The organism is Brevundimonas sp. KH_060, from assembly GCF_057838275.1.
This window is the reverse complement of record NZ_CM174463.1, coordinates 443,592-669,524: the sequence shown is the minus strand read 5'-3', so window position 1 is coordinate 669,524 and position 225,933 is coordinate 443,592. Positions and strand designations below refer to the sequence as shown.

General features: G+C 67.5%; 204 protein-coding genes, 2 tRNA genes, 2 pseudogenes and 2 other annotated features (1 of these 210 cut by a window edge). Of the genes and pseudogenes, 104 read left to right on the top strand and 104 right to left on the bottom strand.

Features of this window, described 5'->3' with window-relative positions:
* The first annotated feature begins 159 nt into the window (after positions 1 to 159).
* On the top strand, positions 160 to 951 hold the full coding sequence (gene fliP, locus AC3IPP_RS03320; RefSeq protein WP_087141549.1) for a flagellar type III secretion system pore protein FliP: 792 nt from the start codon (positions 160 to 162) through the stop codon (positions 949 to 951).
* Between the two features lie 122 nt (positions 952 to 1,073).
* Positions 1,074 to 1,352: an HU family DNA-binding protein gene (locus AC3IPP_RS03315; RefSeq protein ID WP_003170475.1), complete on the top strand. Its 279-nt coding sequence runs from the start codon at positions 1,074 to 1,076 to the stop codon at positions 1,350 to 1,352.
* A gap of 75 nt (positions 1,353 to 1,427) precedes the next feature.
* Here AC3IPP_RS03315 and AC3IPP_RS03310 read toward each other — a convergent pair whose 3' ends face one another.
* On the bottom strand, positions 1,428 to 4,259 hold the full coding sequence (locus AC3IPP_RS03310) for a tetratricopeptide repeat protein (protein WP_489150351.1): 2,832 nt from the start codon (positions 4,257 to 4,259) through the stop codon (positions 1,428 to 1,430).
* 252 nt (positions 4,260 to 4,511) lie between these two features.
* On the opposite strand from AC3IPP_RS03310, the gene AC3IPP_RS03305 reads away from it, so the two are divergent.
* Complete coding sequence (locus tag AC3IPP_RS03305; protein WP_087141533.1) at positions 4,512 to 4,883, top strand: DUF983 domain-containing protein; 372 nt, start codon at positions 4,512 to 4,514, stop codon at positions 4,881 to 4,883.
* A gap of 27 nt (positions 4,884 to 4,910) precedes the next feature.
* On the opposite strand, the gene AC3IPP_RS03300 is transcribed toward AC3IPP_RS03305, so the two are convergent.
* Positions 4,911 to 6,227 carry a metal-dependent hydrolase family protein gene (locus tag AC3IPP_RS03300; RefSeq protein ID WP_489150350.1) on the bottom strand — a complete coding sequence of 439 codons (1,317 nt, stop codon included), beginning with the start codon at positions 6,225 to 6,227 and terminating at the stop codon, positions 4,911 to 4,913.
* A gap of 126 nt (positions 6,228 to 6,353) precedes the next feature.
* Between AC3IPP_RS03300 and AC3IPP_RS03295 the strand changes: the two genes are divergently transcribed.
* A complete protein-coding gene (locus tag AC3IPP_RS03295; RefSeq protein ID WP_087141535.1) occupies positions 6,354 to 7,052 on the top strand; it encodes a murein L,D-transpeptidase catalytic domain-containing protein in 699 nt (232 codons plus the stop codon).
* Between the two features lie 17 nt (positions 7,053 to 7,069).
* Here the strand turns inward: AC3IPP_RS03295 and purD are convergent, their stop codons facing one another.
* From purD to AC3IPP_RS03280, 3 genes are all read right to left on the bottom strand, one after another.
* Positions 7,070 to 8,347, bottom strand: a complete 1,278-nt coding sequence (gene purD / locus AC3IPP_RS03290; protein WP_489150349.1) for a phosphoribosylamine--glycine ligase — start codon at positions 8,345 to 8,347, stop codon at positions 7,070 to 7,072.
* A gap of 72 nt (positions 8,348 to 8,419) precedes the next feature.
* The gene (locus AC3IPP_RS03285) at positions 8,420 to 8,836 is read right to left on the bottom strand and encodes a PRC-barrel domain-containing protein (protein ID WP_489150348.1); all 417 of its coding nucleotides are present in this window, start codon (positions 8,834 to 8,836) and stop codon (positions 8,420 to 8,422) included.
* An 18-nt stretch (positions 8,837 to 8,854) separates the two neighbouring features.
* Entirely contained in the window at positions 8,855 to 9,073 is a 219-nt protein-coding gene (locus AC3IPP_RS03280; RefSeq protein ID WP_412876046.1) for a hypothetical protein, read from the bottom strand.
* Between the two features lie 51 nt (positions 9,074 to 9,124).
* Between AC3IPP_RS03280 and xseA the strand changes: the two genes are divergently transcribed.
* Positions 9,125 to 10,729, top strand: a complete 1,605-nt coding sequence (xseA, locus tag AC3IPP_RS03275) for an exodeoxyribonuclease VII large subunit (RefSeq protein ID WP_489150347.1) — start codon at positions 9,125 to 9,127, stop codon at positions 10,727 to 10,729.
* Positions 10,730 to 10,889: 160 nt separating this feature from the next.
* On the opposite strand, the gene AC3IPP_RS03270 is transcribed toward xseA, so the two are convergent.
* Positions 10,890 to 12,065, bottom strand: a complete 1,176-nt coding sequence (locus tag AC3IPP_RS03270; protein ID WP_489150346.1) for a DmpA family aminopeptidase — start codon at positions 12,063 to 12,065, stop codon at positions 10,890 to 10,892.
* An 86-nt stretch (positions 12,066 to 12,151) separates the two neighbouring features.
* On the opposite strand from AC3IPP_RS03270, the gene AC3IPP_RS03265 reads away from it, so the two are divergent.
* Both AC3IPP_RS03265 and AC3IPP_RS03260 read left to right on the top strand, forming a co-directional pair.
* On the top strand, positions 12,152 to 12,358 hold the full coding sequence (locus AC3IPP_RS03265) for a DUF2093 domain-containing protein (RefSeq protein ID WP_087141764.1): 207 nt from the start codon (positions 12,152 to 12,154) through the stop codon (positions 12,356 to 12,358).
* 60 nt (positions 12,359 to 12,418) lie between these two features.
* Positions 12,419 to 12,916: a response regulator gene (locus AC3IPP_RS03260; RefSeq protein ID WP_489150345.1), complete on the top strand. Its 498-nt coding sequence runs from the start codon at positions 12,419 to 12,421 to the stop codon at positions 12,914 to 12,916.
* Here AC3IPP_RS03260 and AC3IPP_RS03255 read toward each other — a convergent pair.
* Both AC3IPP_RS03255 and AC3IPP_RS03250 read right to left on the bottom strand, forming a co-directional pair.
* Positions 12,913 to 13,815, bottom strand: a complete 903-nt coding sequence (locus AC3IPP_RS03255) for a lysophospholipid acyltransferase family protein (protein ID WP_489151033.1) — start codon at positions 13,813 to 13,815, stop codon at positions 12,913 to 12,915. The genes AC3IPP_RS03260 and AC3IPP_RS03255 overlap by 4 nt on opposite strands.
* A 49-nt stretch (positions 13,816 to 13,864) precedes the next feature.
* Positions 13,865 to 14,635 carry an SDR family NAD(P)-dependent oxidoreductase gene (locus tag AC3IPP_RS03250; protein WP_087141762.1) on the bottom strand — a complete coding sequence of 257 codons (771 nt, stop codon included), beginning with the start codon at positions 14,633 to 14,635 and terminating at the stop codon, positions 13,865 to 13,867.
* A 109-nt stretch (positions 14,636 to 14,744) separates the two neighbouring features.
* Here AC3IPP_RS03250 and tipF point away from each other — a divergent pair, with 109 nt between their 5' ends.
* Both tipF and AC3IPP_RS03240 read left to right on the top strand, forming a co-directional pair.
* Complete coding sequence (gene tipF / locus AC3IPP_RS03245; protein WP_489150344.1) at positions 14,745 to 16,013, top strand: flagella assembly cyclic-di-GMP phosphodiesterase TipF; 1,269 nt, start codon at positions 14,745 to 14,747, stop codon at positions 16,011 to 16,013.
* A gap of 54 nt (positions 16,014 to 16,067) precedes the next feature.
* On the top strand, positions 16,068 to 16,757 hold the full coding sequence (locus tag AC3IPP_RS03240) for a 2OG-Fe(II) oxygenase (protein ID WP_489150343.1): 690 nt from the start codon (positions 16,068 to 16,070) through the stop codon (positions 16,755 to 16,757).
* 189 nt (positions 16,758 to 16,946) lie between these two features.
* Here AC3IPP_RS03240 and ileS read toward each other — a convergent pair whose 3' ends face one another.
* Positions 16,947 to 19,868: an isoleucine--tRNA ligase gene (gene ileS / locus AC3IPP_RS03235; RefSeq protein ID WP_489150342.1), complete on the bottom strand. Its 2,922-nt coding sequence runs from the start codon at positions 19,866 to 19,868 to the stop codon at positions 16,947 to 16,949.
* Between the two features lie 284 nt (positions 19,869 to 20,152).
* Between ileS and AC3IPP_RS03230 the strand changes: the two genes are divergently transcribed.
* Entirely contained in the window at positions 20,153 to 20,719 is a 567-nt protein-coding gene (locus AC3IPP_RS03230; RefSeq protein WP_489150341.1) for a DUF3828 domain-containing protein, read from the top strand.
* A gap of 6 nt (positions 20,720 to 20,725) precedes the next feature.
* Here AC3IPP_RS03230 and AC3IPP_RS03225 read toward each other — a convergent pair whose 3' ends face one another.
* The 5 genes from AC3IPP_RS03225 to AC3IPP_RS03205 form a co-directional block, all read right to left on the bottom strand.
* Complete coding sequence (locus AC3IPP_RS03225; RefSeq protein WP_489150340.1) at positions 20,726 to 21,220, bottom strand: hypothetical protein; 495 nt, start codon at positions 21,218 to 21,220, stop codon at positions 20,726 to 20,728.
* 70 nt (positions 21,221 to 21,290) lie between these two features.
* Entirely contained in the window at positions 21,291 to 22,130 is an 840-nt protein-coding gene (locus AC3IPP_RS03220; protein WP_489150339.1) for an alpha/beta hydrolase, read from the bottom strand.
* 93 nt (positions 22,131 to 22,223) lie between these two features.
* Entirely contained in the window at positions 22,224 to 23,153 is a 930-nt protein-coding gene (locus tag AC3IPP_RS03215; protein ID WP_489150338.1) for a bifunctional riboflavin kinase/FAD synthetase, read from the bottom strand.
* 12 nt (positions 23,154 to 23,165) lie between these two features.
* Positions 23,166 to 23,627, bottom strand: coding sequence for a MaoC family dehydratase (locus tag AC3IPP_RS03210; protein WP_489150337.1), 462 nt, complete (start codon positions 23,625 to 23,627; stop codon positions 23,166 to 23,168).
* Between the two features lie 39 nt (positions 23,628 to 23,666).
* Entirely contained in the window at positions 23,667 to 24,536 is an 870-nt protein-coding gene (locus AC3IPP_RS03205) for a TIGR01459 family HAD-type hydrolase (RefSeq protein ID WP_489150336.1), read from the bottom strand.
* Positions 24,537 to 24,643: 107 nt separating this feature from the next.
* On the opposite strand from AC3IPP_RS03205, the gene lspA reads away from it, so the two are divergent.
* The 5 genes from lspA to AC3IPP_RS03180 all read left to right on the top strand — a co-directional run bounded on the left by lspA (position 24,644) and on the right by AC3IPP_RS03180 (position 30,777).
* Entirely contained in the window at positions 24,644 to 25,171 is a 528-nt protein-coding gene (lspA, locus tag AC3IPP_RS03200; protein ID WP_087141753.1) for a signal peptidase II, read from the top strand.
* Positions 25,172 to 25,239: 68 nt separating this feature from the next.
* Complete coding sequence (locus AC3IPP_RS03195; protein WP_087141752.1) at positions 25,240 to 25,806, top strand: DUF3035 domain-containing protein; 567 nt, start codon at positions 25,240 to 25,242, stop codon at positions 25,804 to 25,806.
* A 134-nt stretch (positions 25,807 to 25,940) separates the two neighbouring features.
* Positions 25,941 to 27,449 carry a TolC family protein gene (locus AC3IPP_RS03190; protein WP_489150335.1) on the top strand — a complete coding sequence of 503 codons (1,509 nt, stop codon included), beginning with the start codon at positions 25,941 to 25,943 and terminating at the stop codon, positions 27,447 to 27,449.
* Positions 27,446 to 28,498 carry an HlyD family secretion protein gene (locus AC3IPP_RS03185; RefSeq protein ID WP_489150334.1) on the top strand — a complete coding sequence of 351 codons (1,053 nt, stop codon included), beginning with the start codon at positions 27,446 to 27,448 and terminating at the stop codon, positions 28,496 to 28,498. The genes AC3IPP_RS03190 and AC3IPP_RS03185 overlap by 4 nt, the downstream gene beginning before the upstream one ends.
* On the top strand, positions 28,495 to 30,777 hold the full coding sequence (locus AC3IPP_RS03180; protein WP_489150333.1) for an ABC transporter permease: 2,283 nt from the start codon (positions 28,495 to 28,497) through the stop codon (positions 30,775 to 30,777). Before AC3IPP_RS03185 ends, AC3IPP_RS03180 begins: the two co-directional genes overlap by 4 nt.
* A gap of 4 nt (positions 30,778 to 30,781) precedes the next feature.
* Here the strand turns inward: AC3IPP_RS03180 and AC3IPP_RS03175 are convergent, their stop codons facing one another.
* Together AC3IPP_RS03175 and gloB are read right to left on the bottom strand one after the other, a co-directional pair.
* Positions 30,782 to 31,669, bottom strand: a complete 888-nt coding sequence (locus tag AC3IPP_RS03175; RefSeq protein WP_489150332.1) for an SDR family NAD(P)-dependent oxidoreductase — start codon at positions 31,667 to 31,669, stop codon at positions 30,782 to 30,784.
* Between the two features lie 42 nt (positions 31,670 to 31,711).
* Positions 31,712 to 32,443, bottom strand: a complete 732-nt coding sequence (gene gloB / locus AC3IPP_RS03170; protein ID WP_489150331.1) for a hydroxyacylglutathione hydrolase — start codon at positions 32,441 to 32,443, stop codon at positions 31,712 to 31,714.
* A gap of 102 nt (positions 32,444 to 32,545) precedes the next feature.
* On the opposite strand from gloB, the gene AC3IPP_RS03165 reads away from it, so the two are divergent.
* From AC3IPP_RS03165 to AC3IPP_RS03145, 5 genes are all read left to right on the top strand, one after another.
* A complete protein-coding gene (locus AC3IPP_RS03165) occupies positions 32,546 to 33,316 on the top strand; it encodes a class I SAM-dependent methyltransferase (RefSeq protein WP_087141749.1) in 771 nt (256 codons plus the stop codon).
* A 10-nt stretch (positions 33,317 to 33,326) separates the two neighbouring features.
* Entirely contained in the window at positions 33,327 to 33,821 is a 495-nt protein-coding gene (locus tag AC3IPP_RS03160; protein WP_087141748.1) for a SixA phosphatase family protein, read from the top strand.
* Positions 33,818 to 34,171 carry a DUF952 domain-containing protein gene (locus AC3IPP_RS03155; RefSeq protein ID WP_087141747.1) on the top strand — a complete coding sequence of 118 codons (354 nt, stop codon included), beginning with the start codon at positions 33,818 to 33,820 and terminating at the stop codon, positions 34,169 to 34,171. The genes AC3IPP_RS03160 and AC3IPP_RS03155 overlap by 4 nt, the downstream gene beginning before the upstream one ends.
* A gap of 2 nt (positions 34,172 to 34,173) precedes the next feature.
* Positions 34,174 to 35,211 carry a quinone-dependent dihydroorotate dehydrogenase gene (locus AC3IPP_RS03150; protein ID WP_489150330.1) on the top strand — a complete coding sequence of 346 codons (1,038 nt, stop codon included), beginning with the start codon at positions 34,174 to 34,176 and terminating at the stop codon, positions 35,209 to 35,211.
* A 65-nt stretch (positions 35,212 to 35,276) separates the two neighbouring features.
* On the top strand, positions 35,277 to 37,181 hold the full coding sequence (locus tag AC3IPP_RS03145) for an ATP-binding protein (protein WP_489150329.1): 1,905 nt from the start codon (positions 35,277 to 35,279) through the stop codon (positions 37,179 to 37,181).
* A 6-nt stretch (positions 37,182 to 37,187) separates the two neighbouring features.
* Here the strand turns inward: AC3IPP_RS03145 and AC3IPP_RS03140 are convergent, their stop codons facing one another.
* A complete protein-coding gene (locus tag AC3IPP_RS03140) occupies positions 37,188 to 37,601 on the bottom strand; it encodes a very short patch repair endonuclease (protein ID WP_489177439.1) in 414 nt (137 codons plus the stop codon).
* Between the two features lie 32 nt (positions 37,602 to 37,633).
* Positions 37,634 to 38,122, bottom strand: coding sequence for a peroxiredoxin (locus tag AC3IPP_RS03135; RefSeq protein WP_087141743.1), 489 nt, complete (start codon positions 38,120 to 38,122; stop codon positions 37,634 to 37,636).
* A gap of 135 nt (positions 38,123 to 38,257) precedes the next feature.
* Here AC3IPP_RS03135 and AC3IPP_RS03130 point away from each other — a divergent pair, with 135 nt between their 5' ends.
* Complete coding sequence (locus AC3IPP_RS03130; RefSeq protein ID WP_489150327.1) at positions 38,258 to 38,827, top strand: YqgE/AlgH family protein; 570 nt, start codon at positions 38,258 to 38,260, stop codon at positions 38,825 to 38,827.
* Between the two features lie 17 nt (positions 38,828 to 38,844).
* Here AC3IPP_RS03130 and AC3IPP_RS03125 read toward each other — a convergent pair whose 3' ends face one another.
* From AC3IPP_RS03125 to coxB, 12 genes are all read right to left on the bottom strand, one after another.
* Positions 38,845 to 39,840 (bottom strand): serine hydrolase domain-containing protein, encoded by a 996-nt coding sequence (locus AC3IPP_RS03125; RefSeq protein WP_489150326.1) that lies wholly within the window; start codon positions 39,838 to 39,840, stop codon positions 38,845 to 38,847.
* 181 nt (positions 39,841 to 40,021) lie between these two features.
* On the bottom strand, positions 40,022 to 41,695 hold the full coding sequence (locus AC3IPP_RS03120; RefSeq protein WP_489150325.1) for a putative bifunctional diguanylate cyclase/phosphodiesterase: 1,674 nt from the start codon (positions 41,693 to 41,695) through the stop codon (positions 40,022 to 40,024).
* Positions 41,692 to 42,312, bottom strand: a complete 621-nt coding sequence (locus AC3IPP_RS03115; RefSeq protein WP_489150324.1) for a GNAT family N-acetyltransferase — start codon at positions 42,310 to 42,312, stop codon at positions 41,692 to 41,694. The genes AC3IPP_RS03120 and AC3IPP_RS03115 overlap by 4 nt, the downstream gene beginning before the upstream one ends.
* Before the next feature lie 46 nt (positions 42,313 to 42,358).
* Positions 42,359 to 43,573, bottom strand: coding sequence for a M16 family metallopeptidase (locus AC3IPP_RS03110; RefSeq protein WP_489177438.1), 1,215 nt, complete (start codon positions 43,571 to 43,573; stop codon positions 42,359 to 42,361).
* 55 nt (positions 43,574 to 43,628) lie between these two features.
* Positions 43,629 to 44,354 carry an SURF1 family protein gene (locus AC3IPP_RS03105; protein ID WP_489150323.1) on the bottom strand — a complete coding sequence of 242 codons (726 nt, stop codon included), beginning with the start codon at positions 44,352 to 44,354 and terminating at the stop codon, positions 43,629 to 43,631.
* Positions 44,351 to 44,683: a DUF983 domain-containing protein gene (locus tag AC3IPP_RS03100; RefSeq protein WP_489150322.1), complete on the bottom strand. Its 333-nt coding sequence runs from the start codon at positions 44,681 to 44,683 to the stop codon at positions 44,351 to 44,353. Before AC3IPP_RS03100 ends, AC3IPP_RS03105 begins: the two co-directional genes overlap by 4 nt.
* 92 nt (positions 44,684 to 44,775) lie before the next feature.
* Positions 44,776 to 45,654 carry a cytochrome c oxidase subunit 3 gene (locus AC3IPP_RS03095; protein ID WP_087141735.1) on the bottom strand — a complete coding sequence of 293 codons (879 nt, stop codon included), beginning with the start codon at positions 45,652 to 45,654 and terminating at the stop codon, positions 44,776 to 44,778.
* 42 nt (positions 45,655 to 45,696) lie between these two features.
* Positions 45,697 to 46,272, bottom strand: coding sequence for a cytochrome c oxidase assembly protein (locus AC3IPP_RS03090; RefSeq protein ID WP_087141734.1), 576 nt, complete (start codon positions 46,270 to 46,272; stop codon positions 45,697 to 45,699).
* Between the two features lie 5 nt (positions 46,273 to 46,277).
* On the bottom strand, positions 46,278 to 46,538 hold the full coding sequence (locus AC3IPP_RS03085) for a hypothetical protein (protein ID WP_087141733.1): 261 nt from the start codon (positions 46,536 to 46,538) through the stop codon (positions 46,278 to 46,280).
* A 5-nt stretch (positions 46,539 to 46,543) separates the two neighbouring features.
* Positions 46,544 to 47,521 carry a heme o synthase gene (gene cyoE / locus AC3IPP_RS03080; RefSeq protein ID WP_489177437.1) on the bottom strand — a complete coding sequence of 326 codons (978 nt, stop codon included), beginning with the start codon at positions 47,519 to 47,521 and terminating at the stop codon, positions 46,544 to 46,546.
* 65 nt (positions 47,522 to 47,586) lie between these two features.
* Entirely contained in the window at positions 47,587 to 49,233 is a 1,647-nt protein-coding gene (gene ctaD, locus AC3IPP_RS03075) for a cytochrome c oxidase subunit I (protein WP_087141731.1), read from the bottom strand.
* 23 nt (positions 49,234 to 49,256) lie between these two features.
* On the bottom strand, positions 49,257 to 50,228 hold the full coding sequence (gene coxB, locus AC3IPP_RS03070) for a cytochrome c oxidase subunit II (protein WP_489150321.1): 972 nt from the start codon (positions 50,226 to 50,228) through the stop codon (positions 49,257 to 49,259).
* 264 nt (positions 50,229 to 50,492) lie between these two features.
* Between coxB and AC3IPP_RS03065 the strand changes: the two are divergent.
* The 4 genes and pseudogenes from AC3IPP_RS03065 to tldD form a co-directional block, all read left to right on the top strand.
* Positions 50,493 to 50,804, top strand: a pseudogene (locus AC3IPP_RS03065) (PadR family transcriptional regulator); the annotation flags it as partial.
* Between the two features lie 119 nt (positions 50,805 to 50,923).
* Positions 50,924 to 51,490: a DUF1700 domain-containing protein gene (locus tag AC3IPP_RS03060; protein ID WP_087141728.1), complete on the top strand. Its 567-nt coding sequence runs from the start codon at positions 50,924 to 50,926 to the stop codon at positions 51,488 to 51,490.
* Between the two features lie 24 nt (positions 51,491 to 51,514).
* On the top strand, positions 51,515 to 52,294 hold the full coding sequence (locus AC3IPP_RS03055) for a GIN domain-containing protein (protein ID WP_489150320.1): 780 nt from the start codon (positions 51,515 to 51,517) through the stop codon (positions 52,292 to 52,294).
* A 107-nt stretch (positions 52,295 to 52,401) separates the two neighbouring features.
* Positions 52,402 to 53,832 (top strand): metalloprotease TldD, encoded by a 1,431-nt coding sequence (gene tldD, locus AC3IPP_RS03050; protein ID WP_489150319.1) that lies wholly within the window; start codon positions 52,402 to 52,404, stop codon positions 53,830 to 53,832.
* On the opposite strand, the gene mnmH is transcribed toward tldD, so the two are convergent.
* The 3 genes from mnmH to AC3IPP_RS03035 are packed head-to-tail and all read right to left on the bottom strand — an operon-like array spanning position 53,829 to position 56,957.
* Positions 53,829 to 54,881, bottom strand: a complete 1,053-nt coding sequence (mnmH, locus tag AC3IPP_RS03045; protein WP_489150318.1) for a tRNA 2-selenouridine(34) synthase MnmH — start codon at positions 54,879 to 54,881, stop codon at positions 53,829 to 53,831. The two genes, tldD and mnmH, sit on opposite strands and share 4 nt — an antisense overlap.
* The gene (gene selD / locus AC3IPP_RS03040; RefSeq protein ID WP_489150317.1) at positions 54,881 to 55,936 is read right to left on the bottom strand and encodes a selenide, water dikinase SelD; all 1,056 of its coding nucleotides are present in this window, start codon (positions 55,934 to 55,936) and stop codon (positions 54,881 to 54,883) included. Before selD ends, mnmH begins: the two co-directional genes overlap by 1 nt.
* A gap of 31 nt (positions 55,937 to 55,967) precedes the next feature.
* Entirely contained in the window at positions 55,968 to 56,957 is a 990-nt protein-coding gene (locus tag AC3IPP_RS03035; RefSeq protein WP_489150316.1) for a TraB/GumN family protein, read from the bottom strand.
* 143 nt (positions 56,958 to 57,100) lie between these two features.
* Here AC3IPP_RS03035 and AC3IPP_RS03030 point away from each other — a divergent pair, with 143 nt between their 5' ends.
* Complete coding sequence (locus AC3IPP_RS03030; protein ID WP_489150315.1) at positions 57,101 to 59,152, top strand: TonB-dependent receptor plug domain-containing protein; 2,052 nt, start codon at positions 57,101 to 57,103, stop codon at positions 59,150 to 59,152.
* Positions 59,153 to 59,294: 142 nt separating this feature from the next.
* Here the strand turns inward: AC3IPP_RS03030 and AC3IPP_RS03025 are convergent, their stop codons facing one another.
* Positions 59,295 to 61,061 carry a peptide MFS transporter gene (locus AC3IPP_RS03025; RefSeq protein ID WP_143276141.1) on the bottom strand — a complete coding sequence of 589 codons (1,767 nt, stop codon included), beginning with the start codon at positions 61,059 to 61,061 and terminating at the stop codon, positions 59,295 to 59,297.
* A gap of 202 nt (positions 61,062 to 61,263) precedes the next feature.
* Here AC3IPP_RS03025 and AC3IPP_RS03020 point away from each other — a divergent pair, with 202 nt between their 5' ends.
* On the top strand, positions 61,264 to 62,430 hold the full coding sequence (locus AC3IPP_RS03020) for an N-acetyltransferase (RefSeq protein ID WP_489150314.1): 1,167 nt from the start codon (positions 61,264 to 61,266) through the stop codon (positions 62,428 to 62,430).
* A 24-nt stretch (positions 62,431 to 62,454) separates the two neighbouring features.
* On the opposite strand, the gene mscL is transcribed toward AC3IPP_RS03020, so the two are convergent.
* From mscL to aroA, 7 genes are all read right to left on the bottom strand, one after another.
* A complete protein-coding gene (mscL, locus tag AC3IPP_RS03015; protein ID WP_087141720.1) occupies positions 62,455 to 62,865 on the bottom strand; it encodes a large-conductance mechanosensitive channel protein MscL in 411 nt (136 codons plus the stop codon).
* 26 nt (positions 62,866 to 62,891) lie between these two features.
* Positions 62,892 to 63,182 carry an integration host factor subunit beta gene (locus tag AC3IPP_RS03010; protein ID WP_087141719.1) on the bottom strand — a complete coding sequence of 97 codons (291 nt, stop codon included), beginning with the start codon at positions 63,180 to 63,182 and terminating at the stop codon, positions 62,892 to 62,894.
* Positions 63,183 to 63,459: 277 nt separating this feature from the next.
* Positions 63,460 to 65,157, bottom strand: coding sequence for a 30S ribosomal protein S1 (gene rpsA, locus AC3IPP_RS03005; RefSeq protein WP_087141718.1), 1,698 nt, complete (start codon positions 65,155 to 65,157; stop codon positions 63,460 to 63,462).
* A gap of 184 nt (positions 65,158 to 65,341) precedes the next feature.
* A complete protein-coding gene (cmk, locus tag AC3IPP_RS03000) occupies positions 65,342 to 65,992 on the bottom strand; it encodes a (d)CMP kinase (protein WP_087141717.1) in 651 nt (216 codons plus the stop codon).
* A gap of 39 nt (positions 65,993 to 66,031) precedes the next feature.
* On the bottom strand, positions 66,032 to 66,316 hold the full coding sequence (locus AC3IPP_RS02995; RefSeq protein WP_489150313.1) for a hypothetical protein: 285 nt from the start codon (positions 66,314 to 66,316) through the stop codon (positions 66,032 to 66,034).
* Positions 66,317 to 66,318: 2 nt separating this feature from the next.
* The gene (locus tag AC3IPP_RS02990) at positions 66,319 to 66,609 is read right to left on the bottom strand and encodes a hypothetical protein (protein ID WP_489150312.1); all 291 of its coding nucleotides are present in this window, start codon (positions 66,607 to 66,609) and stop codon (positions 66,319 to 66,321) included.
* The gene (gene aroA, locus AC3IPP_RS02985; protein ID WP_489177460.1) at positions 66,602 to 67,849 is read right to left on the bottom strand and encodes a 3-phosphoshikimate 1-carboxyvinyltransferase; all 1,248 of its coding nucleotides are present in this window, start codon (positions 67,847 to 67,849) and stop codon (positions 66,602 to 66,604) included. Before aroA ends, AC3IPP_RS02990 begins: the two co-directional genes overlap by 8 nt.
* Before the next feature lie 223 nt (positions 67,850 to 68,072).
* On the opposite strand from aroA, the gene AC3IPP_RS02980 reads away from it, so the two are divergent.
* The 8 genes from AC3IPP_RS02980 to AC3IPP_RS02945 all read left to right on the top strand — a co-directional run bounded on the left by AC3IPP_RS02980 (position 68,073) and on the right by AC3IPP_RS02945 (position 76,486).
* On the top strand, positions 68,073 to 68,534 hold the full coding sequence (locus tag AC3IPP_RS02980; RefSeq protein ID WP_087141714.1) for a TIGR02300 family protein: 462 nt from the start codon (positions 68,073 to 68,075) through the stop codon (positions 68,532 to 68,534).
* A 131-nt stretch (positions 68,535 to 68,665) separates the two neighbouring features.
* Positions 68,666 to 68,741, top strand: a tRNA-Ala gene (locus AC3IPP_RS02975).
* Positions 68,742 to 68,833: 92 nt separating this feature from the next.
* A tRNA-Ala gene (locus AC3IPP_RS02970) sits at positions 68,834 to 68,909 on the top strand.
* Between the two features lie 407 nt (positions 68,910 to 69,316).
* Positions 69,317 to 71,236 carry a hypothetical protein gene (locus tag AC3IPP_RS02965; RefSeq protein WP_489150310.1) on the top strand — a complete coding sequence of 640 codons (1,920 nt, stop codon included), beginning with the start codon at positions 69,317 to 69,319 and terminating at the stop codon, positions 71,234 to 71,236.
* Positions 71,233 to 72,375 (top strand): phosphoribosyltransferase-like protein, encoded by a 1,143-nt coding sequence (locus AC3IPP_RS02960; RefSeq protein ID WP_489150309.1) that lies wholly within the window; start codon positions 71,233 to 71,235, stop codon positions 72,373 to 72,375. Before AC3IPP_RS02965 ends, AC3IPP_RS02960 begins: the two co-directional genes overlap by 4 nt.
* Positions 72,376 to 72,384: 9 nt before the next feature.
* Positions 72,385 to 74,295 (top strand): hypothetical protein, encoded by a 1,911-nt coding sequence (locus AC3IPP_RS02955; protein WP_489150308.1) that lies wholly within the window; start codon positions 72,385 to 72,387, stop codon positions 74,293 to 74,295.
* 2 nt (positions 74,296 to 74,297) lie between these two features.
* Positions 74,298 to 75,413, top strand: a complete 1,116-nt coding sequence (locus tag AC3IPP_RS02950; RefSeq protein WP_489150307.1) for a hypothetical protein — start codon at positions 74,298 to 74,300, stop codon at positions 75,411 to 75,413.
* Positions 75,410 to 76,486: a PfkB family carbohydrate kinase gene (locus tag AC3IPP_RS02945; RefSeq protein WP_489150306.1), complete on the top strand. Its 1,077-nt coding sequence runs from the start codon at positions 75,410 to 75,412 to the stop codon at positions 76,484 to 76,486. Before AC3IPP_RS02950 ends, AC3IPP_RS02945 begins: the two co-directional genes overlap by 4 nt.
* Before the next feature lie 210 nt (positions 76,487 to 76,696).
* Here AC3IPP_RS02945 and AC3IPP_RS02940 read toward each other — a convergent pair.
* The 3 genes from AC3IPP_RS02940 to AC3IPP_RS02930 form a co-directional block, all read right to left on the bottom strand.
* Positions 76,697 to 77,454 (bottom strand): IS5 family transposase gene (locus AC3IPP_RS02940; RefSeq protein ID WP_315050520.1). Its coding sequence is split into 2 segments (ribosomal slippage): positions 76,697 to 77,136 and positions 77,136 to 77,454, totalling 759 coding nucleotides; the frame shifts between segments, so codons are not numbered across the junction.
* Between the two features lie 202 nt (positions 77,455 to 77,656).
* Positions 77,657 to 78,424 carry a hypothetical protein gene (locus tag AC3IPP_RS02935; RefSeq protein WP_489150305.1) on the bottom strand — a complete coding sequence of 256 codons (768 nt, stop codon included), beginning with the start codon at positions 78,422 to 78,424 and terminating at the stop codon, positions 77,657 to 77,659.
* A 134-nt stretch (positions 78,425 to 78,558) separates the two neighbouring features.
* A complete protein-coding gene (locus AC3IPP_RS02930; RefSeq protein ID WP_066629742.1) occupies positions 78,559 to 79,368 on the bottom strand; it encodes a hypothetical protein in 810 nt (269 codons plus the stop codon).
* A 901-nt stretch (positions 79,369 to 80,269) separates the two neighbouring features.
* Here AC3IPP_RS02930 and AC3IPP_RS02925 point away from each other — a divergent pair.
* The gene (locus AC3IPP_RS02925; protein ID WP_489177436.1) at positions 80,270 to 80,503 is read left to right on the top strand and encodes a hypothetical protein; all 234 of its coding nucleotides are present in this window, start codon (positions 80,270 to 80,272) and stop codon (positions 80,501 to 80,503) included.
* A gap of 26 nt (positions 80,504 to 80,529) precedes the next feature.
* Here AC3IPP_RS02925 and AC3IPP_RS02920 read toward each other — a convergent pair whose 3' ends face one another.
* On the bottom strand, positions 80,530 to 81,279 hold the full coding sequence (locus AC3IPP_RS02920; protein ID WP_066629746.1) for a hypothetical protein: 750 nt from the start codon (positions 81,277 to 81,279) through the stop codon (positions 80,530 to 80,532).
* Positions 81,280 to 81,444: 165 nt separating this feature from the next.
* Positions 81,445 to 82,202, bottom strand: a protein-coding gene (locus AC3IPP_RS02915) for an IS5 family transposase (RefSeq protein ID WP_315050520.1) whose coding sequence is annotated in 2 segments (ribosomal slippage) — positions 81,445 to 81,884 and positions 81,884 to 82,202 — 759 coding nt in all. Because the reading frame shifts where the segments join, the coding sequence is not laid out codon by codon here.
* A 400-nt stretch (positions 82,203 to 82,602) separates the two neighbouring features.
* Between AC3IPP_RS02915 and AC3IPP_RS02910 the strand changes: the two genes are divergently transcribed.
* Together AC3IPP_RS02910 and AC3IPP_RS02905 are read left to right on the top strand one after the other, a co-directional pair.
* A complete protein-coding gene (locus tag AC3IPP_RS02910; RefSeq protein WP_066628889.1) occupies positions 82,603 to 84,249 on the top strand; it encodes an acetolactate synthase large subunit in 1,647 nt (548 codons plus the stop codon).
* A gap of 32 nt (positions 84,250 to 84,281) precedes the next feature.
* Positions 84,282 to 85,718, top strand: a complete 1,437-nt coding sequence (locus tag AC3IPP_RS02905; protein WP_066628886.1) for an aldehyde dehydrogenase family protein — start codon at positions 84,282 to 84,284, stop codon at positions 85,716 to 85,718.
* 431 nt (positions 85,719 to 86,149) lie between these two features.
* Here the strand turns inward: AC3IPP_RS02905 and AC3IPP_RS02900 are convergent, their stop codons facing one another.
* Positions 86,150 to 90,160 (bottom strand): hypothetical protein, encoded by a 4,011-nt coding sequence (locus AC3IPP_RS02900; RefSeq protein ID WP_157076469.1) that lies wholly within the window; start codon positions 90,158 to 90,160, stop codon positions 86,150 to 86,152.
* Positions 90,161 to 90,416: 256 nt separating this feature from the next.
* The gene (locus AC3IPP_RS02895) at positions 90,417 to 91,778 is read right to left on the bottom strand and encodes a tyrosine-type recombinase/integrase (protein ID WP_169802127.1); all 1,362 of its coding nucleotides are present in this window, start codon (positions 91,776 to 91,778) and stop codon (positions 90,417 to 90,419) included.
* A gap of 158 nt (positions 91,779 to 91,936) precedes the next feature.
* On the opposite strand from AC3IPP_RS02895, the gene AC3IPP_RS02890 reads away from it, so the two are divergent.
* Entirely contained in the window at positions 91,937 to 92,683 is a 747-nt protein-coding gene (locus tag AC3IPP_RS02890) for a hypothetical protein (RefSeq protein WP_489150304.1), read from the top strand.
* An 80-nt stretch (positions 92,684 to 92,763) separates the two neighbouring features.
* Here the strand turns inward: AC3IPP_RS02890 and AC3IPP_RS02885 are convergent, their stop codons facing one another.
* The 7 genes from AC3IPP_RS02885 to AC3IPP_RS02855 all read right to left on the bottom strand — a co-directional run bounded on the left by AC3IPP_RS02885 (position 92,764) and on the right by AC3IPP_RS02855 (position 98,229).
* Positions 92,764 to 92,919 (bottom strand): hypothetical protein, encoded by a 156-nt coding sequence (locus AC3IPP_RS02885; protein ID WP_489150303.1) that lies wholly within the window; start codon positions 92,917 to 92,919, stop codon positions 92,764 to 92,766.
* A gap of 8 nt (positions 92,920 to 92,927) precedes the next feature.
* Positions 92,928 to 94,175 carry a DUF3363 domain-containing protein gene (locus AC3IPP_RS02880; protein ID WP_489150302.1) on the bottom strand — a complete coding sequence of 416 codons (1,248 nt, stop codon included), beginning with the start codon at positions 94,173 to 94,175 and terminating at the stop codon, positions 92,928 to 92,930.
* 304 nt (positions 94,176 to 94,479) lie between these two features.
* Entirely contained in the window at positions 94,480 to 95,418 is a 939-nt protein-coding gene (locus AC3IPP_RS02875; protein ID WP_489150301.1) for a DUF2493 domain-containing protein, read from the bottom strand.
* 352 nt (positions 95,419 to 95,770) lie between these two features.
* The gene (locus tag AC3IPP_RS02870; protein ID WP_489150300.1) at positions 95,771 to 96,679 is read right to left on the bottom strand and encodes a hypothetical protein; all 909 of its coding nucleotides are present in this window, start codon (positions 96,677 to 96,679) and stop codon (positions 95,771 to 95,773) included.
* 210 nt (positions 96,680 to 96,889) lie between these two features.
* Positions 96,890 to 97,294, bottom strand: a complete 405-nt coding sequence (locus tag AC3IPP_RS02865; RefSeq protein ID WP_489150299.1) for a GcrA family cell cycle regulator — start codon at positions 97,292 to 97,294, stop codon at positions 96,890 to 96,892.
* 121 nt (positions 97,295 to 97,415) lie between these two features.
* Positions 97,416 to 97,841 (bottom strand): single-stranded DNA-binding protein, encoded by a 426-nt coding sequence (locus AC3IPP_RS02860; protein WP_433949943.1) that lies wholly within the window; start codon positions 97,839 to 97,841, stop codon positions 97,416 to 97,418.
* Positions 97,842 to 97,875: 34 nt separating this feature from the next.
* Positions 97,876 to 98,229: a single-stranded DNA-binding protein gene (locus AC3IPP_RS02855; RefSeq protein ID WP_489150298.1), complete on the bottom strand. Its 354-nt coding sequence runs from the start codon at positions 98,227 to 98,229 to the stop codon at positions 97,876 to 97,878.
* A gap of 160 nt (positions 98,230 to 98,389) precedes the next feature.
* Between AC3IPP_RS02855 and AC3IPP_RS02850 the strand changes: the two genes are divergently transcribed.
* Together AC3IPP_RS02850 and AC3IPP_RS02845 are read left to right on the top strand one after the other, a co-directional pair.
* Positions 98,390 to 98,626 (top strand): NRDE family protein, encoded by a 237-nt coding sequence (locus AC3IPP_RS02850; RefSeq protein WP_489150297.1) that lies wholly within the window; start codon positions 98,390 to 98,392, stop codon positions 98,624 to 98,626.
* 22 nt (positions 98,627 to 98,648) lie between these two features.
* Positions 98,649 to 99,110: an NRDE family protein gene (locus AC3IPP_RS02845; protein ID WP_489177435.1), complete on the top strand. Its 462-nt coding sequence runs from the start codon at positions 98,649 to 98,651 to the stop codon at positions 99,108 to 99,110.
* Positions 99,111 to 99,127: 17 nt separating this feature from the next.
* Here the strand turns inward: AC3IPP_RS02845 and AC3IPP_RS02840 are convergent.
* The 4 genes and pseudogenes from AC3IPP_RS02840 to radC form a co-directional block, all read right to left on the bottom strand.
* Positions 99,128 to 103,408 (bottom strand): annotated as a pseudogene (locus AC3IPP_RS02840) (strawberry notch-like NTP hydrolase domain-containing protein).
* Positions 103,409 to 103,547: 139 nt separating this feature from the next.
* A complete protein-coding gene (locus AC3IPP_RS02835) occupies positions 103,548 to 105,614 on the bottom strand; it encodes a ParB/RepB/Spo0J family partition protein (RefSeq protein ID WP_489150295.1) in 2,067 nt (688 codons plus the stop codon).
* Positions 105,611 to 106,564: a toprim domain-containing protein gene (locus AC3IPP_RS02830; protein ID WP_489150294.1), complete on the bottom strand. Its 954-nt coding sequence runs from the start codon at positions 106,562 to 106,564 to the stop codon at positions 105,611 to 105,613. Before AC3IPP_RS02830 ends, AC3IPP_RS02835 begins: the two co-directional genes overlap by 4 nt.
* A complete protein-coding gene (gene radC / locus AC3IPP_RS02825) occupies positions 106,561 to 107,241 on the bottom strand; it encodes a RadC family protein (RefSeq protein ID WP_489150293.1) in 681 nt (226 codons plus the stop codon). The genes AC3IPP_RS02830 and radC overlap by 4 nt, the downstream gene beginning before the upstream one ends.
* A 101-nt stretch (positions 107,242 to 107,342) precedes the next feature.
* Here radC and AC3IPP_RS02820 point away from each other — a divergent pair, with 101 nt between their 5' ends.
* Positions 107,343 to 107,747: a thermonuclease family protein gene (locus tag AC3IPP_RS02820; protein ID WP_489150292.1), complete on the top strand. Its 405-nt coding sequence runs from the start codon at positions 107,343 to 107,345 to the stop codon at positions 107,745 to 107,747.
* A gap of 11 nt (positions 107,748 to 107,758) precedes the next feature.
* Here the strand turns inward: AC3IPP_RS02820 and AC3IPP_RS02815 are convergent, their stop codons facing one another.
* Positions 107,759 to 109,321, bottom strand: a complete 1,563-nt coding sequence (locus AC3IPP_RS02815; RefSeq protein ID WP_489150291.1) for a DUF6883 domain-containing protein — start codon at positions 109,319 to 109,321, stop codon at positions 107,759 to 107,761.
* A gap of 163 nt (positions 109,322 to 109,484) precedes the next feature.
* On the opposite strand from AC3IPP_RS02815, the gene AC3IPP_RS02810 reads away from it, so the two are divergent.
* The 3 genes from AC3IPP_RS02810 to trbB are packed head-to-tail and all read left to right on the top strand — an operon-like array spanning position 109,485 to position 112,886.
* Positions 109,485 to 111,500, top strand: a complete 2,016-nt coding sequence (locus tag AC3IPP_RS02810; RefSeq protein WP_489177434.1) for a type IV secretory system conjugative DNA transfer family protein — start codon at positions 109,485 to 109,487, stop codon at positions 111,498 to 111,500.
* Positions 111,466 to 111,924: a hypothetical protein gene (locus tag AC3IPP_RS02805; protein ID WP_489150290.1), complete on the top strand. Its 459-nt coding sequence runs from the start codon at positions 111,466 to 111,468 to the stop codon at positions 111,922 to 111,924. The genes AC3IPP_RS02810 and AC3IPP_RS02805 overlap by 35 nt, the downstream gene beginning before the upstream one ends.
* Complete coding sequence (gene trbB, locus AC3IPP_RS02800) at positions 111,921 to 112,886, top strand: P-type conjugative transfer ATPase TrbB (protein WP_489150289.1); 966 nt, start codon at positions 111,921 to 111,923, stop codon at positions 112,884 to 112,886. Before AC3IPP_RS02805 ends, trbB begins: the two co-directional genes overlap by 4 nt.
* A gap of 68 nt (positions 112,887 to 112,954) precedes the next feature.
* On the opposite strand, the gene AC3IPP_RS02795 is transcribed toward trbB, so the two are convergent.
* Positions 112,955 to 116,908, bottom strand: coding sequence for a hypothetical protein (locus tag AC3IPP_RS02795; RefSeq protein ID WP_489150288.1), 3,954 nt, complete (start codon positions 116,906 to 116,908; stop codon positions 112,955 to 112,957).
* Positions 116,909 to 117,183: 275 nt separating this feature from the next.
* On the opposite strand from AC3IPP_RS02795, the gene AC3IPP_RS02790 reads away from it, so the two are divergent.
* Positions 117,184 to 117,777 (top strand): sce7726 family protein, encoded by a 594-nt coding sequence (locus tag AC3IPP_RS02790; protein ID WP_489150287.1) that lies wholly within the window; start codon positions 117,184 to 117,186, stop codon positions 117,775 to 117,777.
* Here AC3IPP_RS02790 and AC3IPP_RS02785 read toward each other — a convergent pair.
* The 3 genes from AC3IPP_RS02785 to AC3IPP_RS02775 are packed head-to-tail and all read right to left on the bottom strand — an operon-like array spanning position 117,734 to position 120,548.
* On the bottom strand, positions 117,734 to 118,819 hold the full coding sequence (locus tag AC3IPP_RS02785; RefSeq protein WP_489150286.1) for a beta family protein: 1,086 nt from the start codon (positions 118,817 to 118,819) through the stop codon (positions 117,734 to 117,736). The genes AC3IPP_RS02790 and AC3IPP_RS02785 overlap by 44 nt on opposite strands.
* On the bottom strand, positions 118,810 to 120,090 hold the full coding sequence (locus AC3IPP_RS02780; RefSeq protein ID WP_489150285.1) for an XRE family transcriptional regulator: 1,281 nt from the start codon (positions 120,088 to 120,090) through the stop codon (positions 118,810 to 118,812). The genes AC3IPP_RS02785 and AC3IPP_RS02780 overlap by 10 nt, the downstream gene beginning before the upstream one ends.
* Positions 120,087 to 120,548 carry a DUF6932 family protein gene (locus tag AC3IPP_RS02775; protein ID WP_489150284.1) on the bottom strand — a complete coding sequence of 154 codons (462 nt, stop codon included), beginning with the start codon at positions 120,546 to 120,548 and terminating at the stop codon, positions 120,087 to 120,089. The genes AC3IPP_RS02780 and AC3IPP_RS02775 overlap by 4 nt, the downstream gene beginning before the upstream one ends.
* 528 nt (positions 120,549 to 121,076) lie before the next feature.
* On the opposite strand from AC3IPP_RS02775, the gene AC3IPP_RS02770 reads away from it, so the two are divergent.
* The 24 genes from AC3IPP_RS02770 (at position 121,077) to AC3IPP_RS02655 (ending at position 145,668) form a co-directional block, all read left to right on the top strand.
* Positions 121,077 to 121,397, top strand: coding sequence for a TrbC/VirB2 family type IV secretion system protein (locus AC3IPP_RS02770; protein WP_489150283.1), 321 nt, complete (start codon positions 121,077 to 121,079; stop codon positions 121,395 to 121,397).
* The gene (locus AC3IPP_RS02765) at positions 121,397 to 121,675 is read left to right on the top strand and encodes a VirB3 family type IV secretion system protein (protein ID WP_489150282.1); all 279 of its coding nucleotides are present in this window, start codon (positions 121,397 to 121,399) and stop codon (positions 121,673 to 121,675) included. Before AC3IPP_RS02770 ends, AC3IPP_RS02765 begins: the two co-directional genes overlap by 1 nt.
* A gap of 8 nt (positions 121,676 to 121,683) precedes the next feature.
* On the top strand, positions 121,684 to 124,143 hold the full coding sequence (trbE, locus tag AC3IPP_RS02760) for a conjugal transfer protein TrbE (protein ID WP_489150281.1): 2,460 nt from the start codon (positions 121,684 to 121,686) through the stop codon (positions 124,141 to 124,143).
* 28 nt (positions 124,144 to 124,171) lie between these two features.
* On the top strand, positions 124,172 to 124,855 hold the full coding sequence (locus AC3IPP_RS02755; protein ID WP_489150280.1) for a conjugal transfer protein TrbJ: 684 nt from the start codon (positions 124,172 to 124,174) through the stop codon (positions 124,853 to 124,855).
* Positions 124,856 to 124,866: 11 nt separating this feature from the next.
* Positions 124,867 to 126,234, top strand: coding sequence for a P-type conjugative transfer protein TrbL (gene trbL, locus AC3IPP_RS02750; protein WP_489150279.1), 1,368 nt, complete (start codon positions 124,867 to 124,869; stop codon positions 126,232 to 126,234).
* Positions 126,235 to 126,236: 2 nt separating this feature from the next.
* The gene (trbF, locus tag AC3IPP_RS02745) at positions 126,237 to 126,920 is read left to right on the top strand and encodes a conjugal transfer protein TrbF (protein WP_489150278.1); all 684 of its coding nucleotides are present in this window, start codon (positions 126,237 to 126,239) and stop codon (positions 126,918 to 126,920) included.
* Positions 126,899 to 127,957, top strand: a complete 1,059-nt coding sequence (locus AC3IPP_RS02740) for a TrbG/VirB9 family P-type conjugative transfer protein (RefSeq protein ID WP_489150277.1) — start codon at positions 126,899 to 126,901, stop codon at positions 127,955 to 127,957. The genes trbF and AC3IPP_RS02740 overlap by 22 nt, the downstream gene beginning before the upstream one ends.
* A complete protein-coding gene (locus AC3IPP_RS02735; protein ID WP_489150276.1) occupies positions 127,954 to 129,135 on the top strand; it encodes a TraB/TrbI/VirB10 family type IV secretion system protein in 1,182 nt (393 codons plus the stop codon). The genes AC3IPP_RS02740 and AC3IPP_RS02735 overlap by 4 nt, the downstream gene beginning before the upstream one ends.
* Positions 129,132 to 129,635, top strand: coding sequence for a S26 family signal peptidase (locus tag AC3IPP_RS02730; protein WP_489150275.1), 504 nt, complete (start codon positions 129,132 to 129,134; stop codon positions 129,633 to 129,635). Before AC3IPP_RS02735 ends, AC3IPP_RS02730 begins: the two co-directional genes overlap by 4 nt.
* Positions 129,629 to 130,240, top strand: coding sequence for a lytic transglycosylase domain-containing protein (locus tag AC3IPP_RS02725; RefSeq protein ID WP_489150274.1), 612 nt, complete (start codon positions 129,629 to 129,631; stop codon positions 130,238 to 130,240). The genes AC3IPP_RS02730 and AC3IPP_RS02725 overlap by 7 nt, the downstream gene beginning before the upstream one ends.
* Positions 130,237 to 130,545: a hypothetical protein gene (locus AC3IPP_RS02720; RefSeq protein WP_489150273.1), complete on the top strand. Its 309-nt coding sequence runs from the start codon at positions 130,237 to 130,239 to the stop codon at positions 130,543 to 130,545. Before AC3IPP_RS02725 ends, AC3IPP_RS02720 begins: the two co-directional genes overlap by 4 nt.
* Entirely contained in the window at positions 130,542 to 130,727 is a 186-nt protein-coding gene (locus tag AC3IPP_RS02715; RefSeq protein WP_489150272.1) for a hypothetical protein, read from the top strand. Before AC3IPP_RS02720 ends, AC3IPP_RS02715 begins: the two co-directional genes overlap by 4 nt.
* Positions 130,717 to 131,085 (top strand): helix-turn-helix transcriptional regulator, encoded by a 369-nt coding sequence (locus tag AC3IPP_RS02710; protein WP_489150271.1) that lies wholly within the window; start codon positions 130,717 to 130,719, stop codon positions 131,083 to 131,085. The genes AC3IPP_RS02715 and AC3IPP_RS02710 overlap by 11 nt, the downstream gene beginning before the upstream one ends.
* Before the next feature lie 390 nt (positions 131,086 to 131,475).
* On the top strand, positions 131,476 to 133,029 hold the full coding sequence (locus tag AC3IPP_RS02705) for an AAA family ATPase (RefSeq protein WP_489150270.1): 1,554 nt from the start codon (positions 131,476 to 131,478) through the stop codon (positions 133,027 to 133,029).
* A gap of 35 nt (positions 133,030 to 133,064) precedes the next feature.
* Positions 133,065 to 133,868, top strand: coding sequence for a hypothetical protein (locus AC3IPP_RS02700; protein WP_489150269.1), 804 nt, complete (start codon positions 133,065 to 133,067; stop codon positions 133,866 to 133,868).
* A gap of 52 nt (positions 133,869 to 133,920) precedes the next feature.
* Positions 133,921 to 134,850: a HEPN domain-containing protein gene (locus AC3IPP_RS02695; protein WP_489150268.1), complete on the top strand. Its 930-nt coding sequence runs from the start codon at positions 133,921 to 133,923 to the stop codon at positions 134,848 to 134,850.
* Positions 134,851 to 134,875: 25 nt separating this feature from the next.
* A complete protein-coding gene (locus AC3IPP_RS02690; protein WP_489150267.1) occupies positions 134,876 to 135,472 on the top strand; it encodes a hypothetical protein in 597 nt (198 codons plus the stop codon).
* Between the two features lie 65 nt (positions 135,473 to 135,537).
* The gene (locus tag AC3IPP_RS02685) at positions 135,538 to 136,263 is read left to right on the top strand and encodes a hypothetical protein (protein WP_489150266.1); all 726 of its coding nucleotides are present in this window, start codon (positions 135,538 to 135,540) and stop codon (positions 136,261 to 136,263) included.
* A 285-nt stretch (positions 136,264 to 136,548) separates the two neighbouring features.
* Complete coding sequence (locus tag AC3IPP_RS02680; protein WP_489150265.1) at positions 136,549 to 137,694, top strand: Fic family protein; 1,146 nt, start codon at positions 136,549 to 136,551, stop codon at positions 137,692 to 137,694.
* Between the two features lie 129 nt (positions 137,695 to 137,823).
* Positions 137,824 to 138,210, top strand: a complete 387-nt coding sequence (locus tag AC3IPP_RS02675; RefSeq protein ID WP_489150264.1) for an MAPEG family protein — start codon at positions 137,824 to 137,826, stop codon at positions 138,208 to 138,210.
* Between the two features lie 263 nt (positions 138,211 to 138,473).
* Entirely contained in the window at positions 138,474 to 138,974 is a 501-nt protein-coding gene (locus AC3IPP_RS02670) for an RNA polymerase sigma factor (protein ID WP_489150263.1), read from the top strand.
* Positions 138,975 to 138,989: 15 nt separating this feature from the next.
* Positions 138,990 to 139,973, top strand: a complete 984-nt coding sequence (locus AC3IPP_RS02665; protein ID WP_489150262.1) for a FecR family protein — start codon at positions 138,990 to 138,992, stop codon at positions 139,971 to 139,973.
* An 82-nt stretch (positions 139,974 to 140,055) separates the two neighbouring features.
* Entirely contained in the window at positions 140,056 to 143,052 is a 2,997-nt protein-coding gene (locus tag AC3IPP_RS02660; RefSeq protein ID WP_489150261.1) for a TonB-dependent receptor, read from the top strand.
* A gap of 138 nt (positions 143,053 to 143,190) precedes the next feature.
* The gene (locus AC3IPP_RS02655; RefSeq protein WP_489150260.1) at positions 143,191 to 145,668 is read left to right on the top strand and encodes a S9 family peptidase; all 2,478 of its coding nucleotides are present in this window, start codon (positions 143,191 to 143,193) and stop codon (positions 145,666 to 145,668) included.
* Here AC3IPP_RS02655 and AC3IPP_RS02650 read toward each other — a convergent pair.
* From AC3IPP_RS02650 to AC3IPP_RS02640, 3 genes are all read right to left on the bottom strand, one after another.
* The gene (locus AC3IPP_RS02650) at positions 145,604 to 147,364 is read right to left on the bottom strand and encodes an asparagine synthase-related protein (RefSeq protein ID WP_489150259.1); all 1,761 of its coding nucleotides are present in this window, start codon (positions 147,362 to 147,364) and stop codon (positions 145,604 to 145,606) included. The genes AC3IPP_RS02655 and AC3IPP_RS02650 overlap by 65 nt on opposite strands.
* A 1-nt stretch (position 147,365) precedes the next feature.
* Positions 147,366 to 148,046, bottom strand: a complete 681-nt coding sequence (locus AC3IPP_RS02645; protein WP_489150258.1) for a lasso peptide biosynthesis B2 protein — start codon at positions 148,044 to 148,046, stop codon at positions 147,366 to 147,368.
* 627 nt (positions 148,047 to 148,673) lie between these two features.
* Positions 148,674 to 149,162 (bottom strand): helix-turn-helix domain-containing protein, encoded by a 489-nt coding sequence (locus AC3IPP_RS02640; RefSeq protein WP_489150257.1) that lies wholly within the window; start codon positions 149,160 to 149,162, stop codon positions 148,674 to 148,676.
* A 245-nt stretch (positions 149,163 to 149,407) separates the two neighbouring features.
* On the opposite strand from AC3IPP_RS02640, the gene AC3IPP_RS02635 reads away from it, so the two are divergent.
* Positions 149,408 to 150,115: a GntR family transcriptional regulator gene (locus AC3IPP_RS02635; protein WP_489150256.1), complete on the top strand. Its 708-nt coding sequence runs from the start codon at positions 149,408 to 149,410 to the stop codon at positions 150,113 to 150,115.
* Here AC3IPP_RS02635 and AC3IPP_RS02630 read toward each other — a convergent pair.
* A complete protein-coding gene (locus AC3IPP_RS02630) occupies positions 150,064 to 150,570 on the bottom strand; it encodes a GntR family transcriptional regulator (RefSeq protein ID WP_489177433.1) in 507 nt (168 codons plus the stop codon). The genes AC3IPP_RS02635 and AC3IPP_RS02630 overlap by 52 nt on opposite strands.
* A gap of 460 nt (positions 150,571 to 151,030) precedes the next feature.
* Here AC3IPP_RS02630 and AC3IPP_RS02625 point away from each other — a divergent pair, with 460 nt between their 5' ends.
* The 5 genes from AC3IPP_RS02625 to AC3IPP_RS02605 all read left to right on the top strand — a co-directional run bounded on the left by AC3IPP_RS02625 (position 151,031) and on the right by AC3IPP_RS02605 (position 153,946).
* The gene (locus AC3IPP_RS02625) at positions 151,031 to 151,696 is read left to right on the top strand and encodes a hypothetical protein (RefSeq protein WP_489150254.1); all 666 of its coding nucleotides are present in this window, start codon (positions 151,031 to 151,033) and stop codon (positions 151,694 to 151,696) included.
* On the top strand, positions 151,674 to 151,907 hold the full coding sequence (locus tag AC3IPP_RS02620) for a hypothetical protein (protein WP_489150253.1): 234 nt from the start codon (positions 151,674 to 151,676) through the stop codon (positions 151,905 to 151,907). The genes AC3IPP_RS02625 and AC3IPP_RS02620 overlap by 23 nt, the downstream gene beginning before the upstream one ends.
* A 131-nt stretch (positions 151,908 to 152,038) precedes the next feature.
* Entirely contained in the window at positions 152,039 to 152,575 is a 537-nt protein-coding gene (locus tag AC3IPP_RS02615; RefSeq protein ID WP_489150252.1) for an RNA polymerase sigma factor, read from the top strand.
* Positions 152,568 to 152,936: a DUF6768 family protein gene (locus AC3IPP_RS02610; protein ID WP_489150251.1), complete on the top strand. Its 369-nt coding sequence runs from the start codon at positions 152,568 to 152,570 to the stop codon at positions 152,934 to 152,936. The genes AC3IPP_RS02615 and AC3IPP_RS02610 overlap by 8 nt, the downstream gene beginning before the upstream one ends.
* A 200-nt stretch (positions 152,937 to 153,136) precedes the next feature.
* Positions 153,137 to 153,189 (top strand) — a sequence feature (sul1 is cis-regulatory element that is thought to sense ions involved in sulfur or methionine metabolism; They are found in Alphaproteobacteria).
* A 172-nt stretch (positions 153,190 to 153,361) separates the two neighbouring features.
* On the top strand, positions 153,362 to 153,946 hold the full coding sequence (locus AC3IPP_RS02605; protein ID WP_489150250.1) for a hypothetical protein: 585 nt from the start codon (positions 153,362 to 153,364) through the stop codon (positions 153,944 to 153,946).
* A 50-nt stretch (positions 153,947 to 153,996) separates the two neighbouring features.
* Positions 153,997 to 154,049: a sequence feature (sul1 is cis-regulatory element that is thought to sense ions involved in sulfur or methionine metabolism; They are found in Alphaproteobacteria), on the top strand.
* A 175-nt stretch (positions 154,050 to 154,224) separates the two neighbouring features.
* Here AC3IPP_RS02605 and AC3IPP_RS02600 read toward each other — a convergent pair.
* The gene (locus AC3IPP_RS02600; RefSeq protein ID WP_489177459.1) at positions 154,225 to 154,383 is read right to left on the bottom strand and encodes a cold-shock protein; all 159 of its coding nucleotides are present in this window, start codon (positions 154,381 to 154,383) and stop codon (positions 154,225 to 154,227) included.
* A 302-nt stretch (positions 154,384 to 154,685) separates the two neighbouring features.
* Between AC3IPP_RS02600 and AC3IPP_RS02595 the strand changes: the two genes are divergently transcribed.
* From AC3IPP_RS02595 to AC3IPP_RS02540, 12 genes are all read left to right on the top strand, one after another.
* Positions 154,686 to 156,155, top strand: a complete 1,470-nt coding sequence (locus AC3IPP_RS02595; protein ID WP_489150248.1) for a SulP family inorganic anion transporter — start codon at positions 154,686 to 154,688, stop codon at positions 156,153 to 156,155.
* A gap of 60 nt (positions 156,156 to 156,215) precedes the next feature.
* Positions 156,216 to 157,067 carry a universal stress protein gene (locus AC3IPP_RS02590; protein WP_489150247.1) on the top strand — a complete coding sequence of 284 codons (852 nt, stop codon included), beginning with the start codon at positions 156,216 to 156,218 and terminating at the stop codon, positions 157,065 to 157,067.
* An 11-nt stretch (positions 157,068 to 157,078) separates the two neighbouring features.
* Positions 157,079 to 158,017 carry an SRPBCC family protein gene (locus AC3IPP_RS02585; protein ID WP_489150246.1) on the top strand — a complete coding sequence of 313 codons (939 nt, stop codon included), beginning with the start codon at positions 157,079 to 157,081 and terminating at the stop codon, positions 158,015 to 158,017.
* A gap of 307 nt (positions 158,018 to 158,324) precedes the next feature.
* A complete protein-coding gene (locus AC3IPP_RS02580; protein ID WP_489150245.1) occupies positions 158,325 to 158,552 on the top strand; it encodes a hypothetical protein in 228 nt (75 codons plus the stop codon).
* On the top strand, positions 158,539 to 158,760 hold the full coding sequence (locus AC3IPP_RS02575; protein ID WP_489150244.1) for a hypothetical protein: 222 nt from the start codon (positions 158,539 to 158,541) through the stop codon (positions 158,758 to 158,760). Before AC3IPP_RS02580 ends, AC3IPP_RS02575 begins: the two co-directional genes overlap by 14 nt.
* Positions 158,757 to 159,329: a hypothetical protein gene (locus tag AC3IPP_RS02570; RefSeq protein WP_489150243.1), complete on the top strand. Its 573-nt coding sequence runs from the start codon at positions 158,757 to 158,759 to the stop codon at positions 159,327 to 159,329. Before AC3IPP_RS02575 ends, AC3IPP_RS02570 begins: the two co-directional genes overlap by 4 nt.
* A 23-nt stretch (positions 159,330 to 159,352) precedes the next feature.
* On the top strand, positions 159,353 to 159,703 hold the full coding sequence (locus tag AC3IPP_RS02565; protein WP_489150242.1) for a TraR/DksA family transcriptional regulator: 351 nt from the start codon (positions 159,353 to 159,355) through the stop codon (positions 159,701 to 159,703).
* Positions 159,704 to 159,708: 5 nt separating this feature from the next.
* Positions 159,709 to 160,626 (top strand): polyamine aminopropyltransferase, encoded by a 918-nt coding sequence (locus AC3IPP_RS02560; protein WP_489150241.1) that lies wholly within the window; start codon positions 159,709 to 159,711, stop codon positions 160,624 to 160,626.
* Between the two features lie 32 nt (positions 160,627 to 160,658).
* Entirely contained in the window at positions 160,659 to 161,816 is a 1,158-nt protein-coding gene (locus AC3IPP_RS02555) for a glycosyltransferase family 4 protein (RefSeq protein ID WP_489150240.1), read from the top strand.
* Positions 161,817 to 162,643: 827 nt separating this feature from the next.
* On the top strand, positions 162,644 to 163,144 hold the full coding sequence (locus AC3IPP_RS02550; protein ID WP_489177432.1) for a hypothetical protein: 501 nt from the start codon (positions 162,644 to 162,646) through the stop codon (positions 163,142 to 163,144).
* Positions 163,145 to 163,370: 226 nt separating this feature from the next.
* Positions 163,371 to 164,999: an alpha-D-glucose phosphate-specific phosphoglucomutase gene (locus tag AC3IPP_RS02545; RefSeq protein WP_489150238.1), complete on the top strand. Its 1,629-nt coding sequence runs from the start codon at positions 163,371 to 163,373 to the stop codon at positions 164,997 to 164,999.
* Between the two features lie 120 nt (positions 165,000 to 165,119).
* A complete protein-coding gene (locus AC3IPP_RS02540; protein ID WP_489150237.1) occupies positions 165,120 to 165,839 on the top strand; it encodes a methyltransferase domain-containing protein in 720 nt (239 codons plus the stop codon).
* Positions 165,840 to 166,267: 428 nt separating this feature from the next.
* Here the strand turns inward: AC3IPP_RS02540 and AC3IPP_RS02535 are convergent, their stop codons facing one another.
* The 5 genes from AC3IPP_RS02535 to trhO form a co-directional block, all read right to left on the bottom strand.
* Positions 166,268 to 167,500 (bottom strand): MFS transporter, encoded by a 1,233-nt coding sequence (locus AC3IPP_RS02535; protein WP_489150236.1) that lies wholly within the window; start codon positions 167,498 to 167,500, stop codon positions 166,268 to 166,270.
* A 170-nt stretch (positions 167,501 to 167,670) separates the two neighbouring features.
* On the bottom strand, positions 167,671 to 168,618 hold the full coding sequence (locus tag AC3IPP_RS02530) for a D-alanyl-D-alanine carboxypeptidase family protein (RefSeq protein WP_489150235.1): 948 nt from the start codon (positions 168,616 to 168,618) through the stop codon (positions 167,671 to 167,673).
* Positions 168,619 to 169,317: 699 nt separating this feature from the next.
* Positions 169,318 to 170,649 (bottom strand): site-specific integrase, encoded by a 1,332-nt coding sequence (locus AC3IPP_RS02525; RefSeq protein WP_489150234.1) that lies wholly within the window; start codon positions 170,647 to 170,649, stop codon positions 169,318 to 169,320.
* A gap of 260 nt (positions 170,650 to 170,909) precedes the next feature.
* Positions 170,910 to 172,526, bottom strand: coding sequence for an acyl-CoA dehydrogenase family protein (locus AC3IPP_RS02520; protein WP_489150233.1), 1,617 nt, complete (start codon positions 172,524 to 172,526; stop codon positions 170,910 to 170,912).
* Between the two features lie 159 nt (positions 172,527 to 172,685).
* The gene (trhO, locus tag AC3IPP_RS02515) at positions 172,686 to 173,615 is read right to left on the bottom strand and encodes an oxygen-dependent tRNA uridine(34) hydroxylase TrhO (protein ID WP_489151028.1); all 930 of its coding nucleotides are present in this window, start codon (positions 173,613 to 173,615) and stop codon (positions 172,686 to 172,688) included.
* Between the two features lie 197 nt (positions 173,616 to 173,812).
* Between trhO and AC3IPP_RS02510 the strand changes: the two genes are divergently transcribed.
* Positions 173,813 to 175,504, top strand: a complete 1,692-nt coding sequence (locus AC3IPP_RS02510; RefSeq protein WP_489150232.1) for an MFS transporter — start codon at positions 173,813 to 173,815, stop codon at positions 175,502 to 175,504.
* 177 nt (positions 175,505 to 175,681) lie between these two features.
* The gene (locus AC3IPP_RS02505; RefSeq protein ID WP_489177431.1) at positions 175,682 to 176,935 is read left to right on the top strand and encodes a D-amino acid dehydrogenase; all 1,254 of its coding nucleotides are present in this window, start codon (positions 175,682 to 175,684) and stop codon (positions 176,933 to 176,935) included.
* A 30-nt stretch (positions 176,936 to 176,965) separates the two neighbouring features.
* Here AC3IPP_RS02505 and AC3IPP_RS02500 read toward each other — a convergent pair whose 3' ends face one another.
* Genes AC3IPP_RS02500 through AC3IPP_RS02440 form a run of 13 tightly spaced genes read right to left on the bottom strand, consistent with a single transcriptional unit; the run spans position 176,966 to position 187,485 of the window.
* A complete protein-coding gene (locus AC3IPP_RS02500) occupies positions 176,966 to 177,418 on the bottom strand; it encodes a chemotaxis protein CheE (RefSeq protein WP_489150231.1) in 453 nt (150 codons plus the stop codon).
* Positions 177,415 to 178,002: a response regulator gene (locus tag AC3IPP_RS02495; protein WP_489150230.1), complete on the bottom strand. Its 588-nt coding sequence runs from the start codon at positions 178,000 to 178,002 to the stop codon at positions 177,415 to 177,417. Before AC3IPP_RS02495 ends, AC3IPP_RS02500 begins: the two co-directional genes overlap by 4 nt.
* A gap of 3 nt (positions 178,003 to 178,005) precedes the next feature.
* Positions 178,006 to 178,380, bottom strand: coding sequence for a DUF8776 family protein (locus tag AC3IPP_RS02490; protein WP_489150229.1), 375 nt, complete (start codon positions 178,378 to 178,380; stop codon positions 178,006 to 178,008).
* Position 178,381: 1 nt separating this feature from the next.
* Positions 178,382 to 178,927, bottom strand: a complete 546-nt coding sequence (locus AC3IPP_RS02485; protein WP_087141707.1) for a chemotaxis protein CheD — start codon at positions 178,925 to 178,927, stop codon at positions 178,382 to 178,384.
* Positions 178,924 to 179,313 (bottom strand): response regulator, encoded by a 390-nt coding sequence (locus AC3IPP_RS02480; protein ID WP_003166009.1) that lies wholly within the window; start codon positions 179,311 to 179,313, stop codon positions 178,924 to 178,926. Before AC3IPP_RS02480 ends, AC3IPP_RS02485 begins: the two co-directional genes overlap by 4 nt.
* Before the next feature lie 8 nt (positions 179,314 to 179,321).
* Complete coding sequence (locus AC3IPP_RS02475; RefSeq protein WP_489150228.1) at positions 179,322 to 180,359, bottom strand: protein-glutamate methylesterase/protein-glutamine glutaminase; 1,038 nt, start codon at positions 180,357 to 180,359, stop codon at positions 179,322 to 179,324.
* The gene (locus tag AC3IPP_RS02470; RefSeq protein WP_489150227.1) at positions 180,356 to 181,222 is read right to left on the bottom strand and encodes a CheR family methyltransferase; all 867 of its coding nucleotides are present in this window, start codon (positions 181,220 to 181,222) and stop codon (positions 180,356 to 180,358) included. Before AC3IPP_RS02470 ends, AC3IPP_RS02475 begins: the two co-directional genes overlap by 4 nt.
* On the bottom strand, positions 181,219 to 181,701 hold the full coding sequence (locus AC3IPP_RS02465; protein WP_087141704.1) for a chemotaxis protein CheW: 483 nt from the start codon (positions 181,699 to 181,701) through the stop codon (positions 181,219 to 181,221). The genes AC3IPP_RS02470 and AC3IPP_RS02465 overlap by 4 nt, the downstream gene beginning before the upstream one ends.
* 4 nt (positions 181,702 to 181,705) lie before the next feature.
* Positions 181,706 to 184,069, bottom strand: coding sequence for a chemotaxis protein CheA (locus tag AC3IPP_RS02460; protein ID WP_489150226.1), 2,364 nt, complete (start codon positions 184,067 to 184,069; stop codon positions 181,706 to 181,708).
* A gap of 12 nt (positions 184,070 to 184,081) precedes the next feature.
* Positions 184,082 to 184,447 (bottom strand): response regulator, encoded by a 366-nt coding sequence (locus tag AC3IPP_RS02455; RefSeq protein ID WP_040346123.1) that lies wholly within the window; start codon positions 184,445 to 184,447, stop codon positions 184,082 to 184,084.
* The gene (locus tag AC3IPP_RS02450) at positions 184,444 to 184,725 is read right to left on the bottom strand and encodes an STAS domain-containing protein (RefSeq protein WP_087141702.1); all 282 of its coding nucleotides are present in this window, start codon (positions 184,723 to 184,725) and stop codon (positions 184,444 to 184,446) included. Before AC3IPP_RS02450 ends, AC3IPP_RS02455 begins: the two co-directional genes overlap by 4 nt.
* Complete coding sequence (locus AC3IPP_RS02445) at positions 184,725 to 186,713, bottom strand: methyl-accepting chemotaxis protein (RefSeq protein WP_489150225.1); 1,989 nt, start codon at positions 186,711 to 186,713, stop codon at positions 184,725 to 184,727. The genes AC3IPP_RS02450 and AC3IPP_RS02445 overlap by 1 nt, the downstream gene beginning before the upstream one ends.
* Before the next feature lie 49 nt (positions 186,714 to 186,762).
* Positions 186,763 to 187,485 (bottom strand): TorF family putative porin, encoded by a 723-nt coding sequence (locus tag AC3IPP_RS02440; protein ID WP_489150224.1) that lies wholly within the window; start codon positions 187,483 to 187,485, stop codon positions 186,763 to 186,765.
* A gap of 416 nt (positions 187,486 to 187,901) precedes the next feature.
* Here AC3IPP_RS02440 and AC3IPP_RS02435 point away from each other — a divergent pair, with 416 nt between their 5' ends.
* The 3 genes from AC3IPP_RS02435 to AC3IPP_RS02425 all read left to right on the top strand — a co-directional run bounded on the left by AC3IPP_RS02435 (position 187,902) and on the right by AC3IPP_RS02425 (position 191,274).
* Entirely contained in the window at positions 187,902 to 189,152 is a 1,251-nt protein-coding gene (locus AC3IPP_RS02435; protein ID WP_489150223.1) for a two-component system sensor histidine kinase NtrB, read from the top strand.
* A complete protein-coding gene (locus tag AC3IPP_RS02430; protein ID WP_489150222.1) occupies positions 189,149 to 189,754 on the top strand; it encodes a response regulator transcription factor in 606 nt (201 codons plus the stop codon). Before AC3IPP_RS02435 ends, AC3IPP_RS02430 begins: the two co-directional genes overlap by 4 nt.
* A gap of 74 nt (positions 189,755 to 189,828) precedes the next feature.
* Positions 189,829 to 191,274, top strand: coding sequence for an NAD-dependent succinate-semialdehyde dehydrogenase (locus AC3IPP_RS02425; protein WP_489150221.1), 1,446 nt, complete (start codon positions 189,829 to 189,831; stop codon positions 191,272 to 191,274).
* Between the two features lie 3 nt (positions 191,275 to 191,277).
* On the opposite strand, the gene AC3IPP_RS02420 is transcribed toward AC3IPP_RS02425, so the two are convergent.
* The 3 genes from AC3IPP_RS02420 to AC3IPP_RS02410 all read right to left on the bottom strand — a co-directional run bounded on the left by AC3IPP_RS02420 (position 191,278) and on the right by AC3IPP_RS02410 (position 197,212).
* The gene (locus AC3IPP_RS02420; protein ID WP_489150220.1) at positions 191,278 to 194,652 is read right to left on the bottom strand and encodes a hybrid sensor histidine kinase/response regulator; all 3,375 of its coding nucleotides are present in this window, start codon (positions 194,650 to 194,652) and stop codon (positions 191,278 to 191,280) included.
* Positions 194,653 to 194,764: 112 nt separating this feature from the next.
* On the bottom strand, positions 194,765 to 196,435 hold the full coding sequence (locus AC3IPP_RS02415) for an MFS transporter (protein ID WP_489150219.1): 1,671 nt from the start codon (positions 196,433 to 196,435) through the stop codon (positions 194,765 to 194,767).
* A gap of 162 nt (positions 196,436 to 196,597) precedes the next feature.
* A complete protein-coding gene (locus AC3IPP_RS02410) occupies positions 196,598 to 197,212 on the bottom strand; it encodes a response regulator transcription factor (protein ID WP_087141695.1) in 615 nt (204 codons plus the stop codon).
* Between the two features lie 182 nt (positions 197,213 to 197,394).
* Between AC3IPP_RS02410 and AC3IPP_RS02405 the strand changes: the two genes are divergently transcribed.
* The 3 genes from AC3IPP_RS02405 (at position 197,395) to AC3IPP_RS02395 (ending at position 201,904) form a co-directional block, all read left to right on the top strand.
* Positions 197,395 to 198,747 carry a DcaP family trimeric outer membrane transporter gene (locus tag AC3IPP_RS02405; protein WP_489150218.1) on the top strand — a complete coding sequence of 451 codons (1,353 nt, stop codon included), beginning with the start codon at positions 197,395 to 197,397 and terminating at the stop codon, positions 198,745 to 198,747.
* A gap of 89 nt (positions 198,748 to 198,836) precedes the next feature.
* The gene (gene acs, locus AC3IPP_RS02400; RefSeq protein ID WP_489177458.1) at positions 198,837 to 200,720 is read left to right on the top strand and encodes an acetate--CoA ligase; all 1,884 of its coding nucleotides are present in this window, start codon (positions 198,837 to 198,839) and stop codon (positions 200,718 to 200,720) included.
* A gap of 125 nt (positions 200,721 to 200,845) precedes the next feature.
* Entirely contained in the window at positions 200,846 to 201,904 is a 1,059-nt protein-coding gene (locus tag AC3IPP_RS02395) for a CaiB/BaiF CoA transferase family protein (protein ID WP_489150216.1), read from the top strand.
* Between the two features lie 264 nt (positions 201,905 to 202,168).
* Here the strand turns inward: AC3IPP_RS02395 and AC3IPP_RS02390 are convergent, their stop codons facing one another.
* On the bottom strand, positions 202,169 to 203,749 hold the full coding sequence (locus tag AC3IPP_RS02390; protein ID WP_489150215.1) for a GNAT family N-acetyltransferase: 1,581 nt from the start codon (positions 203,747 to 203,749) through the stop codon (positions 202,169 to 202,171).
* Between the two features lie 80 nt (positions 203,750 to 203,829).
* On the opposite strand from AC3IPP_RS02390, the gene AC3IPP_RS02385 reads away from it, so the two are divergent.
* From AC3IPP_RS02385 to alaS, 4 genes are all read left to right on the top strand, one after another.
* Positions 203,830 to 205,359 carry a CYTH and CHAD domain-containing protein gene (locus AC3IPP_RS02385; protein WP_489150214.1) on the top strand — a complete coding sequence of 510 codons (1,530 nt, stop codon included), beginning with the start codon at positions 203,830 to 203,832 and terminating at the stop codon, positions 205,357 to 205,359.
* Between the two features lie 169 nt (positions 205,360 to 205,528).
* Complete coding sequence (gene recA, locus AC3IPP_RS02380) at positions 205,529 to 206,608, top strand: recombinase RecA (RefSeq protein WP_489150213.1); 1,080 nt, start codon at positions 205,529 to 205,531, stop codon at positions 206,606 to 206,608.
* A 355-nt stretch (positions 206,609 to 206,963) separates the two neighbouring features.
* Positions 206,964 to 207,449 (top strand): ribonuclease E activity regulator RraA, encoded by a 486-nt coding sequence (rraA, locus tag AC3IPP_RS02375; RefSeq protein WP_489150212.1) that lies wholly within the window; start codon positions 206,964 to 206,966, stop codon positions 207,447 to 207,449.
* Positions 207,450 to 207,581: 132 nt separating this feature from the next.
* Positions 207,582 to 210,227: an alanine--tRNA ligase gene (gene alaS, locus AC3IPP_RS02370; RefSeq protein WP_489150211.1), complete on the top strand. Its 2,646-nt coding sequence runs from the start codon at positions 207,582 to 207,584 to the stop codon at positions 210,225 to 210,227.
* 219 nt (positions 210,228 to 210,446) lie between these two features.
* On the opposite strand, the gene AC3IPP_RS02365 is transcribed toward alaS, so the two are convergent.
* Positions 210,447 to 210,998, bottom strand: a complete 552-nt coding sequence (locus tag AC3IPP_RS02365; protein ID WP_489150210.1) for a DUF2939 domain-containing protein — start codon at positions 210,996 to 210,998, stop codon at positions 210,447 to 210,449.
* Between the two features lie 207 nt (positions 210,999 to 211,205).
* Positions 211,206 to 212,426: an NADP-dependent isocitrate dehydrogenase gene (locus AC3IPP_RS02360; protein WP_489150209.1), complete on the bottom strand. Its 1,221-nt coding sequence runs from the start codon at positions 212,424 to 212,426 to the stop codon at positions 211,206 to 211,208.
* 193 nt (positions 212,427 to 212,619) lie between these two features.
* Here AC3IPP_RS02360 and AC3IPP_RS02355 point away from each other — a divergent pair, with 193 nt between their 5' ends.
* A complete protein-coding gene (locus AC3IPP_RS02355) occupies positions 212,620 to 213,744 on the top strand; it encodes a DUF1176 domain-containing protein (RefSeq protein WP_489150208.1) in 1,125 nt (374 codons plus the stop codon).
* Positions 213,745 to 213,824: 80 nt separating this feature from the next.
* On the opposite strand, the gene AC3IPP_RS02350 is transcribed toward AC3IPP_RS02355, so the two are convergent.
* The 8 genes from AC3IPP_RS02350 to AC3IPP_RS02315 form a co-directional block, all read right to left on the bottom strand.
* The gene (locus AC3IPP_RS02350) at positions 213,825 to 215,621 is read right to left on the bottom strand and encodes a DUF885 domain-containing protein (RefSeq protein WP_489150207.1); all 1,797 of its coding nucleotides are present in this window, start codon (positions 215,619 to 215,621) and stop codon (positions 213,825 to 213,827) included.
* Between the two features lie 95 nt (positions 215,622 to 215,716).
* Entirely contained in the window at positions 215,717 to 217,552 is a 1,836-nt protein-coding gene (locus AC3IPP_RS02345) for a DUF885 domain-containing protein (protein ID WP_489150206.1), read from the bottom strand.
* A 113-nt stretch (positions 217,553 to 217,665) separates the two neighbouring features.
* On the bottom strand, positions 217,666 to 217,893 hold the full coding sequence (locus AC3IPP_RS02340; protein WP_024354558.1) for a hypothetical protein: 228 nt from the start codon (positions 217,891 to 217,893) through the stop codon (positions 217,666 to 217,668).
* A 5-nt stretch (positions 217,894 to 217,898) separates the two neighbouring features.
* A complete protein-coding gene (fghA, locus tag AC3IPP_RS02335) occupies positions 217,899 to 218,732 on the bottom strand; it encodes an S-formylglutathione hydrolase (RefSeq protein WP_489150205.1) in 834 nt (277 codons plus the stop codon).
* A gap of 17 nt (positions 218,733 to 218,749) precedes the next feature.
* Positions 218,750 to 219,304: a hypothetical protein gene (locus tag AC3IPP_RS02330; RefSeq protein ID WP_489150204.1), complete on the bottom strand. Its 555-nt coding sequence runs from the start codon at positions 219,302 to 219,304 to the stop codon at positions 218,750 to 218,752.
* A gap of 8 nt (positions 219,305 to 219,312) precedes the next feature.
* Positions 219,313 to 219,699 (bottom strand): VOC family protein, encoded by a 387-nt coding sequence (locus tag AC3IPP_RS02325; RefSeq protein ID WP_087138776.1) that lies wholly within the window; start codon positions 219,697 to 219,699, stop codon positions 219,313 to 219,315.
* Positions 219,700 to 219,802: 103 nt separating this feature from the next.
* Positions 219,803 to 220,267, bottom strand: coding sequence for a GFA family protein (locus AC3IPP_RS02320; RefSeq protein ID WP_489150203.1), 465 nt, complete (start codon positions 220,265 to 220,267; stop codon positions 219,803 to 219,805).
* A gap of 15 nt (positions 220,268 to 220,282) precedes the next feature.
* Positions 220,283 to 221,389 (bottom strand): S-(hydroxymethyl)glutathione dehydrogenase/class III alcohol dehydrogenase, encoded by a 1,107-nt coding sequence (locus tag AC3IPP_RS02315; RefSeq protein ID WP_489150202.1) that lies wholly within the window; start codon positions 221,387 to 221,389, stop codon positions 220,283 to 220,285.
* Between the two features lie 173 nt (positions 221,390 to 221,562).
* On the opposite strand from AC3IPP_RS02315, the gene AC3IPP_RS02310 reads away from it, so the two are divergent.
* Both AC3IPP_RS02310 and AC3IPP_RS02305 read left to right on the top strand, forming a co-directional pair.
* The gene (locus tag AC3IPP_RS02310; protein ID WP_489150201.1) at positions 221,563 to 222,450 is read left to right on the top strand and encodes a LysR family transcriptional regulator; all 888 of its coding nucleotides are present in this window, start codon (positions 221,563 to 221,565) and stop codon (positions 222,448 to 222,450) included.
* Positions 222,447 to 223,148, top strand: coding sequence for an NAD-dependent deacylase (locus tag AC3IPP_RS02305; RefSeq protein WP_489150200.1), 702 nt, complete (start codon positions 222,447 to 222,449; stop codon positions 223,146 to 223,148). The genes AC3IPP_RS02310 and AC3IPP_RS02305 overlap by 4 nt, the downstream gene beginning before the upstream one ends.
* On the opposite strand, the gene AC3IPP_RS02300 is transcribed toward AC3IPP_RS02305, so the two are convergent.
* The 3 genes from AC3IPP_RS02300 to AC3IPP_RS02290 are packed head-to-tail and all read right to left on the bottom strand — an operon-like array spanning position 223,145 to position 225,321.
* Entirely contained in the window at positions 223,145 to 223,468 is a 324-nt protein-coding gene (locus AC3IPP_RS02300) for a YnfA family protein (protein ID WP_087138781.1), read from the bottom strand. The two genes, AC3IPP_RS02305 and AC3IPP_RS02300, sit on opposite strands and share 4 nt — an antisense overlap.
* Complete coding sequence (locus tag AC3IPP_RS02295) at positions 223,465 to 224,250, bottom strand: RNA methyltransferase (protein WP_489150199.1); 786 nt, start codon at positions 224,248 to 224,250, stop codon at positions 223,465 to 223,467. Before AC3IPP_RS02295 ends, AC3IPP_RS02300 begins: the two co-directional genes overlap by 4 nt.
* A gap of 39 nt (positions 224,251 to 224,289) precedes the next feature.
* Entirely contained in the window at positions 224,290 to 225,321 is a 1,032-nt protein-coding gene (locus AC3IPP_RS02290; protein WP_489150198.1) for a phospholipase C/P1 nuclease family protein, read from the bottom strand.
* A 394-nt stretch (positions 225,322 to 225,715) separates the two neighbouring features.
* Between AC3IPP_RS02290 and AC3IPP_RS02285 the strand changes: the two genes are divergently transcribed.
* A protein-coding gene (locus AC3IPP_RS02285; RefSeq protein ID WP_489150197.1) for a 3D domain-containing protein crosses the window boundary here: on the top strand, positions 225,716 to 225,933 show its 5' portion. Its footprint extends 346 nt past the window's final position; the window shows 218 of its 564 coding nt (coding positions 1-218); the start codon lies at positions 225,716 to 225,718; its stop codon lies beyond the right edge, outside the window.

Genomic DNA, 225,933 nt, shown 5'->3' with positions numbered 1-225,933 from the left:
CGCAGCGACCGGGTGGGGGCGGCAGGGCTATTCAGACGCGCCCTATCGAAATTCACCCAAGCCCGCGCTCAGGATCGCCCGGCCGCCCCCACCCGGCCTCGCCCTGCGGGCTCAGCCACCCTCCCCGGGACGGGGAGGGAGAGGCAGAGCGTGTTCGGCATGCCCACGCGCGCGGAGTTGAAGCGCGCGGCCCTGCTGTCGCTGATCACCACCGCCCTGTGTCTGGTCTGGCCGCTGGGCGCCCTGGCGCAGGAGGCGGCGCAGAGCGGATCGGCCATCAACATCGACCTGGGCAGCGGCGCGGGCCTGACGCAGCGCGTCGTGCAGCTGGTCGGGCTGATGACCGTGCTGTCGCTGGCGCCGTCCATCGTCATCATGACCACCAGCTTCGTGCGAATCGTCGTGGTGCTGTCCCTGCTGCGGACGGCGCTGGGGATGCAGCAGTCCCCGCCGAACGCCGTCCTGGTGTCCCTGGCCCTGTTCCTGAGCGCCATCGTCATGGGTCCGACGTGGCAGGACGCCTATGATTCGGGTGTCCGCCCTCTGATGGATCAGCAGATGGAGCTGCCTCAGGCGTTCGATGCGGCGTCCGAACCGGTGAAAACCTTCATGCTGGCCCAGGTGAAGCCGGACGACCTGGCGTTGTTCACTCGCCTGTCGCGTGTGGAGGCCCCGGCGGACATGCAGGACCTGCCCCTGCGCGTGGTCACGCCGGCCTTCATGATCAGTGAGTTGAAGACCGCCTTCACCATCGGATTTCTTCTTTTTGTTCCGTTCCTTGTGATCGATCTGGTGGTCGCCAGCGTGCTCATGTCCATGGGTATGATGATGCTGCCGCCGGTGGTGGTCAGCCTGCCGTTCAAGCTGATCTTCTTCGTCCTGGTGGACGGGTGGAGACTGGTCGCCGGCAGCCTGGTCGAGAGCTTCCAGAGAGCCTCCGGAACCGGATAAATCCCCAGCCTGCAAGGCCTGCGCGCTGATGCGGGCTTGCCAAGCTCCCCAAAACCGTCGTTGATCCCCCGGTCCTCGCCCGGCGCTTCTTTCCGGGCGACCACCATCGGGAAAATACCCTCATGACCACTCAAGCTGAACTGATCGCCGCCGTCGCCAAAGACGCGGGCGTGTCGCAAGCTGACGCCGGCAAGGTGCTGACCGCCATTGTCGAGAACATCCACAAGGCCCTGAAGAGCGGCGACGACGTTCGCATCTCGAACCTGGGCGTGTTCGACACGGCTGAGCGCGCCGAGCGCGAAGGCCGCAACCCGGCCACGGGCGCGACGATCAAGATCCCGGCCTCGAAGGCCGTGCGCTTCCGCGTGTCGAAGCCTCTGAAGGACGCCGTCAACGGCTAAGCCTTACAGGCGCGTTCGATCCTCCTTGCGGGGATAGACGCAAAAAACCCCTCTCCCGCCGGGAGGGGGGTTTTTTTATTGGCCCGCGCCGCTCTTCGCGCGGAACTCGGCCTTGGTCTGGGTGATCCAGCCGGCATAGGCGTCTGCCCCGGCGCTGAGGGCGGCGAAGTCCTGCGGGCGGCCGGAGCCGTCGGCCCCGTCCAGTCCCGCCAGCGCCACCCGGATGGCGCCGGGCGAACGCGCCCCTTCGGCGAAGCGGGCGTAGTTCTTAGACAGGCGGTTCAGCGCCCCTGCGTCCCGCGCCAGGGAGTAGCCGGCGCCCGCACGAATCAGGCGCGTTTCCTCGACCTCGCTGAGCGGGACGGCCGTCTCCTTCCAGCGATCGCCCAGACGCTGTTCATAGAGGGCGGCGGCCGCCCCCCATTGCTGCTGCTTCCACAGGATATCGGCGCGCACGTCGCGCGCGGCGGGCGAAGCGTCCTTGCCCAGCACCTCCAGCGCATGGTCATAGCGGCCCAGCTCCATCAGGGCGCGAGCCTCCAGCGCGCGGCGCTCCTGATTCATGGCCGTGGGCAGCAGGGTCGTGCGCGATGACCACAGGGCCTTCAGCGCCTCTTCCGGCTGGCGGTTCATCAGATAGACGGCGGCCAGATTGGTCGACACCTGGGCCTTGGCCACCCCGTCCAGCCGGTTCTCGGCCTGATATTTCAGCAGCTCCGCCGCCTGATCCAGCAGGTCCACATCGATCAGGCGCCGGGCCAGGCGCCGCACCATCTCGTCTCCGTCGGCGCCGACGGGCGTCAACTCGCGGAAGTCGAAGAACAGGGCCAGCGCCTGCACCGGCTGCAGGCCGTCGGCCGCGCCTTCCAGGAACAGGGCGCGGAAGGCGTTGTCGAGATCAGCCTGAAGCCGGTCGCCGCCCGGCAGGGTGACGATCTTCGACCCGGCCGTCTTCAGCGTGGTCAGGGCCTCGCGATAGCGGCCCTGCGACAGATAAAGCTCGCCCAGAGTGCGGATCACCGCCAGCTCGGTCGCATCCCCGCGCCAGCGCCATTTCAGCGCCTCCAGCTGGGCGGCGGCCGCGTCGGCTTTCAGCGTCCCCTTGGCCATCTCCAGCTTGATGACGCCCAGGCGCGCAGGCGTGGCGATGCCGTCCAGCGGGGCGCGCGCCACGGCCTTGTAGATCGCCAGGGCGCGGTCGGGGTTCTGATCCAGTTCGAACAGCCGCGCCTGCACCAGGCGGGCCGTCAGTTGATCGGGAGCCGAAACGTTCGGCTGGCTGAAGACATAGGCCAGCAGTTCGCGCGCGGCGTCGGCGTCGCCGGTCTCGACCGCCGCCATGGCGTGGGCGGCGCCGAAGCGGGCGCGCCATTCGGGAGCGAAGCCGTCGACCACGCCTGCGCCTGCTGCAAACAACCGCCGCGCGTTGGCCCAGTCGCCTTGCTGAGCCGCGATATATCCCTGCCACACCTTGGTCGAGGGATCGCCCGCCAGGGCGCCGGACGAGAAGTCAGCCTCGGCCTCGGCGAAGCGGCCGATGGAGGCGCGGGCAGCGCCCCGCAGGCCACGCACCTCGGCCACGCCCTGCATGGCGGGCGTCTGCTTGATCAGGGCATTCAGCACCCCGACCGCCTCGAACCCCAGACCATGACCGATCAGGAAGCGGGCGTAGGCCAGCCGCGCCTCGATCGGGGCGCGCGGGTCTTCAGTCGCGCGGCCGCTCTCGCGTTCGGCGGCGTCCTGAAGGGCGCGGTGGCGGGCGGTGAAGCCGCCCTCGTCCGCATCGGCGGACCAGTCGGCCAGGATCAGGGCCGGGCGCGACGCGGCGCGCGGCGCGTCCCCACCCTCGACCGCCGTCTCCAATCCGGCTGTAGGTGAAGACAGGGTCAGACCGCGCGGGCGCGTCACCGTCACCAGGTCGCCGTCGGCGGTGACGCTCAGGTCATCGGTCGGCGTCTCGATCGCCAGGCCATGGGCGGTGGGCAGGAAGCCCGCGTCCACCGTGCGCCGACCGGTCTTCAGCCCCTTGCCGGGAGCCAGGGCGGTGACGGCGGCGAAGCGGTCGCCGATCATCGGGTCGGTCAGCCAGACGGTGCGGGTCGCCCCAGCCATGCGCGCGGTCAGCGACGCCTTGACCGCATCGTCGCGCTCGATGTCCACGCCGCTGGGCGAGGGCGCGGTTCCGCCGATGGTCACGACCCAGGTCGATCCCTCGGCGCGGGCGGCCACAGCCTGGCCCGGCTCGACCGGAATGCGCACGGCGGTGAAATCGGGACCGGCGGCCCAGCGGGCGCCGCTCAACGCCTCGCCCTTCATCTCCATGCGGGCGGCGTGGTCGAAGACGGCCCAGACCGCCTCGCCGCGCCGGAAGACGGCGGCGCCGACCGGCCCGTTCCAGGCGAAACGCATCACCGTCTGCTGGCCCTTGACCTCAGCCGCCACCGGCACCGCCCCGCCGATCGGCACCGGCGAGGGGCGCGAACCGTCGGCGCGCGCGCCCGGCGCATACAGGTTCAGCCAGACGGCGCCGTCGGCGATCCCGCTGGTCGCGCCCGCCCCCTCGGCCAGGGTCAGGACCAGTTCGGTCGCCCCCTGGGCGGCGCGGGTCTCGATCTTCTCCAGCCCCTTGGGCGGATCGACGCGCAGGCGGCTGACGTCCGGAGCGGCGGTCGTGCCGATGCGGACCACGACGGTGCGGCCGTCCTGGCGCACCCGCGCACGCGATCCCACGATCCCGGCGAACTCGATCTTGGTGAAACCGGCGTTGGCGCCGATGCGGATTTCGACCGGCGCGCCCGCCTGGGCAAGCGACGGCGCCGGAGCCAGGGGCGCGAAGACGGCGACGCCCGCCGCGGCGGCCGCCACGGTCGTCTTCAGAACGCGCTTCTTGGCGGTGGCCCCGGACATATTGCGCGCATGCTCGCGCGAAGGGCTTTAATCGCGGTTAACAGGGCTTAAATCGCGGAAAACAAAGCCCTGCCCATCAACCTTCCCACATGGATAGGACAAAACACCCGCTTGCGTCCGGGCGCCCGAAGGCCGAAACCATCAGCCATCGTTCTTTTCAGGAACAGTCCCGTGTCCGACCCTGCCTATCCCCCGTTGAGCCCGCTCAAAACCGGCCTACGCGCCCGCTGCCCCCGCTGCGGCGAAGGCCCGGTGTTCAAGGGCTATCTCGCCCTGCGCGAGTCCTGCCCGGAGTGCGGTCTGGACTACAGCTTCGCCGATCCGGCGGACGGCCCGGCCTTCTTCGTCATGTGCGCAGTCGGCGTCGTCGGCATGGTCGCCTTCATGATCTTCGAGTTCACCGTGCACCCGCCGATCTGGGTCCATTTCGTCGTGACCTTCCCGATCCTGGCGGCCATGTGCCTGTGGGTGCTGCGGCCTTTCAAGGGATGGATGGTGGCCGAGCAGTATTTCCACAAGGCGGAAGAAGCCACCTTCGTCAGCGTCGGCAAGCATGGCGAAGGCTACGGCTGGCGCGGCCAGGCCGAGCGCGCCGCCAAGGCCGCCGCCCGCGATAAGGACTGAGCGGCGGCCTCTTCTTAGGCGGTTGGATCAGTCGGCCCGGAAGACCTGGCCGCCCTTCATCACGAAGCGCACGCGCTCCAGTTCGGTGACGTCCGTCAGCGGATCGCCGCCGACCGCGATCAGGTCGGCGGGCATGCCCGGCGCCAGACGACCGGCTTCGTTCTGGATGCGCAGGTGCTCGGCGGCGCCGACGGTCGCCGACTGGATCGCCTCAAGCGGCGTCAGACCGGCGCGGACCAGCAGGGCGAACTCCCGCGCGTTGTCGCCGTGGGCCGAGACGCCCGAGTCGGTGCCGAAGGCGATCTTGACCCCGCCGCGATGGGCGCGCGCGGCCATGTCCAGCATCTTTGGACCGGCTTCCAGCGCCTTGGCCGTCTGGGCCGGGGTGAAGAAGTTGTCCGGGCTGGAGGCGACGCGGGCCACGAAGTCGCCCGCCATCAGGGTCGGCACCAGCCAGGCGCCGTTCGCCTTGAACTGACGCATGGATTCATCGTCCAGATAGGTGCCGTGCTCGATGGAGTCGCCGCCCGCCTTCAGGAAGGCGTTGATGCCGTCGCCGCCGTGGGCGTGGGCGGTGACCTGGCGGCCCATGCGATGGGCGACCTCGACGATGGAAGCCAGTTCGTCCTCGGTGAACTGTTGCGCCAGGCCTGCGGCCGTATTGGACAGGACGCCGCCCGTGGCCGTGATCTTGATGATGTCGGCGCCCGCGCGCACCTGCATCCGCACCGCGCGACGGCAGTCTTCCGGACCCGAGCAGATGCTCTCGGGCGACATCAGATGCAGGATGTCGTCGCGATAGCCGTTGACGTCGCCGTGGCCCCCGTGAACCGAAACGGCCGAACCGGCGGCGATGATGCGCGGTCCGGGCACGTCGCCCGTGCGGATGGCGTCGCGCAGGGCGAAGATGGATTCGTTCGTCGCCCCCAGGTCGGCCACCGTAGTGAAGCCCGCATTGAGCGTGCGCCGCGCATACCGCGCGCCGACCATGGCCTGGGCCGCGTTGGACTGCGTCAGTCCGTCGAGGCGCGAATTCGGGTTCGATTCGAAGGTCAGGTGGACGTGGCTGTCGATCAGCCCCGGCAGGACGAAGGCCGAGCGCAGATCGACGACGTTCCCCTCGCCGACGAAGCCGTCGCGGATCTCGACGATCTGGTTCCCTCTGATCACGAGAGTTTTATCACGCAGCACCCGGCCGCTGGCCGGATCGGCCAAAAGCCGCCCCACTTGAACGAACTTCGTCGGCTGTTCAGCGGAAACCGACGCCGGCGCCGGGGTTTGACGCGCTTCGGCGCCGGTCGCGGCCAGAACGGCCGCGGTCACAATCAGGGCAAGCTTTTTCATTTATCCCTCCCGTTACTGAGGCGGGCAACATAACCGTTCCAATCTTTGCGCCAAGGCCAAGGTTGCCTTGCACGGACGGTTCATGAAACAAGCCGATACAGTTGTTTAACGTGCGAGGGGCGTCGCATGCGGCTTTCCAGACGTGGCTTGATCCTGGGCGGTTCGGCCCTGTTGGCGGGGTGTTCCTCCGCCGCTTCCACCACCAGCCTTCAGCTCGCCGGAGCCGTCGCTCCAAACCTTCCGACCCTGCCTGAGCGGGCGGCGGCGGCTCACGTCCAGGTCGCACAGGCCGGGACGGCGATCGATCCCCACGGCGTCGTCCGCAAGGATCTGCTCGAACGCGCCCGCGCCGCCCTGGACGTGCACGGCCACAAGATCAGCCGACGCGACCGCATGTATCTGGTCGATTTCCAGAAATTCTCGGGCGAGGACCGCTTCTACGAGGTCGATCTGGAAGGCGGCTGGGTCACGGCCTACCGCACCAGCCACGGACGCGGCTCGGACCCGGCGCACTCAGGCTACGCCCAGCAGTTCTCGAACCGCCCGGACAGCCATATGTCGTCCATCGGCGCCTACGCCACGGCGGGCGCCAGCTGGGGCAGCCAGCAGGGGCCGAACGTCCTGCTGGACGGGTTGGAGTATTCCAACAACCTGGCGCGCGAACGGGCCATCATCATCCACGGCGCCGACTACGCCGACCCGGCCTTCCTGGCGCGCCAGGGCAAGCTGGGCCGGTCCTACGGCTGCTTCTCGGTGTCTCACGCCGACCTCGTCCCCCTGCGCGAGCGCATGGGCGAAGGCCGGCTGCTGTTCGCCATGACCTAAAGCACGGCGGAGCCGCCTCAGCGCGGCTCCAGCGCCCGCCAGCCGATGTCGGTGCGGTGGAAACCGCCCGGCCAGTCGATCCTGGCGATGGCCTCATAGGCGCGCTCGCGCGCCTGGGCCACGTCGTCGCCATAGGCGCAGACGTTCAGCACACGACCGCCCGCCGCCGCCAGGACGCCGTCATCGCGCAGCTTGGTCCCGGCATGGAAAACTTGGACGTGCGGGCCGAAGTCCTGATCTGCGCCGCGGATGACCGAGCCTTCCAGCGGGCTGTCGGGATAGCCCTTGGCCGCCAGCACCACGCAGATCACCACCCCCGGCTTGAACGCCGGCGCCGGCGCCTGGGTCAGGTCGCCGCGCGCGCAGGCCAGCAGCAGCGGCACGACGTCGCCGTCCAGCCGCATCATCAGCACCTGACACTCCGGATCGCCGAAGCGGGCGTTGAACTCGACCACCTTGGGGCCTTCGGCCGTCGCCATCAGTCCGACGTAGAGGACGCCGCGATAGGGGGCGCCTTCCTCGGCCATCTTCTGAATGGTCGGAACGACCACGCGGTCGTTGGCCGCCTGGGTGAAGGCCGCCGTGAAGACGGGCGCGGGCGAATAGGCGCCCATGCCGCCGGTGTTCGGCCCCAGATCGCCGTCGAAGGCGCGCTTGTGGTCCTGGGCGCCGCCGAACAGCACGGCCCGCGTTCCGTCCGACAGGGCGAAGAGTGAGCCCTCCTCCCCGTCCATGAATTCCTCGATCACCACGCGCGATCCGGCCGATCCGAACCGCCCGCCCAGCATTCGCTCGATCTCGGCCTCCGCGTCGGCGCGATCGGGACTGATGGCCACGCCCTTGCCCGCCGCCAGACCGTCGGCCTTGATGACATAGGGGGTCGAATACCGATCCAGCGCCGCCTTGGCCGAGGCGACGTCCTCATAGACGCCATAGCCCGCCGTCGGGATGCCGTGACGCTGCAGGAAGGCCTTGGAGAAGGCCTTAGAGGTCTCCAGTTGCGCCGCCGCCTGCGTCGGGCCGAAGCAGGGGACGCCCGCCGCGTTCAGCCGGTCGGCCAGACCCTCGGCCAGCGCTGATTCCGGGCCGACCACGACCAGATCCGCCTTCATCTCGCGCGCCAGGGCCGCCAGGCCTTCGGCGTCAGTCGCCTTGAGGTCGGGGCGCATCTCGCCCAGCTTGGCCATGCCCGGATTGCCGGGCGCGACGACGAGCCGCGTCACCAGCGGCGACTGGGCGATCTTCCAGGCCAGGGCGTGTTCGCGCCCTCCCGATCCGACGAGCAGAATGTTCATGGGGGCGGAATGGCCGCACGCGCCGTCCCGGTCAAGCGCCGGAAAGGGTTAGCGGCCCCTCGACGGCGGAAATCAGGGAACCCAGGCGGGCAAGGCTTTCAACTGCGCCAGCGTCATGTTCGACACCAGGTCGTAGTCATCGCCCTCCTTCCGCGTTGTCAGGCCATCCAGCGAAATACGGACCCAGCGCGGGCCGCGCTCGCCTGCCGGCTCGATGATCAGGCCGGTGATGGCGCCCGAGGCGTCCATATCGACCCGCTGAACGTCGCCCAGATCGACGCCCGCAGGCGTGATGAGGTCGGCGTCCTCCAGTTGCGTCACGGTCAAGCCCAGGGCCATGGCCCCCGCCGGGGCGGCGGGCTCGCCATGAACGGTCGGCGCCGAGGCGGCGTCGGGCGAGGCCTCGGGCGTTCTGTCCGGCTTGGCCGGCGGCTGCGAACAGGCCGCCAGCAGGGCCGCAGCCGAGGCGGCCGCGAACAAGGTCCTCATCATCAAACCCTCCTGTCTCTAGATCAGGGCCGAGACCACATAGACGCCGGCGCCGGCCAGAAGAATCAGCCCCAGAACCAGCCACGGGCTGAGCGTCGGATTGTTGCTGCGGCGCGCCAGTTCGCGCTCGCGCGCCTGGTCAGGCGGCAGGTCGTCGGCCGTCGGCTCTTCCGGAAACGGGTCTGGAGACTGCACCATGATCGGCGAACGCGCGCGGGGACGCGGCCGTTCCGCCACGCTTGCCGCCCATGTCTTTGCGCGCGCGGCGGCGACGGCTAGGGTGCCGTCATGACCTCCGACGACGACTACGCCTTCGAGGGCGCGGCTCCGCTGCCCGCCCGCGACAACAACCCGCCGCTGTCGATCTCGGAGCTGAGCTTCGCGCTCAAACGCACCCTGGAGGAACGCTTCGGCCATGTGCGGCTGCGCGGCGAGATCTCCAAGGTGAACCGCCACGCCTCGGGCCACGTCTATCTGACGCTGAAGGACGACAAGTCGGCCATCGACGGCGTGATCTGGAAGGGCGTGGTGCGCGGCCTGGGCGTCCAGCCGGAGACGGGACTGGAGGTCATCGTCACCGGCAAGATCACCTCTTACCCCGCGCGCTCCTCCTATCAGATCGTGATCGAGAGCATGGAGGCGGCGGGCGCGGGCGCCCTGCTGGCCCAGTTGGAGCGGCTGAAGGTCAAACTGCGCGACGAGGGCCTGTTCGACCCGGCGAAAAAGAAGGCCCTGCCGACCTTCCCCGCGACCATCGGCGTCATCACCAGTCCGACCGGCGCGGTGATCCGCGACATCCTGCACCGCATCGCCGAGCGCTGGCCCAGCCGCGTCATCGTCTGGCCGGTGGTGGTTCAGGGCGACGCCGCCAGCGGTCAGGTCGCCAACGCCATCCGCGGCTTCGACCAGATGACGCCGGACGGCCCGATCCCCCGCCCCGACCTGCTGATCGTCGCGCGCGGCGGCGGCTCGGTCGAGGATCTGTGGTGCTTCAACGACGAAGCCCTGGCGCGCACGGTCGCGGCCGCCCGCATCCCCATCATCTCGGCCGTGGGGCACGAGACGGACACCACCCTGATCGACTTCGTGTCCGACCGCCGGGCGCCGACGCCCACTGGCGCGGCCGAGATCGCCACGCCGGTGCTGGCCGATCTGCGCTGGGCGCTCAGCGATCTGGAGGGCCGCCTGTCGCGCGCCGGGTCACGGATGCTGGAGGACCGCCGCACCCGTCTGCGCGCCGCCGCGCGCGGCCTGCCCGCCCGCCCCGAAGACCTGCTGGCCCTGCCGCAGCAACGGCTGGATCACGCCGCCAGCCGCCTCGGCTCGGGCCTTCATCGCAATGTCGCCGTGCATGAGCGCCAGCTGGCGGTCGCCGCCGGTCGCCTGACGCCCGGCCTGCTGCGCGCCCGCGTCGAGCGCGGTCAGGACCGCCTGCGCGGCGCCGCCGACCGTCTGACTTCCGCCCTTCAGGCCGGCGTCGCCCGCAACGAGCGCCGACTGTTGCAGACGGCGGGTCGCCTCAGCCCCGCGCCCTTGCATCGCCGCCTCGACCAGCGGCAGGCGCGGCTGGAGGCGCTGAGCGTGCGTCTGGACGGCGTCATGCCGCGTCGGCTGGAGCGCGCCGAGGACCGCCTCGCCGCCCTGTCCCGCGCCCTGACGACGCTGAACCCCAAGACGCCCAAGCCCGGCTTCGCCCGCATCGAGGACGCCGACGGCGCCATGATCGCCTCCGCCGCCGCCCTGTCGCCGGGGCAGGCCGTGCAGATCGTCTTTGGCGACGGCGCCAAGGGCGCGACCATCGACGGCGAAGGTTCAACGCCGCGTGCTGCCCCGGCGCCCAAGCCCGCGCCGCGCCCGAAGGCGCCGCCCGCAAGCCAGGGCGACCTGTTCTGATCCCTGAAAATTCCGCTCATCCCGGCGGAGGCCGGGACCCAGTGCTTTGGCTTCAACCTCAGCGCCTGAACACTTGGCGGCAAATTTCAGAGAACCGAGCGCGTCGCTCTTACTGGGTCCCGGCCTCCGCCGGGATGAGCGGGTTTAGAGGGGCGGCGCTTTAACGGCTGGCCATCTCGCCCAGCACCGCCTTCACCGCCTCGATGTCCAGCGCTTCGATCGTGACCGACTTGCCGTCGATCACCGACGTCGTCGTCTGCGCCTTCAGCAGGGAGTTGAGGATGGCCTCCTCCGTCGCCTCGGCGACCGCGACGAACAGGGGCGACATCCGGTCGTTCGGCCAGTCCGCCACGCTCGCCTGCCCCGCCCGGCGCTCAGGCGTCCGCCGCACGCCTTCCGCCGTTGAAAAGGCGATCGCATAGTCCCCCGACCCGTTCGAGAACGCCGCCCCGGTCCGCGCCAGACCGGCGAAGGCGCGGTTCGCCAGCCGCTCCAGATTTCGGTCCGACAGGGGCGCATCGGTCGCCACCACGATCATGATGGAGCCGTCGGCGCGCTCATTCTCCACCTCTTCGCGCAGGTAGTAGCGGCCTAGCCGGACCCCGACCGGCGCCCCGTCGATGCTCAACACGCCGCCATAGTTCGACTGCACCAGCACCCCCACGGTGAAGCCGCCCAGACTGTCGGGCAGCTTGCGCGAACTGCTGCCGATCCCGCCCTTGAACCCGAAAGCAATGGTGCCCGTCCCGGCGCCGACCGCGCCTTGCTCGACCGGCCCCGGCGTCGCCGTCTCGATGGCTTGCACCACGTCGGCGGCGGTGACGACGCGCGCGCGGATGTCGTTCAGCCCGCCGTCGTTCGTCTCGCCCACCACGGCGTTGACCGAGCGGACGTCCTCATGCCCCGGCTGTTTCAGCGTCCAGTCCAGAACGCCGTCGATCCCCCGCGCCACAGACAGGGTGTTGGTCAGGACGATGGGCGTCTCGATCTCGCCCAGCTCCATGATCTGGGTCGCGCCCGCCAGCTTGCCGAAACCGTTGGCGACCGACAGGCCGGCTGGAACCTTGTCGCGGAACAGCGAGCCCCCGTGCGGCACGACGGCGGTGACGCCGGTGCGGACGCTGACGCCCGAGCGCAGCGTCACCTGCCCCACCTTCACCCCAGCCACGTCGGTGATGGCGTTCAGCGGTCCCGGAGACAGGATGCCCGGCGCTCGCCCCAACTCGCGAATGGTCGGGCGCGCTGCCGCACCATCCTGCGCCAGCGCGCCCGGCGCGGCGACCAGGACAGCGGCGGAAACGGCGGCAGCCAGGATGTCAGCGGGCGATCGAGACATGGAACATCCGAGATTGTGAACGACAAGCGGTCAGATGACGGCGATTCGCCTCTCGTCCCGCACAAGCTTCGCGTTATGATGGCGGCATGAGCACCCAGCCCCCCTCTTCCGCCTCCAGCGAGGCCTGCCTTCACTACGGCGACGGCGAGTTCGCCGTCCTGTCCGCCGGGGCCTATGTGCGGTGCGCCGTCAGCGGCGCGACCATTCCCCTGACCGCCCTGCGCTATTGGTCGGTCGAGAAGCAGGAAGCCTACGCCGGACCGCACGAGTATCTGGCCGCCGCCGGGCGCTGAGCCCTTTTCTGATGTTGTCGCCGGATCGCATCCGGCTTCCCTGTTCGTCGGTGCCCTGAGATGTCAGCCCTGAGTTCGATCCACGTCCTGCTGGTCGACGACAACCCCAACATGCGCGCCATCGTCGCCGCCATGCTGAAGTCCGTCGGCGTCGGCCGTCTGAGTGAAGCCGAGGACGGCGTCGTCGCGCTGGAGCTGTTGCGCCGCGAGGCGATCGACATCGCCATCGTCGACTTCCGCATGAAGCCGATGGACGGCGCCGCCTTCACCCGCGCGGTCCGCAACGAGAGCGGCAGCGCCAACCCCTATCTGCCCGTCATCATGATGACGGGCCATTCCGAGAAGAGCCGCGTGACCGAGGCCCGCGACGCCGGCGTCACCGAATTCGTCGCCAAGCCGGTGAAGGCCCAGACCCTGCTGACGCGGATCGAGGCGGTGATCCTGCGCCCACGCCCCTTCGTGCGCTCGCCCGGCTATTTCGGGCCGGATCGCCGCCGTACAGGAACAAAGGACTACGCCGGTCCCTTCCGCCGCTCCGACGACGGCGTGCTGGATTAGGCGTCCGACGCCCGCAGCGCCTCATAGACCTGAGGCGGCCAACGCTTGTGGACCCAGAACCAGTCGACCGGATGCTCGCGCACACGGTCCTCAACGAAACGGTTGGCCGCTTGCACGCCCGTCAGCACATCGGCGGCCTTGTCGCCCGTGTCAGGCACGGCGATCGGCTCGTGCGCGGTGACGCGGAAGCGCACGCCGGGCAGGCGCACCACCGACAGGGGCTGCATCACCGTGCCGAACTTCAACGCCATGCGCGCCGCGCCGGGCGAAGCGTTGACCGGCTGGCCGAAGAACTCAACCTCCGGCCCCTGGCTGTATTTCTGATCCACCAACAGGGCGATGGACTCGCCGCGCTTCATCCCCGCCATCAGCTCGCGCGTGCCGTCGCCCTTGGGCGCGAACAGCTTGATGCCGTAACGCTCGCGGCTCTGGCGGATCAGGGCGTCGACGTAAGGGTTGTTGGCCGCGCGATAGGTCACCTGACACGGCACGCCCGCCGCCATGATGACCGCCGCCATGACCTCGAAATTGGCCAGATGGCCCGAGATCAGCACCACCGGCTTTCCGCTGTCACGCACGGCGTGCAGCCGTTCCAGTCCGACGATGTCAATCCGCCCGCTTTCCGGCGTCAGCCGGTCCATGACGGCCAGTTCGGCGAAGGTGCGGCCGGTCTGCTCCCACTGCTCCACCGCCAGACGGTCGCGTTCGGCGGCGTCCATGTCAGGGAAGGCGATGCGCAGATTGCGCCTTACCGTCCTATGCGTGCCGGTCAGCGGCCCCAGCGTCCGCAGCAGCTTGCCGCCGAAGCCCGAGGCCCGCTCGACGCCCAGCAGGCGCAGGAAGCCGAACAGCCCCTGGAACGCCGCCGCCTCCAGCCGCCAGACGATATCCTGGCCTATTTTGGCGGCGCTATCGCCCTTCGGGCTGCTTGAGCGCGTCTTGTTGTTCTCACCAGGCAATCGTCAGTCCACCGTCCACCACGAGGGTCTGGCCGGTCACATAGGCCGACGCAGGGCTGCACAGATAAACCGCCGTGCCCGCAATTTCATCCGGTTGGCCGATCCTTTTCAGCGGCGCCGGTTCGGTGACGGTCTTCAGCAGCTCCGGGTTCTCCCACAGGTATTTGGCGAAATCGGTCTGGACCAGGCCCGGCGCGATGCAGTTCACGCGCACGTTCGACGGCCCGAATTCGACCGCCAGATTGCGCGCCAGCTGCATGTCCGCCGCCTTGGAGATGTTGTAGGCGCCGATCAGGGCGTTCCCGCGAAGCCCGCCGATGGAGGAGATCAACAGGATCGCCCCGTCCTTCCGCTCCAGCATCTCCGGCGCGACCATGCCGATCAACCAGTGGTTGGAGATGACGTTGTTCTGAAGGATCTTTTCGAACTGCTCGTCTGCGATGCCCGCCATCGGCCCGGCGTAGGGGTTGCTCGCAGCGTTGCACACCAGGATGTCGATCTGGCCGAAGGCCGTGCGCGTATCATCCACCAGCCGCTGCAGGTCTTCCTTGGAGGCGATGTTGGCGGGAATGGCGATGGCGCGGCCCTCGCCGTGCTTCTCATTGATAGCCACGGCGACCTCTTCGCACGGCCCGGCCTTGCGCGAAGAAATGACGACGCGGGCGCCATGTTCGGCCAGACGCTCGGCGATAGCCTTGCCGATTCCCTTGGAAGAGCCGGTGATGATGGCGACCTTGCCGCTCAGATCGAACAATTCCATGCGTTAACCTCCTTTTACCGCCCGTTTATCCGTGCGGACCCTAGCCGTTAGCCTTCGTTAACGTGATACTTGATCGATTCTATAGGGAAAGGCGGTTCTGACCGGCCCCATGCGAAAGATCACCGGCGGCTTCCTGTTCTTCGGCTACCTGTTCCTCGCCCTGACCATCGGGGCGACGATCTGGCGCGCCGGTCTGGGCGGCGGCGCAGGCGCAGCCGGCGTGCTGGGCGCGCTGGGGATCATGGCCGGCGCCCACGCCATCGTTACCGGCATGGCCGACCGCCGCGCCCTTCGTCTGGAAATCGCCAAGGTGCGCGAGGCTCACCGCCTGCTGGCCGACGCGATGGAGTCGACGCAAGGCGCCCTGACCGAACTGGCCCAGGCCATCGAGACCGGCGCCCTGTCGCGCACCGACGCCCTGACCGGCGAGGTGCGGATGCTGGAAGGTCTGGTCCAGCAGATGAGCGAATCCATCGAGGAGCGACTCGCCGCCTCCACCTTGACCGCCGACACCTTCGAGGGCCGTCGTCAGGTCCAGTCGAACACCCTGCTGAAGACCGTCCATGACGCCCTCAGCGAGAACCGCGTCGACCTGTATCTGCAGCCGGTCGTGACCCTGCCCCAGCGGCGGACGGTCTTCTACGAGAGCTTCACCCGCCTGCGCGACCCGTCGAACCGGGTGATGATGCCGGCCGAATACCTGTCGGTGGCCGAGGGCGAGGGCCTGCTGCCCGCCATCGACAATCTGCTGCTGTTCCGCTGCGCCCAGATCGTGCGCCGTCTGGCCGGACAGGACCGCAAGGTCGGGGTCTTCTGCAACATCTCCCTGGCGTCGCTGGGCGACGAGACCTTCTTCCCCCAGTTCCTCGATTTCCTCAGCCAGAACCGCGACCTGAAGGACGCTCTGATCTTCGAACTGGGTCAGGCGACGTTCGACGCGCGCGGCGCCATCGAGGCGCGCAACATGGCCAAGCTGGCCGACCTGGGCTTCCGCTTCTCCATCGACAAGGTGCAGACGCTGGACCTGGACTTCGCCGACCTGCAACGCTCGGACGTGCGCTTCATCAAGGTGGCGGCCGACCTGCTGATCGAACAGCTTCTGGATCTCGACGGGGGCGCGCCCCTGCCGAGCCAGCCGGACATCCGCGCCGGGGACTTCGCCCCCCTGATCCGCCGCCACGGCCTCGAACTGATCGCCGAAAAGGTCGAGAGCGAGAAACAGGTCGTCGACATCCTCGAACTGGATATCGCCATGGGCCAGGGCCATCTGTTCGGCGAGCCGCGCGCCATCAAGGAAGCTGTCCTGGCCGAAACCGACCCGCCCGCCGACTTCGTCCGCTCGACGCTGAAATCGGCCGAGCAGAGGGTGCGCTTCTAAACCCACGGCCGAAAGCCGCCAGACAGCCGGGCCGCCGCGCGCTCTGATGGCGGCATGACCGACGCCTCCCTCGACTGGCCCCGCATCACCGCCGACCTGAACGCCCAGGGCTGGGCCATGACCGGCCCCCTGCTGACGCCCGCGACCTGCGGGGCCCTGCAGACCCTCTATGACCAGCCCGAGCGGTTCCGCAGCCGCATCGTCATGCAGCGCCACGGCTTCGGTCAGGGCGAGTATCAGTATTTCGCCGATCCCCTGCCCGATCCCCTGCCTCGTCTGCGGGCGCATCTCTACGAAGGCCTAGCGCCAATCGCGGATGACTGGGCTAGACGGATGGGACGACCCGGCTTTCCCGCGCGATTGGAAGACCTAACCGCCCGCTGCCGCGCGGCGGGTCAGACGCGGCCGACCTCGCTGATGCTGCGCTACGGCCCCGGCGACTACAACCGGCTGCATCAGGATCTGTACGGCGATCAGGTCTTCCCGCTGCAGGCGGCCATCCTGCTGAGCGACCCAGCTGAGTTCGAAGGCGGCGAGTTCGTTCTGGTCGAGCAGAAGCCTCGCTCGCAGTCACAGGCCCATGTCGCGCCGCTGAAACAGGGACAGGCGGTCATCTTCGCCGTGCGCGAACGCCCCGTCGCCGGAACGCGCGGCGACTACCGCGTCCAGATGCGCCACGGCGTCAGCGCGGTGCACGCAGGCAAGCGGATGACGTTGGGCCTGATCTTTCATGATGCGTCATAGGATTCCGCTCATCCCCGCGGAGGCGGGGACCCAGTGAGAACCGCACGCGAATCCGATTGAAATCCCGCCCAATCCCACCGCAGCGTCTGCAGCCAAAGCACTGGGTCCCCGCCTCCGCGGGGATGAGCGGGTGTTGGAAGTTGCGCTCTAAAAAAGGCCCCTCCGGCGAACGGAGGGGCCTGATCTCTTTTACGCCTTGCGCGCGTCCAGCCAGCGCACCGCGTCAGCGTCGCGGGCCGACAGGTCGGGATAGTCGGTGTCGGAGCCGACGTCCGGCACCCGGCGCCAGGAGCGAGCGCACTTGGGATAGTCCGCCGTCTTCACCTCGACCGTCACGGCATCGCCGCCGGCGACCAGTTCGGCGCCCGAGGTGCGGAACACCTCGGCGGCGTCCAGCCCCTCGAACGGCGCCAGCAGTTCGGCCGGGGCCGTCACCACCGGCCAGGCGTCCAGAGCGCCGCCGATGACCTTGTCCCGGCGAGCAGCCTCCAGGGCCTCGTTGACGACTTCCAGCACCGTCTCGACCTTGGCCCAGCGCGCCGCCTCGGGCGCGTTTTCCCACTCGGCGGGGGTGTCGGGGATCACCCGCGCGCAGTTAGTGCCAGCTTCAGGGAAGCGCGTGGTCCAGGCCTCGTCCATGGTGAAGGGCGTCAGCGGGGCCAGCCAGGCGGTCAGGCGGCTGAAGACCTCGTCCATCACCGTACGGACGGCGCGGCGCTTGGTGCTGTCGGGACGGTCGCAATAGAGGCTGTCCTTGCGCACGTCGAAATACAGCGCCGACAGATCGCCCGAGCAGAACTCCAGCACCGGCCGCACCACGTCCTGGAAGCGGTATTCGGCATAGGCCTGACGCACCTGGCCATCCAGCTCCCATAGGCGGTGCAGGATGAACTTCTCCAGCGGCGGGAACTGGTCATAGTCGGTCAGGCGCTCGGCCTCGTCGAAGCCGTTCAGCGCGCCCAGCAGATAGCGGACGGTGTTCCTCAGCTTGCGATAGGCGTCGACCGTGGTCTGCAGGATCTGCTTGCCGATGCGCTGGTCGTCCGAATAGTCGACCAGGGCCACCCACAGGCGCAGGATGTCGGCGCCCGACTCCTTGATGATGGTCAGGGGATCGGTGGTGTTGCCCCGCGACTTCGACATCTTCTCCCCGTTCTCGTCCAGGGTGAAGCCGTGGGTCAGGACGGCGTTGAACGGCGCCCGGCCGCGCGTGCCGCAGCCTTCCAGCAGCGACGACTGGAACCAGCCGCGATGCTGGTCCGAGCCTTCCAGATAGAGGTCGGCGGGCCAGTGCGACGGGCGGTCGCCAGCATAGCCGCTCTCGGCCGTGCGCGGGTCCAGGGTGAAGGCGTGGGTCGAGCCGCTGTCGAACCAGACGTCGAGGATGTCGGTGACCTTCTCGAACCGCTCCGGGTCGTGGGCGCCCAGGAAGTCGGCGTCGGGCGCCGAGAACCAGACGTCGGCGCCGCCCTCGGCCACGGCCTTGACGATGCGGGCGTCGACCTCGGGGTCGTGCAGGGGCTGGCCGGTCTGCTTGTCCACGAACATGGCCAGCGGCGTGCCCCAGGCGCGCTGACGGCTGATCAGCCAGTCGGGGCGGCCCTCGACCATCGAACGGATGCGGTTCTTGCCCGCCGCCGGATGGAAGGCGGTGGCGTCGATGGCGTTCAGGGCGCGGTCGCGCAGGGTCGCGCCGTCTTCCAGCTCCTCATCCATGCGGATGAACCACTGCGGGGTGTTGCGGAAGATGATCGGGGCTTTCGAGCGCCAGCTGTGCGGATAGGAGTGCTCCATCCGGCCGCGCGCCAGCAGATTGCCCGCCTCGATCAGCTTCTCCATCACCGCGCCGTTGGCGGGGCCGAACTTGCCGGTCTTCTTGCCCTCGGTCTCCAGCACCTTGAGGCCCGCGAAAAGGGGGACGTGGTCGTAGTAGGCGCCGTCGGGATCGACCGTGTCCGGCACTTCGCGATGGCCATGGGCCAGCCAGACGGCGAAGTCGTCCGCGCCGTGGCCCGGCGCCGTGTGGACGAAGCCGGTCCCTGCGTCGTCGGTGACGTGGTCGCCCGCCAGCAGCGGCACCGAGAAGCCATAGCCGCTGTCCAGCGCGGCCAGCGGGTGGGCGCATTCCAGACCCGACGGGTCGATGTCGTAGACGCGCGTCCAGGCGGCGATCTTCGCGGCCTTGAACACATCCTCGGCCAGCTTGTCGGCGAGAATGAAGCGGTCGCCCGGCTTGGCCCACGGCTCATAGTCCAGCCCTTCCTCAAGGGCCGTGACCTCATAAAGGCCGTAGTTGATGTCGGGGCCGTAGCTGATCGCCCGGTTGGCAGGGATGGTCCACGGCGTGGTCGTCCAGATCACGATCGAGGGCGTCGCCGCGCGGAAGGTCAACAGGTCGTCCGGGTGGCTGTCGGTCGCGCCGACCACCGGGAACTTGACCCAGACCGTAGGCGAAACGTGGTCGTGATACTCGACCTCGGCGTCGGCTAGGGCCGTGCGCTCGACCGGCGACCACATGACCGGCTTGGAGCCGCGATACAGTTGGCCCGAGTTCTTGAACTTGTGGAACTCGGCGACGATGGCCGCCTCGGACGTGAAGTCCATGGTGGCGTAGCGGTTGGCGAAGTCGCCGGTGATGCCCAGGCGCAGGAACTGGTCGCGCTGCAGGTCGATGTATTTGCCGGCGTACTCGCGGCAGGCTGTGCGGAACTCTTCCTTCGACACCTCGTCCTTGCGGCGGCCCTTGGCGCGGAACTGCTCCTCGATCTTCCACTCGATCGGCAGGCCGTGACAGTCCCAGCCCGGCACGTAGTCGACGTCATAGCCCAGCAGGAAGCGCGAGCGGACCACGAAGTCCTTCAGCGTCTTGTTCAGGGCGTGGCCGATATGGATGTCGCCGTTGGCGTAGGGCGGGCCGTCGTGCAGCACATAGAGCGGCGCCTTCTGCTCCTGACGGATGGCGCGCAGGCGGCCATACAGGTCGCCCCACTGCGCCAGGATTTCCGGCTCCTTCTTGGGCAGGCCGCCACGCATCGGGAACGGCGTCTCGGGCAGGAAGACGGTGTCGCGATAGTCGCGGCCGGAAGGGGTCTGGGTGTCGGCGTCGGCCATGGAATGTCTTTTCGTCTTTGCGCGCGCGGCCGCTGTGAAAGCGGCGTCAGGCGTCATTCTAGCGTGAAGGCGCCGGACGGCCCATGCCCCGATGTCTCAAGGCGGCGTCGTCTCGGCGGAATGTTTCGAGAAATCCCGACGTGCGCGGGGCCAAGCCCTGCAGCGCTACGCCGGGCGGCTAATCGAAATCGGGCGGATCACGCAAACGGTCATGATGGGAAAGCTCTAGCAGACCGCACGCCCCCTGCGCCATAGTCCAGGCGAACAGACAGGAGACGGAGCGGATGCGACTTCAGGCCTTGGCGACGGCGGCGATGCTGGCCCTGACGGCGGCCGCCTGCTCGGCGGAAAAGGAAGCCTCAGCCCCGGCCGAGGCCGCCGCGTCGGCCCTGACCGGCCGCGCCGCCGTCTATGCGGCGGGCGAAAAAGACGCCGAGGCCTTCGTGCGCGCCCTCTACGCCCGCGCCACGGAAGCCCGTGATGCGCCCAACCCAGCCGAGGCGAGCATCACCCCCGGCCGCGACCCGCTCTATTCGCGCACCATGAACGCCCTGATCGGCGTCGACGCGCGCGAGGCCGCCGCCAAGAACGAAGTCCCCTATCTGAACTATGATCCCATCTGCGCCTGCCAGGACGCCGACGCCTTCGCCCTGAAGACGGTGACGATGACGCCCGACGGCCCCCAGGCCGCCGCCGCCGAAGTCGTCTTCACCAACCACGGCCGCGAGCGCCGCCAGACGCTGAAGCTGATGAAGGAAGGCCCGATGTGGCGCATCGCCGACATCGTCGACGACAAGGGCAGGTCTCTGCATGACGACCTGATGGCCATCGCCGAGAAGGCGGAGAGCTAAAACCTCTCAGGCGAAGGCCCAGACGCCCGCCGGTCCGTCGGCGTCGCTGGAAGGCGGCGGCGTCTTCGGCCGGATACGGCGCGCCCGACTTCTGAGTTTCAACCGTCGCAAGGGCTGAAGGAGCGCCGTCGTGCGTCGCGCCATCGCCGCCTTGACCGGCGCCAGCCGCGCCTGGGCGGTCATCAGGCTGACCGCTGTCAGGACTTCGAGGTAAGCCAACACGTCCCCGGCCGCGAACAGAGCCAGTTCCAGGCCGACGGTCTGCCACAGCATCATCACGCCGATCATCACCAGCACGAGCCGTAGAGACGAGCCGGAAAAAGCCCACGACAGCTTGCCCTCCACCCAGCGCCGGGCCTCGCCGTTGACGCCGAACATCAGGGCCAGGGCGCCGATCAGCAGCGGCGCCGATACGCCTGTCCCGCTGAACGCCGCCGCCACGGCCCACAGGGCGCAAACGCCCGCAATCGCCCGCCAGGCCGTCGGATTACCGTTCTGCACTCGCCCCTCCCATGAACGTCGTTCTTCATCTGGGCGCGCGGGGCGCGGGGCGCGGGGCGCAAGCCGCCCGCTAAGGCCGAGGCCCATACCCGTGCGCAGCCAGGAAGGCGTCCAGCCGGGCTTCGCCGTCGGCGCGGGCGGCGGGGTCAGGGTCGAAGTCGCTTTCCTGATTGTCGAGATTGCGCGTCAGCAGATGCCCCAGGCCAGGGTAGAGGTGCAACGCGCAGGCGCCGCCCGCCTGAATCAGGACGTCGCAGAAGGCTTGTGCGCCGCGCGCGGGGGTCAGGGTGTCGGCCGCGCCCTGGACGATGATGGCGGGCGGGCCGCCTCGCGCCGCCAGGGTCAGCGGCGAGATCGTCGCTAGGTCGACCCAGTCCAGCAGCCGCCGCACCCAGCCGTCCCGCGCCAGATCCAGCGCCGGCGACCACAGCAGCAGCAGATCCGGCCCCTTGATCCCTTCAGCACAGCCGCCCAGCCCAGCGGCCGCGACCAGGTGCCCGCCCGCGCTGACGCCGTAGCCGGCCACCCGCTGAGGATCGACGCCCAGATCCGCCGCCTGGGCGCGCACCCAGGCGAAGGCGTCGCAGGCGTCCGACAGGGCGTCGGCCGGCGTCGCCGCCTCGCCGGACAGACGATACTGGATGGGGATGGCGACCAGCCCCTGCGCCTGCATCCGCCGCGCGGCCGGATAGGTCCAGGCCGGTTCGCCCGCCACCCAGCCGCCGCCGTGGAACATCAGGATCGCCGGGAGCGGTCCCGCAGGCGCATCGCTCGGCGCGAACACATGGGCGGTCAGGGCCTGATCGCCCGCCGTCTTATAGGCGACGACCTTCGGCTCCTGGGCCGCAACCGATCCGGCCGCGACGGCCAGAACGGCCGCCAGAACCACACGCGAAAACCCCTGCCCCATGGCGAGCCCCTTCCGCTTTTGAACGCAGAGGGTAACTCAGATCGAACGCCGTTCCGACTTACAAATGCGTCACGCCGCAGGGGCGCACAGGCCTCAGTCCAGAAGCGCGCGGGCGGCGGCGGCGTCGGCGTCGATCTGGACCTTGAGGGCGTCCAGGCCGTCGAACTTCAGCTCGCCGCGCAGGAAGGCGACCAGTTCGGTTTCCAGCACCTGGCCGTAGAGACTTTCGTCGAAGTCCAGCAGCCAGACTTCCAGCAGCGGCTCTTCGACCTCGAACATCGGGCGGACGCCCAGGTTGGCGACGCCCTTGATCACCCGCCCGTCCGGAAGGCGGGTGCGGGTCGCATAGACCCCATAGGCCGGGCGCATATAGTCGCCCATGGCGATGTTGGCGGTGGGCACGCCGATGGTGCGGCCGCGCTTGTCGCCGTGGATCACCTCGCCCTGAATGGCGAAGGGGCGGCCCAGGATGGCGGCGGCGCGGTCCATGTCGCCCGCCTTCAACGCCTCGCGCACGGCGCTGGACGACAGCTTCAGCCCCGAGGCGTCGTCGATGCGGTCGGTGACAGAGACGCTGAAGCCCAGCGTCTCGCCATAGGCTTGCAGCAGGGCGGGCGAGCCGGAACGGCCCTTACCGAAGGTGAAGTCGAAGCCGACGGCGGCATGCTTGATCCCCAGACCTTCGGACAGGACACGGCGGGCGAATTCCTCGTCCGTCATGCCGGCCATCTCGCGGTCGAACGGCAGCAGATACAGGCGGTCGACGCCCAGCGGCGCCAGGGCGCGGGCCATCTGGTCCGGCGTCATCAGGCGGAAGGGCCCGGCCTCGGGCTGGAACAGGCGGCGCGGATGGGGGTCGAAGCTGACCACGGCCAGGGGCGCGCCCAGACGATCCGCCGTCTCGCGCGCCGAGGCGATGACCGCCTGGTGGCCGCGATGCACGCCGTCGAAGGCGCCGACGGCGACGGCCGCCCCCTTCTGCGCGTCCGTCAGGCCGCGCCAGTCGCGAATGACCTCGACCACTTCAGGCGGCCTTCAGCGGGCCGAAGGCTTGCGGCGGCGCGGCACGCGCACGACGGCCACGCCGTCCATGATCAGCTTGTCCTCGACGAAGCCTTCGCAGCGCAGTTCGCCCCGCGCGCTGTCATGATCCAGGGCGATGACGGTGATGACGATCCGCACCATGTCGCCGATCCGCACCGGGAAGTGGAAGGCCAGCGTCTGGGAAATGTAGATCGAGCCCGCGCCCGGCAGGATGGTCCCGACCACCGCCGAGCCGAAAGCCGCCGACAGCAGGCCGTGAGCGATACGTCCGCGATAGGCCGTCTTGGCCGCGAAGGCTTCATCCAGGTGCACCGGATTGAAGTCGTCGGACGCCTCGGCGAACAGACGAATCCGCTCTTCGGTGACGTGAACCGTCTTTTCGGCGGCCATGCCGACGTGGAGTTCGTCGAGGATGTAACCGCCCGACGGGTGCGCTTGGACCAGATCAACCATGAGCGGCCCTTTAAGGCAGGTGCGACGAAATGGCGAGACTCACCACGCCAGTTCCAGCGCGGCGTAGCGGGCGAAGGTCGTCTCGGCACGGAGCAGTTCGGCTGCACGGGCGGGATCGAGCGTCCCGTCCGCCCCCTTGGCGGCGTCGCCGTGAATGCCCTGGGCGATGAACAGGCAGTCCAGCGCCTGCTCGGCGGCGCCCAGAACATCCGTGACCACGCCGTCGCCGATGCACAGGACGCGCGAACGGTTCACGGGGCGCCCCATCAAGCCCTCCGCTTCCCGCAGCGCCAGGGCGTAGATCGGACCGAACGGCTTGCCCGCCATGACCACGCGCCCGCCCATGGACTCATAAAGGTCGGCGATGGCGCCGCCGCAGTAGATGATGGAATCGCCGCGCTGCACCACGCGGTCGGGGTTGGCGCAGATCAGCTCCAGCTCGCGCGCGACGGCGGGCGTCAGGCGTTCGCGATAATCCTCAGGCGTCTCGATCGTGTCGTCATAGGGGCCGGTGACGGAAATGAAGGCGGCGTCGTTCGCGTCATGGGCGCTGGTCAGCTCCAGCCCTTCATAGAGAACGAAGTCCCGATCCGGCCCGATGATCCAGGCCGGGCCGGGCGCGCGGCGCGCCAGTTCGGCGCGGGTGGCGTCGCCCGAGGTGACGAAGGCCTTCCAGGCGCTGCGGGGCACGCCCAGGGCGTCCAGCTGGGCCACCACGTCCGGCGAAGGGCGCGGCGAGTTGGAGATCAGGACGACATGGCCGCCCTTCTCATTGAACTTCGTCAGAGCCTCGCAGGCCGCAGGCCAGCTTTCGCGGCCGTTGTGGATCACGCCCCAGACGTCGCAGAGCAGGATGTCGTAGTCGTCGGCGACGGCGGACAGGCGGGGCAGCGGATGAGGCAGGGTCATGCCCCGCTTATAGCGGGGGAAAACCGGGGGGAAAGGCCGTAGGGACGATCGGCGCCCCTTCGCTTTCCCTCTTCGCCGCCGAACGTCTTCCTGCTAACCCGCAGGACATGAAGATTTCTCGTCTCGCCCTGGGGGCCTATCTGATCGCCCTCGCAGTCATCGTGCTGGATCAGCTGACCAAGGCCTGGGTGTTGAGCGCCATCGGCGCAGAACACATCACCCACATTCCCGACGGCCTGCGGATCGCCGAGGTGGCGCCGCCGGTGTTTAATCTGACCTATGTGCTGAACACCGGGGTCAGCTTCGGCCTGTTCGGCGGCGGCGCCGGGCGCTGGATCCTGAGCGTCTTCTCCGTCGTCGTGGCGGGCCTGCTGGCCTGGTGGGCGACGCGGGCGGACCGCCGCCTGCTGGTCGCGGCCATCGGCCTGGTCATGGGCGGCGCGATCGGCAACGTCATCGACCGCATCCGTTTCGGCGGCGTGGTCGACTTCCTCGACTTTTCCGGCACGGGCCTGTTCCCCTGGATCTTCAACATCGCCGACAGCGGCATCACCGTCGGCGTCGTCCTGCTGATCCTGGACAGCTTCCTGTCCGAGCGCCGTTCGACAGTTGGCGCGGCCCACGAAAAGTCGTAATCACACCCCCTTAACTTATCGACCCGAGCCAGCGCCCGTGCGGCGCGCCTCCCGGAGCCGAACGACCCATGCGTAACCGTCCCGTCCTGATCGTGACCCTGGCCGCCGGCGCGGCCCTCAGCCTGAGCGCCTGCGGATCGATGAAGCAGAGCATCGGCCTGTCCAAGGTCGTGCCGGACGAATTCGTCACAGTGGCCAGCGCCCCGCTGGTCGTGCCGCCGGAATACGGCCTGACCCCGCCTTCGCCCGGCGCCCCGCGCCCGCAAGAGCTGGCCCCCGAAAGCGCCGCCCGCCAGATTCTGCTGGGCCAGCGCCAGGCCGTGACCCGCACCCCTGGCGAGCAGGTTCTGGCCGCCGAAGCCGGCGCCGATCGCGCCGATCCGCTGGCCCGCTATGTGGTTGACGACGAATTCGGCAGCCTGGCGCACAAGGAAGAAAGCTGGGCCAACCGCATCATGTTCTGGCGCAAGGACGATCCGGCCAGCCAGGCCGCGACCGTCAGCCAGTCGTCGGAAGGCGGCAAGACCATCGACGCCGCCAGCGAGCGCGCGCGTCTGGACGCCCTGACCGGCGGCCGCGAGGGCATCACCATCGCCGCCCGCCGCGACGGCCGCTTCAAGCTTCCGGGCCTGTAAGACCGGACAGGCTTCATCTTCAGCCAAGGGGCGCGTTCGTCACGGCGAGCGCGCCCTTTGCAATTGGCGCGCTTGCTTGACGCAACGGCCGCGCTTCAGGATCGTTGTTCACAGCTGGTTGCGGGGTTGATGCGATGGCGAGGGCTTGGAACGGATGGCGTATCGTCCTGGCTGCGGGCGCCCTGACGGCCTGCGCGACGCCCGCCCTAGCTCAGACTCAAGCCGCCGCCGAGACGCCGCGCACGCCCCTGACCTACGCTGAGGCGGAGACGCGGCTGCGCACCACCTCCAGCCTGGGGCGCGCCGCCGGTTACGGGGTCGAAGCCGCCGAGGCCCAGGCCCAGGTCGCCGCTGGACTGAACCGACCCACGGTGTCGCTGGACGCCCAACTGATCCGCTATCGCAAGACCTTCGACCTGTCGCTGTCGGACACGCTGGACCGCGCCCAGTCCGACCTGGGCGCCGCCCTTCCCGGCCTGATCTCCGACCTGCCGGGCGTGCCGGGCGATGTGCTGAACGCGGTGGGGCAGCGGTTGCAGGCCGCCCTGCCGGAGATCTTCGCCGCCCTGCCCCACGACATCCGGCTGCAGGTGGACGACACGACCTTCCGCCCGACGGTGACGGCGCTGCAACCGATCTACACCGGCGGGGCCATCCCCGCCCTGCGACGGGCGGCGGCGGCCAATGTCGACCTGGCCGAGGCCCGGCGGCAGGAGGCCCTGAACCTGGAGAGCGTCAACCTGGCCCGCGCCTATTTCGGCCAGGTGCTGGCGGCCGAGGCGCTGAAGATCGCGCTGGAGACCCGCGACGGCTTCGATCTGCACCTGAAGAACGCCCGCCGCATGGAAGAAGAAGGGATGCTCAGCCGCGCCCAGACGCTTCAGGTCGAGGTCGCCCGCGACGCCGCCCAGCGCCAGCTCAACCGCGCCGAACTGGAGCATGAGAACGCCGTCGCCTCCCTGGCCCGCGTCGCCGATGTCGAGGCGGGCGTGACCCCGACCACGCCCCTGTTCGTCAATCGCGATCAGGTCGGCCCCGCATCCGTCTTTCTGGACAGCGCGGGCCAGTCGAATTCGCGCCTCATCCAGGCCCAGGCGGGACGCGATCTGGCCGAGGCCGGGGCGGACCTGGCGGCGTCGCGGATGAAGCCGTCGGTCTACGCCTTCGGCACCTACAATATGAACCCGGACGATTCCCTGCCGACCGAGCCGGACTGGGCCTTTGGGCTGGGCGCCCGCTACACTCTGATGTCGTCGCTGGACCGGCGTCGGATGCTCGGCGCCGCCCGCGCCCAGGCCTCGGCCGCCGGAGAGGTCGAGCGCCAGGCCCGCGACGACGCCCGCCTGCTGGTCACGCGCGCCTATAATCAGGTCGAGCTGGCGCGGCGGCAGTTCCTGACCATGGACAGCAGCCTGGAGGCCGCGCGCGAGAACCTGCGCGTTCAGGAGGTCGGCTTCCGCGAGGGCGAGGCGACGGCCGCCTCGGTCATCGACGCCCGCAACCTGCTGGGAACGGCGCGGCTGCAACGGGCGGCGGCGGCCTATGAGTACGACCTCAGCCTGGCGGCCCTGCTGGCGGCGGCGGGAAGCGACCAGACCCTGAACGACTATCTGCAACGCGACGACCGGATCAGCGCCCCATGAGCGAGACGCCTTCCTCAGCCTATACGCCGCCCCAGCCGGCCGAAGCGCCCCCGCCGAAACCGCGCCGGTCGCCGCTGCCCCTGATCGTCGCGGCGGGCGTGATCTTGCTGATCGCCTTCATCGTCGTGGGCCTGTTCCTGGCCGCCCGCCCGGCGCAGGATCAGGTGCAGGGCATGGTCGAGGCCGAGACCTTCACCGTCGCCACCAAGGTGCCCAGCCGCGTCGCACGCTTCCTGGCCGCAGAGGGCGATCAGGTGAAGGCCGGGCAGGAACTGGCCCTGATGAGCAGCCCCGAGGTCGAGGCCAAGGACGCCCAGGCCCGCGCCCTGCTGCAGTCGACCGAGGCCATCCAGTCCCTGAGCCGCGAGGGCGCCCGCACGGAGGACGTGCAGTCGGTCGAATCGATCTGGCGCGCGTCCCAGGCCACCGCCCGCCTGGCCGACCAGACCGCGCGCCGGGCGGAGAACCTGTTCGCCGAGGGCGTCATCTCGGCCCAGCGCCGCGACGAGGCCGTCGCCGCCCGCGCCGCCACCGCCTCCCAGACCGAGGCCGCCCGCCAGCAGTATGTGAAGGCCCTGGCCGGAACCCGACCGCAGGAGAAGGCCGTCGCCGACGCCAACGTCAGCGGCGCCCGCGCCGCCGTCGCCGAGGTCGAAAGCCTGCAGGGCGAGACCCGCCTGACCGCCCCCCACGGCGGCGAGGTGTCCGAACGCTTCGCCAATGTCGGCGAACTGGTGCTGACGGGGGTGCCGGTCTTCACAATCGTCGACACGGCCGATCCCTGGGTCGCCTTCAGCGTGCGCGAGGACCAGTTCCGCGACCTGAAGATCGGCGCGACCGTGCGCGGCGACGTGCCCGCGCTGGGCGTGAAGAACGCCGCCTTCCGCGTCACCGCCATCAGCCCCCAGGGCGAGTTCGCCACCTGGCGCTCGACCCGCCAGTCCAGCGGCTATGACGTCCGCAGCTTCCAGGTGAAGGCCAAGCCCGCCCGACCGATCGAAGGGCTGCGACCGGGCATGAGCGTCCTGTTCGACTGGTCGTCGCGATGACGCGCGGCGCGGCCGTCTTTCTCGCGGCCGTTCAGGACGAGACGCGGCGGCTGGCGACCCGCCCGTGGGACGCCTTCGTCGCCTTCGGCCTGCCGCTGATCCTGCTGGCGGTGATCGCGGCCATGCTGGCGCCCGGCGTGATCCGCCAGGCGCCTGTCGCCGTGGTGGATCAAGACAACTCAGCCTTCAGCCGGGCGGCGATCCGCAACATGGAGGCCAGCCCCGGCATACGCGTAGCCCACGCCCCGGCGACGGTGGACGAGGCCGTGGCCCTGATGCGACGCGGCGAGATCTACAGCATCGCCCACTTCCCCTCGGGCTTCACCGAGGGCGCCTTCCGTCGCCCGGAACAGGCGACCGTCTCCTTCAACGGCGCCTTCCAGACCGTCGGCGCCCTGTCGGCCCTGAGCCAGTCCTCGGCCATCGCTTCGGCCGCCGCGCCAAGGCTGGAAGAGCGGGCCCGCCAGATGGGCCTGCCCGCCACGGCGCTGGAGCCGCCCGCCGTCCAGGTGTCGATCATCGGCAATCCGCAGCTGAGCTTCGAGCTGTTCCTCGGCGGCCTGCTGGCGCCCGGCGTGCTGCACCTGCTGGCCGCCTGTTCAGCGGTGCTGGCGGTCGGGCGGCTGATGCAGGGCGGCTCGTTCCAGGCGTTCAGGGCGCAGACCGGCGGGCGGACCACGGCGGCCCTGATCGGACGGCTGACGCCGCACTTCGTCATCTTCACCCTGTGGGGGCTGGCGTGGATCGGCTGGCTGTGCGGGATCAGGGGCTGGGGCGTGGCGGGGTCGCTGCCCCTGCTGATGCTGGGCGTGGTCGCCCTGATGGCGGTCAGCGTCGCCCTGTCGGCCCTGCTGGTCGCCCTGCTGGGGGATGTCGACATGGCCTTCTCGGCCACCGCCATCTATTCGGGCGCGGCCATCGCCTTCTCGAACGGCACCCTGCCGCTGGATCACGGGCCGCGCTTCGCCCGGATCTGGAGCGACATCCTGCCCTATACCCACTATCTGCGCCTTCAGACCGGCCAGATGGTGACCGGCGCGGCGTCCGGCGGGGCCTGGCGCGACCTGATGATCCTGAGCGTCGTCACCTTGATCGCCCTGATCCTGGCCGCCGTGCTGATCCGCCTGCGCGCCCGCCGCGCGCCCAAGGCCGAGGCGCTGGCCTTTCCCCTGCCGGAACAAGGCGTGGGCGCCGCCTTCATCGCTGCCTTCCGCAACCTGCCGCGCGCCCGGCCGGTCAGCAGCCTGCTGATCCTGGCCGTTGTCCTCTACGCCTTCTACTATCCGGCCGCCTACGCCGGGCAGGCGGCGACGGGCCTGCCGGTCGCCGTGGTGACGCCGACGCAGAGCGCCCTGACCCGCGCCCTGGTCGAAGACCTGAACGCCTCCCACGCGGTCGAGGTCGCCGCCGTCATCCCCTCGACCGCCGAAGCGTCCGACCTGATGCGGCGCGGCATGGTCGACGGCGTCGTCATCCTGCCCGAACGGTTCGAGGCCGATCTGGCGCGCGGCGCGCCCGACGGCGTGGCCGTCTGGCTGAACGGCGGCTATCTGGTCCGCGTCACCTCGGTCGGCAAGGCGGTCGCGGCGGCCGCCGCCCATGTCGCCGAGACGCGGCTGGAGGGCCTGCCCGAGGCCGCCCGCGCGGCCAGACTGGCGCCCACGCTGAAGCAGGAGTCGCTGTTCAACCCGACCGAGGGCTATGGCGACTACGCCGTGCCCGCCGTCAGCCTGATCATCCTGCAACAGACCCTGCTGCTGGGGGCCGGCGTCATCGCTGCCCTGCGTCGCGAGACCGGCGCGTCCCCCATGCGGCGCAGCGCCCGGCTGGGCCTGTGGCTGGCGCTGACGGCGATCGGCACGGCGTCCTGCCTGTTCTATTTCGGCTTCGTCTTCTGGTTTCAGGACTATCCGCGCGCGGGCGACATGGCCGGCGTGATCCTGCTGGCGCCCGTCTTCGCCGCAGGGGTATCGGCGCTGGGCCTGCTGCTGGGCGGGCTGTTCGACCGGCACGAGCGCGTGTTGCAGGTGCTGGTCGGCACGTCAGCGCCGCTGTTCTTCCTGGCGGGCGCGGCCTGGCCGCACTTCATGATGCCCAAACTTCTGGTCTGGCTGGCGCACCTGTCGCCCTCGACCGCAGCGGTTCAGGCCTTCGTGCGGATGAACGCCATGGGGGCCAGCCTGGCCGAGGTCGCGCCCCAGGCGCTGACCTTGGCGGCCCTGGCCGCGGTCTTCGGCGGCCTGTGGCTGTGGCGCGGCGACGAAGGCCGCCGCGCCTGAAGGCTCAGCCCGCCCCCATCGGCGCCGACACCCCCGCCGAGATCATCTCCTGCGCACCCTGCTGGAAACCATAGTCGGGCACGATCTCGCCCTCGCGGTTCGCGGCCTCGCCCCAGCGCGCGATCAGTTGTTCGCCCGCATCTGCGCCGCCGCCGATGCGAACGCCCGGCGTCAGGGTGATGTTGGCCGTGGCGAAATGCCCGCCGCCCGCGCACAGAATGGCCCGCGTCGGCGCCTCCTCCCCCACCAGCGCCAGCAGGCCGGGGCTGACCAGGGCCGGGTCCAGCGCCTTCAGCACCTCCTCGGACAGGATGCCCGCCGTCATCTGGGTGGCGGCGGTCGGCGCCAGGGCGTTGACCTTGATGTTATGCTTGGCGCCCTCGATGGCCAGGGTCTGCATCAGCCCCACCTGGGCCAGCTTGGCCGCGCCATAGTTGGCCTGGCCGAAATTGCCGTAGAGGCCCGAGGACGAGGTCGTCATGACGATGCGGCCGTAGTTCTGCGTCCGCATGATCTCCCACACGGCCTTGGAGCAGATGGCCGCCCCCATCAGGTGCACGTCCACCACCAGGCGGAAGTCGTCCAGCGTCATCTTCGAGAAGCTCTTGTCGCGCAGGATGCCGGCGTTGTTGATCAGGATGTCGATGCGGCCCCAGGCCTTTATCGCCGCCTCGACCATGGCCTGAACCGCGTCGACGTCGGTGACGGAGCCGGCCGCCGCCATCGCCTGGCCGCCCGCCGCGACGATCTCGTCCACCACGCCTTTCGCCGCCGCCTCGGTCAGATCGTTGACCACGACCTTGGCGCCCTGGCCGGCCAGATAGAGGGCGTGACAGCGGCCCAGGCCCCCGCCCGCGCCGGTCACGATCGCGACCCGATCCTTCAACTGCATGAACATCTCCGATGATGGGTGACTGGAAATCCGGCGGGCGTCCTAGCCCTTGAAGCCGTCCTTGAGGGCGCGGCGCGCGGCGAAGTCGGCGGCGTCGCGGGCGCGCAGGAAGGGGTTGAAGCGGCGCTCGATCCCTACCGTGGTCGGCACGGTCGCCTCCCCACGCTCACGAGCGGCGAAGATGGCCTCGGCGTGCGCCTTCAACGCCTCATCGGCGTCCGGCAACGACAGGGCGAAGCGGGCGTTCGAGGCCGTGTATTCATGGGCGCAATAGAGGGTGGTCGCCTCGGGCCAGGCGGCGATGCGGTTCAGGCTGTCCCACATCTGCTGCGGCGTCCCCTCGAACAGCCGCCCGCAGCCCAGGGCGAAGATGACGTCGCCGACGAAGGCCAGGCCGTCGTCCGCCGCATGATAGACCACATGGCCCAGGGTATGGCCGGGCGACAGCACCACATCGAAGGCCGTCTCGCCCAGACGCACCGCCTCGCCGTCCACCAGGACGTGATCCAGCGGCGCCGCGCGGCGCACCTCTTCCGGCCCGGCGATCTCGCAACCCGTCTCGGCCTGCAACCGCTCATTGCCGCCGGTGTGATCCGGGTGCCAGTGGGTGTTCAGGATCAGGTCCAGCCGCCCCCAGCTCGACGCCTCTAGATCGGCCAGGATCGCCTCGGCGTCCGGCGTGTCGACAGCGGCGACCAGCCCCGTCGCCTCGTCGCGGATCAGGAAGCCGTAGTTGTCGGACAGACAGGGAAACTGGCGAACGGTCAGGGTCATGAGGAGGTCTCCTATCGAAACCCTATCCTATGCCGCGCGAAGAGGAAGCCTCCACCGGCCAGAACGGGTGAAGTCGCGCGGACTTTCCGTCATACTGCCCCCATGCGCCGCAGCATCGACGATCTCCGCACCTTCTACGGCGAGCCGACCGGCGCGCTGGCGCGGCGCATGCTGGCCCGGCGGCTGGAAGACGCCTGGGGCGCGGCCAACGGCAACGACGTGCTGGGTCTGGGCTATGCGACGCCCTGGCTGGACGGCTTCATCGGCGCGCGCCGGACGATCGCCGCCATGCCGGGCGGACAGGGCGCCGAACAGTGGGCGGCGGCGGGACGCAACCGCACCGTCCTGGTCGACGACCGGCGCCTGCCCTTCGCAGCCGGGACGTTCGACCGCATCCTGCTGGTCCATGCCCTGGAAGAGGCCGACGACCCGCAGGCCCTGCTGGCCGAGGCGGTGCGCGTCCTGTCTCCGGCCGGGCGGATCATCCTGGCGGCGGCGGCGCGCGGCGGAATGTGGGCGCGGGCCGAGACCACGCCTTTCGGGCACGGCCGCCCCTTCACGCGCGGCCAGCTGGAGCGGCTGGTGCGCGAAGTGGGGCTGGAGCCCGCCGCCTGGTCCCAGGCTCTCTACGTCCCGCCGTGGCGGCCGATGCTGCCGCTGGCCGACGGTCTGGAGCAGATCGGGCCGAAGCTGTTTCCCGGCGCGGCAGGCCTGATCATGCTGGAGGCCTCGCGCCGCGCCTATGCCCGCGTGCGGCCCGGCGGCGCGGCCCAGGCCGTGCTGGCCGGGCGTCCGGCCCTGACCCCTTCGCCCGCCGCACGCGACCGCCTTTCCGACCGGCCGCCTATGGGCGCCGCGCGCAAACAGCCGTAAAGCCCTCGCCATGCAGAGACTGATCCTGATGCGTCACGCCAAGGCCGAAGCCTCGGCGCCGGGCGGCGACGTGGCCCGCGCCCTGAGCGAGCGCGGCCGCCGCGACGCCGCCGCCATGGGCCGCGCCCTGGCGGCGCGGGGCCTGAAGCCGGACATGGCGCTGGTGTCCGGCGCCCAGCGCACGCGCGACACCTGGGATGGCGTCAGCGAACATTTCGGCGACGTCGAGCTGCACATCTCCGACGCCCTCTACAACGCCCCCGCCGACGTGCTGCGCCGCGCGGTCGAGGCGGCCGAGGATCAGGCGGGCTGCCTGCTGCTGATCGCCCATAACCCCGGCGTGCATCAACTGGCGGTCGAGTATCTGATCGAAAGCGCCGCCTCTCCCTCGGTGCTGGACAAGATGAGCGGCGGTTTTCCCACCGGGGCGGCGGCGATCTTCACCGTCGATGTCGCCGGTCGCCCGTCCTATGAAGGCTGGCTGACGCCGGAGACCGTGGCGTGACCGACCTGCCCGACGTCGCCTTCAAGATCCTGAGCCGCGCCGACTGGCGCGCCGCCGTGGCCGAGGGCCGCTATGACGGCTCGCCTGCGGACCTGGCCGACGGCTACATCCACCTGTCCGCCGCCGAACAGTTGGAGGCGACCGCCGCCAAGCATTACGCGGGCCAGAACGACCTGATGCTGGTCGAGGTCGACCTGGCGGCCTTGGGCGACGCCCTGATCTGGGAGCCGTCGCGCGGCGGCGCCCTGTTCCCCCACATCTACGGCCCCCTGCCCGTCGCGGCGACGCAGGGAGCGCGCAGCCTGTCGGTGACGGCCGACGGCCGCATGATCCTCGAAGAGACCGCCTGAGCATGAGCCTGACCGACCTCGGCGCCGTCCTGCTGCGCCAACTCGACCCGGAAGCCGCGCACCGTCTGGCCATCCGCGCCCTGCAGATGGCGCCCCTGCCTGCCCCCGGCGCAGACGACCCGATCCTGAAGACCACGATCGCCGGGCTGGAGATGTCCAACCCCGTCGGCCTGGCCGCCGGCCTCGACAAGAACGGCGAGGCGCTGGAGGGCCTGTCGCGCCTGGGCTTCGGTGCGGTGGAGTGCGGCTCGGTCACGCCGCGCGCTCAACCCGGCAATCCCAAGCCGCGCCTGTTCCGTCTGTCGGGAGACCGGGCCGTCATCAACCGCATGGGCTTCAACAATGAGGGGCTGGAGCCCTTCGCCGCCCGTCTGGCCCGGCGTCCGACCCGCACCGCCATCGGCGCCAACCTGGGCGCCAACAAGGACACCGAGGACAAGGCCGCCGATTATGTCGCGGGGCTGAAGCGGCTGGCGGGGCTGGCCGACTATTTCACCGTCAACATCTCCTCGCCCAACACGCCGGGCCTGCGCGCGCTGCAGGGACGCGAGGCGCTGGACGATCTGCTGGGCCGCATCCATGAGGCCCGCCCCGCCGACGGCGCGCCGGTCTTCCTGAAGATCGCGCCCGACCTGATCGGCGAAGAGATCGGCATGATCGTCGAGGCCTCCATCGCCCACGGCATCGACGCCCTGATCGTGTCCAACACCACGTTGGAGCGGCCCGCCTCGCTGCGCTCCGCCTGGAAGAGCGAGGCCGGGGGCCTGTCGGGCGCTCCGCTGAAACCCTTCGCCCAGAAGGCGCTGGAGGCGGCGGCCGAGGCGGCGGGCGGGCGCCTACCGCTGATCGCGGTCGGAGGAATCGCCGACGGCGCGGACGCCTATGCCCGCATTCGCGCGGGCGCCTCGGCGGTCCAGATCTATTCGGCCCTGATCTATGAGGGCCCCGGCATGATCGGCCGGATCAAGCGCGATCTGGCGGCGCGTCTGCGCGCCGACGGCTTCGCCAGCGTGGCCGAGGCCGCCGTCTCCGGCCGTTGACGGAGCATTAGGTCTCCGCAGCCATGATGCAACCGAGGGGCGCCATCGCCCGTTCGGAACGCCGCATGACGCAGACCGACGCATCCCAGAACGGGTGGGCTTACGCCATCCGACAGCGGCACAAGATGCTGCCCCAACGACTTGTCGTAGGCTTGGCCTGCGCCCTGTTGTTCAGCCCTATCGTGGGCCTGCCCATCTGCCTGGGCTGGCTGGCGGTCTATCTGCTGCTGCAGGCGGCCGAGGCCGCCGCCTTCGCCCCCGTGACGCGCGGTCAGGTTTTCGCGCCCAAGGGCTGGCGCGGCGCCTTGGGCGATCTGGCGCTCATGGCCAACGCCGGCGTCTACGCCAGCATCGCCGTACCGCTGTGGATCATGGGCGGCCTGCCCGGCGGCGTGGTCGCCACAACCCTGCTGGCGGCGGGCGCGATCAATTCGGTCATCGCTTCGGCCGGCAATATGCGAGTCTTCCTCTGGACGGTCACGCCTCAGTTGGCGGTGCTGGCGTTGACGCCGCTTTTCATGGCCCGCTGGGCGGTCGAGGGCCGCTTCATCCTGCCGGTCGCCATCGGCGTCCTGGCCTTCATCTTCTTCTGCCTGACCACCCGCAGCCGCCTTCACGCCTCCAGCGTGGCTGAGGCTCGCGCCTTGAAGGAAGCCGATGGCAAGCGCCGTCAGGCCGAGAGCGTCATGGCGGGCCGCAGCGCCCTTCTGGCCGCCGTCGCCCACGATCTGCGCACGCCGATCGGCGCCATACTGACCGGCGCCCATGAACTGACGCGCGTCGCCGCCCCCTCGTCCGCGGCCCGTCAACAGACGGCCATGATCGAGGACGCCGGGCTGATGATGAAGGAGTTGCTGGACGACCTGCTGGACCATGCCCGCCTCGACGCCGGCCGTCTCAAGGTCGAGGCGCGCGATTTCGATCTGCGCGACCTGCTCAACCACACCTTCCGGCTATGGCAAGGGCCGGTCCGGGCCAAGGGACTGCGCCTGCGTCTGGACGGCTCGCGCTATATGCCGGGCACGGTTCAGGGCGACGCCATGCGCCTGCGCCAGGTGTTGAACAATCTGATCTCCAACGCCGTTAAATTCACCGACACGGGCGTCATCACCATCCGACTGTGCTCCTGGCGCGACGAGGCCGGGCTGCACGTCCTGTTGATCGACGTCGCGGACACCGGGCCGGGCATGACAGCGGGCCAGATGGACCGCCTCTTCACTCCGTTCGATCAGACCGCCGACGGCGTCGCCGCCCGCTACGGCGGCTCGGGTCTGGGCCTGGCGATCAGCCGCGATCTGGTCGAACTGATGGGCGGCCGCCTGACGGTCCGCAGCGAAGCAGGGCAAGGCTCGACCTTCACCGTCGCCCTGACCCTGCCCGAAGGCGTGAAAGAGGCTGCGGCGCCGGCCTCCGCCCTGGTCCCCGCCTCCCTTGTCCGCAGCCTGTCCGAACGGGCGCCCCTGCCGACGCCGGTCAAGGCTGAAACCGCACTGCCCCCCGAAGTCGACGCGGCGCCGGCCCCGACGCCGCCTTCCCCCGCCGCCGAAGAGGATGAAGCGGAACGCCCCCTGCGGGTGCTGGTGGTCGACGATCACGCCATCAACCGCCGGGCGATCCAGGTGATCCTGCAAGCTCTCGATTGCGAACTGACCATGGCTGAAGACGGCCTGGCCGCGCTGAAAGCCTGCGAGGGCGGCGTCTTCGACGTCATCTTCATGGATGTGCGGATGCCCGAATTGGATGGCCGCGAAACCACCCGCCGCCTGCGCGCGGGCCACGGACCCAACGTCGCGGCGCCGGTCATCGCCGTAACCGCCGATACGGCGCCCGAGGATATCGCCGCCTGCCTGGACGCAGGCATGAACCACTTCGTCGCCAAGCCGCTGACGCCGGCGGTGCTGTTGGCCGCCCTGAGCGAGGTCCTGGACGCAGCCGACGAGGTTGAAATCGACGCCCAGGCCGTCGCCTGACCCGGTTCAGCGCCCGTCTTTAACCAGGGTCAGCAGACGATCGCCCCAGTCGGGCGCCTTCTGTTCACACTCCCACAGGGTCAGCACACGCCAGCCCTCCGCCTCCAGCTCGGCGACGACGCGACCGTCGCGCGCCCGGTTTCGGTCGATCTTGGCGATCCAGTAGTCGGCGTTGGAGCGGGGCTGGCGCGCCCCGCGCGGGCAGTCATGGCCGTGCCAGAAACAGCCGTGGACGAACAGGACGGTGCGCCGCCCCTTCATCACCACATCGGGTCGACCGGGCAGGCCGCAGCCGCCCAGCCGATAACCGATCCCAGCGCCCCGCAGCAGACGCCGGACCTTCATCTCAGGCGCGGTGTCGCGCCCCTTCACCCGCCGCATGACGGCGCTGCGCTGCTGCGGGGTGAAGACGTCGCCCATGGCTCAACTCGCCGTCTGGGCGACGCCGGTCGTCACAGCTGGGCCAGCAGGTGCTCGGCCGAGGAGACCTTGAACTCGCCGCCCTGCTCGATGTTGAGCTGGTCGATCACGCCGTCTTTGACCAGCATGGAATAGCGCTGCGAGCGCTCGCCCATGCCGAAGCCCTTGGCGTCCAGCGCCAGGCCCACCGCGCGGGTGAAGTCGCCGTTGCCGTCGGCCAGCATGACCACGTCATCGGCGCCGTTCAGATCATTGGCCTTGGCCCAGGCGCCCATGACGAAGGCGTCGTTGACCGAGACGCAGGCGACCGTGTCCACGCCCTTGCCCGCCAGATCGGCGCGGTGATCGACATAGCCCGGCAGGTGGCGCGCCGAGCAGGTCGGGGTGAAGGCGCCCGGCACGGCGAACAGGGCGACCGTCTTACCGCCGAACAGCTCGGCCGTCGTGACCGGCTTGGGGCCGTCGGGCGTCATGGTCGTCAGGGTGGCGTCGGGAATGCGGTCGCCGATCTGGATGGTCATGTCGGGGTCTCCGGGAGTTCGGCCCGGACGATCCAGGACGATGGGAGTCAGATAGAGACCCGCAAGGAGATCGCCAAGCGCGCCCGGACCTGAGAATGGCTTGCGCCCGCCATCGTCCGCCCCGATGATAGAGGCATGACCGCCTTCTCCTCCCTGACCGGGCGTCTTCTGGTGGCGATGCCGGGTATCGACGACGATCGCTTCCGCCACGCCGTCATCCTGATCTGCGCCCACGACGACGAACACGCTCTGGGCCTGCGCCTGGACCAGCCCGCGCCGGGCGTCTCCCTGGCCGAAGTCCTCGAAAAGCTGGACACTCCCACCGATGACGCTGCGCGCGACCGTTCGGTGCTGATCGGCGGCCCGGTCGAGCGTGAGCGCGGCTTCGTCCTGCACACGGCCGACTGGACCAGCGAGGACGCCAGCCTGACCTTCGGCGACGGACTGGCCCTGACCGGCACCCGCGACGCCCTGGCCGCCATGGCCGACGCCGAGGACGGCCCCAGCCGCGCCATCCTGCTGCTGGGCTACGCCGGGTGGGGCGAAGGGCAGTTGGAGGAAGAGCTGAACGAAAACGTCTGGCTGACGACGGACGCCGATCCGGCCCTGATCTTCGACAACGACTACGACACCAAATGGAGCCGCGCCCTGGCCGCGCTCGGCGTCGACGCCGCCCGCCTGTCCAGCCAGAGCGGCCGGGCCTGAAGGCGGCCGAAACGTCTTCAGGTTCCGAGCATCTCGCTGACGAACTCATCGGTATGGCGGCGTTTGGCGGACAGGGCGGCGACGGCGATCCGTCGGTCCTTCACCACGGCGACCTCAGCCTGTGATCCCCATGTCCCGCCGTTGTGGAAGGCGATCTCTCCGTCCTTGTGCGGGGCCAGGAGCCAGCAATAGCCGATGGCGACGCCGCCCATCTGGGCCACAGGCGTCTGAGCCCGGAGGACGCCCTTCACGATCTCGTCCGGCCCCTCGCCCCACGCCGTGCGCAGAAGGCGCAGTTGATCCTCAACCGTCGAGGCCAGCATCCCCGCGGCCGCCATCTGATCGCGCAGATAGGGCACAGGTCGGTCCCAGTCATTGACGCTGACCGCCACCAGATCAGGCTCCTCCTCCGACCGCAGGAAATCCGTGCGCCGGATCCCCAGCGGCCTGAGCAGGCGTTGATCCAGCAGATCAGCGAAGTCCATCCCGGCGGCTTGCGCCAGGGCGTCGCCCAGCAGGCTGACGCCCATGCTCGAATATCGGGGCGCTTCGCCGACCCGAGCCTGTTTCACCGCCGCCATGAGCATGGCGCGATACTTCACCGCATCCACGCCGCGCCACGGATCCTTCACCGACAGGGACAGGGCGGCCAGGCTTTCGCGCCAGAACAGGGGCTTGGGCGTGTTCGGCAGTCCGCTGCGATGGCTGGCCAGTTCCACCAGGGTCGGCGGCCTGACCGGCCAGGGCAGAGCCTTGCCGAACAGATGATCCACCGGCGCTTCGGGATCGACGTCGCCCGCTTCGACCATGACGCCCAGCAAGGAGCCGGTGAAGACCTTGGTGACGGAGCCGATCTCGAAACGTCGGTCGATCTCATGGTCAGGAAAAGCGGAGAAACAGATCCTGGCCCCATCCTGCACGCCGACGGCGAGCGGCGCCTGCGAGGCGCCCTTCAGCTTTGCAAAGCTGGCATCGAGGCGCTCGTTCGTTTGAGCCTCACCGTGTAAACGCATCGACCGTGCGCCTCTGAATGTAAAAACAAGAGGCGATCAATCAATTCGACAGCAACGGGTTCAAGTTACAAATAACTTAGATAAAGACTATCCAGCCGTCGTCTTTACACCCGAAAACAAATCTATCTTATACGAAGAGACATGCCGCGCCCGCATCTTGTCGTCCGCGCGTTGTTGGGCGTCAGACTGAGCGCGCCTTGATCGGCGCCGCGCCGTCGGCGAGGGATTCGTTCAGATAGACCTCGGCCTCCTGGGCCGGCAGGGCGGGCGCGTAGCCGAAGCCCTGGCCATAGTGGCAGCCGTCGTCCAGCAGCAGTTGGGCCAGTGAGGCGTTCTCCACCCCTTCTGCCACCACCTCCAGCGCCAGGTCGCGGCCCAGGTTGACGACGGATTTGACGATCTTGGCCGAGCCTTCGTCCTTGTCCATCGTCAGCACGAAGTAGCGGTCGATCTTCAGCGTATCGAACGGCAGCTTGGCCAGATAGGACAGGGACGAGAAACCCGTGCCGAAGTCGTCCAGCGCCAGGCTGGCCCCCGCCTCGCGCAGGGCCTTCAGCACCTCGGCCGCGCGCGTAGTGTCGCGCATGATGTCGCCCTCGGTGACTTCCAGCTTCAGAGCGCCGCGCGGCAGGCCCGCCTCCTTGATGATGCGGGCCACGTCCTCGACCAGATGGGCGCGCTCGATCTCGCCCACCGACAGGTTGACGCTGCAGAACAGCCGACCGGCGCTGGGGTGACGATGCAGCCACTCGGCCAGCTGACGCGAGGCCTCGGTCATCATCAGCAGGCCCAGTTCGTTCATCAAGCCCATTTCGTCGGCCAGCGTCAGGAACTCGTCCGGCGGCACCAGGCCGCGCCGGGGGTGGCGCCAACGCGCCAGAGCCTCGAAGCCGGCCACGGCGCCGCTGTTCAGATTGACGATCGGCTGGAAGAAGGGCTCGATCTCGCCGCGCACGAAGGCGTTGCGAAGGTCCGCCTCCAGCGCCAGCCGCGACAGGCTGTCGGTCTCCAGCGCCCGGCCATAGGCCGCCGCCCCGCCGCGCCCGGCCTGCTTGGCCTGTTCCACCGCCAGCTCGACCCGCCGCAGCAGCTCGGCGGCGTCCGGCGCGTCCGGCCCGCCCTCGGCCGTCACGGCGCCGATGGACAGGGTCGGATAGATATCGAAGCCCGCCAGCCGCAGAGGCTGCTCCAGCGCCTCGCGCAGGCGTTCGCTGCCGCTGGCGCCGCTGCCGCCGCGCCGCACCAGGATGGCGAACTCGTCCTCGCCGATGCGGGCCGGAATGCAATCCTCGGAAAAAGCCGCCGAAAGGCGCGAGCCCAGGGCCGACAACACCAGATCGGCGCGCTCGTGGCCCAGGGCCTCGTTCAGGCGGCGCAGACGGTCCAGATCGGCCACCACCATCTCGTAATCGCCCGCCGTCCCCAGCGTCTCGGCCACGCGGACCAGGAAGGTGCGTCGGTCCAGCAGGCCCGTCAGCGTATCGCGATCCGCGCCCGCGAACTTGGTTTCAAGCGCGACGATGCCCGCCGCGCGCAGGCCGTCCTCCAGCCAGACGCCGCGCCACAGGCAGGTCTCGCAGCCGCGCATCCGCAGGCGCACGGCGATCTCCGTCCCTTCAGCCTGGGGTTTCAACAGGCGGTCGGCCAGGGCGCGATCCTGCGGCATGGCCAGGGCGGTGAAGGCGGCGCCCGAGCACTGCGGTGCCAACGGCCCCAGGCCCAATGGCCGAGTGGCGCCGGTGAAGCGGATCTGATCTTCGGCGGGCGTCCAGATCCATAGGGCGGCGTCGGCCGCGGCGAGGGCTTCGATCGCCGTGGTCGGATCCCACGTCAAGGCTCTAGATCGTGTGCTCAAGACGGGTCCGATACTCTGACTGAATGGCCGACGCTGGCGGCGAACTCCTGATCGAGGACGCCGAACAACAGATGGTCTGCCCACCGGCCGTTAATTTTCAAATAAGCACGGGCGACGCCTTCCTGGCGAAAACCAGCCTTTTCCAACACGCGCCGCGAGGCGTGGTTGGTCGGCACGCAGGCGGCCTCGACCCGATGCAGCCCCAAGGCGCTGAAGGCATGGCCCAGCATGGCCCGCGCCGCCGCTGTGCCGACGCCCTGCCCCGCATAAGGACGGCCGATCCAGTAACCCAGGGTGCCGGTCTCGGCCACGCCGCGCCGGATGTTGGACAGGGTGATGGCGCCCAGCAACGCCTCATCGATCGGATCGAACACGAACAGGGGCCAGGCCGTGCCCTGCTCCATTTCCCGCGCATAGACGCCCAGGCGGCGGCGGTAGGCGGCGCGGGTCAGGTCGTCCTCGGCCCAAGCCGGTTCCCACGGTTGCAGATAGTCGCGCGATTCCTCACGCAGGGAGGCCCACGCCACATAGTCGGCGGGGCGCGGCGGGCGCAGCAAGACCCCCTGCCCGTTCAGGACCGGTCCGGTCGCCTCGGCCATCCAATCGAACAGGGCCATGGATCAAACGATAGCGCGAAGCGATCTCGGCGTCAGCAGGCCGCGATCAGCCCGCCGTCATCCGCTGACGGAAGGCGCGCCCCGCCCCGCCCGCCGCCTTGGGCCCCAGCACCGCCGTCGCCGACAGCCCCTGCGCCGTCATGGCCTGGCCCACCGCGCGCAGATCCTGCGCTGCCTGGGCCTCGATGCGGGCGGCGCTGTCCTCGGACGAAATGGGGGCCCCGAACACCAGGGTCTGGCCCGCCAGGCGACCCGAGCGGCTGGCCGGGCTTTCGTCGGCCATCCACAGGCTGGCGTTCAGCACGGCCTTGGCCCGCGCCAGCTCCGCTTCCGTCGGCCCCTTGTCGGCCAGGTCGAGAATTTCGGCGGCGCACAGTTCGGCCAGCTCCAGCGACCGCTCAGCCGCCGCTCCGGCGTAGACGCCCAGCACGCCCAGATCGTCATAGGTCTCGTGATAGGCGTCGATGGCGTAGGCCAGGCCGCGATCCTCACGCGCGCTCTGGAACAGGCGCGAGGCCATGCCTCCGCCCAGGATTTCGGTGAACAGGCGCAGGGCAGGCTGGCGCGGATCGCACACGCCCAGGCTGGGCAGTTGGAAAACCAGATTGGCCTGTTCAATCTTGCGCGCCAGCCGCGCTTCGCCGCCCGTGAAGACGGCCGGCGCCGTCGGTTCATGGGGCGCGGCGACCGCTTGGCCGAACCAGGCCTCTGCCAAGGTCAGCAGTTCGGCCTCATCGACCGCGCCAGACACCGAAACCACCATGTGGTCGGGCGAATAGAGGCGCGCGCGCCAGTCGGCCACGGCCCCCCGATCAGCAGGCGCCAGGCTGGCGATCGAACCCAGGATCGGCCGCCCCAGGGCCTGGCCGGAGAAAGCCTGGGTCTGGGCCATCTCGAACACATGGTCGTCGGGAGTGTCGAAGGCCTCGGCGATCTCCTGAGCCACGACGTCCTTCTCGCGCTCGATCTCCTCGGGCGACAGGGTCGGGCGGAACACCAGGTCGGACAGCACCTGCATGGCCAGCGGCAGGCTGCCCTTCAGCGCGCGCACGTCAAAGCTGGTGCGCTCATAGCCGGTGGCGGCGTTGATCGAGCCGCCCTCGGCCTCGATACGCTCGACGATCTCGCGCGCGCCCATATCGCCCGCGCCCTTGAAGACCAGATGCTCCAGCAGGTGCGACCAGCCGGAACGCGCTTCGTCCTCCATGCGGGCGCCGCCGTTAACGGCCACGGTCACGGCGATGGTGCGTAGGCCGGGCATGGTGTCGCACACGACGCGCACGCCGTTGGACAGGGTGTGAAGACGAGCAGTCAGGTCAGCGATCCTTGGCAGGCGTGGAGCGATAGCGGCGCAGCAGCAGGGCCGCGTAGAAGACGACCAGGGCGATCGCCAGGCCGAACCAGGTCAGGGCGTAGCCCAGATGGTTGTTGCTGAAGGCGGCGGGCGGCGACACCGGCCGCAAAGCCGTCAGTTCGGGATTGGCCGAGGTGGTCGCATAGACGGTGTAGGGCGACACCGCCCCCGTCACGCCCAGAGCCTGAGCCATCGCCGCCCGGTCGCGGCCGTAGAAGAGCTTGCCCGAGGGCGGCGGGGTCATGGCGTTGGGGCCGGGCGCCTGGCGCACCACGCCCGCGACGACGACCGGCATGGCGGCCTCGGCCTGCACGGCAGGGCGCTCAACGGTCTCGGCGGGCAGGAAGCCGCGATCGACCAGCACCGTCCCCTGCCCCTCGACCGGGCAGGCCGAGATCAGGCGCACTCCGGCGTCGCCGTCCTCGATGGTCTGAAGCTCGACGAAGGGGGCCGCGTTCAGGCCGCGGCAGGTCACGACCACCTGACGGAACTCGGGATCATCCAGCGCCAGAGCCTCGGCCAGGGGAACCGGCGCCTGGGCCGCGGCGGCCTCGGACCTGTCGATCAGGTCCAGCTTCCATTGCAGCCGCTGCACCTGCCACACGCCCAGCGTCAGCAGGGCGCCGAGCAGCAGGGCGGCGACAGCCGTCAGGATGATGGGAAAACGAGGCCGGGCGGCGACGGTCATCGGGTCTCTCGGTGTGAATCGGCGCTGTTCTGGCGCAGCATCTGCAGGGCTGTCATCAGCCCCTTTCCCGGCCGCATCAAGGCCACGGCCAGAACCGCGACCAGCGGTAGCCAGATGATCAGGTGCAGCCAGATGGGCGGGCTCCAGGCGATCTCGACGGCCAGGGCCGAGAAGCCGACCAGGAAGCCTGCGATCTGCATGATGAAGGTGGCCGCGCCGTCGCCCGTCTCGACCGCGCCCAGGTCGAAGCCGCAGGCTTCGCAAGCGGTGCGACGCTTCAGAAAGCCCTCGAACAGCGCCCCGCGCCCGCAGGCCGGACAGCGCCCCATGAGCCCCGCGCGTACGGCAGGCCAGACAAGCAAATCGGCGCGGGGCTTGGGGCCCCGCGCCGACGAAAGCTCAACTTGTCCGTCGCGTTCGATCAACCGAAGACGACGTACATGAAGACGAAGAGGAACAGCCACACCACGTCGACGAAGTGCCAGTACCAGGCGGCGGCTTCGAGGCCGAAGTGCTTCTGCGGGGTCATCTGACCGGCGTAGAGGCGCAGCAGGCAGACAGCCAGGAAGATGGTGCCGACCAGGACGTGGAAACCGTGGAAGCCCGTCGTCATGAAGAAGATGGAGCCGTACAGCTTCGACTGGGCCGCTTCTTCGCTGAAGAACAGGTGGCCGTGCAGGATGTGGTAATATTCATAGGCCTGAACGCCGGTGAACAGCACGCCCAGCAGGACGGTGATCAGCAGACCCAGCTTGGCGCCCTTGCGGTCGCCGCCGATCAGGGCGTGGTGCGCCCAGGTCAGGGTCGTGCCCGACAGCAGCAGGATGACCGTGTTCATGAGCGGCAGGCTCCACGGGTCCAGCAGCTCGACGCCCTTGGGCGGCCAGGTCTGCCAGGCGGCGGCGGTGTCGGCCCAGTTGCCGACTTCCGGAATGATCGCGCGCGCCTCGTTGAAGATCGCCATGTCGAAGAACATCCAGAAGAAGGAGACGAAGAACATCACCTCCGACGCGATGAACAGCACCATGCCGTAGCGCAGGCCGATGCCGACGACCGGGGTGTGGTCGCCCTTCTTGGATTCCTTGATGACGTCAGCCCACCAGCCGTACATGGTGAACAGCACGCCCGCGAGGCCGGCGAAGAACAGCCACTTGGTGCCTTCGGGCATGCCGAACAGGCCCTTCATCCACATCACCGCGCCGACGAACATGATGCACGCGGAGAAGGAGGCGATCAGCGGCCAGGGGCTCGGATCGACCAGATGGTAGTCGTGTTGCGGTTTCGCGTGAGCGTCAGCCATTCCCAAGGTCTCTGAATTAAGGCGAGAGTCGTTTGAAGAGGGCTATAGCCCCCGCTCTCCGGCTTTGCCAACAGCAGAGTCGTTCGCAACGGCCTGCTGAAAGCCTTTGGTTGGAAAGAAGGTGTAGCTGAGGGTGATTTCGCGCACCCCCTTCACCTCGGCGTCGGTCGCCATCTCGGGCGCGACGAAATACTGCATCGGGAAGGACACGGTCGCGCCCGGCGCGATCTCCTGCCCCTCGAAGCAGAAGCACTGCAGCTTCTGGAAGTACGGTCCGGCCCGTTCGGGCACGACGTTGTAGGCCGCCGTCGCGTGGATCGTCTGGTTCGAGGTGTTGGTCACCTCGAAATAGGCCATGCCCGTCTCGCCGATGCGGACCTTCTGGCTGAACTGCTCGGCCTTGAAGGTCATGGGCAGGTCGCGGACGTTGGTGTCGAAGCGGATCAGGACTTCCTGGTCCAGGATCGTGGTCGGCGCCGCCTCGGCCTTCATGGTCGTGCCGTCAAAGCCCGTGACCTGGCAGAACAGCCGATACAGCGGCACGGCGGCGAAGGCCGCGCCCGTCATCAGGATGACCAGGGCCGCGCACAGCAGCGCGACCGAATTCTTGTTCTTCACAGCCCTCAAGGCTCCTGGGTTGCGGGCGCGGGAACGGGCGCGTCCGGCTGGACCGGCGCCGGCAGGGCCGGATCGGCCCTCTCCAGCGTGGCCAGGGCCGCCGCCTCGGCTTCATGTCGCGCCTTGTTGTTGGCGTGCATGCGCGACACCGTCACGGTGTAGACCAGGGCGATGAAGGCCAGCAGTCCCAGGGCGATGGCCACGTTGCGACGCTTGCGCGCACGAACCTGTTCATCGTTCAGCTTCAGGAACTCGGGATTGGACATGGGATTCAGACTCCGACGCCCGACAGATGCTCGACCAGCAGGGCCGAGAACAACGCCATCAGGTACAAGATCGAAAAGGCGAACAGGTTGCGGGCTGGTTTGGCCTCAGCCCGGACGTCATACAATGCGGCCTCTCGCCCCACGGCCTCGGCCTTGTCGGGCTGATCGCCCGCGCGCGAGCGCCACAGGCGGAAGGCCAGGGCCAGGAAGCCCAGCCCGCCCGCGACCGACACCACCAGATAGATGGGGCCGCCCAGGCCGGTGAAGGCCGGCGCGATCGCCACCGGCACGAAGGCCAGGCTGTAGAGCAGGATCTGCAGGCGGGTCGACTTGGCCCCGCGCGCCACCGGCATCATCGGAATGCCGGCCTTGGCGTAGTCGCCGGCCGAATAGAGGGTCAGGGCCCAGGTGTGCGGCGGCGTCCACATGAAGATGATCAGGAACAGCAGCCAGGCCTGCCACGGCGCATCGCCCGTGACCGCCGCCCAGCCGATCACGGGCGGCAGCGCGCCGGCGGCGCCGCCGATGACGATGTTCTGAGGCGTCCGGCGCTTCAGCACCAGGGTGTAGAGCCAGGCGTAATAAACGATGGTCAGGGCCAGCAGGCCGCCCGCCAGCCAGTTGGTCGTCATGCCCAGCAGCATGACCGAGAAGACCGACAACACCATACCGAAGGCGATGGCGTCGTTCTTTCGCACGCGTCCGGCCGCGACAGGGCGGCCGCGCGTGCGGCGCATCAAGGCGTCGGTCTCGCCCTCGACCGCCATGTTCAGCGCGCCCGCCGCCCCTGCGCCGACGGCGATGCACAGAATGGCGATGATCGCGTTGACCCAGCTCAGCTGGCCCGGCGCCACGACCAGTCCCGTCACCGCCGTGAACACCACAAGCGACATGACGCGCGGCTTCAGCAGCTGGAAGAAGTCTTCCGGCTGGGCCGTGGTGACGAGGGGCGTTTCTTGGGCTGGGCGTTCGGTCATGGTCATAAAAAGCGTTAAGGCCGCCCTTCCGGTTACGGAAGGGCGGCCTCTCCGGGTCTATCCGATACGGATCAGTGGTTGTCCGCCTTGACCACCGGCAGTTCGTTGAACTGGTGGTGGGGAGGCGGCGAGGACAGGGTCCACTCCAGCGTGGTGGCGCCTTCGCCCCACGGGTTGGCCTCGGCCTTGCGGCGACGGATGGCGGATTCCAGCAGCAGCACTAGGAACACGCCCACGCCGATGATGGTGATCAGATAGCCCACCGACGAGACGTGGTTCCAGTAGGTGAAGGCTTCCGGATAGTCGACGTAGCGACGCGGCATGCCCTGCAGGCCCAGGAAGTGCTGCGGGAAGAACACCAGGTTCACGCCCACGAACATGATCCAGAAGTGAGCCTGAGCCAGGAACTCGTTGTACTTCACCCCGAACATCTTCTCGTACCAGTAGTAGAAGGCCGCGAAGATCGAGAAGATGGCGCCCAGCGACAGCACGTAGTGGAAGTGCGCCACGACGTAGTAGGTGTCGTGCAGGCTGTAGTCGATGCCGGCGTTCGACAGGACCACGCCGGTCACGCCGCCGACGGTGAACAGGAAGATGAAGCCCATCGCCCACAGCATGGGCGCCTTGAAGGTGATGGAGCCGCCCCACATGGTGGCGATCCAGCTGAAGATCTTCACGCCCGTGGGCACGGCGATGATCATGGTCGCGGCCACGAAGTAGGCGCGCAGGTTCACGCTCATACCGACCGTGTACATGTGGTGCGCCCACACGATGAAGCCGATGAAGCCGATGGCGACCATGGCGTAGGCCATCGCGAGGTAGCCGAAGATCGGCTTCTTCGAGAAGGTCGAGACGATGTGCGAGATCATGCCGAAGCCCGGCAGGATCATGATGTACACTTCGGGGTGGCCGAAGAACCAGAACAGGTGCTGGTACATCACCGGGTCGCCGCCGCCGGCCGGATCGAAGAACGACGTGCCGAAGTTACGGTCGGTCAGCAGCATGGTGATGGCGCCCGCCAGAACCGGCAGCGACAGCAGCAGCAGGAAGGCCGTGATCAGAACGCCCCAGGCGAACAGCGGCATGCGGTGCAGGGTCATGCCCGGCGCGCGCATGTTGAAGATGGTGGTGATGAAGTTGATCGCGCCCAGGATCGACGAAGCGCCCGCGACGTGCAGCGAGAAGATCGCCAGGTCGAACGACGGCCCCGTGTGCCCCATGGTCGACAGCGGCGGATAGGACGTCCACCCCCCGCCGAAGCCGCGGCCAGGCCCGCCGTCGACGAACATCGACAGCACCAGCAGCACGAAGGCGAAGAAGATCAGCCAGAACGAGATGTTGTTCAGGCGCGGGAAGGCCATGTCCGGCGCCCCGATCATGATCGGGATGAAGTAGTTGCCGAAACCGCCCATCGTCGCCGGCATGACGACGAAGAACACCATGATCAGGGCGTGGGCCGTGACCGTGACGTTGTAGCCGTGCTTGGAAGCCTCGACGATCCCCAGTTGTTGGATGATCGTGCCTTCCTTGAACAGCTGGATGCCCGGCTCGGCCAGTTCCCAGCGGATCAGGCCCGACAGGGCGCCGCCGACAAGGCCGGTGAAGATGGCGAACACCAGGTACAGAATCCCGATGTCCTTGTGGTTGGTCGACAGGAACCAGCGGGTGAAGAAGCCCGGCTTATGGTCGTGTGAATCGTGAACAGCAGCGGTGGCCATGGGTCTGGGCTCTCGCGTCTCTCTTACTGAGCGGCCGGCGCGGCGGGCGCGGCGGCGGTTGCGGGGGCCGCAGGCGCGGCGTCGGTCGGGGCGGCGGCGGCGTCAGCAGCCGGAGCGACAGGCGCTTCGGCGGCGGCGGGCGCAGCCGCGGCAGCGGCGGCCGCTGCGTCATCGGCGGCCTTGGTCATGGAGCCGCCCTTGGAGGCGACCCAGGCGGCGAAGGCTTCCTGGCTCACCACCTTGACGTGGATCGGCATGAAGGCGTGGTCGACGCCGCACAGCTCGGAGCACTGGCCGTAGTAGTCGCCTTCCTTTTCGGCGCGGAACCAGGTCTCGTTCATACGGCCCGGAACAGCGTCCACCTTGATGGCGAAGGCCGGCACGGCGACGGCGTGGATCACGTCCGAGGCGGTGATCAGCAGGCGGACGTTCTGACCGACCGGAACCACCATCGGCTCATCGGCGGCCAGGCGGTACAGATGCTTGGGCGCCTTGTCTTCCGGCAGCATGTTCGAGATGTACTCGGCCACGCCCTGGTCCGGATATTCATAGCCCCAGTTCCACTGGTTGCCGGTGATCTTCACCGTCACGTCCGAGTCCGGATAGTCGTGATAGGCGAACAGCAGGCGGAACGAAAACAGCGAGATGCCGACCAGGATCAGCACCGGCACCACGGTCCAGATGACCTCGATGACCGTGTTGTGGCTCCATTTGGCCGGGGTCGGGTTGGCGCGCTTGTTGTAGCGGATCGCGATCCACACCAGCAGCGCCAGCACCAGCACGCAGATCACGGTGATGACCGGCATCAGCACGACGTTGTGGAAGAAGTGAGCCTCGTGCGCCAGCGGCGCGGCCGCCGTCTGGAAACCGATGCCCGCCGGCTTCGGCTGGCCCAAAACATCCTGCGCCATAGCCGGCGCGGCGAAAATGGCGGCAAGGGCGGTCGCGGCGATACCGCCCCCCAACCGCGCCATGGCTCGCATGCCCATCCCCATTCGAGAAGTCCTCATAAACCGTTCTGCAGCAGACGTTTGCGAGCAATTCGCAAGCGTCGCCGGGCCCAGACGGACCTCGGCGTGTCATGGCCGGTCCTTATCGGCTCGAACCGCCCTTGCCAAGCGATCAAGCGCACCTATGGCGCCCTCTCGACAAAATGCGGTCGATTAAATCGCTGTCATGTTTGGACAGCTACCTTGCACAGCAAGATACCTTGCGATACCCCTTAAGCACCCTAGAGAGGGACGCCCAAGAGGGACGCAATGCCCGACACCATCGACATCCAACTGAAGAAAGGCGTGCTGGGGCTCTGCGTCCTGGCGCTGCTCGCCCGACGCGACAGCTACGCCTATGAGATCGCCAGCCGCCTGTCCGACGCCATCGGCATGGGGGAAGGCACCATCTATCCGCTGATGCGGCGGATGCAGACCGACGGCCTGGTCGAGACCTATCTGGTCGAATCATCCAGCGGCCCGTCGCGCAAATACTATCGCCTGACCGCCGCGGGCCGCCGCGCCCTGGACGGCCAGACCGGCGAGTGGCGGGCCTTCGCCCGCGCCGTCGAGGCCCTGATCGCGGGCGATGACGACGACAGCGTCATTGTCGCCGAGGCCCCGGCCGAAACGCCCGCCCTGCTCGATCAGAGCGCCCAAACCGAATCGACTGCCCAAGCTGAGGACAGGGGAGAGAAGCAATGAACCGCGCGGAATTCCTGGCGCGACTGCGACGCGGCCTGGTGGGCCTGCCCGCCGCCACCGCCAATGAGATCGTGGCCGACTATGAAGCCCACTTCGCCGACGGCGCCGCCGCCGGCCGCAGCGAGGCCGAGGTGGCCGAGGCCCTGGGCGACCCCGATCGCCTGTCCCGCGAACTGAAGGCCGAGGCCGGCGCCCAGCGCTGGCGTCAGGAGCCGTCGGCGTCGTCCGCCGCCGGGGCCGTATTCGGCATCCTGGGCCTGGGCGCGATCGACATCCTGATCCTGCTGCCCATCGCCCTGCCCGTCTTCGGCACGGTGCTGTCCCTGCTGCTGGGTGGCGTCGGCGTCTTCATCGCCGGCGGCTTCGTCATGGTGGCGGGCGCCTTCATGGGCCTGCCGGGCGGGGCGCTGGCCGCCGCGCTGTTGGGCGTTGGCCTGATGGGTCTGGGCATCTTCATGGTCGGAACCATGGCCCTGCTGACCAAGTGGTTGATCGACGCCACCGTCTGGTACGCCCGCCTGCACTACCGCGTCGTCAAACCCGCCCTGGAACCCCAGGCCTAAAGCCAGAGAGAGGAGAACACAGTCATGATCCGCAATCTACTCATCATCTCCGGCGCGGGCCTGGTCCTGGCCATCGTCGGCATCGGCGGCGCCTTCGCCGTCGGGGGCCGCGACCTGGCTCGCCACGACTGGACCTGGGTCATCACCGACGACGAGGCTGGCGACAGCGGCTTCACCGTCGAGCGCGGCCAGGTCTCGCCCGACACGACCCGCACGATCGAATGGACGGGCGCCGACCGCCTGGCCATCAACATCCCCGCTGACGTCGTTTACGACCAGCAGGCCGATACGCCGGGCATCACCGTCTCGGGCGCCCAGAGCGTGGTCGAGCGCGTCCGCTTCTCCAACGGCCGCCTGACGCTAGACGAGGCCCCGCGCGGCGACCGCAGCTATGTCCGCTGGACCCGCACCGGCATCCGCGGCTGGAGCGAGACCGACGCCCTGAAGATCATCATCAAGGCGCCCTCGGTGAAGGCTTTCGACCTGTCGGGCCCGACCGAGCTGAAGATCCGCGGCTATGACCAGCCGTCGCTAGACCTGACGCTGACCGGCTCGTCCGACGTGCGGGTCCAGGGTCGCGCCGAAACCGTGACGGTCGACGTCTCCGGCGCCGGCGACGCCCGCATGGACGAACTGATCGTCGACGACGCCAAGGTCCGAGTCAGCGGCTCGGGCGAGGTCCGCGTCGGCCCCAGCGGCAAGGCCGAGGTCGACGTCTCGGGCAGCGGCGACGTCCGCCTGACCCGCCGCCCCGCCGAACTGCGCCAGTCGGTCAGCGGCTCCGGCGAGGTATCGCAGGACTGAGCCGCGTCTGAACGCGCCAAACAACATCGGCCCCTTTCGCACCGCGGGAGGGGCCGATTGCTTTTGCAGACCGTGACGCCGGGCCGCGCAGCCCCTATCTAGCGTCCATGAGCACTGTCGCCTCCCCCTCCCCCATCCTCGACGCCGCGGGCGTAGCCCCCGACGAGGCCCTGTCGATCCTGCAGACCGCCCTGGCGGGCGCCGACGACGGGGAGCTGTTCCTCGAAAAGACCGAGAGCGAATCCCTGGTCTTCGACGACGGGCGGCTGAAGGGCGCCTCCTATGATGCGGTGGAGGGCTTCGGCCTGCGCGTGGTGGCGGGCGAGACCGCGGGCTACGCCCACGCCAATGAGATCTCCGCCGCCGCCATTCGCCGCGCCGCCGACAGCGCTGCGCTCGCCAAGCGCGGCTATGACGGAACGGCCGCCGAGGCGCCGCGCGCCACCAACCAGCGCCTCTATGATCCGGTCGATCCGCTGCTGGCCCCGGCCTTCTCGGACAAGATCGCCCTGCTGGCCGAGATCGACGCCTGGGCCCGCGCCCGCGATCCGCGCGTGGTGCAGGTCTCGGCCTCTCTGGTCGGCGAACGGCGCGCCATCGACATCCTGCGCGGCGACGGGCGGCTGCTGAGCGACCTGCGCCCCCTGGTCCGGCTGAACGTCTCCGTCACCGTCGAGAAGGACGGCAAGCGCGAGAGCGCCTCGTCCGGCGCGGGCGGCCGCGCGGGCTTTGAAGAATGGGTCGCGCCCGAACGCTGGCAGGCCCAGGTGGACGAGGCCCTGCGTCAGGCCCTGGTCAATCTGGAGGCCGTCGACTGCCCGGCGGGCGAGATGGATGTGGTGCTCGGCGCGGGCTGGCCTGGCGTCCTGCTGCACGAAGCCGTCGGCCACGGCTTCGAGGGCGACTTTCACCGCAAGGGCTCGTCGGTCTTCACCGGCATGATGGGCATGCGGGTGGCCGCGCCGGGCGTGACGGTCGTGGACGACGGCTCCATCGCCGGGCGTCGCGGCTCCCTGTCGTTCGACGACGAGGGCACTCCGACCTCGCGCACCGTGCTGATCGAAGACGGCATCATGGTCGGCCTGATGCACGACCGGCTGTCGGCGCGCCAACTGGGCGCGAAGGCCACCGGCAACGGCCGCCGCCAGTCCTTCGCCCACACGCCCATGCCGCGCATGACCAACACCTTCATGGAAGGCGGCAAGGACAGCCAAGCCGACATGATCGCCTCGACCAAGCGCGGCCTCTACGCCGCCAATTTCGGCGGCGGTCAGGTGGACATCACCAACGGCAAGTTCGTCTTCCAGTGCACCGAGGCCTATCTGATTGAGGACGGCAAGATCACCGCCCCCGTGCGCGGCGCCACCCTGATCGGCGACGGGGCCACGGCCCTGACCCAGATCCAGATGATCGGCGACGACTTCGCCTTCGATCCCGGCGTCGGCACCTGCGGCAAGGCGGGGCAAGGCGTCCCCGTCGGCATCGGCCAGCCCAGCCTCAAGATCGGCGGCCTGACGGTGGGCGGCACGGCGGTTTAAAGCGCGGCCGCCCGCGTCGCCACAGCCTCAGCGGCGCGATCCAGATCGGCGTCGGCCCCGACATCCATCGTGATTTCGCCCAGGTCGCGCGATCCGGCCGAGGCCCGGCGATAGGCCGGATCGTAGTGGTCGCGCATCAGGGTCGTCGCCAGAGCGCGCAGGTCGCCCGCCTGCGACAGCGCACGCCATTGCGCAACCTGCTCGCGGCTGTGGTGGCTGGGCATCCGCGCCAGAAGCGCATCGCGCACGGCCGCGTCATCAGTCGCCGCTTGATAATCACGCAGCACCCGCTCGACCCGCGCCTCGAACGGGGCCGACAGGCGCAAAGCGGGCGCCGCCTTCATCGCCGCCCACAGCACCGGCGGCACGGTCAGGCGGCCGATGCGGCTGGCCTCGGCCTCGACCACCACGGGGCGGGTCAGGTCGAGGGTGGACAGGGCGGCGTAGAGACGGCTTTCGAACAGCTTCTGCGACGGCTGCTCCGCCTCGGTGCGCCCGAACAGGGAGCCGCGATGCGCCGCCAGCCCCTCCAGATTCAGGCTCTGGGCGCCGTGATCAGCCAGGCGGGCCAGCACCTCGGTCTTGCCGCTGCCGGTCAGGCCGTCCAGCAGGATCAGTTTCAGCGCCGGCGCCGTCTCCAGATCATGCAGGGCGGCGGCCACCGTCCGGCGCCAGGTCTGATAACCGCCCTCCAGCCGTGTGACGGGCCAGCCGACCTGCTCCATCACCGTGGTCATGGCCGTCGACCGCTGCCCGCCGCGCCAGCAATAGACCAGCGGCTGGAAGCTTCCGTCGCGGTCGCCCAGCGCCCCTTCCAGATGCGCGGCGATGTTGCGCGCCACCAGCGCCGCGCCGAGGCGGCGGGCCAGGAATTTCGAAGTCTGGACGTAGAGGGTTCCCACCTCCACCCGCTGGGCGTCGTCCAGCACCGGCAGGTTGATCGCGCCGGGCAAATGATCCTCGGCGAACTCGCCCGGACTGCGCACGTCGATGACGGCGTCGTAGCGCGCCAGCGCCGCCAGCGAGACGTCCGCCGTCAGCCGCGCCATCAGCCAGCCGCCGTCACGATCACCGACGGTTCGCCCTCGCGCACCCGGCCGACGCGGCGGGCCGAGGCGAAACCCATGTCCTGAACCAGCGCCATCACGCCATCCGCCGCCTCGGGCGCGACAGCGATCAGCAGGCCGCCCGAGGTCTGGGGATCGGTCAGCAGGTCGCGCCGCCACTCCGGCAGTTCGGCGTCCAGCGTCACCGCCCCGCCATAGGCCGCCCAGTTGCGCACCGAGGCGCCGGTCCGCACCCCGGCCTGGGCCAGGGCGGGCGATCCGTCCAGGAACACCGGCGCGTCAGCGTCGATCTCGACCGCCAGACCCGCGCCGCGCGCCATCTCCAGCGCGTGGCCCAGCAAGCCGAAGCCGGTCACGTCCGTCACGGCGTGGACGCCCTCCATAGCCGCCAGCTTCGGCCCCGGCGTATTCAACTTGGTGGTCGAGCCGATCAGCGCCTCATAGCCGCCCGCCTCCAACCGCCCCTGCTTATAGGCCGCGCTCAGCACGCCGACGCCCAGCGCCTTGGTCAGGATCAACACGTCGCCCGCGCGCGCGCCGCGATTGGTCAGCACCCGGTCCGGGTGCGTCAGACCCAGGGCGACCAGGCCGTAGATCGGCTCCAGGCTGTCGATCGAATGGCCGCCCGCCACGGGCACGCCCGCCTCGGCGCAGACGGACACGCCGCCTTCCAGCACCCGACCGATGGTCTGCGGCGACAGCTTGCCGACCGGCATGCCGACGATGGCCAGGGCGAAGATCGGCGTCGCCCCCATGGCGTAGACATCCGACAGGGCGTTGGCCGCCGCGATCCGGCCGAAGTCGAACGGATCGTCCACCATCGGCATGAAGAAGTCGGTCGTCGCCACCAGGGCCTGCTGGTCATTCAGCCGCCAGACCGCCGCGTCGTCCGAGGTCTCGGTCCCCACCATCAGATCGGCGAAGGCCGCCGTGCGCGGCGTCGAGGCCAGGATGGACTGCAGCACGTCAGGCGCGATCTTGCAGCCGCAGCCGCCGCCATGGGCCAAGGAAGTGAGTCTGGGTTCGATGTCGCTCATGACCCCGGCGTCGGCCTTCGCAGGCCAGGCGTCAACCGGCTTCGTGCGTGACGGGGGATGCGGCGCGCCATTCCGGACCGTCCACCTCGAAGCCCTGGGCCTCCAGCGTATCGAGCACGCCGCCCGGCTCGGCCAGACGACGCAAGGGCGCGACGGCCATGGTCAGGCCCGGCTGGGTCAGGGCTTCGGCGATGGCGTCGGTCCATTCCGTGCGCAGTTGCGGCCCGATCTGCGGATCGCCCCACGGCCAGCAGCGGTCCGCCGCCTGATCGACGGGCGAGGCCAGCACCTCGGCCACCCGCAGCCCGCGCCAGGCCTCGGCCCGCAGACGCACGGCCTCCGGTCCCAGTTCGGCCGCCGACAGAGCCGCGCGCAGGCATTCCCGGTGCGTCTCGGGCGGAGCGGAGATCAGGCTCTCGACCAGATCGGCGCCACGCACTACGCCGATCGAGCGAATCGGCACGCGCGCCTTGCGGGCGGCGCGGCGCACGGCCTCGTCGGCGCCGACCGGCCGGGCGTCCTTCTCGCCCGCCTTGTCCTTGAACAGGTCGATGGCCAGCATCAACAGACTGTACCGCCGCCACTGATCGGTCTTTTCGTCCGCCATCACGGCCTCCAGCCGCGCCTGATCCTCGGGAGCGAGATAGTCGGCGGTCGTCGTGCCCTCGGGCAGCCAGCCGATGGTGCGGATGCGCCACATCAGGCGCAGGACGTCGGCGGGCGAGGCGCGGCCGCGCTGCGGAAACAGGATGCGATCGGCGCGGGCGGCGGCGTCTTCCAGCGCCTGGGCGCGCCATTCGAAATCGCGCGGCGCCTCCTCGATAGCGCCGACCAGGATCATCACCCCTTCGCCGTCACGCCGCACCGTCCACATGGGCGCGCCCGCCCGCCGCGCCGTGACGACCACCTCGTCCACGCGGGTCGCCGCCTCGCTCTGCCCCCGAGCGGCGAAGGTCGAGGAGGGAACCGCCGAAGCAAGCAGGAGAGCGGCCAGAGCCACGGACAGAAGAGGAGCTTTCATGTCCTCACCCTAAAGCCTGAGAAATCCGCCGCACGTGACTATTCCGTAATGCTGTCAGCGATTTAATCCACCTGTCGGGCTTGTAACTGGAGATCAAGCCTCTACGCCGCCAAACCTCTGCCGACACCGAGGGAGAGGACGAGATGAACACCAAGAGCGCCCTGCTGGCGACCACCGCCCTGCTGCTGACCGCGGCCGCTCCGGCTGCGGCGCTCGCCGCCGATGCGTCCGCCGCGCCCGCCCGTCAGGCGGCTGTTCCTGGCGATCAGGCCGTGCTGGTCTTCACCCCCGACTTCTTCGCCGACGCCCGTCCGAACACGGCGCTGGACATGGTCAACCGGGTGCCGGGCTTCTCGGTCAACGACGGCGACGGGGCGCGCGGCTTCGAAGGCGCGGTCGGCAACGTCCTGATCAACGGCTCGCGCCCGGCGTCGAAGAACGACACCGGCTCCAACGTCCTGGGCCGCACCATCGCCAGCCAGGTCGAGCGTATCGAGCTGATCCGCGGCGGCGCGCCGGGCATCGAGATGCAGGGCTATTCGGTCGTCGCCAACGTCATCCTGAAGAACACCGTCAGCCGCGAGCACATCCTGACCGGCAACGCCTTCCTGTTCGAAGGCGGCCAGGACCTTTTCGGCGGCACCTATCAGTTCACCGAGCGCAAGGGCGACCGCACCTGGGGCGTGACGCTGAGCGACGGCATCTCCAACAGCGACTCCAACGGCGCGGGTCCCCTGCGTCGCGTCGGGCCGAATGGGGAGCTGTTGCGCGCCGAGGATTACTACAACGACGGCTACGGCGGCGGGAACTCGATCCGGGGCACCTACGCCGGCCCGCTGATGGGCGGCAAGATCGACCTGACGGCGCGCTATGGCATCAACGACTGGCACAACATCAACCGCCAGACGGCGCCGGACGTGCTGCGCGAAAGCCTGTCCGATGAGGACACCACGAGCGGCGAAGTCGGCGTCGTCTACACCCGCCCCTTGTCCAAGCGGCTGAAGCTGGAGGCGCGCTTCATCCATGAGTTCGAAGAGTTCGACAATGTCGCCACCTCCCTGACGCGCGAACGTGGAACCGAGGAGCCGATCCAGCGCTTCGCCGCGACCGGCGATTCGTCCGAGACCATCCTGCGCGGCCTGCTGCGCTTCGAGCGGTCCGCCGCCCTGGAGTTCGAAGGCGGGGGCGAGATCGCCTACAACATGCTGGAGGTCGAGCAGGCCTACTCCATCGGCGGGGTGAACAAACCCCTGCCCTCAGCCTCGGTCAAGGTCGAGGAAACGCGCGGCGAGCTGTTCGGCAAGGCCACCTGGCGCATCAACCCCAAGTGGACGCTCGAGGGGGGGCTGCGGCTGGAATCCTCGACCATCAGCCAGTCGGGCGACGCCGAACAGGAGAAGAGCTTCTTCTACGCCAAGCCGCGCCTGCTGACGACGTGGACGCCGACGGCCGACACCCAGGTCCGCCTGCGCATCGAACGGACGGTCGGCCAGCTGGACTTCGGCGACTTCGCCGCCTCGGCCGAGCTGGAGGATGAGAACGTCTTCGGCGGCAACGTCAATCTGCAGCCCGAGCAACGCTGGGTCGGCGAACTGACCTTCGAGAAACGCTTCTGGGGCGAAGGCATCGTCAGCGTCGGCCTGCGTCACGACGAGATCACCGACGCCATCGACCTGATCCCGCTGGACGGCGGTCTGGCCGCCGTGGGCAATATCGGCGACGGCACGCTGGACCAGCTGGTGCTGAACGTCACCGTCCCGACCGACAAGCTGGGTCTCTCGGGCGGCAAGTTCGGCTTCAAGAACACCTGGAACCACACCGAGGTCACGGATCCCACGACCGGCGAGATCCGCCCCATCTCGGGCATCCGCGCCAGCCAGGCGACCATCACCTTCCAACAGGACATCACCAGCTGGAAGTTGCAGTGGGGCGGCGCCTGGATCCCCCTTCTGGGTCAGAAGGACTATCAACCGGACCAGATCTCGGGCTGGCGCGGCCACGACTATTACGAGCTGTGGGCCGAATATAAGCCGACGCCGACCCTGGCGATCCGGGGGCAGGTGAACCTCTGGGACGACTTCAACGTCGAGCGCACCATCTTCGGCGACCGTGAGAGCCGGCCGATCGCCTTCGTCGAGAACCGCTTCATCGACCCGCGCACCTTCTATCAGATCCGCCTGCGCAAGACCTTCTGAGCCACAAGAAGAGAACCCTCCGGTCGGCGTCTCGTCCCCCCAACGCGAGGCGGCGCCAGGCGGGCGATCCCGGACCAACTGAAAAGGGCGGCGCCTCCTGCGAGACGCCGCCCTTTCCTTGTGTCAGCAACCGATCAGGCGATCAGTGGATGCCCGCCATGCCCTTCTTGAGGATGGGCGACAGGGCCAGCAGCACCACGCCGACGCCGACGCCGGTCCAGCCGATGGTCCCGAAGATCGAGCCATAGGTCTGCAGCGCCAGTTCCGGGTTGGTGACGACGCCGGCCACGGTGTCCGTGGCGGTGGCGGCGGCGATCCAGCCGGCGACGATGTGGGCCACCGACGACGACAGGAACCACACGCCCATCATCAGGCCGACCACGCGCGCCACCGACAGCTTGGTGATCATCGACAGGCCGACCGGCGACAGACACAGCTCGCCGACGGTGTGGAAGGCGTAGGTCAGGAACAGGATCATCAACGGGACGCGGAACGACTCGTTGAAGTTGTTCGCCGCCGCCCACGACAGCAGCAGGAAGCCCGCGCCGACCAGGACCAGGGCGACCGAGAACTTGACCGGGGTCGAGGGCTCGCGGTTGCGCTTGCCCAGCCAGACCCACAGGGCCGCCATGATCGGGCCGCCGATGACGATGATGCCGGGGTTGAACATCTGGGTGTAGCCGGCGTTGAACCAGCTCGGCATCTGGGTCGACTGGTCCGCGAACAGGGTCAGGGACGAACCCGCCTGCTCGAACAGGGCCCAGAACAGCACCGAGAAGAAGATCAGCACCTGGGCGACCAGCATCCGCGAACGCTCAGCGCCGTTCAGACGGAAGACGGTGTAGCCGACGACCGAAACGAAGGTGACCAGGGCGATCGGAATCAGGATGGTCTGAACGATCTCGTGACGCTGCATCAGCATCCAGATCGGGAAGACGGCGACGATGCCCGCTGTCCAGAAGAAGGCCTCGACCGGCACGCCGAAGATGGCGCGGCCCTTGAGCGGAACCGGCGGTCCGCCGCGGCCTTCCAGCCAGGGCGCGCCGATCAGGAAGGTCAGCAGCCCCAACAGCATGCCGAAGCCCGCCAGACCGAAGCCATAGGCCCAGCCGTAGGTGAAGCCCAGGTAGGAACAGGCGGCCGTGGCCAGCAGCGAACCCAGGTTGATGCCGACGTAGAAGATGGTGAAGCCGCCGTCGCGACGCGGGTCGTTCTGCTCATACAGAGCCCCCACCACGGTCGAGATGTTGGCCTTCAGGAAGCCCACGCCCATGATGATCAGCGACAGGGCCAGGAACAGGACCGGCTCGCCGAAGGCGGTGTCGCGCTTGGTCTCGACCTTGTAGCCGCTGGTCGGGGTGAAGGCGGGGAAGCCTTCGCCGGCCGCGGCGACCGCCGCAGCGTCGGCGGCCAGCGCCGCCGCCGGCTCGGCGCCGACCTTGGACACGCCTTCCGGGGTGATGGAGATCTGGACCCGCTCGTCGCCGTTGACGGCGAACATGGTGCGGTTCTGATCGCGGCCGACGACCTCGATCTGATAGGTGCGCTCGCCGATGGTCAGGCTTTCCTTACCGCCCGAGCCCTCGAAGGCCATGGTGAAGTGACCGGCCACCAGCAGTACGGCGCCGATGACCACGGCCTTGCGCGCGCCCAGGTATTTGTCGGCGATCATGCCGCCCAGCACCGGCATCAGATAAACCAGGGCGGCGTAGGCGGCGTAGATGCCCTGCGCCTCGGCCGGTCCGAACAGGAAGTGCTGGGTCAGGTACATGACCAGCAGCGCCCGCATTCCATAATAGGAGAAGCGTTCCCACATCTCCGTGAAGAACAGGATCACCAGCCCCCGCGGGTGACCCAAAAAGGTCTTGCGTGGCGCTTCGAGCGCGCCCCCTGCGTCCGTCGTGCTCAACGGCAAGCTCCATCTCTTGCGCCCCCGACGGGCGCGGAAGCGTGCAGAAACAGCACGGTCACGGATTGCAAACAAGCGTTAACGGCGAAATCCGGCCGTCAGGTCGTCGCATAAAGGCCAAACACTTCTCGCACAGAGAGCAATTATATCATTATACACTTTTTGCGAGAATACTCCTTGAGCCTGCACAAGGAGCCGCTCCATGCCGCTGCGACCGCTGAATGCGTCCGATCTGGAAGCCGTCAATCGGCTGCACCGCAGCGTCTGGTGGCCGGAACGCTCGATAGCGGGTTGGCGCTGGCTGATGGCCAATCCGGCGGCGCCCGAGATCGACGCCCCGCATGGCTGGGTGATCGACCACGGCGCGGGCGCTGAAGCCGTCATCGGCAACTTTATCCAGCGATTCTGGCGGAACGGCCGCGCCCTGCACGGCGCCACCGGCTATTCCATCGTCGTGCCTCCTGCGCAGCGGGGCCGCAGTCGCGCCCTGATCGACGCCTTCCTCGACCAGCCCGCCTGCTTCGCCCGGTACACGCTGAACGCCAACGCCCGCTCCAGCCCCCTCTACAGGCGGCACGGCATGATCCCCTGGCCTCCCGACGCCCATGCGGTGAAGCTGTCCTGGATGATCGATCCGGCCGCCTGCCTCAGCGGGCGCGCCTTGCGCAGCGTGGTCGAGCACGCCCCGGCGATGGCGCAGCTGCTGGGCGAGCAGCTGTCGCCCCTGCCCCGCCTGCTCAGCGGGCGCGGTCTGCGCCAGGCCGAACGCCGCCTGCCTTCCACGGTGAGCCTGAACCCCGACCTGTCCGAGCGATCAGACTATGCGCGCTTCTGGCAGGCCCTGCTGGCCGAAGGACGCCTGACCGCCGACCGCAGCCCCTCGGTCATGCGATGGCGGCTGTCGGATCCGGATCTGACCGTGCCGCCGCTGACGCTGGCGTACAGGGAAGGCGGGCGCATCACGGGCTTCGCCGTCGCCATGCTGAACAAACAGACTCCGCTGGAGCCGCCCATCCTCGAAATCATCGATCTGATTGCGCTGGAGAATGACGGAACGGCCATTCAGACCCTGTGCGAGAGCCTGCGTCGCCTGGCGCCGGCCCTGGGCGCCGCCAAGATGCGATTGCAGGTCGCCTCATCCGAGCTTCAGCGCGCCTTGGGCCGGTTAGGAGAACGCGCGCGGCGCGAAGGCGGCTGGGGCCACTGCCATGTCGCTTTCGACGCAGGAATGCAGGACGCGGGCTGGCGGCCCACCCCCTATGACGGCGACTATTCGTTCTGTTTGCGGCCGCTGCCTGCGCGAGCCAGCGCCGCCCTGCGGCTGGCGCCGGCGCCCGCACACCGTCAGGCGATGGAAGCGAGGGCCTGACACGGCCCTCGCAACGAAGTCCCCTTAGGGACGCGCCTTCAGTTCATCGCGGATTTCAGCCAGCAGGGCTTCGGTCGGCGTCGGGCCGGCGGCTTCCGGCTCGGCCGGTTGCTCGCGGCGCATCTTGTTGATCGCCTTGACCGCCAGGAAGACCACGAAGGCCACGATCAGGAACTGGATCAGGGTGTTGATGAAGGCGCCGTACTGGATGGCCACCTTCTCGACCGCCTCGGTCGCCGGATTTTCGGGCACCAGGACCCATTCCAGCTTGGAGAAATCGACCTTGCCCAGCAGCAGGCCGATCGGCGGCATCACTACCTGATCCACCAGGCTGGTGACGATCTTGCCGAACGAAGCGCCGATGATGACGCCGACCGCCAGGTCGACGACGTTGCCGCGCGCGGCGAATTCCCGAAACTCGGTCAGCAGGCTCATGGGATCTTCAGTCTTTCGATTAGAGGTCAGGCGTCGCCGGAAGCGTTCAAACGCTCGCGCAGTTCCTTGCCGCTCTTGAAAAAGGGCACGGCCTTGGCCGGGACTTCAACCGTCTCGCCGGTGCGGGGATTGCGCCCCGTCCGCGCCGGGCGGCTACGTACAGAGAAGGCGCCGAAACCGCGAAGCTCGACCCGTCCGCCGTCCGACAGGGTCTCTGTCATACAGCCCAGGATCACGTTCACGACCCGCTCCACCTCAGCATGGGTGAGATGCAGGTTCTCAGCCGCCAGTTTCTCGATCAGTTCAGACTTGATCATTCAGGCCCCCGCCTTGGCTTCACCGTCCGGGACGACACCCTAACCGTCTGTCGCCACAGGAAGAAAGAGACAAAACGTATCGTCGTGAAGGTTTCTTGCTTTCGACGCGGACAGGTTTCGCCGCGCAAGGGGCTCGCGGTGAGAGAAAAAGCCGACCTGCGCTGCGATCGATTCCCAGAACGGCTCGGGCCGAGCGCCGCCCACGGATGCGCCGCACAAAGAAAAAGGGCGGCCGGATCGCTCCGGCCGCCCCTGGTTTCCCGTTAGACGGAGAAACCTATTCCTTCGACGCGTTCTTCAGCGCGGCGCCCAGGATGTCGCCCAGCGAGGCGCCCGAGTCAGACGACCCGAACTGTTCGATGGCTTCCTGTTCGTCCTTCATCTCGAGAGCCTTGATCGAGATCGAGACGCGGCGCGTGGCCTTGTCGACGGCCGTGATCATGGCGTCGACGCGGTCGCCCACGGCGAAGCGCTCGGTGCGCTGCTCGTTGCGGTCGCGCGACAGGTCCGACTTGCGGACGAAGGCCGTGACCGGCGCGTCGTCTTCACCGAACTTCACCTCGATGCCGCCGGTTTCGATCGACGAAACGGTGACGGTGATCTGTTGACCACGCTTGTAGGTGTCGCCTTCCATCGGGTCGCCGCCGAGCTGCTTGACGCCCAGGGAGACGCGTTCCTTCTCGATGTCGACGTCCAGGACCTTGGCCTTGATCGTCTCACCCTTGCGGTAACGCTGGATGGCTTCTTCGCCCGACACGTTCCAGTCCAGGTCCGACAGGTGGACCATGCCGTCGATGTCGTTGTCCAGGCCGACGAACAGGCCGAACTCGGTGGCGTTCTTGACTTCGCCTTCGACGGTCGAACCGACCGGGTGAGCCTCCAGGAAGGCCTCCCACGGGTTGTTCTGAGCCTGCTTCAGGCCCAGCGAGATACGACGCTTGGCGCTGTCGACGTCCAGGACGATGACGTCCACTTCCTGCGAGGTGGAGACGATCTTGCCCGGGTGGACGTTCTTCTTGGTCCAGGACATTTCCGACACGTGGACCAGGCCTTCAACGCCGGCTTCCAGCTCAACAAACGCACCGTAGTCGGTGATGTTGGTGACGCGGCCGGTGTACTTGGCGTTGACCGGGTACTTGGCTTCGACGCCGTCCCACGGATCCGACTGCAGCTGCTTCATGCCGAGGCTGATGCGCTGGGTGTCCGGGTTGATCTTGACGATCTGGACCTTGACGGTGTCGCCGACGGCCAGGACTTGCGACGGATGCGACACGCGCTTCCACGACATGTCCGTGACGTGCAGCAGGCCATCGATGCCGCCCAGGTCGACGAACGCGCCGTAGTCGGTGATGTTCTTAACGACGCCTTCGCGGACTTCACCCTCTTGCAGCTGGCCGACCAGCTCCGTGCGCTGTTCGGCGCGGGCTTCTTCCAGGATGGCGCGACGCGAGACGACGATGTTGCCGCGCGGACGGTCCATCTTCAGGATGGCGAAGGGTTGTTCCTTGCCCATCAGCGGGCCGACGTCGCGCACCGGGCGGATGTCGACTTGCGAGCCGGGCAGGAAGGCCGAGGCGCCGCCCAGGTCGACGGTGAAGCCGCCCTTGACGCGACCGACGATGGCGCCGTTGACCGGGTGGCCTTCGGCGAACACGGCTTCCAGACGGGTCCAGGCTTCTTCGCGGCGAGCCTTGTCGCGGCTGATGACGGCTTCGCCCAGGGCGTTCTCGACGCGCTCCAGGTAGACTTCGACGTTGTCGCCGACCTTGGGCAGGACAGCGCCTTCGCCCTGGCCGAACTCGCGCATGGCGATGCGGCCTTCGGTCTTCAGACCGACGTCGATGATGACGATGTCTTTTTCAATGCCGACGACGCGGCCGTGAACGACCTGGCCTTCGCCGAGGTCGCGGCCTTGCAGCTGTTCGTCGAGCAGGGCGGCGAAATCGTCGCGGGTGGGGTTGAGGGTTTCAGTCATGGAAACTCTTGGGGTTGATGAAAAGGGAACGCGCACGGCCGAGCGGACGCGCGCGAAAGGGGTGAAGAAGAGGAAGTCAGGTCGTCACGAGACGAGGCCAGGCGCGCGGGAAAGCGCACATACGAAAAAGCCAGAACGCCCGCGGCCGTCGAGAAGATCGGAGCGTTGGATTCGCCCGGCGGGATCAGATCCCGGCCCTGGCTCGCGCCGCCTCGACGATACGGCGGGCCGCATCGAAGGCGGCCTCTATACCCAGATCAGTCGTATCCAGCAAGACGGCGTCGTCCGCCTGCACCATCGGGGCGTCGTCGCGGCCGGCGTCGCGGGCGTCGCGGCGACGGATATCCTCCAGCATGTCCTCGAAGGCGATGACCTCGCCGCGCGCGGTCAGCTGCTTCCAGCGGCGCTCGGCGCGCACTTCGGGGCTGGCGGCGATATAGAGCTTGGCCGGGGCGTCCGGTGCGATCACCGTGCCGATGTCGCGTCCGTCCAGCACCGCCCCGCCCGCCTGGGCGGCGAAGTCCTGCTGCAGCTTCAACAGCGCCGCGCGCACGCCCGGATGGCTGGCGACGCGACTGGCCGCCTCGCCCGCGCCGCGATCGGTCAGGCGCGGGTCATCGCTCAGAGCAGCCAGATCCAGCGCCCGCGCCGCCTCGGCCGCTGCTTCCGCGTCGCCCAGGTCGCCGCCCGCATCCAGCACCGCCAGCCCCACAGCGCGATACAGCAGGCCGGTGTCCAGGTACGGCAGGCCGTAGTGAGCGGCCAGGCGCGCGGCGATGGTGCCCTTGCCGGACGCGGCGGGGCCGTCGACGGCGATGACCAGGTTCTTGTTCAAATCAGGATTCCTTCACAGCGCTGCCGCGCCCCGTGCTTCTCACGGCTTCGGCTTCAGGACGCAAGCGACCCAGAAGCATCCGAGCCCGAAAACCAGCAGAACCGCGCTCGACGCCAGCATGATTCCTATACGGCGCCAGAACAGATGGGTCGCAACCGCCTCCGACAGGTTCAGGGCGGCGTGACCGTCCATGCGGCCGTCGGCGAGATCCAGCATGCCTTCGGCGAAAAAGCCGAGCGCGAACAACAGGAAGCTCGCGGCCAGAACCAGCAGACCGGCGCCGAACGCCTTGAACACGACATGCCGCGGGAGAGAAGGCCGCACTGTCATCGCCTCGCGCCCCGCTTCCGCATTTCCTGAAAGGCCAACGCCAGGCAGAAGACAGCGAAACCGCCGCCCGCCAGAACCGAGAGCCCGTAGAAGCCGTTCAACGCCCAGAAGACAAGCGGCCTGTCGCTGAGCGCCACGTCCGGCCCCTTGCCGTGGCGCAGCAGCCCCGTCTCAAGCGCACGCCAAATCTCCGACCCGCCCTTATAGCTGCACCAGCCGACGAAGACGGCGATGAGCGTCAACTGGACGCCGGACCAGAAGCCTGACTTCCGGGCGATTTCAGTCACGGTTCGTCTGAATGTCCGCCCCCAGTCCGTTCATCAGTTCGACGAAGCCGGGGAAGCTGGTGGCGATCATCTCGGGGTCGCGGACCGAGACAGGCTGTTCGGCGGCCAGACCCAGCACCAGATGGCTCATGGCGATGCGGTGATCGTGGGCGGTGTCGACGGTCGCGCCGCCCTTCACGCGCCCTCCAGTGACGATGAAGCCCTCCGGCTCCTCCTCGACCTGGACGCCGCAGGCCGTCAGGCCCGCCGCCATCAGGGCGATGCGGTCGCTTTCCTTGACGCGCATCTCACCGATGCCGCGCATGACGGTCTCGCCCTCAGCAAAGGCGGCGGTCACAGCCAGGATCGGGTATTCGTCGATCATGGAGGCGGCGCGATCTTCCGGGACCACGATGCCCTTCAGCGCCGAATGACGGGCGGTGATGTCGCCGACTTCCTCGCCGCCGGCCATGCGGCGGTTGGCGATGGTCAGGTCCGCACCCATGTCGATCCAGGTCTGGAACAGGCCGGTACGCAGGGGATTGAGCATCACCCCTTCGACCGTCACCTCGGAGCCCGGAACCACCAGGGCCGCCGCCAGGGGGAAGGCCGCCGAGGACGGATCACCCGGCACAGCGACGTGCGTTCCCTTCAGCGTCTGATCGCCCGGCAGACGGATGCGCCATCCGGCGCCCTCCTCGCTCACCTCAATCTCAATGCCGAAGGCGCGCAGCATCCGTTCGGTGTGGTCGCGGCTCTTTTCCGGCTCGACCACGACGGTCTCGCCCGCCGCGTTCAGCCCGGCCAGCAGGATCGCCGACTTGATCTGGGCCGAGGCCACGTTCTGGACGAAGGTCACGCCCTTCAGCCCGCCGCCGTGCAGGGTCAGAGGCACCCGGTCCTCGGCCGCGTTCCAGTCAAAGCGCGCGCCCATGTCGGCCAGCGGCCCGGTGACGCGCTTCATCGGCCGTTTGCGCAGGGAGGCGTCGCCGTCGAACGTCGCCGTCAGATCATAGCCGGCGACCGCGCCCATCAGCAGGCGCACGCCGGTCCCGGCGTTGCCGCAGTCGATGACGGTCGCGGGCGAGCGCAACGGCCCGCGCCCCTCGACCCGCCAGCGCCCCTCGCCGATCCTCTCGACCGAGGCGCCCAGCGCCTGCATGGCGCGGCCGGTGGCCAGGATGTCGTCGCCTTCCAGAAGGCCTTCGATTTCCGTGACGCCCTCGGCCATGCCGCCGAAGATCAGAGCCCGGTGCGACATCGACTTGTCGCCGGGCGCGCGAACCACGCCCCGAAGGCCAGAGTCGAGGTCGAAAACGCCGGACGCGGTGAAGGTCTGGGGAGTGCTCACCCTGATGCAGGCTCCGAATGTCAGGAAAGCCGCGCAGGCGCGGAAAAGAAGGCTTTTGACAGCGGCCCCCGCCGGTGGCAAGGGAGCCGCCCGATTTCCAATTTTCCCTTAAACCCGCCGAAGGTCTAATCACGTGGCCAATCCCGAACTGGGCCAAAAGCAGGTCTGCCCGAACTGCCAGGCCAAATTCTACGATCTGAACCGTCGCCCGGCTCATTGCCCCAAGTGCGACACCGAGTTCGATCCGATGGAAGAAGCCGTCCGCAGCCGCCGCGTGCGTCGCGGCGCCGGCTACGCCGCTGACGAGGAGGCCGAAGATCAGGTCGCCGACAAGTCCGCCGACGCCGACGAGGACGAAGAGGACGCCGAAGGCTCCACCCCCGAAATCGATCAGGAAGGCCACGAGCCGATCCTGACGCCGGACGACGACGACGGCGAACCGGGTGCGGACGACGCCGGCATGGGTTCGTCGGACGGCGACGACGATGACGACGTCCTGGACGACGACGACGATGATTCCGTGCCCTTCATCGAAGACGAAGACGACGATGACCTCGACGAAGAGCTGGCCAAGCCGTCGCGTGACGACGACTAAGGGTCAAGGCTCGGAAAAATAAGCGGAAAAAAATGTGTCAGACCCGCTTGATCTTCAAAACGGCCTGACCTAGTTTCCGCGCCTCGCCGGGGGGCGACATTCTCTCCCCGGCGGGACCGACCGAAAGGTTCGGGGCTTTAGCTCAGTTGGTAGAGCGCTTGCATGGCATGCAAGAGGTCAGCGGTTCGACTCCGCTAAGCTCCACCATCGAAGGCCTCGCGGAACGCCCGCGGGGCCTTCGTCCTTTCCAGACGCCTCAGTCTGATCCGGTCGACGACATGACCAAGCCGATACGGCCTGGGGCTTTAGCTCAGTTGGTAGAGCGCTTGCATGGCATGCAAGAGGTCAGCGGTTCGAATCCGCTAAGCTCCACCAATTTTTCAAGGGGTTAGCAGGAAACTGCTAACCCCTTTTGCTTTTCGGGTAGCACATGGGTAGCAAACCGCGTTACGCGAGAAACTTCATCGCCTAGTCGTTTTCAGTGGGCTGCGGTGGGTTTCAAGCGTGTTCGAGGGCTCGCTCCAGGCGGTGCCATCTCCGCCTGCGGAGGCGACCAGCTCATTACCATCGCGGAGATCGAAACTGCGAAAACGGGGTTGGCGTGGCCCGACAGTCTCCGCCCTCCAAGGAGCCGCCAAGCCAACGCTTCTCCACAAGGTTGCGCGACTCGCGCGCGCAGTTGAAAGTCTGCAGAGACTCTGCGGCTACGTTCGGACATCGCGCCGACACTCGCATCATCGGATAGAAACGGGTTCGCGATGGCACGGCCTTACGCTTCGGAAATGGCGAAGCTCGGAGAAACCTTCGCCTGGGCCGAGGGCGTGGACATCGCGCCGCTGCGTGCGGCCATTCGCACCGCAGCCTATTCTTCCCTTCGCGCGATTGGATCGGGGGGCTCTTTGACCGCGGCTCACGCCTTGGCGAGCCTTCACCAGCGGTGGACAGGGAGGATCGCCTCAGTAGCGACGCCGCTTGATGCCCTGTCCGAACCGCTGGAAGCCGGCGTGGCGACCTGGCTGCTCAGCGCCGGAGGTGGAAACGTCGACATCCTCAAGGCTTTCCGGGGTCTGGTGACGCAGGAGCCGCGCCAGCTCGGCGTCATGTGCGCCCGCCCCGGGAGCCCGCTCGCCGAGCTCGCCTCGTCCCACGACTATGTCGACCTGCTGCTTTTCGACCCGCCTGCCGGTAAAGACGGCTTTCTCGCCACCAATTCCCTCGTGGCGTTCAACACCCTGCTGACGCGTGCATATCTCGCCGAGTTCAGTCAGGATGAGCGATCGTGGCCGCTCACGATCGATGGCGTGCGCCCCTATCTCGCCGAGGAGTCTTCGGCCGTTGCGCTATGGCGGGACGCCACCGATCCATTGTGGGCCCGTCCGACCACCTTGGTCCTGCACGACGCCAGCAGTCGGGCTGGCGCGGTGGACCTGGAGTCGAAGTTCACCGAAGCGGCGGTAGGCAATCTTCAGATCGCCGACTACCGCAACTTCGCTCATGGCAGGCACCATTGGCTGGCCAAGCGCGGACCGGACACCGCGATCCTGGCGTTCATCACCGATGAGACGAGAACCCTCGCCCAGAGAACGCTCGCCCTGGTCCCCGCCGACATTCCTCTGGCCCGCATCGACCTGCCGGGACCGGCCTCGGCGGCGGCCATCGGCGGCCTGATCGCCGCGTTGCGGATTACGGGCTGGGCGGGTCGCGCGCGCGGCATCGATCCTGGGCGGCCCGGGGTCCCGATGTTCGGGCGCAAGCTCTACAACCTGCCTCTCGGACGGTCCCAGGCCCCGAGAGCCGTCAGGATCTCGGACCAAGACGCCGCTGCGATCACCCGGAAATCCGGCGCGGCGATCGACACGCTGGTCGCAGATGGCCAACTCGACGTTTGGAAGGCGGCCCTCCGAAAATTTGTAACCCGATTGCGAAAGACGCCGTTGGCCGGCGTCGTCCTGGACTACGACGGCACGATCGTCGACGCGCGAAGGCGGTTCTTCACCCCGGCTCCCGAGATGGGGGCCGAGCTGATCCGGCTGGCGGACTCCGGCGCGCGCATCGCCATCGCCACTGGGCGCGGCGGATCGGTTCGTAAAGACCTCCGGGCAGTGCTCCCCGAACGGCTATGGTCGCAGATTCTGATCGGATACTACAACGGGGCTGAGATCGCGGCGCTGGACGTCGATACGGCGCCCGATGGCGCGGCGAACGTGTGCGAAGCCCTCGCGCCCCTGGCGGCGGCGCTACGAGAGCAATCGGAACTGGCGTCCTATGCCAAACAGACCGATCGACTTCGACAAATCACCCTGGAGGCGAAGCGGCCACTGCCGGAGAACCGACTCTGGGACCTGGCCCAGCAGGTCATCATGATCACCGGCGCCCAAGGCGCACGGGTGACCCGGTCCAGCCACTCGGTGGATATCGTGGCGCCCGGGGTCTCGAAACGCAGCGTGCTGGATCAGCTGGCGAGCATGACCGGAGTGGTGCCCTATCTCTGCATCGGCGATCGCGGGCGATGGCCCGGCAACGACTACGAGCTGTTGCGCGAACCGTTCGCCCTCAGCGTCGACGAGGTGAGTCTCGATCCGGCGACGTGCTGGAACCTTGCGGAGCCTGGCCAGAGGGGACCGAGCGCCACGATCGAATACCTGCGCCGCCTCACAGTCACCGAAGCCGGTCTTCGTTTCGACTTCAAGGAGGCGGGATGAACCAGGACCTGGCCCTCAAGACCCTCGGGCAGATCATGGACTGGGACGACAATCTCGCCCGGCAGGAATTTGACTGGCTGCGGCTGATGGCCCGCCTCAAATACGACGGCTACCGCGACTTTCAGGCGGGCATGCGCTTCGTCGAAAGCCTGGCGACGTGGCTGCAGCAGTTCGACAAGGCCGAGCGAGAGATCGCCTACGCCTTTGTCCGCAGGGATCTCGTCTATGTCGGCCCCGGCGAGATGCAGCGGCTCGTCGAACAATTCTATCCTCGGTTTGTTCGCGACAGACTCATCCGGACGACGGCTACGGCGCGGGGTATTCCGCCCTACCGCGTTCTGGCGGACCCCGCCGCCCTCGCCGATGCGGAGGATCTCAGGAGGAAGACGCTCTTCATGGGTCTTTCCGACGGTGCCCGTATCGACATCGTCCGGCACGCGAACGCGGGGCTGCTCACCAACGAACAGCTCGTCGTCGCCACCCAGGTTGATGCGGAGAAATGGCAGGACCTTCTCCGCTCGCTCCGCGAAGAGCTGAACGACCCGGAGGCGCGCTTCCGGCTCGTCTATCTCATCGACGATTTCGTGGGAACGGGGACATCGTTCCTCCGGTTCGACGAGGCGAAGCAGAAGTGGAAGGGCAAGCTCCTCAAGTTCAAAACCGCTATCGATGCGGCCCACGAAACGTTGGGCGGCGACCGCCTGTTCACACCCGACTGGGAGCTGTGCGTCCATCACTACATCGGCACCGCGGCTGCCGCCCAGGCGCTCGATACGCGACAGGCTCAGGCCCAAACGGCCTTGGCTGTAGACGGCTGGACCCAGCCCGTCCATTTCTCCTACGGAGCTGTGCTGCCCCCAGACCTACCGATCGACGCGGTTGCGGGTCGTCATGCGCCTTTCCTCGCGCTGACGCAGACCTATTACGACCCCGCGATCCGTACGGCGCACACCGACGTCGGAGGGGTCGAGCATCTGGGGCTCGGCTATGGCGGCTGCGCCCTACCCCTCGTGCTGGATCATAATACGCCGAACAACGCCGTCGCGCTCCTCTGGGCCGAGACGGACGGCGGCGACGGCTCCCCCGGCTCGGCGTCGGCGATGCGGCCGCTCTTCCGCCGCCGGCAACGTCACGCTTAAAGAGACCTGATGGCAAACCCCTTCGAAAAGCGCGCGACCGAGTATCTCCGCGACGATGAAGCCTTCCTTGCGGTCGTTACCCCGGAGCCGCTCGCGACGTTTTTCCAGAAGCCGGCCGTCGAGGGCCGCCTGTACGACCGGTTGACGATGATCATCGGAACCCCGGGAAGCGGAAAGACCACGCTCGCCAGACTGTTTCAGTACTCGACCCTCCGCGCCCTGCTCCGAAATCGCGGCCTTTCGACTGCCAAGCCGCTCATCGATACGCTGACGGCCTGTGGTGCGATCGCCGACGACCGTCCCACTCTCGTGGGCGGACGGCTGGCCCTCGAGGGTGAATACCGTGAATTCTGGGAGTTTCCGTATCCCGAGGATCTGAGGGTGAGCCTCATGGTGGCCCTCCTTCAGGCCAGGGCGGTGCTAGCCTGGCTTCGGAATCTCATGGCCGCCGGGGTTTCCCTCGAAGACGTGCAGATCGTTCCGAGGACCGATGCGGACGCGGCTTTGACCGCGATCGGCGGGATTCACGGGCCGGACCTTCTCGCACGGGCGCGGGAGGTCGAGCTTGCGATCTACAAGATCTCCGCGGCGCTCATGCCGCCCGACCCCGCCGACATCGACAGCGACGCCGCCGCTGCCTACCGGCCGTTGGATGTCATCGAAGCGTTTCGCATACGCGAGGGGGACGGGGCGTTCGATCTGCGGCCCCTGGTGATTTTCGATGACGCCCACAGTCTGCATCCGACACAGTTGGCGGCCCTCAAGAGATGGCTCGCCCGTCGCGAACTGAAGGTCGGACGATGGATTCTCACGCGCCTCGACGCCCTGACGCCAGCGGATGTGCTTGGCGACCTCGACGCTGATCCCGCAGCTGACGAACCCGGGATCAAGCGTGCCAGGGAGGTCACAGACATCTGGCTGCAGACCCATGGGGACCGCGCCCATCAACGACGGTCATTCAGGAAGATGGCCAAGGACATGTCGTCCCGCTACCTGCGCCAGATGGAGGTGTTCAACCGCAAGGGCCTTCATAGCCTCGGCGACATCCTATCCACGGAGGCTGAAACGATCGCTCCGGGCAAACTCGAGAAGTTGAAGGAGCAGATCGACGCGCTGCAACGCAAGCACGCGATTTCGGCATCGCGGCGCGGCGATCTTGAGGCTGAGGTCGTCGCCTATCTGGAGACGTCACCCGGCGATGGCGAGGACGTGCGGCTGGCGATGCTCGGCATCCTCATGTCGCGCTACGCCAAGCGAATTCCACAACGGAATCTCTTTGACGATACCGTTCTGGAAGCCGAGCCGGCCAAGCCGATCGTGGCGGACGCCGGCGTGGCGGAAGGTGCGCGGATCCATCTTCTGCATCGGCAGGACCGCCCGTTCTACTTCGGCATCGACCCTCTCTGCGACGCCAGCTCGGAGAATGCGGAACAGTTTCTCCAACTCGCGGCGCGCCTCGTCTCACAGTCGGAGACCCAGCTGATCCGAGCCAAGCCGCCGACGCTGAAAAGCGGGGCGCAGCACAAACTGATGCGCGAACGCGCGGGTCATATCGTGCGGGAGTGGGACTTCCCCCAGCACCATCTCGTCCAGCGCCTCGCGGGCGCCATGGCGGCCGAGTGCCTGAAGAAGAGTCTTGAACCCAACGCGTCCTTGGGCGGCGGAGCGAACGCCATCGGCATCCTTCAGGAGGAGTTCGAAGCCATCCCAGACACACACCCAGACCTTGCGCGCGTTCTGCAGTTCGGCGTGGCCTACAACGCTTTCACCCTCGTGCCCCATCACGGCACGAAGAAGAAGGTCTGGTGCCTCATTGAGCTCGGAGGGGTCATGCTCGTCCACCACGGCCTGACGTTGAAACGCGGTGGATTTCTTGAACGTCGGACCACCGACCTTGTGCGCATGCTGGGCGAGGCCTGATCATGGCGCGTCAACGTCGTTGGGATCCCTGCGTCTCGCACCGCGCCGAAGCCGTTGACGGTTTCATCACGGATTACTTTGCTGCCGACGATCGACGCATCCTGTTCGTCGGCGGTGCAGGCTTTGATCCTCGCTCGACGGCGGTGGCGACGCGGATCGCCGCTGCGGCACCCGCCATGCGCGCGCTTCTTCTTCAAGAAAATCGGCCCACGCCGCCACAGGGTCTCGTCGCGCGCGCCACTGAAAACACGCGAGACCTCATGCAGATCTTGCCCGGCGCGACCATAGAGCCGGTTGAGATATTCGCCTCCGACGGTGCCGTCGTGGGCGGACGCAACGCCGTCGCGGTGATGGCGCGCCAAAACTTCGACGATCTCACCGACGTCGTGGTCGACAGCAGCGCCCTCTCCGTGGGGACGAGCTTCCCCATAATCCGCTATCTGGTGGAGCGGATCGAAGCAGGCGCTGGCCCTGTGAATCTGCACGTGTTCGTGGCCCACGATCCCAACCTTGATGCAGAAATCCAGTCAATCGCCGGCGATGCGCCCGGCTATGTCCACGGGTTCCGTGGCCGGTCCACGCTCGACGGCGCGGCGTCGGCCGCCAAGCTTTGGCTGCCTCAACTGGCGGTGCGCCGGAAGAGCGCGCTCGCCAAGCTGCATGACTTCGTCGAGCCTCATGACACCTGTCCAATTCTACCGTTCCCGGCGACCAATCCTCGCTTGGGCGACGAGCTGGCGGAAGCCTTTCTGAGGGAGTTCGAGAGCGCCTGGTCCGTGGACACGCGAAACATCGTCTACGCCGCCGAGGACGACCCTCTCGATCTGTATCGGACGATCCTGCGCCTAGACGATTTGCGACGCCCTGTGTTCGAAGAGGTGGGCGGGTCGATGCTCGTCTTGTCCCCCGTCGGCAGCAAGGTTATGGCCCTGGGCGCAATGATGGCGGCGCTGGAGCGCGATTTGCCGGTCGCCTATATGGAGGCGATCGGGTACGATCTCGACCAATCCGTCCCCACCGTGACCGAGACGTTCAATCTCGTCCATGTGTGGCTGGAAGGAGATGTCTATTCGCAGCCTCGACCAGCGCTGCACAGTGAAAGTGGCTCCGTGCGATGACGATGTCGCCTTCTCGTCCCCAGGTTTTCGGCACTGGACTGATCGCGCTTGATCTCGTGATGAGCGCCGATCCGGAAACGCCTGTACGATCCTGGGCCGGCGGGACGTGCGGCAATGTCCTGTCCATCCTCGCCTATCTGGGATGGGACGCCTACCCGATCGGGCGGATGAACGGGGATCCCGCTTCCCAGCGCGTCAAAGCGGACATGAAGCGCTGGGGCGTCCGGCTCGACTTCGCCAGCAGCGCCCCGACCTGCCACACGCCTATCATCATCCAGGAAATCCGGCGCAAACGCGATGGAACGCCCACCCATCGGTTCTCGTGGGCCTGTCCCCACTGCGGACAGTGGTTGCCGAGTTACAAGGCCGTCACGCTCCAGGCGGTCGAGGCCGTGGCCCCCCGTCTCGCCGGATCCGCGGTCTTCTTCATGGATCGGTTGTCGCGTGCCGCCCTGACCCTTGCCGAAAAGGCGGCGGACGAAGGCGCCGTCGTCATATTCGAGCCGTCCGGCAAATCAGATCCGAAGCTCTTCGCCGAGGCTCTGGCCCTGGCGCATGTCGTCAAATACGCCGACCAGCGACTGGCGGCGGTGGGCGGGGTGATGGGGGACGGATCGGCGACGCTGGTCGAAATCCAGACCCTCGGGGCATCTGGGCTCCGCTATCGCCATCGTCTCGGTCGCGGCGTTTCGGGTTGGAAGACGCTCGACGCGATCTCGGCGCCCCGTTTGGCCGACACCTGCGGTTCCGGAGATTGGTGTACGGCGGGCCTCATCGCCAAAGCGGCCAAAACAGGGTTGAGCGGCCTTAGAGCCGGAGGCGCCAAGGGTCTCGACGCCGCCCTGCGTTACGGTCAAACGCTCGCCGCCTGGAACTGCGGCTTCGAAGGGGCCCGGGGCGGCATGTACGCTGTCGAGCCTTCGCGTTTCGGGACGCAGATCGCGGCCCTTCACTCGGGAACCCAAGAGATCGCCGTCGCACCGCGGCGCGGCGCCTCCACCAAGGCGATCGCGTGCCCGGCCTGTCCTCCCGACATGCGGCGCGCGAGCGCGCCCAAGCGCAAGGCCGCGTGACGACCGCTGGATTCAGCCACGGCGCGGTCGAGGACGTCCGTCTCCGCTCGTCACCGATTGACTAGGGTCATTGGGCGACGGTTCCCGGCAGCATAGGCTCGTTCCAAGTCCTCTCGCACAGGGTGTCGAGATTTCCGGGCTCAGCCGGCTGGGCGGCGTAATAGGGACCTGTGAAGACGCCCTGCCCGGTGGCCCCGCTAGGCTCAGGACTCATAGCCAGAATAGCACGGTGGCGGCGAGGGCGATGGCGGACAGGAAGACGGTGGGGCATCGGTCGTATCGGGTGGCTACGCGACGCCAGTCTTTCAGGCGTCCGAACATGATCTCTATGCGGTTGCGGCTTTTGTATCGACGCTTGTCGTAGCGGATAGGCTCGTTGCGGGATTTGCGCCCGGGGATGCAGGGCGTGATGCCTTTGGCCTGCAAGGCGTCCCTGAACCAGTCCGCGTCGTAGCCCCTGTCGCCCAGCAGCCACTGCGCTCTTGGCAGGCTGTCCAGCAGAGCGGCGGCGCCGGTGTAGTCGCTGACCTGGCCCGCTGTCATGAACAGGCTGATCGGACGCCCCTTCGCGTCAGTCACGGCGTGAAGCTTGGTGTTCATGCCGCCCTTGGTGCGCCCGATCAGTCGCCCGAGACCCCCTTTTTTACACCCAGGCTCGAAGCCGTGCGGTGCGCTTTGAGATAGGTCGCGTCGATCATGACCGTGCGGCGTTCGGCCTGGGCGCCAGACAGGCCCTCCATGATCCGGACGAAGACGCCCGCCTCACTCCACCGCTTCCATCGATTGTAGAGGGTCTTGTGTGGTCCATAGGCCGCCGGCGCATCTCGCCAGCGCAGACCATTGCGGTTGACGAAGACGATCCCGCTCAGAACCCGCCGATCATCCACGCGGGGCTTGCCATGGCTCTTGGGGAAATAGGGCTGAAGCCGAGCCATCTGCTCGTCCGTAAGCCAATACAGGTCACTCATATCCAGACTCCTCAGGAGCCTGAATCAGATCGCGCGCCTCACATCAATGGGTCCTGAGCCTAGCGTCGAAAAGCGCAGGACGGCTCCGCCGAACAGATGGAAGAGGAGGCTTACTTTCCACCGAGTGCGGTGGCTCTCACATTCACCTAGAGGTCCTGCCTGGCCTATCAACGGCGCTAGCCGCGAAATCTCACGACTGATCCTAGGGTTGGAAAGGCATTGGGCCGATCCTCACTGACCTGAATCCGGGTGCCTCGAGATTGATGTCGATTTCGGTCGTGAAAGGCGCGAGGTAGGCTTGGGCGTCGAAGCCCCTGAACGTTACCCCAGCGGCTCGCAGCGCCGTGAAGACGCGAGAGATTGCGGATATGAAAACCGGCATCAGGTCCAGGTAGATCTGGTCCTCGGGGTAGCGCTGGAGAACGCCGTGCTGGCGGACCAGCGGGAGCCCTAGGCCGCGGTCGATGACCTCGTACCGCTTGATCAGCCTCGTCCCCTTCGTCCGCGTGTCGAGCAGAGGCGAGGCTCGCGCGGGATTCAGGCGCGCATCGATGTCGTCTAGCCGGACAAAGTGGGTCATGAGGACCGGGACCCCGTGCCGGGTCGGGTGTTTCGCGAGCAGGAACGCGGCTCCGTTCCATTTCTCGAACCCATCCTCGAGGTAGAGCCGTGAGAGAAAGCTGTGGAACAGGGGATGGTCGTGGTGGTGGAGCGCGTTTCGCACCGCGATGAGCAAGGCGGTGTCGCCGAAGTCAGAATAGGGGAAAGTCGTCTTCGAGACGTCGTATAGGCTATGGAAGGCGTTGAGCTTCGCCTCGAACGCGCGATCCAGGTTGTTGACCGCTTCCTCCCGATCGACGTCGAAGATGCCTGGAAACCGCAAGTGAGCCTCGACGTACAGCCGCATGGTATTGGCCAGGACGGCCACGGCGCGCTCGATGGCGCCCGTGTTGACGGGGGTGTTCGACATGGTTCGCTCGATGTCTTTTGGGGCCCACGCCTCACGGTGAAGGTGGAGGCCGCAGTTTTAAAGATGCTTCGCAGACGGGCGCCGCTGCCAGTCGTCCGGTGACGCCCGACTGGAGCGACAGACCAGCGGATGCCCTAGCGTCTCGGACGCAGGCTCGGGGGACCTGCAACGGCGTTCACGCCGATGACGCGGAAGGACTGGAACGCCTCGACCCCTGAAGGAGTCGTGTTGGCGGGGATCGTGCCGTTCTGCAGCCCGGTCAGTATCTGGGAAGCGGCAGCATCGGCGATCGACAGCGCGCTGTTCAGCACGCTTTCCTTGCCCGCGTCCGAACTGGCGTAGATCAGAGTAACGCCCTGCGGCAGGAACTCCCCGCTGTCCACCGGGACCGTGCGGGCATTGAAATCCTTCAACTGGCCGAGTTCTGAATCGACGATCAATCCGATCCTTTGGCCTGCTGCATAGAACCCTCGCTGCTTTAAGATTTCCAGCGCGCCCATCCACCCGAACGGCTCGGGCTTGGCGACCAAGTCTCCGTACTCGATGGCGAAGGGCGCGTCGAAGCGCCAGCCGCTCTCGACCTTCTCGGGACCGAGGACCACCTCGCGCTTCAGCGTTGCGACGCCCACCACTGACATGCGGCGGCCGTCGATGTCCTTGGTATTGGTGTCGACGGCGAAGACCCGGTCGAAATGGGTTGCCAGCGCGTCGCTGTCCTCGAACATCGCGGCGTGAGGCGGTTGAGGCATGCGTGACAGGACCTTCGGCGCCTTCGCACGCTCATACGACCGCTCCGAATAGACGTTCGTCATCTCCTGACCGAAACTGATCGCACCGGTTCGGGCATCGACCGTGAGGTTGAGTTCCGTGATCTCTCCCGTCGTCGTCCCGTAGATCGATTCCGACCGGGGCTTTCGGTCACCGCCGCGAGGTTTCTTGCTCATCGCATTCCTTGTTCAGCCCGGATCGCCCGCCCAGTGGATGTAAGGGACTGCGGCCCAGCGGCGAACCGGTTATGAGGCATGACGAACCAGAAGTGGAAGCCCCGTGTCGAAATCCGAAACCGTGTCGTTGATCGTGGCCGCGTCCAGCGAGGTCTTGGTCGCTCCAAATTTGGCGGCCATCTATTGCGATGAGGGCGGGGAAGCCGAACCGCAGCAGATCGGCACTGCGTTCATCCTCCAACATGCCGGCGCGCATGTCCTCGTGACTGCCGCCCACTGTCTGTACGGCCAGTCGAAAGGCCGGCCGGAGAACCCAGGCGACAAGATGGTCTTCCAGGGTCGGGGGGCTCCAGCGGCTCGGGGATATCACCACCTCCGAACTCGTCTCGGAGCGTCGCCATGACCTCGCGGCCGTCATGGTCAGGGGCTTCGACGGCGGCCTTCCGGGGGACGCGCTGACACACGCGCATGAGCATTCCCCTGTCATCGCTGTTCACGGCTATCTCGCGAGGGATTTCAAGAGGGACCGGACGGAGGGGATGCTCCGGCCGAAACCCTTCATCTACCAGAACGCACCCCGAGACTGCGTTGACGGGCGACTGCGTTTCAAATTTCCTCGGAAGAACTTCGATACATACACGAGCTCCCGGGTGGTCGCCCCAATCCCTGCGGCCTGTCAGGCGGACCCATCCTCGATGCGATCGCCCTTGCACAGGACAGGATCGGTATTGCCGGCGTCTTCACCGATTGGGACGCTGGAGTGGGTAGCGGCGCCTCGCGAGAGGTTCTCGTCGCCCTACTGCAGATGCTTGTTCCTACGACCGATAACTCGCCGTAGTCCGGCTCGATCCGAGGAGCCGCGTGCCATACTCGTCCGCCAAGGTTCGAGGTCCACAAGGCCGTGTCGCTCCAGATCCACGCGATCTTCGCTGACTACACGCTCCTGATCGAACCCCTGTCGCTCGACGAGGCCTGTCCCGACGTCTCCGACAACCGGCGCGGCCTGATCGCGGCGATCTTTCGTTCGTCTAACGATGCGGTCTTCGAGCGCCCAGATCCGTACCTGTTGATCAATCATAGCTCTGGAGGTCGGATGGGCGGCCTATATCCAAGCATCCGAGCATTTGCCCCGTGAAACTGCCTTATGCTGTGCGTCAACAATCATGGTGTTCGGATGCGATTTTCGGCGATACGCCAGCCGCGATGGATGTAGCCTTTGCTTTCTTCACGCAGGTGCTTTCGGTCAGTCGGTCCGGCACTGAAGTCGAGGATCAGGTCGTCGCCTTCGAGGTGAGTGGAAGCCGCGAAATGTTGAGCCGCCAGCCTCGCAAGGAGCTTGTCCTCGGTTTGCAACGGGACGCCGTGTTTCACGGCAACTCCCAAAATCAAGCAGTCCCGGACCGTGTTGACGAAATTTGCCTTGGGCGCGTGGCTCGTCAGGAGGACGTCCAAAATCTCCAACCCCAATCCCGCCGCTTCAGGCTCTAGCGCGAACCCTCGGAACCCTCGGTCGAGCAAGAAGCGGAAGCGCTGCCTCAGTTCCCGCTCGTCGGCCTTGCCAAGACCCTCTACAGCCGCGTTGAAGATCTCTGGCCGACCAGAATTGATCGCTTGGGTCACCGCCAAGCTGCCGTACTCCACAATGGGTTTGTGATCGCCTCCAAGGTCAATCAGCAGCCGGTCCGTGCGGTTCCGGCGGCTGGAATGCGTGGGAGAGGGAGCCTGCTCGGGGCTGCCCACCAGTGCGTGAAAGCCCAAGCGCAGGGGCACGTAGTAGCGCGCGCGCTGCGGGTCCTTGCTGTAGGCCTTGAGGAACTCAAACGCCGAAACCGAGGCGACAGCACCGAGCATTACTGGCGGACGGCGTCCCGCCTGCATGTTTATCAAGATCTGGGTGTCGATCATCCGCATGGCAGTCGTTCCTCGCGGCTTCGCCGTCGTCCTGGATCTGCCCCTCGTGAAGGACGGCGTCCAGTGGAGGAAAGCGCATGGGAGGACAGGAGTCGCAGAAGGCCAGTCTACAGGACACATCCAACGTTTCCCCAGCGCGCCGGATGGACGACTTAGGCTCAGGACTCATAGCCAGAATAGCACGGTGGCGGCGAGGGCGATGGCGGACAGGAAGACGGTGGGGCATCGGTCGTATCGGGTGGCTACGCGACGCCAGTCTTTCAGGCGTCCGAACATGATCTCTATGCGGTTGCGGCTTTTGTATCGACGCTTGTCGTAGCGGATAGGCTCGTTGCGGGATTTGCGCCCGGGGATGCAGGGCGTGATGCCTTTGGCCTGCAAGGCGTCCCTGAACCAGTCCGCGTCGTAGCCCCTGTCGCCCAGCAGCCACTGCGCTCTTGGCAGGCTGTCCAGCAGAGCGGCGGCGCCGGTGTAGTCGCTGACCTGGCCCGCTGTCATGAACAGGCTGATCGGACGCCCCTTCGCGTCAGTCACGGCGTGAAGCTTGGTGTTCATGCCGCCCTTGGTGCGCCCGATCAGTCGCCCGAGACCCCCTTTTTTACACCCAGGCTCGAAGCCGTGCGGTGCGCTTTGAGATAGGTCGCGTCGATCATGACCGTGCGGCGTTCGGCCTGGGCGCCAGACAGGCCCTCCATGATCCGGACGAAGACGCCCGCCTCACTCCACCGCTTCCATCGATTGTAGAGGGTCTTGTGTGGTCCATAGGCCGCCGGCGCATCTCGCCAGCGCAGACCATTGCGGTTGACGAAGACGATCCCGCTCAGAACCCGCCGATCATCCACGCGGGGCTTGCCATGGCTCTTGGGGAAATAGGGCTGAAGCCGAGCCATCTGCTCGTCCGTAAGCCAATACAGGTCACTCATATCCAGACTCCTCAGGAGCCTGAATCAGATCGCGCGCCTCACATCAATGGGTCCTGAGCCTAGCAGGCCGCGAAGCGTGATCCGATCATTCAGTAAACGGCGCGCGACATTCGCCAAGCCGCCACCGTTAGGCCTCAGGGATGAGGGGTCCTTATTCGACGCCGATCACACCGCTAGTGAATCCCTTTTCTACGCCGATCCACACTTCAGCGCCTATCTCGCCGCTTTCGAGACGGTATAATCACCTGATCGGCCAGCAGACGGTCGAGCTTCAGGGGCGACCGCTCCACCGGTCGCCAGCTACACGATCAATCGCGGGTCGGTTGACCGCCCCATCGTCGATCCGCCCACGCCCGGCCCCCAATCCGGGAGTCGATCGCCACCTGACCCCGGAGTTTCCATGACCAAGGCGTCTGATCTGTTCGTCGCCTGCCTCGAACAGGAGGGTGTCGAATACGTGTTCGGCGTGCCGGGCGAGGAGAACCTCGACCTTCTGGATAGTCTGTCCCGATCAAAGCAAATCCGGCTGATCCTCACGCGCCACGAACAGGGCGCAGGGTTCATGGCGGCCACCTATGGCCGGCACACCGGCAAGGCCGGCGTCTGCCTGGCGACGCTGGGTCCAGGCGCGACCAATCTCGTCACCACGGCCGCCTATGCGCAACTGGGCGGCATGCCAATGATGATGATCACCGGCCAGAAGCCGATCAAGTCCTCCAAACAGGGCAGATTCCAGATCCTGGACGTGGTCGACATGATGCGGCCGATCACCAAATACACCCACCAACTGGCCTCGGCCGACAACATCCCCGCCCGGGTGCGCGAGGCCGTGCGCCTGGCCCAGGAGGAAAAGCCAGGCGCGACGCATCTGGAGCTTCCCGAAGACGTCGCCCGCGAACAGACCGACAACGGCCCGATCCCCGCGAGCCAGGTGCGCCGTCCCATTCCCGACCCCAAGTCGATCCAGATTGCAGCCGACCGAATTGCACGGGCCAAATCCCCGCTTCTGATCGTCGGGGCGGGCGCCAACCGCAAGATGACCAGCCGGATGCTTACCGAGTTTGTCGAAAAGACCGGCATCCCCTTCATCACCACCCAACTGGGCAAAGGCGTCATCGACGAGCGCAATCCGAAATATCTGGGCTGCGCCGCCCTCTCGTCGGGCGATTTCGTCCATCGCATCGTCGATGCGGCGGACGTCATCATCAATGTCGGCCATGATGTCATCGAGAAGCCGCCCTTCTTCATGACCGCAGGGGGCAGCGAGGTGATCCACATCGGCTTCCGCACCGCCGAGGTGGATCCCGTCTATTTCCCCCAGATCGAGGTGGTCGGCGACATAGCCAACGCCATCTGGCAGCTGAAGGAAGCCCTTGAGCCGCAGGCCCGGTGGACATTCGCGGATATGGAGCGGTTCCGGCGCGCCGAGGTCGCGCATTCTGCCGCCTCGGTGGGCGACACGCGCTATCCGGTCTATCCGCAATACCTGGTCGACCAGATCCGGCAGGTGATGCCGGACGACGGCATCGTCTGCCTCGATAACGGCGTCTACAAAATCTGGTTTACCCGGAACTACCCGGCCTACATGCCCAACACCATGCTGGTGGACAACGCGCTGGCCACAATGGGCGCCGGCCTGTCCTCGGCGATGGCGTCGGCCATGATCTGCCCGGGGCGAAAGGTCATGGCCGTCTGCGGCGACGGCGGCTTCATGATGAACAGCCAGGAGATGGAAACCGCCGTCCGGCTGGGGCTCAACCTGGTCGTTCTGGTTCTCAACGACAACAGTTACGGCATGATCCGCTGGAAACAGGCGCATATGGGTTTTGACGACTGGGGTCTGACCTACGGCAATCCGGACTTCGTCAAATACGCCGAGTCCTACGGAGCGCACGGGCACCGCGCGACCAGCGCGGAAGGCCTGCCAGACCTGTTGCGGGCCTGTCTCGATACGCCGGGCGTCCATCTGGTGGAGGTTCCGGTCGACTACGCCGACAACGACCGTATCCTGAACACTGACATTCGTGACCTGAGCGCCGCGCTCTAGGTCAGCCGCCAGCCCCATGCCGGAGCAATCCTTTGCCCTCCCTGAAGACGTCCTATCCGCTCTACCTGGCCAATGAGGCGCTGAGCCCGAACCAGGACCTCGCGGTTACCAACAAATACTCCGGCGAGGTGGCGACACGGGTCGCCCTGGCCGACGCGGCGACGATCGACAGGGCCATTGGCGCGGCGGTTCAGGCCACGCGTCCGATGGCCGAGATGGCGGCATACGAACGCCAGGCGGTCCTCGCCCATTGCGTGACGCGGTTCCAGGAGCGGGCGGACGAACTGGCCTATGCCCTGTGCATCGAGGCCGGCAAGCCGATCCGGGACTCGCGTGGCGAGGTCAGCCGGCTGATCGACACCTTCCGCATCGCGGCCGAGGAATCCGTGCGCATGACCGGCGAGGTCCAGCCGCTGGACATCTCCGCCCGCGCCAAAGGCTACCAGGGCATGTGGAAGCGGGTTCCGATCGGCCCCTGCTCCTTCATCTCGCCGTTCAACTTCCCTCTGAACCTCGCGGCGCACAAGATCGCCCCGGCGCTGGCCGTCGGCTGCCCCTTCGTGATGAAGCCTGCCTCCAGGACGCCGCTGGGCGCATTAATCATCGGCGAGGTGCTGGCCGAGACCGACCTTCCCAAAGGCGCCTTCTCCATCCTGCCGGCGACCCGCGACGGCGCGGATCTCTTCACCACCGACGACAGATTGAAGCTGCTTTCGTTCACGGGCTCGCCAGAGGTGGGCTGGGCCCTCAAGGCCAGGTCCGGCAAGAAGAAGGTGGTGCTGGAGCTCGGCGGCAATGCCGCAGTGATCGTCGATCGCGATACCGATCTGGAGGACGCCACGGACCGGATCATCTTCGGGGCCTTTTACCAGTCGGGGCAGTCCTGCATCGGCGTCCAGCGCATCCTGATCCACGAGGACATTTACGAGGCTTTGCGGGACATGCTGGTCACCAAGGCCCGTGCGCTTGTCTCTGGCGATCCTCTGGACGAGAACGTCTTCATCGGTCCCATGATCGACGAGGGGGAGGCGCGCCGGCTTGAGAGCTGGATCGCCGAGGCGACCGCTGCAGGCGCTACCCTGCTGTGCGGCGGCCGTCGCCAGGGCGCGATGCTGGAAGCGACGCTGCTGGAGGGCGTCGGTCGGGGCCTGAAGATCCGCGACGAGGAGGCGTTCGGGCCAGTCGCGATCCTGTCCCGCTTCTCCGATTTCGAGGTTGCCCTGAAAGAGGTCAACGACAGCCGGTTCGGCCTGCAGGCTGGGATCTTCACTCGCGACATCCATAAGGCTATGCGGGCCTGGGAGGTCCTGGAGGTCGGCGGCGTGCTCATCGGCGACGTTCCCAGCTATCGCGTGGACAACATGCCCTATGGCGGCGTCAAGGATTCCGGGCTGGGCCGCGAAGGGGTCAAGTTTGCCATGGAAGACATGTGCGAAATCCGCAACCTGGTGATCAGAAGACACGGGTAGTCGGCAGCGCCGTCTCCCTCCCAGTCAGCCAAGGTCTCTTCCTCGCGCAGAGCAGCGGTTCGTAACGTCGATTGGCGTTGGAAGTTTCGCGGGTTCTGAGATCTGATTCCTACCGGTTGGTCACTGTCTCAAGGTGACTCAGTATGAGCGAAGAGCGGCGTTCTCCGAACGTTGGGCCTAGCCGAACAATTGGTAGGATATCTCCGGACGGCTTGCCGGCCAGTTTCGCGGTCACCTTGCAGCTTATCTCCAAGAAGGAGTCGGCCCTCGGGAATCAAGGGTCGGACTCCGTAGCGGAACGCTCACCATTCCATCCGCCGCCATTGCTTGATTCACATCCAGGGACGCACCGCCGGGTCCTGTCTATGACCGCTTCATCGCGTCATGCCCCCTGAAGTTCCGGGCATTAAGCGGAGTTCAGAAACATACCGCTAGCCCCAAGATTCGACATTCCCACGAAGGTCCGAAACAACATCATCCACGGCATGAAAGCCGCCGATATCTCTGAGAACCGGCGCCAATCGACCAATTATCGTGAGTGCCGCTTTTCGCTCCCTGGCACCGGCATCACTCAGGACATCGATCAATACGGCTCGCTTCTCCAGGTGGCCGAGTCCGATCAAACGCTCGAGCCAGACTTCAGCGTAAAAGTCATGACGGTCTTCTTTCAGAAGATTCTCGACGAGGTCGGAACTCGCCCAGGCCTTCGCCTTCTCCTCCTCCACTGCGGCTCTCCGCCACGTATCTGCCGGCGCCCCGACCGTCGACCGCCGGACGGAACGGCGAGCGGCGCCGCGTTCCGTCTTGGGCAACAACTCAAAGAGACGCTTCCACTCCATCTCCAGATTGGAAAAGATGGCGTCCTCCGTACTGAGACATACATCAATGAAACGCGCCTTCGCCTCAACCTGCAGATCGCCCTCTTCCGGCAAGGCATTTGCCCAGGCACCGACATCCGCCTTCATCGCATCTGAAAAATAGGGGCAGACCTCTTCCAGCAAGGAGGCCGCCCAAAAGGCGTCGGGATGCTTCTTCAGGGCGTCGATGATTCGCTGTTGCTGATCGCTGTTGAACTTGTTGGCGAACGCGGACGCAACGCGGGCGAGCGGTATTTCGAAGCCGATCCGCCCCATCAGTTTCATCGCGTCTGCGGAAGCTCCAGAACTCGCCTGGCGACCCAGTTCGGCAGCGGCGTCGCCAAGTTCATGCCAGTCTTGCACGCGGCGCGGGATGAGAGCGTTGGTGACGATTGCCCGGAGCGCCTGGGTATCCAAATCCCATCCCCGAACGACGGCGGCTGAAATGAGGATGGAGTCGAAGCCTCGCTCGGTAGCCAAAAGGCAAAGGTCTCGAAGTTTGTTCTGACGTTCGGTGCCGGTGCTTTGAGAAATAAGGGCGGCATAGCCCTCAACAAGCGCATAACCGTCTTCCACCGCGTCCAAGATAGACATCGCTGCTTGTCGGATCTCATCCGGCCCGCTCACTGCGAAGTTGGCGGCCAGGGCGGCCACGACATCGTCGTCATCGATTTCGCGGAGTAACCGGAGCGCCTCGACTGGACGGCTGTGCAAGAAGGTTTCCGCGAAATCCCCAAGCAGCCAGTTGGGATCATGTTCGTCCCATGCGCGGCTATCCACGGGAGCATTGAGATCCGCGAGCAGCATTGGTTCGATGGCGAGACGTTCATCGTCATCGAGTTCACGGCAGAGATCCACAAGGATCGGTGCCCTGATCGACGGATGCATATCTCCCTGCCGACACAGGTCCAGGGCCCGATGAATCCACGGGCCGGAATGACGGCGAGCCAACGCTCCGAGGCTCGCCGCTACTTCCCATCCGCCCACCTCGTCTACAGCGTCCAGAAATTCATCGATGAGACAAGCGGGGATAGAGGGCGCCAGAAGCACGAGGGCTTCACCACGACGACCTTCCGATATTGAGCGAGCCGCCAGAAGGAGTTCCGCCGCAAGGTCCTCGTCGGCGGCCCATGCGATTTCGCGCATTGCCGCCAGTTTCCAGGTGTCTTCTTCCCGAACCTCAAAGAGTCGGCGCAGAAGTCGGAGACGCCGATCAAGCGACAGGTTCTCAAACGCGCCGGAGTAGCTGAAGTCCTCACGAAACTCGTCGATGTGCGCCAGGAAGGTCACTTCGATCTTAGCCTCCACGTCCGGCCGCATCGACTGCGGCATGGCGGGCAGAAGTGTAGCAAGGCCATAGACGCGGCCGACGGGATCTGTGGCGCGGGCGACAATCTCGAGGCCTATCTCGAGCGGCGTGTCGTGCAGACGAAGCCAACGGCCTTGCGCCTTGCCCCCTTCAACCATGGCCTCAACGGCGGCATCGCGTTCCTTCGGCGGCAGCACAGGCAGTAATGCGCCGGTGATTTCCAAACGTCCCTGCCGCTTCTCACTGGCGAACGCCAACGACAGCACCTCGCTGGCTCGCTCCTCGCCCAATGCCGCCGCGACTTCAGCCAGCAGTTTCGGGTCAAGCCTGAGATTGCGCACGGTCGCCAGTTGGCTGAATACAATTTCAGCAGACCATATCCTCAGTCTCAAAGCGGCGGTGAGGACGTTCTGGTCCAGGCCGTTGGCGATTGTTCGGACGGTCGCCGTCGTCAATGCGCAGTGCGCCAAGGAGGCCAGCCCCCCTCCCTCGCCGGTGCTCTGGAACACCGCCGAGGCGGCTTTTCGGCACCTGCTGACGTCTGTGAGAAAGCCGGAGAGGCTCGGATCCAGGGCATAGCATTGGTCAGCCCATGCCCGCGTGGTCAACGCCTTCAGACGAAGGTGTCCCACCGCCGCCCGCTCAAGATAGGCGCCGAGGTGGGACACGAGATGAGGCGAAATCCTCTGGTTCTCCGCTTCGAGCGACGATAGTTCACCCTCACCCCAATCGATGAACCGTCTTTCGAACTCAGCCCGGCGTCTTGGCGGCATCCACTCTTCCCGGAAGAAGTCGGCAAGCCGGGGATGCGCAAATGCGATATCGTTTACCTTGCCTTCCCCGACGATCAGGCGAGACAGACAGGCCAAGGCAGTATCTAGCTGCAGCAGACTAACCCCGTTCGGACTGAGCCTGGGATTTGCCAAGTCGCTGCGCGACAGAGGCCCCAGCGCGCAACTCAGAACGCAGGTCAGCGACTCGACCAGACTAAGTGTCGAGGCGTCCAGACCGCTCCACAAGGCCTTCTGATCGGCCCACCATCTCTTGATGAAGCCGTCGAGGCCCGGCGTGACGTCCGACAAGGCGGCCAGGCTGACGGATGCCTCGGTCACGCCGTCCAAATAGAGACGCAGGACCACTGGATCGCCGTCGACCAAGGTCGTGATCCGTTCCGCGAGCGTCGCGTCAACGCCAAAGGCGCGGAGTCCCTCGTACACTTCGCTTCTCGACAACAGACCGAGGTCGCTCGATGGCGCTCCGAGTAGCGCGAGTGGATCGTCGCTCGCTACCGGGCGGCCGGCGAGAAGCACCTTGAGGCCGAGGGGTGGCTCCGACGGAAAGATATCTGCCGTGACCTCAAAATCCGCCGCTTCGTCGAGGCCATCGATGATCAGGAGCAGGGGCACCTCGCCGGGCAACGGTCTGGCCAGAAGATCGGCGATCAAGCCTTTGGCCTGCTCCACGTCGATATCGATCCACTCTGGAAGAGGGCGGCCGTGAAGCGCCGAAAGCCGGCTCAAGATGGAGACAAGAACGACTTGGGCGAGATTGGTCCGATATCGCGCGCTGATGGGCATATGCACCACTGCAGCGGCGTTCTCGAGAGAGGCGATCCAATTGACGATCAGGCCAGATTTTCCGCGACCTGCAGCCGCGCGCAGGAGCTTGTATGGGCTATCGGGCGCCTCGCGCCATTGATCCAGTTCGGCAAGTTCCTTTGTCCTGCCGACGAAGGGCGCAGGCGCCGTCTCTCTCCCTAGATACTGACGAGCAAAGCGGTCGATCCGGTTCTGAAAATCAGTTACGGGTCCGCTCTCCACGCCGAGGCGGGCGAGTGCGGCGTAGTGGCGCCTCACCACAGGTGGGTGTCGGTCGAGCATCGCCAGGATATCGCCCCAGCCAACAATCTCCACTCCGAATCCGCCTTGGTTCCGATACGCCTCGTCTAGACGACGCGCTTCTCGCTGAAGGGGCTCGTCGTTCGGCGTCGTAGTCGCGATCACGAACCGATCGAGAGGAGGTTCGAACTCCAAAGCCTCCGAGACGATATCGGCGAGATCAGCAGGCTTGAGCTCAGAGCCTCGGCCCGAGAGCTTGCATTGAATCCCCGCCCATTCGTCTCCAATCCGGGCGACGATATCGACCCCAAATTGTTTCTGACCATTCCGGCCAATCCGATTGGCGTTGCTGGCGTTCCAGTCACTCGTAAACAGATCATGGCATAGGGCTTCGAACGCTTGCCACGAGCTTGGAGGCGGTAGATCGAAGCCGGTCACACTCATTGGTCCGCCCCGTTCGCAGAATTGATTTCTACGGGATAGTTCGGCAAGGCTGGCGTGAAGTCATCGAAAAAAGCGAGGTCGCGCCGCGCGAGCCGATACGGTGGTTCGCATCAGTTCCGGCCTATAGATCTGCTCGACACCGTGAGCGGCACTGAGCCTGGATACAGAACCTCGGATCTTGCGGCCTAAATGTCCGAGGTTCTGAACCCTTAACCGTGAGCGCTTCGTACGCGTTGCGCGTGGGCGGATCCTAGAACCTCATGGCCTGGCTGAGTCGGGCCGCCGTCTTGTTCGCTACCAGCTTCAAGGGATCGTCGCTGAGATGGGCATAGATCTCTGTCGTCCGGGCCTGCTTGTGACCCAGCACCTTCCCCACCAGGAATAGCGAGGCGCCGTCAGCAATGGCGAAACTCGCGAAACTATGCCTGAGGTCGTGGAGCCGGACGGTCGTCAGCGACCGAACCTCACGAAGGTCGCCGCCCAGGTCTTGGATCCGACGATGCAGGATCGCATCCGCCCTCGCCTTAACCTTGGTCCACAGGTTCGGGAGGCCGACGAAGTGGCCGTCTCCCTTAAGGGCGGGCAGCACCCAGGGCGATCCGGTGCCAATCGCCGGCGTCGTGTCCCCCGAGTTGTGGCCCCTCGACGCCTCAGGCGCGCGGGTCTCGTCCCAACGACGACGGAGCACCGCGATCGCATCGTCGGCCAAGGGCACTACTTTGGCTCCGGTCTTGGATTCTGGAAGCCGCAGACACCCCTTCGACCAGTCGATGAAGTCCCACTGCAAGGTCAGGATCTCCGACTTGCGGCAACCCGTCAGCATCAGCAAGCGCACCGAGTCGGCCATGACGGCGTAGCGCTCGTCCTCCCGCTCAAACTCCGCCAGGGCCTCCGCGAGCGCCGCGATTTCCCGCTCGGAGAGGTATCGCTCCTTGCGGATCGTTTTGAACCTTTCGACGCCTTTGGTCGGGTTCTTCTGGAGGTACTCGGCCTTGATCGCGAACTCGTAGACCGCCCCGAGCGTGATCACCGCCATCGCGGCCACGCGCTTGCCGCCCCTCACCTTTGACCGGCGACGGTGTCCAAGCATGACGTTTCTGGCCGTCTTGCCCTGGGAGATGTCGAGCTGCATCCGCGACACGTCCATCGCGGTGACGTCGCGAGCCAGATGCCGTCCGAGCAGCGGCTTGATGTGGCAGTCGAACATGATGCGGTTCGTCTCCCAGCTTGAGTCCTTCTTGTTCGGCTTCAGCGCGGGTCCCTGCTCGAGATAAAGGTCGGTCAGCGCTTCCACGGTCAGCGCGTTCCTGTCGGCGACCTTCTGGGCTTGGGGATCGACCCCGTCCCTCACGTCCTGAAGTTTCTCGATGGCCCGGTCCCGGGCCTCATCGAGACCATACCCGCCGTCGGCCTTTCCCAAGGTGAGTTTCCGGAACCGGCCTCCCAGTCGATAGAAGAGGACGTAGCTGCGCCCGCCGCCGGGCCTGACCCGGACTCCAAAGCCCGTGACCTGGGTGTCCCACACGCAGAACTCGGCGGCTGCGGGTTCTAGGTTTTCAATCAGTTTCTTCGTCAATTTCGGCATCGAAACGCCCAAAAAAAGGTAGCGCATGGGTAGCAGAAAGTCCGATTTGCTACCTGTTTCCGCGATTTGCATATCGTACCGGAAAACAGGATTTCGACAATCTTTTCCGTAAGTTGAAACAGGATGAGATGGCCTGAAAAGGCATGAAATAGGAACATTATCCTAATGCCCTTCACCGTATCAGCATGGTTGCCGACCAGGCCGTAGAACGCGAACTCCTCCGCCTGCGCGCAGCCGTCCAGCAGCGCTTGGCCGATCTGTCGCGTGACGGCGAAGTCCATGTGAGGCGGGAATTCAAATCGACGCTGACATGGCCGCCCGCGAGCGTCCTCGTGATTCTCGATGTGGATCATATCGAGGCCTGGGAGCAGGCGCTTGTCGCCTCGTGGGAGCCTTTTCTGGACGCCGCCGGGGATGGACGGCGTCTCTTCCTGGTTCCCCGCATCGCCGGGGTGGCCATCAGTCGCCTGACGGTCGAGGGTCTCAAGACCGGCTTTCCGTCGCCCTATGCTGCGGACGGCTGGCTGACGAGCTGCGGAGCGGTTGTGCTTGAAGACGAACGCGCCCGACGTCTTTCGACCCTGATGGACGCCCTCGCCATCCAGGACGGCATGCGTAATTGGGAATTCGGCGGCGAAAGGCGGCCGGAACTCGAGCGCACCACACTCGACGCGGCGACGGCGGACCGGGCTAATGTCGAGGCGACGGTGATGGCGTCGGCCGCCGCAGAAGCGGGCGAATTCACCAAATCCTTGGCCGCCTTCATCCAGGGAATCGACAGCGGCGAGTTCAACTTCGCCGCCGAGATGAATGCGACCCTGAGAGGCTACGACACCTTTGTCGGTCAACAGCTGAGTGTGCTGGTCCGCGTGATGCTGCTAAGCGACCTCATCGCGCAGCTGACGGCGGAGACCATCGCTCCGGAAGCGTAGGTCCAGTCGGCAAGGTCTATCTGCCGCGCCTTCGCCTGGACGCCATGGCGATCGCGGCCCGGTCCAGACTGGACGCACACCTACCGGGCGCGGACGTTCAGGTCGAAGGTCGGGAAGCGGAGGCCGGTCAGCTGGTGCTGGATGTCACGGTCCATGACCGAACGGACGTTGCGGCTGTTCGAGACGCCTTGGCCGTCTTCACCTGCGCCAGCACGGTTCGGGAGGCCCGCTAGCATTCGGCCGATCATCGCCCGAGATCCTGGCCCGCCTGCCTGCCCGTCAAGATCTGCGCGAAGCCACGAGCGTCGAGCGACAGGGTCACCGTCTTGCCGAGACCGGGCGGCGTCCTGCCGACTCCCAGTCGCCCATAGTGTTCCGAGCCGTCGGCCGCGCGCACCACCACATAGGCGGAGCCGCCCAGTTCGTCGTGGAGCCCCGTTTTCACCACCCGACCGCGGACCGGCTCCTTCCCGAGCTGCTCAACCGAACGCGCTCCTTCAAGCCGTCTCTGATTGAGCGTCCGGATCACATCCTTCGACAGTTGCAGCCGACGCAGCTTCGCCTCCAGATCGGGCGAGAGCCGGAATCGTTTTCCGGCTCGCTCCGCCAGTCCAAGCCTTTCAAGGTGACGCAAGCGGCCCCGTGTAAGCGCAGTCCAGGCGTCCGTGCCGCCGACCCCGTCCTCGACCCGCCCATCGGCGTCGGCCGCGGCCACCAATCGCCTGTCGAAGGCGGTGAAGCGATCGGCCTCGGTTTCGCGCCAAACCCGCCGCTCCGCGTCCTGGCGGCTGAGGTCCCCAAGCCGTTCCTGGGCGACTTCCTGGGCCCGGGCGCGAAAGCCGAAGGCGATGTAGTCGCGCGGAATGACGAGGTCCCTCCCGTCGCTTCGCCGACCCCGCACGAGGACATGGGCGTGTGGCTGGTCGGTGTCGAAATGGCAGACGGCGATCCAGTTCAGAGCCGGCTCTCCGAGGTCATCGGAGACCCGCGACAGAACCTCTCTCGTGTAGCCCCTGAGGTCTGCGATCCGATCGCCGTGTTCAGGCGAGATAATGAAGCGGAAGTGATGCCGGTCCTTGGCCCAACCGTCCGTCGCCGCACCGGCGTCTACGCCGTCATGGACCGGTCCAAAGAAGGCGGCGTGTTCGCCGTCCTCGCCTGCGCCCATCCGGCCGAGGTAGCTGATATGCGCGGCCAGGGCCGCACCGCGCGCGAACCCTTTGCCCATGTGTCTGGATACGAGGGCCTTCACCGTCACCCGCTGACGGACATCGAGGCGAAAGGGTCGGCCAGACCGATTCTGGGCGGCGCGCAGACATCCCGCCCGATCCCCGTAAGCGAACAGACGCGACGCGGCGAGGCGCTGGAACATCGCCACACGCACACTGGTCTTGTCCGATTTCAGGCGCTGCGGAAGGCGGACACGCAGGGTCGAGACGTCGTCCCTGGACGCGGCGGTGAGCCGCACCTCGATGGCGGTTCGGACCTGCATGGCGGGTGCTCCAGCGATTGCAACGCGGTTCCGAACCGCCAACTCATTGCAAGTCGAGGGTCCTGTCCGCAACCGAAGCAAGTGTCTGTCAGGACTGAAGAAAGCAGAAGGGCGAAACCCCTCTTTTATCTTGCCCTAAGTTCCCAATCTGACGATTCCCGCCTACTGTCGCCAACAGTGATCATAACCGATCATACGTTGGCCGGGCTGACGCCGTCCGCAGGTCAGACTACCGTAGCTCCGGATGACAAAGAAAAACCCGCCCGGCCGAAGCCGAGCGGGTCGCTGATAGAGGCGCTGTGGTTCAGGCGGCTCGCGCCTTGATGGGCAGGTGCCGCAGTCCGTTCTCCATCGCCTTCTGTCCGAGGTTGAGCGCTGGTCCGAAAGGCCGCCGGTCCTCCCGCGTCCGGTCCACCGAATGCACCAGGGTGAGGCAGACCTCCGGCTCGAGCGCGATCAGGTCGTCGTTCGCCCGGAAGGGAGCCGCCTTGCCGTGCGTGTCGAAATCCGCGCGGGCGAGGATCAGCTTCACCCCCTTCTGCTGGGCCCATCTGATCGCGAGCTTCTCCGAGCCCTTCGCCCCCGTCGTCGCCAGAGCCATGTCCGGCCATTCCTGCTTCGCCCAGTTCAGGGCGTCGAAGATCCGCCCCGCGTCCTCCGCGCTGTCGGCCGTCGGCGCGCCCCGGAAGGCGACCACCGGGCCGCTCGGATCCGCCTCGCCTGACTTCCGGTTACGGATCGCCCGGATCGCCTGTTTGGCTTCGAGCTGCGCCGCCGTCAGGTGGGTGCCGCGCCGCGATCCCCGCCAGGCGGTCCAGACCTCGCCGGTCGCGATCGTCCAGGCCTCGGAGGCCGCGTCACGGATCAGCTCGCAGGCCTGCGTCGCCGCATCGCCTACTCGAGCCTTCGCCGTCGCTTCCTGGAGTTCGACGTCCGCTGCCTCCGATCCGTCGAAGTCGCGGTCGAGCGATCGCATCGTGTCGCGCGCCCGGTCCGCGTCTCTCTCGATCCGTCCGGCCGCCGAGTGGAAGGCGCCGATCAGGGCCTCCCCGATGATGGTCTGGTAGTCCTCAAGCGCGGTGTCGGAGATCACGTCCACGAGTTCGGTCATGAGCGCGCGCCCGAGTTGGATCAGGGCGTCTTCGGTCGGGTGCGGACGCCCGTCCCCCAAGGACGCGGTCAGGTCGTCGAAGGCGGAGTCGGTTTTCGAGGAAGCGAAGAAGGCGGTATTGAAGCGGGTCATTGGAACATTCCTTGAGAATGCCGTGCGCCCCATGCGCAACGACCCCGGTCTTGGCCACAGCGGGGTCCCCGGCAGTCACCGGAGCGGAGGGCTGCTTGCCCTCCGTGGAGGGGAACGGCGAAGCCGTTGACTTCCGGGGTGCTGTGACAAGATCGGAGGGCGTTGTGTGGGGGCAAGTCGTCGTCGCCCTTCGCGACGACGACACAGCTCGGCGCATCGCTTGCGCCGATACGGACGAAGAAGGCGCACGACCGCTCGAGGCGACGGCGGCAAACCGCCGTCGTTCCCCACGGCCAGCCCCGAGCGGTACTGACCGTCTGGGCGGCCCCGACGGGACCGCCCTGCGGATCGGTCAGGCGGCCTCGCCCAGTTCGTCGAGCGCATACTGGATGGCGTCTCGGATCGTCTTGTCAGTCATCCGGTCATGGCCGCCGTCATAGGTGGCGGGCACGCCGTTCCACAGGCTGCCAGTCGACAGGATCATGAACCGTCCCCTCAACCACCGGACCATCAGGCGGGCGCTCGACGGCAGCGGGATTTCCTCGCCGTCGCCGTCGTGCCCGAGAATGCCTTCATCCCATGCCGCTCGGGACTGATAGACGCCCGGTTCGAGTTCGAGTACCTCCTGTCGCCCCCCCTCCCGGCGACGGGCGAGAACGATGTCACGGTCGTAATCGTCATCGAACCGCTCGTCCTCGAGCGGGACCAGGTCGATCGGGTCGGCTTCGAGGATGAAGAAGGACTCCGCCAAGGCGTCGGGGAAGCTTTCAAGCACGAGGCGACGGGGCTTCACCACATAGACGTGGCGATCCCTGATCCTGAGCTCGAGGCATCCATGCTCTTGCGAGCGAGCGGCGCCCTTCAGGTCCATCCCGCCGCCTGTCGGCAAAAGGGCGTGGTTGTCGGTTGCGCCGAGCACCCGGTTCAGCACCCGAACGATGGCGTCGACATCGTCCCACGTTCGTGTCGGCGAAAGCGGTCCCAAAAGCGGATCGACGACCGCACGCTCCCATTTGCCCCGCGCCTCGCTCTGAAACGCGGTCACCCTTCGCGCCGGCGGGCGCTGGGGCGGGACACCCCCGGCGGCGTCCCCCAGCCGAGCCGAGATCATGCGGCGCGCGTGAGCGTAGTTCTCATAGCCGGACCGCTGGGCGGCCCGGTCGAGCGCGACCGACTGGGTCACGTCTTCTTCGACTTTGATGTGATGCGCCATCCGCTTGAGGCTGGCGACGGTAGCGACAGGTTTAAAGGGCTTCGACATGCCAAATCTCCTGGCCCACGTCTCGAAGCGTCGCCCGTCAACCACCTCACCGCGGGCCCGAGTTTGACAACATCGGGTTCAGCGTTCTTGGACAGCGCTGCGGACAGCTTCGCTACTGACGGGCGGCCGGCTCCTGTCGAGAGCCGAGGCTCAGATTGATCCAAAAATCGGGAATGGGAAAGTCCTTTTCAGCGCGGGCCGCCATGCGGCTCACGCCAGTCCCGCCAGATGCATCAGGTCCTCGGCGGAAGGGGGTTTGGGGCGATAGGCCAAGGTCGCATGGGCCGCGCAGAAGGCCCCGCGTTCCGCAGGGCGACCGCACAGGCTGAAGTCCGTCTCGGCCGGATCGCCATAGGGCCAGCGGCAGGCGTCGCGCCTGATAGACAGGATGGTGGCGGTGCCGTCTGAAGGAACCTCCGGACCTGGCTGGCCGGGATACGGCTGTGAGGCGTGTCTGGCAGGCCGGCCTCGCGACAGACCCAGGCGCGTCACCTTGCTCAGGACAGAGTCGCGGGTGATGCCGCCGCCCAGGGCGCGGGCTATGGCGGTGGCGCTCAGCCCCTGACCCCAGAGGCGGCTCAGCTGATCGATACGGACGTCGGTCCAGGCGGACATGGCGGTCTCCTTCATCGAGCCCCGATGGCTCGCCCGGCCGCGCCCTTCCTCCCGTCTCCGCCGCCAACATGAAGAGGGCCCGGGGCACGACGCGCTCCGGGCCCTCCAGTCCTCGCTCCGATCAGAACGGAATGTCGTCGTTCAGGTCGTAGCCGCCACCCGCCTCCACGCCGCGGTCGGCGACGCCTGAGCCGCTCGCGGCCGGTTCGCTGGCGGCACGCCGGTTCTTCAACCGAATGTCGCTGACGACGAGGCGCAGGTCGTAATGTTCGACCCCGTCCTTGCCCGTCCAGGTGTCGTTCTCGACATGGCCCTGGATGACAACGCGACTGCCCTTGCGGGCATAGGGCTGGATGTAGTTCTCAGCCGTTGCCTCGTTGAAGCAGATGCAGTTGAAGCCGGTGGTGCGCTCGCCGGGCTCGCCATTGGCGCGCCGGAAGCGAGTGGTTTCCAGGACGCGGAAGCTTGCGCGCTTCTTGCCTGAGCCCTGCGCCGCCAGGATCGAGGGATCGGCGGCCAGATAGCCTTCGAGGGTGAGGGTTTGCATGATCAGTCTCCTTGATGATGAGTGGAAGGGAGGGTCAGGCGGCGACCCGGTCGTCCGCCGCTTCGGACTGGCGGTCCTCGGCCCAGTCGAGGACGGTGAGCCGGTTGATCACCAGCTCCTTGGCCGTCCGTTCCGACCCGTCCCGTGCCGTGTAGGCGGTGTCGATGAAGGCGCCGATGACGACGGCCTCGCATCCCTGGGCCAGCCCACGGGCGATGACCTTCTCGTTGAGGCCCTTCGACCAGCTGACGCAGTTGACGCCAACCAGCCGGGGCTTGCCGGCATTGTCGGTCCCGCGCTGCTCGAGCAGGCGGAAGACCGCCTTGCAGAAGTCGTCACTGATCTGGGGGTCGGCCGCGAGGCGGCCCGTGAACACCATGGTCTGCATGTCAGTCTCCTGTTGATCCGAAGCCGCCGGGGAGCCGATCTCCCCAATCCCGCTTCACCCGAGACCTCCCTTCCTCCCCCGCCCGCCCGCCCGGGCGCTTTCGCCCGGGCGTGAAGGCCGGGACTGTCGCCATCCATCCGTTTTCGCGCGATGGTGACGGATGTGCGTTCTCACCCTCGCCTGGGATGTCCATCAGGACTGGCTGTTGATTGCGGCCGGGAACCGCGACGAGGCCCACGACCGTCCGTCCGCGCCGCTGGCGCGCTGGAACGACGGATCGGGCGTCATCGGGGGGCGGGATCTTCGGTCCGGCGGCATGTGGCTCGGCGTCTCGGAAACCCACGCACGGTTCGCCGTCGTCACCAATGTCACCGGCCCGGGGCCCACCCGACCCTGACCGGCTAAGCCGAGGCGGGCTGGTGCACGACGCCCTCGTCGGACGGGTGCCGTTTGCGTCCCCTGAGCCCAGCCGCTTCAACCCGTTCAACCTGATCGTCGTCGCCGAAGACGCGGCCATGGAGCGCACGAACCGTCCTGAGCCGTTGACCCGGGCATTGCCGCCCGGTTGGCACGCGCTTTCGAACGGCCTCCTGGATGCGCCCTGGGATCAAAAGGAGCGGCTGACTGCAGCTGCGCAGGCCTGGCTCGCGGGTGCGCCTGCGCGGCCAGAAGGGCTTCTCTCGACCCTCGACGATCGCAAGCAGGGGCGACCGGCCGAGGCGGACCGGCCGATCTTCCTCCTCAATGATCTTTACGGGACGCCGTGCAGCACGGTCGTCGCCGTGGATCGGGTCGGGCGTGGGCGTGTCTGGGAGCGACGATTCGATGCTGCCGGCGCCGTCACCGGAGAAACGGAGATCGCGTTTCACTGGCTGATCTGACGTCGCCGCCCGGGATCTCAGGCTGCCGCGCCCTCCAACGTGGACTGTACGGGATGGCGGCGAAGCACCGCCTCCACGACATCGGGTCGATCCACTGGGACAAAGACCCGCGGCGCGTAGGCGATGATCTCGACGAAGCAGCCGACAGCGAGCAGGGCGTCACGGTCCGTGCGGCCGCCGACTACCTCCAGCCGCCAGCGGTCCATGACACGCGACCGCTTCAGCCACAGTCCGTCCGAGAGGGCGAGCTGCACGTTGCGGTCCAGCACAGCCGCCGCCGTGCGACCGCCGTCGGCCCAGACGTCACCGACCGCCGTCAAGCCAAGCGCCGACTTCAGGCTGGCGGCCTGAACCTCGTCCAACACGCGCCCCAGCCAACGCCGACCGTCGGGCGCCCGCACCCGGCGCACTGAACATCCCTTGGACGGCAGCTTTCCCCAGATCGGCAGCAGCAGGCCGGTCGCCAAGGTCAGGTGCCGCGTCCGCCACGGATCGGTTGCGGCGACCTCGGCGTCCCAGACGGCGCGCCATGCGGCCTCGTCGGTCTCGGCCCAGGCCGATTCCGCAAAGACCTTTTCCGGCGTCACCTGATGCTGGTCGGGCCGCAACAAGCGGACAGCGGGCACCAGCCGGTCGTCATCGGTCGTGGTGGTCAGGCCGAGTTCGGCCAGGGCGGCGCGCCCCGAACGCGCGTTGACCACGAGGCGGAAGGCTGAGCCCTCGGCGCCGTTCAGCGCCGCGTGCGAGCTGACGATCTCGCGCTTGACCTTCAGCTCGAAGGTGACCAGCGCCGTTTCGGCTCCGGTGGACACATCCGTTCGGATCACCTCCTCCGCCACGACGGCCAGCTCCTCAGCTTCGATATCCTCCAGCCCGCGATCCAGATCGCCCGAGGCGGCGGCGCGTTCGAGGATGCCCGACAGGATGGCGTCGAACTCGGCGAACAAAGCATTCTGGTCGGCGATGCGCAGGGCGAGCAGACGATTCAGGAAGGTGTGGATCGGCGGCAGATCGTCCGACGGCTTCAGCGCTCCGTCGGCGTCGCGCAGTCTCAGGCCGGTCTTCGTCTCGAAATCCTCCAGGGTCATGGACGACAGCTCGCCGAAGCCGAGGGCGCCGTAGAAGACCAGCAAGGCCCGGCGAGCCCAGGGGCTCTCGAGATTGTCCTCGGCGCGGAAGAGGCCGGCCCCGGCCGTACGACGTTCGCCGCGCGTCAGGGCGCCCAGGGAGTCCAGCCGACGGGCGATGGTGGAGGTGAAGCGCTTCTCTCCATGGATATCGGTCGTCACCGGCCGGAACAGGGGCGGGCAGGCCTGATGGGTCCTGTGGCTGCGGCCAAGCCCCTGGATGGCGGTGTCGGCCCGCCAGCCGGGTTCAACCAGATAGTGGGCACGACGTTGCTGGTTCTGGGCCGACAGGTCGGCATGATAGCTGCGGCCCGTTCCCCCGGCGTCGGAGAAGACCAGGATGCGTTTGCGACCGGACATGAAGGCGTCGGTCTCCGAGCGCGCGGCCGAGGCGCCGCGCCGCTCGACCAGCCGGCGACCGTCGCGCGCCACAACCCGCCGCGCCCGTCCGGTGATCTCGGCGACGGCGTCCGTGCCGAAGGTCTCCAGCAGGGCGTCCAGCACACCGGGGACGGCCGGCAGCAAGGCCATCCGCTCGATCAGATCCTCGCGACGCCGCAGGGCGTCCTGGCTGACGGCCGGCCGCCCGTCCACCATGACCGGAACCAGTGTGACGGCGCCATCCTCGCTCTCGATCGCTTCCATCAAGTTCACCGGGAAGGCCTCGCGTAGATAGTCGAGCACATACTCGCGCGGGGTCAGGTCGATGGAGAGGTTGTTCCACTCCTCCGGCGGGATGGAGGCCAGCCGGCGCTCCATCACCGCTTCGTTCGTGGAAACGATCTGGACCACGGCGGAACGCCCTTCGGCCAGATCGGCGCGGATCGCGGCCGCCACGGTCGGCGCCTTCAGTCCCGCGAGAAGGTGACCGAAGAAGCGCAGCTTGGCGCCCTCGAAGGCGGAATGGACGGCCGAGGCGGCCAGGCCGCTCTTCGCCTTGCCTTCCTGATCGTTGAAGCCTGTGGCCTTTAACGCCTCGGCCAGGTTGGCGTGGATCAGCTGGAAGGCGTCGGCCCAAGCGTCCCAGATGCCGATGTCGTCTGCCGTGAGAGCATGGAACAGCGGTTCGTATTCGACGCCCTCGAATGAGAGCGATCGCGCCACATAGAGGCCGAGCGCCTTGAGCTCGCGCGCCACAAGCTCCATGGCCGCCACCCCGCCCTTGTCCATGGCGTCGAGGAAGTCGTCACGAGTGACGAAGGGTGCCTCCGGCCCTCCCCACAGGCCCAGACGTGAGGCATAGGCCAGGTTCTCGGCCGTCGTGGCCCCGGTCGCCGAGACATAGAGGACACGGGCGTTTGGCAGCCGATTCTGAAGCGCGAGCCCCGCCATCCCCTGGAGCGACGCCTTCTTCGTCCCCCGCGCGCCCTTTCCGCCGCCTGCGGCGTTGGCCATGGCGTGCGCCTCGTCGAAGGCGATGATCCCGTCGAAGTCCTCGCCCAGCCAGGTGACGATCTGATCGAGCCGTGACGCCTTCTGGCCCCGCGCCGGCTGGCGCAGGGTCGCGTAGGTGGTGAAGACGATTCCCCGGTCGAGCCGGACGCCTTCACCCAGCTTCCAGCTGTTCAGCGGCACGAGATCGTGTGCGCCGCCGCCGATCGCGCTCCAGTCCCGTCGCGCGTCATCCAGCAGGGCGTCGTTCTTTGACAGCCACAGCGCCTTGGTGCGGCCCTGGGCCATGTTGTCGGCGATGACGGCCGCGATCTCCCGGCCCTTGCCGCAGCCGGTGCCATCGCCGAGGAAGAAGCCCCGCCGCAGCTGGACCGCGCCCTCGGCCTCTTCCCGCGACAGGCACAGCCGGTGAGCCGCGTCTCCCGGCGTCCACCAGGCCGGCAGGAGTCCGGCGTGGGCCTCGCCCGCGTAGATGACGGTCTCCAGCTGGGCGTCGGAGATCCGGCCCTCGTCGCGCACTGCGGGCGGCAGGACCGGTCGGTAGGACGGCGCGGGCGGGGCGACCGAGGCCATAGGACCGGACTCGACCAGGGGCGACGGATGCGGCTTCACCTCGGCAAGGGTGATCCGGGCAAGCCGGTGCGCCTGATAGAGGCCGACGTCGCGACCCTCGCCGCTCCAGGGCAGGGTCTCGTAGTCGATCGGTGAAGCGCCCGCGAGGAAGCCGAGACGTCCAGACGGCAGGGCCAGCGACCGGTCGCGCGGCGCCAGCAGTGTCTGGGCCGCGAGCTCGAGCCGAACCCGAGGCTTGGCGGTCGCACGCTCCGGCACGGCGGCGGCCAGGGTGGCGCAGGCGGCGAGGTCCTCGCCGTTCGCGAGCGCCGTGATTTCTGCGCCGCCCTCCCGCCGGTCAACGACCAGCAGCCCCGTCTCCACACTGGTGCCGTGTCTGGCGAAGGCGCGGGGCGGGAAGCCGATACGGGCGACGACGCGCGCCCTTTCGCTCATCCGCCGCATCAGACCCTAGTCGGCCAGGGCGGTCATAGGAACGACGGCGGCCAGGCGTCCGCCATCGGCCAAGCCCGTAAAGGCCGCAGTCAGATGCGCCTCGAGGTCGGTGAAGGGCGGGTTACAGACCGCGACGTCGAACCCCCCGGCGCCCGGCAACAGATCCTGGACGTGGCGCCCGTCCACGCGAGACCGCGCAGCCGAGCCGAACAGACCATCGAGCAGCTCGGCGCGGCCATCGGCCAGCTCGTTCAGCGTCAGAACGCCGCCGCAGGCCTCGGCCACGACGGCGATCAGGCCCGTGCCCGCCGAGGGTTCCAGCACCCTGTCGCCGGGTCGGACCTGGGCGGCCAGCACGACGAGCGCCGCGAGTTCCGGCGGCGTGGAGAATTGGTCCAGTGCGACCTGATCCTCGCTCCGTCGGCTATGAGTCAGACCCAGGCCCCCGACCGTCGCCAGGAGGGCGGTGATGCCTGCCGGCGCGTCCTCGAGCCGCGCGACCTGGGGGGCCAGCCGCCGGATCTGCAGCACAGTCGCCGCCTCGATGGCCTCATAGGCGTCCCGCCAGCTCCACAGTCCCTCGGCGTCCGACCCGCCGAAGGCTGTGGTCATGACGCTGGAGACCAGTTTGCGATCCAGCGGGCGGGAGCGGGCCAGGTTGGCCGCAAGCGCCCGGGCGGCGGCCAGAAGGTTGGCGCCTCGGTCGCAAGCGCGCGGCGCGGCGAACAGTGAGAAGCTGGCGGCCCGATGGAGCGTCTGGACGGCGGTCATGGGATGGGCTCCGGTCGCCCGGAGCGGCGGGCTCATCCCTCCAGTCCTCCAGGCTCGCCCCGGCCACCCTTCCTCCAGCTCCCATGACGAAGGCCCGCCACGACGATGTCGCGACGGGCCTCTCCCGCTCCGAGCCGGATCAGGCGGCCGTGTCGAGCGCCGCCTCGCCTTCGGGTGTCACCTCAAAGGCGCCGACGCCGTCGTAAGGCTCACTTCCGTTGTCCCCGGTCGCGTCACCATCCGCGTGGTCGACCTCCGACGCCGCAATCGCGTTGACCTCTGGCGGCGTGGTCCAGGACAGGCTCGCCGGTGCCCATCCCTTTTCGGCGGCGTTCTCCTCGACCCAAGGAATCAGGTCGGCCTTCTTCAGGAGCGCCGCTCTGACGTCGGGACGGTCCATCTCTTCCAACATCTTCAGGAGGAGAGTCTTGGAATGCGGCTTCAGGAACTCGACGTCAGGGGTCCAGTGGAGGGTGATGTCCGCGCCGCAAAGCGCGGCGATTTCGGCGGCTTCGGCCCGGGCCGACTTGCGGATCAGGGTCGTCCGCTCCTCCCGGATGTCGAGCGTCAGGGCGGTGAGCTCGGCGAGAAGGCCCATCTTGTCGCCATGGGCGAGGCCATGCACCCAGCCGATTACGGTCTGACCCGACGCCTCCCAGGCGGCACGCCGGTCGTCGAGCCTCTGACGGACGTCGCCGTCCAGCGCCTCGATGACGCGACCGCCCGCCGGCTTGAAGGCCGATGCGGTCAGGGCGAGCGCGGACTCCGACCGCTGTCCTAGGGTCCTGACGACGAGCTGGCTGAACAGGCGGGCGATCAGCGCCGTAAAGGCGACGCCGGGGTCGTCGGCCAGGGCGCGAATCAGGCCGCGGGTCGCCACGTCCGTGCGCACCGCATGAAGCGCATGGTTCACGCCTTCAGTCTCGACCTCGGGCGTATCGACCTCGGGCGGACGGTGGGTCTGAGCTGCGGCGGTGCTTGATGGAGAGACGGCAGCTTGATCGTCCGCCTCGCCCTCGATGTCCGGCTCAACGGGGGTGAAGCATCGGACTTCGATGCCGGTGCGCACCACAGGACGCAGGACCAAGGTCGTCGCCACACGGCCGTTCCACCCAGCCTGATCCATGGCCAGGCGGGCACGGATCATGACGTCGAGCGCTGCATCTACGGCCTCGGCGTCGGTCGTTTGGGTGAGAACCTCCTCGACGGTTTCGACGGCGGCGTTGAAGGCGTCGCGCTTGTCGCGATAGTCCGCCATCTCCGCGGCCGGCAGCATGCCGCCATAGACATAGCCGGCGGCTTCAAGATCGTCCGGCAGGTCCGGTTCGGGACCCGCGGTGACGTGGACCGCCAGGCCTTCGGCCTCGTAGACGAGAGCAATCTCGCGAACGCGTCTGGTCCAGGCTTCGGTGAGAATGGCCGGGTCCAGCAGCACCGGTGGCAGTTCCCCAAAGAGGTCGTTTTCGGTGCGCCCGCCGGCCAGGGCGTAGCGCTCCGGACCAATGAGCGCGCAGCGGGCGTCGCGCGCGGTGACACGTCCTTCGTCGAGTTTTTCGGTTACGCGCCAGTCCTGGAAGCCGTGGCCCTCAAGGGTCATCCTGGCGAGCTCCGCCTGTTCATCCGAATCAGAAAGCCGCGCGAGCAAACGCGCCTGCCGCAGGTTCAGCCGCCCGAGCCGCAGCGCCTGAAGCGCGACATCCGGCAGGGCCGAAAGCGCCGCCAGACGTTTGACGTCGATCTCCGCATAGCCGAGCGCCCTGGCGATGGCGGGCACGCCGAGCTTGCCCTTCAGCATCCGGCCGATCGCCGCGATGATGTCGGCGACATGGATCGGCACAGCCGTGTTGGTCAGCAGGACAGCGGCGGCCTGGCGAGCCGGATCGGTTTCGACGAAGACGTCGACGAGGAAGCCGTCATCGATACGGCCCTGTTCGACCAGCAGACGAAGCGCCATCAGGCGCCGACGCCCGTCGAGCGCCATGTGGGGCGCCTCCTTCTTCCGACCGGGTCGCACGGTCAGAGGCTGCAGCTGACCGGCGGCGAACAGGGTCTCAGCGAGCAGCGAAATCTCATCGTCGGGAGGCTCGCCGTAGCGAAGGTTCTCCGGGGCGATATCGAGGTCACGCAGTGGGACCAGCGGGCGGTTGCGCGTCGACGCGACCTGGAAGGGGGTCGCGACGACGGCTACGGCGGTGGAACGGCTCATAAGATGTCTCCTGCCGACGACGGGGCCCATCCCCGCCTTTCCGGCGCCCGGCCATCCCCTTCCTTTCTCTCCGCCTGATCGCCCTGAAGCGCCTCGTTCCAGTCGCTCCACGGGGCTGGTGGGAAGGCGAGCATCGCCTCGACGCCATCAGCCTCCAGTCGCTTCGCCAATCGCATCGCCGCCGTCTCGCCGGCTGCGCCGCGATCCCCTGCGATCACGACTGCAGCGACGTTGTCTGGAGCCCGCCACCGCGAGAGGTTTCCGGCCGACAGAAGCGCCCAGCCCGGCAGGTCGAAGCGGATCATGGCTGAGAGGGTGGTGACGACACCCTCCCCCACCAGCATCCGTGCCGCAGGTGCGCGCAGGCGGACGGCCGACCCAGGCGGAACCTGGCCCACGGTCTTGCGGGGCACTCTGAGCCCCGCCGCGACTTGGCCGTTGGGGGAGAGGTAAGTCAGTTCGACGGCGGTAAGTTCGCCCGAGGGCGCACGGATCCCCGCCATCATCGCGCGCCCGGTTCGGCGGCCTGGCCGATAAACGGAGAACGGCGCGCACGGATGTTCGAGGAGGTCATCGACGCCAGCCCGCCAGATCACGCCGCGTCCCGTAAGGTGACGCCCGACCAGGCCGGTTTCGACCGGCCGGTTTCCGTCCTGCCAGAGTGAATACGCGACGGCCCGTCGCCGGGGATGATCGATCACCGTCTCGACCGGCGTCAGGACAACGCCCTGGAGGCGGCCGTCGCGGTCGATCAGGCCCCGGCGCCGGAGATCGTCCCGCACCTCCCGCCATTCCGCCGCGCCGAAGGTGTGGATGACGACGCGGCCGGCGCTCAGGAGCAGGGAGACCGACCGGTCGGCCTTCCCGTGCCCAGGCGCCGGCACATTGGCGCGAAGGCCGTTCTGGTAAAGCTCTCCTCCGAGGGCCGCGACAATCCCGCGGAGGCTCATCGAAAATGTCCGAGCGCGCGCAAGCTGGCCGTACCGTCTCGTCCGATGACAAGATGATCGTGAACCTGAATCTCGAAGAGCTTCGCGGCCTCCACAATCTTGCGCGTCATCTCGATGTCGGCGCGCGACGGCTCTGGATCCCCAGACGGGTGATTGTGGACGAGGATGATGGCTGCGGCCGAAACCTCCAGAGCCCGGCGAACAACCTCGCGCGGGTAGACGGGCGCGTGGTCGATCGTGCCATGGGCCACAAGTTCGTCGCGAAGGAGCCTGTTGCGTTTATCGAGGAACAGGGTGCGGAACTGTTCACGGGGCTCCTCGGCTAGGGCGACGCGAACATAGGCAAGGAGCGCCGACCAGCTTGTGATCACCGGTCGTCTGGAGGCTTCGGCCCGGACCAGACGTTCGCTCAGAATGCGCAACAGCTTAAGGTCGGTCAGGGCCATCGCGCCCAGCCCGCTGACGCGCGCAAGCTCCGGCACGTCGGCCGAGGCGATGGCGGCCAAGTCGCCAAAGCGATCGAAAAGGGCCTCGACAGCAGGACCAGACGCCTGGCTCTGGTGCCGCCCCAGCAGGAGCGCCAGCAAGGCCCGATCGTCGAGACTTGGGAGCGATCCCGTGTTGGCGGCAAGCCCGGCCACATGGATCGCGGGTTCGAGGTCAGGAAGCGGACGCATGACGGTATCCAGCTGGGCTCCCAATCGGAGCCCTCACGACCACCCTTCCTTTCTTCCTAGGCGCGCTTCCTGACCCGACCGGATCGGCTCAGACTGCCCCGATGAAATGGTGGCTGATCCTTCCCGTCCTCGCCCCGCCTGCGATCGCCCACGCCGATCCGTGCGAAGGTCGGCTGCCCGATCGGGCGGGGCAGTCGTTTGCAGGGCAGGTCCGTTACATCGGCGACGGTGATGGGCTCTGCGTCGGCGACAGGGCGGACCCGGCGACTTGGGTGGAGGTCCGACTGGCCGACTTCGATGCGCCCGAGCTCAACGCCTCAGGCGGCCGGGCGGCGCGAGATCAGCTGCGCCGGCTGGTCCTGGGGCGGCGAGTGGACTGTGTGGCGACACGCGGCCGCAGCGGTCGGGTGATCGTCCATGACCGAGTGATCGCCACCTGCTGGTCGAATGGCCGCCGCGTCGGCGACCTCATGCGTGCCGCGGGCGTGCGCGAAGGCGGAAACTAGGCGAGTCTGGCTCAGGACCAGAACACCTCCACAGTCGCCGGCAGTCCGTTCATCGTCAGCACGCGCGCGAACGCCGTCGCCCAGGCCTGATTGCGATCCAGCGAGGCCTGGCGGTCGGGATTGAAGACCATTCCCCCGCTTCGGTAGTGACGATCTCCAAGCCCGGTTTGGACCAGCCACCGGGCAAAGCCGCGCCGGGCGTCGGGCACGCGCACGCTCGCCGATCCGAACGCGCCCTCATGGACGATCTCGCCGCCCTGGATGAACATCGGTGTCGGCACGGCGCTCGCGGCGGCGCGTTGTCCCGCCTCATTCGCCCACGCATACAGCTGAGACCAGTCCAGGGCCGTGCGAGGTCCCGGCGGGAGAATCGGGGGCGAATTCATCAAGGGATGATCGCCGCCCTTCTTCGCCGGGAACACCGTGCTGAGCGACGGCAGGGCGCCCGGCCGCAGCATCCACCCCGACCGCACGGAGACGGACCGGCCTGTCCGCCCCCGAACAACAAGATGGAGGTTGAACCGGATTCCGTAGCCTCCCTCCCATGTCTGATACTCCAGATCTTCGGGCGATACGGTCAGCAAGCCCTCGTACAGCTGGGCCGCCAGGAAACGCCAGTCGTCCGGGTCCAGTCCGATCTCCTTGACGAGGAAGGCCCCCTTCGGCGCGCCTTTCACGGAGTCCGGATTGAAAAGATAGCCGGTGAACTTCCCCTCGGGCATCAGGCCCTCGAGGATGTCGCCGGGGGCGCCGACGATGTCGAACGCGAACTCATGGTCACCGCTACCAAGCTCCGGCAGCCGGGAGATGGCGTCGAGCAGGCGGTGTTCCACGCGGCCGGCGTGCTTGCGGGCCAGGCGCTCACCGGCGAGGCCGCCGCGCTCCGACACCGTCGTTGCCGGCAGGCCGGGCCCCTGCTCGGCAAGCCATCCGAACGGTTTCCAGATCAATCCATGAGGTTCAAACCGGTCCGCCCCTTCGAGCGCCCAATCCGGATCGCCCTCGACGCTGAGATCCTGAACGATCGCGCCATCCATCACGGATGCGCCATGGATCAGCCCCTTCATGAAGGCCCCTCGATGCACCGGATTGCCTCGGTCGATCTCGAAAGCCCCGACGTAGCCTGGCGTGGACTTGAGACGATCATCGATACTCTGACGAACCGCCGGGATCAGACCCGAGAGGGTGACGCATTCTCCGGTATGCCGCCGGAAGATCTCGCTCCCCCGATCAGGATCGAGCGTGCTCCACCCCGCTGCAAGCGAGTCGATCCAGTCCCAGACGAGATACTTATAGGTGTCGACATCATGGGACAGGGTGCGCCCGCCGCCTCGCCGATAGGCGCGTACGGCGGTGGTGCGTTCGGCCGCTGCGGGCAGCATCGGAAGACCCACCCTGACCTGGCAGCAGGTACGTCCCTCGGGATCGGCCTCGCTCAAGGCGTCCAGAACCTGCCCGGTGAACCATGCCAGTTGAGGTTCGGGCACGCCTTCCACGCTGTTGTCGAACAGGAAGGCGCAGGGCTCGGCGCCAACCTCACCCTCGACGTCATCTCGGCCGTCGCTCCGGTCCATCACGTTCCTGATCCGCCTTTGCCGCTTAGTTCCCGGCGGCTTAGGTCGGCTACGTCCGCACGCTCCCGCCTCTCGCCGTCCGGTGAGCGTGACGGTGTGCCGTCCGGGCCGCCTCTTCAAGCCACGGGGCCCGACCCTGAGAGAATATAGTTTCAAAAGCCAGATGGCGGTCCGTCCCGTACCGACTGAAGTCCCGACTATACCCAGCGCTGGGACGCCAGGATGCGGCAGGACTTGCCCGAAAGTCGCCCCAAACCGCTCTTCCCTTGAAGGATCGATGATCTCCGAAGGGTTGATCGCCATGCCTCAGGCTCGCCTCGCCAGTCTCGCCGCCGCCGTTCTGGTCGCGCTCCAAGCCGCCACCCAGACGTTCGCCTGGCTTTACCGCTATCACCCGGCCCTCGGGTCCGCCCTCCGGATGGACGAAACGGGGGTCTACTGGCCCTGGATGATCCTTGTCTGGCGCCAGCGGTTCGGTGAGGCCGACGCCGACGCCTTCGCCCTGCCGCTCTCGGTCTTCACGGTGGTGATGGCCTCCGCGATGGGCGCCACGCTTCTGTTCGACGGCGGCTCCGTGAAACGGACGCGAGGCTGGGGCGGGCTCGCTCAAGCCGATCACGCAGGGCTCAGGCACAACGCCGGCTGCGTCCTGGGTCGTCTCAAAGGCCGGCTTCTGGCGACAACGGACCTGCGTCCGACCCTGGTTACGGGCGGGACGCGATCCGGTAAGGGGCGAGGACATGTCGTGCCGACCCTGTTGAGCTGGACCGACAGCGTTCTCGTGCACGATCCCAAGCGCGAACTCTGGCGAGTGACGGCGGGCTGGCGCGCCGAACACAGCCACGCCCTTTACTTCAATCCGCGCGATCCTGCCTCTACTCGCTTCAATCCGCTGGCCGAGATCCGGCCCGGACCGCAGGAGCTGGCCCAGGTCCAGCGGCTTGTCGCCATCCTCAGCGATCCCGGCGGCGCCCGGGATGACGAAGCCATCTGGGACAAGGCCGCCTCGGAAATCCTCGAAGCCGTCATCCTCCATGTTCTCTACACCGCGCCGGACGCCGAGAAGACGCTGCTGACCGTCCGGACGATGTTGGCCGATCTGGACGCCGGCGCCGAGGTCATGGTCCGGACGCTTCATCGCCTCGGACCGGATGGCGCGCCCGAGGTTCACCCTTTCATCGCCACGGCGGTGAAGGGCTACGCTGCGATGCACGACCGCTTCCGGACCTCGGTGCAGGGCACAGCGCGCAGCTATCTCAAATGGCTGGCCGGCGATGATCTGGTCCACGCGCTGTCGGCGTCGGATTTCGCACTCGGAGACCTGATGTGCGCCGAAGCGCCCGTCTCCCTCTATGTCCAGGTCGCGCCGGCGGACGCCGTCGCGCTGCGGCCGGTTATACGCATTCTCTTCTACGCTGCCGCTCAGGCCCTGACCGCAGACGAGAGATCCGATAACGCGGGGCGCGAGAAACGCCGCCATCTGCTGATGGTGATGGACGAATTCCCGCTGCTCGGCCGCCTCGCCTTCTTCGAGAAATCTCTCCGCCTGATGAGCGGCTATGGGATCAAGACCCTGTTCGTCGCCCAATCGCTCAACGACATCGTCGAGACCTACGGGGCCAACAACACCATCCTCGACAACTGTCATGTCTACACGGCTTTCAGCGCGCTTGATCCACTGACGCAGGACAAGGTCTCCAAACTCACCGGCACGGTGCTCGAGAGAAAGATCAGCCGAAGCGGGCCGGCCGGTCTGGGCGCGGGGCGCAGCTCCGTGTCGCGATCGGAGGTCGAACGGCCTTTGCTGGAGCCCGGCGAGATCCGCGCTCTCCCCGAGGACGTGCAGCTGACATTCGCCGCCGGCCACCGCCCCCTCCGGACGCAGAAGGTGCGCTACGATCGGGAAAGGCCCTTTCGGGATCGGGCGGATCGCCCGCCACCCGATCAGGCGACCTCCATCGATACCCCTGGCGCGCCGCTTCATCCCTGGGCCGGGCGTCGGGGCCTAGGTGAAGATCCGGAAGCCGCCTTGCCGCTGTTCAAGGAGGTGGAGGCGGCGATCCATGATCGACGGGTCGCCGCGAAGGCGGCCGAGACCTACGAGCGGATCTCCACCGCCTTCGCCGCCGAGCAGGCGGTGCTCGATGGACTTCAAGGCGGCGCCGATGCCCGGTCGTGAGTCGGCGGCGACGCGCATCCAGGTTTATGTCACCGATCCCCGTATCGTCGCGGCCCTGAAACGCGAAGCGCGGTCGGCCAACATTCCCATCAGTCAGGCGGCCGGCCGTTCGCTCGCCAAGGGCCTTGCCAGAAGTCTTCCGGCGGACCCGGACGATCGGCTCCTTCAGCTTGACCGCGCGCTGAGGGATCACATGCGATCCACGGCACGAGACGTGCAGATCATCCAGGAACTGGTCATCGAGGTCGCGCGCGCCTTCTTCATGCGCCTGCCAGACGCCGTCACCGATCAGGATCCCGTCGCCCGAGCGTCGGTCGACCGTCGGATCGAGCAGTTGCTGGATGACACGGCCGCCCGGCTGATCTCCGGAACCAGACCGCCGCGCGACGACGCCCCCTCTGCATCCGCCGGATCCGCGAAATGAGCGTTCACCCGATCGTCGCCGAGCGGAAACTCGAGGCGCTCCGCCACGCGCTCGGGCCCGACGTCCTGGCGGCTCTGATCGATCCTTCGGTGGTGGAAATCCTCGCCAATCCCGACGGACGACTAGTGCTGGATCATGTCGGTTCCGGACGGACTGACACCGGGCGCAGGTTGGAGCCCGAGGCCCGAGAGCGCGTCATACGGCTGATCGCGGATTATGTCGGGGACCCGGTCACCCGCGAGATGCCCCGTCTGTCCGGCGTCCTGCCGGCGACCGGGGAGCGCTTCCAGGGATTTCTCCCGCCGGTCACCGCCGCGCCAGCCTTCTCGATCCGCAAACGCCCCGCCGTCATCTTAAGGCTGGAGGATTATGTCCGCGACGGCGTGATGACGGAAGCCCAGGCTGCAGTCCTGCGGGTCGCTGTTGGGGCGCGCAGAAATCTGCTTATTTCTGGCGGCACAGGGTCGGGCAAGACGACCCTCGCCAACGCCCTTTTGGCGGAGCCGGCGTTTGCTAATGATCGTGTTTTCCTGATCGAAGACACGCCGGAACTTCAGTGCTCGGCTTGGGATCTCGTCGCCACGCTCACTCGCCGCTACCCTGTCTCCATCGGCGTCGTCGATCTGGTGCGCGACGCCCTGCGCATGCGGCCCGATCGGATTGTCGTCGGCGAAATGCGTGAAGGTTCCGCCGCGCTGGAGACCCTCAAGGCCTGGAACACCGGTCATCCTGGAGGCCTCTCGACCATCCACGCCAATTCCGCCCGTGAGGCGCTCTACCGGCTTGAGGATCTCATGGCCGAGGTCGGCCCCTCGGCTCCCCGTCGAGCGATCACGCAGGCGATCGACGTGCTGGTCCATATCACCCGGACGCCCCAAGGGCGGCGGGTCGAAGACATACTCTCCCTGTCTCAGGACTTGACCGGCGCCTATGGCCTGACCAGCCCAGGTGACGGCATCTAGAGGCAGGTCTGCCAGGTCGGTCAGCCAAGTGTCTCTATCGGCCTGTTTGTAAACCTCGAGGCCGGCTGTCAGGCCAGCGTCGCCCGGATTGCGGTGAGGACATCAGCTCCGAGGTTCGGCCGCACGGCCTCATTGGCGGCGAGCATGAGCCGCCCCAGGGACCGGCGGTCTACCATGTCGCGGGCGGCCTGGCGGATAACCGGCGCCGTCAGGATCGGCGTACGCAAGGCGAACTGCGCCCTGTCGGCAAGATGCGACCAATGCGCCGAAACCCGTCCGGCGAGCGTCGCTTCCAGTCGGCGCGCCGTAGTGGACCGCTCCAGCCACTCCCAGATCCGGAAGCTCGCCAACATCAGCAGCGAGGCGTCGGCCGTGGGCGGCCGGACGATCAAGGCCGCCGCCGCCAGGCTCGCGGGCAGGGCGTCGAGGTCCGGCGTGAGCAATCCGTCCCAGCGCCTCACCGTCGGGCCGAGGAGAGCTGTGTCGGGCGCGGCTTCAAGCCGTTCCGCCACGGCGGTGACGTTGAAGACGGGATCGCGGAGCACATTGCCGACGACGAACACCGCGACCGCATCGTCAATCGGGGCCCTGATCCGAGGCTCGGCGAGGTCCACCGGCAGAGCCTCCCAAGGCATGACGTCGCACACCTGATGGATGGCCGCCCCGACATCGTCCAAACCGCCCCGGTCGATGTGGGCGACAATGCGAGCCGCATTGCGCAGGGCGTCGACGAGGTGGTCGATAGAGGAGCCGAGCGCCGCGTCCTCTAGACGGCTGAAGCCGAAGGCGACCTCGAAGGCGGCGATGCGACGGTCGCGCACACGCGCCTGGACCTCAGCCCTGACGCCGATGTCCAGGCCGAGCTGACGCTCGACGGCGGCCGCCTGGTACCAGAGCGCCTCCTTCTGCGGCACGGGCTGCGGCCAATCGGCGTCGATGGCCGCCCCGCTGCAACCGCCGAGTTTCACAGCCACTGCGTCGTCGTCGCCGCCGGCCAGGCGATTGACCATCCAGGCCGCCAGCCCCGCCAGCATCCGGGTCACGAACCCGCCCCGACGAGCCTCGCGGTCGAGCCCGTCCGCCACGCGTGCGGCCGCGATCAAGGTGCGCAGGGCCGCCTCGCGTCGTCCCGTCTCGAACTCGACCTGGGCCTGATCACCCAGCAATCCCGCCTGCATGTCCGTCATCGTCGGGATCAGCGCCGCTTCCGCCGCGGCCTCGCCAAACAGACGAGCGGCCTCTGCCGGGTCGCCCAGCCTGTGAGTGCTCACCGCCAGTTCGCGAAGCATGTGGGCTCGGTCGATTGCGTCTCCAGCCTCCTGTCCGAGGAAGCGTCGCGTTTGTTCCACTACGGCCTCGTGCCGGCCCAGCCGGAAGAATATCTTGATCCGCTCCCGCTGCAGTAGCGGGTTCCCGGGCCAGGACAGTTCCGCGGTCTCCAGAACGGCCAGGGCGTCGTCGTGTCGGTCGGCGTATTCGGACAGAAGGGTCGTCCGGGCGGCAATGCACTGCACCGTGATCTCCGGCCGCGCCCAGCGTTCAGCGATGGCCTGGAGAACGATGTACCGCGCCGCCGCGGCCACGGCATCGAAGCCGTCCGCATCGGCGTCTCGCACCCAGGGTGACTGGATCGCGCTTCTCACGGTCGCGGCCGTATCGTTCAGAGTGGCGAGGTAGCGGTCCCGCACAGCCGGGTCGATGTCGTCCAGAGCGGTGAACAGACCTTCGAGCTCGTCGATGGACTGGAGGTGCGCCGTCCGCCAGGTGAACATAAAGTCGGCGGGCTGTTCGCTGCCGGCGTAGGTCGTCCGCGCCCGCAGTGTGTCGCGGGTCTCGACAGGGAGGCGCAGGTCGAGCCCCTCCATCTCACGCACCAGGCCGAACCAATCGGCGGGCGGCAGCGAAGCGGTGGGACCGCTCAGGACGGTGAACAGCGCCGCCTGGAGAATGTCACCAGGGCGCTTTGATCCTGAAAGCTCTGTGCGCAGTCGGCCCAGAATCCGCCGTATCGTCTTGGCGGGAGAGCGGGCGACCGCGACCTTCAACTGCGCCAGTCGCGCCAGGCAGGCCGCTTCGGGGTCCTGTTTCACCAGGGGCGTCTCGGTGGAGAAGAAGGTCAGGGGCTCGAGATGTTCGAACAGAATGTCGCGGTTCTCATCCTTCACCGTCATGACGAACACCCCGATCGCCTTCAGGGCCTCGACATGATCCGCCACGAGGCCGGACAGGAGCAACTGGGCGACGTGTTCGCCTGGAATGGGGCGACGTGCGAGGAGGTCGTCGCAGATCGCGGCATGGACCGCTGTCTGTTCGGGCGCCGACAGGGTTCGGGAGCCGGCGTCCGCGACCAGAGGCGAGCCCCGGAAGCGTCCGGCGCGAGCGGTCTCGATCCAGGGACCGACGAGGAAGTCCAGGGCGTCGCCCGGCTGGCCGAGCGCGGGCGTCGCGGCGCCGGCGGCGACCGCGAGGCCCCGGTCGAACCCCCCGATCAGAAGCGAGAGGCGGTACAGCAGGGACCGCGGTCGATCGGGAAGATCCTCGATGAGCCGCTCACGCACCGCATCGCGTTCCAGGTCGAGATCCAGCGCCCGATCGCCGGGAAGAATACCCTGCAGATCCTCTCCGGTCGGCCAGCCTCGCGCCTTCAGGCCGGTAATCCGAGCGGCCACGAGTTGGGGGTGCCCGCCGCTCGACAGCCAGACCGATCGCATCCATCGCGCTGCGTCGCCGCCGGCGCGCGCCACGATTTGACCGACCTCGGTCTCCTCGAGCGGCGGAAGGCCGAAGGGCACGACCCCGTTGGAGAGGGAGGGCGGCGGCGGTCGATAGGCGGTCACCACCAGCCCGCCATCGACCTGACGAACGGCCTCTGACAACAGAGCGAACTGCAGGGCGAGGCGGGGCAGGCCGGCGGCGGGAACATCGTCAAGGATGAGACCCCCGAAATCCCGATACTGCGTCGCCTGGCGTGCGAGCCGCAGTCGCTCGGCGACCGCTTCGGGCTTCAGGTCGCGCAGTTCAATGATATACCAGCCCCGGTTCGACATCCGGACGACATCCAGAGCGGCCGTGGTCTTTCCACCGCCGCTGGATGCGTGCAGCCACACGATCGCACCGCCACTCAGGCCGCTCGAGGCCGCCTGGGTGATCGCGGTCCGTTCGATGTGCAGCGGAGACGCCGGAATGACGCGCGCGTCGATGAGGATCTCGCCCAGCCGACTGGTGGCCGACGCGCTCTCGCCAGGGCCCGGTCCCCGCCGGACGGCGGACATCGGCATGCTGACGGAGGTGGCGGCCTCGAACGTCTCCAGGAACTGGGCGCGGGTAAGCTGTCGGGTGTCGGGATCGACGATTCGTCGCATCACGGCATACAGGATTGCGTCGCGCGCTCTGCGTCCATCACTGGGCATCAGCCCCAGTCGGTCCGCCGTCAGCGCCAGGCGGTCTGCGAGGAGTTCGTCGAGCTGCACCAGATCGGGTTGGCCGCCTTCCCATCGCATCCGGCGCAGGAGCTCCTCGCGAATAACTGCATCCGGCTCCTGTTCGAGCCAGGACCGCAGATCTGTGTCGAGGGGCAGGGACAGCAGCAGCGCCTTGAGGCCGGTCAAATCCCGCCCCTCAAGGGCGGCGAGCCGCCATTCGTCCAATCCCTTGGTCGGCGCGGGGAGAGGCCCGCCGCGTTCCCGGCCGAAAGTCGCGGTGGTCATATAGACGGCACGGACCCGGCGGGCGCGATTGGAGTTCCGGAGCCGCCAGAAGCCGTTGATCGTGTCTACAACCCCAGTCGTGCGCAGCGTCGTGGCGGGCCCGGTGGCCACATCCTTGACCTGGGTGAGGGTCAAGGCCTCCGACGTTGCGATTGAGAAGTCGTCCGCGACTTCAAGCAGGAGCACCTCGTCCTCGGCCAACGCGGCCCAGGCCAAGGCCGAGGCGACGATCTGGTAGACATAGCCGCGGATCGAGGCCACGGCTTGGCGCTGCCGTTCCACCTCCGGAATGATGATGTCGGCGAGGTCGTTCATGGGAATCCACAGGCCCTGGACCCATTAGCGTCGCGTGATCTCCGGTCTGAGTGCAACCGTAAATCCGGGAGGGAGAGATACAGTGGGCCGGGCCGGCGCCCTCCAGCGCGTTATCCTTGGCTGCGCGTAGCGTCTGTCTCGTCTATTTTCGAGCCGGGACCGAACGACGCACGGCCCGACAGCGGACGGTTACGCCTGGAGGAAGGTCTGGTCACGCCGCAGCCCTCGGTCGGATGACGATTGCGCGGGAGTCCGCACTCCGGCAAGAGATCGGCATGAGACCTCGTCTGAAGGACGCAGATTTGCGCACGGCGGCCCTGGGGCGCCTGCTGGCCCATGCCGCGAGCGCACCGGACACGCTGGTCGTCAACGAACTCGGCCTCGCCCACGGCGCCTCACGTGTCGATATTGCGGTCATCAACGGCCATATCCGGGGCGTTGAGATCAAGGCGGAGGCGGACAGTCTTGAGCGGCTGCCTCGACAGGTCGAGGCCTATGGCCGGGTGGTCGACCGGGCGACCCTGATCGCGGACGAGCGTCATCTGCCTGCCGCCCTGTCGCTGCTTCCGGACTGGTGGGGGGTCATCTCCGCCCGTCGAGCGGCCAATGGCGCCGTTGTCTTCCGCCGGCTACGCGCGGAGCGGACCAACCGGGCGACCGATCCGATGACCGTGGCCCGTTTGCTCTGGCGCGAAGAGGTCCGGGCCATCCTCGAAGCCCAAGGCTGTGACGCCCGCCTCCTGCGCGCGCCGCGCGCCGTCCTCTATGCGGAACTGGTGTCCCGCTATCCGAAGACGAAGCTGGCCGGTCTGGTGCGCGCCGCCCTCAAGGACCGTGGAAACTGGCGAGATCGTCCACGACCCGCGTGATGTGATGGTTGGTGCCGACCCACCGCCAGGTCGTCAGGTTGCCGGTCTTCTCGGTCTTGGCGTCGCAGCCGCGGATGTAGTCGCTGCCCGCCGAATAACCCGAAGCCGCGATGTGGCCGGACGTGATGACCGTGCCGCACTGGCCCCGGTACTGGCCATAGCCGTTGTCCCTCACATTGTTGCCCTTGGTGATGAACCACCCGTCGGCGACGGTGAAGCGAATGGTGGCGGACGGCTTCAGAAGCCGCATATCTCCCCCCGGTATATCGGCGGAGGCGATGGCGTAGTCGCCGAACGCCAGGGGCCTAAATCCGCAAGCCAGGCTGCCGACCACCCCCTTGTAGAGCTTCCATTCCAGGCGGGGCAGAATCTGGGTCGCCAGCTTGACCTCACCCATCGAGACCGGAAAGGAGGTGCCCATCAGGACGAGACTCCTGACGTCGCCATAGACCGCATGCGATTGAAGGAGCGCCGCGACGAGCGCGATGAGGTCCGCCAAAGGTTCGAAATTCTTCGCCGCCAAATCGACAATCAGATCGGTTTCGGAAAGGCCGACACCGAGCGACGCGACAAGACCGATCAGGGTCACTGGAAAGACGGGATCGGCGATCTCGTCGAGGCTGACGCGGACCGCGACGCCCCGGCCGTCCAGCGCCATGCCGGCGGCGAGGGCGTTGTAATGCGCCAGATCGCGCGCCAGCCCCGTCACGGGCGTGAGGACGCCGCCGCGCGCACGAACCGCGTCGAGCAGGTAGGTGAGCGGATGCACGCCTCCGATCATCCGCTCGGTCGGTTTCAGCAGGTTGGTGTCCAGGAAGGCCGGGCGAGCGCCCCATTTTTTCTCCAGCCGTGACGCGAAGGGCGTCAGCTGGCCGTCGATCGTCTTCTTGAACCGGTTATGTTCGAAGTCCCATTCGGGCGGCGTAACCTCGATTAGCGGGACCACCCGGTCCTTCGCGGCGGCATGCAGTCGCAGCAGGGCCTGATATTCGCCCTGCCTCCATTTCAGGACCGGAACATAGGTCTTCGCGGTCAATTCCATGACAGATCCTCCCGCGCCGCCTGTCGGCGAACCTCTCCTGCCCCGACGAGACTGCGAAACAGGGTGTAGTCCTTGGCTTCGCGCCGGATCCGGCCCGCGATGATCGCCGGGTGCAGGCCCAGTCGCGCCGCGTCAGTCGCCACGGCCTTCTCGGTTCGCGTGAAGCGCGAGACGCACAGTCGCCATTGATCCTCAGGAAGCAGGGCCTCCTGGGCGAATCGGTCCGCCTCCGCCTCCACGGGAGACAGGTCGGGTGCATCGGTGTCGTCGAAGATGGCCTGATAGCCGCCCTCGCGGATATGGAGCGCGAGGTGCCCGACTTCGTGCAGCAGGGTGAACCAGAAATTGTCCAGCCGGTCGTAGCGGAGCGTCAGGGCGGCGACGGGAATGCCGGATGGACTGCGCAGGGCCGCACCATCGAGCAGCGTTCCGGGCAGATGCGGCTCGAACACCAAGGCGATCCCCGCATCCTGAAGGTAACGACCCGCGCGCACGACGCCATCTTCGTGGGGGCTAAGGCGAACCAGGCCGTCGAGCCAGGCCGGGGTCAGGGATGCCGGATCGAAAGCCGATGACGGCCTGCGCTTCTCCGCGAGGATGCTGACCCGAGCTTCCCACGCCGCGAGTGCCGCGAAATGCGGGTTGGAGCCACTGCGGATGGAGCGGCGATGCAGGGCCATGGGCGTCCAAGCATAGGCCGCTTGCCGGAAAAATCCTGGAACGAGATCGTTGGCGGCCTTGCGCGCCTGCGCTGCCGTCCCGGCGAAGTCGTCGAAATAGCCTCGTTTGAACATCTCTGACACGGGATAGGTGGAGATCGATACGGCCGCCGAATCCTCCGGCGGCGCAGTGCGGAGCTGAGCGCTCTCGCGCACCGCGATATCGAGTGCCGCCGCCACCTCGGACAGCCGCTCCAGACTGGCGGACCGGTAGCGTTCCGCCTCGTAGCGTTGGATTTGCTGCTCTGCGATCCCCAAGAAGGTGCCAAGATCCCTCTGGCTCATATTGCGGGCGATCCGCGCCCGGATGAGAATATCGGGCAGGTCATGAAGACCCTCGGCCTCGAAGCGCGTGACCGCCCCGGACTGGAGGGAGTCATACTCTTCGATCTCGGCCTCAAGCTCAGAAATCTGGCTCTCTAGGCCGTCCGATTGCACCTTGAGGAGAAGGGGGTGGATATCGGTCGAAGTCGAGGCGAAGCGCGCAAGATCGGCCTGGAGCCGGACGACGGCCGCGCGGGCAGACCGATATTGTTTGTCGTTCGTGATCATGGGGTCGCTCCTTTCTGCGCGTCTGGTGCGATACGAATGATGCCCTTGGGCTGGTCGGTGAATTTCTCGGTCTGGAAAAAGCCAAGGAGGCCGGGGTTCAGGGGCAACTGGATGGCGAACATCTCTCCGAAGTATTTCACCTTCTGAGCGGCGCGCTTGTTCGCGACGTCCAGGAGAACCGGGTCGAGCTTTTGAGGATCGACGCCAGCGACGTCCCAGCAGCCGTCGAAATCGCCGGGATGGGGTTTGGCCGTGATGAAACTGCCGTCCAGAAAAATGGAAGCGCAGCCCGCTCGCCGGAGCGCCTCGGTCATCCTGACGAAACCTCCGAAAAGCCAGACCCGGTGCGGCGTGGTCGCAAACCGCGCCGAAACTTCGGCGAGGGTGGCGTCATGGACGCCTGGCGGCAGAACCGGCCAAGGCGCAGAGCCGCCCAAATCAATAAAGTCCGGGATCATGCGCACACAATGATATTGTTGTGTCAGTTTGTCAAGTTTATCGCGTGAAGCGTAGGCCTTTCGACCTTAACGCGAGTCGATGTCGTCTACCGATCCACAAGTCCGGCGGCGCGAAGCGAAATTTGGCCGGTCGCGACCACGGCTCGGCTTGCCTGAGCGGGGGTCAGGTGAAGCCTGTCTGCGTCGCATCCACCGATCGGCGTGAATATTCGAGACTGCCGGACACCCGTGGCGCGGTGTGCGGCCTGGCCCGCGCAGGGCGGGACGCCTCCTGCTCAGACTGGGACGGTTTTGCAGCCCGTATCGCCTATCTCTCGCCGCAGCCGCGATTTCCCGATCTCGCGACAAGTCTTTGTCGACTTGTCGGACACGCCGCTAGGACATCGATGCCAAGCTGATCACGCCCGCCAGCCGTACACTCCTACCCCTCTCAAAATATATTCACAGCACTCGTTGACAGCCTGTGGATGTTTTTGATGACTATGACGGGTCGGCGTCTTCTACGCCAAAGTCCTCAGGAATCCTACCATGACGCGTTTACTTCAACGCGGCCTGTCGGCCGCGACGGTGACTTGCGGCCTTCTCTTCGCTGGCCAGGCCTTGGCAGGCGGGTCTGGGATGCCCTGGGAAGGACCGCTCCAGCAGATCGTGGAGTCGATCACAGGGCCCGTCGTTCAGGCCGCCGCCGTGGTGGCGGTAGTGCTCTTCGGCGCCGGCGTGGCGATGAGCGAGAACGGCTCCTCCATGCGGCGCGGGCTCGGCATCCTGTTCGGCCTGTCAATCGCCTTCGCCGCCTCAACCTTCTTCCTGCAGTTCTTCGGCTTCGCCGGCGGGGCGGAGATCGCCTGATGTCCGAGACATCGTCTGATCACCGTCCGCCAGGCTGGCAACTGCCGGTCGCCGCCGCGCTCACCGAACCGGTGACCCTGGCCGGCATGCCGCGGGACTACGCCATCCTGATGGGCACCGTCGCCGTGGTGCTGGGATTGGCCCTGCGGATCTGGTGGCTCGGTCTTCTGTGGTGGGCGGTCGCCCACGCGATCGGCCTGTACGCCGCGCGGGCGGACAAGCGGTTTTTCGACGTGCTTCGCCGCCATCTGGCCCTGCCCGGCCACCTCGATGCGTGAGAGAGATCATGCGTTTTCTGGATGAACATCGTAGACGACCGGCGCTTCTGGCCGATCATCTGCCCTGGGCGGCCATGGTCGCCCCCGGCGTGGTGCTGAACAAGGACGGCTCCTTCACCTGCGGTCTGCGTTTCAGGGGGCCCGATCTCGAGTCGGCCTCGGACCTGGAGCTGATGTCGGTCCGGGCGCGGCTGAACAACGCGCTGAAACGTCTTGGCAGCGGGTGGTGTCTGCATGTGGAGGCGCGTCGTCGTCCCGCCCAGGCCTATCCGAAGAGCGAGTTCGAGATCGCCGCCGCCTGGCTGATCGACGCAGAGCGCCGCGCCCTCTTCGAGACCAGCGAGCCGGCTTACGAGACCGATTACCGGGCCGCACTGACCTGGCTGCCGCCAGCGGATCAGACCCGCCGCATAGAGCGGGTCCTGTTCGACGGAGCTGACCCGGCGAGCCGCGACTGGCGCAACGCGCTGGACGCCTTCACGCGCGAGACCGCACAGATCGTCGATCTTCTGGCCGACGCCCTTCCGGAAGTCGCCATGCTGGACGATGCGGAGATCCTGACTTGGCTCCATGACTGCGTCTCGCCCCGAACCGTCCGCCTCGAACTGCCCGCGACGCCGATGTTCCTCGACGCCTGGCTGGCCGATGCACCGCTTCTGGGCGGTGTGGCGCCCACGCTCGACGGCCGGACACTGAAGGTGGTCTCGGTGCGCGGTCTCCCGGCGAGCACGCGGCCGGGGCTGCTCGACGCCCTCGGCGCTCTGCCCTTCGCCTATCGCTGGAGCGCCCGCTGGATCGGCCTCGACAAGGCGGACGCCGAGGTCGAACTGGTCAAGCTGCGCAAGAGGTGGTTCGCCAAGCGCAAGGGCGTCGGCGTCCTGCTGCGCGAGGCGATCACCAAGGAGGAAGTGCCGCTCCTCGATACGGACGCGGCCGCCAAGACCGACGAGTGCGACGGCGCCCTGGAGGCGCTCGGCTCGGATGCCTGCGCCTACGGCTATCTGACCACGACGATCACGGTGACGGCGCGCGATCCCGACCGGGCGGCGGAGCAGGCGCGAGCGATCGAGGCGACCCTGAACGCCCAGGGCTTCGTCGCCCGTACCGAAGACCTGAATGCGGTCGAGGCCTGGCTCGGCTCCCTGCCGGGCGAGCCCTATGCGGACGTCCGCCGGCCGCTGGTCTCCACCTTGAACCTCGCCGACCTTCTTCCGGTCTCCGCCGTCTGGGCCGGGCCGACCGCAGAACCCCGCCTGCAAGGGCCGCCTTTGGCGGTCGCTCGGACTAGCGGGTCCACGCCTTTCCGGCTCTCCCTGCATGTCGGCGACGTTGGCCACGCCATGGTCGTGGGGCCGACCGGCTCAGGAAAGAGCGCCCTGCTGGCCTTTCTGGGTCTCCAGTGGTTCCGCTATCCGCAGGCCCGGGTCGTAGTCTTCGACAAGGGCCGTAGCGCGCGCGCCGCGACCCTGGCCGCCGGTGGGCGCTGGCACCCCCTGCAGCCGGGCGGCGACTTCACCCTTCAGCCGCTCGCCCGGATCGAGGACGACGCCGAACGCGCCTGGGTCTCAGAGTGGCTCGCTGATGCCGTCCGTCTCGCAGGTCTCGCGCCCACGCCGCGGATCCGCGAAGAGATCTGGGCCGCGCTCGGCGCCCTGGCCCAGGCGCCCGTCGCACAGCGCACGCTGACCGTGTTCACGGCCCTGGTGCAGGACAAGGCGGTGGCGGCGGCCCTGGAGCCTCTGACGCTCAAGGGGCCTCACGGCGCCCTGATCGACGGCGTCGCCCCGCAGGACGGAGCGCTCGCCGACTTCGAGTGCTTTGAGCTCGAGAGCCTTATGGCGACGCCATCGGCGGTCGCCCCCGTGCTCGCCGCCCTGTTTCATGAGATCGAGCGCGGCTTCGACGGGCGGCCGACCCTCCTGATCCTGGACGAGGCCTGGCTATTCCTTGGTGAGACGGCATTCGCGGCCCGCATCCGCGAATGGCTCAAGACACTGCGCAAGAAGGGCGTGGCGGTCGTCTTCGCCACCCAGTCGCTCGATGACGTCGTGCGCTCGTCCATTGCGTCGGCCCTGATCGAGAGCTGCCCGACCCAGATCTTCCTGCCCAACCCGCGCGCGCTCGAGCCGGCCTCGGCGGACCTTTACCGGATGTTCGGCCTGAACCGTCGTCAGCTCGAGCTGATCGCTTGGGCGACCCCCAAGCGCACCTACTATTGGCGACAGCCCGACGGGCGACGGCTGTTCGATCTGAAGCTGACCGGAGCCGGCCTGGCCCTCTGCGGCGCGTCCTCTCCCGATGACCAGGCGCTTATCGAGAGCGTGCTCGCGGCTCTCGACCCGGCCGACCTGCGGCCGGACCGCTTCGCCCGCGAATTCCTCAAAGCCAAAGGAGTCCAACATGTCGAGAATGTCTTCGACAGCTTCGATCCGCCCGTCCCGAACCCCGTCCGGTACGCGGCGGAGTAGGTCCTCGGTCCTGGCGGCGACCGGCCTCGTGCTCGCCGCAGTCGCCGGCTTCGCCCAGGCCGCCGCCGCCCAGCAGATCGTCTACGATCCCCGCGCCCATGTGCAGACCAGCCTCCAGGCGGCTCGGCAGTTGGAAAGCCTGGCCAATGACGCGCGGGCGCTGGCCAATCAGGCGCGCAGTCTCGCCGCCTCGCCCTACAGCCATCTCGCCGAGTCATCGGACACCCTGCGCGACATCGGCGAGCTGGCGCGGACCGTCAGGGGCACGGCATCGACCCTCGACGGGGTGCAGCGGCAGTTCGCCGATCTGTACCCTGACGACCTGTCTCTCTCGGATCTCACGGCGCTCGGCGCCGACCGGTCTACGACCGCCCGACGGACCGCCGAGGATCTGGCGCGAACGGCGGCCGAACTGGAGCGGCTGGCCCGGAGCCGGGACGGGCGTGTCCGGGGCGCTATGGCCGCCAGCGAGGCGGCTGAGGGCGAGACGGCCGCGATCCAGTCCTCGACCCAGATGTTGTCCGTCCTCGCAGAGGATTTGGCCAGCATGCGGACCCTGCTTCTGGCCCAGTCCCGGCTTATGGCCGAGGGCGCGGCGCGCCAAGCGGCCGACCGGGACGCCGCGATAGAGGCCCGTCGCCGCTTCTGGGAGCGCGGATCCTCCACCCCGGCCGCCCCGTCCTTCAACCCCTTGCCCCACGCTCGGGACTGAGGAGAGCGATGATGGCCGGCCCCGGAATGGAGACCCCGAACGAGCTGATGGTGGTGTTTTCCAACACCGTCACCGCCGGCTTCGACGCCCTGTCCAGCTCGGTCAACGGCGTCTTCGGACTGCTGATCGCGCTCGTGGTGGCGCTGACGGGCATCCAGTGGGCGCTCTCGCCCAACCGGGAAATCCTCGCCGCCAGCTTCGGCAAGGTGCTGCTGATCGGCGCCTTCGCCTGGCTCATCAATGACTGGCAGGCCCTGTCGGAGACGATCTACGCCGGCTTCCTCGAGCTCGGCCTGACCGCGGGCGGCGGCTCCCTGTCCCGCGCCGAATTCCTTAACCCCGGGGCCATCCTCCAGCAGGGCTGGGAGATCGTGAAGGCGCTTGGAGAGACGCCCGCGCCGGTCGAGAACCCGCTCGACGTCATGGGGAATATGGCCGACGCCCTCATCCTCGGCCTGGCGATGATCGGCATCATGCTGGCCTTCGCCATACTCGCCCTGCAGATCATCGTCTCCCTGCTGGAGTTCAAGATCGTCACCCTGGGCGGCTTCGTGCTCCTGCCGTTCGGCATCTGGAACAAGACCGCCTTTCTGGCCGAGAGGCCGCTCGGATACGTCGTCTCCTCCGGGCTCAAGGTGTTGGCGCTGGCCATCGTCGTCTCGGGCGCACGGACGATCTTCGACCAGCTCCAGCCCTCCGCCAATCCAGACATCTACGAGGCCCTGACCATTCTGGTCGCCGCCCTGCTGCTGGCCATGCTGGCCATCTTCATCCCGAACCTCGCCTCGGCCCTTGTGACCGGCGGGCCGGCCCTGGGAGCGGGCGCAGCCCTGACGAGCGGATTGGCTGTCGCCGGCGCCGGCGCCCTCGTGGCGGGCGGCGTGGCGGGGGCCGGAGCCATGGCCGGGCGAGCTGCCGCCGTCAGCGGGTCGTCCAGAGCCGCCGCAGGCGCGGCCTCCGCAGCGCGCTCATCAGGAAGCGGACCTTCGTCCGGAAACCTTCCGCCGGGCGGCGGACCGCGACCTTCGCCAGGCCCCGCGCCGGGCTCCAGCGGTGGTGCGGCGACTCCACCGCTCTCCCCCGCGTTCGGCTCTTCGCCCGCAGGGTCGGGGCCATCACCGTCAACGTCAACGTCGTCCGCTGATGAGCCGCCCGGTCGGTCGGCCGCGGCGCCGTCCCCCGGCAGGTCGGCGCCTGACGCCGAGAGCCGCGCCAGGCCTTCCCTGTCGGAGGAGAGAACGCAGGGTGCAGGCAGCGGTCGCGCCGCCGGCCGATCCGCTGCTCTCCAGGCCTTCTTCATCGCCAACTCAGCCCGCGCCCTGATGCCGGCCGGAGAGAACAGCGGCGCCCTCAAGCCCACCGTCAGACCCGAGGATTGAGCATGCATCCCTTCTTCAAGCCCAAACGCGCCCTGACCGCGTCCCCCGAGGCCACGCCCTACCAGCGGGCCGGTCAGGTCTGGGACGACCGGATGGGTCTTTCCATCGCCCACGCGCGCAACTGGCGCCGCATCGCCCTGGCCAATCTCGCCCTGGCGGCCTTTCTCGGCGCGGGCTGGTGGGCCCAGGCCGATCGCGCCGTGGTGCGCCCGTTCGTCGTCGAGGTGTCCGACTGGGGACAGACCCAGAAGATCACCGCCCTGGACGGCCGCTATGAGCCGACCGAGGCCCAGACCGGCTATGCGCTCGCTCAGTGGATCCGGGACGTGCGGTCCAAGTCGATCGATCCGATCGTGATCCGTCAGAACTGGCTGCGGGCCTACGACCTTCTGACCCCCAAGGCCTCCGCCTTCCTGAACGACTGGGCCCAGGCCAACGATCCGTTCGCTGACGCCGGCCGGGAAGCGGTCAATGTCGAAGTGCTCAATGTGGTCCGCCGCAGCGAGCGAACCTTCGATCTGCAGTGGCGCGAGACCCGCTTCGTCAACGGTCAGCAAGCCGGCGCCGAGCGCTGGCGCGCCCTCATCACCGTCGCCCATCAGCCGCCCCGCAACGAGGCGGAACTGATGCGCAATCCCCTTGGCCTCAAGATCGAGGATGTCTCATGGACCCCCGACGCTTCCTGAGCGGGACCGTTGTCACGGTCACATTCGCCTTTGCGCTTTCCGGCTGCGCGATATTTCGTGGGGCCGACGGCGGCGTGGAACCGACCACGCTCTCCACGCAGATCGGTCTCGCGGAGGCGCCGGCGGTCGCACGTCGCGCACCGGTCATGGAGCTCGCCCCTGATCCGGTCCCGGCGGCCGATGATCTCGGCTCGACGGCACGGCCCTATCTCGAGGCGGTCGCGGCATCCGAGCCGCCGCATCGACGTCGGAACGAGCCCGCTCAGGCCGAGAGCCTGCCTTCCGGACGCGCGGCGATCGCAGCTGCCAACCGGGCTGCGCGCGCCGCCTCCAGCGCGGACGCCTTTGTCGGCGGAGTTCAGGTGTTCGCCTGGTCCGACGGGCGGGTCTATGAGGTCTGGACCGCACCCTTGCGGGTCACCACCCTGACCCTTGCCCCGGGAGAAACGGTGTCGGCGAAGGCGGCCGGGGACACGGTCCGCTGGCAGATCGGCGAGAGCCAGTCCGGCGCGGGCGTTTCGGCGCGAACTCATGTCCTGATCAAACCGCTGCAGGCCGGGCTTGAGACCAATCTGGTCCTGACGACGAGCCAGAGGGTCTATCTCCTGACCCTGCGCAGCGGGTCGGCCGATGCCTTCAACGCCGCCATCGCCTGGGACTACGGGTTTGCGTCGCATGGCCCGGACGCTGCCGAGGAGCAGTCCGACCTGCCGCCGGTCGACGTCGCCGCAGCGACACCCCAGGGACCGCTCGACGCCCGCTACCGGATCGACTCGCGCGGGCGCGCGCCGCGCTGGGCACCGACCGCCGTGTTCAATGACGGCACACGGACCTTCATCACCCTGTCGCCGGACGCCGACATCGACGAGGCGCCGGCCCTCTTCATCAAGGCCGACGGAGATCTCCAGCTGGTCAACTATCGGCAGGCCGACGGCGTCCTGATCGTCGATCGGATCTTCGAGGAAGCGGAGCTCCGGCTCGGCGATCGTCGACCGCAGATCGTCCATATCCGCCGCCTACCGGGAGCCGCTCGATGACCGATCCTCACAGCGCTGAAACCGTCGGAACTCAACACGACACGCACACACCGGCGACCCCGCCGCCCGTCACGGCTCCCAAGGCCCCGCCGCCGCCCTTGATGGGACGGGCGCCGCGTCCCGGGGCCGTTCGCATCCGCAAGCCTGTCGTCCAGGGGGCGGTGTTGGTTGCGGCCCTGCTCGTGTCCGGATCTCTGGCCTGGGCCTTCGTGGTCCAGCCGCAGATGACGCGCCAGGCTCGCGACGCCGCGGACGCCGACGGCGCAGGCGAGGCGCGAGGCAGCGTCCGACCTTCGGATCGCGTGACCGACCAGCCGGCCAGCTATGATCGCCTCGTCCAGGCTGACACCCTGCCGGAGCGTCGGGGCGCGACGCCCGAGGCGAGAGAGACCGTCGCACCCCCACAGCCCGCGCGCGTACCTGCGCCCCCCTACAGCGCGGCGCCCCGCGCGCCGCGACCGGCGGACCAGGCCGCCGCCTCGGGGCTTTTCTTCGAGGGCGCGCCGCGAAGCGGAACCGTCCAGACCGCGGGCCGATCAGACTCGAGTCCCTCGCCCGCGATGCGGGACTATGGGGCGATCTACAGTCCGCACGGCCTGCTGGCGCCCGTGTCCCCCTATGAGCTGAAGGCCGGAGCCGTCATCCCGGGCGTCCTGCTGACGGCAGTCGACACGTCTCGTCCCGGTCCCGTCGTGGCCACGGTCAGCCAGAATGTGTTCGATTCCATCACGGGACGTCATCTCGTCGTCCCGCAGGGGACGCGGCTGATCGGACGCCACGAAGGCGAGAGCGCCCATGGCGATCGCCGGGCCTTCCTGGTCTGGGACCGGCTGATCCTTCCCAACGGCAAGAGCCTGATCCTCTCGGAAGAGCCCGGCGTTGATGCGCAAGGGGCCGTCGGGGTCCGCGGCGAGGTCGACCGGCGTCTCTGGCCGCTCGGCGTCGCGACGCTCTTCGCCGGCGCCATCACCACCCTCGGCGAGCTGGCGCGGGGCGGATCAGACGATCGGTCGTTAGCCGCCAGTGCGGGGAGCGCTGCGTCCATTGAGGCCTCCCAGGTCGGGGGACGGCTCATCGACCGCGAGCTCACTGTCCAACCGTCCATCAGCGTCCGGGCAGGCGCACCGGTCCGGGTGATGATCACCCGTGATCTCATTCTGGAGCCCTATCGCCGATGACCCGTTTCCGTCGTCTTCTCACGGCGGCCGTGGCGCCCGCCGTCGGCCTCCTGGCGTTCGGCGCGATCGCGGGACAACGGCCCGCCCTTGCGCTCATCAATGAAAGCCCGAGCCTGCCCAAGGGCGTCTATGTCCGCACGGCGGCCGCCGAAATCTCGCGGGGCGCGGTCGTCGCCATTCGCCAGCCCGCCGTCGTGCGTCCCTATCTGGCGCGTCAGGGCATGCCGCCCGAGGTGCGCCTGATCAAACGTGTGGCGGCGACGGGGGGCGATGTCATCTGCTCGGACGGCCGCCGGATGATCGCCCCAATGCGCACCGTCCGGATCCACGACAGGGACCGCAACGGCGCGCCTCTCCCGGCCTGGCGGGGCTGCCGCAGGCTCGCCGCCGACGAACGACTGCTGCTCGGCGACACGCCGTCCAGCCTGGACAGCCGGTACTTCGGGCCGGTCACGACCGCCCAGATTGACGGCGTCTACCGGGAGACACTGACATGGTGAGACACAGCCTTCCCATCGCCGCCCTCGTCGTCCTCGCGGCGACGTCGCCGGCCGCCGCCCAGACACGCATCGACTGGCGCCCCGCCGGCGGGGACCTGTTCGTCGGCGCCGCCGTGGACACCACGACGTCCGACGTCGCTGGTGTGGAAGCCGTCCGTCTCGCGGATCTGGACCAACCCTTCGCCGAGGCCATCGCTGAAGCGGCCGACCGACATGGCCTGGACCGCAAGCTGCTCCACGCCCTGGTCGTGGTGGAAAGCGCCTATCGCCCCCGGGCCTGCTCCCACGCGGGCGCCTGCGGCCTGACACAGCTGATGCCGGGCACCGCCGCCGATCTCGGCGTGAGGGACCGGTTCGACGCCACTGAAAACCTGCGCGGCGGTGCCGATTACCTGGCCCGCCAGATCCTCCGCTTCGGCGATCTGCGCCTGGCCCTCGCGGCCTATAATTCCGGTCCCGATCGGGTCGCCCGGCTGGGCCGGGTCCCGAACATCTCCGAGACCCAGAACTACGTCGTGAGCGTCATTAATTGCTACCTGGCGCTGACGGCCGGTCGCGGCGTCCGGTCGTCGCGGGAATGCTCGCCGGCGGAGGCCGCGCTATGACACTCGTGACAGAACCCCGCCACGGCGACGATCAAGCGCCCGCGACAGCAGAGACCCTGCTGACCCGAGCGGAGGCATCGGCGTTTCTCGAGGGCAAGGGCATCCGTATGAAGCCCACGACCTTGGCCCGGGCCTATTCCACCGGCTCGGGCGGGCCGCCTTGCCGGCACATCCGGAACAAGCCTTTCTACCCGCTCGACCTGCTCGATCTCTGGGCTCAGTCCCAGATCACCACGCCGGTCGCCTCTTCCAGCGAGCGCCAGCGCCTGCGGCGCGAGGCCCGCCGCCGCGAGGGCGCATCATGACCTCCGAACGCCCCAGCCTGGAGACCCTGCTGAACGACCCCTCGGTCAGTTACCCGCTCAAGGCCGTCCTGCTGGTCTGGTGGAGCCGCGACCCGCTCGATGCGGCGAACGACGCGGCGGCCCTCGCTACGGTCATGGGCGATCGCGCGGTCTCGCTCCTGGAGCAGCGTCATGGCCCATGAGCGAGGGCTGGACCGGTTTCTCGGCTGGCGTCAGGTGCGCGACCTGACCGGGCTCGGCCGCACGACGGCCTGGCGCATGCGTCAGGCCGGGGATTTCCCCGACCCGGTGCCGATTTCACCCGGCCGGGTGGCTTGGCGAGAACGCGACATCGCCGCCTGGAACGAAAGCCGGGGCGCCCCGATCGTAAACCGGCCGTCGGCAGCCAAGCCGCGCCCCTCGGAAGGCCGCGTCATCAACGCGGCTCCCGCTCAACCGGCGACCTCCGTGGCGGCGCCGCCGCCGGCCCACATCCAAAGCCGACCCGCGCGGCGGCCGCGATCGACCGTCGCCGCGGGTCAGCTCGGCTTCGACTTCTAGGACCGCTGCGACAGCCAGTTAGTTTCGGTGTCTGGGTGTTCGCTATTGTCTCAGTTTACTGTTCCTGCCCGTGCCGGATCGGATCGCCACCGGCGCGGACGGCCTTCGCGACCGAATCGCCGATATCGTCCGCCGTCTTGCGCAGTCTTTCGTTTAGCGCGGTCCACCACCGCCAATGGACTGCGACACGTCTAGCTGGGCCTTAAGAGGAAATGTTCGTATGACAGGAGCGTCCGGGCGGCCGGCGCGAATGTCCAGGTCGAAAGGCTAAAGGCGTCGGCGCATGTTGATCTCAACCATGTTCTCAACGCCCGGCACTTTGTGATCCTGACCGTCCGGGGTGGGTGGAGAGCGATGAGGCGGGGCTGACACCCTGAGGAGTGGTCGGATATGTTCTTCACGGTACTTCAGAACTGGCTGCAGGTGCCTGCTGGGGTGCGGAACGCAGCCTTCCTTGTTTCCGATAACTGGGATGACTGGTTCAGCTACCAGACCCAGTATTCGCTTTCGTACTTCGACCAAGCCGGAGAGCGAATCCATCTCGGATGGGTGAAGATCGGACAGCAAGGGCTGCGGCCTGCTCGCGGCGTGGACGCGGTCCCCGGCGCTCGGACGCCCGAGGTTCCACGAGCCTTTAACGCGCTCGATCACCGCTTTTTCTCGCTCGGCCAAGACGAGAACTACTACGAGACGCTGAACGGACTGCCCGAAGAGCCGCGCGAGCGGATCCTGAACGGGCTCAGGGACTGCGCCCGTGACCTGGCGATTTTCGACCTGTTTCGCAATGAAGACGTGATGCGGCGGTCGCTCCTGCGCAGCGTTCCCGAAGTGAATGTTCGCGGTCGCCTGAACCGTCTCGCCCATGGCGACGCCACGCTCACGGAGTACCAGTTCGCCTACAAGATGCGCGCACCCGATCCTGAGGCAGACGCGCCCCTGCTGGAGTTCGTGGTCGCGCCGAACTCGGAGCCGCCGACGAACGTCCATGTTCTGATCGGACGGAATGGGGTTGGAAAGACCCGCTGCATGAGGGGGATCGCCGAAGCGCTTCTGGGACGCGATGGCGAAACTACCGGCCAGATCTGGCTTCGGCCTGGCGCTGACTGGAGCTTCTCGGGTCTCGCCATGATCTCCTTCAGCGCCTTCGACGACTTCGATCTTCGCCACCGCCCGCAGGACAAGATCCGATCCAAGCAGGTCGGACTTCTGCAATGGGAGTACGTCGAAGAAGACCGCACGGAGTACGTGCGAATGAAGACGCCCGCCGACCTTGCGGAGGATTTCGCCGAAAGCTTCGCCCTGTGTCGCTCAGGCCTCCGAGCCGAGCGCTGGCGCGCGGCGGTCGAGACCCTCGGCGGCGACGACCTTTTTGAAGCGGCTGGCGTGCTAGAACTGCTGGGGCTCGCCGACGATGTCTGGCGCGAGCAGGCGATCCGGCTCTTCAAGCGCCTCAGTTCGGGGCACGCCATCGTACTCCTGACCATCACGCGACTGGTCGAGGTGGTCGACGAACGCACGCTCGTACTTTTGGATGAGCCCGAGGGCCACCTTCACCCGCCCCTACTGTCGGCATTCATCCGCGCGCTCTCCGATCTGCTTATCAAACGAAACGGGGTGGCCATCGTCGCTACCCATTCGCCTGTCGTCCTGCAGGAGGTGCCACAGTCCTGCGCTTGGAAGATCCGGCGTTCGGGTCTCGTATCGGTGGTCGAACGGCCGACCGTCGAGACTTTCGGGGAGAACGTCAGCGTCCTCACCCGCGAGGTGTTCGGATTCGAGGTCACCAAATCGGGCTTTCACCGCGTGCTCGATGAGGCCGTAAACCGGGACAGGCTGAGCTACGACGCCGTCATCGAACGGTTCGGCGGGCAACTCGGCGCCGAGGCCCGCGCGATCGTCCGCGCGCTCGTCGCAGAGCGCGACACCCTGCCGGGGGTCCTGTGAGACCACTGCCTCGCCCCCAGATCAGCGCACGAGCAGTGCTTGAACTCTGCGCGTTCAGCATCCGCGACGCAGACTTGTCGGGTCGTCTCACGACGGCGCTCGCCGGCGCCGACGCCGCGGAGGCGGACTATCTCATGCGCGGTCAGCAGGGCGGACTGTGGGCCCTGCCCAAGTCGGCGCAGTTTGGACAGGTCACCGGGCAGGAGATGAAGCGCGTCTACAAAGACACTTTCGCCAAGAGCGCCGGCACGCGGGTCATCTACGATCAGATCAAGAAACTGCCCCCCAATGACATTTGCCCGATCTGCGGGCAGCGAACCGTCGGCACCCTGGATCATTATCTGTCGCAGTCTGAGTTCGCAGCGCTGGTCGTCGTCCCGTGCAACCTCCTGCCGTCCTGCGGGGATTGCAATAAGGCCAAGCTCGACGCTCACGCCGTCATTCCCGAGCACCAGACCCTTCATCCGTATTTCGACAACATCGATCAGGAGCGTTGGCTGGTGGCCGACGTCCTTCAGACCGCCCCAGCGGCCCTTCGGTTTCGGGCGGCACCCCCGGCTTACTGGCCGCAGGTCATGCAGCAGCGGACAGCCCACCATTTCCGGAAATTCGGCTTAGGCGCCCTGTATGGATCGCATAGCGCGGTCGAGCTCAACAACATGCGCTACGCCTTGCAGAAGATCGCCGAGCGCGGAACCGCCGAAGAGGTTCGGTCCGAGTTGCGGCTTCGATACGAGAGCAGTCTCGCAGCCCAACGCAACAGTTGGCAGACGGCCATGTATGAGGCGCTGACGGGGTCCGACTGGTTCTGCACAGGCGGGTTCGTCGCAGTTCAGTAAACGCGTCTGATTATCTTCTCATCAAGGCGTAGAACCGGTTAGACTCGACGCGATGAAGACCACCCTCGACCATCTTCCGGATCGCCAGCAGCAGGAGCTCGCGCATGTCCGCACGACCCTGCTGAACGAGTTCGAGGGCGCGTTGCGCAAGGGCGCCGGCGGCACCTCGGATTGGCGGAAGGGCGGCAAAGTCCTGAAGATCATCCTGTTCGGCAGCTACGCCCGCAACGACTGGGTCGACGAGCCCGACAACGGCTATCTGTCCGACTTCGATCTGCTCATCATCGTCAGCCATCCGAAGCTGACCGATATCGCCGACTATTGGTGGGAGGCCGAGAACCGGATCATGCGCGATCCGTCGGTCGGCCGCATCGTCAACATCATCGTCCACGATCTGGCTGAGGTGAACCAGGCAATCGGGCGGGGCGAGTATTTCTGGACTGACATCGTCCGCGACGGCGTCATGCTCTACGAGTTACCCGGGCACCCGCTGGCCGTGCCCAAACCGATGACCCCGAAGGACGCTGTTGGAATGGCGCAGCGTTACTTAAGCCGCTCACTTCCTACGATCGATAGCGCACTACGCACCGCAGATTTTCAGGCGGGAGAAGATGCGATGGATGTAGCTTGGCGCCGAGATCGCGCCTTCACTTTGCACCAAGCCGCGGAGCGCGCCTACGCCTGCTTCCTGCTGGTCCACACCTTCTATTTCCCCCGCTCTCACAACATCAAATTCCTCCGCTCCCTTGCGGAAGACATCGACAAGCGACTGGTGGAGGCTTGGCCACGTGAGCAGCGCCAGGACCGCCGCCGCTTCGAGACCCTGAAACGGGCTTATGTCGAAGCCCGCTACTCGGACCAGTACGATGTCAGCGTGGAAGACCTGAACGTCTTGGCGACCTGCGCTCGCCGACTACGTGATTTGGTCGCTAAAGCCTGCGAAGAGCGGCTGGCGAAACTGAAGGACGACGCCGGGACCTGATGTCCAGCGCCGAAATCGGTGAGCCATGAGCGATCAGCGCATCAATGCCAGTCTCGAGGTCGAACGGATCGACCTCATCCATAATGATCTGTCTTCAGCCGCCTTTCACCTGAAGGCGCGGATCGACAAGGCTCTCGCGCCGGGCGGCGATCGTGAGGGCGTCGGCCTGGACATCATGGCGGCCGTCACCATGCTGGCCTTCACCTTCGAGGCCTATCTCAATTTCGTCGGAGACCTGCGGGTCGAGGGCTGGAATGAACGCGCTGGCGGAAGGGCCAAGCGAGAGGCTGTTTGGCGGATGCTCGGTCTGACTTGGAACCCCGAGCAACGTCCGGCCTCCACGATCCTGAAGCTGTTCGAGGCGCGGGACATGATGGCTCACGGCAAGCCGGTCAAAGTCAAACAGCAATGGATCGCCCAAGGCACGGACGGCGAACTTCAGGCCCTGCTGCGCGCCTATCAGACGGAGTTCGACGCGCTCACTACGCCAGAGTTCTTCGCCATCGCCTACGAGGATGTGGAGGCGCTGTGGCGAACCTTCCTCGAGGCCGGCAAGATTGAGATCTTCGACACCTTCGACCGCGGAATGAGCGGCATCACCTTTATCAGTCACGCCGAATGAGACGCGCTCTCCGGATCGCCACCTGCGCGGGGTTCGTCTGGCTTCTAGTCTGCAGCGGCGCGGTCGTGGCCCAGAGCAGAGAGGAACCCGGCCCACCGCAAGCATTAGCCGCACCGGCGCCGCCTTCGCCGCCGAGCGCACCTGTCCGCGTCGTGATTGTGCGCTCGCCTGACGATGCCGCCAACGCGCGCGACAGTGAACGGGCGTCCCGGTTCCTATCCGAGGCGGACCTCAAGGCCCAGCTTCGCGCGGCCGAGGCGGCCGAGGGCCAGATTACCGCCGCCTGGGTCGCGGCGGGCCTCTCGCTTCTGGGCACGCTGTTTCTCGCCGCCACCTTCTGGGACACTCGGCGGACCAGTCGGCGTCAGCTCCGCGCCTATCTCGATTTCGACGACATCACGTTGACGAGCATGGGGGAGGACGGCGATGCCAGCAATTGGTGGGAGGCACGCTTCCGCGTCAGGAATTTTGGCGAGACCCCGGCGTTCGGCGTGACGATCGACGCGCGGTCGGAGCGCGCGTGGGCGGCTGACGTCCAGGTCATCGACGACCGGAAGCCCCCTCAGCCGATCGGCGGCATATCGCGGGGCGACGACTTCACCTACCGCGTAGGAGTCTACATCTCGCAGGACGACAAGGTGCGGATCGCGAACGATGACACCGCGATCTGGTTTGAGGCGGTGATTACGTATCGAGACGCTTTTGGAAGTCTCCGGAAGACAACCGCCATCTGGGAGGTAACCGCTGAACCCGGCCTTTCCATGCGAGAAGGCAGCCATGTTATGACCTGAGGCGATGGTCTCGCCTTCGTTCACCCCCCGGGCAGCGACGATGCGCTAGGAAGCATCTTGGGACTTTGATCGGCACTGCGACGCGACCCGACGTGTTTCATCGGCAAGCCTCGTCCCCGTCCTCGCTAGAACGGATGCATCTGCAGAAAACCCTTCATAAGCCTACCAAACGGGAAATCTTATTATAGCTTCTTGCACGAACCTTTTGTATGGCTAGGGATAACGTTATCCGAATAGAAGCTTATGAAGAGAGCCGATCTTAGCGCAGAGGTTCAAAGGACCCTCGTGCGGCTGCCGCCCCCGCACGACAGCCATTACGGGGTCGTGCCTGTCGCACCGCCCGAAAGCGGCCTGAGCTTCGCCGCAGTCGCAGCCCGCCATCGCGCGGCGGAGGAGGCGCTCGCAAAGGTCGACGCCTACGCCCGCGGTCTCCATGATCCCTTCGTCGTCAGCCGTATCCTCTCCCGCCAGGAAGCTGTCAGCAGTTCGGCCATAGAAGGGACGCACAGCACCCTCGACGAAGTCCTCGCCGGAGAGGAGACCCAGGACGAGGAGGCGCGCGCGGAAGTCCGGCAGGTGCGCAAATACGCGACCACCGTCACCCGTTTCATCAAACAGGCTCATCGGCAGGGAAACGAGGTCTTCAGCGCGAACCTGGTCCGTCGTCTTCATAAGCGGATCATGGAGGACGACCCGGACTACCGCGACCCGCCCGGCGATCTGCGCGAAGTCTCCGTCTGGATCGGCGGGCGGGACATGGCCTATTCGATCTTCAACCCGCCGCCGGCGTCCGAAGTCCCGGCCTGCCTTGAGGAGACGGTGCGCTACATGCGCGCCGAGGGCATGCACGCGATCCAGCAGAGCATCATCACGCGCATGGCGCTCGCCCATGCCCATTTCGAAGCCGTGCACCCGTTCCGGGACGGAAACGGCCGGGTCGGCCGGATGCTGCTGCCGATCATGATGGCCGCCGATGGCCGTACGCCGCTGTATCTCGCCCCCTACATCGAGGCGAACAAACCTGCCTATGTCGAGGCGCTGAAGGCCGCACAGCAGCGTCTCGACTGGCCGTCGATGGTCGGCTTCGTGTCCGACGCGGTCGTGGGATCGGCGAACGAACTGTTCACGACACGAGAAGCCCTGGAGATCTTGTCGACCCGCTGGAAGGCGCGACGCGCCTTTCGGCGGGGCTCATCGTCTCTCCGGGCTTTGGAGATCCTGCCCCAGTATCCGGTGATCACCATCTCCCGCCTGGCGACCCTTCTGAAGGTCACCTATCCGGCGGCAGCGACAGCGGTCGCGCAACTGGAGGAAATCAAAGCGCTGGTGGAGCGCACCGGCTACACCCGCAACCGGGTCTTTGCAGCCCCCGAAGCCTTGTCGATTCTCAATCGGCCGTTCGGCGAGGAGCCGATCCTCCCCGAAGCGTAGACGCCCCCACACTACAAAGCGCGGGCCAGGCGCCGCTTATGCTCACGGATCAGAGGATCAGATCGGACAATCCCCACCAGTGCAGCCGACCTACGAAGGCGGGTCGTCTACTCACGCCCGGAAGGCTCCATGGTCATCGCTCTCGTCTGCACCGCCGTCCTCGGCGTTCTTATCTTCGGCTTGGGCCTGGCCATCTCCATCTACCGGTTCATGACCAAGGCCTATTACGTCGGGGCGGACCGCCCGGCCGCCTTCACCACCAAGCTCTCCCGCGCGCACGGCAACACCGCCGAGTTCGGCCCCATGCTGGCCGTCCTCTTCCTCGCCCTCGCCGCCCTGGGCGCGCCGGCCTGGGCCGAGGCGGCGATGATCGGAGCCACGGCCAGCCGGATTTTGGTCGTCATCGGCTTCCTGACAGCCTCCACGCTTGAACACATCAGCCTGCCAAAGGCCGCCGGCGCCCTGGGCACCTATGGCTTCGGGCTCGCCCTCACCGCCGCACTGTTCCTGCCCTGACGCCCTGCGCGACGCCCCGCTTGCAAACACCGCGCCCTTGATTCAAGCTTTGGGTGCGTCGCCCTCGGGTGGCGTCGAGGCGTGAGAACCTCGCTTGAGACGATCATTCGATATCTTCGCTCCGCGGCAGCGGCGTGGCCGGCGCGTATGTCCAGGCCTCCGGGACAAGCCCCTGGAGGCTAAAGGCGTCGGCGCATGCCTCAAGCATGGTCTCAACACCCGGTGCTTCGGCCGGGCTCGTCTCGTCATCTGGAGGCGAGCCCGTGTCGGATCGAACTGGAGGTGTGGGAGACAAGGCGGCCGACGCCGGCCTCCACGACCTCTATCGCGCCTATTCCGGCTGGCTGAGGGGACGTCTGCGCAAGCGCTTCGGAGACGAGACCGAGGATCTCGCACAGGAAGCCTGGCTGCGCGCAGCGCCCTACAGCCGCGACGGGCGGATCGAACACCCCAAGGCGCTGCTGCTCAGGATCGTCGACAATCTCATCATCGACCGGGCCCGCCGCCGAGGGCCGCGTCCCCTGGCGTCGAGCGACAGGGTCGGCGCGGATCCGGGGGCGGATCCGGCGGCCCAGATCGATGCCGTCCTCCTCAAGCAGATCGTTCTGTCGATGCCGCCCAATCTGCAGGAGGTCTTTGTCTTGAGCCGTTTCGCCCATCTGGAGTATCAGGAGATAGGCGAGCGTCTGAACCTCCCCGTCACCACCGTTCAGTGGCGGATGCGTAAGGCCCTCGAACACTGCGCAGCCCAGTTGCGGCTGTAGCCGATGGGGAACGCCATGAGCGACCCGAAAAGCGCGGTCGGCGCTGCGGACCGTGAAGCCGCCGAATGGCACGTTCGCCTCGGGGAACGCCCCGTGTCGGCCGATACGCTCCATGCGTTCAAGACCTGGCGCGAAACGGCGGGCAACGCCGAGGCCTATCGCAAGGTCGAGGCGCTGTGGCGAACCACCGGATCTTTGTCGTCGGACCCCGACATCCAGGCCCTGACCCAGACCACGCTCCGGGCCTCAAAGCCCCGGACGCGCCGCGCGGGCTCCCAACGCCTCATCCCTGCCGCGCTGGCGCTCGTCCCCGTGGTGGCGATCGCCGTCGCCCTTCTTTTCTGGCTGCCGAACCGGGACGTCTACGAGACCGAGGTCGGGGGCCGGCGGACCGTCGCCCTCGACGACGGCACCCGCGTACAGTTGGACACCGACACGCGCCTGCGAGTGCGGTTCGCCTCCGGCGAACGCCGTATCGTGCTGGAGCAGGGCCAGGCCCTGTTCACCGTCGCCCACGACGCCGCGCGGCCCTTCCGGGTCGAGGCGGGAGGCACGGAGGTAACCGCCCTGGGGACGGTGTTCGACGTGCGGCGCGAGGCCGTCGGAGCCCAGGTCACCCTGGTCCAGGGCGCCGTCGCGGTTACGGACGCACGGACCGCAGCGGGCCAGTGGCGTCTGGCTCCCGGTCAGCAGGTGCGGACGGTCCGTCCCGACGCAACCCCCGTCATGGTGGATCCGGCCGTCGAGACCAGCTGGTCCGAGGGCCGTCTGGTCTTCCGGGACACGCCGCTCGGCGAGGCGATCGCCGAGGTCAATCGCTATCTCCCGGACAAGATCGTGCTGGCGGACCGCCGCATCTCCGCGGTCCCGGTCAACGGCGTGTTCGCCACCGGCGATCGCGAGGCCTTCGTGGCCGCCGTGGCGGACCTGTTCGACCTGACGGCCCAAGCGGAGGCCGACGGCCGCGTCAGACTGACGGCGCGCTCCGTCGGCGGATAATAATTTCGGCTCTCCACTCAGATGAGCCGGCGTCCTTTCGTCTCCTGTTCGACGCGCCCTTGCGTCGGAGGGGACCTTGCTCATGACCATTCGCACCCGCACCCTGCTTGCCGGCGTCGCGCTCCTGCCCATCGTCGCCGCAGCGTTGGCGCCGGACGCGCGCGCTCAGACGGCTCAGCCCCCGCGATCCCAGACCCAGGCCGGTCCGGCCGGAGCAGCCCGCGACTTTGATATCGCCGGAGGGGCGCTGGACGCCGCCCTCGTAGCCTACGCCCGACAGGCCAATGTGCAACTGCTCTATACGGCCGATCTCGTCGCCGGGCTGCGCACACAGGGCGTCGCGGGGCGTCACCCGCCCGAGGCCGCACTCCAGCGGCTGCTGGCAGGCACCGGCATCCGCTGGTCGCGCAGTCGTCCCGGCGTGATCGTACTGCGCCGATCTATGAACGCCCAGGCGGACCCAGGAGAGGCGACCGAGATCGACGAGGTGATCGTGACCGGCACGCTGCTGCGGGGGCCAGGCAGGTCCCCGTCTCCGGTCACGGTCATCTCTCGCGGGGAGCTCGACCGACGCGGCGACGCCACGGTCGCCGATGCGCTGGTCCGATTGCCGCAGTCCTATTCCGGCAACGCCACGCCCAACAGCCTGTTGCTCGGCGCCGACTCCCTCGGCAGCAACACGGCGACGGCGACGGGCGTCAATCTGAGGGGACTGGGAGCCGACGCCACGCTGGTGCTGGTCAACGGACGACGTCTCGCCGGCACAGGAATGAAGGGTGAGTTCGCCGACGTCTCTGCGCTCCCCGGCGGTGCGGTCGAGCGTGTCGACGTCCTGCTCGACGGAGCCTCGGCCCTCTATGGATCCGACGCCGTCGCCGGCGTGGTCAACGTCATCCTTCGGCGGACCTACGAGGGGCAGGAGACGCGACTGCGCGCCTCAGCGGCCCGAGGCGGAGGCGAAGACCTGCTGGCGTCTCATCTCGTCGGGACGCGATGGCAGGGCGGGTCGGCGCTCCTGTCCTATGAGTACCAGCATCAGTCTCCCCTGAACTCAGCCGACCGGAACTACACGGCGACAGGCGATCTCACGCCCTGGGGCGGGACGGACCGGCGCAGCTTCTATGGACCGCCCGGCAGTATCGTGGTCTTCGACGCCGCGCGCGGCGCCTATCGCAGCACCTATGCGATCCGGCCCGGGCCGGACGGAACGGCGCGAACCCCGGCCGACTTCGAGACCGGCGGCGCCAATCTCGGCAACCGTCGGGCAGGCGTCGACATCCTCCCGCTCCAGGAGCGTCATAGCGCCTACGCCAGCGTAAGACAGACCCTCGGCTCGCATGTGGAGGTCTCGGCCGATGCGCGCTTCAGTCGGCGGGCCTATGAGTACGCGAACCTGGCCCCTGTCAGCATCCTCACCGTCGGCCGCGCCAACCCCTTCTTCGTCTCGCCGACGGGCGCCGCCTCTCACCTGATCGCCTACAACTTCATCGGCGACCTCGGCCCGACGGAAAGCTATGGCGTCTCGCGAAGCCTGGGCGGCACCGCCGGGATCGAGATCGCACTGCCTCGAGACTGGACGCTGGAAGCCTACGGCGCGTTCGCCGAGGAGCTGAGCGAGGGCGGCACGGACAATCAGCTGAACAGCACCTTCCTGTCCGAGGCGCTCGGAAACACCGCCGACAATCTCGCCACCCCCTACAGCGCGCTGCGGGACGGCTACTTCAATCCTTTCGGATCAGGCGACGCGAACGGCGAGGCGGTTCTCGACTTCATCTCTCAGGGCTACACCTGGTCCCGCTATCGTAGCCGGATCAGCTCGGCCAACCTGATGCTGGACGTTTCGCCCCTGACCCTGCCCGGCGGGGATCTGCGGATTGCGGTGGGGGCGGCGTTCCGGCGCGAAGAGTTCAACCGCCGCAGTCGCAACTTCGCCTCGGGCCTCGCGCCGGTCGTCACCATCGGCGATCCCCAGGTGCGTGACATCGGCGCGGTCTTCGCCGAGGCGCGAATTCCCCTGGTCGGCCCCGCAAACGCCCTGCCGGGGATCGAGCGTCTCGAGCTCACCCTCGCCGGCCGCGCCGAGCACTATGACGACGTCGGCTCGACCACTAACCCCAAGATCGGCCTGATCTGGCAGCCGTCCGAGCCGGTCACGGTTCGTGCGAGTTGGGGCACTTCGTTTCGGGCGCCCGCGCTCACCGAGGTGTTCGATCGTGTGCAGCTCGGTCCTCTGACGGTCGCCGACTCGGGCGTCAGCCGCGTGGCCATCCTGCAGTCCGGCGGCAATACGGATCTGGAGCCTGAGACCGCCGAGAGTCTGACGCTCGGCATGGAGTGGGCGCCGCGTCCCGGGCTGCGCTTCAGTGCGGGCTATTTCGATATCCGGTTCGAGAACAAGATCGGCCGACCGGCGATTGAGAACATCACGAGCATCCTCGTGGACCCCAGCCTCGCGCCGTTTGTCACCCGTCTGACACCCGGCAACGCCGCCGATCTGGCGCGCGTCCAGGCCTTCCTGGCGGACCCTCGCTTCACGTCGCCGAGCCTCTATCCGGCGTCGGCCTATTCGGTGATCCTCGACGGCCGATGGGCCAACACGGGCGAGCTCTCCGTCGAGGGCTTCGACCTCGGGGCCAACTTCGACTTCGCCCTGGGGGACAACGCCTTCGGTCTCTCGGTTTCGGCCTCGTATCTGCTGGACTACAGCCGGCGTGTGACGCCCGTCGCCACCCGCGAGGATGTCCTGGGTCTGGTTGGCTTCCCTGTCGATCTGCGCACCCAGGCCGCCGCGACCTGGACTCGCGGTGACTGGTCGACGCGGATCGGCGTCAACCACGCTTCCGACTATCGCGATGTCGCTGGACGGACGATCGACGCCTTCACCACGGCGGACCTGCAGGTTCGCTGGGCGGGCGTCGGGCGCGGCCTGGCCGAAGGGATCGAGGTCGCCCTGACGGTCCAAAACCTGTTCGACGCGGATCCGCCCTTCTACGATTCGCCTCAGGGCTTCGGTTTCGATCCGGGTCAGGCCGGGCCGCTGGGCCGCGTGGCCGCCCTCCAGCTGATCAAGCGCTGGTAGGTGACCATGTCAAACTGGACTGTGAGCGGACGCCCGACGGCGTCCGCCAGACGGCGCGCGCCTGTCCGTAGCATTCTCGCGGTTTCGCTCGCCGCCGCCCTGGCGGCAGGCCTCACCATCCCGACATCGGCGCGATCGATGGTGCAGGACGGCGTGACGGTCGCCGCTGATGCCGTCTCGCCGCCGGCGGCGCGGAGCCCACGCCGACCGTATCGGGTGGATGACATGCTCGCCGCCGAGTCGTTCGGCAATGCGACCGTCGATCCCACAGGGCGATGGGCCATCTTCGAGCACCGTCCAGCCTATGAGTCCGCGACCGCGTTCGCGTTCGGTCTGCGCAATCCCTGGACCGTCAGCCGTCTCGAGGTGGTCGATCTCGCCGGGAATCGGCCGGCCGGCCGGCTCCTGGCGGAAAGCGAGGGCGACGGCCATGTGCTCGGCCCTTGGTCGCCCTCCGGGCGCAGACTTCTGGTCTTCCGGCTGCGCGACCGCCGCTGGCAGGCCGGGGTCGTCGAGATGCTGGCGCGGACCGTCCGATGGTTCGCCGCGTCTCCGGAGTTGTCGACCTTCGGCCAGGCGGCGCAGTGGCGCTCGGACGACGAGCTTGTCCTGCTGGTCAGACCTGATGGGTCCCTCCCCCAATGGCTCGACAGCGGCGGACGTGGCGTAAGGGCCCTCGCCGCCCGCTGGCGCGCGACGGAGGCCGGCGGGCCGGCGCAACGGACCACGCTCGGCAGCGGCGCCTTCGCTGCGGACATGCCCGAGATGCCCGAAAACCAGGCGGTTCGCCTGGATGTGGCGACGGGCCGGTTCACGACGATCGCGGCCGGTCGGTTCTACGATCTGGAACTCGCCCCGGACGGCGACCACCTGGCGCTGGTCGAGACGGCTGCCGCAGCCCCCTTTGATCCCGCCGGGGCCTTTGAGCCCCAGGCGATCGACCGCGAGCGGCGTCTCCGCCTCGTCGACCTGAGAACCGGCGACCTGTCCTCGCCCCTGGGCGAGGCGGACGTCGCACCCAGCCTCCTCAGCTGGTCCCCCCTCTCAAACCGATTGCTGGTCTGGACGCGGGGTTCGGCCGGCTGGGCGGCAGGCGATCTCGTCGCCGTCGACGCAGCGACCGGCGCGGTGGAGCGATATGCGCTGGGCGACCTCAAGCCCTACACAGGCGGGGGAGTCGCCGCCTTCAATACCGTCTATGCGGACTGGCTCGGGGATCGTCCGATCCTCTTTGGACGATCGCCGTCGGCGGTGCGCGACGACTGGCACCGGCTCGGCGCTGGCGGGCCGGTCAATCTGACGGCGGCTCTGGCCCCGACCTCTTCCAAGATCGGCGCAATCGACGGTGAGCGCCTTCTACTCCTCGCGGGCGGCCGGCCCTGGGCAGTGACCGCTGCGAGCGAAGCGGACCCATTGGCGGCGGCCGCAGGAACTTTGAGCGGCTTTGACGGGGCGGGCCACCTGGACTCGCAGCGCCATCAACGCAACTCGCCGCCCCGCCGGTCCTGGTTCGCGGTTCGAACGCCGGCCGGCGCCGTCCTGCGGCCCGGACTCGATCCCGCGGTTGAGGTCGTCGAAGAAGACGCGCGGTTCGGAGTGTACGCGGGAGCCTTGGGCGTCATCACACGCTCGGTCGACAACGGCGTGCAGCGCTTGCGACTGGAGCAGCTAGGCCGTCTTCCAAGGACCCTCGCAACGATCAACCATTACCTGGCCGAGGTCGATTTCCCGCCGCCCGAGCCGGTGCGTCACCTCGGCCCGGACGGCCGCGAGCGCACGAGCTGGCTCTACCGCCCCCGCAGCTGGCAGGGCGAGAAGACGCCTCTCGTCGTCCTGTCCTATCCGGGGGGCCCCGCCGCCCCGCCGGCGGAACCTGCAGCGCTCAACGCCTGGGCCAATCCCCACCTTGTGGTCGGAGGCGGATACGCCGTGCTCATCCCGGTCCTCGCCCTCGACCGGGACAAGGAGCCGGCTGAGGACTACGCGAAGGACGTCCTGGCGGTCGTGGACGCCGCACTGGCCCAATACCCGGATCTGGATTCCAGCCGGATCGCCCACTGGGGACATAGCTACGGAGGCTATGTGGGGTTGGTCGCCGCCACCCAGACAAATCGGTTCAAGGCCATCATCGCGGTGGCCGGCCTTTCGGATCTCGCAACAGCTTGGGGCGAGTTCTCGCCGTCCAATCGCGACAACCCCGAGTTTGGCCTGTCGCTCCGCCAACGCATGGGCTGGGCCGAAGAGAGCCAGGGGCGCATGCGCGCCCCGCCCTGGGCCGCACCCGACCGCTATGTGCGTAACAGCCCCCTGTTTGCTGCGGACCGGATCACCGCGCCCGTGCTCCTCGTTCATGGAGACCGTGACCTTCTGCCGAGCACCCAGTCGGAAATCATGTTCTCGGCGCTCTGGCGTCAAAACAAGGATGCGCGGCTCCTCACCTACTGGGGCGAAGGCCATCACCTCTGGAGCCCGGACAACATCCGCGATCTCTACGCCCAGATCGTGATCTTCCTCGACCGCACGCTCGGCGAGGGTGCGCGGGACCCAACCGTCACGCCGCAGCCCCGATCGCCTCCCAGCGTCGAATCCAGCTCTCCGTCACCGCCGCCATCGTGAAATCCGGCACGCTGCCCTTCCAGAGCAGACGATCGACGTCGAGCAAAGCCTCGGTCCTGGCCCGGTCGATGATCCCGCGCGACGCGAGCCGACCCTCGAGCAGATACTCTCGCAGGAAGGGAAGGCTGGCGGCGGCCTGGCGTCCGAAATAGGCGGTCATCTCGCCCTTGGACCGACGGTGGAGGATCTCCGGCGGCAGGCGATCGGCGAAGGCGGCTCGCGCCAGTCTCCGGTCGGCCTGACCGTCATCCGTCAGGAGGGGCACGGACAGCCCCAAGGCCAGCTCGACGACCGGTTGAGAAAGCAGCGGATGGATCAGATCAGCGGCCTCCGTCCGGCGGCATTGGCTCTGGTAGGAGAGGCCGGCCGCCACGGACTCCACCTGAAGGCGTTTGGCCGGCGGGACGGCTTCCAGACCCTTTAGCCATGGGTGCAATGCCTGGTCCCCTGGAGGTGACACGCTGTCGGGATTGAAGATCGACAAAGCCCTGGCCGACCGATCGAGCGGAAATCGCCGGGGCGTCGTCATGGCGGTCTTCAGGAGTGACCAGGTCGAGCGCCGCGTCCACCTCGCCAGTCTTGGCAGAGCAGGGCTGAACACCGCTCTGATCCCGCGCTCTCGGAGCACATCGACGAAGATCTCCGGGACGCCCATCTGGAAAAAGACGCCGTCGCCGCCCTTGCCCGTCAGTAGCCCGTCGACCCCGTGATCCCGACAGGCTGAGGCGACGGCGGCGTCGAAGGTATAATCCCGACCATTCACGCCAGGTGTCGGTCCTTTGGCGGTGATGTCGAACCCCTCCATCGTCATCGCCTTGACCGCCCTTTGGACGCAGTGCGGTTCGAATCCGAGGCGATTCCCCAGGGCGCGAACGAACCGGCGCTCGTCGCCTTCGGCAAACGGGCCGAACATGTTGAACCAGAGCCTTGGAGAAGCGCCCGCCGCCCTGAAGGACCCTGCGACGATCGCCGAATCGAGTCCGCCGGACACCTCTACGCCCGGCCGATCAATGACGCTGGCGAAGGCCGCGAGGCAGCCATCAATTCGGTCCCTAAGCCTCGCGGCCCCCTCCTTCGGATCCGTCGTAACGGCGTCGGTAAACTCGACCGGGCGCCAGAGCGGAGTGACTCGCTCAGCATTGAGATCGGTCAGATCGCCGGCTTCGGCGATCCGGATGCCAATGAGAGGACTGGCGGCGGTCGCATTGATCGGATCACGCAGGATGCCGCCAATCCGATCCCAGTCGATCTGCACCGGGGGCGTCGCCAGAGCCATCAGCCAGTCGGAAAGCTCGGAGGTGACGACCTGGACGCCCTCGCGTCGCCACGCCGCGCATTCATGGGCGCCCGACGGATCCCGGACGATCTGCCGGACTTGACCACGGGGGGTCCTGAATAGCCCGATATAGCGCCCCCAGTGTCGACGGATCAGAGCGCGGGCGCGATTCGCGTCCTCACCGCGCCTAGGGATCGCGCATTGATCGTTGTCGAGAGCATCGAACAGATCGCCGAGCACGATAAGATCGTCGCCTCCGGGGTGATGAAGCCTCGGTGGTCTGGGCCCGCGGACTCCAAGCCAGGCCTGGTCCATGATTTGGATCGGGGTGAAGCCCTCCACCTGAGCCTTGGCGACGAGGGCCTTGGCCAGATCAATACGGCTGGTGTCCGACCAGGCGACATGCAGAAAATGCCCCACGTCAGATCACCATGATTGGCGTGTAGACGCCGACACGATCCGGTTCGTCGTCTAGGACCGCGTCCCCGATCTGTAGCCAGCAATGGGCGGCGAAGGGCCAGGTGCGAACGCCGAACACCCATTGCGCGTCCCCGCCCGCGTCCCGGATAAGGGTCCGCAGAAGATGGGCTCGATACAGGCAGGCGCCCTGTCCCGGAGCCCAGGGAAGAAGCCGGACGAAGGTCGACGTCAATCTCGCGAGCTCGACGTCCGGAAGATCGGGAGATCGGGAGCGTCGGCGATGGGTGGCGAGAAGGTCTGCGAGAGATCTGCACTCAAACCGCCGTCCCTCACGCCACCAGGACCACCAGAACCGCGTTGCTGCGATCAGGTTCGGCTCAGATGACATTGCAAGGGGAAGCGCTCGTGTGGGCGCGGGCGGCACCCTCACTCGGGCTGGACCTGGATCGCCGAGAAAGCCGCCCTCACGAAGCTGGGCGATGACCGACCCGGGACCGACGATCCGTTCGCCATGGACCTGTATCACTGCGCCGGCCCCGGGCAGGCAGCTGTAGGCGTCTGTCCGCTCGTCCAGAACAATGACGTCCTCGTCGACGACTGCGAAATGCAGATGTTGCGAGAGGTAGGCGACAACGCCCTCCGGCTCGGTTGAGGGCATGGGATCGGAGATTTGGTTCTGCATGGTGCACACGCGCGGCGGCGAGGGACGAGCGCCGGACGGCGTTCGTCCCCGGGCCATCAGGCCCCGCCGTCGTACGGCATTTCCTCGGTCTCCAGCGGCGGGCCGATGAGCGCGCCTCTCGTGAGAACGCTGACGGGACCGAGGTCGATCAGTCGGATGGGGGTGATGCCAGTCATGAGAGCCTCCTGGTTTGTGACGCCGCAGGATCGCGGCTGTTCATGGAGCCGCTCGCGGGCCTCGGGCTGCAATCTATATCTGTCGTGTATTTGGGGTTGCGGCTCGGGCTTCGGTTCAGAGCGTCAATCGTACGAAAGCCGCCGCGACGGACGTCGGGCGGGCGGAGCCGTGTGGGTGGCGGATGTGGACGGAAGACGAGCGCCGCGAGCGACGCTCGTCCCTGCCGTCAGGCCACGCCGTCGAACGGCGTCTCTTCGATCTCCAGGGGCGGCCCGACGATCGCGCCCCGGGTAAGGGCGGTGACGGGTCCGAAGCCGATCAGTCGAATCTGAACGGTGCTGGTCATGGTAGCCTCCATTCGCTTGTCGCCGCGGAATGCGGCAGGTCATGGAGCGCCCGGCTTGGGCAGGGCGGCAATCTATATCTGTTGTGTATTTGCGCCTGACGGGGTCAACCCTCGTCTTCGGGCGGCTTGCCCGCCAGACGGTCGCGGCCCGCGTCCAGCCATGCCTCGGTCTCCTCGCTCTTCATCCGGTTTTCTTCCTCGAGCCGGCGGAAGGTCTCGGTGAAGGCCTCGATCAGCGCGCGCGGATCCAGGGTCAGCAGGCGATCGCCCATTGCCCCGACAAACTCGCCCAAGGCGATGAGGAAGATGAGCATCAGCTTGCTGTCGGCCGTCTGGCGCGCGAACTCCACCGAGCCCAGCGAAGGTCCCAGCAGCAAGGACCAGGGATCGCAGTTGGTCGCCAAGGCGAAGCGGTGGACATAGTCGAGGTTCACCCGGCCGGATCCCGCCTCGAAATATTCGTAGGTCCGCAGCGGCAGGTTCATCGCCGTCGCCACCTGCTGGGCGGTCATGTTGCGGGCGCGGCGCACCGTCCGCGCCGCCAGGCCGATCAGCCGTGCATCACTCAACTTTTCCGGTGGATCGGGCGGCATCGGCGTTCGACCTTTCTCCTCCAAAGGTGCTGTGTTCGGCGAGTCCGATCAATGCTGGCGTGTGCGACTTTTTTCGATGATTGCGGAATCAGGGGGCCGACCCGCAAAAAAACGGCGGGCGCGATACAACCGTATGGCGGCGGTCCCGACGAAGATTTTCGCAGACGGTTTCGCCCCTTTGGGGGACGATAGAGCGACGGACGATCAGGAGCCGGCCGGGGCGCCGGGAAGATCGGGATCTGGTCATGGCGCGTAACCGCGACCCGTTCACACAGGCGCTCACATCCCTGCGGGAACGGATTCATTCGGGTGTTCTGGCCGGCGGCGCGCCGGTCATCGTTCAGGACGAGGCCGCACGGCTGCGCCTGTCCACCACGCCTGTCCGTGAGGCCCTGGCGCGTCTCAGCGGAGAGGGTCTCGTCGAGCGCGCCGCCTCGGGCGGATACGTCACCCTGCGGCTCGACGCCGCCGCAGCCCGCGACCGCTACGCCATGCAGGCCCACTACGTGCGTATCGCCGTCGAGGCCAATGTCCGGGCCCTCGGATCGCTGCGGCCGCCCGCCCCGCCGTTCGCGGCGGACATCCCCCTTGCGGCCGTGGATCGGCTGTTCGCCGCCATCGTCTGCAGTGCAGGCAACCAGGTCCTCTGGGAGGCGTACAGGAAGGTCAACGGGCAACTGGATCTGGTGCGACGGCTTGAGGCGGTCTTGTTCGACGACCTCGGCGCTGAGGCGACAGCCCTCTATGCGGCCTATGCCGACGACGCCGCGCCCGGATTTGGCATCGCCCTGGACCGCTACCATGACCGTCGGATTGGCGCGGCCGGCGCCCTCGCTGCTCTGGTGCTCAGTGGTGATCAGACCGGGCGGGCTGCAGCGGACGCGGACGACGCGCGGGGAGATCAGCGGGCCTCGGACATGAGCGCCGGGACACGCGCGCATCGCCGCTCATGATAGGCGTCAAGCTGACCCAGCAGGTCTGGAATGCGACCCTCGACGATCATCGAAACCATCGTCCGGACCATCGCCCCGTCGCTGTCGTCATGGCCGCGTTCCGCCGTGAGCACCGCCTTCAACCGATCGACGACGCGTTGGTGCGCGAGGATCAAGGCGGCGTTCGAAGACTGTGCGATGACGGCGTCGAAGAGCGCCTGGACGCCGGCGAGGGGATCGACCGCGACGACAGCCTTGCGCAGCGGTGTCAGCCCGCGGGGGTAGAGGGTCAGGGCGGCGTTGAGGTAGGCAAGCTGGAGCTCGAACAGATCGATGATCTCGGGGGCGCCGAGCGCGGGATAGAAATAGCCGCGACCCCGACGGCGCTCGATCAGACCCTGGCCGGCCAGGCATGCCAGGGCTTCCCGCACAGGCGTGGCGCTGAGCCCGACCTCGGCCGCCAGGTCCGTCACCACGATCGGCTCGCCCGGCAGGAACCGTCCTGCGGCCGCAAATCGCTGTACAGCACCCAGAGCGGCCCCATAGGGATCGCGGGGTTCGAAAGCCTGCATGACGCCCTCAACACTGTCTTGGGCGGACCGGGAAACGGGGGGAGCCGGTCCGATTGCTCAGAATACTGCAAATATTTTTCGCACAATGCAAGGTTATATTCTGCACGCGATAAGGTTGCGGTCATCCCGCAAGATTGTTGCGGGTTTCTGTCTGTAAACAAGGCGCTTCGGCGTCTTTTTCATCTTCAAGACTACTGTGCGCCCTTCCGGCTGGGACTGACGCTTCAGCATGGGGAGCGCACGCGATGCTGCTTCGGCGTCCTCCACGCGATGCACACGGCCTGCGGCTCGAGGTTTGCGTTCCGCCGGGCTAGTTGGGACCGGCCCGCCCCCCGAAGGTGCGGCAGTGCCGGAGGACAGACCCGTGAGCCAGCGCTTCGAGGCCCACGTCCAGTTCATCTGTCCGCGCTACGAGGCCCATGCGTCCACGGCCGTCGATGTTCCCGAACCGGACTGGGGTGAGGCGGACCGCATGTTGAACCTGAACTCCGAGGGCGAGACGGAGGTGCAGTGCCCGGTCTGCGCCTCGCTCTTCGAGGCCTATGTGATCAACAGCGCGGGCGATTGCGACGTCACCCTCAAGGAGCACCCGGAGACCCACGTCTCGGCGGACACCGCCTTCTACTCGCCCGAGGAAGACGACTGGACAGACTTTGTCCTTCCTGATGATCCGTTCTCGATCTGGAAGGAGTCGTTCGAACAGGCGCAGGCCTATCTGGAGGCCCACGGTTTGGACGATGGCGGCGCCCTGCTGAACCGCATGGTCTTCTCACAGCATGTGGCCGCGCTTGAAGCCTTTCTCGGCGACACCCTGCTCAAGGCGGTTCTCGCCGATCCGAAACCGCTGGGCCGACTGCTCGCCGGCGACAAGGAGTTGACCGAGGAGAAGTTCACCCTGGCGGAGATCGAGGCCAGCCCCCAAACTCATCCGCGATCGCGTCAGCGCCTATCTGGCGGACGTCCGGTATCACAACCTCGCCAAGGTCGATGTGCTTTACCGCTCCGCCTTGGAAATCGAGGTTCTCAATGATCAGGACCAGCGCGAAAGCTCCTTCACCGCGATCCAGCACCGGCATGACTGCGTCGACCGCAACGGCCGCGACAAGGCCAACGACAGACTCACCGTCTTCACCACAGCCTATGTCAGCGAGACCGCCGACCTGTTCCGAATGCTCGTCGATGGCTATGTGCTGCCTTCGGACATAGACAGCGTACCGACCACTGTACTTCCTCGACCATGAGGGGCGCGCCGTTGCCGGCGTTCGTTCTGAACAATGGCAATCTGCACCGAGGATTGAACCGTCCGCCCTTCGGTCGGCACCTATGATCGATGACGTGCCCCACCACCCCGCTTGATAAGTCGACACGCCGGTTGCTGGACGAATATCTCGTGCTGGCCGCGCGGGCCGGCGACCAGCGAGCGTTTGCCGATCTCGTGCGCCGTTGGCAGCGGCGACTGATCGCCCACGCGTGGCGGCTCACAGGAGATAATGAGGCCGCCAGCGATGTCGTTCAGGCAGGCTGGCTGGAGATTGCGAGAGGATTGAGCCGCCTCCAGGACGAGCGAGCATTCCCTGCCTGGGCTTACCGGATCATCTCCCGCCGCTGCGCCCGGCATATCGCGAGCGCGCGAGGTCGACGCGAGCTTGACCGCGCCGTTTCGTCCGAGCCGGAGGGCCACGCGGTCCAGCCAGACCTGGAAAGGCGGGATGAAGTTCAACGCCTTCACGCCGCAATCCGCCTCTTGCCGCCGCCGCAGCGCGCGGCGGTGGCTCTGTACCATTTCGAGGACCTAAGCATCGCCGAGATTGCGGTGGCCCTCGATGTCCCGGCGGGCACGATCAAGACCCGCCTCATGCATGCACGCCGCCGTCTTCGCGCTGTGCTGGAAGGAGAAGAAAATGGCTAATCCCGATCAGCTGATCGATCAGGCGCTCGCAGCGGAGGAGCGTGACCTGCTTCGTCGCATTGGCGAGGACCCCGGTCACATTCAGCAGACGTTGTCGTTATTTGGCGGGCGGTCCGGGTGGGTAAGCGGAGTTCTCCTCGTGGTTCAGGCAGCGATGTTCATCGCCGGGCTCTGGACTGGATGGCAGTTCTTTCAGGCCCAAGACGCGCTTACCGCCCTGCACTGGGGGTTCCCTTCGGCCGTTTTGCTCATCATGTCCCTGATGATAAAACTCGCTCTCTGGCCTGCCATGCAGACCAATCGATTGCTGGTCGCCTTGAAAAAAGTCGAGTTGATAGTGAGCCAACGCCGACCCACCTGACGGCAGCAGGGAGGGTGGCTCGACGGAGCCCGGCCGGAGTTGCAAATCGAGCCTGCCTGTCGGCTCGGGAGCATGGTGATGGAGGGCGATCGCCAGCTCAGCGCAAAGTCCGGTCAGCGCTTCGGCACAGTGGTGCTCCGGCGCGATGGAGTTCCATGTGATTGCCAAATCGTCCGCTTCCATCTTATTAGTGACGCTCCGTCGGACCCGGGTAACCGGGTGGCTATACCGGGCGCCTAACCCCCGGGGACGACACGACCCCAGCCGGCCAGGCCGGTAGCGATGACGGATCGCAGGAGGGGTTAGGATTGCACTGCCCCCATAATGATGATGACCGAGATGGCCCCAAGGCCATGCTCCGCCGCGCGCCTCGCGTGCCCGAGTGTCGACGCTGCTGATTGCCCGTTCTGCACTGGGGTCAGCCGATGATGGATCTGAGTGAGTCCGGTCCGCTGGAAATGCTGCAGATCGCCGTGCTGGCCGTCGCGTCGGGCGCCTTCCTGCTCGCGGCGTTGAAGACGCGTCGACCGGGGGCTCCGGCCTTCGCCCTATTCAGCCTCGTCTTGGGTGTCGCGGCTTTGCGGGAATACGGCGCGGATACGGACAGCGCCTGGCAGTCCTATCTGGCGAGCCATGCGGCGCGCTGGCACCTGGTGGCGGTCCTGATGGTTCCAGTGATCTTCGTGGCCGTGCGCGACCGGGCTTGGGGCGCCTGGGCCCATGCTCGATCGGTCGCTATGATGGTTCCGATCTTCGTGCTGGGGATAGGCCTGGTCTGGCTCGCCGTGGCGATCGAAGAGTGGGGCGGTACCGTAACCTTGACCGAGAGCCAGCTGTGGGGGCTGCTTCTGGTTGAGGAGATGCTCGAACTCCTGGCCTATGGCGCCACCCTGCTGGTCGCCGTCCGCGCCTGGAGAAGGGCGCGACAAGACGTCTCAGTGCAGTCGGTACTGGTCACGGTCCTTCCGTCCGGCAGGAGACGGGGCCGCCGAATGTTCGGTCACGAATGACCGTTCGGACCTTGTGCGCCGCAGCGATATGAGCCAAGAGAGCCTTGTTCGTCGGACCCGTTCATACGGGTGGCTACCCTGGGCGCCTATCCCCCAGGAAACATGAAGCGATAGCTGAGCGGCTAGAGCACAGGTGCGTTGACGAACCGCACACCTAGTCGTCGCCCTCCGGCTTATCTCCCATGTCCACTTCCCGCTTGGGGTCCGTCCGTGACCCGGAGCCGCGCGCGATCGACTCGCGCGAGGCTCGTCTCAAACGTCCGCCGGCATATGAAGGGTCATATCGGCGAGACGTCGCTCGCTTGCATTCTGCCGTCCGGTTGTTGTCGGAGCCGAAACGAAAGGCGCTGCCCTTTGACCAAACCTTCCAGGCCAGCCTCCTGAACAGCGCTGAGGTGGATGAACACCTTGGGCAGCCTGTCGTCCCGCGAGATCATCGCGAACCGGCCCTCAGGGTCCACGAACTTGATCGTGCCTGTGACCGGGCCTTCCGACCCACTGCCAGGAGACTGGCTGATTGGGGCTCTCATGCTGCAGCGCCCGCGCGACCGCCGCCACCGAATGTAATATTCGCCATGTGAGCTTTGTAATTGATTCAGAACAAAAAGAAAATAGGGCGCATTTTACAGTGTATCTGCGACCAGTAACATAAATATGTCGAATCGCATCGCCGCGATTGCATTAAAGAGTGCGCGAAAGAAACTGAATGAACCTACCTACAGCGAAACTGGACTTCGGAATGATCAGGGAGACCTGGTTGGGCAACATCAGAGGCGATGTGCTGGCCGGCCTCGTCGTGGCCCTTGCTCTGATCCCCGAGGCCATTGCCTTTTCAATCATCGCCGGCGTCGATCCGGCGGTGGGCCTGTATGCGTCGTTCGTGATCTGCGTGGTCATCGCCTTTGCAGGCGGACGCCCCGGCATGATCTCGGCTGCGACCGGCGCGATGGCGTTGCTGATGATCACCCTCGTGCGCGAGCACGGTCTTCAATACCTGCTGGCGGCCACGGTCCTGACCGGCATCCTTCAGATCATCGCCGGCTATATCCGGCTGGGCGCGCTGATGCGGTTCGTGTCCAAATCGGTGGTGACCGGCTTCGTCAACGCCCTGGCTATCCTGATCTTCCTGGCCCAGATACCAGAGGTCACCAACGTCGGCTGGCAGACCTATGCCATGGTCGCTGGAGGCCTGGCGATCATCTACCTGCTGCCGCGCCTGACCAAGGCCATTCCGTCCCCCCTGGTGGCCATTGTCGTGCTGACGGCCCTGTCCATTGCGATCGGTCTCGACGTGCGCACGGTCGGCGACATGGGTCAGTTGCCGGCGACCTTGCCGATGTTCCTGATCCCCGACATCCCCCTGAACTTCGAAACCCTGGCGATCATCTTCCCCTATTCGGTGACGCTGATGCTGGTGGGACTGCTCGAGTCGCTGATGACGGCGACCATCGTCGATGAACTGACGGACACGCCGTCCGACAAGAACCGCGAGTGCAAGGGCCAGGGCGTCGCCAACATCGCGGCCGGCTTCTTCGGCGGCATGGCGGGCTGCGCCATGATCGGTCAGTCGGTGATTAACATCAAATCCGGCGGACGCGGTCGGCTTTCGACCCTTTTGGCCGGCGTCTTCCTGCTGTTCATGATCCTGGTGCTGGGGCCGTGGGTTTCGCAGATTCCCATGGCCGCCCTGGTGGCGGTCATGTTCATGGTCGCGATCGGCACGTTCAACTGGGGCTCGATCAAAAACCTGGTCGAGCACCCCAAGAGTTCCAGCTTTGTCATGCTGGCGACCGTGGTGGTGACCGTGGCGACACACGACCTGGCCAAGGGCGTGTTCACGGGCGTGCTTCTGTCCGGAATCTTCTTCGCCCAGAAGGTCGCGCGGATCGTCGCCTTCAGCTCGAAAACGTCGGAGGATGGCCGGTCGCGGGACTATGAAATCCGGGGCCAGATCTTCTTCGCCTCGGCCGACAGCTTCGTCGCCGCTTTCGACTTCAAGGAAGCGATCGACCACGTCCGGATCGACCTGTCCCACGCCCACTTCTGGGACGTGTCGGCCATCGCGGCCCTGGACAAGGTCATCCTCAAGTTCCGCCGCGAAGGCACGGAGGTTCAGGTCGACGGCCTGAACGAGGCCAGCCTGACGATGGTCGACAAGTTCGCCATCCACGACAAGCCCGGCGCCCTCGACAGCCTGACGGCCCACTGACGTGGCGCCGCATCAGACCTCGGCCGCGCGCCGCTCCCCTTCCGTTTCCAGGATCGCTTCATGACCAAAGTCCTCGCCTGCATCGACGCCTCCACCTACGGCGCCAGCGTCTGCGACCATGCGGCCTGGGCCGCGCAGAACCTGAACTGCGACGTCGAACTTCTCCACGTCCTCGACCGCGCCCCGGACGCGGTGCCGCGAGACTTGTCCGGCAGCATCGGCCTTGGGACCTCGGAGCATCTTCTGGAGGATCTCACGAAGCTCGACGAGCATCGCGGCAAGCTGCGGATGGAGCGGGGTCGCGCCATCCTGGAGGCGGCCAAGGCGCGGGTCGAAACGGCCGGCATCGGCACGGTTACGACCCGGCTGCGCCATGGAGGTCTGGTCGACAACGTCCATGAACTCGAAGACGACGTCCGGCTCGTGGTCCTCGGCAAGCGCGGCGAGCGGTCGGACTACGCCAAGGCGCATCTCGGCGGCAGTATCGAACAGGTGGTCCGCGCGACCAAGCTGCCGGTCCTGATCGCATCGCGCGAGTTCAAACCGATCCAGCGCCTGCTTATCGCCTTCGATGGCGGCGCCAGTTCGCGCAAGGCCGTCGACTTCCTGGTTTCCGACCCTGCCTTCTCGCGCTTCGAATGCCACGTCGTGATGGCGGGTCATCCCAAGGGGGAAGATGCAGCCCACCTGGCCTGGGCCAACGAACGCCTGGCCGGCGCGGGTGGAACACATCGGGTGATGCAGCGCGACGGCGAGCCGGAGGCGGTCATCACCGACTATGTGCGCGAGGAGAAGATCGATCTTCTGGTCATGGGAGCCTATGGCCACTCCCCCATCCGGCGCTTCTTCGTGGGCAGCACCACGACGGCCATGGTCCGTATCGCACTCCTGCCTGTCCTCCTGTTCCGCTGAGGAGAGCGGAGGTGCCCGACGGATTTCAGACGCAGGAGCGCGACAAGGCGCAGGGCTCTGCTCCGTCGCCGGCCAAGGCGTCCAGGTTCGGACCGCCGTCGGGGGCCTGGTATCCCGTCGCTCGGGAGAAAGCTCTGAGAGGAAGAGCGACCGTTCCGCTGTTCGGGCAGAAACTGACCCTCGTTCGAGGTCCCTCGGGGGCCGTCAGCCTGCACGGGGCTCCGGGCTGGACCGTCCAGACCCGGTTGGGCATGGTGTGGGTCCGGCGCCTCGGCGAGCCCGACACAGCTGTGCCGCCGCTGATTGAGGACGAGGCCGGGACGGCGGCCTTCCCGATGATCGCCTGCTCCGAGATTGAGATCGAAGCGGACTACGATCAGACCGTCTTGGGGCTTGTCGACCCCGCCCACGTGCCCATGGTCCATACCGCCTGGTGGTGGCGGTCTTCGGATCGCCGTCGGGTAAAGACCAAACAGTATTCGCCGTCGCCCTTTGGCTTCACGGCGACGGCGGCGGACAGCTTCACCTCGGCGCCGGCCTATGAGCTGGTCGGTTTGGACCGCAAGGTCACCATCGAGTTCCGGCTGCCGTCGACGCGCATCGAGCGGGTCCGGGGCAAGCGACTTCGCATTCTCAACATCACCACCGTCACCCCGACCGCGCCGGGGCGCGTGGTTCTGCGCAACATGATCTACAGTTCGGTGCGACCGTTGCGGTGGCTGTATCCCGCCCTTTCCGCGCTGGGCCGGGCCTTCCTGGAACAGGACGCCCGTATCCTTCGCCGGCTCGACACTCGGGCCAGCACGCATCAACCCCTGCTGTTCGTCGGAGAGCCCGACCAGCCCTCCGCCTGGTATTTCCAGTGCAAGATAGCCCTCGCCCGGGCCATTGGATCCAGGGACACCTTCGTCAATCCCGTGCAGCCTTCGGTGCTGCGGTGGCGAACCTGATGGGCGGGCCGGCCCCTTGGCATCAACGGCCGCAAGGCCTAGGTTCACCAGGCCCTGGACCGACACAGTCGGACCAGAGAGACCCCCCGCATCCCGGGAGGCCTGAACACGGAATGACAACCCTGCGAGCGATCACGCTCGACCCGGTTCTGACCGGATCGAGCGGTGAGGTCTTGATCGGCGTGCCGAGCACGCCTCTGGGTGCGTCTTCTTCCAGTGGATCAGAACCTCCCGTTCGAATGGCGCCTCGGCGCTGTCGATCCCGCTCGCGCAATCTGCGGCGTTCGTCGCAATGCGAGGAGAGGCGATGAGTCTGACGACCCAACCCCAGACCCCGGAACCCAGGCCCGCCCGACCTCTGTCCGAGGCGACCCAGTTGGCTCTGAAGCTGAGAGACCTGCTGTGGCGGGTCGATCAGGTCCGGGCCGAGTTGCAGAACCCGGTCCGCGCCATGGATGACGCCACCCTGGCCGAGGTGCTCGACACGCGGGACTTGAAGGCCTTGCTGGAAGGAGCCGATAATGGGCTCGCGTGACCGCGATCTGCGCCCGCCTTCGGCCAGTCTGCTGATCGAGAACGTCCTGCGTGTCCGGCCGACCGCAAGCGTGGAGGACGCCTGCCGCATCGCGCCGATGCTGGCCGATCTGCCCGTCACCGACCTGTCAGAACGCATGGCGCAGACCCGGCGGCGGCTCGGCCTCGATGACCAGGGTCGTCGGATCCAGCAGAGGCCACGGTCATGACCGCCGTCCGACAGCGCCCCAAGCCCGCCGCAAGGACGGCCGACCTGTCGCACGGCTACTACCGGATCGTCGCCGCGAGCCAGGGCTCGGTCGGCCAGGCGGTCGCCTATGCCGGAACCCTCAAGATCGATGAGGCGGCGGAAAAGACCGTCGACGAGGCGGTCGCGGCCCTCAGGGTGAGACTGGATCAACGGACCGCACGGCTCGAAGCTGCGAGAGACCCGGAGGGCTGGCCTAGCCCCGAAGAGTATCGCGAGGCTATTCGCGCCATCCCCGACGAACAGTCGGCGCTGATGGTGCGTTTGCTCCGCGCGCACAGCCATCGACCGGACGCCCTTGCGACCGTGAACGATCTCGGGCGGGTGGTCGGGCTCGATCCCGCCGAGGTCTGGAAGCAATACGGGCGTCTGGGCCGCAAGCTGCACGCCCATCTCCGCTTCAGCCGCCTGCGCAAGCCCAGGGCGGGCCAGCGCTACGTCGTCGATTCTTTTGCGACGGTGTCGCCGATCGAAGGCTCGGAGCAGTTGGCGATCCGGCTGCGCGCCGAGATCGTGGAGGCGGTGTCGTGAGCTCGCCGCCGGGGCGGCCGACGATGACCGAGGCCCTGTCGCCAGACGACCAGGCCGCCTTGAAGCAGGTCCTGCTGGAGCGCCTCGTGGAACTTCAGCAGATCGACGCGCTGTCGGAGGACAGCCGTCGCCCCGTTGAGCTGGATCAGAACAGCATCGGTCGCCTGTCGCGCATGGACGCGATCCAGCAACAGGCGATGGCCTTCGCCGCGCAGGGGCGACGTCAGCAGGACGCCCGCCGGATCAGCCAGGCGTTAAGCCGTATGGCCTCCGGCGACTACGGCTATTGCGGCGCCTGTGGCGAGCCCATCGCCCTCCGCCGCCTTCAGCTCGATCCAACGCTGGCGATGTGCATCGAGTGCGCATCCGGATGAGCAACATGGACCGCAAGCCCCCGTTCACCGAGGACCGGAAGACGTCGGAAGCTCGCGCCGCCTACGACAGCCGCCACCCTGTGCTGCACCGGGTTGTATTGTCCCCTGCCGGCGGGCTGATCCGGATTGCCGCCTTTCGCACGGCCGTCCCGGCCGACCTGAACACAGACAGGGCTGCCCCCGCAGACCAGCCCCATATCCCGAAAGCCCTGAGCATGTCGCGCCTCGTTGAAGAACTCGACTATCGACCCACGGCGATGGGGCCGATCCAGCTCCGTCGGCGCTGGGTCTCCGCGATCGATCGCGACGTCGTCGAGGTGATCCTCGGCGACGAACACCTCATGTCGAGCCTGTTCACCGAGGGTGAGATCGCGCTCGCGACCCTGGGGCTGGCACGGTCCCGGGGCGAGGCGCTCCGCGTGCTCGTGGGCGGCCTGGGCCTGGGCTACACCGCCCGCGCTGCGCTGGAATCGCCAAAGGTCGGGTCCGTCGTCGTCGTCGACGCTCTGGATGCGGTGATCGACTGGCACCGGGAAGGCCTGGTGCCAATCGGTCGATCGCTGGGTGATGATCCCCGATGCGACCTCGTCCACGGCGACTTCTTTGCGATGTTCGACGCGAGCGCCGGTCCGGACACGCCATCGTGGGATGTCATCCTGCTGGACATCGATCACTCGCCGGATCGCCTGCTCAATCCCGCCCACGCGCGCTTCTATCGGACCGACGGCCTGCGCCGGGTCCATGCGGCGCTGAGCCCTGGCGGCGTATTCGCCCTGTGGTCCGACGACGCGCCGGACCCGACGTTCCTGGCCAGGCTCCAGTCCGTATTCGATGTCCCGGAAGCGCGCGTCGTGGAGTTCGACAACCCTCTGACGGGCCAATCATCGCGGTGCACGATTTACGTCGCGGGCCGCCGACCGTGAGTGTCAGACATCCAGCGTCACATGCGATGCCCATGGCGCCCGACGCACTGCCGCCTGGCTTTCGCGTGCTCCAGGTCACGCCCCGCCTAGAAGGCGGCGGCGTAGAGCGCACCACGCTGGACATCAGCGCTGCGATCGTTGCCGCCGGCGGCGTCTCCTATGTCGCCACCGAGGGGGGTCGCCTCGAAAGCGACCTTGAAGCGCACGGCGGACAGGCCCTTCTGTTACCGGTCGCCTCCAAGAACCCGATGACCATCTGGGCCAATGGCCGTCGTCTGAAAGGACTTATCCAGACGTTCGGGATCGACCTTGTGCATGTGCGCTCGCGGGCGCCGGCCTGGTCTGCGGTGTGGGCAGCTCGGCAGGCCGGCGTGCCGGTGGTCTCGACCTATCACGGCATCTACAGCGCCCGCTCGCGGCTGAAGCGGGCCTACAACGCCCTGATGACCCGGGCTGATCTGGTCATGGCGAATAGCCGCTTTACCCGCCGCCACGTCCGCGAGCAGCACGGCGTGCCGCCGGAGCGGCTGCGCCTTGTTCCCGAAGGGATCGACATCTCGCGGTTCGACCGGGGAGCCGTCTCTCCGGCGCGGATCCATCGGCTTCGATCGCAATGGGGCCTGCGCGGCGACAACCGCCGCCTGGTCCTGCTGCCCGCGCGACTGACCCGCTGGAAGGGTCAGTTGATGATGATCGACGCCTTCGCCCAGGCCCGGCCGGACGGTCTGGTCCTGGTCCTGGCAGGCGACCATCAGGACCGGGCCGGCTATCGCGCTGAGATCGAAGCGGCGATCGTGGGGCGGGGACTTGAGGATCAGGTGCGCCTGGTCGGCGAGGTCGACGACATGCCCGCCGCCTATCTGGCCGCCGACCTGGTGGTCACGCCGTCGATCCGACCCGAGAGTTTCGGCCGCACGGCCGTCGAAGCCCAGTTGATGGGCCGCCCGGTCCTAGCCGCCGATCACGGCGCAGCGCGTGAGACCGTCTCCTGCGGTCGAACAGGATTCCTGGTGAAGCCCGATGACGTGGACGCCTGGGCAAGGCGTCTCGTCGAGTGTTCGCATTGGTCAACTGACCGACTGGAAGACCTCGGGCACACCGCCCGCCGACGTGCACGCCGCCGCTTCTCACTGGAAGCCATGTCGCGAGCGACGTTCCGGACCTACACTCGCGCTGGACAGCAGCAATGAACGAGGGTCATCACATGCCTATCGCGCTTGCCCACGATATCCGATGCCGAGGGTCTGCCCGAGGTGCCCTGTTCGATCGCACAAGGCTCGAGCTTGGGGGCAAAGGTGCTCCCGCACTACCTGAAATAAACAGTTCAGGTCGACCGGGACCATCCCTGGAGCAACCCGGCCGTCTCAAGAGATCGAGCCTTGCGCTTGTCGTCGTCTTGCTCGGGCTGGGCGGCCCGGTTTCCGCCTTGGCATGCCCAACCTATGCACCACCGGAACAGCGGATGCGGGCGAGCTTCGACGCCGTTGCGATAGGGGTCATCCAGCAGCCGACGCCCGACCTCAAGGATCGAAACAAGCGACAAGGCTGGCGAGCGACTGTCCGGATTACCGAGGTGGTCCAAGGCAGGATCGAAGGAGATCGGTATGCGATCCGATGGCCTCGCGACAGTGCAGCGTGCGACGCTGGCCAGCCGATGCCTCAGGCCGGTGAACCTTGGGTCGTCTACCTGAGCCGGCATCCAGTTACGGGGACCATAGCCGTTCAGCTTGCATATCCCCTTGAGCAAGCCCGGCAGCTCGATCCCCGCCTGGCAACCTGACCTCTGCACCGATCAGGCTTCGCAAGGCTTGCGATGCAAAGGCGTGTTGGGAACGGGCCTCCGCCCAGGCGCGCGAATAAATCCTTAGGCTGTAGTCTCTAAGATCGAACGCCCATGGCCCCAGATCGATATGCCACCCCAGTGCTCAGCGCCAAATCAGTCGCGCGCCTCAATCGCCTGAGCCGCGGGGTCCAGACGATAAGGCCGGCGAACACAGGCGCTCTGTGGCGTGTGGGGTTGCTGCACCCCCGCCAAGGCTTCGGGCTGCGTGAAGTCGGACCTTCCGGGACCCTCGATGAGTCGGCGTCGTCGGAATTCCATCTGCTGGTCGTCGACCGCACCCTGGAGCCGGGGTGCGGCGACATCGATTTCAAGATCTTGAAGACCCGCCTGGCCCCGGGTGGGGCGATCCTTCTGCATCGACGCAAGAGCGCCCCGCTCTGGCTCAGACCATGGTTCCGGGCCACGCCAAGGCGCCGAAAGGACGATCGTAGGGGGCCGGAGTTCGGCGGGGGGGCCGACCGCGCAGAACAGGGTCTGCGTCAGTCAGGCCTGTATGTCAGCGAGTTCTATGATCGCCATGGCAAGGAGCGATGGCTCGTCGCCAGCGCTCAACCTTTTCACGACGCGCGCTATCGGGACCACATCGGACGCGTGTCGCGCGACTTCCTCAAATGGTCGATTGGCTGGACGCTTCTGCCGGATTTGCCCGGCGTCACGGCCTTTGAAAGCGCGTAGGGTCAGGTTCAGTGTTTCAGAGGCCGCCGGCGCCCCCATCGAGCCTGGCGAGCCTGGCGAGCCTGAGGCGTCCGGACGCCGTCCTGGGGTAGAAGCGGCTGGCCCAGGAGCCCAGCCCACAGGGTTGCAGGACCTGTGATAGGGATCGCGCATCGACCAGTGACTGTACTGCACCGACCTCGTCGGGTCCGCCCGACGTGTCCGTGCCGCGATGAAAGGACCGGCGATGTCGCCCACCACCCGAAGCTTTCCGCCCTTCGACGACCAGAACCCCGGCACATCGGGCCTGCGCAAACCCACCGCGGTGTTCCGCGCGCCAAACTATCTGGAGAGCTTCCTGCAGGCGATCTTCCTCGCCGACCCGCCGCCGCCGGGCGCGACCCTCGTGGTCGGCGGGGACGGCCGATTCTTCAGCGCGGAGGCGACCGAAATCACCGCCCGCATCGCCCTGGCCGGCGGCTACGGCCGGGTGGTGATCGGTCAGGACGCGCTCTTCTCCACCCCGGCGGTGTCCGCCGCCATTCGCCGTCTCGGGGCTTGGGGCGGCGTCATCCTCTCGGCCAGCCACAACGCCGGCGGGCCAGACGGCGACTTCGGCGTCAAATACAATACTCGCACCGGCGGCCCCGCGCCCCAGGCCATGGGCGATCGCATCCACGCCATCGCGCGCGAGCTGCGTGAATACCGGCTGATCGAAGGCCCGCCCCTCGACCTCTCCCAACCCGGCGAGCAGCCGTTGGGCGCAGGTGTGGTCGACATCGTCGATCCGGTCGGCCCCTACCTCGACCTGCTGGAGACGCAGTTCGATTTCGCCGCCATCCGCCGGCTGTTCGACGGCGGCTTCCGCTTCGCCTTCGACGCCATGAATGCCGTGACCGGCCCGTATGCGGTCGAGCTGTTCGAGCGTCGCCTCGGCGCGCCCGCTGGCTCGGTGCTGCGGTCCCGGCCGCTGCCCGACTTCGGCGGCGAGCCGCCGGACCCCCACCTTAGCCACCTGGGCGAACTGGTCGCGCGCATGGGCGGGGCCGAGCCAATCGACCTCGCCGCCGCCTCGGACGGTGACGGCGACCGCAATCTCATCCTCAGCCCCGGCGGGGTGGTCTCCCCGGGCGACAGTCTCGCCGTGATCGCCGCCAACGCATCCAGGCTGCCGGCCTTCGCCGGACGAACCCCGATCGGAGCGGCGCGGTCGATGCCGACCAGCCGGGCGCTCGACCGGGTCGCGCAGGCGCAGGGCTCGCCGCTCTACGAGACCCCGACCGGCTGGAAATGGTTCTCCACCCTGCTGGAGGCGGGGCGCATCCAGCTGTGTGGCGAGGAGAGCTTCGGAACCGGCTCCGACCACGTGCGCGAGAAGGACGGCCTGTGGGCGGTGCTTTGCTGGCTCAATATCCTGGCGGCGCGCGGCGGCTCGGCTGACGATCTCCTGCGCGACCATTGGGCGACCTACGGCCGAGACTATTTCCAACGCCTCGACTTCGACGGGCTGGATTCGGTGGCGGCGGACCAGATGATGGCCGCCCTCGCCGCCCGCGACGCGGAGGCGCTTCAGGCCACGGATCCTGGGGTCACCGCCTTCGAGACGCTCAACTATGAGGATCCGGTCTCCGGCGACCGACTGGCGGACGCCGGGCTGCGCGTCTCGCTGCGGCCGGACGCCCGCATCACCTACCGTCTGTCCGGCACCGGCTCCTCGGGGGCGGCCCTGCGTGTCTATATTGAGCGGTTCGAGCCGCCCGGGGGCGATCTAGACGCCGGGTCGGCGGAGGTCCTCGCCTCGCTGGCGGCCACGGCCGTGCGCCTGATCGACCTGCCCCGCTTCACCGGCCGGACCGCTCCGTCCGCGGTTAGCTAGGCGGCTTGGTGTCGGAAGGAAGGACGCCTATATGTTCGGCGACGACCCTGCGTCGTCTTCCCCAAAAGATCGGGGCGACTTTCCCATCACCGCGTCGGACGTGAGCCAGGCTCGCGCGGCGTGAAGACCGTCAACGGTCGTGATGCGTCGCCGCAGGCGGCGCCCGCTCCGAGCGGGTCCGCGTCCGCCGTGTCGGAGACCGACATGACGACAAACCGCCCTGCCCGATCCCCGCCGGCCCAGTCGCCGGCGGCGCCCACCTCGCTTCATCAGGCGCGGCTCGAAACGGTGATCGAGCGCCTGGCGCGCAGCTCCGCGCACCGCATCGCCGATCTCGGCTGCGGCCGCGGCGCCCTGCTCGACCGCCTGCCCGGCCGTACTGCGGTCAGGGAGGCGGTGGCGGTCGACCTGGAGACGGCGCCGCTGGACGCGATCCGGACGCGCTTCGAGACAGACGACCGGATCACGGTCGAGACCGTCCGGGGCTCCCTGCTGGACGGCCGGCTTCAACTTGGGTCCTTGGACGGGGCCGTCCTGCTCGAGGTGATCGAACACATTCCGCCGGAGGAACTGTCGAAGCTTGAGGTCGCCGTCTTTGGGTCCTGGCGACCGTCCCAGGTGCTGATCACCACCCCCAACGCCGACGCCAACGACTATCTGGGGGTGCCCCCCGGGCGGCGACGGCACTGGGATCATCGCTTCGAGTGGGGCCGCGAGCGGTTCCAGCGCTGGGCCGCGGGCGTGGCGGCGCGCTCGGGCTACCGGGTCGAATTCGAGGGGATCGGCTGGGAGCACCCGACCTGGGGCGCGCCGACTCAAATGGCCGTGTTCGCGCTCTGAACCATGGAGACCGGGAAATTGAATTTGGAAGACAGAATGGATGATCACGGCTTTCGGACTCTCGCCGCGCTGGCGGCGGGAGAAGTCGGCTTCTACCCAGTCCTGAGCGCCCGCTCGCCGCGCGCGCGCGTCGAGCCGGCTGGTCGAACGGCCAGGGCCTGCTGACGCCGCGGGGCCAGACGCTGTTCCTGGCCGAGCAGGCGCGGCGGGCCTGCGATCGATAGGGTCAGCGCTCCCCCGGGGTAGAGCTCGCGCCGGCCTGCAGCGGCTGCGCCACGTGCTTGAGCGTGAAGGGGTCTTCGTTCTCTGGTACGACGATTGCCCCGATCCGGGCTTCAAGGCCCGGCTCGCCGCGGTGTTCGAGCAGGGCGACGCGTCCTGCTCGAACTCCCCGATCCGCTGGTCGGCGAGTGCTCGCGCGGCGCCATCTACCGAGCCCGCGGCAAGACAGAAGGCGGTCTGGCCCGCGCTGTTCTCCGCCATCTGAGAGTGGGCAGGATACAAACCAAAAGACTCAGAGCCGCCGCCGCCAGCACCTCCGAAGGGGTGAGCCCCGCGCCGATCAGCAGCCCGTAGACTGCAGGCCCCGCCGCGGTAGAGACCACCATACAGGCGCTCACCAGGCTGCGCGCCGCGCCGAGCCGCTCGGGCGGTACAAGTTCGGCCACCATCGAGGTTCTCAACAGGGCTCCGGCGGCGTTGGTCGCGCCCGCGAGCCCGAGAAAGGCCCATACGGCCCAGCCGCTCCCGAAGGCGGCGAGCATCAGGACGCCGATCACAAAGGGGACGATGTGGAGCTGGAGGACCCGCCGCGACCCGATGCGGTCGACCACCGCGCCAGACAGGAACCCGGTCGGCGCCTGGATCAGGGCGAAGCCGATGAAGGCGGCAGCGAATACCGCCAGCGGCAGTCCGAAAGACTGAGCCAGCCATCCCTGATGAAAGATCAGCGCGGTGATGGTAAAAGGGCTGGCAACGAGCAGAGGCAACAGGCGCCAGAACTCCGGATCGGACAGCAGACCGCTGCGGGGCCGTTCCCCGGGCATCGTTCCGGCGACTAGAGCCAGAGGCTCCCGAAACTTCGCGTTTCGCCGCACCAGCACCATGGCCGCCGGGGCGATGAGCCCGGCCAGGGCGAGACAGCACAATGCCAGCGTCCAGCGCCAATCCAGCCAGGCGATCAGCATCACCACGGTGAGCGGCAGAATCCCCTCGCCTGCGGCGTGACCCAGACCGGTCACGGACAGGGCTTTGCCGCGGTGCTCTTCGAAGTAGCGCGCTGCGCCGGTCAGAGCGACATGGGACATCAACCCCTGTCCGCACAGCCGCAGCAGGAAGAGGCCGGCAGCCAGCATCGCCACATGGGTCGCGGTCGCCATCAGCAGGCCGCCGAGGGCCAGCCCGAACAGGACCCAAAGGGAGAAGCGTAGCAGATCGGTGTCGTCCAGCCGCCGCCCGAGCGCGGGCAGGCACAGGGCGCTCGCGATCGTGGCGCCGCCGTACAGGACGGCCATCAGCGGAGCGCTAACGGCCAGGGCTTCGGACAGGCTGGGCACGAACAGCGCGATGAAGAAGGTCTGGCCGAGGCTGGAGGCGAAGGTGAAGGCGAAGCCAAAGGCGAGGACGTCGCGGTCCCTACGCAGGAGCGAAAGGAAACTCACGGCGGTCCCGGTCTCCCCTGGTGTCTCGCCAGTCGCACACCCGGCTGCTCCACTCCGCCGCACGCCGAGCCGAGGCGAACGGGACTCCCCCGGCCATCCTGAAGAGAATGCAGGGCTGCGGCGGGCTTCGGTCCGGCCACCCTGAGAATCACCAAGCTGATCTGACGGATTTAGCGGGCAAGGACATAGGGCACAGGGCCGTCGCTCGCCGTGCGGTCGCGCCCGAAGCCGCGCCGCTCGAACAGGGTCTGGGGAGATTCAGCCAGCCGTCCTTCGGCCCGCATCCGCTCGAGTTCGAAACCCGTCTCCATCAGATCGGCGACATGGGCGTTGCGGGCCTGAGTCGTTGTGCCGCCCAGAACGATGGCGATAAGCCGGTGGTCGCCACGGGTCGCAGACGCCGCGAGATTGAACCCGGACGCCCGCGTGAAGCCCGTCTTGAGACCGTCGTAGGCGGGATAGGCGTGCAGCAATCCGTTGGTGTTTCGCAGAACGCGGCCCTCGCGCTCCCACTCCCGTTGTCCGAAATAGGCATAGTATTGTGGAAAGTCCCGCATCACGGCCTGGGCGAGGCGTAGCATGTCCCTCGCTGACGAGACGTGACCCGGGTCCGACAAGCCATGCGGATTGACGAACCGGGTTTCGGTGAGACCGAGCGTCATAGCTTTCGCCGTCGACTGATCCGCGAAGGCTTCGACCGAGCCGGCGAGATGTTCGGCCACGGCGACGGCGATATCGTTGCAGGACCGGACCGCCATGGCCCGGATGGCTTCGTCGACGCTGAGCGTCTGGCCCGGGACCAGTCCGAGCTTGGACGGGGGCTGCGCCGCGGCGCGCGCCGAGATCCGGATTCGATCCTCCGGCTGGACCCGCCCCTCGGCCAAGGCCTCGAACATCATGTACAGCGTCATCACCTTGGTCAGCGAGGCCGGATACCGCGCCTTGTCGGCATCGTGCGAGAACAGCACCTCGCCGGTCTCCGCGTTGACCAAAATGGCGGCGTAGCGAGCCTCTGCCCCGGCCTGCGCCCGGGGCGCGCCCGAGGGCGTCACCAGAAGCGAAATGGCGGCGACGGCGGCAAGGCTCGTCAGCCGCACGCCTGCAAAGCGTCTTTGCATAGAAAGCCCTTCATCTGACCGACCAGGCCGGGATTGGTGGTGAAGTGCGCCGATCATCGCGAGTCACCGGCGCCGACCCAAGCCTAAAGGCTCGCCGCCGCGTCCTATCTCACAATGCCGTGGGGGCGCCTCAGAAGCCGACTGCAACAGGGCACGGTGAACGCCCGCGACTTCCGGCGCCCGTAGAATTGTCCACCTCGCTGCAGCGCCTGTGCTGGATCGTCTGGGCGCCGGGCGCCTGACGGCCGTACCGATGGTCCTTGCGATGGGGGCGGAGAACACCGTCTTTCCGGAAGACGGTGAGGTCAGGTCGGACTGACCTCAATGACCGGCACGCTCGTCAAGCTGGTAAGCGACTGACGTCAGCTCTTTTTGGGGGGGGACCGAATGGGCTGGGCGCCGCTCCTGATGCTGTGGCTGGGTCTGGTTGCAGGCGCCGTGACAGGGGCTCTGGCCTACGGACGATTTGGCATGAGGGCGCTCGCCGGGGCAGTCATAGCCATGGCAGCGCTGACCGCGTTCATGCTGCCGCGGGGCCGGATCAAGGCGAGCGGCAATGACGCGGAGGGTGTCCGAGCCCGGACGGGTGACTAATTGACGGCTATCTTCGAGTGCGGCACGATAGCCGCCAGATTGGCCTAGTGGCCCATAAGCGGAAAGTGGACATCCCCAACGTTTCGGTCGAGTCGTACAACGACCTCAAAACCTCATCACTTCCGACAGCCGCGCTGCAGTCCGGTTCGCGAGTTGCTTGAGCGGATCATCACTGAGATGGGCATAAATCTCCGTGGTCCGCGCCTGCTTGTGGCCCAGCACCTTGCCGACCATGAACAGGGAAGCGCCCCCGGCGATTGCGAAACTTGCGAAGCTGTGGCGCAGGTCGTGCAGCCTTACGTTCAACAGGCTTCTAACGTCGCGCGGATCCTTGCCGGCCTCGGTCGCCTTCTGACGAAGAATCTCGTCAGCCTTGGCCTTCACCTTCGTCCAGAGGTGAGGCAGGCCGACAAAATGCCCTTGGCCTTTCAGGGCGGGAAGCACGTACGGCGAACGGTCGACCTCTGACGAGGTGTCGCCCGAGTTGTGTCCCCGGGAAGCCTCCGGCGACCGCCCTTCATCCCAGCGCCGGCGCAGGAGGTCGATGGCGGCGTCGGCCAAGGGAACCGTCTTCGCACCGGTCTTGGATTCCGGAAGGCGGAGGCATCCCACGTCCCAGTCCACATAGTCCCAGCGCAACGATAGGATCTCGGACTTTCGACACCCGGTGAGGATCAGCAGACGCACGGTGTCGGCCATGACGGCATGCCGGGGATCTTCCCGTTCAAACTGCGCCAAGGCCTCGCTGATCGCCGCGATTTCACGGTCCGACAGGTAGCGTTCTCTCCGGATCGTCTGGAACCGTTCGACGCCCTTGGTGGGATTGACCTTCAGCAGATCGGTCAGGATCGCAAACTCATAGGCCGCGCCGAGCGTGACGACCGCAAGTGCGGCGACCCTCTTCCCGCCGGTCACGCGCGAGCGCTTGCGATAGCCCGTCTTGATGTTGCGCGCCGTCTTTCCCTGCGAAACTTCAAGTTGGAACTTTGCGATATCCAACCGCGTCAGGTCCTGCGCCAGGCGGCGCCCCAGGAGCGGCCGGATGTGGCAATCAAACAAGGTCCTGTTGGTGTCCCAGCTGGATGGCTTCTTGTTCGGCTTCATGGCCGGACCGTCCGCCATATAGTGGTCGATCATGGCGTTGACCGTCAGCGCATGCCGATCCGCAATCTTGATGGCTTGAGGATCCACCCCCTCGCGCAGATCGCGCAGAGCCGCGCGTGCGTGATCTCGCGCGTCCTCAATCGAATAGCCCTCGTCAGCACGCCCAAGGGTCAGTTTGCGTAGCTGTCCCCCACGCCGATAGGTGAGAATGTAACTCTTCACGCCGGACGGCCGCACGCGCACGCCCAAGCCGATAACCTCGGTGTCGCGCACGCTGTAATCCCCGTCGCGGGGCTCCAGGGTTTCAATCAGTTTCCGTGTGAGACGCGGCATGGGATGCCCTTTTTCGGGGTAACACAGGGGTAACAAGAGGTCAGAATTCCCCTCGTGTTACCCCGGTTTCTATTGTCCCTGAAAATAGGAATATATCAAGTTATCAATAACTTGGAACAGATTGAAACCGGCTGAAACACCCAAAAGTCGACATGGCATGCAAGAGGTCAGCGGTTCGACTCCGCTAAGCTCCACCATCGAAGGCCTCGCGGAGCCCCCGCGAGGCCTTCGTCCTATCCGGCGCTCTTTTTTCTCGACGCTCAGGCAGGCATCGCCCGTTCCAGCACCGCCCGTTGATCCACCTGCGCCTCATAGGCCCCGTAGGCCATGCCGCGCGGGTGCAGACGAAGCGCGATGAAGGCCTCGGCCGAGGGGCTGTCCATCTCCAGCAAGGCCGCCGCCTGGGCCGCCAGCGCCAGACGTTCGACCGCCAGCCGCGCCCCCGCCTCGTTCGTCGCCACGTCCAGCCCGGCGATGAAGCGGTCGTAGTCGGCGGACTTCCCGGCCTGCGACGCCAGCCAGTCGCGCAGGGCCTCGACCGCATCCGGCTCGCGTCCCGCCGCGCGCAGCACGTCCAGCGCGATGACATTGCCCGAGCCTTCCCAGATGGCGTTCAGCGGCGACTGGCGGAACAGGCGCGGCATCGGCCCAGTCTCGACATATCCGGCGCCGCCCAGCGCCTCCATCGCCTCATAGACCATGCCCGGCGCGCGCTTGCAGACCCAGTATTTGGCCACCGGCGTCAGCAGGCGGCCCACGGCGTCGTCGGCGTCGAAGGTCGCCGCCAGCCGCATCGACAGCGCCGTCGCCGCCTCGCTCTCGACCGCTAGATCGGCCAGGACGGCGGCCATCATCGGTTGATCTATCAGCCGCTTCTGGAAGACGGTGCGGTGGGCGGCGTGCCACACCGCCTGCGCCAGCGCCCCGCGCATCTGCAGCGCCGAGCCGACCACGCAGTCCAGCCGCGTGTGCTGGACCATGCGGATGATGGTCGCGACGCCCCGTCCCTCTTCGCCCAGCCTCTGAGCCAGAGCGCCGTGATACTCGACCTCGGACGAGGCGTTGGAACGGTCGCCCATCTTGTCCTTCAGCCGCATGACGCGGAAGCCCGCATTGCGCGTCCCGTCCGGCAGCCAGCGCGGCAGGATGAAGCAGGTCAGCCCGCCCGGCGCATAGGCCAGCGTCAGGAAGGCGTCGCACATCGGCGCCGAACAGAACCACTTGTGCCCGGTCAGACTATACCAGCCGTCCTCGCCGACCGGCTCGGCGCGAGTGGTGTTGGCGCGCACGTCCGAGCCGCCCTGCTTCTCGGTCATGGCCATGCCCAGCGTCACGCCCGCCTTGTCCCCCGCCGGGCGCACGGCCTGGTCGTAGCGGCCGGACAACACGCCCCTGATCCACGGCTCGCCCGCCGCCGGATCGGCCTGAAGCGCCGCGACCGAGGCGTAGGTCATGGTCATGGGGCAACTGGTCCCCGAGTCCGCCTGTCCCGTCAGAAACAGGATCGCAGCATGAAGCAGGTGTCCGTTCGACGTCCCATCCCAGGCGCCGGCGGCGATGCCTGCGCCCAGCCCCAGGTCCATCAGTTGATGATAGGCGGGATGAAACGTCACCTCGTCGATACGGCGGCCATAGCGGTCGTGGGTGTCCAGCACCGGCGTCACCCGATTGGCCTGAACGCCCCAATCGATCACCGCGGCCGAGCCGCAGCGACGGCCCAGATCGGTCAGCCGCTCGACATGCCCCGCCCCGCCCCAATGGCGCACGGCGTCATGCAGGGCCTTGTCGCCGGCGAACAGGTCGACGTCCTCCAGCGGCGGAACCTGATTGACCACCTCATGGGTGTCGAGACGCTCGACGGGACGAAAGGCGGACATGGGCGAGCCTCCTGACTAGGCGAGGAGGATGGCATGGGCGGGCGCCGCCCGCGACCCTCTCCGACAGGTCCGCCACCACATACGCCCCGCCACGCCGCCAACCATGCCGTCATCCTCGGGCTTGACCCGAGGATGACGCAGAAGGGGTGAGCACGGCGCTCACCCCTTCTGCGCCGCCCCCACATGCGTCACGCCTCGGGCGCAGGCGATCTCCATCTGCTTCTGCCGCTCAGCGTAACCCTCGCGCTGGGCCTCATCGCGGCTGTCGTGGCAGCGGTCGCAGGACACGCCCTCGACATAGCGGGGCGAGCGACGCCCCTCGGGGCTGACCGGCATGCGGCAGGCCCGGCACAGGCTATGGTCGCCCTCGACCAGGCCGTGCCCCACGGCCACCCGCTCGTCGAAGACGAAGCATTCGCCGCGCCACAGGCTTTCCGGCTCCGGCACCGTCTCCAGATATTTCAGAATGCCGCCCTCAAGGTGATGCACGTCGCGCACCCCCTCGGCCTTCAGGAAGGCGGTGGCCTTTTCGCAGCGGATGCCGCCGGTGCAGTACATGGCGACCTTGGGCGGCGTCGGACGGTCCAGCAGGGCGCGGCCCTCGGTCCTGAACCAGTCGGCGAACTCGCGGAAGGTACGGGTGTTGGGCTGGACCGCGCCCGCAAACGCACCGATCTCGCCCTCATAGTCGTTGCGGGTGTCGATGACGACGGTGTCCGGGTCGGCGATCAGGGTATTCCAGTCCTGAGCCGAGACATAGGTTCCCACACCCTCCACCGGGTCGATATCGGGCTGGCCCATGGTGACGATCTCGGCCTTCACCCGCACCTTCATGCGGTGGAAGGGCATGGCCTGCGCCGTCGAATACTTCAGCTCCAGCCGTTCGAAGCCCGGCAGGGCGCGCACGCCGTCGATCACGCGGGCGACTGCGCCTTCAGGCCCGGCGATGGTGCCGTTGATCCCCTCATACGCCACCAGAAGCGTGCCGCGCACCTCAGTCCCGCACAGATCCAGCAGATGCAGGCGCAGCGCCGCCGGATCAGCCACAGGCGCGAAACGATACAGGGCGGCGACGGTGAAGGGGGCCAAGGGCGACATCGGGGGAACGGCTGGGACGGTCACGGCCTTCCTATAGCGTCCCGACGCCGCCCCCGCGACGCCAATAATCCGGAACTCAGAGTGACCGCTTCGCGTCTTGCTTCCCCCGCCGAAGCCGTGTGGACTGCCCGCATGGTCGTCGTCGGTTCCCGCTTGCTCCGTATCGTCCATGCGAGGCGCCGCCCCGCATGAGTTCGACCGCCGACGCCTCTCCTTCCAATCCGCCGTCCGTCCCGCCGGAGCGCCCCTCGGCTCTGGCGCCGCTGCGGCACCCGATCTTCCGGGCGGTGTGGATCACCAGCCTGGTCACCAACTTCGGCGGCCTGATCCAGTCGGTCGGCGCCGCGTGGATGATGACCTCCATCGCCTCGGCGCAGATGGTCGCCCTGGTGCAAGCCTCCGTCACCCTGCCGATCATGCTGCTGTCGCTGGCGGCCGGGGCGCTGGCCGACACGGTGGACCGGCGCAAGATCATGCTGGCGGCCCAGACCTTCATGCTGCTGGTTTCGGCCGGTCTGGCGGCCATGACCTGGATGGGGTGGATCACGCCGTGGGTGCTGCTGACCTTCACCTTCCTGATCGGCTGCGGCACGGCCTTCAACGGCCCGGCGTGGCAGGCGTCGGTCGGCGACATGGTTCCGCGCGAGGATCTGGCCGGGGCCGTGACCCTGAACTCCATGGGCTTCAACATGGCCCGCAGCGTCGGCCCGGCCATCGGCGGCCTGATCGTGGCGGCGGCGGGCGCGGCGGCGGCCTTCGCCGTCAACGCCTTCAGCTACGTCGGCCTGCTGGTCGTGCTGTTCCGCTGGAAGCCCGAGCGGCCCAAGCAGACCCTACCCCGCGAAGGCCTGCTGGCGGCCATGGCGGGCGGGGTGCGCTACGCCTTCCTGTCGCCGCGCGTGACGGCGGTGCTGCTGCGCGCCCTGGTGTTCGGCATCGGCGCCAGCGCGGTCCAGGCCCTGATGCCCGTCGTCGCGCGCGAGGGCGGCGGCGGCCCGCTGATCTTCGGCCTGCTGCTCGGCGCCTTCGGGGTCGGGGCGGTCGGCGGCGCCCTGTTCGTCGGGCGGCTGCGCGCCAGATACGAGACCGAGACCATCGTCCGCGTCGCCGCCTTGGTCTTTGCCGCGGCCGCCCTGGGCCTGGCCTACATCCCCTGGCTGGCCGTCACCCTGCCGGCGCTGATGCTGGCGGGCGCGGGCTGGGTGCTGGTGCTGTCCAGCTTCAACGTCACCGTGCAGATGTCGGTGCCCCGCTGGGTCGTGGCGCGGGCGCTGGCGCTGTATCAGATGGCGGCCTTTGGCGGCATGGCGGGCGGCAGCTGGCTGTGGGGCAGCCTGGCCCAGACCTATGGCGTCGACGTCGCCCTGGGGATCTCGGCGGGCGTGCTGGTGCTGTGCGTGCTGATCGGCCTAAAAGTGCCCCTGCCCTCGACCGCCAATCTGAACATGGACCTGCTGCGTCGCTGGACCGAGCCGCAGACCGCCCTGGCCATCGAGCCGCGCAGCGGCCCCGTGGTCGTCACCATCGCCTATCGCATCCGCGAGGAGGACATCGACGCCTTCCTGGCCCTGATGGACGAGCGGCGCCGCATCCGCCGCCGCGACGGCGCGCGCCAGTGGCACCTGATGCGCGACCTGGCCGAGCCCCAGGTCTGGGTCGAGAAATACCAGACGCCGACCTGGCTGGACTACATCCGCCACAACCAGCGGATCACCCACGCCGACGCCTCGATCAACGAAGGCATCCGCGCCCTGCACCAAGGGCCGGACAAGCCGGTCGTCCACCGCATGATCGAGCGCACCACCGCGCCTCTGGCCGCCAATCTGCACGGCGATCGCCACTACGGCGAGCCGCTGACCGACCCGACCCGGTCGTCGTAGAGCAAGCTTGTCGCGCATGCCTGATATAGCGAGCAAATAATCAACCGTGATCGGCCGAACACAGGCAGTCCTTATCAACCCTGTCGATATTGCGGCGCACACAAACTGCGACTTGCGCGACGGGCGCAAAATCTGGTCTAGGGAGCCACGCGTCTGGTTCGCGTAAGGTCAAGACCCATGAAGATCGCAATCCTCGGCGCCGGCGTCATCGGCGTGACCACCGCCCACTACCTGGCCCGCCAGGGTCATGAGGTGACCGTCATCGACCGCCAGAGCGGCCCGGCGCTGGAGACCAGCTTCGCCAACGCCGGCGAGATCTCGCCCGGGTATTCCTCGCCCTGGGCCGCGCCCGGCATTCCGGCCAAGGCGGTGAAGTGGCTGTTCATGCGCCACGCCCCGCTGATCCTGCACCCCCAGATCAACGCCCCGACCGTGCGCTGGCTGCTGGCCCTGCTGCGGAACTGCACGTCGAGCCGCTATGCGCTGAACAAGGCGCGCATGGTGCGCCTGGCGGACTACAGCCAGGTGGTGCAGACCGAGCTGAACCAAGAACTGGGCCTTGAGTACGACCACCGCACCCAGGGCACGCTGCAACTGTTCCGCACGCAAAAGCAGTTGGACGGCATCTACAAGGACACCGAAGTCCTGCGCGAAGGCGGCGTCCCGTTCGAGGTGCTGGACCAGGACGGCTGCATCCGCGCCGAGCCGGGCCTGAAGGCCACCCGCGACCTGTTCGTCGGCGGCCTGCGCCTGCCGCGCGACGAGACCGGCGATTGCTTCAAATTCACCAACGCCCTGGCCGATCATGCGACGATGCAGGGCGTGACCTTCCAGTACGGCACGACCATTCAGGGCCTGATCGCCGAAGGCGGCCGCATCACCGGCGTGAAGACCGACAAGGGCGTGGTCACGGCCGATGCCTATGTGCTGGCGCTGGGTTCGTACTCGCCGCAGATGGTCAAGCCGCTGGGCATGACCCTGCCGGTCTATCCGGTGAAGGGCTATTCGATCACCGCCCCGATCATCGACGAGCCCGCCGCCCCCGTCTCGACCATCATGGACGAGAGCTACAAGGTCGCGATCACCCGCCTGGGCGACCGCATCCGCGTCGGCGGCATGGCGGAAATCTCGGGCTACAACAACGTCCTGCCGGAACAGCGCCGCAACACGCTGGAGCATTCGGTCGGCTCGCTGTTCCCCGGCGCGGGCGATCTGAAGGCGGCCAGCTACTGGTCCGGCCTGCGCCCGATGACGCCGGACGGCACCCCGGTCATCGGCAAGACCAAGCTGGACAACCTGTTCCTGAACACCGGCCACGGGACGCTGGGCTGGACCATGGCCTGCGGCTCGGCCCGCGTCATCGCCGACCTGATCAGCGGCCAGACCCCCGACATCGAAACCGCCGACCTGGGCATCGCCCGCTACGGCTGACGGCTTCCTTCTCCCCTAGGGAGAAGGGCGCTAGGCGCGCGTCTTCGCCGCGACGGCTTTCAGCCCGGCCAGCAGATGGTCCGTGGCCGCGTTGCGTTCGCAGCCGGCCTTGAGGATCAGCCGCAAGGCCTGAACGTGCACCTGAACCGGCGGCCAGTCCCAGGCGTCGGCCGCCGCCATGCGGTCCGACACGTCGGCGAGGCTGTAGGCTGCGTCAAACAGCGGTCCGGTGTCGAAGAAACCCGCCAGGTCCAGAATGCGCGACGCCAGCCGATAGACCTCGGCGGCCGACGCCACCGGCTGCGCGGCGCACAGCCCTTCCAGCCCCGCGACGGCGGCTTCGATCTCAGCCATGACCTCGGCCTTGTGGCGGCCCAGGCGCTCATTGGCGCGGCGTTCGACATCCGCCAGCGTCCGCCCGCCCGGCTGAGCCATCTGCTGCGCCAGAGACGTCTTGATCTTCTGCGTCCGGACCTCGCTCACAGCGACACCCTCTGCGGTTTCAACAGCATGTCGATGTCGGCCTGATCCATGTTTTCCTCAACCGCGTGACCGACATGGGCCGACAGATCGCCCTTGCGGCGTCCGGTCATGCCGACCGGCGGACCGAAGTTGCGCACGCGCCGATCGGGGCCGACGTAGGTCTCGCACTCGACGAACTCGCGCTCGTCGCCCGCCAGCCACAGGATGCGTTTCAGCAGCACGGCAGGCGTCAGGGGCTTGGCGACCACGAAGCTGACGCCGCAGTCGCGCCCCTCCTGCACCTTGGCCTGTGAGGCGTGGCCGGTCACCAGGATGACGGGGGTGTAGCGCATGGGCGCGGGCGTCTCGCGCCGCAGCCAGCGGGTGAAGGCGTAGCCGTCCATCTCCGGATCGCCGCAGTCGATGACGATCAGATCGACCGGGCGCTGCTGCAGGATCTTCACCGCCTCGACGGCCGAGGGGCATTTGATCTGCTCCTTGACGCCGAAGCCCTGGAAGATCGAGCCCAGCATGTCGAGCGCCTGCGGCGCATCATCCACCAGCAGGACCGTCGATTGCTCCAGGTTGATGCGGTCGTCGGCCATGGTTCAGAATAGATGCAGCACGCCCGCCGCCGCGGCGGGCTCGGTGTCGTCCGCGTCGGCGGCGTGCGTCGCGCCAGGCCGGGCGCGGTGGGCCGTCTCCTGCATCCGCTCCGCCATCTCAGCCAGGGGCAGAGCCGCCAGGGCGGTGTCCATCGGCTGATCGTCGGCCACGGCCTGGGCCAGGCCTGACAGGGCCTCGATGCGCTGCGACAGGACGTCGAAGCTCTGGCTGCGCGTCAGATAGCCTAGCCGCGCCTCGGCCGGCAGTTGGCGCAGTACCTCCGACACCAGGCCGCCCGCCGCCTCGATCTCGGCGCGGATGTCCGCCAGTTCCGCCGCCATGGCGGCCAACAGGTCGCGGTTGTCGTTCTCGCCCATGTCAGAAGAGCTCCAGATCGCCGGTCGCGACGGACGGCGGCGGCGGCGTCGCGGGCGGCAGGGTCGCGCCGTCCGTCACCACGCGCTGACGCGCCCGACCGCTGACCGGCCAATAGTGAATACGGCGCCCGCCCGCGCCTCTTAGACTACGGCTGACGACGGGAATCCCTTCGTCGGCCAGGAATTTTTCGGCGAAATCGGCGTTGGCGGCGCCCACGTCGCTGAGACTGTCGAACATGCGGCCGCCGCCGAACAGCTTGGCCTCCAGCCGCTCACGCCGACCGCCCGCCTTCAGCACGTCGTTGATGAGGACTTCCATCGCATAGGCGCCGTAGCGGCGGCTGGCGTCCGTTCCCGAACCCGAACCCTCGGGCAGCAGGAAGTGGTTCATGCCGCCCACCCCGGCCGCCGGATCGCGCAGGCACAGGGCCACGCAGCTGCCCAGAACCGTCGTCAGCACGACGTCGGGATCGGACGACACATGATGATCGCCCTGCCCCACGTGCACGCGCCGCTCGACCGGCTGCTGAGCGGCCGCGCCGATCACGTCAGCGTGCCGAAGACCGCTTCCAGCTTTTCTTTCAGCTGGGCGGTAGTGAAGGGTTTGACCAGGTAGTTGTTCACGCCGAACTGCACGGCGCGCTGGACCAGCTCGCGGTCGGCCCGGCCGGTCAGCATGATGAAGGCCGTCTTGGAGATCGGCGGGTGCGCCCGGATGGCCCTCAGCAGGCTGAGGCCGTCCAGGTTCGGCATGTTGAAGTCCGAGATCACCAGGTGAACCGGCTGCACCAGCAGGGAGCGCAGGGCCGCCTCGCCGTCGGGGGCCTCCTCGATGTCGCGCACCCCGATCTGCTGCAGACTGGCGCGAACAAGCGAGCGCATCGTCAGCTGATCATCAACGACAAGAGTGCGAATGGCGGAAGCGGCGGGCATGAACGTCCTTACGCGACAGACTGAGGCGCGGCCGTTCGGGCGGCGCAGGATTCGAGAATGGCCGGGGCCATGCGGGACAGGGGCAGCTGACGCTCGACAGCGCCCAGCTCGAAGGCGGCGCGCGGCATGCCGTAGACGACGCAGGACGCCTCGTCCTGGCCCAGGGTGCGGGCGCCGGCCTGGCGCATGGTCAGCAGGCCCTTGGCCCCGTCCTTGCCCATGCCGGTCAGGATGACGCCCGTCATCGGGCGGCCCAGTTGAGCGACCGAGCCGAACAACACGTCGACCGAGGGGCGGTGACCGTTGACCGGATCGGCGGCGACCAGGCGGCAGCGCCCGCCCGAGGCGACCAGGTGGGCCTCGCCGCCAGGGGCGATATAGACATGGCCCGGCTTCAACGGCGCGCCGTCCTCGGCCTCGCTGACCGTGGCGGCCGAGACCTTGTTCAGGCGGGCGGCGAAGCTCTTGGTGAAGCTGGCGGGCATGTGCTGGGTGACCAGCGTCGCCGGACAGTCCGCCGGGAAGGCCGACAGTATGGTCAGCAAGGCCTCGACCCCGCCGGTGGACGAGCCGATCGCCAGCACATGGTTGGGGTCGGCGTGATAGGCGCCCTCGTGCCCCCGGACGGCGCGATCCTCCAGCGGACGAACGCGAGACCGCGCGGCGATCTTCACCTTCTCGGCCAAGTCGCCGAAGGCTTCCTGGGCCGGAACGCCCGGCGCGGGCTTGGCCACGGCGTCGACCGCCCCGACCTCCAGCGCCGCCAGGGTCACGTCAGTCCCCGCCTGGGTCAGGGTCGAGACCATGACCACCGGCATGGGCCGCAACCGCATGATCTTCTCCAGGAACTCCAGCCCGTTCATATTGGGCATCTCGACGTCCAGGGTGATGACGTCGGGGTTCAGCTCCTTGATCTTCGTGCGCGCCTCCAGCGGATCGGCGGCCGTGCCGACCACATTGATCTCGGGATCGCGGCGCAGGACGGCGCTGATCAGGCTGCGCATGGTGGCGCTGTCGTCCACCACCAGGACCGAGACCGCGCTCATACCCCCGCCCCCTTGACGTAGGTGGTCAGGCCCGCGGGCTGCAGCAGGTGGGCCGCCGGGCCCGTCACCCGCTCAGAATGGCCGATATAGAGGACGCCGCCGGGGTTCAGGATCGGCGTGAACCGGCCCCAAACCCGCTCCTGGGTCGCGTCGTCGAAATAGATGACCACGTTGCGGCAGAAGATGACGTCGAAGCGGCCGCGCATCGGCCAGTCGCCGATCAGGTTCAGCTCCTTGAACGTCACCAGACGCCGCAGCGTCGCATCGGCGCTGAACCGGCCGGGCGCGCCCGCGACCGGCGCGAAATGCTTGCGCGACGCGGCCGGGACCGGGGCCAGCAGATCGTCGGAATAGACGCCCGCCGCGCCCTCGGCGACCATGTTGGGGTCGATGTCGGTGGCCAGGATGCGCACGTCCAGTTCCGCCGCTTCCGGCAGGACGTCCAGCACCGTCATCGCCATGGAATACGGCTCCTGCCCGTTCGAGCAGGCGGCGGACCACAGGCGCACGCGCCCGCCCGCCCGCGCCTTGGCCGCCAGCTCCGGCATCACCTTGTCGCGCAGGTGATCGAAGTGGTGCGGCTCGCGGTAGAAGCGGGTGACGTTGGTGGTCAGGGCCGCCATCATCGCCTGGCGCTCGTCCACGCCTTCCACCCCGTCGATCAGGGCGCAGTAGTCGCGGAAGCTGCGCAGTCCCAGCACGCGCAGCCGCTTGGCCAAGCGCGAATAGACCAGCGCCGCCTTGCCTTCGCTGAGGGCGATGCCTGCATGGGCGTGCAGGGTCTGGGCGATGTGGCGGAAATCCTCGGCCGTGAAGACGAACTCGCCTTCGACCAGAGCCTCCCGCCCGGCGACGGTCGTCATGCCGCTGCAGCCTCGCTTTCCGGCAGGACGTGGTCCAGGTCGATCAGGCTGATCATGCGGCCGCCCTCGACGGCGAAGATACCCTTCACGAAGGACTTCACCTGGTCGCTGGCCACGTCCGGCGTCGGCTGGATGGCCGCGTCCGACAGTTGCACGATGTCCGACACGGCATCGACCAGCAGGCCGACTAGGCGCGAACCGACATGGGCCACCATGATGACATGCCGCTCGGTCGGCTCGTTCGTGACCAGGCCGAAACGCGCGCCCAGATCGATGATCGGCAGCACCACGCCGCGCAGGTTGATGACGCCCTTCATATAGGCGGGCGAGCGCGGCAGAGGCGTGGCCGGCGTCCAGCCGCGGATCTCGCGCACGCTCATGATGTCGACGCAGAATTCCTGCTCGCCGATGCGGAAGGCGATCAACTCGCGGTCGGTCCCGGCTACGTTCGGGGTCAGGGTCTGTTCAATCGGGGTCATGGTCTCAGCTCGCCATTTGCAGGTCGGAACGCGACGGGGTTCGGGAACGCTTGGCGGTCACAAGGGCGTCGATGTCGAGGATCAGGGCCACGCGGCCGTCGCCCAGAATGGTGGCGGCGGCCACGCCCTCGACGTGGCGGTAGTGGGTTTCCAGGCTCTTGATGACGACCTGGCGTTGGCCATGGATGGCGTCGACCAGCAGGGCCGCGCGCTGGCGGCTCTCAGTCTCGACGATCATCACCACCCCGCCCTTCAGCTCGGTCGGAGCGTCGCGGAAGCCCATCACCAGACCGACATCCACCAAGGGCACGAAGGCCTCGCGGAAACGCAGCACGGGATCAACGCCGCCGACATAGTGGATGTCAGCTTCGTTCGGGGTCAGGCTCTCGACGATGGCGGCGAGCGGCGCGACCAGGGTCTGTTCGGCGGCGCCGACCACCATGCCGTCCAGCACCGCCAGCGTCAGGGGCAGGCTGAGGGTGAAGGTCGAGCCCTTGCCCGGAATCGAGCTGATGGAGATGCGCCCGCCCAGCGACTGGATCGAGCGGCGCACCACGTCCATGCCGACGCCACGGCCCGACAGGTCCGACACCTCGGTCGCGGTCGAGAAGCCCGGCAGGAAGATCAGGTTGTCGATCTCGTCGTCCGACAGCACCGCATCCTCAGCGATCAGGCCGCGCTCGACGGCGATGCCCTTCACGCGCGGACGGTTGATGCCCTTGCCGTCGTCGGAGATCTCGATGACGATCCGACCCGAGCGGTGCAGGGCCGCCAGACGCACCGCGCCTTCGGCCGGCTTGCCCGCCGCCAGACGCTCCTCGGGGCTTTCCAGCCCGTGGTCGATGGCGTTGCGCAGCATGTGGGTGATCGGCTCGGCCAGACGTTCGACCACGGTCTTGTCGACCTCGGTGTCCTCGCCGGACGTGACCAGCTTCACCTTCTTGCCGGTGGCTTCGGCCGCCTCGCGCACCAGGCGCGGCATCCGCTGGAACACCGACTTCACCGGCTGGGCGCGGATGGCCATGACGCTGTCCTGAATCTCGCGCGTCAGCAGTTCGAGGTCTTCCAGACCCAGGCCGATGTCGGACGAACGGGCCAGGCCGCTTTCGGTCACGCGCTGGGCCAGCATGGCCTGCTGGATGACCAGTTCGCCGACCGCATTGATCAGGCGGTCCACCCGCTCCAGATCGACGCGGATGGTCACGGGCGCCGCAGCAGCCGGGGCCGCCGCCTGCGCAGGAGCCGGAGCGGCCGACGCAGGCTTGGCCGCGACCGGCGACGGCGCGACGGGTGCAACCGTCGGAGCGATCACAGGCGCGGCGGCGACAGGCCCGACAGCGACAGGCGCAAGCGCTTCCGTCGGCGCGGCGCCGACCGAGGCCAGCAGGGCGGCGATGTCCAGTTCCGACGACGCGGCGCGGGCCAGGGCCGAAGCGTCGCTGTCATCCTCGTCGGCCATGACGGCGGGCGCGGCCTCGACCGAGGCCGCATCGCCCAATGGCGTGACGCTCAGGTCGCAATCCATCTCCACGAAGTCGAAGACCTCGCGCACTTCGGCCTCGCTGACGTCGGCGTCCAGTTCGATGGTCCAGATCAGGTGGCTGTCGGTCGGCTCCAACGCGTCCAGCAGCGGCAGGCCGCTGTCGTCCATCTGAACGCGCGTCGGGCCCAGGCGGCCCAGCTCGCGCAGCAGCAGGCCCGTCTCATTGGCGCTGGCGTAGAGGCGTGGATGCGGACGGAAGACGACCTTCCAGCCGCTCGAAGCTGGCGGGACTGCCAAATCGGGCAGCGGCGCCAACTCAGCCAGCGGCGCCAGGGCGGCCAGATCGGGCAGATCGGGCAGATCGGGCAGAGGCGGCAGGTCGGCCAGATCCGGCAAGCCCGCCGGAGCGTCGAACGCGCCCATATCCATGGCGACGGGCGTGAAGCCGAAGTCGTCCTCTTCCGGCTCTGCCGCCGCGACCGGCGCGGCGCCGCCATAGGTCAGGGCTTCCAGTTCAGCGACCAGGCCCGCCGAGCGCACGGGATCGACCGGCGCGCCCGCGCCGCGCGCGGCGGCGACGTGATCGGCCAGCACGTCCGCAGCGCGCAGCAGGGTCTTCACGGTCGGCTCATCACACGGCTTGCGGCCCGAGCGCAGCTCGTCCATCAGCGTCTCGAAGACGTGGGCGAACCGCACAAGGTCTTCCAGCCCGAAGGCCCCCGCCCCGCCCTTCACCGAGTGGACGGCGCGGAACACGGCGTTGATGACCTCGATATCCGTCGACCCGGACTCCAGCGTCAGAAGATTGCCTTCCAGATCGGCGAGCAGCTCCTCGCATTCCTGGAAGAAGGTCGCCTTGATCGCCTCGAACGGATCGTCGCTCATCGTCTCAGATCCTCAGGCCGCCACGCGGCGCACGGCGTCGACCAGACGCACGGGGTCGAACGGCTTGACGATCCAGCCGGTGGCTCCGGCCTCGCGGGCGCGCTGCTTCTTGGCGGCGTCGCTCTCGGTCGTCAGGACCAGAACGGGCACGGCGCTGAACGCCGGGTCCGCCCGCATCCCCTCGATGAAGCCGAAACCGTCCATGCGCGGCATGTTGATGTCGGTGATGACGATGTCCGGGTTTTCGGCCTGAAGCACCTCCAGCCCGTGGACGCCGTCCTCGGCCTGGACCACGCGATAGCCCGCGTCCTTGAGCGCCAGCATCAGCATGTCGCGCATGGTGCGCGAGTCATCGACGGTCAGAACGGTCTTGGTCATTGCAGGGCGTCCTGTGCGGAAAGCTCGGAGGGCGAAGCGCCGAAGGCGCTCCATTGGGTCGTCAGCGCCTCGGACGCATTGACGAAGGTCAAAGCCTGGCCGTCGGCGCGCCAGGTGCGGATCGCCGACAACAGCAACTGAAGGCACAGCCCGCCCAGCCGCTCGACGGCCGAACCGTCCAGCGTCAGGGCCTGACCGCGCGCCGCCAGCAGTTCGCCCTTCAGCGGCTCGGCCGCACGCAGGTCCAGAACCGGGGCCAGAACGACCGTGGCCGTCATCAGAACTCCTCCCAGCCGTCTTCGATGGCTTCAGGCTTCAGGGCGGCGCCGCCGCGTCCCATGGTCTTCAGGGCGGCGACCGTTTCGGACACCGGCTGAGGCGTGCGAACCGGCGCAGCTTCGGCGGCGGCCGACGCGGACCTGGGCTCAACCCGACGAGGCTCAACCGGACGGGGCGCAGCGACCGGACGCGACGGCGCCGCCTGGATCACCTTGAAGTGCGCCACCGAGGCGGCCAGCACGTCGGCTTCCTGGGTCAGGGAGTGGCTGGCGGCGGTCGATTCCTCGACCATCGCAGCATTCTGTTGCGTGACCTGATCCATCTGGTTCACGGCCGCATTGACCTGTTGCAGACCGGTCGCCTGCTCCTGGGCCGAGGCCGAGATTTCCGACATCAGACCATCGATCTCGGCCACCCCGGCGACGATGCGGCCCAGCGCCTCGCCGGTCTGGCCGACCAGGGCCACGCCCTGCTCCACCTGACGGCCGGACGCCGTGATCAGAGCCTTGATCTCCTTGGCCGCGCCGGCCGAGCGCTGGGCCAGGGCCCGCACTTCCGAAGCCACCACGGCGAAACCGCGGCCGGCGTCGCCCGCGCGCGCCGCCTCGACGCCCGCGTTCAGCGCCAGCAGGTTGGTCTGGAAGGCGATCTCGTCGATCACGCCGATGATGGCGCCGATCTGGTCGGACGACTGCTCGATGGCGGTCATGGCGGCGACGGCGTCGCTGACCACTGCGCCCGAGGCTTCCGCCTCGCCGCGCGCCTGCTGCACCACGCCGGCGGCCTGGCGGGCGCCGTCGGCGGTGCGGTTCACCGTGGCCGTGATCTGGTCCAGGGCGGCGGCGGTCTCTTCCAGGCTGGCGGCCTGCTGTTCGGTGCGGCGCGACAGGTCGTCGGAGGCCTGGCTGATCTCGCCCGAGCCGGAGCGGATGGCCGCGACATTGGCCGTCACGGCGGCGATGGCCTTCTCCAGCTGGGCGATGGCGGCGTTGAAGTCGGTCTTCAGCTGCGCCGCCTTGGGTGCGAAGGCGACATCGATGCGATGGGTCAGGTCGCCGTTGGCCATGGCCTCCAGACCCTGAGCCAGGGCGGTGATGGCCACCTTGTCATCTTCAGCCTCGCGGGCCTTCTCCGCCTCGACGCGGGCGCGCTCGTCCTCGACCGCCTGACGCTGGGCGACGGCTTCGGCCTCCAGACGGCCCTTGGCGATGGCCGCGTCCTTGAAGGTCTGGACGGCGGCGGCCATCTGGCCGACCTCGTCCTTGCGGCCGGCGGCCGGCACGGCCACCGAGGTGTCGCCCGACGCCAGACGACGCATGGCCGCCGTCATCGCCGTCAGCGGCTTGGCCAGGATATTGGTCAGCATCACGGCCATGCCGCCCGCCAGCGCCAGCGCCAGCACCAGGCCGCCGATCAGCACCAGGCGGGCCGTCCTGGCGACCGACACCTGGGTCTCGCCATAGATACGGCTTTCCTGGACCTTCTTCTCGATCAGGCCGTTCAGGGCGCTTTCGGCCGGGTCGATGAATTTGTCGGCCTCGCCGTTGCGGCCGACCATGGCGATGGCCTGCATCCAGCCGGCCTGATCCACGACCAGGGCCTGGCCGCGCTGGACCACCTGCTTGTTCCACTCATCCGCAGCGGTTCGAGCCGCGCGCACCTGCGCAGCGCTGGCGCGGTCCAGTTGCGTCACGCGGTCCAGGCTCTTGTTGAAGCTCTGGCGGTGCTCTTCCAGCCGCGTCAGATAGTAGGGGTCGCGCGACACCAGGAAGCCGCGATAGCTGGCCTCCTGCCGCGCCAGATAGAACTGCGCCGCCTCGGCCTCGCGCTGGACGACGCCCGCGCGCGATCGATCCGCCCGCGCCGCATCCAGGGCGTTGATCTGCAAAAACACCGTCAGCCCCATGGCGACGATGGCCAGGATGACGACCGCAAAGGCCGCCATCAGTTTCTTTTCGATCTTAAGGTCGCTCAGCATGGCGTCCATCTAACTCACCCCCCGTGAAGATTCTCTTGAGAGCCGAACCGGCTTTCGATCAGAAGTTGAAGCTCAGCGCCCCCACCAGGCGCCCGTCGTAGTTGTCGCCAAGCGCGTGGCTGTCGGTGTCGTACCAGCGCGCGTCGACGGCCCATCGCTCGTTCAGGTTGTGCTTCACGCCCAGATTCCAGGCGTTGTAGTCGGCCCCGCCGTCCGCCGAGCGCACGCCGAAGGCCGCCGACGCCTTGGTGCGCGGCCCCAGGGCCGTCGACGCCTGCGCCTCGATCCACCAGGCCTCCTTGGTCGCGGCGAAGCCGTCCGGCGTGTAGTTGACCCGCAATCGCGCGGAGACGCGCCCGAACTTTCGGGCGGCGTCGGCCTGATATTCCCAATAGTTGGCGTCGACGCCCGACCGCGTGCCGGGCAGGTCGCGGTTCACCAGCGACAGATCAAAGGCGACGCCTGCAGCCTTGGGCCGCCAGCCCAAGGCCGTCACGATCTCGGCGTCGGAACCCTGTGACAGCTTGGCTGTCGAGGCGAAGACGCTGCCGTAAAAGTCGCCGTACGACGCTTCCAGGCTGGCGTTCAGGCTGGGATCGCCGGTGCTCTTGCCCAGGCCCTTGCCGACGTATTCGCTGGCGACGCCCAACTGACCGCCGATGGACTGGGCCGCCGCAGGCGCCGCAAGCGCCGCTGACAGAACAATAATCAAGCCGCCCGTGAGCGGGTTACGGAGCGCACGAACGCCCTTCTGGCGTCGAGCGATAACTTGGAAGGACATTCAGACCTCTTTGAGACTGATCCCCTTCTGCGTGGAACAACGGTAGGCAATCGTAAATTCGTCCGTACGTAGAAATCCGCAATTCACGACGCCCACACTCATCGCACAGGTTTCTTCTGGCGGAACGTCGTCATAATTATTAATGCGACAGTAACCATGACGCCGAAGATCATGCATATCAACGTTATGACAGAAATGTCAGTTTTTTCAGCTTACAAAGAACTACAAGCGATAATTGCATGTTAGGCGAGACCTATCTAATAAGCCCCCCTTACCTGCCCCCATGACGACGACGACACGGAAGGGCTCGCCTCCTGATCTAACGGGAAGTGAGGACAAGTTCGATTTACTCAGTATTGGACCGCCGCTCCCCTGACGTCACGCCGTCCCCCCGCCCTTGGGCGGCGGCTATCGCCTTGGCGTGCGCCCTGTTCGCCATTGCGGCCTTGATGCTGGCGCTCGCGGCGCCGTCATTCTCGCGCAGCCTGGCTCTGATCGCCTTGATACTGACCCTGACGGCTTCAGCGGCTCTGGTCCTCGCCTGGCGGCAGGCCTCCAGACTTACAGGCGCCCTGGCGGCGCGCGACGCCATGCTGAACGTCGCCTTCTTGTCGACGCCGACCCTGATGCTGACGCGTGAAGGCGCAATCTCACGGCTCAACGGCACGGCTCTCGCCATGCTGAAGATCACAGAGGCTGAGGCGCTGGGACGGCCATTCGCCGAGATTGTTCCCGGCTTCGACATCGCCGCCCTCGCCGCCACCGGGATGCAGTCCGGCTTGCTGGAGGCCGATTCCGGCTACTGGATCGGGCAACGCCCTGACGGATCGACCTTTCCAGTCGGCATTCAGTTCGGCATGACGCCCGGCGGATCGGACAAGGACCATGTAGCCCTCGGCCTGGCCGACCTGACGCTCCGCTACGCCGCCGAGGCGCAGGCCCGCGAACTGCACGCCCAGCTGAACACCGTCTGGCGGTTGAACTCCCTCGGCGAGATGGCCGCCACCCTGGCCCATGAGCTGAACCAGCCCCTGAGCGCGGCCAGCGGCTATATGCACGCGAGCCGGGCCGACATGGAGAAGGCCGGCTCCCTGGGCGACAGCGCCTGCCGCACCCTGGACCTGGCTCAAGGCCAGCTTCTTCGCGCCGGAGAAATCATCCGCCGCATCCGCGCCTTCCTGACACAGGAAGCCGGCGTCCTGGGCGGCGAAAGCGCCTCGGACATGATCGAGAACATGAAACAGATCCTGACGCGTGTCGGTCAGGCCCAGAAGGTCGCCCTGCGCATCGACATGGCCGCGGATTTCGACCGGGTGCGAGCTGACCGCATCCAGTTCCAGCAGGCCGTGGTCAATCTGGTCCGCAACGGCGTCGAAGCCGCGGCGGGGCGCCACGACGCCCAGGTGCGCATCCTGGGCCGCACCGCGGCCGACGGCTACCGCATCAGCATCGAGGACAACGGCCCCGGCGTCGCCGACGATCAGCGCGACCGCCTGTTCCAGCCCATGACCAGCACCAAGCCCGGCGGCATGGGCCTGGGCCTGTCCGTCACCCGCACCATCGTCGAGCGGCACGGCGGCGTCCTGAACGTGGGTCGCAGCCAGGCCCTGGGCGGCGCCGCCTTCTTCTTCACCCTGCCCTTGGACCAGGAGGCCACGACCGCGTGAGCGATCATTCCGTCTTCGTCATCGACGACGATCCGGCCGTGCGCGACGCCCTCCTTCGGGTGCTGCGCGGACGCGGCGTGCGCGCGCGCGGCTTCGCCAGCGGAACCGAATTCTTCGCCAGTCTGCCGGAAGACGCCTCGGCCTGCGTCATCACCGATGTGCGGATGCCTGGCATGGACGGGGCCGAGATCGTGCGCCGCCTAGCCGAGCTGCGCGGCGAGACCTGGCCCGTCATCGTCATCACCGGCCACGCCGACGTCTCCATGGCGGTGCAGATGATGAAGACCGGCATCGTCGACTTCATCGAAAAGCCCTTCGACCCCGCCCGCCTGGTCGAGGTGGTGAAGGGCTGCCTAGCCCAGCTCGGCGATCTGGACGCCCGCCAGCAAGCGCGCCAGCAGGCCCGCCTGCGCCTGGGACGCCTGACCCCGCGCGAGCGCCAGGTCTTCGACGCCCTGGTCGCCGGCGCCTCCAACAAGGAGATGGCTCTGGACCTGAAGATCAGCCCGCGCACGGTCGAGGTCTTCCGCGCCAAGGTCATGACCAAGATGGAGGCCGACAGCCTGCCGGCCCTGGTCCGCATGGGGCTGATGCTCAGCTAGACGTTCACTTCCTTGCAGCCGCCGCCCTTGCGGCGCGTTATGTCGGTCCCCCGACCGCGCCAAGGAGCCGCCCCATGCCCGACCCCGCCCGCCTGCTGCGCCATCAGGCCTATGTCGACGGCCGCTGGATCGACGCCGACGGCGGCGGGACGATCGACGTGACCAACCCCGCGACCGGCGAGGTGCTGGCGACGGTTCCCGACATGGGCGCCCTTGAGACCCGCCGCGCCGTCGCCGCCGCCGGGGCCGCGATGAAGCGCTGGGCCGCGAAGACGGCGGGTGAGCGGGCCCGCACCCTGCGCCGCTGGTTCGACCTGATGATGAGCGAGCAGGAGGCGCTGGGCCGCCTGCTGACCCGCGAGCAGGGCAAGAGCCTGACCGAGGCCAAGGGCGAGATCGCCTACGCCGCCAGCTTCATCGAGTGGTTCGCCGAAGAGGGCAAACGCACCTATGGCGAGGTCATTCCGACCTACGACGCCGCCAAACGCCTCGTAACCCTGCGCCAGCCGGTCGGGGTGGTGGGGGCCATCACGCCGTGGAACTTCCCCGCCGCCATGATCACCCGCAAGGTCGGCCCGGCCCTGGCCGCCGGCTGCGCCGTGGTGCTGAAACCGGCCAGCCAGACGCCGTTGACGGCGCTGGCGCTGGCCGTTCTGGCGGAAGAAGCGGGCCTGCCGCCCGGTCTGTTCAACGTCGTCACCGGCTCGGCCTCGGCCATCGGCGGCGAGCTGACGTCCAATGAAGCGGTGCGCAAGATCAGCTTCACCGGCTCGACCGAAATCGGCCGCCTGCTGATGAAGCAGTCGTCGGACACCATCAAGAAGATGAGCCTGGAGCTAGGCGGAAACGCCCCCTTCCTGGTCTTCGACGACGCCGACGTGGACGCCGCCGTGGCGGGGGCGGTGGCCTCGAAATACCGTAACGCGGGCCAGACCTGCGTCTGCACCAACCGCTTCTATGTCCAGGCCGCCGTCCACGACGAGTTCGTCGCCAAGCTGACCAAGGCGAGCGAGGCGCTGAAGGTCGGAAACGGCCTGGACGACGGCGTCCAGATCGGCCCCCTGATCGACGAGAAGGCGGTGAAGAAGGTCGAGGAACACGTCGCCGACGCCCTGTCCAAGGGGGCGACCCTGCTGACCGGCGGCGCCCGCCATGAGCTGGGCATGACCTTCTTCCAGCCGACCGTCCTGTCGGGCGTGACCCAGGACATGAAGATGTGCCGCGAAGAGACCTTCGGCCCCGTCTCCGGCGTCGTCCGCTTCGAGACCGAAGAGGAAGGCATTGCGCTGGCCAACGACACCATCTTCGGTCTGGCGGGCTATTTCTACGCTCGCGACCTGAGCCGCGTCTGGCGCGTGGCCGAGGCGATGGAGACGGGGATGATCGGCATCAACACCGGCCTGATCTCCACCGAGGTCGCCCCCTTCGGCGGCATCAAGCAATCCGGCCTCGGCCGCGAAGGCTCCAGCCACGGCATCGAGGACTATCTGGAGATCAAATACCTCTGCATGGGCCTGTAAGCCTCAGCTTCTCAGGAACGCCTTCAACGCCGCCGGCTTGACCGGCTTGGGCAGCAGGATGGCGCCCGCAGCCGCCGCTTGCTCCTTCAGTCCGTCGCGGGTGTCGGCGGTGACCAGGGCGATGCGCCGAACCCCTCGGGCGCGCAGGAAATCCACGGCGGCGAGGCCGTCCGGCTCGTCATCGCCCAGATGCAGATCGACCAGGGCCGCGTCGAACGGCCCCGCGGCCGCCCGCGCGGCCGCCACCGAGCGCGCCGTCACAGCCTGCGCGCCCCAGCGATCCAGCAGGGCCGTCAGGGCGTCCAGGATAGCGGGCTCATTGTCCACGCACAGCACCCGCAGGCCCGCCAGCGGCAAGCGGCGGTCGTCGGTCGCGACCTCCGGCTCGGGCCGGGCGGCGGCGCGGGGGACAGCCACGCGGAAGGTCGTGCCGCGTCCGACGCGCGAGGCCAGGGATAAGGGATGGCCCAGCAGGTCCGACAGCTTCTGCACGATGGCCAGGCCTAGGCCGGCGCCTGGTTCGTCCACCGGGGCGCCGGGCAGGCGCACGAACTCGCCGAACACGGCCTGGCGGTCAGCCTCGGCGATGCCGCGTCCGGTGTCGCTGACCAGAATCTGCACCCGCTCGCCGTCACGCCGGGCGCCGATCAGCACTCGGCCCCGGTCGGTGTAGCGGATGGCGTTGCCGACCAGATTTTGCAGCATGGAGCGCAGCAGGTCGCGGTCCGATGCGATCCACAGACTCGATGACGCCACCTTCAAGGTCAGCCCCTTGGCGCGGGCGACCGGGGCGAACTCTCGCGCCAGTTCGTCGAACAGGCCGCCGAGCGCCAGCGGCGCCACGGCGGGCTGGACGCCGCCCGCCTCCAGCTTGGACAGGTTCAGAAGGGCGGTCAGCAGGCGGTGGGCGCTGTCGATGGCGCGGTCGGCGTTGGTCGCCAGGCCGCGCGCGGGCGATCCGGCCAGATCGGCGTCTTCCCGCAAGGCGGCGATGAACAGGCGCGCGGCGTGCAGCGGTTGCAGCAGGTCATGGCTGGCGGCGGCCAGGAAGCGGGTCTTGGAGGCGGTGGCGTCCTCGGCCGTGCGGCGGGCCTCCTCCAGCCGTTCGGTGCGGTCGGCGACGCGGGCCTCCAGCCGTTCGTTGGCCTCTTCCAGCTCGCGCGCGGCGCGGCGCAGGGCGGTGATGTCGGTGTAGCTGGTGGCGTAGCCGCCGCCGGGGATGGGCGCGCCGGACGAGCGCAGGATGCGGCCGTCGGGCTGTTCGCGCTCGTGGTCGTGGGGGATGCGGCGGGCCAGAGCCTCCAGCCGCCGTTCGACCCAGCCGTCGATCTCGTGATCCGGCACGCCCGCCTCGCCGCGCTCGGCGTTCAGGCGATAGACGGCGGCGATGGGCAGGCCGACGTGGACGAAGCCGGCGGGCAGGCCGAACATCTCGACATAGCGGCGATTCCAGGCGGTCAGGCGCAGGTCTTCGTCGACGACGCTGACGCCCTGATCGATGTTGTCCAGCGTGGTCTGCAACAGGTCGCGGTTGAACTGGACGGCCTGCGACGCCTCGTCGAGCATCCGCACCACGTCCTCGGGCGCGCGGCCTCCGGCGGCCAGCGCGGCGGCCAGAACGCGGCGGGCGGCGGCGGCGCCGACGGCCCCCGCCAGCATCCGCTCGGCCGCGCGGGCCAGGGTCGCGTCGGCCGGGTCGGCGTCCTTCAGTCTGACATCGGTTTCGCGCGCCCAGGCGGCGAAGGCCCGCTCGGCCCGCTCGTCGCCGATGAAGCGGGCGACCAGGGCGCGCAGGTCGCCGACCGAGGCCCCGGCCGAGCCGCCGCGCCCCTCCATCCAGTCGGGGCCGAGCCGGTCGACGAAGGCGCGGGCCTGCACCCGGTCGATCAGGCGCGGCGGCCGCGCCCGCGACACCAGGATGAAGACGCCGAGGTTCAGCGACAGGCTGAGGAAGACCCCCGCCGCGAACGGGTCTTCCAGCCCAAGCATGGCGGGAACGTTCAGGCCGAAGCCGGGCGCCAATTGCGGCGCGGCCAGCATGACCGCCCAGACCGCCATCCCCGCCGCCAGTCCCGCCAGCGCCCCGCTGGCCCGTCCGCCGCGCCACAGCACCGCCCCGAACAGCGACGGCGCCAACTGGGCCAGGGCGGCGAAGGACACCAGGCCGATGGCCGCTAGTCCGCTGGAACGGTCCATCGCCAGATAATAGAGCCAGGCCAGCAGCAGCAAGCCGACGATGGCCAGACGGCGGATGTTCAGCAGGGTCCGCGCCATGTCCGGCTGGACCGCGCCGCGCCGCCGCCCCGCCCCCATCAACGGCAGGACCAGGTTGTTGGACACCATGGCCGACAGGGCCACGGCCTCGACGATGACCATGGCGGTGGCGGCCGAGAAGCCGCCGACGAAGACCACGGCGGTCAGCAGGCTCTGCCCGGCGCCGAACGGCAGGGCCAGCACCAGCAGGTCGGGGTTGGTCTCGGGCCGGAACAGCCCGCCCGCCGCCACCAGCGGCAGGACCGCCAGCGTGGTCAGGATCAGATACAGCGGGAATATCCAACGTGCGCGGCGCACCTGGGCCGGATCGCCGCCCTCGACGAAGGCGACGTGGAACTGGCGCGGCAGGCAGAAGATGGCCAGGGTCGCCACCAGGGTGATGGCCATGAAGCGGGCGTCGATATGCGGCCAGCCGCCCAACTGGCCCAGGCTGTCGGTCACGGCCTGACGCGACGGCGAGGCGGCCAGCAGAACGACGGCGAAGACGGCGACAGCCAGCAGGGCGGCCAGCTTGACGATGGACTCAATGCCGATGGCCTGGATCAGACCGCGGTTGTGCTCGGTCAGGTCGGGCCTTCGCGCGCCGAACAGGATGGCGAACCCCGCCAGAACCGCCGCCATGACCAGGACGGTCAGGCTCTCGGACCCGGCGACCGGGGTGCCCGCCGTGATCATCTCGCCCGCCATCGACAGCGACTTGAGCTGAAGCGCGATGTAGGGGACCGAGCCCAGGATGGCGACGCCCGCCACCGCCGCGCCCAGCGCCGGGCTCTTGCCGTAGCGCGACGAGATGAAGTCGGCCATCGAGCCGACGTTCTCGCGCCGGGCGGCCGAGGCGATGCGCCGCCACAGCGGCAGCAGCAGGGTCAGCCCCAGGATCGGACCGCCATAGATGGGCAGATACTCCCATCCGTCGCGCGCGGCGGTGCCCACCGCCCCGTAATAGGTCCAGGAGGTGCAGTAGATGGCCAGCGACAGGGCGTACAGCGACGGCCCCAGCATCCCGCGCCGCGCCTTGATCTGCGGCCGCTCGTACCACCAGGCGATGCCGAACAGGGCGGCCATGTAGAAGGCCGTCAGGGCCAGGGTGGCGAGGCTGAACATGGGCGTCATCTGGGCCGGGCGCGATCACGCGGGCAAGTGAAAAAGAGGGCGGCCTGGCCGAAGCCGGACCGCCCGCAGGTTGGCGAAAGTCAGTTGTTACGAGGCCGCCCGATCAGTCGTGGATATCCACGTCCTTGCCTTCCTTCACGAAGAGGACGCCGACGATCAGGGTCAGGACGGCGATGGCGATGGGGTACCAGAGGCCGTAGTAGATGTTGCCCGTGGCGGCGACCATGGCGAAGGCCGTGGTCGGCAGGAAGCCGCCGAACCAGCCGTTGCCGATGTGATAGGGCAGCGACATGGAGGTGTAGCGCACCTTGGTCGGGAACATTTCGACCAGGGCGGCGGCGATCGGGCCGTAGACCATGGTCACATACAGCACCAGCAGGAACAGGATGCCGATCACCATGGGCTTGTTGACCAGGGCGCTGTCGGCCTTGGCCGGGTATCCGGCCTCGGTCAGGGCGGCGGTCAGGCCGGCGTCCCAGGTCTTCTTCTGGGCGTCGAAGTCGGCCTTGGGCATGGTCTTGCCGTTGAAGCTGTCGACCACCTGATCGCCGATGCGCACCTGGGCCACGGTTCCGGCCGGGGCGGCTTCGTTGATGTAGGTGACGCCCGCCTTGGCCAGATGGGTCTTGGCGAGATCGCACGAGCTGTTGAAGACGGTCTTGCCCACGGGGTCGAACTGGAAGTGGCAGTCGGCCGGATCGGCGTAGACGGTCACCGGCGACTCCGCCACGGCGGCGGCCAGGCGCGGGTTGGCGGCGCCGGTCAGGGCGTTGAACAGCGGGAAGTAGGTCAGGGCCGCCAGCAGGCAGCCGACCAGGATGATCGGCTTGCGCCCGATCTTGTCCGACAGCCAGCCGAAGAAGACGAAGAAGGGCGTCGCCAGCGCCAGGGCGGCGGCGATCAGGATGTTAGCCAGAGCCGGATCGACCTTCAGCGTCTTCTCGAGGAAGAACAGGGCGTAGAACTGACCCGTGTACCAGACTACGGCCTGACCGGCCGCCAGGCCGAACAGGGCGATCAGCACCAGCTTCAGGTTCGGCCACTTCAGGAAGCTGTCCTTCAGAGGCGTGGTCGAGCCCTTGCCTTCAGCCTTCATGCGCTTGAACGCCGGGCTCTCCGACAGCTTCAGACGGATCCACAGGGACACGCCCAGCAGCAGGATCGACACCAGGAAGGGAATGCGCCAGCCCCACTCGACGAAGGCTTCCTCGCCCACGGCGAAGCGCACGCCCAGGATCACCATCAGGCTGAGCAACAGGCCCACAGTGGCGGTGATCTGGATGAAGGAGGTGTAGAAGCCGCGCTTGCCGTGCGGGGCGTGCTCGGCGACGTAGGTGGCGGCGCCGCCGTATTCCCCGCCCAGCGCCAGGCCCTGGATCAGGCGCATCAGCACAAGGATGATCGGGGCGGCGATGCCGATGGCGGCATAGGGCGGCAGCAGGCCGACGACGAAGGTCGAAATGCCCATTAGCAGCATGGTCACCAGGAAGGTGTTCTTGCGCCCCCACAGGTCGCCCATGCGTCCGAAGACGATGGCCCCGAACGGACGCACGGCGAAACCGGCGGCGAAGGCCATCAGGGCGAAGATGAAGCCGGTGGTCTCGTTCACGCCCGAGAAGAACTGGGCGGAGATGATCGCGGCCAGCGAGCCGTAAAGATAGAAGTCGTACCATTCGATGACGGTGCCGACGGAGGAGGCGAGAATCACCAGCCGGTCGTTCTTGTCGACCGTGTGCTCGCCGCCGTCCGCCGCACCCATGGTGCGGTCGGTCATGGGCAGTCCCTTCCTGTGCGGCCGCGATGTGCGGCGCGTTTCCCTCGCGCCCGACGTGCTTTGCGCCGAGCGTCGGAAGGGAGAGTGACAGCAGGAACGGTGGTTTGCGCAGAGCGACCTTGGTCGAATAATGGCCGCCCGCTTCCTATCGAATAAAGAGCGTCAGAGCTCCAGCGACTGCGCCAGGATCACCGCCTGGGTCCGGTTCTGGACGCCCAGCTTGCGGAAGACGCTGGTCAGATGCGCCTTGATGGTGGCCTCAGTGACGCCAAGGTCGAAGGCGATCTGCTTGTTCAGCCGCCCGATCTTCAACCCTTCCAGAATGCGCAGCTGCGACGGCGTCAGGCTGGCGATGCGCGCCTGCAGATCGACCTCGTCCTCGCTCGCCGCCTCGACCTCAGGCGCCCAGGTCTCGCCTTCGAGAATGGCCTGGATGGCCTCGACCATTTCGGGCAACGCCGCCGATTTGGGGATGAAGCCCGCCGCCCCCAGCGCCAGGGCGCGGCGGATGGTCGGCGCCTCCTCGCTGGCCGAAACGACGGCGACCGGGACGGCCGGATGATCGGCGCGGATCAGGGTCAGGCCCGTCATGCCGTCCACATCCGACAGCTTCAGGTCCAGCAGCAGCAGGTCCACCGGCCCCGCGCCCAGAGCGGCCTGAGCCTCGGCCAAGCTGGCGCATTCGACGATCTGGGCGCCTTCGGACGCCTTTTCGACAGCCGACTTCAGGGCCGCCCGAAACAAGGGGTGGTCGTCGGCGACGACGATGCGATCCATGAGTGTCCTTCCCACGCGCGGTTCTTGTTTCGTCGGCCGCGTCGCGACGACACCATGCCGCGCCTCGACTTTGGTCGAAACTAGACGAATGGCTAATGGCCGCAAACCCGGAGCGCGCGGAATGCTGCCGTTCTGAGGCCTGCGACAGACGGGTCCGGAACAACGGTCTGGGAGGACCACGCATGGGAAGCTGCCGTTTGTTCGGCGGCGTGGCTGCGGCCGCGCTGCTGCTCGCGCCCGGCGCAGCACTGGCTCAGGACGCCAGCGCCGCTCTGGAAGCCCGCATCGCCCAGCTCGAAGCCGAGCTGAACAGTCTGAAATCCGAAGTCGTCGCCGCGCGAACGCAACAGGCGTCGCAGGCCCAGGACATCATCCGCCTGGAGACGCGCCCAGCCTCGGCGCCCGCGCCGACGCCCGTCTCCGCCGCCCCGCGCGAGGAAGGCTTCCGCATCGGCGACCACACGGTGAAGTTCGGCGGCTTCATCAAGACCGACTTCACGGCGTCGAAATATTCCGGCGGCGACCCGGCCAACGGCGACCCTCTGCGCGACTATCACCTGCCCGGCGCCATCCCCGTCGGCGGCGACAGCGAGGACGTGGCGACCGACTTCAACGCCCGCCAGACCCGTTTCTGGCTGACCACCGACGGCATGGTCGGCGGCCACAAGATCGGCACCCGTCTGGAGATGGACTTCCAGACCCTACCCGGCTCGGGCGACCAGCGCACGACCAGCGGCTCGAACCCCGCCCTGCGCCGCGCCTTCGTCACCATCGACAACTGGTTGATCGGTCAAGAGTGGACCAACTTCCAGAACACCGCCGTCCTGCCGGAATCGGCGGACTTCGTCGGCGCGGCCGAAGGCACGGTCTTCGCCCGTCAGGCCCAGGTCCGCTATACGCGCGGCCCCTTCTCCATCGCGCTGGAGAACCCCGAGACCACCGTCACCCCCTTCGGCGGCGGCGCGCGGATCATCGCCGACGACAACAGCCTGCCCGACCTGACCGCCCGCTATGGCCTGAGCCGTCCGTGGGGCGACGTGCAGCTGTCTGGCCTGGTGCGCCAGCTGAAGTACCAGAACCCGGCGACGAACATCGATTCCACCGCCACGGGCTGGGGCCTGTCGGCCTCGGCCAAGTTCAAGGTCGGGGCGCAGGACGACATCCGCCTGATGCTGACGGGCGGCGAAGGCATCGACCGTTATGTCGGGCTGAACTTCTCCAACGACGCCGTGTTGGACGCCTCGGGCGATCTGGAGGCCATCGGCGTGATCGCGGGCTTCGCCGCCTATCGCCACGTCTGGGCGCCGGGCTGGCGCTCCAGCCTGATCTGGTCGACGCAGAAGGTCGACAACGACACAGCCCTGACCGGAACCGGCGCCAACCGTTCGGCCCAGAGCCTTCACGCCAATCTGATCTGGTCGCCGGTTGCGGCGTTTGATGTGGGCGCCGAGGTGATGTTCGCTGACCGCAAACTCGAGTCAGGACTGGACGGCGACATGACCCGTCTGATCCTGTTCGCCAAATACGGCTTCTAAGGCCGAAAAAGAAAAAGACCCTGGAGGAAAATCGCGTGTCTGATCCGGAAATCTATCCCGTCCCCGCCGAACTGGCCGCCCGCGCCCACATGGACCGCGCCGGCTATGAAGCGGCCCGGATGCAGGCGCGCGAGACCCCCGAGGCCTTCTGGGCCGAACAGGCCGAACGTCTCGACTGGATGACCTTCCCGACCAAGATCAAGGACGTGTCCTTCAAGAAGGAAGACTTCCGCATCCGCTGGTTCGAGGACGGGGTGTTGAACGCCTCGGTCAACTGCATCGACCGCCACCTGCCCGCCCGCAAGGACGAGATCGCCATCCTGTGGGAAGGCGACGAACCGACTGACAGCGAAGCCGTCACCTTCGGCCAGCTTCACGACCGCGTCTGCCGTCTGGCCAATGTGTTGAAGGCCAACGGCGTCAAGAAGGGCGACCGCGTCACCATCTATCTGCCGATGATCCCCGAGGCGGCCTACGCCATGCTGGCCTGCGCCCGCATCGGCGCGGTGCATTCGGTCATCTTCGGCGGCTTCTCGCCCGACAGCATCGCCGGACGGATCGAGGACTGTGAATCGACCTTCGTCATCACCGCCGACGAAGGCTGCCGCGCCGGCAAGCGCGTGCCGCTGAAGGCCAATGTCGACAAGGCGCTGGAAAAGGTCTCAGGCGTGAAGACCGTCGTCGTCCTGCGCCACACCGGCGCGGACGTGCCGTTCGTCGAGGGCCGCGATCTGGACTGGGGCGTCGAGACGGACAAGGCCTCGCCCGACTGCGCGCCCGAGCCGATGAAGGCCGAAGACCCGCTGTTCATCCTCTACACCTCCGGCTCGACCGGAAAGCCCAAGGGCGTGCTGCACACCACCGGCGGCTATCTGTTCTGGGCCAGCTATACGCATGAGCTGGTGTTCGACTACCGTCCCGGCGAGGTCTTCTGGTGCACCGCCGACGTGGGCTGGGTCACGGGCCACACCTATGTCGTCTATGGCGCCCTGGCCAATGCGGCGACGACCCTGATGTTCGAGGGCGTGCCCAACTATCCCACCGTCAGCCGCTTCTGGGAGGTGGTGGACAAGCATCAGGTCAACATCTTCTACACCGCCCCCACGGCCCTGCGCGCCCTGATGCGAGACGGCGACGCCCCGGTGAAAACGTCCAGCCGCAAGTCCCTGCGCCTGCTGGGCACGGTCGGCGAGCCGATCAACCCCGAGGCCTGGCGCTGGTATCATGAGGTCGTCGGCGAAGGCCGCCTGCCCATCGTCGACACCTGGTGGCAGACCGAGACGGGCGGCGCCCTGATCTCGCCCCTGCCCGGCGCGACCGACCTTAAGCCCGGCTCGGCGACGAAGCCCCTGCCCGGCGTCGAGCTTGAAATCGTCGACGCCGAGGGCGCAGTGCTGGACGGCGCGACCGAGGGCAATCTGTGCATCACCGACAGCTGGCCGGGCCAGATGCGGACGGTCTATGGCGACGACCAACGCTTCTTCGAGACCTATTTCTCGACCTATCCGGGCCGGTATTTCACCGGCGACGGCTGCCGCCGCGACGCGGACGGCTATTACTGGATCACCGGCCGGGTCGATGACGTCATCAACGTCTCGGGCCACCGCATGGGCACCGCCGAGGTCGAGAGCGCGCTTGTCCTGCACGACGACGTGGCCGAGGCCGCCGTCGTCGGCTTCCCCCACGACATCAAGGGCCAGGGCATCTACGCCTATGTCACCCTGAACAAAGGGGTCGAGGCCACCGAAGACCTGCGCAAGGCCCTGGTCGCCCAGGTTCGCGAGGAGATCGGCCCTATCGCCGCCCCCGACGTCATCCAGTGGGCGCCGGGCCTGCCCAAGACGCGTTCCGGCAAGATCATGCGGCGCATCCTGCGCAAGATCGCCGAGAACGAACTGGGCGCGCTGGGCGACACCTCGACGCTGGCCGATCCATCGGTGGTCGATGATCTGGTGAAGAACCGGGCGGCATAACTTCTATACCCGCTCATCCCGGCGTCCGCCGGGGTGAGCGGGTACATCATTCAGCTCCCCCCGAAGAGGCGGCCTCGGACAGCGCAAGCTGGACGGGGCCGCCCGCCTCGGCTTCAGTGGCCGGCATGAGCGGAACCCTCGACGGCCTGACCATCATCGAAATCGGCGGCATCGGCCCCGCCCCCTTCTGCGGCATGATGCTGGCCGATCATGGGGCCGAGGTGGTGCTGGTCCACCGTCCCGGCGCCGCGCCTGATCCGCGCGATCCCCTGAACCGCAGCCGCGCCCGACTGGTCGAGGCTGACCTGAAGACGCCCGAGGGCACCGCCCTGATCCGCGATCTGGCGCGCACCGCCGACGGCCTGATCGAGGGCTTCCGCCCCGGCGTGATGGAGCGTCTCGGCCTCGGCCCTGACGCGCTGCTGGCCGACAATCCGCGCCTCGTCTACGGCCGCATGACCGGCTGGGGCCAGGATGGGCCGCTGGCCCCGGCGCCGGGTCACGACATCGACTACATCGCCGTATCGGGCGCCCTGCACGCCTTCGGCCGGGCGGGCGAGAAGCCAACCCCGCCGATCAACATGGTCGGCGACTTCGGCGGCGGCGGCATGCTGCTGGCCTTCGGCATGGTCGCGGGTCTGCTGAAGGCCCAGCGCACAGGGCGCGGCGACGTCATCGACTGCGCCATGACCGACGGCTCTTCGCTGTTGATGAGCATGATCTGGGGCTTCCGCCAGAATATGCCCGCGCCCCTGCCGCCGAGCCTGGCCTGGCGCGACGAGCGGGGCGTCAACCTGCTCGACACCGGCGCGCCGTTTTACGAGGTCTATGAGACGCAGGACGGCAAATACGTCGCCGTGGGCGCCATCGAACCGGCCTTTTACATCGCCTTGATGCGGCTGACGGGGCTGGCCGGCGATCCCGACTTCGCCATGCCGTTCGATCCGGTCCAATGGCCGAGGCTGAAGGACAAGCTGGCCGCAGTCTTCCGCACCCGCACCCGCGACGACTGGTGCAGCGACCCCGACGCCCAGGCCGCCTGCGTCGCCCCCGTCCTATCCATGACCGAGGCGCCCGACCATCCGCACAACCAAGCGCGCGAGGCCTTCGTCACGGCGCAGGGCCTGGTGCAGCCCGCGCCCGCGCCGAGGTTCCGGGACAGCCCGGCGCGGCGGCCGGAATAGGCGCCCTACAAAATCCGCTCACCCCGGCGGACGCCGGGGCCCAGTGCTTTGGCCTCAAACGCAGCGTGAATAGGCCTGCCCCTACCCCCATCCCGTCATCCCCGGTCTTGTGCCGGGGATCCAGAACCGCGCACGTATGAAGGCGAAACGCCACGCCTTCGCGCCCAAGCCCTGCGTTTATGGATTCTCGGGACAAGCCCGAGAATGACGAGGAAGATTAAGGGACGCAGGCCAAACACCCCGCCGGAATGAGCGGGGGTAAGGTCACCCCCCGTCCGCCCACACCGTCTTGTACAGATCGAACCGGCGGTCGCGCAGGTTCCGCACCGTTCCCTGCGCCTTGGCCCAGGCCAGGTCGGACAGGTCCAGATCCGCCACCGTGACCGTCTCGACGTTCTCGCTGGCCTCAGCCGCCACCCCGTCGCGCGCGAAGGGGAAGTCGCACGGCGTCAGGATGCAAGACTGCGCACACTGAATGTCCATGTTCTCGACGTTCGGCAGGTTGCCGACATTGCCCGACAGCACGACGTAGCACTGGTTCTCGATCGCCCGCGCCTGCGAGCAGTAGCGCACCCGCAGATACCCCTGCCGGTTGTCGGTGCAGAAGGGCGTGAACAGGATGCGCGCCCCCTCGTCCGCCAGACGCCGCGCCAGTTCGGGGAACTCGGAATCGTAGCAGATCATCACCCCGATCGGCCCGCAGTCGGTCGGGATGGCGTGGACGCGATCGCCGCCCTTGATGTTCCACCAGTGGCGTTCGTTCGGCGTCGGGTGAATCTTCTCCTGCTCATGCACCGAGCCGTCGCGCAGGAAGACATAGGCGACATTCTGGATCTCGCCGTCCTCGGTCCGCGTCGGGTGCGAGCCGCCGATGATGTTGACATTGTAGCCGACCGCCAGCTCGCGCATCGCCTCGACGAAGCGGGGCGTGTAGCGGGTCAGGGCCTCGATCGATTCCGCCGGCGTCAGCTTCTTCGTCTCCAGCGACAGAAGCTGCAGCGTGAACAGCTCGGGGAAGACCACGAAGTCGGCGCGATAGTCGGACCCCACATCGACGAAGTATTCGACGTTGTCCATGAACTCCTGGAAGCTCTCGACCTTGCGCATCTGCAGTTGGACGGTGGCCACGCGCACCGTCTCCTTGACCGCAAAGGCCGCCCCCTTGCCCGTCGCCTCGACATAGTAGGGGTTGCGCCAGACCCAGCGCGCCGCATGGCCCAGCGACGCCTTGTCCGACGGCAGATAGTTCAGCAGCACCCCCGCCGGCTCGAACCCTGAACGCTGGTGAAAGGCCATGATCGGGTCCTTCACCTTGCGGTCGCGCACCGCCTCCACATAGGCGTTCGGGTCGGGATAGGCGGCGCGGCGACGCGCCAGGCCCGGCATCCGTCCGCCGAAGACGATGCCCTTCAGGTTCTGCGCCTCGCACAGGTCACGGCGCGCATCATACAGGCGCTGGCCGATGCGCAGGCGCCGCCGCGCCGGATCGACGCAGACCTCCATCCCGTACAGCCACTCGCCCGCCGGATCATGCCGCGCGCCATAGCCGCCGCCGGTGATCTGGTCCCAGGTGTGCGGTCCCATGGCCGAGGCCTCGTCAATGCGGAAGCTGGCGGCGTAGCCGACGATCTCGCCCTCGAACTCGACCACGAACTGGCCGTCGGGATAGGTGGCGATCTGGCCGCGCAGCATCCCCGGCGTATAGGGCGGCATGTCTTTGTAGACCCGCGCCACCAGGGCGTTGATCCCGGCGACGTCGCCCAGGCGGGCGTTGCGAATGGTCAGGACGGCGGGCTTGGCCGGCTCGGCGGGTTGGACGATTTGGGCGGTCTGAAGATCAGTCATGTCCCCCTAACGCGCGAGCTTGGCTGTTGGATCATTTTCATCGCCTTGGACCCGCGCGGGGATAGGCGCACAATGGCGTCATGTCCGGCATGGCCCAGGAAATGGCGCAGGAAATCGAACTCAAGTTCCGGCTCGGTCCCGGCGCCGCCGCGCGCCTGGCCGCCCATCCGGCCCTGGCGGGCGAGGACAGCGTTCAGACCCTGCGCTCCGTCTATTTCGACACGCCGGATCAGGCGCTGCGCCGCGCGGGCTGGGGCCTGCGCGTGCGCGCCACGAGGCGTGGCTTCGTCCAGACGCTGAAAGGCCAGACCGGCGGCGACATCCTCAACCGCACCGAATGGGAGACGCCGGTTCCCAGCGAGGCCCTGGACTGGAAGACGCTGAAAACGACGCCCGCCGCCGCCCTGCTGAAGGGCCGCCGCCGCGCCCTGTCGCCCCGCTTCGCCAGCACGGTGCGCCGCCGCACCCGGCTGGTCGCCTTCGACGGCGCCGTGATCGAGGCCGCCTATGACGAGGGAGAACTGTCGGCGGGCGACCGCGTCGAGCCCCTGCGCGAGCTGGAGCTGGAGCTGAAGGACAGCCCGCCCCAGGCCCTGTTCGCCCTGGCCCGACGCCTGTCGGCCGACATCGCCCTGGTCCCCCTGTTCGAAAGCAAGGCCGAGCGCGGCTGGCGCCTGGCCGAGGGGTTGGAGCGCGCGCCCCGTTTCGCCCGCGCCGATCCCCTGCCTCGCGCCATGTCGGCCGAGGCCGCCTTGCGCCGCACAGCCCTGGCCGCCCTGGGCCAGGTCTCGGCCAACGCCGAACTGCTGCGCCGCGTTCGGCGGCCCGAAGCCCTGCATCAGCTGCGGGTGGGTCTACGCCGCCTGCGCGCCGCCCTGTCGGTGTTCGCTCCCCTGCTGGGCGAAGACGTCGCCCCCGTCGTCGCCGAGCTGAAATGGTTGGCGCATGAGACCGACGCCGCCCGCGACCTGGACGTCTTCATCCGCGACGTCTTCCATCCCGCCGCGCTCGAGACGCCCGACCCCGACCTCGCCCCCTTGGGTCTGCGCCTGCTGGCGGCGCGCAGCGGCGCCTACCGCCGGGCCATGGCGGCGATCGATTCGCCGCGCTACGCCGCCCTGATGCTCGAGACCCTGACCTGGATCGAGATCGGCGCCTGGCGAACCGATCCCGACCCGGTGCGCGCCTGGCGTCGACAACGGCCCGTCGCCGAATTCGCCGCCGAGGCCTTGCAACAGTTGAACCGACGCATACGGCGCGGCGGCCGCCGCCTCGACCAACTGGACGCCGCAGGTCGGCACCGTCTGCGCATCCGGGTGAAGCGTCTGCGCTATGCGGCCGAGTTCTTCGCCGGCCTGTTCGAGCGCCCCGGCCGCGAGCGACGTTTCCGCGCAGGTCTGGAGCAGGTCCAGGACGCCTTCGGCGCCCTCAACGACCTGGCTGTGGCGCGCGACCGCATCCCCGCCGAAGCCCGGCTGACCTCGCCCGAGATCGCCTTCGCCGCCGGGCGGCTGATCGGCCGCCGCGAACAGAACGCCGTCATTCTGCACGCCGCTTCAGACCGCGCCTTCGCTCGCCTGGCCCGCGCCCGGCCCTTCTGGCGCGGCTGATAAGTCACGACAAAATCGGTCGCATCGCGATAAATGTTCTCGTTCAGTTCACGAGAACATCTTGCGAACAAGAACAAACCATGTCCATAGTCCGTCTCAACGAGGGAGCGGGTCCGTGGCGGGTCTCTCCCGAAGTCAGATGGGAATCATGGCAAGGGAGAGAAAACCAATGTCACAGGCGGCACTGAAGCTCGTGGGTAAAGAAGACGGCGAAAAACAACGCGCTCTAGAGGCGGCGATCGCGCAGATCGATCGCGCCTTCGGCAAGGGCTCGGTCATGAAATTGGGCAAGGCCGGCGTAGTGGCCGAGATCGACAGCGTCTCGACCGGCTCGCTGGGCCTCGACATGGCGCTGGGCATCGGCGGCCTGCCAGTCGGTCGGGTCATTGAAGTGTTCGGTCCCGAATCCTCGGGCAAGACGACCCTGGCCCTGCACACCGTGGCCGAAGTCCAGAAGAAGGGCGGCGTGGCCGCCTTCGTCGACGCCGAACACGCGCTGGACCCGGTCTACGCCCAGAAGCTGGGCGTCAACCTGGACGATCTGCTGGTGTCGCAGCCCGACACGGGCGAACAGGCGCTGGAGATCGTCGACACCCTGGTGCGCTCGGGCGCCGTGGATATCGTGGTGGTCGACTCGGTCGCTGCGCTGACGCCGCGCGCTGAAATCGAGGGCGAGATGGGCGACAGCCTGCCCGGCCTTCAGGCCCGCCTGATGTCGCAGGCCCTGCGCAAGCTGACGGCCTCGATCTCCAAGTCGAAGTGCATCGTCCTGTTCATCAACCAGATCCGTCACAAGATCGGCGTCATGTACGGCTCGCCGGAAACGACGACGGGCGGCAATGCGCTGAAGTTCTACGCCTCGGTACGCCTCGACATCCGCCGCACCGGCGCGATCAAGAACCGCGACGAGGTCGTCGGCAACACCACCCGCGTCAAGGTGGTCAAGAACAAGGTCGCCCCGCCGTTCCGCGAGGTCATCTTTGACATCATGTACGGCGAAGGCATCTCCAAGATCGGCGAGATCATCGACCTGGGGGTCAAGGCCAACATCATCGAGAAGTCGGGCTCCTGGTTCTCCTACGACTCCACCCGCATCGGTCAGGGCCGCGAGAACGCGAAGGAGTTCCTGAAGAACAACCCCGACATGGCCCTCGCCATCGAGAAGGCCGTCCGTCAGTCCACGGCCAAGATCGCCGACGACATGCTGGGCGCCCCCGAGCCTGACGAGGGCCAAGATCTGGAGGGCTGATCCGTCCCGTCACACCTAAACGCCGTCATCCTCGGGCTTGACCCGAGGATCCAGCGGGCGCCGCCCTCTGCCTTAACGGCGGGCAGATCAGCGCCCTGATCGGCCAAAGCTTCTCCGTTCGCCGCCGCGCGACCCGCCTACCGACCCCGCGCGGCCGGTCGGACTGAGACCGGCCCGCCCGACCTGCTTCGGGCGGGCCTCTTTTTTTTGCGCCCCGTCCTCTCCCGCTCATCCCGGCGCCCGCCGGGATGAGCGGAGATTGAGAGACGCCCGTCAAACGCGTTTCTCGGCCCAACGGCCTTGTTCCCCCTCGGCGCCTACGGGCAGAGTCCCCCCGAACCCACGGAGCCTCCCCATGACCGTCATCGCCACCGCCGACCTCTGCGACGCCCATCCTGACGCGGTGAAGGTCTGCCAGACTCCCTTCCGCAGCTTTGGCCAGGTCACGACCTTCCACGGCCCGATCCGCACCCTCAGCGTGCTGGACGACAACGCCCTGGTCCGTCAGACGCTGGAGCGATCCGGTCAGGGCGCGGTTCTGGTGGTCAACGGGGGCGGCTCGCTGAAGCGCGCTCTGGTCGGCGACAATCTGGCGAAGCTGGCCATCGACAACGGCTGGGCCGGGATCGTCGTCCACGGGGCCGTGCGCGACACCGCCGTCATCAACACCATGGACATCGGCGTCAAAGCCGTCGGGACCATTCCCTTGCGCGCCGACCGCGACGCCATCGGCGAGATCGACATCCCTACCGCTTTCGGCGGCGTCATCTTCACGCCCGGCGACTGGCTCTACGCCGACGAGGACGGCCTGATCGTCTCGTCGCGCCGCCTGCACGATTAGAGCGCTATCGACCGTAAAAACGCAGCCCCGACCGCATGATCACGCGCCAGTGATGCGTTCGGCGCAAAATCCCTATATGACGCCGGTTCCGATACTTCCTCCCGCGCGCCCGAGTTCCAGAGCGATACGCCCATGACCAGCCTGAAGCAGATCCGTTCCACCTTCCTCGACTACTTCGCCGCCGACGGCCACGAGAAGGTGCAGTCGGCTCCGCTCGTGCCGCAGAACGACCCGACGCTGCTGTTCGTCAACGCGGGCATGGTGCCGTTCAAGGACTACTTCACCGGCGCCGCCACCCCGCCCTACAAGCGCGCCACCAGCTCGCAGAAATGCGTGCGCGCCGGCGGCAAGCACAACGACCTGGACAATGTCGGCTACACCGCGCGTCACCACACCTTCTTTGAAATGCTGGGCAATTTCTCGTTCGGCGACTACTTCAAGGACCACGCCATCGAGCGCGCCTGGACCCTGCTGACCAAGGAGTTCGGCCTCGATCCCAAGCGCCTGCTGGTCACCGTCTATCACACCGACGACGAAGCCTTCGACATCTGGAAGAAGATCACCGGCTTCTCGGACGACAAGATCATCCGCATCCCGACGGCCGACAACTTCTGGGCCATGGGCGACAGCGGCCCCAGCGGCCCCTGCACCGAGATCTTCTACGACCACGGCGACCACATCTTCGGCGGCCCTCCCGGTTCGCCGGACGAGGACGGCGACCGCTTCGTCGAGATCTGGAACAACGTCTTCATGCAGTTCGAGAAGGAGAACGACGAGATCGTTCGCGAACTGCCCAAGAAGTCGGTCGACACCGGCATGGGTCTGGAGCGCATCGCCGCCGTGCTGCAGGGCGTCCACTCCAACTATGACGTCGATCTGTTCAAGAGCCTGATCCACGCCTCGGAAGAGCTGACCTCGACCAAGGCCGAGGGCGAGCGCGCCCCGTCGCACCGCGTCATCGCCGACCACCTGCGCTCGACCGCCTTCCTGATCGCCGACGGCGTGACGCCCTCGAACGAGGGCCGGGGCTATGTCCTGCGCCGCATCATGCGCCGCGCCATGCGTCACGCCCACCTGCTGGGCGCGTCGGACCCGCTGATGCACCGTCTGGTGCCGACGCTGGTTCAGGAAATGGGCGAGGCCTATCCGGAACTGGGCCGCGCCCAGGCCTTCATCGAGGACACGCTGAAGCAGGAAGAGATCCGCTTCCGCACCACCCTGGGTCGCGGCATGAACCTGTTCGATCAGGCGACCAGCGACTTCAAGGCCGGCGACATGCTGGACGGCCAGACGGCCTTCACCCTGTACGACACCTACGGCTTCCCGCTGGACCTGACGCAGGACGAGGCCCGCCGTCGCGGCTTCAGCGTCAACGTCGACGGCTTCGAATCCGCCATGGCCGAGCAACGCGACCGCTCGCGCGAGCACTGGAAGGGCTCGGGCCAGACGGCCTCGGCCGGCGCCTGGCTGGCCCTGCGCGACCAGCACGGCGGCACCGCGTTCACCGGCTATGAGTCCGAGACCGGCGAAGGCAAGGTTCTGGCCATCGTCAGGGACGGCGCGGAAAGCCCGTCCGCCGCGACCGGCGAAACGGTCGAGGTCCTGCTGGACAAGACCCCCTTCTACGGCGAAGGCGGCGGTCAGGCGGGCGACAAGGGCGCCTTCGTCTGGAGCGGCGGCGAAGGCCGCGTTCTCGACACCAAGAAGCACGGCGGCGACCTGCACGTTCACACGCTGGAAGTGACCAAGGGCTCGCTGGCGACCGGCGCAGTCGTGACCGCCACGGTCGCGGAAGGCTCACGCCCGACCACCCGCGCCAACCACTCCGCCGCCCACCTGTTCCACGCCGCCGTCAAGAACGTGCTGGGCGCCCACGTCGCCCAGAAGGGCCAGATGGTCGACGCCGAGCGCATGCGCTTCGACTTCAGCCACAACGCCCCGATGACGGACGAGGAGATCGCCCGCGTCGAGGACGAGGTGAACGCCGTCATCCGCCAGAACGTCACAGTCACCACCGAACTGATGACGCCCGACGCCGCCATCGCGGCGGGCGCCGTGGCCCTGTTCGGCGAAAAGTACGGCGATGAAGTCCGCGTCCTGACCATCGGTCGCGCCCTGTCTGGTCCGGGCGCCTATTCGGTCGAACTGTGCGGCGGCACTCACGTCTTCCGCACCGGCGACATCGCCCTGTTCAAGATCGTCTCGGAAGGCGGCGTGGCCGCCGGCGTGCGCCGCGTCGAGGCCCTGACGGGCGAGGCCGCCCGCCGCTTCCTGCTGGATCAGGCCAACGTCGCCCGCCATCTGGCCCAGGGCTTCAAGATCCAACCCGCCGAGGTTCCGGCCCGCGTCGAGGGCCTGCAGGCCTCGGTCAAGACGCTGGAGAAGCAGGTCGCCGATCTGAAGAAGCAGCTGGCCCTGGGCGGCGGCGCGGGCGCCAATGCCGCGCCCGAAGAGATCGGCGGGATCAAGCTGATCGCCCGCGTTCTGGACGGCGTCGACGGCAAGGGCCTGCGCGGCGTGGCCGAGGACTTCAAGAAGCAGATCGGCTCGGGCGTCGTCGCCCTGGTCGGGGTCACCGACGGCAAGGCGGCCATCACCGTCGCCGTCACCCCGGACATGGCGGGTAAGGTCAACGCCGCCGACCTGGCCCGCGACGCCGTCATCGCCATGGGAGGCAAGGGCGCAGGCGGCAAGCCCGACTTCGCCCAGGGCGGCGCCCCGGACGGCTCCAAGGCCGAGGACGGCCTGAACGCCATCCGCACCGCGCTGAAGGGCTGATCCTGCCTCTACCCTCTCCCAATGGGAGAGGGCTTGAGCCTCCAAGAGCGAAGCGATTGGCGAAGGCGAAAGGGTGAGGGTTCAACGGCAAAGTCGGCCGAAGGGCGTCGCGCGACGGCTGACGCCGACTGACAAGACAAGCCCCTCACCCTTTCGCGCCAGAACGACGGCTGCGCCGCCGTGCGGCTCAAGCCCTCTCCCGCCGGGAGAGGGACTATTTCACTCCGGCGTCCCCAGATCGATCGCCGCCAGCTTCCAGCCGAACAGGTTGCGACGCTTCATCAGCAGGGACACCGCTTCGTTCGGCTGGTCGTCGCGCGTCAGGGTGACGGCGAAGGTGTCCAGGTCGCGATAGCCCCACGACTGGCGCACCCGGTCATTGTCAGGCTTCGCCTCCTGCTCGGTTTCGACAGAGAGGGCGGGCTTGGGCGAGCGGCCCTCCTGCACCATCATCGAAATGGCCTGAGGGGTCACGAAAGCGTCCACCGCCCCGCCGACGATGGCGGGCGCCAGCAGCATCCCCAAGCCCGACAGACCGCTGTCGGCCATGCGCGGATCGTTGCGCATCTCGGCCATCATGCGGGCGTTCAACTCGTCCTTCAGGCTGGCGCGGAAGGCGGGAAAGTCTACCTGACGCTCCAGCCCCTTTTCATCCCCAACCTTCGCCGCCTGCACCAACGATCGCGCCGCCAGCAGCGGCGATGCGGCGTAGGCGACCACAAAGACAGCGGCGGACGCCAATCCAAGACGAATGATCAGTTTGCGGTTCATCGGCCCTCCCCTGCCTTACGAACGCGACGAGACGACGACGAAACAGCGTCAAAATCCCCAAGAGTATTAGGGACATGGTTCGTGGGCGGGTTCAATGCGTGTTTTCACGCGGCTCCGTCCCCCTGTCCCCACGCCGACGCAATAAGCGCCCAACAAAAAAGCCCGCCGGATCGCTCCGGCGGGCCTTGATGCCATGCTGAGCTAAACTCAGCCGATGCCCGGCAGGGCCTTCTTCAGGTTCTCGGACACCTTGTCCAGGAAACCTTCAGTCGTCAGCCAGGACTGCTGATCGCCGACCAGCAGGGCCAGATCCTTGGTCATGAAGCCCGACTCGACGGTCTCGACGACCACGCGCTCCAGGGTGTTGGCGAACTCGGCCAGCTCGGTGTTGCCGTCCAGCTTGGCGCGGTGCTTGAAGCCGCGGGTCCAGGCGAAGATCGAGGCGATCGAGTTGGTCGAGGTGGCCTCGCCCTTCTGATGCTGGCGGTAGTGGCGGGTCACGGTGCCGTGGGCGGCCTCGGTTTCCATGACCTTGCCGTCCGGCGTCATCAGCACCGAGGTCATCAGGCCCAGCGAACCGAAGCCCTGCGCCACGATGTCCGACTGCACGTCGCCGTCGTAGTTCTTGCACGCCCAGACGAAACCGCCCGACCACTTGATCGCGGCCGCGACCATGTCGTCGATCAGACGGTGCTCATAGGTCAGGCCGCGCTTCTTGAATTCCTCGGCGTAGTCGGCGTCGAAGACTTCCTGGAAGATGTCCTTGAAGCGGCCGTCGTAGGCTTTCAGGATGGTGTTCTTGGTCGACAGATAGACCGGGTAGTTGCGGTTCAGGCCATAGCCGAACGAGGCGTGGGCGAACTCGCGGATCGAGGCGTCCAGGTTGTACATGCCCATGGCGACGCCGGCGCCCGGCGACTTGTAGACCTCGTGCTCGATAACCTCGCCATCGTCGCCGACGAACTTGATGGTCAGCACGCCCGGTCCCGGCATCAGGAAGTCGGTCGCCTTGTACTGGTCGCCGAAGGCGTGACGGCCGACGACGATCGGCTGGGTCCAGCCCGGCACCAGACGCGGGACGTTCTTGCAGATGATCGGCTCGCGGAAGACCACGCCGCCCAGGATGTTGCGGATGGTGCCGTTCGGCGACTTCCACATCTTCTTCAGGCCGAATTCGGCGACGCGCGCCTCGTCCGGGGTGATGGTGGCGCACTTCACGCCGACGCCGTGCTTCTGGATGGCGTGGGCCGCGTCGATCGTGATCTGATCGTCGGTGGCGTCACGGCTTTCCATGCCGAGGTCATAATAGTCGAGTTCGAGGTCTAGGTACGGGAAGACCAGCTTGTCCTTGATCATCTGCCAGATGATCCGGGTCATTTCGTCGCCGTCGATGTCCACGATGGGATTGGCGACCTTGATCTTGGCCATGCTTACGCCTCTGTCTCTCAATCAGGGAAGGAATTCGGTGCAGGGGATATAGCGACCCCGGCGCGCGGGCGCAAAGGGGACGAAAGCCGCAAGGCCCGAACGTCAGGCCGGAACGAAACAGCGGCTCGGCCGCTAGGCTTTTTCACGGCTACGCTTGAGGCCGCCGGTCGATCAAAAACGCATGGAACGCCTGATGACGCTTCGCCGCCTGCGGTTCGCCGCCTCCGTCGCCCTCCTCCCCCTGACGCTGGCCGCCTGCAAGGGCCGTGAGGCCGCCGCCACGCCCGAAGCGCCAGCCGCGCCTGCCCCTACTGAAGCCGCCGCCGCACCCGCCGTCCAGACCGCCGCCGCCGCCAATCCGCCCAGCGTGACGCGCGAGTTCCGCGACTGGACCGCCACCTGCGATAACACCAACCACTGCGTCGCCTTCGGATCGGGCGAGAACCGGATGGGCTTCGTCCTCGTCTCGCTCGCGCCCGGCCCGGAGGCGCGGCCCGTCGTCCACATGGGCGGCTGGGGCCTGGAGGACGGCGAGGGCGACGTCTACGCCGAGATCGACGGCCGCCGCCACGCGGGCCAGAACACCAAGATGGACGAGGAAGGCGACGTCATCGCCTTCAGGACGCCCTCGGCCCAGTTGATGCAGGGCCTGGGCAACGGCTCCTTCATGGCGCTGAGGCGCGGCGACAAGCAGATGAAGGTCAGCCTGGGCGGGGCCGCCGCCGCCTTCCTGTGGATCGACGAGCGTCAGGGGCGTCTGGGCACGACCACCGCCCTGATCCGCCGAGGCGATCGTCCGGCCTCCAGCGTGCCCGCCGCCCCCGCCGCGCCGCGCGTGACGATCGCCGCCGCCGCGCCGCAGAACGGCCTGGTGCACGACGACCTGTCGCCGGCGCTGCTGGCCCACCCCAAGGTGAAGGAATGCCTGGCCGAAACCCGCAAGGGCGAACGCTTCGAGCCTGACGTCGAGGTCGCCCGCCTGGCCTCCGACAAGCTGCTGTGGAGCGTGCCGTGCGGCGAGGGCGCCTATAACTTCACCCAGGTCTATTTCATCACCACGGCGGACAGGACCGCGCCCCAGCCGGTCGTCTTCCCCACGGCCACGGGCAGCCACGACGAACTGGTCAACAGCCGCTATGACCCCAAGACCCGCACCCTGTTCGCCTTCGGCCGTGGACGCGGGATCGGCGACTGCGGCCGCATGGGGACCTGGGCCTGGACCGGCGAACGCTTCGCCCTGCTGGACGAGAAGGAAATGCCCAGCTGCACCGCCGTGCCGCAGGATCTGTGGCCGACCACCTGGCGCGCGACGACCTGACCGCCTCGCGCCGTCGGACATGAAAACGGCCCGGACGCGCGAACGTCCGGGCCGTCATTCGTTCCAGGCTCAGAGGCGCGTCAGGCGCGCATACGCCCTTCCAGCACCGCCAGCGGCAGGGAGCCGCTGCCCAGCACTTTGTCGTGGAAGGCGCGCAGGTCGAAGCCCGGCTTGGCTTCGGCTTCCTTGCGCAGACGGGCGATGACCGTGTGGCCGACCTTGTAGGAGCAGGCCTGGCCCGGCCAGACCGAGTAGCGGTTGATCTCGCTGTTGGAGGCGTCCAGCGGCTTGGCGCCCGAGGCCGCCATGTAGTCGACCGCCTGTTCGCGGCTCCAGCGTTCGGAGTGGATGCCGGTGTCGACCACCAGACGCACTGCGCGGAACAGATAGGACATCAGGAAGCCCACCCGGCCCAGCGGATCGGTGGCGTAGGCGTCCAGATCGTCCGCCGCGACCGCCTCGGCGTACAGCGCCCAGCCTTCGTTGTAGGCCGAGAAGCCGCCCGCACGGCGCCACTGCGGCAGGTCGCCCGACTCGCGCTGCAGCGCCACCTGCAGGTGGTGGCCCGGCGAGGCCTCGTGATAGGTCAGGGTCGGCAGGGCGAACTTCGGCCAGTTCCCGCTGTCGCGCAGGTTGATGTAGTAGGCGCCCGGACGCGAGCCATCCAGCGGCGGTCCTTGATAATAGCCGCCCGGCGCGCCCGACTGGATCGACACCGGCACGCGGCGAACCTCGACATGGGTCTTGGGCAGGCGGCCGAAGACGGCGGGCAGCTTCGGTTCCAGCGCGGCGACCTGTTCGTTCAGCCAGGCCAGCAGCTCTGCCTTGCCCGCGTCCGTGTTGGGGAACAACTGGGCGGGGTCCTTGTTCAGGGCCTGAACGCGTTCGCCCACCGTACCCTGAGTATAGCCCTGCGACTTCAGGATGCCGTCGATCTCGGCGGTGATCTCGGCCACCTGCTCGCGGCCCATGGCGTGGATTTCCTTGGCCGAGAGCGTAGTCGTCGTGTTCGACTTCAGCCCGGCGGCGTAGAAGGCCTCGCCGTCCGGCAGGCGCCACACGCCCGCATCGTGCACGGCGTCGGGGCGGATCGCCTCCAGCGCCTCGATCTGGCGGGCCAGGGCAGGCTTGATCTTCTGATCGACCAGGGCGACGGCGCGCGCGTCATAACCCGACAGGTTCAACGCCCCGGCCTTGCGGGCCAGGGACTTGATCATGGACATGTCGGCGGCCGACGTATCGCGCAGGGTGCGGATCTGCGGCAGCATGCGGTCGATGATGAAGTCAGGCGGAATAACGCCCTGACCGGCGTCCTCGCGGATCTTGGCCGTCTCGCCGTCCAGCACGCCGGCGAAGGCGTCCAGACGCGACAGGAAGGCGTCGGCGCCCGCCGCATCCTCGATGCGGTGCTGGTTATCCATGAAGTCGGGCGTCGAGAAATAGCCGCCCGACAGCTGGGTCACGACATAGGGGGACGGGCGGCCCGGCCCGGCGCCGTAGGCGAAGCGCGCGGTCTCGGCTGAGGTCTGACGCCCGAAAGAGGCGATGGCGTAGTTCAGCGCCCCGGCCTCGGACAGGCCGGTCTGGTCGAAGGCGCGCAGTTCGGCCCAGCGGCTGACCGCCTTGTCGCGATCCTTGCGGATGGCGTCCGGCCCGGCTTCGCTCAGCTTGGACGACAGGCCCGCGCGGGCGCCCTTGTCCAGGCCCAGGTTGGTGGCGCGCTCGGGCGACTCGTCGATGTCGGCCTCGAACCAGCCGTCCAGCAAGGCGTTCAGGCGCGTATCGGCATCGGTGACAGCGGCGGCGGCTTGCGCCAGCGAAGGCGCGGCCATGGCGGTCGCGGCGGCGGTCAGAAGAAGGCGGCGGCGGTCGATCATTCGGATATTCCCCCAACGGAGCCGCGCCGCGCCGGACGCTGCTCCCAAAGCATACTGAAATGACGGACCGGCGCGTCCGTATGAGATCAAGCCCGTCAGGCCGGGGTCCAGGCGTTCATGGTCCGCTCCAGAACCGTCAGCGGCACCCCGCCCAGGTTCAGGCCCGTGTCATGGAAGCCCTTGATGTCGAAGCGCGATCCCAGACGGCGCTTGGCGTCTTCACGCAGCTTGACCCAGGTGGTGTGGCCGACCTTGTAGCTGGACGCCTGGCCCGGCCAGACGCAGTAGCGTTCGACCTCGGTGGCGATGCTGGATTCCTGATCGCCCAGGGTGTCGACCATGTAGCGGATGCCCTGTTCGCGGCTCCAGCGCTTGTGGTGCAGACCAGAGTCCACGACCAGGCGCGCCGCGCGGAACATCAGCGACTGCAGATAGCCGATCTGACCGAAGGGGTCGTTCTCATAGGCGCCGATCTCGTCCGCCAGCTGCTCCGAATACAGGCCCCAGCCCTCGGAATAGGCCGAGAAGCCCATGACCTTCATCAGCAGCGGGGTGTCCGGCTTCTCCTGCTGCAGGGCGATCTGGAAGTGATGGCCCGGCACCGCCTCGTGATAGGTCAGGGTCGGCAGGGTCCACTTGGGCCATTCCGCCGTGTCGCGCAGATTGATGTAATAGGCGCCCGGTCGCGACCCATCCAGGGCCGGCGACTGATAGTAGCCGCCGGGCGCACCGGCCTCGATGGCGGCCGGCACGCGCTTGATGTCGCACGGCGACTTGGGCAGGCGGCCGAAATACTCCGGCATGCGCGCCTGCATGGCGACCATCTGGACGTTCAGCTCCTTGATCAGCTCGTCCTTGGCCTCGTCCGTGTTCGGATAGACAAAGCGGGGATCCTTGCCCAGCGCCGCGATCCGCTCGCCGACCGAGCCCTGCGTCAGCCCCTGCGCCTTCAGCAGGGCGTCCGCGCGCGCGGAAATCTCCGCCACCTGCTCCAGCCCCATCTGATGCACCTCGTCCGGGGTCATCGAGGAGGTGGTGTAGTACTGCAGCCCGAAGCGATAGTAGTCCTCGCCCTGCGGCAGGCGCCACACGCCGCCGTCATGGGTCGCGCCGGAACGCACGGCCTTGAAGGCATCGGCCTGGCGCTGGATGGCCGGATAGACCTCATTGGTCAGGATGGCCTGGGCCCGCGCGGCCCAGTCGCCGGAAATGTCCTTCTCGGCCGTGCGGCGGGCGATCGACTGGCTCATGACCGACTCGGCCACGGTCGTGCCGGTGATGGCGCCCATCTGGGTCAGGGTGCGGTCGATGACAAAGTCCGGCGGCACGGCCCCGGCGGCGAAGTCCGCCTGCATCCGCGCCCGCTCGGCGTCCATGCCCTTGGCGAACTCGGACAGGCGCGACAGATAGGCCTCGGCGTCGTCGGCCGTCTCGATCCGGTGCTGGCTGTCCAGGAAGTCCGGGATCTGCTGATAGGCCCCGCCCAGCTGGCTGACGGTGTAGGGCGATGGCGAGAAGCCGCCGCCGTAAGGGAAGCCGTAGCCCGTCATCACCGTGTCGCCGAAGAATTCCAGCGTGTCGTAATAGATCTGATCCGCGGCGTTCAGTTGCCCCCGATCGATGGCCTTCACCGCCTTCATGCCGTCGGTGAACTTGGCCTTGTCCGCGTCGATCTTGGCCTGGGAACGATCGCTCAGCTTGAATCGGGCGTCGGCCTTCGGTCCCCGGTCCATGCCCAGCATGGTCAGCAGTTCCGGGTCCGACAGCAGCATCTCATCAGCGATGCGGTCCAGCAGGGCATGGAACGCCGTCGTTGCGGCGTTCGGGGCGGCTTGCGTCAAAACTGTTGAGGCCAAGGCGCGAACCGGGCCGACGGCGGCCAGCGCCCCCCCGGCGGCGACCGACATCAGCAGGCGGCGGCGATCCATCATGAGCTTTCCTCCCAAAAGCGATGGGCCGGGATGCTAGCGAAGCGATGGCCGCCCGCAAGGCTTCATCGTCGCCTTGCGGATTAAGTCTGCGTCATTCGTCGTCCAGCGCGTTCTCAGCGCTTCACATGGGCCTTGATGCAGTCGCGCACGGCGCGTTTCAGATCGCCCGGCGCGTTCGGCTCGTCCACGCCCTCGGCGGCGAAGACGGCGCGCATGGCGGCGTCCAACCCCTTGGGCAGGGCGGCGATCACCTTCTTCTGCCCCTTTTCATGCAGGCAGAAGCCGACCTGGTTGCACAGGTCCGCGAACATGGAATCGAAATCGGGGGCGGCGTCGGTCATCACACTCAGGCTTTCAGCCGCTTGGCGTGGAAGGCCACATGGTCGTCCACAAAGCTGGCCATGAAGAAGTAGGAGTGGTCATAGCCCGGCTGCATCCTCAGGGTCAGCCCCTGTCCGGCCTTTTCCGCCGCCGCCTTCAGCAGTTCCGGCTTCAACTGATCAGTCAGGAAGGAATCGGCGTCGCCCTGATCCACCAGAATGTCGTCGAAGACGCCTTTCGCCGCTCCGCCCTCGATCAGCAGGGCCGCGTCATGCTTGGCCCATTCCGCCCGGTCCTCGCCCAGATAGGCGGTGAAGGCCTTTTCGCCCCAGGGACAGCGCGTCGGCGACGCAATCGGCGCAAAGGCCGACACCGACCGGAACAGTTCGGGATGACGCAGCGCCAGCGTCAGCGCCCCATGCCCGCCCATCGAATGACCGAAGATCGAGCGCGTCTTCGTCGTCGGGAATTCGCTGTCGATCAGATCGATCAGCTCGCCGGTGACATAGCTCTCCATGCGGAAATGCGGCGCCCACGGCGCCTCGGTCGCATCGACATAGAAGCCCGCGCCCTGCCCCAGATCATAAGCGGCGTCGTCAGCCACCCCTTCCCCGCGCGGACTGGTGTCGGGCGCGACGATGATGACGCCGTGCGCGGCGGCGGCCTTATAGGCTCCGGCCTTGGTGGTGAAGTTGTCCTCGGTGCAGGTCAGGCCCGACAGCCAGATCAGGACCGGAAACGGCCCTTCCCCCGCCGGAACAAAGACCGACAGCGTCATGGGCGTGCCCGTCGTCGCGCTGTCGTGCTTCAGATAGCGCAGCGTCCCGCCGTGAACGACGTGGCTCTTGACCGTTTCCATAGGACTCAAACTCCAGATCAGTCCGGCCAGACCCTGGCCATCAGGGCGTCATCAAGAACGCCGCCGTCTTCAGAGAAATGCGCGTACCAGTCGCGCGGGATCGGGGCGACCGCGCCTTCGGGCTGGGCGCCGCCGCCCCAGGCCTCGAACTGCAGGCCGACCAGGATCGGCGCCTGCCGCACCGACGGCGCCGGAACCGCTCCGGCGGCGGCGGTCAGCGCCTCGATGACATCCGGCTTCATCGCCGGCTCGCCCGTGACGATCCAGGCCCTGGACCGCTCGCCCGGCTTGACCATCAGCAGCATCATGCCGGACGCGCCATCTTGCGTCGGCTGGGCCTTGGCGGCGGCGGCGACCGCCTCATCCACAGCCGCCAGATAGGGCGACAGATCGGCGATCTCCACCCGCTCCTTCATCACCCGGTCCGGCAGATACAGCACCACCTTCTTGCGGACCCAGGCCTGCGCCGACGCCTCGGCGGGCGCGTCGCTCCCGCCCGGACTGCAGGCGGCGAGCGCCCCGATGGCCAGAACGGCCAGGATCGACGCAATCGCCGCCTTCGCCTTCATCATCTCAATCCTCAGCCCGGCCGGTGAACGGCGCAGATCTTGTTGCCAGACGGATCGCGCAGATAGGCCAGGTGCATGGGGCCAAAGGGCGAATTACGCGGCCCGGCCGGATCTTCGATCGCCACGCCGCCCGCCGCAACCCCGGCCTCGGCGAAGGCGATGACCGCCTCAGGGGTACTGGCGAAAAAGCCGATGGTGCCGCCGTTGGCGTGACAGGCGGCCTGACCGTCGCGCGGCTTGACCACGCCCAGCATCCCGCGCGGCGTCATATACCAGACGCCCGGCATGGGTACGTCGCTCAACGTGCCCGGTTGGTGGCCCAAGGCCCCCAGAACCGCGTCATAGAATTTGCGCGACGCCTCGACGTCGTTGGCTCCAAGCGTGACGTGAGTGAACATGTTGATCCTCCCAGATCCGCCCGGACGGTTCGCCGGGCGCGGCAAGCTAAGCCGGCAAGGTTTCCTTTGGCAACGAACTTTGCTGCACCTGCTCAGTGCGACCTCAATCGGGACGCGCGCCTTCACGAGCGTAGGCGCCTATCAGAACGCCATAGTCCTCAGGCGGCGGGAACTCGGGATAGCCGACCCTGGCCCCCGACTGCACGCCCGGCAGGCGTTGCGTCGTCCAGGTGTCGGCATAGGGAACGACCCACGCCCCATCGTCCAGCAGGCTGGGCCTCAGATTGACGAACTGCCCCCCGGCGATGCCGCGCGTGAACAGCCAGGTCTTGCACGACGGACAGAAGTGATGCTCCGGCACGGGGTTGTGCAGGCCGCCGATCTCCGTCTCGCCCTCGACCGTCAGCCCCTCGCTGGGCAGCATCAGACTCAGCGAATAGGCGCCGCCCGTCAGCTTCTGACAGGCGCGGCAATGGCAGGCCGCAGCGAAGACCGGAGCCTGGGCGACACGAACTCTCACCTGCCCGCAGAGGCAGCCCCCCGTCCACGGCAGTTTCCAGTCGCCCATGGCTGAACCCCTCTCTTAGAAGACGATGACCGAACGGATGCTCTTGCCTTCATGCATCAGATCGAAGGCCTCGTTGATGCGTTCCAGCGGCAGGGTATGGGTGATCATCGGGTCGATCTCGATCTTGCCGTCCATGTACCAGTCGACGATCTTCGGCGTGTCGGTGCGGCCGCGCGCGCCGCCGAAGGCCGAGCCCTTCCAGACGCGGCCGGTGACCAGTTGGAACGGACGGGTCGAGATCTCCTTGCCGGCCTCGGCCACGCCGATGACGACGCTCTCGCCCCAGCCGCGATGGCAGGCTTCCAGCGCCTGCCGCATGACCACGGTGTTGCCGGTGCAGTCGAAGGTGTAGTCGGCGCCGCCGCCGGTCATCTCGACCAGATGGGCCACCACGTCCGACACGTCCTTCGGGTTGACGAAGTGGGTCATGCCGAAGCGACGGCCCCACTCCTCCTTGTCGCTGTTGATGTCGACGCCGATGATCATGTCGGCCCCGACCATCTTCAGCCCCTGAATGACGTTCAGGCCGATGCCGCCCAGACCGAAGACCACGGCGTTGGCGCCCGGCTCGACCTTGGCCGTGTTGACCACCGCGCCCACGCCGGTCGTCACGCCGCAGCCGACGTAGCAGGCCTTGTCGAAGGGGGCGTCCTTGCGGATTTTCGCCACCGCGATCTCGGGCAGGACCGTGTAGTTCGAGAAGGTCGAGCAGCCCATGTAGTGGGCGATCGCCTGCCCCTTGTAGGAAAAGCGGCTGGTGCCGTCGGGCATCAGGCCCTTGCCCTGCGTGCCTCGGATCGAGGTGCACAGGTTGGTCTTGCGGCTCAGGCACGACTTACACTGGCGGCATTCCGGCGTGTACAGCGGGATGACGTGATCGCCGACGGCCAACGAGGTCACGCCCGGCCCCACCTCAACCACCACGCCTGCGCCTTCGTGGCCCAGGATCGAGGGGAAGATGCCCTCAGAGTCCAACCCGTCCAGCGTATAGGCGTCGGTGTGGCACACGCCGGTCGCCTTGATCTCGATCAGCACCTCGCCAAAGCGCGGACCATCCAGATCGACCTCGACGATCTCTAGCGGGCGTTTGGCTTCGAACGCGACGGCGGCGCGGGTCTTCATGATGCAGGTCCTTCGGACGTCCCTATCGCTCGCGACGCGGTCGCTCGCTGCTTCGGGGACATGAGGTGGGCGGGTGATTTGGCGACCTTACTACGCCCGATGCGGCTGGGTCGAAACGGCGACAACCGCAAAACATTATTGCTGTACAGCAATAATCCTGATCCAACGTCCCCATGAGCCGCTGGGACGGGATCGACGAATTCACCGCTGTCGCCGAACAGGCCAGCTTCTCGGCCGCCGCCCGGCGCCTGGGCCTGTCGACCTCTGCCGTCAGCCGCGAGATCGCCCGGCTGGAGGATCGCCTTCAAACGCGCCTGCTCCACCGCACCACCCGCCGGGTCGAGCTGACCGACGCAGGCCGCGACTTCCTGTCCCGCTGCCGCCGCCTGATCGACGAACGCGACGAGGCCCTGGCCGCCGTCCAGCCGGACGATCAGGCCCCGCGCGGCCTGCTGCGGATGACCTGCTCGGTCTCCTATGGCGAGCGGTTCATCGCCCCCGCCGTCAACGCCTTCGCGCGCCAGAACCCCGAGCTGCGGATCGAACTCGACCTCGACAACCGCCTGCGCGATCTGGTCGGCGACGGCTATGATCTGGCGGTGCGGTTCGGCCACCTGACCGACTCCCGGCTGATGGCGCGCCGTCTGGCGTCGCGGCGGCTGATCCTGTGCGCCAGCCCCGACTATCTGGCCCGTCGCGGCGCCCCGCGCGACCTGTCCGAGATCGCCAGCCACGACGGCCTGATCGGCTCGGCCGAGCACTGGCGCTTCACCGAGGCGGGCCGCGAGGTCAGCCTTCGCCCCACCGGCCGCTGGCGCTGCAACTCCGGCGCGGCGGTGCTGGACGCTGCGCTGCAAGGCCTCGGCCTGTGCCAGCTGCCCGACTTCTACGTCGCCGAAGCCCTGACCTCGGGCGCGCTCGTCTCCCTGCTGGACGAGGCCCGCCCGCCCGACGAAGGCGTCTGGGCCGTCCACCCCCATCCCCGCCACGTCCCGCCCAAGGTCCGCGCCATGATCGACTGGCTGCACGGCCGCCTGTCCGCACCAAGGAGCCCTGCATGAACCTCGTCATCCTGACCGGCGCCGGCGTCTCGGCCGAGAGCGGCGTGCCGACGTTCCGTGCCTCCGACGGCCTGTGGGAAGGGCATCGCGTCGAGGCCGTCGCCACGCCCGAGGGCTTCGCCGCTGACCCCGCCCTTGTGCAGGACTTCTACAACCAGCGCCGCCGCCAACTGGCCACCGTCCACCCCAACGCCGCGCACCGGGCGCTGGCCGATCTGGCGGCGCGGTGGACGGGCGACTTCCTGCTGGTGACGCAGAACGTCGACGACCTGCACGACAGGGCGCACGTGGACACGCCGCCCGCGCCGGGCTTCGAGCTGATCCACATGCACGGCGAGCTGAAGAAGGCGCGCTGCACCGCCTCGGGCGTCGTCTGCGACTGGGACGGCGACCTGGAACCCGCCCACGCCTCGCCCCATCATCCGCATGGAACCCTGCGGCCGCACATCGTCTGGTTCGGCGAAATCCCGCTGGAGATGGAGCGGATCGAGGCGGCGTTGGCGCGATGCGACCTGTTCGTCTCCATCGGCACCTCGGGCGCAGTCTATCCGGCGGCGGGCTTCGTGCAGTTGGCGCGCATGGCCGGGGCGCGGACGGTGGAGATCAACCTGGAGCCGACGCAGGGCGCAGGCCTGTTCGACGAAGGCGTCTACGGCCCCGCCACCGAGGCCGTGCCCGCCTTCTTCGGCGCGCTCTAACCCCTCGGCCCGAACAGGATGATCGCCGCGCCGATCAAACAGACCGCCCCGCCGATGACGTCCCAGCGGTCCGGCGACGTCTTCTCGACCAGCGCCATCCACGCCAGCGACGCCACGATATAGACCCCGCCATAGGCCGCGAACGCCCGCCCTGCCGTCTCGGCCGGAACCAGCGTCAACAGCCACGCGAAGGCGATCAGACTGAGCACGCCCGGCGCCAGCCACCACGGCGAGCGATCCAGCTTCAGCCAGGCCCAGAAGGCGAAACAGCCGCCGATCTCGGCGAGGGCGGCCAGGGGATAGACGAGGGCGAGTTTCACTCCCCCTTCTTCGCCGCCTCAGCCCGCTCGGCGGCCAGCTTGGCCAGCACGCGTCCCCGCCCCTTGGCCAGGGCGTGGATGGCGCCGCGCATGGTGGCGACCTCCTTCTCGGTGAAGGCGGCGCGGCCCAGCATGACGCGCAGGTTCTGGCTCATCGAGCGCTTCTTCTCGGGCGGATAGAAGAAGCCGCCGTTGTCCAGTTCCGCCTCCAGATGCTCGTACATGCCCAGCAGCAGGTCGTTCGACGCGGGCGGCTCGCCCTCGCGGAAGCGCGGCGGCGGGGCGTCCAGGATCAGGGTGCGCCACTCATAGGCGTTGATCGCCACCGCCTGCGCCAGGTTCAGCGAGTGGTGCTTGGGGTCGATCGGGATGGTGGTGATCCCGGCGCACAGGGCGATGTCTCCGGTCTCCAGCCCCGCCCGTTCGCCGCCGAACAGCAGGCCCGTCTTCAGGCCCGAGGCTGTGTCGTCATACAGGATGCGGGCGCTCTCACGCGGGGTGCGGACCGGCTGGCGCGTCTCGCGCGGGCGAGCGGTGGTGGCGAAGACGGTGTTCAGGTCGGCGACGGCCTCGGCCACGCTGTCGAACACCTTCACCCCGTCCAACACCCAGTCGGCGCCAGACGCCGTGGCCCAGGCGCGCTCCTGCGGCCAGCCGTCGCGCGGGCTGACCAGCCGCAGTTCGGACAGGCCGAAATTGGCCATGACGCGGGCGACCGCGCCGATGTTGTCGGCCATCTGGGACTTGTCGAGGACGACGACGGGAGGGGTGATTTCAGTCATCCGCCTCCCCTACCCCCGCGCGCCGCCCAGCGAAAGACGTCAGTCGTCGCCGACCATCGAGGTCCACGGATCGACACGGCCCGCCTCGACCTCGGCGACCTTGACGGCAGGCCAGCCGATGCTGCTGTTCGCCGACACGCGCCAGGCCGCCGACACGAAGTCGCGCAGTTCCGACGCCCCGGCCGCCAGCCGCTCATTGACGAAGACGGCGCCGCGCGAGTCCGTATCCTTGAACGCGCCCGCCTTCTCCATCCGATAGAAAGGAATGACCGTCGCCAGCGTCGCATTCAGGTGCGAGGCCGTGCGGGCGCGCACGTCGAAGCCCTCGACGTTCGGCGGGGCCATCGTCGCCTCAACCGCTTCCAGACGCAGGGTCCGGCTGGTGAAGGCGCCCTCGAAATCGCCGTGGGTGCGGCGCGACTTGGTGAAGCCTTCGGGGTTCGTCTCGCCCGCCCAGCCGTTGAAATGGATGGTCGTGTGGTGCGGCTGGGACGCATCGCCGACGAAGTGGCTCAGCACCCCGATGTCGCGCAGGATCAGCTGTTCGCGGCGTTCGCGGTCGGCGCGGTACCAGGCCTGTTTGGCCAGGTCCGGCTCGCGCGCCTCGGCGGCGGTCAGCACGCGCCAAAAGGCGAAGTCGCGTTCCAGATTCTGCCAGGCGTCCATGATGGCGTAGGGCAGATAGCCCGCCTTATCTACGTCCAGACCCGCGCGGATCAGGGCGGCGTCGTATTCCGATTTCAGGCGCGGCAGATCGGCCATCGTCATGCCGCGCGCGTCCATCACCCGACCCTGATCGTCCATATCGACAAAGTGGGCGGTGTCGCGCTCACGGTCGTGCGGCTGGCCCGCGCCCTTCCAGCGATCAGGCTCGCGCGAATATTCGCCGACATCGGCGGCGGCGCCGGCCGTACGCAGGAAGGCGGGCAGGTCGCCCGGCAGAGCCCGCATGGCCGCCACGCCGATCACCCGGTGGCCCGAACTGCCCCAGGCCTCGACCTGAACGGCGGGCGCCGCGACCAGCATCAGGGCGGCGGCGGAAATCATCAGGCGTTTGACTTGTCGGTTCATGGAACGGCGCCGTTGGAAATTTCAGAAGGGGAAACGACGGCTTATCCCATTCCTGCGCCCGCCTCTACCCGACGATCACGTCAGCCATAACGGCGATCACGCCGCCGTTATCTTTGCGCCATCGCCAGCTTTTCTTGCCAATAAAGTGTTAGCGCGCACGATCAAGTCGTTAACGATGGAGACAGTCGCGACAGTATAGAACTTAAAATCACTCAATACTGATATTCTATAGTCACAATATTCTAGTTGCGACGGTCGATAGACTGGCCCCATTTGCGCCTTATCCACTACCGATACAGCGACTGATCTTATCCGCCGCAATTGTGCCGCAATTCACCGTCAGAAACCGCCCTGCCGGAGCGTGTCGGGACCGGTGCTGCATGAAGTTTGATCGATGTTGAGCACGGCCGCCGCGCTTGCCATGTTGTGGACCATGGCCTTCTCCGGGTCCGGAGAGCCTGTCCCTTACGAAACGGCCGTCGCCCGCGACGCCGCCATCGTAGAAACCGCCGCGCCGGCCCCCGGTTCCATCGATTCCGCCGAAACGGCGGACCTGTCGGCCGAACAGCTTGAGCTGATGGCCGGCGATCCCGACTGGCGCGCCTCGGCCCG

Excerpts from the sequence above, each read along its gene's own strand:
- AC3IPP_RS03130 (WP_489150327.1), top strand. The coding sequence starts at position 38,258 with ATGACCGCCTTCTCCTCCCTGACCGGGCGTCTTCTGGTGGCGATGCCG.
- AC3IPP_RS02310 (WP_489150201.1), top strand. The coding sequence starts at position 221,563 with ATGAGCCGCTGGGACGGGATCGACGAATTCACCGCTGTCGCCGAACAG.
- AC3IPP_RS02895 (WP_169802127.1), bottom strand. The coding sequence starts at position 91,778 with ATGCGCTACCTTTTTTTGGGCGTTTCGATGCCGAAATTGACGAAGAAA.
- AC3IPP_RS02360 (WP_489150209.1), bottom strand. The coding sequence starts at position 212,426 with ATGGCCAAGATCAAGGTCGCCAATCCCATCGTGGACATCGACGGCGAC.
- AC3IPP_RS02835 (WP_489150295.1), bottom strand. The coding sequence starts at position 105,614 with ATGAGCCGTTCCACCGCCGTAGCCGTCGTCGCGACCCCCTTCCAGGTC.
- AC3IPP_RS03095 (WP_087141735.1), bottom strand. The coding sequence starts at position 45,654 with ATGGCTGACGCTCACGCGAAACCGCAACACGACTACCATCTGGTCGAT.
- AC3IPP_RS02520 (WP_489150233.1), bottom strand. The coding sequence starts at position 172,526 with ATGTCCGCCTTTCGTCCCGTCGAGCGTCTCGACACCCATGAGGTGGTC.
- AC3IPP_RS03300 (WP_489150350.1), bottom strand. The coding sequence starts at position 6,227 with ATGAAAAAGCTTGCCCTGATTGTGACCGCGGCCGTTCTGGCCGCGACC.
- AC3IPP_RS03030 (WP_489150315.1), top strand. The coding sequence starts at position 57,101 with ATGAACACCAAGAGCGCCCTGCTGGCGACCACCGCCCTGCTGCTGACC.
- coxB (WP_489150321.1), bottom strand. The coding sequence starts at position 50,228 with ATGGGGATGGGCATGCGAGCCATGGCGCGGTTGGGGGGCGGTATCGCC.
- AC3IPP_RS02690 (WP_489150267.1), top strand. The coding sequence starts at position 134,876 with ATGAGCGATCAGCGCATCAATGCCAGTCTCGAGGTCGAACGGATCGAC.
- AC3IPP_RS02405 (WP_489150218.1), top strand. The coding sequence starts at position 197,395 with ATGGGAAGCTGCCGTTTGTTCGGCGGCGTGGCTGCGGCCGCGCTGCTG.
- fghA (WP_489150205.1), bottom strand. The coding sequence starts at position 218,732 with ATGGAAACGGTCAAGAGCCACGTCGTTCACGGCGGGACGCTGCGCTAT.
- AC3IPP_RS03175 (WP_489150332.1), bottom strand. The coding sequence starts at position 31,669 with ATGCAGTTGAAGGATCGGGTCGCGATCGTGACCGGCGCGGGCGGGGGC.
- mnmH (WP_489150318.1), bottom strand. The coding sequence starts at position 54,881 with ATGGCGCGGCTGACGGCGGACGTCTCGCTGGCGGCGCTGGCGCGCTAC.
- trbE (WP_489150281.1), top strand. The coding sequence starts at position 121,684 with ATGCGTTTTCTGGATGAACATCGTAGACGACCGGCGCTTCTGGCCGAT.
- AC3IPP_RS02935 (WP_489150305.1), bottom strand. The coding sequence starts at position 78,424 with ATGTCGAACACCCCCGTCAACACGGGCGCCATCGAGCGCGCCGTGGCC.
- AC3IPP_RS03295 (WP_087141535.1), top strand. The coding sequence starts at position 6,354 with ATGCGGCTTTCCAGACGTGGCTTGATCCTGGGCGGTTCGGCCCTGTTG.
- AC3IPP_RS02710 (WP_489150271.1), top strand. The coding sequence starts at position 130,717 with ATGGCCCATGAGCGAGGGCTGGACCGGTTTCTCGGCTGGCGTCAGGTG.
- AC3IPP_RS02870 (WP_489150300.1), bottom strand. The coding sequence starts at position 96,679 with ATGTCGAAGCCCTTTAAACCTGTCGCTACCGTCGCCAGCCTCAAGCGG.
- AC3IPP_RS02465 (WP_087141704.1), bottom strand. The coding sequence starts at position 181,701 with ATGACCCCGATTGAACAGACCCTGACCCCGAACGTAGCCGGGACCGAC.
- AC3IPP_RS02660 (WP_489150261.1), top strand. The coding sequence starts at position 140,056 with ATGACCATTCGCACCCGCACCCTGCTTGCCGGCGTCGCGCTCCTGCCC.
- AC3IPP_RS03060 (WP_087141728.1), top strand. The coding sequence starts at position 50,924 with ATGAACCGCGCGGAATTCCTGGCGCGACTGCGACGCGGCCTGGTGGGC.
- purD (WP_489150349.1), bottom strand. The coding sequence starts at position 8,347 with ATGAACATTCTGCTCGTCGGATCGGGAGGGCGCGAACACGCCCTGGCC.
- AC3IPP_RS03020 (WP_489150314.1), top strand. The coding sequence starts at position 61,264 with ATGCCGCTGCGACCGCTGAATGCGTCCGATCTGGAAGCCGTCAATCGG.
- AC3IPP_RS02560 (WP_489150241.1), top strand. The coding sequence starts at position 159,709 with ATGGACCGCAAGCCCCCGTTCACCGAGGACCGGAAGACGTCGGAAGCT.
- AC3IPP_RS02655 (WP_489150260.1), top strand. The coding sequence starts at position 143,191 with ATGGTGCAGGACGGCGTGACGGTCGCCGCTGATGCCGTCTCGCCGCCG.
- AC3IPP_RS02415 (WP_489150219.1), bottom strand. The coding sequence starts at position 196,435 with ATGACCGACCGCACCATGGGTGCGGCGGACGGCGGCGAGCACACGGTC.
- AC3IPP_RS02795 (WP_489150288.1), bottom strand. The coding sequence starts at position 116,908 with ATGAACGACCTCGCCGACATCATCATTCCGGAGGTGGAACGGCAGCGC.
- AC3IPP_RS02955 (WP_489150308.1), top strand. The coding sequence starts at position 72,385 with ATGGCAAACCCCTTCGAAAAGCGCGCGACCGAGTATCTCCGCGACGAT.
- AC3IPP_RS02355 (WP_489150208.1), top strand. The coding sequence starts at position 212,620 with ATGACGCTTCGCCGCCTGCGGTTCGCCGCCTCCGTCGCCCTCCTCCCC.
- xseA (WP_489150347.1), top strand. The coding sequence starts at position 9,125 with ATGACCTCCGACGACGACTACGCCTTCGAGGGCGCGGCTCCGCTGCCC.
- AC3IPP_RS03205 (WP_489150336.1), bottom strand. The coding sequence starts at position 24,536 with ATGACCCTGCCTCATCCGCTGCCCCGCCTGTCCGCCGTCGCCGACGAC.
- AC3IPP_RS02605 (WP_489150250.1), top strand. The coding sequence starts at position 153,362 with ATGATGGATCTGAGTGAGTCCGGTCCGCTGGAAATGCTGCAGATCGCC.
- trbL (WP_489150279.1), top strand. The coding sequence starts at position 124,867 with ATGGCCGGCCCCGGAATGGAGACCCCGAACGAGCTGATGGTGGTGTTT.
- AC3IPP_RS03315 (WP_003170475.1), top strand. The coding sequence starts at position 1,074 with ATGACCACTCAAGCTGAACTGATCGCCGCCGTCGCCAAAGACGCGGGC.
- AC3IPP_RS02330 (WP_489150204.1), bottom strand. The coding sequence starts at position 219,304 with ATGATGAAGGCGAAGGCGGCGATTGCGTCGATCCTGGCCGTTCTGGCC.
- AC3IPP_RS02490 (WP_489150229.1), bottom strand. The coding sequence starts at position 178,380 with ATGGGCGAGAACGACAACCGCGACCTGTTGGCCGCCATGGCGGCGGAA.
- aroA (WP_489177460.1), bottom strand. The coding sequence starts at position 67,849 with ATGTCGCACCGGGCTCTGATCTTCGGCGGCATGGCCGAGGGCGTCACG.
- AC3IPP_RS02960 (WP_489150309.1), top strand. The coding sequence starts at position 71,233 with ATGAACCAGGACCTGGCCCTCAAGACCCTCGGGCAGATCATGGACTGG.
- AC3IPP_RS02390 (WP_489150215.1), bottom strand. The coding sequence starts at position 203,749 with ATGACTGATCTTCAGACCGCCCAAATCGTCCAACCCGCCGAGCCGGCC.
- AC3IPP_RS02555 (WP_489150240.1), top strand. The coding sequence starts at position 160,659 with ATGGCGCCCGACGCACTGCCGCCTGGCTTTCGCGTGCTCCAGGTCACG.
- AC3IPP_RS03150 (WP_489150330.1), top strand. The coding sequence starts at position 34,174 with ATGAGCCTGACCGACCTCGGCGCCGTCCTGCTGCGCCAACTCGACCCG.
- AC3IPP_RS03165 (WP_087141749.1), top strand. The coding sequence starts at position 32,546 with ATGCGCCGCAGCATCGACGATCTCCGCACCTTCTACGGCGAGCCGACC.
- AC3IPP_RS02325 (WP_087138776.1), bottom strand. The coding sequence starts at position 219,699 with ATGTTCACTCACGTCACGCTTGGAGCCAACGACGTCGAGGCGTCGCGC.
- AC3IPP_RS02395 (WP_489150216.1), top strand. The coding sequence starts at position 200,846 with ATGAGCGGAACCCTCGACGGCCTGACCATCATCGAAATCGGCGGCATC.
- AC3IPP_RS02345 (WP_489150206.1), bottom strand. The coding sequence starts at position 217,552 with ATGATGGATCGCCGCCGCCTGCTGATGTCGGTCGCCGCCGGGGGGGCG.
- AC3IPP_RS02890 (WP_489150304.1), top strand. The coding sequence starts at position 91,937 with ATGGTTGCCGACCAGGCCGTAGAACGCGAACTCCTCCGCCTGCGCGCA.
- AC3IPP_RS02740 (WP_489150277.1), top strand. The coding sequence starts at position 126,899 with ATGGACCCCCGACGCTTCCTGAGCGGGACCGTTGTCACGGTCACATTC.
- AC3IPP_RS03260 (WP_489150345.1), top strand. The coding sequence starts at position 12,419 with ATGTCAGCCCTGAGTTCGATCCACGTCCTGCTGGTCGACGACAACCCC.
- AC3IPP_RS02635 (WP_489150256.1), top strand. The coding sequence starts at position 149,408 with ATGGCGCGTAACCGCGACCCGTTCACACAGGCGCTCACATCCCTGCGG.
- AC3IPP_RS02945 (WP_489150306.1), top strand. The coding sequence starts at position 75,410 with ATGACGATGTCGCCTTCTCGTCCCCAGGTTTTCGGCACTGGACTGATC.
- AC3IPP_RS03085 (WP_087141733.1), bottom strand. The coding sequence starts at position 46,538 with ATGTCCAATCCCGAGTTCCTGAAGCTGAACGATGAACAGGTTCGTGCG.
- AC3IPP_RS02810 (WP_489177434.1), top strand. The coding sequence starts at position 109,485 with ATGGCGGTCCGTCCCGTACCGACTGAAGTCCCGACTATACCCAGCGCT.
- AC3IPP_RS03195 (WP_087141752.1), top strand. The coding sequence starts at position 25,240 with ATGCGTAACCGTCCCGTCCTGATCGTGACCCTGGCCGCCGGCGCGGCC.
- AC3IPP_RS02885 (WP_489150303.1), bottom strand. The coding sequence starts at position 92,919 with ATGCTAGCGGGCCTCCCGAACCGTGCTGGCGCAGGTGAAGACGGCCAA.
- AC3IPP_RS03220 (WP_489150339.1), bottom strand. The coding sequence starts at position 22,130 with ATGGGGCAGGGGTTTTCGCGTGTGGTTCTGGCGGCCGTTCTGGCCGTC.
- AC3IPP_RS02645 (WP_489150258.1), bottom strand. The coding sequence starts at position 148,046 with ATGCAGAACCAAATCTCCGATCCCATGCCCTCAACCGAGCCGGAGGGC.
- AC3IPP_RS02565 (WP_489150242.1), top strand. The coding sequence starts at position 159,353 with ATGACCGAGGCCCTGTCGCCAGACGACCAGGCCGCCTTGAAGCAGGTC.
- AC3IPP_RS02860 (WP_433949943.1), bottom strand. The coding sequence starts at position 97,841 with ATGCAAACCCTCACCCTCGAAGGCTATCTGGCCGCCGATCCCTCGATC.
- recA (WP_489150213.1), top strand. The coding sequence starts at position 205,529 with ATGTCACAGGCGGCACTGAAGCTCGTGGGTAAAGAAGACGGCGAAAAA.
- AC3IPP_RS02570 (WP_489150243.1), top strand. The coding sequence starts at position 158,757 with ATGACCGCCGTCCGACAGCGCCCCAAGCCCGCCGCAAGGACGGCCGAC.
- AC3IPP_RS03055 (WP_489150320.1), top strand. The coding sequence starts at position 51,515 with ATGATCCGCAATCTACTCATCATCTCCGGCGCGGGCCTGGTCCTGGCC.
- fliP (WP_087141549.1), top strand. The coding sequence starts at position 160 with ATGCCCACGCGCGCGGAGTTGAAGCGCGCGGCCCTGCTGTCGCTGATC.
- AC3IPP_RS02770 (WP_489150283.1), top strand. The coding sequence starts at position 121,077 with ATGACGCGTTTACTTCAACGCGGCCTGTCGGCCGCGACGGTGACTTGC.
- AC3IPP_RS02495 (WP_489150230.1), bottom strand. The coding sequence starts at position 178,002 with ATGGCCGACGACCGCATCAACCTGGAGCAATCGACGGTCCTGCTGGTG.
- AC3IPP_RS02790 (WP_489150287.1), top strand. The coding sequence starts at position 117,184 with ATGAGACCTCGTCTGAAGGACGCAGATTTGCGCACGGCGGCCCTGGGG.
- AC3IPP_RS02450 (WP_087141702.1), bottom strand. The coding sequence starts at position 184,725 with ATGACGGCCACGGTCGTTCTGGCCCCGGTTCTGGACCTGCGTGCGGCC.
- AC3IPP_RS03230 (WP_489150341.1), top strand. The coding sequence starts at position 20,153 with ATGCGACTTCAGGCCTTGGCGACGGCGGCGATGCTGGCCCTGACGGCG.
- AC3IPP_RS03135 (WP_087141743.1), bottom strand. The coding sequence starts at position 38,122 with ATGACCATCCAGATCGGCGACCGCATTCCCGACGCCACCCTGACGACC.
- AC3IPP_RS03125 (WP_489150326.1), bottom strand. The coding sequence starts at position 39,840 with ATGCGTTTACACGGTGAGGCTCAAACGAACGAGCGCCTCGATGCCAGC.
- AC3IPP_RS02815 (WP_489150291.1), bottom strand. The coding sequence starts at position 109,321 with ATGGACCGGAGCGACGGCCGAGATGACGTCGAGGGTGAGGTTGGCGCC.
- AC3IPP_RS02425 (WP_489150221.1), top strand. The coding sequence starts at position 189,829 with ATGCCCGACCCCGCCCGCCTGCTGCGCCATCAGGCCTATGTCGACGGC.
- AC3IPP_RS02695 (WP_489150268.1), top strand. The coding sequence starts at position 133,921 with ATGAAGACCACCCTCGACCATCTTCCGGATCGCCAGCAGCAGGAGCTC.
- AC3IPP_RS02475 (WP_489150228.1), bottom strand. The coding sequence starts at position 180,359 with ATGAGCGCGGTCTCGGTCCTGGTGGTGGACGACAGCGCCACCATGCGC.
- tipF (WP_489150344.1), top strand. The coding sequence starts at position 14,745 with ATGCGAAAGATCACCGGCGGCTTCCTGTTCTTCGGCTACCTGTTCCTC.
- AC3IPP_RS02725 (WP_489150274.1), top strand. The coding sequence starts at position 129,629 with ATGGTGAGACACAGCCTTCCCATCGCCGCCCTCGTCGTCCTCGCGGCG.
- ctaD (WP_087141731.1), bottom strand. The coding sequence starts at position 49,233 with ATGGCCACCGCTGCTGTTCACGATTCACACGACCATAAGCCGGGCTTC.
- AC3IPP_RS02780 (WP_489150285.1), bottom strand. The coding sequence starts at position 120,090 with ATGATCACGAACGACAAACAATATCGGTCTGCCCGCGCGGCCGTCGTC.
- AC3IPP_RS02290 (WP_489150198.1), bottom strand. The coding sequence starts at position 225,321 with ATGAACCGACAAGTCAAACGCCTGATGATTTCCGCCGCCGCCCTGATG.
- trbB (WP_489150289.1), top strand. The coding sequence starts at position 111,921 with ATGAGCGTTCACCCGATCGTCGCCGAGCGGAAACTCGAGGCGCTCCGC.
- AC3IPP_RS03140 (WP_489177439.1), bottom strand. The coding sequence starts at position 37,601 with ATGGGCGACGTCTTCACCCCGCAGCAGCGCAGCGCCGTCATGCGGCGG.
- AC3IPP_RS02545 (WP_489150238.1), top strand. The coding sequence starts at position 163,371 with ATGTCGCCCACCACCCGAAGCTTTCCGCCCTTCGACGACCAGAACCCC.
- AC3IPP_RS02705 (WP_489150270.1), top strand. The coding sequence starts at position 131,476 with ATGTTCTTCACGGTACTTCAGAACTGGCTGCAGGTGCCTGCTGGGGTG.
- AC3IPP_RS03115 (WP_489150324.1), bottom strand. The coding sequence starts at position 42,312 with ATGGCCCTGTTCGATTGGATGGCCGAGGCGACCGGACCGGTCCTGAAC.
- AC3IPP_RS02410 (WP_087141695.1), bottom strand. The coding sequence starts at position 197,212 with ATGGATCGCATCGTCGTCGCCGACGACCACCCCTTGTTTCGGGCGGCC.
- AC3IPP_RS02440 (WP_489150224.1), bottom strand. The coding sequence starts at position 187,485 with ATGTCCTTCCAAGTTATCGCTCGACGCCAGAAGGGCGTTCGTGCGCTC.
- AC3IPP_RS02785 (WP_489150286.1), bottom strand. The coding sequence starts at position 118,819 with ATGGAATTGACCGCGAAGACCTATGTTCCGGTCCTGAAATGGAGGCAG.
- AC3IPP_RS02820 (WP_489150292.1), top strand. The coding sequence starts at position 107,343 with ATGAAATGGTGGCTGATCCTTCCCGTCCTCGCCCCGCCTGCGATCGCC.
- radC (WP_489150293.1), bottom strand. The coding sequence starts at position 107,241 with ATGCGTCCGCTTCCTGACCTCGAACCCGCGATCCATGTGGCCGGGCTT.
- AC3IPP_RS02530 (WP_489150235.1), bottom strand. The coding sequence starts at position 168,618 with ATGCAAAGACGCTTTGCAGGCGTGCGGCTGACGAGCCTTGCCGCCGTC.
- AC3IPP_RS02865 (WP_489150299.1), bottom strand. The coding sequence starts at position 97,294 with ATGTCCGCCTGGACCGACGTCCGTATCGATCAGCTGAGCCGCCTCTGG.
- AC3IPP_RS02460 (WP_489150226.1), bottom strand. The coding sequence starts at position 184,069 with ATGAGCGACGATCCGTTCGAGGCGATCAAGGCGACCTTCTTCCAGGAA.
- AC3IPP_RS03240 (WP_489150343.1), top strand. The coding sequence starts at position 16,068 with ATGACCGACGCCTCCCTCGACTGGCCCCGCATCACCGCCGACCTGAAC.
- AC3IPP_RS02775 (WP_489150284.1), bottom strand. The coding sequence starts at position 120,548 with ATGATCCCGGACTTTATTGATTTGGGCGGCTCTGCGCCTTGGCCGGTT.
- AC3IPP_RS02320 (WP_489150203.1), bottom strand. The coding sequence starts at position 220,267 with ATGGGCGACTGGAAACTGCCGTGGACGGGGGGCTGCCTCTGCGGGCAG.
- AC3IPP_RS02590 (WP_489150247.1), top strand. The coding sequence starts at position 156,216 with ATGACCAAAGTCCTCGCCTGCATCGACGCCTCCACCTACGGCGCCAGC.
- AC3IPP_RS03035 (WP_489150316.1), bottom strand. The coding sequence starts at position 56,957 with ATGAAAGCTCCTCTTCTGTCCGTGGCTCTGGCCGCTCTCCTGCTTGCT.
- AC3IPP_RS02715 (WP_489150272.1), top strand. The coding sequence starts at position 130,542 with ATGACCTCCGAACGCCCCAGCCTGGAGACCCTGCTGAACGACCCCTCG.
- AC3IPP_RS02480 (WP_003166009.1), bottom strand. The coding sequence starts at position 179,313 with ATGCCCGCCGCTTCCGCCATTCGCACTCTTGTCGTTGATGATCAGCTG.
- AC3IPP_RS02385 (WP_489150214.1), top strand. The coding sequence starts at position 203,830 with ATGTCCGGCATGGCCCAGGAAATGGCGCAGGAAATCGAACTCAAGTTC.
- AC3IPP_RS02830 (WP_489150294.1), bottom strand. The coding sequence starts at position 106,564 with ATGAGCCTCCGCGGGATTGTCGCGGCCCTCGGAGGAGAGCTTTACCAG.
- AC3IPP_RS02525 (WP_489150234.1), bottom strand. The coding sequence starts at position 170,649 with ATGCCGCGTCTCACACGGAAACTGATTGAAACCCTGGAGCCCCGCGAC.
- AC3IPP_RS03190 (WP_489150335.1), top strand. The coding sequence starts at position 25,941 with ATGGCGAGGGCTTGGAACGGATGGCGTATCGTCCTGGCTGCGGGCGCC.
- AC3IPP_RS03100 (WP_489150322.1), bottom strand. The coding sequence starts at position 44,683 with ATGGGGCGCTGTCCGGCCTGCGGGCGCGGGGCGCTGTTCGAGGGCTTT.
- AC3IPP_RS03160 (WP_087141748.1), top strand. The coding sequence starts at position 33,327 with ATGCAGAGACTGATCCTGATGCGTCACGCCAAGGCCGAAGCCTCGGCG.
- AC3IPP_RS02575 (WP_489150244.1), top strand. The coding sequence starts at position 158,539 with ATGGGCTCGCGTGACCGCGATCTGCGCCCGCCTTCGGCCAGTCTGCTG.
- cyoE (WP_489177437.1), bottom strand. The coding sequence starts at position 47,521 with ATGACCATGACCGAACGCCCAGCCCAAGAAACGCCCCTCGTCACCACG.
- AC3IPP_RS02595 (WP_489150248.1), top strand. The coding sequence starts at position 154,686 with ATGATCAGGGAGACCTGGTTGGGCAACATCAGAGGCGATGTGCTGGCC.
- AC3IPP_RS02855 (WP_489150298.1), bottom strand. The coding sequence starts at position 98,229 with ATGCAGACCATGGTGTTCACGGGCCGCCTCGCGGCCGACCCCCAGATC.
- AC3IPP_RS03265 (WP_087141764.1), top strand. The coding sequence starts at position 12,152 with ATGAGCACCCAGCCCCCCTCTTCCGCCTCCAGCGAGGCCTGCCTTCAC.
- AC3IPP_RS03250 (WP_087141762.1), bottom strand. The coding sequence starts at position 14,635 with ATGGAATTGTTCGATCTGAGCGGCAAGGTCGCCATCATCACCGGCTCT.
- AC3IPP_RS03285 (WP_489150348.1), bottom strand. The coding sequence starts at position 8,836 with ATGAGGACCTTGTTCGCGGCCGCCTCGGCTGCGGCCCTGCTGGCGGCC.
- AC3IPP_RS02950 (WP_489150307.1), top strand. The coding sequence starts at position 74,298 with ATGGCGCGTCAACGTCGTTGGGATCCCTGCGTCTCGCACCGCGCCGAA.
- selD (WP_489150317.1), bottom strand. The coding sequence starts at position 55,936 with ATGAGCGACATCGAACCCAGACTCACTTCCTTGGCCCATGGCGGCGGC.
- AC3IPP_RS02675 (WP_489150264.1), top strand. The coding sequence starts at position 137,824 with ATGGTCATCGCTCTCGTCTGCACCGCCGTCCTCGGCGTTCTTATCTTC.
- trbF (WP_489150278.1), top strand. The coding sequence starts at position 126,237 with ATGCATCCCTTCTTCAAGCCCAAACGCGCCCTGACCGCGTCCCCCGAG.
- AC3IPP_RS02510 (WP_489150232.1), top strand. The coding sequence starts at position 173,813 with ATGAGTTCGACCGCCGACGCCTCTCCTTCCAATCCGCCGTCCGTCCCG.
- AC3IPP_RS02720 (WP_489150273.1), top strand. The coding sequence starts at position 130,237 with ATGACACTCGTGACAGAACCCCGCCACGGCGACGATCAAGCGCCCGCG.
- AC3IPP_RS02470 (WP_489150227.1), bottom strand. The coding sequence starts at position 181,222 with ATGACGACCGTCGCCGGGCGGGAGGCTCTGGTCGAAGGCGAGTTCGTC.
- AC3IPP_RS03105 (WP_489150323.1), bottom strand. The coding sequence starts at position 44,354 with ATGACCGTCGCCGCCCGGCCTCGTTTTCCCATCATCCTGACGGCTGTC.
- AC3IPP_RS03270 (WP_489150346.1), bottom strand. The coding sequence starts at position 12,065 with ATGTCTCGATCGCCCGCTGACATCCTGGCTGCCGCCGTTTCCGCCGCT.
- AC3IPP_RS02965 (WP_489150310.1), top strand. The coding sequence starts at position 69,317 with ATGGCGAAGCTCGGAGAAACCTTCGCCTGGGCCGAGGGCGTGGACATC.
- tldD (WP_489150319.1), top strand. The coding sequence starts at position 52,402 with ATGAGCACTGTCGCCTCCCCCTCCCCCATCCTCGACGCCGCGGGCGTA.
- AC3IPP_RS02580 (WP_489150245.1), top strand. The coding sequence starts at position 158,325 with ATGAGTCTGACGACCCAACCCCAGACCCCGGAACCCAGGCCCGCCCGA.
- AC3IPP_RS02315 (WP_489150202.1), bottom strand. The coding sequence starts at position 221,389 with ATGAAGACCCGCGCCGCCGTCGCGTTCGAAGCCAAACGCCCGCTAGAG.
- AC3IPP_RS02920 (WP_066629746.1), bottom strand. The coding sequence starts at position 81,279 with ATGCGGATGATCGACACCCAGATCTTGATAAACATGCAGGCGGGACGC.
- AC3IPP_RS02805 (WP_489150290.1), top strand. The coding sequence starts at position 111,466 with ATGGACTTCAAGGCGGCGCCGATGCCCGGTCGTGAGTCGGCGGCGACG.
- acs (WP_489177458.1), top strand. The coding sequence starts at position 198,837 with ATGGACCGCGCCGGCTATGAAGCGGCCCGGATGCAGGCGCGCGAGACC.
- AC3IPP_RS02365 (WP_489150210.1), bottom strand. The coding sequence starts at position 210,998 with ATGAACCGCAAACTGATCATTCGTCTTGGATTGGCGTCCGCCGCTGTC.
- AC3IPP_RS02735 (WP_489150276.1), top strand. The coding sequence starts at position 127,954 with ATGACCGATCCTCACAGCGCTGAAACCGTCGGAACTCAACACGACACG.
- AC3IPP_RS03310 (WP_489150351.1), bottom strand. The coding sequence starts at position 4,259 with ATGTCCGGGGCCACCGCCAAGAAGCGCGTTCTGAAGACGACCGTGGCG.
- AC3IPP_RS02455 (WP_040346123.1), bottom strand. The coding sequence starts at position 184,447 with ATGACCAAGACCGTTCTGACCGTCGATGACTCGCGCACCATGCGCGAC.
- AC3IPP_RS02930 (WP_066629742.1), bottom strand. The coding sequence starts at position 79,368 with ATGAGCAAGAAACCTCGCGGCGGTGACCGAAAGCCCCGGTCGGAATCG.
- AC3IPP_RS03010 (WP_087141719.1), bottom strand. The coding sequence starts at position 63,182 with ATGATCAAGTCTGAACTGATCGAGAAACTGGCGGCTGAGAACCTGCAT.
- lspA (WP_087141753.1), top strand. The coding sequence starts at position 24,644 with ATGAAGATTTCTCGTCTCGCCCTGGGGGCCTATCTGATCGCCCTCGCA.
- AC3IPP_RS03180 (WP_489150333.1), top strand. The coding sequence starts at position 28,495 with ATGACGCGCGGCGCGGCCGTCTTTCTCGCGGCCGTTCAGGACGAGACG.
- AC3IPP_RS03185 (WP_489150334.1), top strand. The coding sequence starts at position 27,446 with ATGAGCGAGACGCCTTCCTCAGCCTATACGCCGCCCCAGCCGGCCGAA.
- rpsA (WP_087141718.1), bottom strand. The coding sequence starts at position 65,157 with ATGACTGAAACCCTCAACCCCACCCGCGACGATTTCGCCGCCCTGCTC.
- AC3IPP_RS02875 (WP_489150301.1), bottom strand. The coding sequence starts at position 95,418 with ATGACCCGCTTCAATACCGCCTTCTTCGCTTCCTCGAAAACCGACTCC.
- AC3IPP_RS02910 (WP_066628889.1), top strand. The coding sequence starts at position 82,603 with ATGACCAAGGCGTCTGATCTGTTCGTCGCCTGCCTCGAACAGGAGGGT.
- AC3IPP_RS02880 (WP_489150302.1), bottom strand. The coding sequence starts at position 94,175 with ATGCAGGTCCGAACCGCCATCGAGGTGCGGCTCACCGCCGCGTCCAGG.
- AC3IPP_RS02340 (WP_024354558.1), bottom strand. The coding sequence starts at position 217,893 with ATGACCGACGCCGCCCCCGATTTCGATTCCATGTTCGCGGACCTGTGC.
- rraA (WP_489150212.1), top strand. The coding sequence starts at position 206,964 with ATGACCGTCATCGCCACCGCCGACCTCTGCGACGCCCATCCTGACGCG.
- AC3IPP_RS02350 (WP_489150207.1), bottom strand. The coding sequence starts at position 215,621 with ATGATCGACCGCCGCCGCCTTCTTCTGACCGCCGCCGCGACCGCCATG.
- AC3IPP_RS02665 (WP_489150262.1), top strand. The coding sequence starts at position 138,990 with ATGAGCGACCCGAAAAGCGCGGTCGGCGCTGCGGACCGTGAAGCCGCC.
- AC3IPP_RS02445 (WP_489150225.1), bottom strand. The coding sequence starts at position 186,713 with ATGGACGCCATGCTGAGCGACCTTAAGATCGAAAAGAAACTGATGGCG.
- AC3IPP_RS02305 (WP_489150200.1), top strand. The coding sequence starts at position 222,447 with ATGAACCTCGTCATCCTGACCGGCGCCGGCGTCTCGGCCGAGAGCGGC.
- AC3IPP_RS02295 (WP_489150199.1), bottom strand. The coding sequence starts at position 224,250 with ATGACTGAAATCACCCCTCCCGTCGTCGTCCTCGACAAGTCCCAGATG.
- AC3IPP_RS02730 (WP_489150275.1), top strand. The coding sequence starts at position 129,132 with ATGACCCGTTTCCGTCGTCTTCTCACGGCGGCCGTGGCGCCCGCCGTC.
- AC3IPP_RS02420 (WP_489150220.1), bottom strand. The coding sequence starts at position 194,652 with ATGTTCAGCCTCGCCACCCTGGCCCTGACGGCCTTCTACATGGCCGCC.
- ileS (WP_489150342.1), bottom strand. The coding sequence starts at position 19,868 with ATGGCCGACGCCGACACCCAGACCCCTTCCGGCCGCGACTATCGCGAC.
- AC3IPP_RS02505 (WP_489177431.1), top strand. The coding sequence starts at position 175,682 with ATGAAGATCGCAATCCTCGGCGCCGGCGTCATCGGCGTGACCACCGCC.
- AC3IPP_RS02850 (WP_489150297.1), top strand. The coding sequence starts at position 98,390 with ATGTGCGTTCTCACCCTCGCCTGGGATGTCCATCAGGACTGGCTGTTG.
- mscL (WP_087141720.1), bottom strand. The coding sequence starts at position 62,865 with ATGAGCCTGCTGACCGAGTTTCGGGAATTCGCCGCGCGCGGCAACGTC.
- AC3IPP_RS02610 (WP_489150251.1), top strand. The coding sequence starts at position 152,568 with ATGGCTAATCCCGATCAGCTGATCGATCAGGCGCTCGCAGCGGAGGAG.
- AC3IPP_RS02765 (WP_489150282.1), top strand. The coding sequence starts at position 121,397 with ATGTCCGAGACATCGTCTGATCACCGTCCGCCAGGCTGGCAACTGCCG.
- alaS (WP_489150211.1), top strand. The coding sequence starts at position 207,582 with ATGACCAGCCTGAAGCAGATCCGTTCCACCTTCCTCGACTACTTCGCC.
- gloB (WP_489150331.1), bottom strand. The coding sequence starts at position 32,443 with ATGACCCTGACCGTTCGCCAGTTTCCCTGTCTGTCCGACAACTACGGC.
- AC3IPP_RS03145 (WP_489150329.1), top strand. The coding sequence starts at position 35,277 with ATGACGCAGACCGACGCATCCCAGAACGGGTGGGCTTACGCCATCCGA.
- AC3IPP_RS02600 (WP_489177459.1), bottom strand. The coding sequence starts at position 154,383 with ATGATCTCGCGGGACGACAGGCTGCCCAAGGTGTTCATCCACCTCAGC.
- AC3IPP_RS02640 (WP_489150257.1), bottom strand. The coding sequence starts at position 149,162 with ATGCCGCCCGATCCACCGGAAAAGTTGAGTGATGCACGGCTGATCGGC.
- AC3IPP_RS03110 (WP_489177438.1), bottom strand. The coding sequence starts at position 43,573 with ATGCCCGGCCTACGCACCATCGCCGTGACCGTGGCCGTTAACGGCGGC.
- AC3IPP_RS03210 (WP_489150337.1), bottom strand. The coding sequence starts at position 23,627 with ATGGTTGATCTGGTCCAAGCGCACCCGTCGGGCGGTTACATCCTCGAC.